We start from the raw sequence: 230,686 nt of genomic DNA, 5'->3' as shown, positions 1-230,686 counted from the left end.
CCCGAGAGTTCGCGGAAGGCGGCGGCCCGGCGCACCGCCCGGGCCAGCGTTCTCGTACGGCCCGCCCCCTCCAGGGAGTCGACCAGCTCCGTACGGAGCATGCGGTGCGGCAGGCCGTCCACGGCGGTCGTCACCGTGACGTCGTTCACCGTGGCCGTGAGATAGCGGGCCTTCACCGCGTCCGGCACCGTCGAGTCCGAGGTGAGCAGGAAACGGGTACCCATGGCGACTCCCGCGGCGCCGTACGCGAGCGCCGCGACCAGACCCCGGCCGTCGAAGAAGCCCCCCGCGGCGACGACCGGGATGTCCACGGCGTCCACGACCTGGGGGAGGAGCACGGTGGTCGCCACCTCGCCGGTGTGGCCGCCGCCCTCGCCGCCCTGCACGATCACCGCGTCCGCTCCCCAGGCCGCGACCTTCTCGGCGTGGCGGCGGGCACCTATGGAGGGGATCACGACCACGCCCGCGTCCTTGAGCTCGGCGATCAGCTCACGGGAGGGTGCGAGCGCGAAGGACGCGACCCGTACGCCCTCCGCCACGATGATCCGTACCCGGTCACGGGCGTCCCCCGCGTCCGCGCGCAGGTTCACCCCGAACGGCGCCCGGGTACGGGACCGCACCTCGCGGATCGCCGCCCGGAGCCGGTCGGGCGTCATGGTCGCGGAGGCGAGGACGCCCAGCGCGCCCGCGTTCGCCACCGCGGACACCAGGCGCGGGCCCGCGACCCAGCCCATCCCGGTCTGCACGATCGGGTGCCGGACACCGACGAGCCTGGTCAGCGCGGTCTCCATCAGCCTTTGACCTCACGATCGCGCAGTCCCCGCGGGTCGATGACCTCGCGGATCGCCGTCAGCTCCGCCGGGGACGGCTCGCGGGTGTACGGGACGTCGTCCGGGACGGCCGGCTCGAAGCCCGTCGCCGCGACGACCTCCTCGACCGTCACGCCCGGGTGGAGGGAGGCGAGCCGCATCGAGTGGTCCGGGGTCGCGAAGTCGAACACCCCCAGATTCGAGACCACCCGCGGGATGCGGTGGAAGCGGGTCGCCGAGGGCCCGGCCGTGGCGGCGCTGTCGTACCCCACCCCGCCGATCATGTCGACCTTCGCCACGAAGACCCGCCGGGAGTGCTTCGGCACCCAGTAACTGACCGGGTTGTTCAGCGTGTTGACGGGACCGCCGCGCACTCCGAGCAACTGGCGGGCGGGGCGCTCCCAGTCGCCCACGCACGAGATGTTCTGGTTGCCGAAGCGGTCGAGCTGGCTCGCGCCCATCATCACGTGCCGACGCCCGCCGGTCACCAGCGCCAGATGCTGCCGGTACGGCAACCACCCCTCCACCGTGCCGTCGGGATCCACCAGCAGCGCCTCGCCGTCGGTGAGGAGCAGGTCGGGCGAGAAGGTGCGCCTGGCGAGGCGGGCGCCGATCGACGGGATGAGGCCCATCGGACTGGCCAGCACCTCGCCGTCGCCCCGCCACGCCTCGGCGCAGGCGATCACGCAGTACTCGGCACGGGTGACGCGCGGCCGGGAACCAGCCGGGGAGGTGCCCGACGCCGTGCTCATCGCCGCTCCTCGTGCCACGCCCCCACGGCGGTCCGGTAGGCGTGCTCGTCGCCCGAGAGGAACCGGTCGGCGAACTCGGGCCAGGGCGTCGACGCGTACAGCCGCTGGAACGCCTCGTCCCGGTCGTGGTCGGGGGCGCACGACGTGAAGTGCGCCCCGCCCGGCGCCTCCACCACACCACTCACATGGAGCCGCTTGACGAGCAGGGTCTGCGGGGGCGCCGCCTTCGTCAGCTCCGCCGTGTCGACGATCCGCTCGCAGGACACGTACGCCGTCCGGGCCGCCTCGCAGAACAGGTCGTCGAAGTACGGGTCGGGGCCCAGGTACTGGCCGTTGCCCGCACGGTCGGCGCGGTTCACATGGACCAGCGCCGCGTCCAGGGACAGGGCCGGCATGGCGACGAAGGTCTCGTGCACACCCGTCGACTCGTCCTCGTACGGAGAGGTGACCGTGCGCAGACCGGGGTTGACCCGCATCACGTCCGAGCCGAGGCCGGCCCGCACCGGCAGGAACGGAAGCCGGCCGGCGGCTGCCCGCAGCCCCGACATGAACATCGCCTCGTCGATCTCCATCAGGCCGAGGGAGCCGCTCTCCCGGGCCGCCCGGTAGTGCGGTTCCAGCGGGATCGAGTCGAGCGTCGCGAACGGGGCGACCAGTTTCCGTATCCGCCCGGCGGCCGCGAGCATGCCGACGTCCGGGCCGCCGTACGAGACGACCGTGAGATCGGTGACCGGGGAGCGGAGCAGTGCCCGCACCAGCGCCATCGGTTTGCGGCGGGAACCCCAGCCTCCGATGCCGAGGGTCATCCCGCTCTCCAGCCGGGCGACGGCCTCGTCGGCGGTCATCGTCTTGTCACCCATTCACCCGTCCCCCTTTCCGGTCTTCTCGGTCCTTCCGGCCTTTCGGGCCTTTCCGGCCTCTCCGAAGGTGTCGCGGACCCGGCCGCCCACGCCGCCGAGGGCCGCCTCGAACGTGAAGCCCTGCTCGAAGCGGTAACCGCGGCGGACGTCGACGGGGTCGATGCCGTTGATCGCGGCCTTGGCGAGCCGGATCAGCTGTCCGTCCTTGTCCGCTATCTCACGGGCCAGCTCCAGCACGGCGGCGCGCAGTCCCGCACGCGGCACGACCCGCCACACCGACCCGTGCCCGTGCAGCTCGGCCGCGGTCGCCGTGCGCGACGTGTAGTACAGCGCGCGCATCAGATGCCGGGGCACCAGCCGCGACAGGTGCGTGGCCGCGCCCAGCGCGCCCCGGTTCAGCTCGGGCACACCGAAGGTGGCGTCCTCGCTCGCCACGATCGCGTCCGCGTTGCCCACCAGTCCTATCCCGCCGCCCAGACAGAAGCCGTGCACCTCCGCCACCACCGGCACCTCGCACTCGTACACGGCCGCGAAAGCCTCGGCGCACCCGCGGTTGGCGCCGAGCAGGGCGCTGTCGCCCTGCGCCTGTATCTCCTTGATGTCCACGCCCGCGTTGAACCCCCGCCCCTCGGCGGCCAGCACCACACAGCGGATCCCGGCGTCGAGGCCCGTCGTGCGCACGGCGGCGGCCAGCTCGGACCAGCCACGCACCGGCAGGGCGTTCACCGGCGGGAAGTCGACCGTGACGACGGCGATCCCTTTTTCCGGGGACGAGGTGGAGACACCCATGGGCACATCAGCTACCTTTCCACCAAACGTTTGTTAGGTGCGATCTGATCCGAAGGTAACAGCGAACACCGACGAGCGGGAGGCCCTGTGGACAAGCGGCTCGTGGTGGTCACCGGCGGGACCAGGGGCGTCGGTGCCGGAATCGCCCGCGCCTTCGCCGAGCAGGGCGACGAGGTCGTGGTCTGCGCCCGCAGACCACCGCAAGTGCCGCTCGACGGCACCGCGTTCGCCCCCCTCGATCTGCGCGACCGGCAGGCCGTGCGCGCCTTCTTCGGGCGGCTGCCCCGGCTCGACGTCCTGGTCAACAACGCGGGCGGCGCCCCCTACCGGCTGCTGACCGAGACGGAGGCCGAGCGGCACGCGCGCGTGATCGACCTCAACCTCGTCGCGCCGTTGACGGCCTCCCTTGCCGCGTACGAACTGCTGAAGCGCGCCCGGGGCTCCGTCGTGATGATCGGCAGCGTCAGCGGCACCCGGCCCTCACCCGGCACGGCTGCCTACGGGGCGGCCAAGGCCGGACTGGAGAACCTGGCACGCTCGATGGCCGTGGAGTGGGCGCCCGACGTGCGGGTCAACACGCTCGTCGTCGGAATGGTCCGCACCGAGCTGTCCCACCTCCATTACGGCGGCGAGGACGGCATCGAGGCCGTCTCCCGCACCGTCCCGCTGGGACGGCTCGCGCTGCCCGCGGACGTCGGCCGGGCCGCCGTCTTCCTCGCGTCGGACGCCGCGGCCTACATCACGGGCGCCGGCCTCCAGGTGCACGGCGGCGGCGAGCGCCCCGCCTTCCTGGAGGCGGCGACCGTCAACAAGGAGCAGTGACATGGCCTCAGGCACGGGCGGGAACACGGGCGCGGACACAGGCGCGGGCAGGGACGCGGGCGCCGGAGAGGGCGCGGGCAGGGGTGCCCGGGACGGCACGGGCGCCGGTCTCTGCGACGGGCGCGTGGTGATCGTCACGGGGGCGGGACGCGGCCTCGGGCGGGCCCACGCGCTCGCGTTCGCGGCCGAGGGGGCGCGGGTCGTCGTCAACGACCTGGGTGTCGGGCTCGACGGTTCGCCCGGGCCCGACAGTCCGGCCGGGCAGGTCACCGAGGAGATCGCGGCGGCGGGCGGCGAGGCCGTCGCGCACGCCGGGGACATCGCGACGACCGAGGGCGCCGCGTCCCTCGTACGCACGGCGCTGGACACCTTCGGACGGCTCGACACCCTCGTGAACAACGCCGGGTTCCTGCGCGACCGCATGCTCGTGAACCTCGACGAGGACGACTGGGACGCCGTCATGCGCGTCCATCTGAAGGGCCACTTCCTGCCGCTCAAGCACGCCGCGGCGCACTGGCGGGCCGAGGCGAGGGCGGGGCGCCCGCCGCTGGCCCGGGTCGTCAACACCAGCTCCGGAGCCGGTCTTTCGGGATCGGTCGGACAGGGCAACTACAGCGCGGCCAAGGCCGGCGTCGTCGGGCTCACCCTGGTGGCCGCCGCCGAGCTGGGGCGCTACGGAGTGCAGGTCAACGCCATCGCGCCGGCCGCCCGGACCCGGATGACCGAGACCGCCTTCGCGGCGGCCATGGCGGCACCGGACAGCGGCTTCGACGCGATGGCCCCCGAGAACGTGTCACCGCTCGTCGTCTGGCTCGGCTCCACCGCGAGCGCCGGGGTCACCGGCCGGGTCTTCGGCACCGAAGGCGGCCGCATCACCGTCATGGACGGCTGGCGCCCGGGCCCCGCCGCCGACAAGGGCGCCCGCTGGACCCCCGCCGAGGCGGGCGACACGGCCCTGCGGCTCCTCGCGGAGGCACCGGCCCCGGTCGCGGTCCACGGAACGCGCTGACACCTCCCCGCCCGCCTGCCGCACCGCTCGGCGCGCACCTTCCGGCGAGGGCGTGGCGACCCGCAACAGGGGCGCGACGAACCGCGCGACCAGTCAGGACGCACCCGCAGCGAACCGACGACCCCCGGCGGTCACCCGTCACGTGTCGCACTCCAGAACCGTCCGGCACAGCCCGCACCGCGCCCGCACCCGCCCCCGAACCGGCACCCGGATCCGCTGATGACAGGTCGGGCACGGGAACGAGACCCGCAACGGCCCCCGCCCGTCCGGCGTGAACGCGTACGCGGTGCCGTCGGCGCCCGCCCGCGGAACGACCCGCACACGCTCCTGCGCATGGCGGCGGTCCTTCGCGTACCGCCGCCGCCCCGCCCAGCCGGCCGCCGACAGCGGCGGCTGGCGCTCGTCCTCGCGGGCCCGCGCCATGCCCCGCGTGTACGCCGTGTACGCCTGCGGACTCGTGAACCAGATCGCCGGGTCCTCACCGAAGGCCAGCGAACGCTTGGCCAGCACGTACCCGAACTCCTCCGGCGTCAGATAGCCGAGTTTCTGCGAGGACGACGCGTCCTCCCGGTACGCGTCGAGCAGCAGCCACCCCGCGCCGAGATACGTCGTCGCCGTGTCCGTGAGGATCTCGTTGTCCCGGGTGCCCGGGAACGACAGGTCGAGGCGGTGCAGGTAGACGTGCATCACCTCGTGCGCGAGCGCTGCCCCGATGTCCCGCCGGTGGGTGCGGAAGCGGTCGTTCAGCTCGATGAAGTACTCCGGGCCCGCCGCGAGCTCGACGTTCGCCGCGTACTCCATCTCGCGGAAGCTCACGATCATGCGGGCGTCCGGCAGCCGGAAGTGCCGCACCAGCTCGCGCGCCACCCGCTGGGCACCCAGATACAGGTCGTCCGTGTCGCGGAACGCCACGTCGGCGGGGGGCACGCTCGTGGCGAACGCGTGGATGGTGTCGTACGAGAGCCGCTTGTACAGCGCGGTGACCGCCGCCCGCACCGTCTCCAGGTGCGGAAAGCCGTGCTCGACCGGACCGCCGTTCGTCACGCCCGTACCCCCAGAGAGGCCCCGAACCTCATCCCACCTTACGGGGACACGAGCGTTTGGGGACACGAGCGGATGCCCGTGGGTCCGGTCGGCGGCGCGCCCGCCGGGCAGGGCGAGTTCCCGTTCATGGTCAGCCTGTCCACAAGGTTAAGTCTCCCCGTCGCCGTCGCCCGACGCGTCGGCACGGCACCCGTCCGATTCCGCGAACAGCAGGCACACCGCCTGAGGCACGCCCCTTAGGGTGGTCGCCCATGACCACCAGCAACATGGGCGACCCCAACAGCACCGGCAGCACCGGCAATATCGACACCACGTCCGATGTCGCCCCGGCCGTCCGCGCCGAACTCGCCCGACTGCGCGAGAGCATCGACAACATCGACGCCGCCGTCGTCCACATGCTCGCCGAGCGCTTCAAATGCACCCAGCAGGTCGGCCACCTCAAGGCCGCCCACCACCTGCCGCCCGCCGACCCGTCCCGCGAGGCCCAGCAGATCGCCAGACTCCGCCGGCTGGCCGAGAACGCCAACCTCGACCCCGCGTTCGCGGAGAAACTCCTCACCTTCATCATCGCCGAGGTCATCCGCCACCACGAACGCATCGCGGAGGACACCCACACCCGGGACTGACCGCCCCGGGCGCACCACCGCGACCCGTACGGCGCGCGACCGCCGGGACACGGCGCACGCGACCACCGGGCACAGCACCGGCAGACCGGGCCGCCCCTGTGCCGCGCCCCGCCCATCAGGCAGCATGGCACCCATGTCCGTACTGACGCGCGACGAAGCGCAGACCCGTGCCGCACTCCTCGACGTCCACCGCTACCGGATCGAACTCGACCTGACACGCGGCGACGACACGTTCGACTCCCTCACGACCATCACCTTCACGGTACGTGGGGACCTCGGTGACAGGGACACCTTCGTCGAGCTCAAGCCCGCCGAACTGCGCTCCGCCAGCCTCGACGGTTACCACCTCGACCTGGGGACGTTCCACGAGAACCGGCTGCCCCTCACCGGCCTCACCCCGGGCCCGCACGAACTGCGCGTCGACGCCGTCATGCGCTACTCCCGTACCGGCGAGGGCATGCACCGCTTCACCGACCCCACCGACGGCGAGACCTACCTCTACACGCAGATGTTCATGGACGACGTCCAGCGCGTCTTCGCCGCCTTCGACCAGCCGGACCTCAAATCCGTCGTCGAACTCTCCGTGACGGCCCCCGACGAGTGGACCGTCCTCACCAACAGCGTCACCACCCGCACGGACGACGGGGTCTGGCAGGCCGCACCCACCCCGCCGATCTCCACCTACCTCGTCGCCGTCGCCGCCGGACCCTGGCACTCCGTGCGCACCGAACACCGCGGCCTGCCCTTCGGCATCCACTGCCGCCGCTCCCTGGCCCCCCACCTGGACGCCGACGCCGACGAGATCCTCGACGTCACCCGCGCCTGCTTCGACCGCTACCACGAGAAGTTCGAGGAGCCGTACCCCTTCGACTCCTACGACCAGGCGTTCGTACCCGAGTTCAACGCCGGCGCCATGGAGAACCCCGGACTCGTCACCTTCCGCGACGAGTTCGTCTACCGCTCCGCCGTCACCGACACCGAACGCCAGACCCGCGCCATGGTCATCGCCCACGAGATGGCCCACATGTGGTTCGGCGACCTCGTCACCCTGCGCTGGTGGGACGACATCTGGCTGAACGAGTCCTTCGCCGAGTACATGGGCTACCAGACCCTCACCGAGGCGACCCGCTTCACCGACACCTGGACCGACTTCGGCATCGTCCGCAAGGCTTGGGGCTACGACGCCGACCAGCGGCCCTCCACCCACCCCGTCGCCCCCGACCCGGAAGCCGTCCCCGACACCGCCTCCGCCCTCCTCAACTTCGACGGCATCTCCTACGCCAAGGGCGCCTCCGCCCTGCGCCAGCTCGTCACCTGGCTCGGCGAGAAGGACTTCCTCACCGGCATCAACACCCACTTCGCACGCCACAAGTTCGGCAACGCCACCCTCGCCGACTTCATCGAGTCCCTCGCCGCGGCCACCGAACGCGACGTCCACGCCTGGGCCGACTCCTGGCTGCGCACCACCGGCGTCGACACCCTCACCGCGGCCGTCACCACCGGGCCGGGGGAGTGGACCCTCGCCGTCGACCGCGAGGGGAGCCGCCCCCACCGCGTCACCGTCGGCGTCTACGACCGCGACCTCGGCGGCGGCGACCACGCACTCGTCCTGCGCGAGCGCTACGAGGCGGACATCCCGCAGAGCCGGTCCGCCGACGCCCGCCCCGGCCCGCGGCCCGCCCTCGTCGTCCCCAACGACCTCGACCTCACCTACGCCAAGATCCGCCTCGACGACGAATCCGAGAAGAGCGTCCTGCGCGGCATCTCCGGGGTCCCCGACGCCCTCACCCGCGCGGTCCTGTGGAACACCCTGCGGGACATGGTCCGCGACGGCGACCTCGACCCCGGCACCTACCTGGACACCGCACGCAACCACCTCCCCGCGGAGACCGACCTCGCTGTCGTCCAGGGCGTCCTGACCTTCGCCGCCACGCAGGTCGCCGACCGGTACCTCCCCGCGCACGACCGGCCCGCCGCCCTCGCCACCCTCACCTCCCTGTGCCGCGACCTGATCCGCCGCACCGAGGACGGTGACAACCCGGGCCTGCGCCTCGTCGCCGTACGCCATCTCATCGACGTCGCCGCCCAGCCCGACACCATCAGCGCCTGGATCTCCGAGGGCACCGTTCCCGGCGGCCCCGAACTCGACCCCGAACTGCGCTGGCGCATCCTGGGCCGGCTCTCCGTCCTGGGCGCCATCGACGACGCCGTCATCGACGCCGAACTCGTCCAGGACCCCAGCGCCACCGGCCAGGAGGGCGCCGCCCGCTGCCGCGCCGCGCTGCCCGACCCGGTCGCCAAACAGGCCGCCTGGGACGCGATGTTCGCCACCGACGACCTGTCCAACTACCTCTTCACGGCCACCGCCCGGGGCTTCTGGCAGCCCGAACAGACCGACCTGGTACGCGACTACGTCCCACGCTACTTCGAGGACGCGGTCGCCCTCGCCGCCCGCCGGGGCCCCGCCATGGCCGAGGCGGCCGGCCGCTGGGCGTTCCCCGCGTACGCCATCACCCCCGAGACCCTCGCCCTGGGCGAACAGTGCCTGACGGAGGCCACCCCGACCCCCGCCCTCCACCGCAAACTGACCGACCAACTGAACGACCTGTCCAGAGCCCTACAGGTACGCAACCCCTGACAAAGCGCCCCCGCCCCCGGTTCTTTAGGGGCGCGGGGAACTGCGCACCCAGCCCCCACAAAGCCGCACACACCCCACAGCCGCATCCCCCACCCACCCTCCAGGGGCGAGTCCCGTCAGGGGCGCGGGGAACTGCGCGCCCAACCCCCACACACCCGCACGGGCCCCCGGCCGGAGGCCACCCCCGCCCCCGGCCGGAGGTCCCGTCACACCCCCCGCTACCCCTTTCGAGTGCAGATCACCGAACCCCCGGGAACCCACGGCCCCGAACGCGACAAGCTGGCAGCCCCGCCATACGCCCAGCCGCCAACGCCTCGCCGCCGAAGCCTCGTCGCCCGGAGAGAAGATGAGCCCGCTCGCATCAGGCCCCCAGGGCCCGCACACCCTGCGACCGTTGCTCGACACGGTGCTCGACGCGCTGGAGAAGGGCGCCGATACCCGCCGCGGCCCCCTCCCCGCCGGCGGCCCCGCCCAGGTGGCCGCCCGCCTCCGCGAGGCCCTCGGCGACCCCCTCCCGGACGACGGCGACGGCCAGGCCCTGTACTCCCTCGTCCACGCCTTCGCCGCGGGCGCCGCAGACCCCGCGGACCCCCTCTGCACGGCCCACCTGCACTGCCCGCCCCTCGCCGTCGCCGCCGCGGCCGACCTCGCCGCGTCCGTCCTCAACCCGTCCCTCGACTCCTGGGACCAGGCCCCCGCGGCATCGGAACTGGAAGCCCTCGTCACCAGGGCCCTCGCGGACGAGGTCTATCCCCCCACCACCCACACCCCTTTGACCCGCACCCCCACCGCCACGACCCCCGACGCCCTCGTCACCACCGGCGGCACCGAGTCCAACCAGCTCGCCCTCCTCCTGGCCCGCGAGAAACAGGGCAACGTACAACTCGTCCAGGCCGCGGGCGCCCACCACTCCCTCCACCGGGCCGCCTGGCTCCTCGGGCTCCCCGAACCGGTCACCGTGCCCGCCCCCGCCGGCACCATGGACCCCGCCGCCCTGGACCAGGCCCTCACCGCGCTGCCCGGCCCGCCCGGCGGCATCCTCGTCGCGGCCACCGCCGGCACCACCGACGCCGGCCTCATCGACCCGCTGCCCGAGATCGCCACCCTCTGCGAAGCCCACGGCACCCGCCTCCACGTCGACGCCGCCTACGGCGGAGGACTCCTCTTCAGCGACCGCCACCGCCCGAAACTCGACGGCCTCGCCCGCGCCGACACCGTCACCCTCGACCTGCACAAACTCGGCTGGCAGCCCGTCGCCGCCGGTCTCCTCGCCGTACGCGACCGCGACGACCTCACCGCCCTGGCACACCGGGCCGACTACCTCAACGCCGCCGACGACACCGAAACCGGCCTCCCCGACCTCCTCGGCCGCTCGCTGCGCACCACCCGGCGCCCCGACGTCCTGAAGATCGCCGTCACCCTCAGAACCCTCGGCCGCCGAGGACTCGGCACACTCGTCGACCAGGTCTGCGCCCACGCCGGAGACCTCGCCGACCTCATCGACCGGCACCCCTGCTTCGAGCTCTACGACCGGCCCACCATCAGCACCGTCCTGTTCCGGCCCACCCACGCCACGGACGACACGGTCGCCGCCGTACGCCGCCGCCTCCTCACCGAAGGCCGCGCCGTCCTCGGCCGCGCCCGCGCGGACGACCGTCTCTGGTTCAAGGCCACCCTGCTCAACCCGCACACCGGACCCGGCGACCTCGCCGCGCTCCTGAGACTCGTGGAAGGACACACCGCCCGATGAGGTCGACGCCACCCCCCCCGTCCGCCACACCCCCCACCCACCACGAACCCGAGGCCCCCCGCGACCTCGTCGGCATCGGCATCGGCCCGAGCAACCTCTCCCTCGCCGCCCTCGCGCACCCCCTCGCCGAACTCGACACCGTCTTCTACGAACAGCACCCCGCGTTCGACTGGCACCCGGGCCTCCTCCTCGAAGGCACCACGCTCCAAGTCCCCTTCCTCGCCGACCTGGTGACCCTCGCCGACCCCACCAGCCCCTGGACTTTCCTGAACTACCTCAGGACCCGCGAGCGCCTCTTCCCCTTCTACTTCGCCGAGCGCTTCCACCTCCACCGCACCGAATACGCCGCCTACTGCCGCTGGGTCAGCGACAGCCTCCCCGGACTCCGCTTCGGCCACCAGGTCGACGCCGTCCGCTGGAACCCCGAACGCGACCTCTTCGAGGTCGACTACACCCAGCTCGACGCCGACGGGGAGGCGGAGGCACTGGGACGCACGTACACCAGGAACATCGCCCTCGGTATCGGCACCGCCCCCCACATCCCCGAACCCCTCCGGCCCCTCGTCGAAGCCCCCGGCGTACCCGTCATCCACGCCGCCGACTACCTCCAGCACCGGGAACGCTTCCTGACCGCCGGGCACGTCACCGTGATCGGCTCAGGACAGTCCGGCGCCGAGGTCTACCTCGACCTCCTCAGGAACCGCCCCGCGGGCCGCGAGAGGATCCACTGGCTCGCCCGCACCGAAGCCTTCGCGCCCATGGAGTACTCGAAACTCGGCCTCGAACACTTCACACCCGACTACACACGCTACTTCCACGCCCTGCCCGAGCCCGTACGCGACCGGCTCGTCCCCGCCCAGTGGCAACTGCACAAGGGCATCGACGCGGACACCATCGCCGCCATCCACGACGAGCTCTACCGCCGCACCCTCGACGGCGGCTGGCCCGACACCGTACTCACCCCCGGCGTCCACGTCCGCACCGCGGGCCGTATCGCCACCACCCAGATCGAACTGCACCTGGAACACGTCCAGCAGGCCGACAGGTCACGCATGACCACCGACGCCGTCGTCCTCGCCACCGGCTACCGCGAACGCCCCCTCGACCGGATCCTCGCCGGCCTCGACCCCTACATGCGCCGCGACGCCTCCGAACGCCCCAGGATCGACGACCGGCACCGCCTCGTCCTCGACCCCTCCGTCACCGGCGCCGTCCACGTCCAGAACGCCGAACGCCACACCCACGGCGTCGGCGCCCCCGACCTCGGCCTCACCGCCTGGCGCAGCGCGAGCATCCTCAACTCCCTGACCGGCAAGGACCCCTACCCCCTGCCGAGCCGCACCGCCTTCACCACCTTCGGACTCACCCAGCAGCCCCAGATCCCGCCCGCCAGGCAGCCGAAGACCCTCACACCACTGGTGGCCGACTGAGACAGCCGGCCACCAGGAGAAAACGAGGAAAGGAGGAAAGGGGAACACACGCCTAGAAGACAGGCGTGCCCTCACGCGTCAGCTTCCAGTCCACCGAGGCGAACTCCTTCGGGTCCAGCGAACCCTTCGCCGTCACCCACTCCGCGATCCGCGTACGGATCTCCGTCGACTCCGCCCACAGCTCCTTCGCCGACGCCACGTGCGGGAACGCGCCACCACCGTTCGCCCGGTAGTTGTTCACCGCGAACACGAACTGCTGCGCGTCGTCCAGCGCCACACCGTCGTACGAAAGGTTCTTGATCCGCGACCCCGCCGCCTGCGCGATGTCGATGTCGTACGTCAGCCCCGACACGTAGTCGTAGTTGTAGTCCGGCCGGTTGCCCGCGTTGGTCAGCTTCTCCACCTCGACCGGCGCACCGGCCGCCGTCCGTACGAAGTACTCCGCCGAGAACTCCAGGTACGCCCGCACCTGCGCACCCGTCAGCAACTTCGCGACCAGCGTGTTGTCGTACACGTACAGGCTCGACAGGTCCCGGATCGTCACGTCCCCCGCCGGGATCTCCGACGTCCGCGAGAACGGCGACGCCTGCGACAGCACCGGCAGCGACGCGTACTCCGTACCCGCCAGCGCCGCCCTGACCACGTCCTCCTGCACCTTGTTGATCAGGTCGATGATCGGCGCGTCCTTGTAGCGCGCGTCGACCGTCGTCAGCGTCTCGGTCGCCGTGCCGACCACCTGGTTGACGTACGCCACGACCACGTCGTGCTCGTCCTTCAGCAGCTTCGTGATCTTCGGGTCGTCCGTCACCGTGTTCGTGTTACGGACCGACGCCGCCACCGACTCGACCGTCCACCGGCCCTTCTCGAAGACCAGCTCGAAGTCGAACAGCGACAGCCGCTCCGCGTACGCCAGCGGCTCCGACAGGACCACCGTCCGCCCCGTCTTCGCGTTCGTCACCTTCAGCTCGGGGATCTCCACATGCGCGTGCCCGACCAGGATCGCGTCGATCCCCGGCACCTGCTGCGCCACCAGCGCCGCCGAATTCTCCACGTACGGCAACTGGTCACCGTACGACGACGTGCCCGACGAACCGGAGTGCGCCGACACGACCACCACGTCCGCGCCCATCGACCGCAGCTTCGGCACCCACTTCGCCGCCTGCTCCTCGAGACCGGGGAAGACCAGCTTGCCCTGCACGTACGCCTTGTCCCAGATCGCGATACCCGGGTTCGTCAGCCCCAGCACCGCGACCTTGACCGGCGGCGCACCCTTCACGTGGAACCTCTTGATGAAGTAGGGCGGGAAAGCCGGCTTCAGCGTCTTCGCGTCCAGGGCGTTGGCGCCCAGCAGCGGGAAGCGGCACTGCTGCTCGAACTTGCGCAGCGTCTCGATGCCGTAGTTGAACTCGTGGTTGCCCAGCGCCACCGCGTCGTACCCGATCGCGTTCATCGCCTGAGCCATCGGGTGCACGGGACCGCCCTTGGCGGTGATCGGATCGACCTTCGCGTAGTAGTACGTCAGCGGTGTGCCCTGGATCGTGTCGCCTGCGTCAAGGAGCAGCGTGTTGTCGCGGCCCTTCTCCTTGCGCACCGCGTTCACCAGCGTCGAGATCCGCGCCAGCCCCTGCGCGTTGCCCGCCGCGTCCTGGTACTCCGCGTCCTTGAAGTAGTCCCAGTTGAAGACATGGCCGTGCAGGTCGGTCGTGCCCAGCACCGTCAGCGAGTACCGCTTGGGCTTCGGCTTTCCGCGACCCGTCACCGCCGCCGCCTCCGCACTCGGCGCCACCGCCGCACCGGCCAGGGCGACACCGGCCCCGGTCACAGCGGACTTCTTCAGGAACTTCCGACGGTTCAACGGCATGACGGGCTACTCCTCGAAGGGACGTTCAACAACGCGCGTAGATGTGGACGTGAATGTCAACAACGCGCGTAGATTCTGACCCGGCCACGCCATGCGGCAACACCCCCCGAAGGTTTCGATCTGATGACCGGCAGACACCATGGCCCGCCCGCCGGTGACAGAGTGGGACGTATGACCTCAGCCCCCGGACACCCCGGACCCGCCACCCCCTACGGCACCCCCGAAGCCCCCCGCATAGCCGTCCGCGGCGAAGCCCACCTCGAAGTCGACCCCGAGACGGCCCGCATCGGCGTCACCGTCCAGTCCCGCGGCACCGACCGCCGCGAGGCCCTCGCCGACCTCACCCGCCGCAACACCGGCGCCCTCGACCTGATCAAGACATACGGCGAAGCGGTCGAGAGACTGGAGACCGGCGCCTTCTCCATCACCCCGGAACTCACCAAGCACGGCCGCGGCGAACGCATCCGCGCCTACCACGGCCGCGTCCACATCACCGCCGAACTCACCGACTTCACCGCCCTCGGCGAACTCACCACCCGCCTCGCCGACCTCGACCTCACCCAGGTCGACGGACCCTGGTGGGCCCTGCGCCCCGACTCGCCCACCCACCGCCGGGCCAGGCAGCAGGCAGTACGCGAAGCGGTCCAGCGAGCCCGCGAATACGCGGAGGCCCTCGGCGCCACCCTCGCCGCCCTCGTCGAACTCGCCGACGTCGGAGCCGAGAACGCCCAGCCCTACGGCATGGAGACCTACTCCCGCTCCATGCGGACCAAGGGCTTCGACGCCGCCGCTCCGGAAGACCCCCAGGCCCTGGACCTCGAACCCGAACGACAGCACGTGTACGCCCAGGTCAACGCCCGCTTCACCATGACACCGCCGGCACTCGAACGCTGACCCTCCGCGACGTCCGTCCGGCAGGTCGGGTGCTCATCGGAGCGCCCTCGCGCACGCCCGAACATCTGTCAACAACCTTTCACGCAAAGGTTGTTGGGCAGCCACGCAGGGCCGAGTTCCTACCCGCCGGTAAGACTTAGGCTCGTATCATGCGCCGAGCAAAAATCGTCTGTACTTTGGGCCCCGCCACCGACTCGTACGACCAGATCAAGGCACTGGTCGAAGCCGGAATGGACGTAGCCCGCTTCAATCTCAGTCACGGCAGCTACGCCGAGCACGAGGAGCGCTACCAGCGCGTACGGAAGGCCGCCGACGAGACCGGCCGCAGCGTCGGCGTCCTCGCCGACCTTCAAGGTCCGAAGATCCGACTCGGCCGCTTCACCGAAGGGCCTGTACTCCTCGAACGGGGCGACACCTTCACCATCACGGTGGAGGACGGTGCCCAGGGCGACCGCCAGACCTGCGGCACCACCTACTCCGGCCTCGCCGCCGACGTCACCACCGGCGAACGCATCCTCGTCGACGACGGCAAGGTCTGCCTCGAAGTCACCTCCGTCGACGGGCCCCGTGTCCACACCACCGTCATCGAGGGCGGCATGGTCTCCGACAACAAGGGCCTCAACCTCCCCGGTGTCGCGGTCTCCGTCCCCGCCCTCTCCGACAAGGACGAAGCGGACCTCCGCTGGGCCCTGCGCACGGGCTGCGACGTCATCGCCCTCTCCTTCGTCCGCAGCGGACGCGACATCGACGACGTCCACCGCATCATGAAGGAGGAAGGCCGTCACCTCCCCGTGATCGCCAAGGTGGAGAAGCCACAGGCCGTCGACAACATCGAGGACATCGTCGCGGCCTTCGACGGCATCATGGTCGCCCGGGGCGACCTGGGCGTCGAGATGCCCCTGGAGCAGGTCCCCATCGTCCAGAAGCGCGCGGTCACCCTCGCCAAGCGCAATGCCAAGCCGGTCATCGTCGCCACCCAGATGCTCGACTCGATGATCGACAACTCGCGCCCCACCAGGGCCGAGGCGTCCGACGTCGCGAACGCCGTGATCGACGGCACGGACGCCGTGATGCTCTCCGGCGAGACGAGTGTCGGCAAATACCCCGTCGAGACGGTCCGCACCATGGCCCGTATCGTCGAGGCGGCGGAGGAGGACATCCTCGCGAAGGGCCTCCCGCCGATGACGGAACGGAACAAGCCCCGCACCCAGGGCGGCGCCGTCGCCCGCGCCGCCGCCGACATGGGCGACTTCCTCGGCGCGAAGTTCCTGGTCGCCTTCACCCAGAGCGGCGACACGGTCCGCCGCCTCTCCCGCTACCGCTCGCCGATCCCGCTGCTGGCCTTCACCCCGGACCCGGCGACCCGCTCCCAGCTGAACCTGACCTGGGGCGTGGAAACGTTTCTGGGACCGCACGTCGACTCCACGGACGCGATGGTCGACCAGGTCGACGAGCTGCTCCTCAAGTACGGCCGCTGCCGGAAGGGCGACATCGTCGTCATCACGGCCGGCTCCCCGCCCGGGATCTCCGGCTCGACGAACCTGGTCCGCGTCCACCACATCGGAGAGGACGACACCCCGAAGTAGACCGCGTCAGTATTTGGGACCCACGTGGGCGTCCATGAGGGCGACGGAGGCTTTGCGGGCGACGGAGATGTTGTACGGGTTCCCGTGCCGGGTGCAGTGCGTCCACTCGACGCCCAGCTGGTCGAGGGTGTCCGTGTAGAGCTGTCGGATGTCGTCGGACACATTGGTGAAGAAGTACCGGGGGTACTCATACCGCTTGCGCTCACCGGCGACGATCCGGGTCGTCCAGTTGATGATCCGACACCCATCGGAGTGGATGAGCCCCCGGACGAACTCCCAGGGATGGGCATCAACAATCTCCTGTTGCCAGGGTTCGAGGGCGATGACGCGCTCGTGCTTCCTGCCCGGACCGTGCTGAGGGAAAAGGCAGTGCAAATGCTTCGAGTAGACCTTCACGTTGCGGCAGCCGGTCCTGCGGACCCGGCAGACCGAGTTGCCGGGGAACACCGAGCGCATGGCTTGCTCGCAGTCGTCCATGAGCCCGGGCCATGACTCGCAGCAGGTGATCATGAGGTTGGGCACACGGTGCTCGGAGTAGTGACTGATGTGCCCGTCTCCGAGGTACAGACCGAGCAGGTAGCTGTACGCGGACTCGTCCAGCTCACGCCCGTCGCACCGATGGCACGGCGGGTCGTGCTTACCCGGGCACTCGCCGCGTTTCGCGCGGTCCATGTGTTTCCAGTAGCCGATCGTGCCGAGTGGGACATCGAGCGTACGAGCGACGTCGGCGTTCTTGGCACCGCCTCGCAGCAACGTGATCGCCCTCTGTCGCACCTCTGTGCCGTGGAAGTCCATACGAACACTCTGCGTAACCGGATGTGACGACACGCAGCAAAAAGCGGATGTTCACGAGAACGGGAACATCCGCTTCAGAGCCGAACATGTACCGGGTGCGGGATTCGAACCCGCAAGCCCTCTCAGGCAGAGGTGTTTGAGACCTCCGTGTATACCCTTCCACCAACCCGGCCAGGCACACACGGAAGTGTACCGGTTCACCGCAGGCCGACGCCCCTAGGTAGGCTGCTGAGGGAGCAGTACTTGCCTGCCCCGGAACAAGGAGCAACCGTGACCGCCCCCGAGTCGCCCCAGCCCGTGGACGCGCCCGACGACGACAAGTCGCACGTGCCTCCGCTGACGACCCGTGTCGTCATCGCCGAGGACGAGGCGTTGATCCGTCTCGACCTCAAGGAGATGCTGGAGGAAGAGGGATACACGGTCGTGGGCGAGGCCGGTGACGGCGAGGAAGCCGTGGAGCTCGCCCGGGAACACCGTCCCGACCTGGTCATCCTCGACGTGAAGATGCCGAAGCTCGACGGCATCTCCGCCGCGGAGAAGATCGCGGAGGAGTCCATCGCCCCCGTGCTGATGCTGACCGCGTTCTCGCAGCGGGACCTGGTCGAGCGGGCGAGGGACGCCGGCGCGATGGCGTACCTGGTGAAGCCGTTCAGCAAGAGCGACGTGGTTCCGGCGATCGAGATGGCCGTCTCGCGGTTCACGGAGCTGAAGGCGCTGGAGAAGGAGATCGAGGATCTCACCCAGCGGCTGGAGACCCGGAAGCTGGTGGACCGTGCGAAGTCGGTCCTGCAGACGGAGTACGGCCTGACGGAGCCCGCCGCGTTCCGCTGGATCCAGAAGACGTCGATGGACCGGCGGATGTCCATGCAGCAGGTCGCCGAGGCGGTCATCCAGGACGCCGACGAGAAGAAGGCCGCGAAGAACGGCTGATCGGCCACCACACCCCTTCGTACGGTTGAGGCCCGCACCCCGAGCTCGGGGTGCGGGCCTCAACCGTACGGGGCGGGACTCAGTCCTCGCCGAGGTACGCCTTGCGGACGGACTCGTCGGTCAGCAGGTCCTGGCCGGTGCCGGAGAGCACGATGGATCCGACCTCCATGACGTGCCCCTGGTCGGCGAGGGAGAGCGCCGCCTGGGCGTTCTGCTCGACGAGCAGGATGGTGGTGCCCTGGGACTTCAGTTCCGCGATGGTCGCCATGATCTTCTGCATCATGATCGGGGAGAGGCCCATGGAGGGCTCGTCGAGCATGAGCAGTTTCGGCTGGGACATCAGGGCGCGCCCCATGGCGAGCATCTGCTGCTCACCGCCGGAGAGGGTGCCGGCGGCCTGCTTGCGGCGTTCTCCGAGGATGGCGAAGAGGTCGTAGGCGCGCTGGATGTCCTTTTCGATGCCTGCCTTGTCGTTGCGGAGGAAGGCGCCGAGGCGGAGGTTGTCCTCGATGGTCATGCGGGGGAAGATGTGCCGCCCCTCGGGGGAGTGGGCGAGTCCGAGGGAGACGATCTGGTGGGCGGGGGTCTTCTTGAGGGACTTGCCCTGGAACTTGATCTGGCCGCCGACGGGCTTGAGGAGGCCGGAGAGGGTGCGCAGGGTGGTGGTCTTGCCGGCGCCGTTGGTGCCGATGAGGGTGACGACCTGGCCGGCGTCGACCTTGAAGGAGATGCCCTTGACGGCTTCGATCTTGCCGTAGGCGACCCGGAGGTCCTCGACTTCGAGCAGTGCGGTCATCGGTCGGTCTCCTTGCGGGGCGCGGCGTCGGCCTGTGCTTCGGCTGCTTCGACCTCCGCGACCTCGGCCTGGCCGGGTGCATCTTCGTAGGGTTCGCCGAGGTAGGCGGCGACGACGCGTTCGTCGCCCTGGACGGTGGCGCTGTCGCCCTCGACGAGTTTTTCGCCCTGGACGAGGACGGCGACGCGGTCGCAGAGGTTGAAGATGAAGCGCATGTCGTGCTCGATGACGAGGACGGCGATGCCCATGTCGCGGATGGCGAAGACGAGTTCTTCGGTGGCGCGGGTTTCCTGGGGGTTCATGCCGGCGGTGGGCTCGTCGAGGAGGAGGAGTCCGGGTTCGCTGGCGAGGGCGCGGGCGATCTCGAGCTTGCGCTGTTCGCCGTAGGGGAGGTTCCTGGCGAGGTGGTCGCGCTTGGCGGCGAGGCCGATGAACTCGAGGAGTTCCATGGCGCGCTCTTCGGATTCCCTTTCGGCCTTCTTGAATCCGGGGCCGCGCAGGAGTGCGGACCAGAGTCCTTCTTTGGTGCGGGTGTGGCGGCCGACGAGCACGTTTTCCAGGACGGTCATGTTGGAGAAGAGGCGGATGTTCTGGAAGGTGCGGGCGACGCCGGCGGCGGTGACCTTGAAGGACTGGGACGGCAGGACCGTGCCCTTGTACCGGACTTCGCCCTCGGTGGGGATGTAGAGGCCGGTGAGGCAGTTGAAGAAGGTGGTCTTGCCGGCGCCGTTGGGGCCGATGAGTCCGACGATCTCGCCGCTGTTGACTTTGAGGTCGACGTTGCGCACGGCGGTGAGTCCGCCGAAGCGCATGGTGACGCCGCGTGCGTCGAGGACGGTCTCGCCGGGGGCGGTGGCGCCGGGGTGGGCGCCCTTGGTGGTGGTGTCGGTTGTCATCGTGGTCAGGCCCCTGCCTTGCTGAGGACTGTGGGCGCTTCTGCTTCCTCGTGGAATTCGAGCTGGCGGCGCCGGTTCGGGATGAGGCCTTCCGGTCGGAAGCGCATCAGCAGGATGAGCGCGAGGCCGAAGGCGAGGAGCTGGTAGTCGCCGAGGAACTGGAGCTTGGCGGGGATGAGGTAGAGCAGTGCGGCGCCGACGAGGGGGCCGCTGATGGTGCCCATGCCGCCGAGGACGACCGCTGCGAGGAGGAAGGCCGAGTTGGGCGGTACGACGTGGGCGAACTGGTACTGCTCGGGGGTCACGGTGTAGGTGACGTGTGCCTGGACGGATCCGGCGAGGCCGGCGAGGGCGGCGCCGAGGGCGAAGGCGATGAGTTTGACGCGGAAGCCGTTGATGCCCATGGCGAGTGCGGCCGTCTCGTCCTCGCGGATGGCGACCCAGGCGCGGCCGATGCGGGAGTCACCGCTGCGGCGGAAGACGACCACGACGATCAGCGTGATGAGGAGCATCAGGAAGAAGTAGTTGGCGAAGCGCGCGATGGTGAAGCCGGCGACGGTGTGTTCCTGGCCGAAGTCGAAGCCGAGGATGTTGAGGTTCGGGATGGAGGAGATGCCGTTGGAGCCGTTGGTGATGTCGGGTCCGCTGGTGCCGTCGGCGTTGAGGACGGCGAGGCGGAAGATCTCGCCGAAGCCGAGGGTGACGATGGCGAGGTAGTCGCCGCGCAGTCGCAGGGTGGGGGCGCCGATGAGGACGCCGAAGACCATGGCGACGGCTGCGCCGAGGAGGGCGGCGGCCCAGAACGGCAGGTGGATGTCGAAGGGTGAGGAGGGGGAGCCGGAGACCATGGCCGCGGTGTAGGCGCCGACGCCGAGGAAGGCGACGTATCCGAGGTCGAGGAGGCCGGCGAGGCCGACGACGATGTTGAGGCCGAGGGCGACGGTGGCGAAGATCAGGATGTAGACGCCGATGGTCGCGTACTGGTCGTCGGACTGGGTGAAGGGGAACGCGGCTGCGGCGACGAACGCGCCGAGCATGGTGATGTTGCGGTGTTTGGCGGTGAGGGCGGAGACGCGGTTGACGAGTCCGGCCTTGGCGGCGGCGGCGAAGCCGAAGCCCGCGGTGATGAGGAAGCCGATGAACTGTTCGTCGTACTCGGTGCCGATGCCGTAGGTGAAGACGGTCAGGCCGAGGGCCAGTGCGGCGACGATGACGAGGATCTCGGCGTACGCGGGGAGCTTGCGGGCCGGGGCCCTGGTGGTTCCGGAGGCGAAGGCGGCCTTGACGACGGTGACGGTGTGCCGCGCTTTGTGGCGGAACTGCTCCCAGCCGGTGTCTTCGGGGTCGATGGGGTCGGGGGCCGGCCGTTCGAACGGCAGGGCGAGCGCGCCGAGCAGCGCCACGAGGGTGGCGACGGCCGCGACCCAGCCGCCGGGTTCGAGGTTGGCGAGGCCGCCGAGGTCCACGGCGATCGCGAGGACCGTGTACCAGGTGGTCGCGAACGCGGCGAGTGCGGCGAGTTTGACGGCGCTGTCGGCGCCGGCGGGGGTCAGCCAGCGCAGGCCCTTGACTCCGTAGGAGGAGAGGCCGAAGAGCGTGGTGAGGAGGCCGCCGATGAGGACGAGGACCTGCAGGCCGCCGGGGTAGCCGTAGACGGTGAGGTCGCCGGGGAATGCGTCCGTCCAGGTCCAGGCGAGGAAGGTGGAGACGATGGTGAGGACGCCGCCGCCGGTGGCGAGGGCGCGTCCGATGTGGGGCGGGATGCCGACGAGTCCGGTGGTGGAGCCGGTGGACTCCTTGGCGGGCGTCTGGGGGGTGTTGGTCTGTGTGGTCATAGGTCTCACGCCCTGTCCGCGACGCGCTCGCCGAGCAGGCCCTGGGGCCTGAAGAGGAGCACGAGGATGAGGAGTACGAAGGCCCAGACGTTGGCCCAGGACTGGCCGCCGAGCTGTTCCATGCCGGGGACGTCGGCGATGTAGGCGGTGGCCATGGTTTCGGCGAGGCCGAGGACGAGACCGCCGATCATGGCGCCGTAGATGTTGCCGATGCCGCCGAGGACGGCCGCGGTGAAGGCCTTGAGGCCGAGGATGAAGCCCATGCGGAAGTCGATCTGGCCGTACTTGAGGCCGTAGGCGAGGCCTCCGACGGCGGCGAACACGGCGCCGAGGGCGAAGGCGACGACGATGATGCGGTCGGTGTTGATGCCCATGAGCTTCGCGGTGTCCGGGTCCTGGGCGGTGGCCTGCATGCCGCGTCCGGTGCGGGTCTTCATGACGAAGTAGGCGAGGATCGCCATGCTGATGGGGGCGGCGACGAAGAGGAAGATGTCACCGGTCTGGATGGTGACGCTGCCGATGTGGAACGGGCCGCCCTCGATCTGCGGGAAGGTGCGGGCCGACTTGGCCTCGGGGTACCAGGCCCAGACCGCCTGCTGGAGGGCGAGGGAGAGCCCGATGGCGGTGATGAGGGGCGCGAGGCGTGGAGCACCGCGCAGGGGGCGGTAGGCGAACCGTTCCGCTCCGATGGCGACGGTGGTGGACGCGAGGACGGCGCCGACGAGCATGAGAGGCAGTGCGATCCACATGGCGGTGCCGTCGGGCAGTACGTACAGGTGGACCGTGAGCGCGCCGAAGCCTCCGATCATGAAGATCTCGCCGTGGGCGAAGTTGATGAGCTGGACGATGCCATAGACCATCGTGTAGCCGATGGCGACCAGCCCGTACATGGATCCCAGTAGCAGGCCGTTGACCAGCTGCTGCGGCAGTTCGTTCACCGCATGTCCTCCGAGCGTTCGGATAGTCGAGGGATGTGACCGGATGTGGGTCCGCGCGGGGCGCTTGTCCTGCAGCGCCCCGCGCGGCTCAAGTGGTGGTGCGGGTGTGGGTCAGCCCGTGTAGGTGCCGGACTTGACCGCCTTCCAGTCGCCGCCCTCGACGGAGTAGACGGTGAGCTGCTTGTTGGTGGCGTCGCCGAACTCGTCGAAGGAGACCTTGCCGGTCACGCCGTCGAAGGAGACGTTCTGCATGGCCTCGGTGACCTTGGCGCGGGCGTCGTCCGGGAGCTTGCCGTCGTTGTCCTCGACGACCTTCTTCACGGCCTCGATGATGGCCCAGCCGGAGTCGTAGGAGTAGCCGCCGTATGCCTCGTAGGCCTCCTTGTAGCCGGCCGTCTTGTAGTTGGCGACGAACTCCTTGGCGGAGGGCAGGTCCTCGACGGGCGCGCCGACCGAGGTGGCGAGGTCGCCGGTGCCTGCGGCGCCGGCCAGCTTGATGAAGTCGGCGCTGTAGATGCCGTCACCGCCGACGAGCGGGATCTTGGCGCCCGCGGCCTTGATCTGCTTGCTGAGGGGGCCGGCCTGCGGGTACTCGCCGCCGTAGTAGACGACGTCGGCGCCGGAGCTCTTCACCTGGGTGGCGACGGCGGAGAAGTCCTTGGTGTCGGGGTCGATGTGCTGGGTCCCCACGACCTTGCCGCCGAGCTTCTTGAACTCGTCGGTGAAGGTGGCGGCCAGGCCGGCGCCGTAGGTCTTCTTGTCGTCGATGACATAGACCTTCTTCTTCTTGGCGTCGTTGAAGACGTACTGCGCGGCGAACGGGCCCTGGATGGCGTCCGTGGTCGCGGTGCGGAAGTACGACTTGTAGGGGCGCGCCTTGTCGCCGCCGTTCCACTTCGTGCCCTGGGTGAGGGCCGGGTTGGTGTTGGCGGGGGAGACCTGGGTGAGCTTGGCGTCGTCGAAGACCTTCTGCATGGACTCGGCGACGGAGGAGTTCAGCGGGCCGACGACGCCGAGGACGTCCTTGTCGGCGACGAACTTGGTGGCGTTCTGCTGGCCCGAGGAGGGCTGCGCCTGGTCGTCGAGGGCTTCGACCTTGAAGGTTATGCCTTCGACGGTCTTGTCCTTGTTGGCCGTCTTGGCGGCGAGGTCCACGGAGTTCTTGATGCCGAGGCCCAGCGCGGAGAGGTCGCCGGTCAGCGGGGCGTCGACGCCGATGACGACAGTGGTGCCGTCGCTGCCGGAGTCCGAGCCGCCGTCGTCGTCGCGCGAGCCACAGGCGGTGAGGGTGAGTGCTCCCGCCGCCAACGCGGCGGTGATGGCGATGAGCGAACGTTGACGCACGATCAGCAGTCCTTTCCCTGGCACAGCCGGTTCCTCGTGGAACGGGCCGAGTCGAGCGCTGGGCCGAAACTTCTTCGAATCCGATGGCGCGGTGACTGGCCGTGACTCTAAGCGGGTGGAGGGAACGTGGAGGAGAGTCTGACGAAGGCTGTGACGCTCTTGTTATGACACGAGGTAATGCAGAGCGGTACTCGGTGGGTGGATGGGCGGAATTACAGCCGATTCGTCCGGTCCACATTGTGAGAACCCGCAGATCGTGCGGCGGGGATTCCAGCAGCGTTCTACCGTTTTGCTAGTGACGGGTGGTCGTTGCCGCAGGCGACTTGGAGGGCCTGGGCGAAGTCGTGCGCATAGCGCTCTCCCAGGATGTAACTGTGGTCCTCTATTGCGCGCGTATTACGCAGAGTTACGTCCAGGAAAGGAAGTCCGGCGTTCCGCGGCGTATTCGCGCATTCCGTGACATTCATAGTGACAATGATCTTGTGGCCGAAACCCGTCCTGGTCCGGAACGGCGGCCGGGGCACGGAGGTCAGGGAGAGGCCGGCGTAGGGCTGAGAGATGCCCACGACGCTGACCGCCGGGCCGGACTCCGCGGTGACCCGTACCGCGAAGGTGAAGCTGCCCCTCGACGCGTTCGCTGGGCGGCCCTCCTCGCCCAGGTAGTGGATGTCGATCACCTGGGACGGGTACGGCACGGGGTCGGGTGGCGACTGCGGCCGGGTCGCGAAGAGGTAGCCGCCGCCCGCGAGGAGGACGGCGGCCGCGGTGCACGCGAGCACGGCGCGGCGGTGACGGGCGCAGAACGCCGCGAGGCGTTCGTGCGGCAGCTCCTGACGGGATCCGGGGGGCGGCTCGCCGGCGTCCCACGCGCGCGTGCCCTCGCCCGGTTCGACCGGTCCGACTCCGCTCAACTCCACGGCCCTTCACTCGGGTTGCCGTCGCGGTACCGCTCCTCGCAGCGGTCGCGCGCGACGCGGTCGATGAGCCGCTCGGCCGCCTGTGCGCCCTCGCGCTCCCGCTCGGTCCGGGCGGTGTCCACGACGGCCTTCAGGATCTCGTACTGCCTGTTGGACAGGCCCATGGACTGGTAGTCCCCGTAGGTGTCGCCGTCCAGGACCTCCCGCGACCAGTACGCGACGACGCGCGCGCACAGGACCTCGGGCGGGGTCGCGGTCACCGGTGCCGCCGGGCCCGACCGGGGCGCGGCGGGTCCGCCCGACCCGCCGCAGCCGGTGACCCCGCAGACCAGCGCGGCGGCCAGGAGTGCCACCCCCGGTGCCGGCCCTCGCCAGGACGCTCCACCCGTTCCCATCCCTCGAAGCTAGGCGGCGCGGGTGCCCGGGATCAACGCCGGTGCGGACACCGTTCGGCGCCGGTTCAGGCGGTGGCGCCGACCCGCTGCGCGTCGTCGGGCGTCACATCGCGCAGCATGCACGTCAGGCGCGCGCTGCACACCCGCCTGCCGTCCTCGTCGCTGATCACGATCTCGTACGTGGCGGTCGAGCGGCCCCGGTGCAGCGGTGTGGCCACGGCGGTGACCAGGCCGGACCGGGCGGCCCGGTGGTGGGTGCAGTTGAGGTCGACACCCACGGCGATCTTGGAGCTGCCGCCGTGCAGCATGGCGCCGACCGAGCCGAGGGTCTCGGCGAGCACGGCGGAGGCCCCGCCGTGCAGGAGCCCGTACGGCTGGGTGTTGCCCTCGACCGGCATGGTGCCCACGACGCGGTCCGCGGACGCCTCGACGATCTGGACGCCCATGCGCGTGCCGAGGTGGCCGGCGGAGAACATGGCGGTCAGGTCCACGCCGAGCGCCGAGTACTCGTCGATGACCTCTTGCGGGAACTTCACGTGGTGCTGCTCGCCCATGGGGTCCGTTTCCTTACGTCGTCAGTCGTGCGTCCGGGGCCCGTGTCCGGAACATGCACCTAAGCGAACGCTCAGTTGGTGGCCGATTGTTCCAGACGGACGACGACGGACTTGCTGGCGGGCGTGTTGCTGGTGTCGGCGGTGGCGTCCAGCGGCACCAGGACGTTCGTCTCCGGGTAGTACGCGGCCGCGCAGCCGCGGGCCGTCGGATAGTGCACGATCCGGAAACCGGCCGCGCGGCGCTCCACCCCGTCCTTCCACTCGCTGACCAGATCGGTGTACGAGCCGTCCGCGAGGCCCAGTTCGCGGGCGTCCTCGGGGTTGACCAGGACGACCCGGCGGCCGTTCCTGATGCCCCGGTAGCGGTCGTCGAGGCCGTAGATCGTGGTGTTGTACTGGTCGTGCGAGCGCAGGGTCTGCAGGAGGAGGCGGCCCTCGGGGAGCTTCGGGTACTCGACGGGCGCGGCGGTGAAGTTGGCCCTGCCGGTGGCGGTCGGGAAGCGGCGCTCGTCGCGCGGGGCGTGCGGCAGGGCGAAACCCGCCGGGTCGGCCACGCGCGCGTTGAAGTCGTCGAAGCCGGGGACGACGCGCGCGATGCGGTCGCGGACGGTCGCGTAGTCCTTCTCGAACTCCTCCCAGGGCGTGCGGGACGCGTCGCCGAGGACCCGGCGGGCGAGGCGGCACACGATGGCCGGTTCGGACAGCAGCTGCCCGCTCGCGGGCTCCAGACGGCCGCGCGAGGCGTGCACCATGCCCATGGAGTCCTCGACGGTGACGAACTGCTCGCCACTGCCCTGGAGATCGCGCTCGGTGCGGCCGAGGGTGGGCAGGATCAGGGCGCGCGCGCCCGTGACGGCGTGCGAGCGGTTCAGTTTCGTCGACACGTGCACCGTGAGGCGGGCGCGGCGCATGGCCGCCTCGGTGACCTCGGTGTCGGGGGAGGCCGACACGAAGTTGCCGCCCATCGCGAAGAAGACCTTCGCCCTGTCGTCGCGCATCGCGCGGATCGCCCGGACGACGTCGTAGCCGTGCCCGCGCGGCGGGGCGAAGCCGAACTCCTTCTCCAGGGCGTCCAGGAAGGCGGGCGCGGGGCGCTCGAAGATGCCCATGGTGCGGTCGCCCTGCACGTTCGAGTGGCCGCGCACCGGGCACACGCCCGCGCCCGGCCGGCCGATGTTGCCGCGCAGCAGGAGGAAGTTGACGACCTCGCGGATCGTCGGCACGGAGTGCTTGTGCTGGGTCAGGCCCATCGCCCAGCACACGATGGTGCGCTCCGAGGCGAGGACCATGCCCAGCGCCTCGTCGATCTGCGCGCGCGAGAGGCCCGTCGCGGTGAGCGTCTCGTCCCAGTCGGCGGCGCGGGCGGCCTCCGCGAACGCCTCGAAACCATGGGTGTGTTCGGCGACGAAGGACTCGTCGACGGCGCCCTCGGTCTCCAGGACCAGCTTGTTCAGCAGGCGGAAGAGCGCCTGGTCACCGCCGATGCGGATCTGCAGGAACAGATCGGTGAGCGCGGCGCCCTTGAACATGCCCTGCGCGGTCTGCGGGTTCTTGAACCGCTCCATGCCCGCCTCGGGCAGCGGGTTCACCGTGATGATCCTCGCGCCGTTCGCCTTCGCCCTCTCCAGGGCGGACAGCATGCGCGGATGGTTGGTGCCCGGGTTCTGCCCCGCCACGATGATCAGGTCGGCCTGGTACAGGTCGTCCAGGAGGACGCTGCCCTTGCCGATGCCGATCGTCTCGTTCAGCGCCGAGCCGGACGACTCGTGGCACATGTTGGAGCAGTCGGGGAGGTTGTTCGTGCCGAACTCGCGGGCGAACAACTGGTAGAGGAACGCCGCCTCGTTGCTCGTGCGGCCCGAGGTGTAGAACAGCGCCTCGTCGGGGGAGGCCAGGGAGGTGAGCTCCTCGGCGATGATGTCGAACGCGCGCTCCCAGGACACCGCCTCGTAGCGGTCGGCGCCCTCCGCGAGATACACCGGGTGCGTGAGGCGGCCCTGCTGGCCCAGCCAGTAACCACTGCGGGTCGCGAGGTCGGCGACCGGGTGCGCGGCGAAGAAGTCCGGGGTCACCCGGCGCAGGGTGGCCTCCTCCGCGACCGCCTTCGCGCCGTTCTCGCAGAACTCCGCGGCGTGCCGGTGCTCGGGCTCGGGCCAGGCGCAGCCCGGGCAGTCGAAGCCGTCCTTCTGATTGACCCGCAGCAGGGTCAGCGCGGTGCGCTTCACCCCCATCTGCCGCTGGGCGATGCGCAGGGTGTGCCCGATGGCGGGCAGCCCGGCCGCGGCGTGCTTCGGCCCGGCGACCTGCGGCGCGTCCTGGACCGGATCACTCTGGGGCGGCTTGCCGGCCATTGCGGCCTCCTCTTCGAGCACACGTGTGAGGTACGTCTCCGATACTCCCACGTGGTGGTGACACCGATCGTGCCGCGGTACGAAGAATGATCGTGTGCGCTCCGCCGCACAGTGGGCGCAGGGCGTGCGAGTACCCGGTCGTGGCGGCGGGGCGGGGCCGACTGTCAGTGGGGCGTGGCAGGATCGGGGGTGTGGCAGAGACAGCATCGAAGAAGACCGAGAAGACCTCCGGCCAGGCACGTCCGCGGCTGATGCTCATGGACGGGCACTCGCTGGCGTACCGGGCGTTCTTCGCGCTGCCCGCGGAGAACTTCACGACGGCGACGGGCCAGCCGACGAACGCGATCTACGGCTTCGCGTCGATGCTCGCCAACACGCTGCGCGACGAGGCGCCCACGCACTTCGCGGTGGCGTTCGACGTGTCCCGCAAGACGTGGCGCTCCGAGGAGTTCACGGAGTACAAGGCGAACAGGTCGAAGACACCCGACGAGTTCAAGGGCCAGGTCGAGCTGATCGGTGAGCTCCTGGACGCGATGCACGCCGAGCGGTTCGCCGTCGAGGGCTTCGAGGCGGACGACATCATCGCCACGCTCGCCACCCAGGCCGAGGCCGAGGGCTTCGAGGTGCTGATCGTCACCGGCGACCGCGACGCCTTCCAGCTGGTCTCCGAGCACACCACCGTGCTCTACCCGACCAAGGGCGTCTCGGAGCTGACCCGGTTCACGCCGGAGAAGGTCTTCGAGAAGTACGGCCTCACTCCCGCCCAGTACCCCGACTTCGCGGCCCTGCGCGGCGACCCGTCCGACAACCTGCCGGGCATCCCCGGCGTCGGCGAGAAGACCGCCGCGAAGTGGATCAACCAGTTCGGTTCCTTCGCGGAGCTGGTCGAGCGCGCCGAGGAGGTCAAGGGCAAGGCCGGGCAGAACTTCCGCGACCACCTGGAGTCGGTCAAGCTCAACCGCCGCCTCACCGAGATGGTCCGCGACGTCGAGCTGCCGAAGGCCGTCCCCGCCCTGGAGCGCGCCCCGTACGACCGCACGGCCGTCGCCATGGTCCTGGACACCCTGGAGATCCGTAACCCCTCGCTGCGCGAGCGGCTGCTGGCCGTCGACCCCGGCGCCCAGGACGCCGAGGAGGCGGCCCCGGTCGCCTCGGGCGTGGCCGTGGACGGCACGGTCCTCGACGCCGGCGAGCTGGCGCCCTGGCTCGCCGAGCACGGCACGACGGTCCTCGGGGTCGCCACGGTCGACGCCTGGGCGCTCGGCACGGGATCGGTCTCCGAGATCGCCCTCGCCTCGGGCGGCGGGGCCGCCGCGTGGTTCGACCCGTCGACGCTCGACGAGAGCGACGAGAACGCGTTCGCGCGCTGGCTCGCCGCCCCCGACCGGCCGAAGGTGCTGCACAACGCCAAGGCCGTCATGCGGGTCTTCGCCGAGCACGGCTGGCGGGTCGAGGGCATCGCCATGGACACCGCCCTCGCCGCGTACCTCGTCAAGCCGGGCCGCCGCTCCTTCGACCTGGACGCGCTGACCCTGGAGTACCTCGGCCGGGAGCTGGCGCCCGCCGCGACCGCCGACGGACAGCTCGCCTTCGGCGCGGACGAGGGCGCCGAGGCCGACGCGCTGATGGTGCAGGCGCGCGCCGTCCTCGACCTGGGCGAGGCTTTCGGTGAGCGGCTCAGGGAGGTCGGCGCGGCCGACCTGCTCCAGGACATGGAGCTGCCCACCTCCGAGCTGCTCGCCCGCCTGGAGCGGCACGGCATCGCGGCGGACAGGGCCCACCTGGAAGCCATGGAGCAGATGTTCGCGGGCGCGGTCCAGCAGGCCGTGAAGGAAGCGCACGCGGCCGTCGGGCACGAGTTCAACCTCGGCTCGCCCAAGCAGCTCCAGGAAGTCCTCTTCGGTGAACTGGGCCTGCCCAAGACCAAGAAGACGAAGACCGGCTACACGACGGACGCCGACGCGCTGGCCTGGCTCGCCGCCCAGACCGACCACGAACTGCCCGTCATCATGCTGCGCCACCGTGAGCAGGCGAAACTGCGGGTGACCGTCGAGGGCCTGATCAAGACGATCGCCGCGGACGGCCGCATCCACACCACGTTCCACCAGACGGTCGCCGCGACGGGCCGCCTCTCGTCGCAGGACCCGAACCTGCAGAACATCCCCGTCCGGACGGAGGAGGGCCGCGCGATCCGGCGTGGCTTCGTGGTCGGCGAGGGCTTCGAGACCCTCATGACCGCCGACTACAGCCAGATCGAACTGCGCGTGATGGCCCACCTCTCGGAGGACGAGGGCCTCCTCGCGGCCTTCACCTCCGGCGAGGACCTGCACACCACGGTCGCCTCCCAGGTGTTCTCCGTGGAGCGCGACGCCGTCGACGCCGAGATGCGCCGCAAGATCAAGGCGATGTCGTACGGGCTGGCCTACGGGCTGTCGGCCTTCGGCCTGTCCCAGCAGCTCAACATCGACGCGGGGGAGGCGCGTGGCCTGATGGACACGTACTTCGAGCGCTTCGGAGGGGTACGGGACTATCTGCGCCGGGCGGTCGACGAGGCGCGGGCCACCGGTTACACGGCGACGCTCTTCGGGCGCCGCCGCTACCTCCCCGACCTCAACAGCGACAACCGGCAGCGGCGGGAGGCGGCCGAGCGGATGGCGCTGAACGCGCCGATCCAGGGCACGGCGGCCGACATCGTCAAGATCGCCATGCTGCACGTGGACCGGGCGCTGCGGGAGGCCGGCCTCACGTCGCGCATGCTCCTCCAGGTCCACGACGAAATCGTCCTGGAGATCGCCCCGGGCGAGCGCGCCCGGGCGGAGGAACTGGTCCGCCGGGAGATGGCGGGCGCGGTGCAGCTCAGGGCGCCCCTGGACGTCTCGGTCGGCTCGGGCACGGACTGGGAGTCGGCAGCCCACTGACACGACTCGGCTCCACCGGGGTGCGTTGTATCGGCTCCGGCCCCGTCGTGGTCGGTCGCGCAGTTCCCCGCGCCCCTTGAAGGGGCTGGGGTGGTACGTCGACTCCGGGCCGGTCGTGGCTGGTCGCGCAGTTCCTCGCGCCCCTGGCGGGGCTCGGGGGCTTGGGGCCTGTGCGATCAAGCAGGGGTTGGGCCCCACCCACCCAGGGGCGCGGGGAACTGCGCGACTCGCGCAGGGGCGTGGCTCGGCCTATGTGGCCGGGCTCAGCCCCACCCCCCTAGGGGCGCGGGGAACTGCGCAACCCGCGCACGGGTCTGGCCCGGCCTGGGAAACCGGGCTCAGCCCCACCCGCCTGAGGGGCGCGGGGAACTGCGCGATCAGGCACGACGGGCCGCACGTCACATCGCGCGCCAACCCCCGGAGGGAACCGTCACCCGCGTGGCCCCCGACCAGAAGCCCCCGGCGGGCCCCGCCATAAAAATGCGGGCATGGGTCCACGCGCACGACACTGCCGCCCCCTCCTCGCCGCAGCCCTGACCTCCGTACTCCTCGCCCCGGTCACCGCCGTCTCCGCAGCAGCCGCCACCCCTCGCATCCCGGCCCCCGCCCCGACCAGACGCATCCTGGCGGGCACCTTCGACGGGAGCGGTCACGGGAGCGACCGGCCGGCGGACGGCCACGTCACCTGCCACGCCCCGCACCAGCCCGCCCTCGCCGCCCGCCTGTCGCACGACATCCACGCGGCGCTGTCGTCCAGGACCGGCACGGTCTCCGTGGTCGTGCACGACGACCTCGGCCTGACCTGCACGCTCGCCGGCCGGCGCCAGTACGACTCCGCGAGTGTCGCGAAGGTGCTGATCATGGAGGCACTGCTGCGTCGTGCCGAGGGACTGGGCCGCAGACTGACCCGCTGGGAGGCGAGAAACGCCCGGCCCATGATCGTCCACTCGGACAACATCACCGCCTGGCGCCTGTGGACGTCCCTGGGCCACAGCTATCTGAACGGCTTCCTCGCCCGGGCCCGTACCCACGCCACCGTTCTCGGCCACGGCGGCTACTGGGGCCTCACCCGTACGACGGCCGCCGACCAGATGCGCCTGCTGGAGGTCCTGACGAGTTCCCACTCCTTCCTCCGCACCCGCGCGTACGGCCTCGCACTGCTCGCCGAGGTCCGCCCCGACCAGCGCTGGGGCGTCCCCGCAGGCATGCCGCGCGGTATGAAGGCCCATGTCAAGAACGGCTGGCTGCCCCGCTCCACCCACGGCTGGCGCGTCCACAGCGTCGGCGCCTTCACGGGCAAGGGCCGCGCGTACCGGATCGTCGTCCTGTCCCACGACAACCCGACGAAGGCGTACGGCGTCCGCACCATCGAGCGGATAGCGAGGGCCGTGCACCGCAATCTGGGCCCCGGCCGCGGTCGTGGTCGCGGCCTCACCCCGGAGACGGCGGTCAGCGAGGAGCCGGACGGCTCGGCTCCGTACGGGCCGGTGCCGGGCCGGGACGAACCGGAGCCGGACGCCACACCCTGACCGCCACGGCGTACACGGCGAACCCGACGGCCAGGCCGGCCCCCGCCCCGAAACAGACGGTGGGGATCAGCTCCCAGGGTTCTGCCCGCGACCCCCAGTGGTCCCACCAGCGCGTCGCCCGCTGTACGGCCGCCGACACCGCGCAGCCGCCGATCAGGACTGCGGCGAGCCACCGGTCACGCCCCGAGAGCACGGGCACTCCCACCGGCACCCCCATGGGTGCCCCGCCCGGCGCCCCCTGGTGTTCGGTGTCCTGCCGCCGTCGCAGCCGCAGGGCCACCACCAGGAACGTCGCGATGACCACGGCGGCGATCGCCGAACCGCCGTACTGCAGATACCAGTACAAGGGGGAACCGGCGAAGTCCCGCTCCAGGACGGGGAAGAGCCGGCCGCCCCAGCGGTCGTGGTGCGTGAACGCGTCCCACACGACATGGGTCAGCGAGCCGAGCACCGCGGACACGTACCACCGCAGGGCGAGCGAGGGCCGGAGGCGGGCGCGCGGCGCACCGCAGCGCACGAAGGCCCCGATCCGGCCCTGCCCGCCCCGTGGCAGCAGCGCCACCAGCGGTTCACGCAGCACCAGCCAGGCGCCCACGAGCGCCCAGGCGACCAGGACGTCGAAGGTGAACACCCCGGTGAAGGAGTGCGTGAACTCGCCGAACTCCATGGCCTCCGGAAAGACACTCGCCGCGTAATAGGTCATGTCGGGCGCGAACGAGCCGGCCACGAGCACGGCCGGGATCAGTCGGCCGCGTCCGGACCCGTCGGCACGCACGGCCGGCAGGACCGCCGCGGCATGGCTGAGAGTGAACGGCAACTGGGCTCCCCGCGAACGGCGTCGGACGGATCGGGTGGCTCCAACCGGACGCGACAGAGCCATCGGACCCAAAAGTCCATCGGACCCGAAAAGTCCGGCGGACCCGGCGGACCGGCCGGGCCTCGGCACGGTCCTGGCCCGACCCTTGATCAGGACGGCCAGTATGCGGGAACGGTTCCCGCCCGTCCGGCATGCTGAAGAGCGGCACGGGCAGCAGGGGCGGCAGGTCGCCACGAACGGCATGTGGCCAACCGGTGAAAACCGGGCGCGAACAGGTGTGTGCGCGGCAGAAGTTGTCGTAGGGTCGCCTGGGTTGCCGTATGGGGGAGCGTGGCCGCACGGCACCGCACAGCAGGAGAACGCGCGGAGCACGGGGATCGTTCACGGGAGGGGTTCACGCAATGGCGGCGCAATTCGGCAGGCGGGTCGTCAAAGGGGCGGCAACCACCGCCGTGGCAGCGGTCGCGGTCGCGGCCCTGTCCGCATCCCAGGCCCCGGGCGTGACGGACACCCCGCAGGGCAGACAGAACGCCAACTCGCAGCCCTCGCCCGACGGGAAGGGCAGCGACAGCGCCACCGGCAACTCGCCCTACTACACGGACCTCCCGCCGCTCAACAGCCCGACACCGTCGCCCAGCGCGAGCGGCAATCCCTCCGGCACCCCGGGGAACGCCGAAGCGGGCATACCGGCGACCGTCCTCGACGCGTACAAGAAGGCCGAGGCGTCCCTGGGAGAGTCCAAGCCCGGGTGCAGACTCCCCTGGCAGCTCCTCGCCGCCATCGGCAAGGTCGAGTCCGGGCACGCCCGCGGCGGCCGCGTCGACGCGAACGGCACCACGACCTCCCAGATCCTCGGCCCGGTCCTCAACGGCGTCGGCTTCGCGCGGATCACCGACACCGACGGCGGCGCGTACGACGGGGACACCACGCACGACCGTGCCGTCGGCCCCATGCAGTTCATCCCCTCCACCTGGGAGTGGTCGGGTCGCGACGGCAACGGCGACGGCCGCAAGGACCCCAACAACGTCTACGACGCGGCCCTCGCGGCCGGCCACTACCTGTGCCGGTTCGGCTGGGACCTGTCCGACAGCGGCGACCTCAGGCGCGCCATCCTCAGCTACAACAACTCGACGGACTACCTGAACACGGTCCTGTCGTGGCTGGAGTACTACCGCAAGGGCACCCACGAGGTCCCGGACGGCACGGGCACGCTGCCCTCGGGCCGCAGCGACGGCAACAGCGGCAGTGGCGCCGGCACCGGCAGTGGCAGTGGCAGCGGCGGGTCGAGCACCAGTCCGACGCCGACCCCGCCGGCCTCGACGCCGCCCAGCAGCCAGACCCCGGGCGGCGGCGGCTCTTCGAGCCCGAGCCCGAAGCCGCCCACCACACCGGCCCCGCCGTCCACCACACCGCCGGCGACCCCGGTCACCCCCACCCAGACGGTGGACCACCTGGAGGACGCGGGCACCGGGAAGCTCACGGCGACGGCGGGCGGCACCTTCACCGAGCGGATCGCCGCCCGTACCGAGACCAAGGCCGGCAAGCCCGTCGGGAAGGTCCGGGTCCGGTTCACGATCGTGGGCGGCACCGACACGACCTTCACCGGCGGTGAGAGCGTCGCGACCATCGTCACCAACGGCTCCGGCGTCGCGACGGCCCCCGCGCTCGAAGCGGGCGAGAAGACCGGCGGGTTCACGGTCCGCGCCACCGTCGTCGGCCGCACCGTCGCCGGCCTCGACTACGCGGCGACGGTCACCGCCCGCCAGGCCGACGGCCTCGCCCGCACCACCGACGCCGCGCTGACCTGCGTGCCGGGCGGCGAGTTCGCGAACCAGGTCGAGGTGAAGGCGACCTACAAGGGGGCCGCCGCGGCCGGTGTCGCCGCGACCGCCACGCTCGTCAAGGCGGCGGACGACGCGACCGCGAACGACAAGGGCCCGTACTTCAAGGGCGCGGACGGCAGCGCGGTACGCACCCTCGCGGGCCTCGAGACGGGCGCGAACGGCCTGCTGACGCTGCCGAAGCTGTACGCGGACGACACCGCCGGTACGTACCTGCTGCGGATCACGACGACCGGCGGCGCGACGCTGACCGTCGAGCTGACGGTGGCGGCAGCCGCCTCGTAACACCGGAGACGGACCAGCGGCGCCCCCTTTCCCGGCCTGCCGGGGAGGGGGCGCCGCCGTGTGTGCGCTACGTGTTCTCATCTCGCCCGCGCGTTGCTACGGTGCCGGACCTGACGATGTATCAGCTCCGCTGTGCCGGGAGGCCCGCATGCGTGCCGTGATCGCCGCCGCGACCGGTCTCGCCGTCGCGTTCGCGCTGGTCCTCACGATCACCGCGCTGGGTGCACCGGAGGGCGGGACGTCACCCGAGCCCCTGCTCACCACCGTCCCCAGCCATCCGTGACGCACAGGGAGGGCCGCCGAGATGCGCCGCAAGGCCAGTCTGATCCTGCTAGCCCTCGCCGTGTTCTTCGCGGCCCTGTCCCCGCTGACGCGCTGGTACGCCTTCCCGCGCCTGGCCAAGGTTCCCGCCGACCAGTACCAGGACATGGTCCTGGAGGCGAAGGACGCGACCCTTCTCGACTACGGCACGATGACCGCCGAGAAGGTCGACAGGATCACCGTCGTGCAGACCCTCAAGGGCAACGTCGAGGCGTCAGAGAAGATCGAGAAGACCGCGAACCGGGACGTCGTCGTCTGGGACGGCCTCTCCTACGTCCAGGGCCCCGACGGCGACATGGTCTCCAGCTTCCCCGAGCGGTACATCTTCGACGCGCACACCCAGGAACCCGTCCACGCCACCGGTGAGATGGTCGACGGCGACCCGGTCAGACGGACGGGCATCGAGTTCAAGTGGCCCTTCCTGACGGAGAAACGGGACTACGAGTACTTCGACGCGCAGGCCCGGCTCACCGCCCCCATCCACTACCGGGGCACCCAGGACTTCCGGGGCGTGGAGGTCTACTACTTCGAGCAGACCATCCCCTGGACGAAGGTGCCCCTCCCGAAGACCCTGCCCGTCGACGGCATCACCGCGGAGTCGGTCGCGAGGACGGGCACGACCCGCTGGTACACCACCGTTCGCAAGTTCTGGGTGGAGCCCGTCACCGGGGCACCCGTCTACGGAGAGGAGATCCACCGGGAGGAGCTGCGCGGCGGCACCCTCCTCGGCGACCGCGACAAGGTGACCGCCTTCTCCGGGCACGTGAAGATGCGCGAGGACTACATCCGGCACACGGTCGACCTGGTGAAGTCCCAGCGGCTGCTCGTCCTGCTGATGACCTCGTACCTGCCCTGGGGCTTCCTCGTCCTGGGCGTCGGACTCCTCGCGCTCTCCCTGTACCTGGAGGCCCGCAGCCGCCGCCCCCGCGACCCCGCGACCGCGAGGACCCGGGAGCCGGAGCCGCTCAGCGCCTGAGGCGGGCGTTCGTGTGCCGGGTCGGCCGCGCGGCCACCGGGTCCTCCGGCCAGGGGTGCTTCGGGTACCGCCCGCGCAGCTCCGCCCGTACACCCCGGTAGCCGTCCTTCCAGAACGACGCGAGGTCCGAGGTGACGGCGGCCGGGCGCCCCGCGGGCGACAGCAGATGCACCTGTACGGGCACCCCCGCGACCGCCGGCGACTCCTGTGCCCCGAACATCTCCTGCAACTTCACCGCGAGCACCGGCCGCTCGGGATCCGCGTAGTCGATCCGGATCCTGGACCCGCTCGGCACCTCGATCCGCTCCGGCGCCAGCTCGTCGAGCCGGGACGCGTCTCCGGACGCCCACGGCAGCAGCCGGTTCAGCGCCTGGCCGGCCTCGATGCGCGCCAGGTCGGCCCGCCGTCGCGCGCGGCCCAGCTCGGGCTCCAGCCACTCGTCCACGCGCGCGTGCAGGGCGTCGTCCGACACGTCGGGCCACGGGGCGCCGAGCCGCCGGTGCAGGAAGGCGAGCCGCTGCCGCAATGTCTCGGCGTCCCGCGACCAGCGCAACAGCGCGAACCCCTCGCGCGCCAGCCCTTCGAGGAGCGCGGCGCGTACGAGTGCGGGGTCGGGGTTCCGCAGCGGCCGTACCGCCAGCTCCACGGCCCCCAGCCGCCGCACCCGCCGCGCCACGACGTCCCCGCCGTCCCAGCGGACCTCGTCGCCCTCGCCGTACAGGGCCCCCGCGGCCTCGCGGGCGATCCCCTCGTCGATCACGGCGCCGAGCCGCACACGCGCGTGCCCCGCCCCGAGCGGCCGGTCGGCGACGGCGACAGCGATCCACTCGCCGTCCCGCAGCCCGCTTCCCTCCCCGACCTCGGCCCGAGTCCCGGACACCATGAGAAAGGACCCCCCGGCCCGCCGTCCCACCCGCTCAGGAAAAGCGAACGCGGCAACAAGCCCGACGACCCGGTCATCGGTGCCAGGGGCGCGGGGAACCGCGCGATCCACCACGTCCGGCCCGCGGTCGTCGGACGACCTCCGCGCTGCGGGCGCGCCATCGGCTCGCCCCACGCCCCGCAACCGCCGCACCTCCGCCCGCCACCGCCCGGCATAGCCGTCACCCCCGCGCCGCGCGGTCCGCAACGCCGACGCGAGGTCGTCCCCGTACTCCCGCGGCGGCTCCTCGCTCAGCAGGGCGACCACCTCCGCGGCACGCTCGGCTCCGACAGCGGCCCCCGCGTCCAGCAGCGCGCGCCCGAGCCGCGGATGCAGCCCGAGCCGCGACATCCGCACCCCCCGGTCCGTCGGCCGCCCGCCGGGGCCGACCGCGCCGATGGCCTCCAGCACACCCCGCGCAACCCCCATCGCCCCGGCCGGCGGCGGATCCAGCAGCGCAAGCCCCGACGCGTCGGGATCCCCCCAGCAGGCCGCCTGCAGGGCGAACGCCGTCAGGTCGGCCACCTTGATCTCCGGCGCGGGGAAACGCGCCAGACGGCCGTCCTCCGCCTCCGCCCAGCACCGGTACACCGCACCCGGAGCCTCCCGCCCCGCCCGCCCGGCCCGCTGCCTCCCGGCGGCCTGCGAGGCCCGTACGGTCGCGAGCGCGCTCAGCCCCCGCGCGTGGTCCACCCGCGGCTCGCGCGCCAGCCCGGAGTCCACGACCACCCGTACCCCGGGAACCGTCAGCGAGGACTCGGCCACCGAGGTCGCGAGGACCACCCGGCGCCCCGCGCCGCCGGACAGCACCGCGTCCTGCACGGCCGCGGGCGCCCGCCCGTGCACCTGGAGCACCTCTACGGCACCGAGCCCGCCGAGCTGCCCGGCGACCCGGGCGATCTCCCCGACGCCGGGGAGGAAACACAGGACATCCCCGTCACGCTCGGACAGCGCCCGCCGCACCACCGACGCCACATGTGCCAGCAACACCGGATCCACCCGCATCCCATGGGGCGGCCGCACAGGGCGCGCGGGCGGCGCCCACACCACCTCGACCGGATGGGAGACGCCCGCCGCCTCGACCACCGGCGCGTCGCCGAGCAGCCGCGCCCAGCCCTCGGCGTCGGTCGTCGCCGAGGCGGCCACCAGCCGCAGCTCGGGACGCAGGGCGGCCCGGACGTCCAGCAGGAACGCCGCCGCCGTGTCCGCGTCCAGATGCCGCTCGTGGCACTCGTCGAGCACGACCACGTCGACGCCGGCCAGTTCCTGGTCGCGTTGCAGCCGCTGCAGCAGCACCCCGGTGGTGACGACCTCCACGCGCGTGCGTGGCCCGACGACCCGCTCGCCGCGCACGGTGTACCCGACGCTGTCGCCGGCCTTCTCGCCGATCAGCCACGCCATCCGCCGCGCGGCCGCCCGCGCCGCGATCCGCCGCGGCTCGGCCACCACGACCCGCCGCGCGGGCCCCTCGCCGGTCAGCCCGGCGAGGACCAGCGGCACGAGGGTCGTCTTGCCCGTCCCGGGGGGTGCGACGAGCACCGCGGTGCCGTGGCCCTCCAGGGCGTCGTCCAGGCCCGGCAGCGCAGTGCGTACGGGCAGCAGGTCCAGGGCGTCGTGACGGATCACGCGATCACATGCTCGGTACGGCTCACCCGCTCAGTCTCCCCTTCAGCCTCCCGCCGGGGGTGCCCCCGTCCCGCTCCGCTCGCACACGAAGATCGCCGTGCCCGGGATCAGGTTTCCGCGGAGCGGGGACCAGCCGCCCCACTCCTGGGTGTTCCAGGCGGGCCACTCCGGCTCGACCAGGTCGACCAGCCTGAAACCGCCGGCCACCACGTCCCGGACGCGGTCGCCGACCGTCCTGTGGTGCTCGACGTACACCGCGTCGCCCGCCTCGTCCTGCTCGACGTACGGCGTCCGGTCGAAGTACGAGGCGGACACGCTGAGCCCCTCGGGCCCCGGCTCGTCGGGGAACGCCCAGCGGACCGGGTGCGTCACGGAGAAGACGAACCGGCCGCCGGGCCGCAGCACCCGGTGGACCTCCCGCAGGACCCGCACGGGTTCGGCGACGAACGGCAGCGCCCCGTAAGCGGAGCACGCCAGGTCGAACGAACCGTCCGCGAAAGGCAGCGCGGTGGCGTCCGCCTCCACGAGCCGGACGCCGTCGGCGCCGATCCGCAGGGCGTGCTGGAGCTGCCGGTGCGAGAGGTCCAGGGCGACCGGGCGGGCCCCCTGGGCGGCCAGCCAGCGCGAGCACTGGGCGGCGCCCGCGCCGATCTCCAGGACGTCCTTCCCCTTCAGCTCCTCCATCGGGCCGAGCAACTCCGCCTCGATCTCGTCGAGGCCCTCCGGGCACCACACGAAACGGTCGTCGCCGAGGAAGGTGCCGTGCTCGACCTGGTAGTCGTCCGCGTTCCGGTCCCACCAGCCGCGATTGGCCCGGGAGCTCTCGGAGCCCCCCGCCTCCCGCCGGGTCGCCTCGGGCTCGGCCTGTTCGTGCTCTTGGATGATCGGCTCCCTCGTATTAATCTGCGGACTCTTCCGTGCGAACCGTTCCGGCGGCGGTCACGAAAGGGGTGCCGCAGGGTCGGCGTGACCCGGTGGCGTTGCCCGTCGTGCGGATGCCGCCGTGTGGGTCCTGTGCCGGGTATGCGGCGATCCGCCCCGGGTGTGCGCCTTCGCGCATTGACCCTGTCCGGCTGCCCCCGTATGCTACAAGTTGCGCTGCGGGCCTGCGCTCCTCAGACGTAGCAGGCTGCGCTCGCATCTGTATGTATGACCCCTCGGTTGTCGAGGCGCCACCGGCGGTGTTCTCACGAACATCATCCGGATCTGGCGCTTCCTTGGCTGTCCGGCCTTCTACAGAGCGAAACGGGCTCCCGGCGTAAGCAGTACCTACGACTCACTGTCCGTACCGGAGCCCTTTCCCACATGACGAGCAGCACCGAGACCACCTCTACCACGCCGCAGGTAGCGGTCAACGACATCGGTAACGAGGAAGCCTTCCTCGCCGCGATCGACGAGACGATCAAGTACTTCAACGACGGCGACATCGTCGACGGCGTCATCGTGAAGGTCGACCGGGACGAGGTCCTGCTCGACATCGGTTACAAGACCGAAGGTGTCATCCCGAGCCGCGAGCTCTCGATCAAGCACGACGTCGACCCGAACGAGGTCGTCAAGGTCGGCGACGAGATCGAAGCCCTTGTTCTCCAGAAGGAGGACAAGGAAGGCCGCCTGATCCTCTCGAAGAAGCGTGCCCAGTACGAGCGCGCCTGGGGCACCATCGAGAAGATCAAGGAAGAGGACGGCATCGTCACCGGCACCGTCATCGAGGTCGTCAAGGGTGGACTCATCCTCGACATCGGCCTCCGTGGCTTCCTGCCGGCCTCCCTCGTCGAGATGCGCCGTGTCCGCGACCTCCAGCCCTACGTGGGCAAGGAGCTCGAGGCCAAGATCATCGAGCTGGACAAGAACCGCAACAACGTGGTCCTGTCCCGCCGTGCCTGGCTGGAGCAGACCCAGTCCGAGGTCCGCCAGACGTTCCTCACCACCCTGCAGAAGGGTCAGGTCCGTTCCGGCGTCGTCTCCTCGATCGTCAACTTCGGTGCGTTCGTGGACCTGGGTGGCGTCGACGGTCTGGTGCACGTCTCGGAGCTCTCCTGGAAGCACATCGACCACCCCTCCGAGGTTGTCGAGGTCGGCCAGGAAGTCACCGTCGAGGTCCTCGACGTCGACATGGACCGCGAGCGTGTCTCCCTGTCGCTGAAGGCGACGCAGGAAGACCCGTGGCAGCAGTTCGCCCGCACGCACCAGATCGGCCAGGTCGTGCCCGGCAAGGTCACGAAGCTGGTTCCGTTCGGTGCGTTCGTCCGCGTGGACGAGGGCATCGAGGGTCTGGTCCACATCTCCGAGCTGGCCGAGCGCCACGTGGAGATCCCGGAGCAGGTCGTCCAGGTCAACGACGAGATCTTCGTCAAGGTCATCGACATCGACCTCGAGCGCCGTCGCATCAGCCTCTCGCTGAAGCAGGCCAACGAGTCCTTCGGTGCCGACCCGGCCTCGGTCGAGTTCGACCCGACGCTGTACGGCATGGCCGCGTCGTACGACGACCAGGGCAACTACATCTACCCCGAGGGCTTCGACCCCGAGACCAACGACTGGCTCGAGGGCTACGAGTCCCAGCGCGAGGTGTGGGAGAACCAGTACGCCGAGGCGCAGACGCGCTTCGAGCAGCACCAGGCGCAGGTCATCAAGTCCCGCGAGGCGGACGCCCAGGCCGAGGCCGAGGGTGTCACCACCCCGGGCGCGGCTCCGGCCGCCTCCAGCGGTGGCGGTGGCGGCGGTTCGTACTCCTCGGAGTCGGACGACAACTCCGGCGCCCTGGCGTCGGACGAGGCCCTGGCGGCTCTGCGCGAGAAGCTCGCCGGCGGCCAGAGCTGACGGCTCACCGCCAGCGATAGCAGCTGGTAAACCGAGGGCCCGCACCCACCTGGGTGCGGGCCCTCGGTGCGTTCCGTCGAGACCTGGCGGTGCGCGGGAATGCCCGTGTCCCGGCCCGTGTTGTCGATGACGAACACGAGGAGGAGCGGTCACAGTGCTTGATCCGCAGGGTTTGTACGCATGGGAGCCGAAGGGCCTGGCCGTCGTCGACGTGGCGCTCGCCCAGGAGTCGGCCGGTCTTGTCATGCTCTACCACTTCGACGGTTACATCGACGCGGGCGAGACCGGCGACCAGATCGTCGACCGGCTCCTCGACTCGCTGCCCCACCAGGTCGTCGCCCGCTTCGACCACGACCGGCTCGTGGACTACCGCGCCCGCCGCCCGCTGCTGACGTTCAAGCGCGACCGCTGGGCCGACTACGAGGAGCCCACGCTGGACGTGCGGCTCGTCCAGGACGCCACCGGCGCGCCCTTCCTGCTGCTTTCCGGGCCCGAACCGGACGTGGAGTGGGAGCGCTTCGCCGCCGCCGTCCAGCAGATCGTGGAGCGCCTGGGAGTGCGGCTGTCCGTGAACTTCCACGGCATTCCGATGGGTGTCCCGCACACCCGCCCCGTGGGCCTCACCCCCCACGGCAACCGCACGGACCTCGTTCCCGGCCACCGCAGCCCCTTCGACGAGGCACAGGTGCCCGGCAGCGCCGAGGCGCTGGTCGAGTACCGGCTCATGGCGGCCGGGCACGACGTCCTGGGGGTCGCGGCGCACGTACCGCACTACATCGCCCGGTCCCCGTACCCGGACGCCGCGCTGACGGTGATGGAGTCGATCACCGCAGCGACCGGGCTGGTCCTGCCGGGTATCGCGCACGGGCTGCGCACCGAGGCGCATCGCACGCAGACCGAGATCGACCGGCAGATCCAGGAGGGCGACGAGGAACTCGTCGCGCTCGTCCAGGGGCTGGAGCACCAGTACGACGCCGCTGCGGGCGCCGAGTCGCGGGGGAACATGCTCGCCGAGCCGGTGGACATTCCTTCGGCGGACGAGATCGGACTGGAGTTCGAGAAGTTTCTCGCGGAGCGGGAGGGGGATGCGTAGCTCGCTCTCCTGAGCGGGGTCGCTGGCCGCTGGGCTGGGCAGACAGGGTCGGCTGGGACGGGGTGGGGCGGACAGGGCTGCTGTGCGGGTGTCGGCTGCGGGTGTGATGTGGCTGGTCGCGCAGTTCCCCGCGCCCCTTACGGGGCCCGGTCCGCGCGTCCCTGACGGGGGCGGCTCGTGCGCACCTGACGGGGCCCGGCTCGTGCGTCTTTGACGGGGCCCGGTCCACGCGTCTCTGGCGGGGGTCGGCCCGCGCGCCCATGACGGGGCCCGCCCCCGCGTCGCTGGTCGGGGTCTCGCCTATGCTGCTGGGTATGTTGAAGGTGGGACTGACCGGGGGGATCGGGGCCGGTAAGAGTGAGGTGTCGCGGTTGCTCGTGGAGCACGGGGCCGTGCTCATCGACGCCGACCGGATCGCGCGGGAGGTCGTCGCGCCGGGAACACCCGGGCTGGCGGCGGTCGTCGACGCCTTCGGCGAGGACATCCTCACAGCGGACGGCACCCTCGACCGGCCGAAGCTCGGCTCGATCGTCTTCGCGGACGCGGACAGGCTGGCCGTACTGAACGCGATCGTGCACCCCCTGGTGGGCGCCCGCTCCCGTGAGCTCGAAGAGGCCGCCTCGCAGGACTCCGTGGTGGTGCACGACGTGCCCCTGCTCGCGGAGAACGGCCTCGCGAAACTGTACGACCTGGTGATCGTGGTCGACGCCAGTCCCGAGACCCAGCTCGACCGGCTCGTCCGGCTGCGCGGTATGACCGAGGAGGACGCGCGCGCCCGCATGGCGGCGCAGGCCACCCGCGAGAAGCGCCGGGCGGTCGCGGACGTCGTCATCGACAACGACGTACCACTCGAGACGCTGCGCCGGCGGGTACGCGACGTGTGGGCCGATCTCGGGCGCAGGGCCCGGGCCGCCTCGGCGACCACGGAATAGCGGGTGCCCTGGAGGCGTTGACCCGCTCCAGTGAGGGAAGGAATGTGCCGTGCCCGAGACCAGCGGATTCGCCGGACGTACTCCGGAGACGCATGTCATCGACTTCCGTGCCGCCGAGCAGTTGCTCGCCGCGCGGGATCCCCGGGGCGCGGTCAAACTGCTCGACAACGTGATCGCCGCCTACCCGGAGAACACGGCGGCCCGGCTGCTGCGAGCGCGCGCCTTCTTCGCCGCGGCGCAACTGCGGCCCGCCGAGCTGGAGTTCACCATCGTGCTGGAGCGCGAGCCGGACAACGCCTTCGCGCACTTCGCGCTCGCCCGCACCTATGAGCGCTCCGGGCAGCCCGGCCAGGCCAAGCGGCACTTCCGGCTGGCAGCGGCGCTGGACCCACAGCCGGAGTACCTGGCAGCGGCGCGGTTCGACTCCTGAGCCGAGCCGAGCCGATCCGTCCTGCCCGCACCGGCCCCCGCACACTGAGCCGCAGCCGTACCGGCCGGCAGGGCACTGCGAGCGTTCGCCGATTCACTGCCCGTACGCATCCGTCGGTTCACTGCCCGTACGCATCGGGACCGCTGCTCCTTCGGAAAACGTACTGTTCATGGTGCAGGTTCACCAAGAGCGGACCAATGGGGAGCGGCTGTGCTGGTGGAGGAGCTGCGGGCGGACAAGAAGCTGGCTGGCTGGCTGCGGGACCTGGAGAGCGAGGACGGACCCCGCACGGAGGCGACCCTTCCTGACGCGATCGCGCTGCCCGACGTCCTGCTCGATCTGTCCGTGCCGCACGAGTGCGTCAACGAACTCGTCGCCCTGCGCGCCCGGCTGGTGGCGGACCCGGAGGCGATGACGCTGCTCGGGCGGTGCGTCGCCCGGTTCGTGAGCGACATGGGGGAGATCGGCAACGACTGGGAACCACCGGCGTTCCCGGAGTCCACCGGGGCGCTGGGCCGCACCTTCCAGGTGTTCGTGTTCATCGCCGCGCTGCCGTACGTGCGTGCCTACCACCGGCAGCGGGACATCCCGGCGGACATCTCCCGGCGCACGCTCGCCGACCTGGGCCGGAACCTGGCCGTCCACCGGCGGCGGACCGGCACGACCGGGTTGCTGGTGCCGTGGTGGATCGGCCTGCACTTCCACGGGGAGCTGTACCAGCTGGGGCGGCTGCAGTTCCAGCGCGCGCGGCTGGGCGGGCACACCGGGCGGGCGGCCGAGGCCGCGGGATTCGGCACGGGCCCCGGCGGCCTCTGCCTGAGCCTGCACATCGCCGACTTCCGGGGGCCCTTGTCACCGGACGCCTGCGACCAGTCGCTGGACCTGGCACGGGAGTTCTTCGCACGCCACTACCCGGACGAGCGCTACGAGGTGGCGGTCTGCCACTCCTGGCTGCTCGATCCGCAGCTGAAGCGGTATCTGCCCGCCGACTCCAACATCGTGCGCTTCCAGGAGCGGTTCCGGGCCGCCCACGAGGAGACGAAGGCGGACGACAGGGCCCCCGTCGCATTCGTCTTCGGCGACCCCGAGCTGCCTGTGGCGGACCTGCCGCGGCGGACCGGGGTGGAACGGGCGGTGGGGGACCACCTGCGGGCGGGCGGCCACTGGTACGGAGGGCAGGGATGGTTCCCGCTCTGACCGGCTCGCTGTGACCGACTCGCTGTGACCGGTTCGCTCTGATCGACCTGCTGTGGCCAGTCGCTGTGTCCGTCCGCCCGGCCGGATCACGTCTCACTCGAACGGGTGGTGCACGAGGAGGCGGGAACGAGGCGCCGTGCGCGGGCCGTTGTGCCGGTATGACGATCGAGATGCGTGAGGGATACGAGGGGACGGGACCCGGCGCCATCACGCCGGACGGCTGCGCGGTCGAGCTGTACACGCGGCTGCCCGTCGGGGACGAGCCGGACATCATCGCCTCGGCCGTGCCGGCGGGGGCGCACATCCTCGAACTGGGCAGTGGTGTGGGGCGTATGACCCACGCGCTCCTGGAGCGGGGCTTCACGGTGACGGCCGTGGACGAGTCCGCCGAGATGCTGGAGCGGGTGCGGGGGGCGCGCACGATATGCGGCGCGATAGAGACGCTCGACCTGGACGAGAAGTTCGACGTGGTGATGCTCGCGTCGTTCCTCGTGCACGCCGGCGACGTCGAGGTTCGGCGCGGCATGCTGGACGTGTGCCGCAGTCATGTCGCGAACGGCGGCTGTGTGCTGATCCAGCGCGAGGGCGAGAACTACCACAGCGACCTGCCGCGCGAACGGGTCGATCCGAGCGGGTTCACGGTGCGGATGCTGTCCGCAGAGCCGGTCGGGGACGGGGTCAACTCCGTGCGGGCGGAGTACGTGTTCCCGGATGCCGTGTGGACACAGACGTTCCTGGCCCGGCCGCTCACCCAGGAGCAGTTCGAGGAGGCGTTGGCGGAGGCGGGGCTGAAGGTCGACAGGTATCTGACGGAGGACCGGGTGTGGGTGCGGGCGGTACCTGCGGAGGCGTGAAGCCCTGGGCTTTCGGCCCTGGCCCCGGCTCCGGTCCCGGTCCCGGCTCGGGTCCCGGTCCGGCCTCGGGTCCCGGTTCCGGCTCGGATCCTGGTCCGGGCCCTGGCCCTGGCCCCGGTTCCGGTTCTGGGGCGATGAGTTTCGGACGGTGGGGCGGTCTACCTCTGTGACAGCACCGCGAGCCGCTTCACACAGGAGATCCTCATGTCCGAGACCGCCGTTCCCTCCGTCGCCGCCGCCTCGTCCGGCACCGTCGTCGCCGAGTCCGCCACCGCCCGTGGCCGCCGGGCCCGCCTCGCCCTGCGGGGGCTTCAGGTGCTGCTCGCGCTCTTCTACGTGATCGCGAGCGCGGTTCCCAAGCTCGTCGCCCATTCCTCGGCGGTCGAGTCGTTCGACGAGATCGGCTGGGGCAGTGCGGGGATGTACACCATCGGACTTCTCGAACTGGCCGGCGGCATCGCGCTGGTGATCCCGGCGCTGGCTTCACTGGCGGCCGTGTCGTTGGGCGCGCTGATGGTGGGTGCGTTCATCACACAGCTCGCCGTGTTCGACGGGGAGTACGCGGCGACCCCCCTCATACTGATCCTGCCGCTCGCACTGATCGCCTGGGCGCGACGCGGGCAGGCGGCGGACCTGGTGCGGCTGGTCAGGCGCCGGTCCTGAGCAGCGGGCGCGGGCCCGGACGCGGACGGTGTCCGGCGGGACCTCCAGGGCTCCTGCCGGACACCGACTCCCGTCGCAGTCCCTAAGGTGCCTTCGGGCCGCCGTCGGGCGAGCCGAGACCCCGCAGGCGTTCCAGTTCGCGGCGGTCGCGCTTGGTGGGGCGGCCCGCGCCCCGGTCACGGATGCCCGCGGGTGCGACGGCCTCGCGGGGCGGAGGCGGCGGGCTGTTGTCGACGTAGCACTCGGCGGCGACCGGAGCCCCGACCCGCTTGCGGATCACGCGCTTCACGATGACCACCCGCTCCCGGTCCGCGTGGCGCAGGCGGACCTCGTCACCGACGCGGACGGCGTACGCGGGCTTGACCCGCTCGCCGTTCACCCGGACATGGCCGCCCCGGCAGGCGGTGGCGCCCATGGAGCGGGTCTTCACGAGGCGCACGGACCAGATCCAGCTGTCGACGCGCACGGTCTCGCCGTTCGAGGGAGCGGCGGCCTTCGCGACGGCCACGGCGTCGGTGGAGCCGTCCGTGAGCGGTCCGTCGACCTCGTGCCCCGCCTCGTCGTCCGCGTTCCTCTGAGTCCCTGAAGCCATGGTCCGACCTTAGCCCTCGGCGGGAACGCGGTCGGCATCCTTTTCGTCGTCACGGACCCGGCACGCGGCCGGGCATACCGTGGGGGCATGGAGCGGGAAAACAGCCTGGCAGAGCTGGACGGGCGGATCTCCGGCTGCCGGGCCTGTCCTCGGCTGGTCGAGTGGCGGGAGGAGGTGGCCAGGACGAAGCGGGCCGCCTTCGCGGACTGGACGTACTGGGGCCGCCCGGTGCCGGGTTTCGGACCGCCGGACGCCTCCCTGCTGGTGGTCGGACTCGCGCCCGCGGCGCACGGCGGGAACCGTACCGGCCGGATGTTCACCGGGGACCGGTCCGGGGACGTGTTGTACGCGGCGTTGCACGAGGTGGGTCTCGCCTCGCAGCCCACGTCCGAGAGCGCCGGTGACGGGCTGGCGCTGTACGGCGTCCGCGTGACGTCCCCCGTGCACTGTGCGCCACCCGCCAACAGGCCGACGCCGGAGGAACGGAACACCTGCCGCCCCTGGCTCGTGAGCGAGCTGCGACTGCTCGAACCCACCCTCCGCGCGGTCGTCGTACTCGGCGGCTTCGGCTGGCAGGCCGCGCTGCCCGCGTTCGCCGGGGCGGGGTGGAAGGTGCCTCGGCCCAGGCCCGCCTTCGCGCACGGGGCACGGCTCGTGCTGGAGGGTCCGAACCGGCCGCTGGAACTCTTCGGCTGCTACCACGTCAGCCAGCGCAACACGTTCACGGGTCGGCTGACTCCCGGGATGCTGCGGGACGTGCTGCGCGCGGCGGCGCGCACGGCGGGACTGCCCACCACTCCGGCCTCGTGACGACCAGGAGAGACCACCGAAGGCGCCCCCTCAGGGGCGCGGGGAACTGCGCGGCCGACCGCCGACGGCCCGCAGCCGGGTGACCGCCCTCTCGCTACCGCCCTCTCGCGACTGCTCGGTCGCGACTGCTCCGGCGCGGAGCGACTAGCGGCGTGCCCGGTCCCGTTCGCCCGCGGACCGGACGAACTGCAGTTCCAGGGTCGCCGGGGGAGCGGCGATCCCCGGGCCGCCGGCCTCCGCCCAGCGGAGTATCTCGTCCGTGCAGTCGTCGCCCATCGCCCAGCCGATCCAGACGGCCCGGCCGCCGCGTCTGCGGCCCTCGCCCGACGGCTGGACGACGATGATGTTGGCCTGGTCGCAGGGGCCGAGGCAGTCCGCCGTGCGGACCGCGAGGCGGCCGCCGGAGGCGTCGGCGGCGGCGCGCAGCCGGTCCAGTTGCCAGGCGTGGTCGTAGCCGGGGTACTTGCGGGCGTCACCGCAGCAGCAGCCGCGGCAGACGACGAGCGTGCAGGGCCGGGTCCTCGCGGCGCCGATCGCCGTACGGGCCGTCACTCTTCTCCCTCGAAACCGGCGCCCGTGCCCGCACCCGTGCCCGCGCCCTTGCTCTGGCCGAAGTGCTCGTCGCCGGCGTCGCCGTCGCCGTCGCCGAAGAGGTGGCGCACCGTCGAGCGGTGGTTGGCCTGGACGTGGGCCAGGGCGTGGGCGCGGGCCCGCTCCCGGTCACCGGAGGCGATGGCCGCGTACAGCTCGCGGTGCTCGGAGAGGAGCAGGGGCCACTCCTCGTTCCGGCGGGTGAGCCAGCGCAGTCGGCCGTCGACCGGGTCCATCACGGAGATCAGCAGGCTGTTGCCCGCCATCGCCAGGATCCGGTCGTGGAAACGGGTGTTGATGTCGGTGATCGCCTCCGCGTCGTCGGCCGCGGTCGCCTCCGCCGCGCGGTCGAGGAGTTCCTCCAGCTCGGCCAGGTCGGCCCGGGTGGCGCGCTCGGCGGCCAGACCGGTGGCGTACACCTCCAGGGCCTCGCGGAGTTCGAAGAGTTCCGTGACGTCCGTGGGGGTCAGCCGGCGGACGACGGTTCGGCGGGGGGTCTCGAAGTGGACGAAGCCCTCGGCGACCAGGGCCCGGATCGCCTCGCGGACCGGCACCCGGGAGACCCCGAACCGCTCGGCCAGCTCGCGCTCGACCAGCCGGTCGCCGGGCAGCAGCCGCCCGGCGATGATCTCCTGCCGCAGCGAGCCGAGGACCCGCTCACGCACCGCCCCCAGCGGTTCGACCGTCTTCATGGGTCCATCCTCGCCGACCCCGGGACTGTTTTACCGAGCTGTAACCGCACGGACATGGCCCGCTGTCGTCGGGAGCGGGACTATGACCGCAGTTTGGTATACCAAAATAGCCCCCACGCTCATGGAGGCCCTGTGTCCCTCGCCGATCCAGCCGCGGCCACCGGCACGCCGGCGTTCGTCCCCGATCCCCGGCTCACCAACGAAGACCTCGCGCCCGCGGGCAAGCGCAACTGGAAGGTCTTCGACCTCTTCGCCCTGTGGATGTCCGACGTCCACAACCTCGGCAACTACACCTTCGCGGCCGGGCTGCTGGTGCTCGGCATGAACGTCTGGCAGATCTTCACGTCCCTGCTCGTCGGCTTCGTGCTCATCTACATCGGCATGAACTGGATGGGGAAGATCGGGCAGGCGCACGGCGTGCCCTTCCCGGTCGTCAGCCGCATCAGCTTCGGTGTCTGGGGCGCCAACATCCCGGCTCTGATCAGGGCCGTCATCGCCATCATGTGGTACGGCATCCAGACCTACCTGGCCTCCGTCGCCGTCAACATCATGCTGCTCGCGGCCTGGCCCGGTCTGGAGTCCTGGACCCACAGCTCCTTCCTCGGCCTCCACGCGCTCGGCTGGATGTCCTTCGTCTCGCTGTGGCTGGTCCAGGCGCTGATCATCAGCCAGGGCATGGAGTCCGTACGGAAGTTCCAGGACTTCTGCGGTCCCGCGATCTGGCTCGTGATGATCGCCCTCGCCGTCTGGATCCTCGCGAAGGCCGGCTGGACCATCTCGCTCACCTCGACCCCGAACCCCGTCTCGGCGGGCGAGCAGTGGCGGCAGTGGTTCGGCGCGATCGGGCTGATCCTCGCCACGTACGGCACGCTGATGCTCAACTTCTGCGACTTCTCGCGCTTCGCGCCCAGCTACCGGACCGTCAAGCGCGGCAACTTCTGGGGCCTGCCGATCAATTCGACCGCCTTCGTGATCGTGTCGGTCATCGTCACGGCCGGGTCCATCGAGGTGTTCGGCAAGGCCATCACCGACCCCGCCCACCTCGTCGCCGAGATCGGCAACAAATGGGTACTGATCCTCGGCGCGCTGACCTTCGCCATCGCCACCATGGGCGTCAACATCGTCGCCAACTTCGTCTCGCCCGCGTACGACCTGGCCAACGTCTGGCCGCAGAGGATCACCTTCAGGGTCGGCGGCCTGATCAGCACGGTCGCCGCACTGGTCGTCACCCCGTGGAACCTCTTCTCCAGCCCCACGGTCGTCAACTATTTCCTCGGCGGCCTCGGCGCCTTCCTAGGCCCGCTGTTCGGCGTGATCATGCTCGACTACTTCTGGGTCAAGCGCGGCCGTATCGACGTGGACGAGCTGTTCGACGCGACCCCCGGATCGCGCTACTACTACCGCAAGGGCGTCAACCCCAAGGCGCTCTGGGCGTTCCTGCCCGCGGCGGCGGTCTCGGCCGTTCTCGCGCTGGTCAAGACCTTCAGCGACGTGGCTCCGTACTCCTGGTTCATCGGGACGGCGCTCGCCGCCGGTCTGTACGCGCTGCTGTGCCGCTCTGAGCGTGCCGCCGCCGGCACGGCCACGGACACGGCCGCCGTCCCGCCGGCCCCGGCCGTCGCTCCGCAGGAGGGCTGAGCGTGCGGATCGTCGTCACCAACTGCAACACGACGCGGGAAATGACCGAGGAGATCGTGCGAGGTGCCCGGGCCGCGGCGGAGCCGGGCACCACCGTGGTCGGGCTCACCCCCGCGTGGGGGCCCGAGTCCGCGGAGGGCTGGCTCGACAGCTACCTGTCGGCGGCCGCCGTCCTCGACACCCTGCGGACGTACGAGGGTCCGTACGACGCCGTCGTCCTGGCTGGTTTCGGGGAGCACGGGCGCGAGGGCGTACGGGAACTCGTGGACGTGCCCGTCGTCGACATCACCGAGGCGGCCGCCCACCTCGCGTGCCTGCTCGGGCGGCGGTACGGAGTCGTCACCACGCTGGAACGCTCGGCCGGGCAGATCGAGGACAGCCTGTGCACGGCGGGGGTCGGCCGCAACTGCGCCGCCGTCGTGGGTACGGGACTCGGTGTGCTCGACCTCGGTGACCCGGAGCGCACGGAAGCGGCCTTCGTCGCCGCGGCCGGACGCGCCCGGGACGCCGGTGCCGAGGTCCTCGTGCTCGGATGCGCCGGGATGACCGGCCTGCAGCGGGCCGTGGGGGAGAAGCTCGGCCTGCCGGTCGTCGACGGGGTGGGCGCGGCGGTGAAGCTCGCCGAGTCGCTGGTGTCACTGGGGCTGTCGACGAGCCGCGCGGGCGGTTACGCGAAGCCGCTGCCGAAGCGGCGGACCTGGGCGCCCTCGCCACCGCCCTCGCCCTCGCCTCCGCCACAGCCCTCGTCGTAGCCGCCGCTACCGCCGTCGCTGCCGGTGCCGCCGCCGTCGGAGTGATTCCGGGTGTCGCGCAGGCGGTGGGCGCGACGGCGGGGCGCGGGTGACCGCAGACTCCGGGAGGAAGCCGCCGGCGTGTGGGCCGGTGCCTCGCGGACGAGTCGCCGCCGTTGCCGTCGGCGGCGGGAACGGAGTCGGTCGTGGCCGCACCTCTCGGTGCCCGGGTCCGGGCGTTCGCCGTCGCGCTCGTCGCACTGGCCGCGGCCACATCGGCCGTCCTGTGGGGCGGCGGGGCCACGGGGGCGGGCGGGTCGGCGGGTGCCCGTGACTGGGGTGTCGACCTGGGCATCGGTGACGGCGCCGGTGAGGGCCGCGGTGGCGGCGCCGGCGTAGGCGAGGGTCGAGGTGGCGGCATCGACGACGGTGCCGGATCCGGTGCGGACACCGGGGGCGTCTCCGGCATCGACATCGGCACCGGAGGCGCCCTCGGTGACATCGGTGCCGGTGCCGGTTCCGGTTCCGGTGTCGGTGTCGGTGTCGCGCCGGTGGAGCCCGACGTCTCCTTCTGGGTCGATCCCGACTCCGGCGCCGCCCGGCAGGCAGCCGAATGGCGTCGTGCGGGACGGGTCGCCGATGCCCTGCTGATGGACCGGATCGCTTCCCGCGCGCAGGCCGAGTGGCTGGCCGGACCCGCCCCGCGGGCCGTCGTGGAGGCCCGCACCACCGCCGCCGCGCGGGAAGGGCGTACGGCGGTGCTGGTGGCGTACTACATCCCGCACCGCGACTGCGGCTCCCACTCGGACGGCGGCGCCCGGAGCGCGACGGAGTACCGGGAGTGGATCGACGAGTTCGCGGTGGGGCTCGGGGAGCGGGGCGCGTACGTGATCGTCGAACCGGACGCCGTGGCCCAGGCGATCGCCGGCTGCGACCGGGTCGCGCCGGCGGAGCGGTACGCGCTGCTGGCGTACGCCGTGGACCGGCTCGAACGGCAGCCGAACACCCGCGTGTACCTCGACGCGGGCAACTCCGCCTGGCACCCGGACCCGCACCGGCTGGTCGGGCCGCTGACCCGGGCGGGCGTCGCCCGCGCCGACGGCTTCGCCCTGAACGTCTCCAACTTCCAGACGGACGCCGCCAGTTCGACGTACGGCAGTGAGCTGTCCGGGGCCCTCGGGGGCAAACACTTCGTGATCGACAGCAGCCGCAACGGCAACGGCCCCCACACCGGTACGGAGTCCTGGTGCAACCCCCCGGGCCGGGCTCTGGGCGTGGCGCCGACCACCGTCACGGGTGCGCCGCTGATCGACGCGTACCTGTGGGTCAAGCGTCCGGGCGAGTCGGACGGCATCTGCCGGGGCGGGCCGCCCGCCGGACAGTGGTGGCCGTCGTACGCGCTGGAGCTCGCGCGGAACGCCCGTGGGTGAGCCGGGTGAGCCGGGCGGGGCGGGGTCTCAGGTGGCCGGGGGGCCGTCGTCGTGCGGCCGGTCCTGGGCGGGGCGGTCCTCGATGAGCCGGTCCTCGACGACCCGGTCCGCGAGGTGGGCGCCGAAGTGGTCCGCCTGTCCGGCCATGATGTCCCGCATCGAGGTACCGCGGGGGACTCCGTAGACCGTGCCCGGGAAGTCCAGTTCCGCCTGCACCTCCCACAGTTCGTCGTGCTGGTCGGGCGAGAAGAGCCGTGCCCGCGGGGCGCCGGCCGCGATCCAGCCGATGGGGACGACCGTGCCGGGCGGCAGGACCGAGTTCGCGTGCAGCACGCTGTTGATCCGCAGTTCCGAACCGGCGCCCACGACGGCTCCGGGGAAGGCGGCGGCTCCGGTGGCCACGAAGACCTCGTCCTCCACGCGGGCGCCGTTGATGTGGGCGTGCGGGCCGATGAGCACGGCGTCCCCGATGATCGCGGGGTGCCGTCGGCGGCCCCGTACGAGGGCGTTCTCCATGATGACGACGTCCGCGCCGGTCCGTACCTCCCCGTCCTCCGCGGTCAGCACGGCACCGTGCAGGACGCGGGCGCGCTCGCCGAGGGTGACGGCGCCGCAGAGGACGGCCGACGGGGCGACGTACGCGGAGGCCGGGACGACGGGGCGCTGCCCGCGGTGCTCGATCAGCATGAGGCGACTCTAGGCCGAGCCGGAGCCGGGCCGGGGCCGGAACCGCTTCGGGAGGTCCGGAGCCGCATCCGCATGTTCGGCGCGCCCTGTGTTCGGCGGCCGTTCGACCGGGGTTCCCACCGCTGGAGGGGGTGAAGGAGTGCATTCGGGGCTTTTATCGACGGTCACGGACGGCGTCGGTGCGTCGCGGCGCAATGATCCGCCGCTTCTCCAAGCATGGCGGGAGCGTGGGTCGCGTACGCCGCGCGGGCCCCGCAGCCGTCAGGAACGACCAGCACCACCGAAGGAACCCCCATGACTCTTCCCCCCGCGAGCCCCTCCACTTCCTCCGCGTCTCCCACTCCCTCCGCCCTCTCCACTTCCGCCACGCCTGCGCCCTCCCGCCGCGCCTGGTCACGCGTCACCCGGCGCGGGCTGCTCGGTGCCGCGGGCGCGGTCGCGGCGGGCGCCGTGTTCGCCCCCGCCGTGACGGCCGACACCGACCCGGTGGCGGCCGACGCGGACAACGGGGACACCGGACCCGGCACGACCTCCAGGACGTTCCCCATGACCCGTGCCGAGGCGGCCGTCGGCGAGGCACCCGTCCGGCCCGCCTTCCCCATCGGCTACGTGGGGGTGCGCTGGAGCGGCCCGCGGGCGGCCACCGGCGGCGGCATCCGGCTGATCGGCGCCGACGGCGGCAAGGGCGCCTGGCAGCCCCTGAGCGAGCCCGGCTGTGCGGACGGCGACGGCGGCGCGCTGCTCATCCCCGTGAACCAGGCCGCCGGTTACGAGCTGAGGGCGCCGGACGGCGCCACGGATCTGCGGTCGGTGGCCATCGACACCACCCACGGCCCGCTGCGCAGGGTCGCCGTGCCCGTGGACACCACACGGGTGCGCGGTGTCGCGTACCTGACGCGGGCGGCCTGGGGCGCGGACGAGAAACTCCGCTTCAAGCCGGACGGCACGGAGAACTCGCCGCAGACGTACCACCCGTTCCAGACCCTCACGATCCACCACACCGCCACGAAGAACGGCGACCCGGACCCGGCCGCCACGGTGCGCGCGATGTACCAGTTGCACGCGGTCACCAACGACTGGGGCGACATCGGCTACCACTTCCTCGTCGACGAGAAGGGCGAGATCTACGAGGGCCGGTACTCGGGCGAGACCGCCACCCCGGCCCACGACGAGGACGGCAAACTCGTGACCGCCTTCCACACGGGTGGGTTCAACGCGGGCAACCTCGGCATCGCGCTCATCGGCAACATGGTGGACCAGGGCCCGACCGCCGCCGCCCGCGACGCCCTGACGAACCTGGTCCGCTCCCTGGTCCGCATGCACGGGGTCGACCCGGAGGCCAAGGTCACGTACACCAACCCGCTGAGCGGCGCCAAGAAGGAGGTCGACGAGATCAGCGGCCACCGCGACTGGATGGCGACGGAGTGCCCGGGCGAAGTGATGTACAAAGAACTGGCCGCCCTGAGGAAGGCGGCGGCGATGGGCAGCTGAGGTCCTGGGCGCGCCCTGCGCAGGGTGCGCCCCCCGCAGCTCGCCCTCCGAGGACGCCGCACGGCCCGGCGTCGTCGAATAATCATTCGAGGAGGCCGAGTCGGCACTGCTACCGTCACGGGCGTGGCGAAACTCAATCAGATCATTGCCGTCGAGAAGGGCATCAAGTCCAAGTCCCATCAGGACCTGACGGCCGCTCATCACGGGTTGCAGAAACCCGCCTTGCTGGCCGGCATCTCGCGTACGTATCAGCCCAAGGACGAAGAGGGCGAGCAGTTGCCGCCCGAGTCGACCCGGGTGCAGGTGCAGGCCGAGAACGTGCTGCGGGAGACCGCGGCCACCCTGACCCGGCTGTTCGACGTGACCGCCACCAAGGACTGGGCCAACTGCACGGCCCGCGCGGACGTCAAGGTCGACGGGCGGGTGCTCGTCGCCGAGGTTCCGGTGTCCTACCTGCTCTTCCTCGAGAAGCAGCTCACGGATCTCAACACCTTCGTACGGAAGCTGCCCGTGCTCGACGCCTCCGAGTCGTGGGTCCAGGACCCGTCGACCGACGCGTGGAAGACCGAGCCGGTGCGGACCCTGCGCACGAAGAAGGTCCCGCGGAACCACGTCAAGGCCGAGGCCACCGAGAAGCACCCGGCCCAGGTCGAGGTGTACTACGAGGACGTCCCGGTCGGGTACTGGACGACCGTGAAGTTCTCCGGCGCCCTGCCCGCGCGACGCGTCAACGAGTTGCTCGACCGCGTCGAGAAGCTGCAGCAGGCCGTCAAGTTCGCCCGGGAGGAGGCGAACGGCGTGGACGTCACCGACCAGCGTGTCGGAGACGCCGTCTTCGGCTACCTGTTCGGGTAGCCTCAAGAACTCCCCGGTCGTCACTCATGACGGCCGGGGTGCGCGAGGAGCGCAAGCTGAACCTGAAGCTTGTCGTGACTGCGCGGTCCCAGTGGAGGTTCGAGTCCTCCCCGCGGCACAGAGCGGCACCCGCACCTCTCGTACTGACTGTACGAGTCGCCCAGCGGGTGCCTACGCGCCGCGGTGGCCCAACCGGCAGAGGCAGACCGCGATCAATCTCAGACTATTGCTCCAGACTCAGCATTCGCCGCCGATCGCCGGATCGACCGGACTCAGGCCCGGACGTCGAAATGCCGGTTCAAGTCCGGCCCGCACAGCTCGATGTGCGGTGGTCCAAAGGCAGGACGCGGCGCGTGAAACTGACCTGGGTCCTCAAGCGTGCCGGCGTGCCAGATGGGCGGCACCACAGGGCCCGGGGGCCGGCTACGCCCTCGGGCCCGCTCCTGCGTGGTCGCGATCGTGGTCGCGGTCGCCTTCATGAAGACATCCGCTTTCCCCGGAATCGTCACACCGTGGAAATGTCCGCGTCCGCTCTCCTCGCCGGACACGATCTACGGTGGAGGCCGTAGGAGACTGTAGAGACACCGCCCAGGCCGACGTCGCCCGAAGGCATGCCACCCCGCAACCGCCCTCGCCCGACAGGAGCCCGTGCCCGTGCCGCGACCGATCTCCGCCGTCTCCCGCCGCCTGCCGCTCTGGCTCGCGCACGCGCTGCGGGGGCAACGAGGGCCCGTACCGTGGGCCGCCGTGGTGCGGGGTCTGCTCGCCGGCGGGCCCCTGCTGGTCGTGGCCGTGCTGGTGGGGCGCGAGACGCTCGGGGTCATGGCCGCCCTCGGTGCCATGTTCGCCGGAATCAACGACCGGCCCGGGAGCCGGCGGGCCGCCGTGCACAGGATCGGGCTGCCCGCGCTCGCGGGTGCCGCCGGGCTCGTCGTCGGCACGTACGCCGGGGAGGGGGTCGGGGCGGTCCCGCTCACCCTGCTCCTCACCGGGCTCGGGCTGGTCGCCGGGGCCGTCAGCGCGGTGGGGCCCGTCGCGTCCGGGGCCGGCACCCAGCTGCTCGTGGCCGCGGCCGTCGGCGCCGGGATGCCGTTGCCCGAACCCGGCTGGCAGCGGGCCCTGTTCTTCCTCGCCGGCGCCGGCTGGCTGATCGTGCTGCGGCTCGCACTGCCCACCCCCGGCGCCCTCGCGGGCGACTTCCGCTTCGACGGGGAACGCGCGGCGGTCGCCGGTGTGTACGACGCCGTCGCCGACCTGCTCGCCCATGTGGGCGGGGCGGAGGCCGGTGGCCGGCGGGCCGCGCTGACCGCCGCACTCGATCACGCCCAGGACGCGCTGGCGGGAGCGCGGCTGCGGCGGTACGCCACCTCCGCGGCCGAGCGGCGGCTGCGCGCGCAGTACGCCGCCGCGCTGCCGCTCGCCGAGGCCGCGACCGCCCTGGCCTGGGCCGGGGACGCCCTGCCCGCCCGTACGGCCGAGGGTCCCCGGCGGCTCTCCGCCGCCGTGCGGACCGGGGAGAGCGTCGGGCCGCTGCCCGCGCCCTCCCGGTCCGTCCCCGGACTGCGCGCCCTCGACGACGCGCTGCTGCACGCCGCCGAGACCTTCGACCGCGGTGGCCCGGTTCCGCACGGCGACGCCGACGGGCATCCGCTCGGACGCGGCGCCGAGCGGACCGCGCGCAAGGGCCTGCACCTGCGGCCCCTGCGCGTCACGGCGGCGCTGCGCACAGCCACCGGAACCGGAGGGCGCGAATACGGCTTCCGCGTCGCCCTCTGCTACGGCGCCAGTGCCGCCGTCGCGCAGACGCTGCACCACGTGCACTGGTACTGGCTCCCCGCGACCGCGGTGTTCCTGGTGAAGCCGGACCTCGGCCCGCTCGTCTCGCGCGTCCTGAACCGGGCGGCCGGCACCGTCCTCGGCGCCCTCGTCTTCGCCGGGTTCGCGGCCGTGCTGCCCCGGCCCGAAGGGCTGGTCGCGCTCGTCGCGATCAGCGGAGCCCTCGTCCCCGTCGCCACCCGGCACTTCGCCGCACAGACGGCCGTCGTCACCGTCCTCGTCCTCGCCCTCGTCATGGTCGGCGGTGAGCCGGAGGCATCCTGGGGCCGCATCGGCGAGACGCTGCTGGCCTGCGCGATCGTGCTGGTCGTCGGGCACCTCCCGGCACCGGGGCAGCGCGGCGGGAACGTACGGGCCCGGCTGGGCGCCGCCACCGACGCCGCGCACGCCTACCTCACACACGTCCTGAGCGGCGCCGACGACCGGGCCGCCCGCTGGGCGCTGCGCCGCGAGGCATACCGGACACTGGCCGAGGCCCGCGCCGCGATCGACCGCTCCCTGGCCGAACTGCCCACCCTGGCCCGCCGGACGGAAGGCACCGACGAGGTCGCGGCCACCCTCGAACGCCTCGTGGACACCACCACCGCCTGCGCCGTGCACCTCGACGACGCGGGACAGCTCACCCCGCGGCACACCGAGCGCCTCGCCACCCTCCTCGACGAACTCGTGGACCGGCGGGAGCACGCCGGGCTCACGGACCCCCCGCACGGTTCCCGCCGGGCCCTGTCCGGGTTCTGAGGTTCACGCCGTCCGACGGCACGATCCCGCCGTACCGTGGCGGGATGACCTCGCCCGAGCCCTCGCCCGACGCGAAGACCGACGCACCGGGTTCCCCGTCCGCCCCCGCGCGGATCGCCGCCGACCTCGTCATCACCCACTGCACCGCCCTCGTGCACGACGAGCACGAACAGATCGGGTTCGTCGAGGACGCCACCGTCGTCGTACGCGAAGGCCGCATCCAAGCGCTCACCACGGGACCGGTGGACCTCCCCGCCGCCGAACGCATCGACGCCCGGGGCCAGGTCGCGATGCCCGGACTGGTCAACTGCCACACCCACACCCCGATGGTCACCCTGCGCGGCATCGCCGAGGACCTTCCCGTCGAGCAGTGGTTCAACGACGTCGTCTGGCCCATCGAGTCCAACCTCCAGGACCGGGACGTCGAGTTGGGCGCCCGCCTGGCCTGCGCCGAGCTGATCCGCGGCGGAGTCACCTGCTTCGCGGACCACTACTTCTCGATGGACACCGTCGCCGCCGTGACGGCCGAGAGCGGTCTGCGCGCCAACCTCGGGCAGGCGTTCTTCTCCTCCCAGGGCGCCGAGGGCCGCGAGCGGTCGCTCGACTTCGCCCTGCGGCACCGCGACACCGCCGGCGGCCGCATCACCACCTCGCTCGCCCCGCACGCGCCCTACACCGTGGACGACGCCGACCTCGCCGCGACGGCCCGCTCCGCCCAGGAACACGGCCTGCCCGTGCACCTGCACGCCGCCGAGAACCGCGACCAGAGCGACACGAGCCTCGCCCGCCACGGCCGTACACCGATCGAGGTCCTGGCCGGCGCCGGACTGCTCGACACCGACCTGCTCATCGCGCACGGCACCGGCATCATGGAGCGCGACCTGCCCGTGCTCGCCCGCGCGAGGGGACGCGTCGCCGTGGCGAGCGCGCCCCGCGGCTACCTCAGGTTCGCCTGGCCCACGACCACACCGGTACAGGCCCTGCGCGAACTCGGCATCCCCGTGGGACTCGCCACGGACGGGGCCGCCTCCAACAACTCCCTGGACGTGTGGGAGTCCATGGCGCTCACCGCGCTGACGCAGAAGTTCACCGGGGCGGACCCGCGCCGGCTGACCTCCCGGCAGGCCCTGCACCACGCCACGCTGCAGAGCGCCCGGGCGGTCGGGCTCGGCGAGCGGATCGGCAGCCTCGCACCGGGCCGCGCGGCCGACATCATCCTGGTCGACCTGACGGGACCGCACACCCAGCCCGTGCACGACCTCGCGGCCACCCTCGTGCACAGCGTCCGCGCAGGCGACGTACGCACGACGATCGTCGACGGACGGATCCTCATGCGAGACCGCGAACTCCTCACCCTCGACGTCCCGTCGGTCGTACAGGAGATGAACGAACGCATGCCCGCCCTGATCGACCGGAGCCACGGCAGACGCATCCAGGACTACGACACCTGAGGCGGAAAGTCCGCCGACCGCCGCCCGCCACCGATGAGTTCCGCTCCTTCCTCCGGTCCACCCCTGTGAAGGCACCGCATCGAAGGAGGAGCAATGACGCTTCCGCGGATCGTGTCGCGCGAGGAATGGCGTGCCGCGCGCGAGGAACTGCTGGTCGGGGAGAAGGCCGCGACCCGGGCGCGGGACGCGCTCAACGCGAACCGGCGACGGCTGCCCATGGTCGAGATCGACGAGGAATACGTCTTCGAGGGCGGCGACGGCAAGGCGACGCTGCTGGACCTCTTCGCGGGCCGCCGGCAACTCGTCGTGTATCACTTCATGTTCGCGCCCGAGTGGGACGCGGGCTGCCGCAGCTGTTCGGCGTTCGTCGACCAGATCGGGCACCTCGCCCATCTGCGCGCGCGGAGCACCGAGCTGGCGCTCGTCTCCAGGGCGCCCTATACGAAGATCCTGCCCTTCAAGGCGCGGATGGGATGGACGCTGCCCTGGTACTCGTCGTACGGCAACGAGTTCAACCACGACTTCCAGGTGTCGTTCGAAGAAGACGCCGGGGACGGCGGCGGCGGACCGTACGAGCGGCCGGGGGTGAGCTGCTTCCTGCGGGACCGGGAGCGGATCTTCCACACGTACTCGACGTTCGATCGCGGCCTCGACGGGCTGGGGTCCACCACGAGTTTCCTGGACCTCACGGCGCTCGGGCGGCAGGAGGAGTGGGAGCGGCCCGAGGGGCGCGCGTCGGCGCTGGGCGCGCCCGCGGGCAGCGACCGCGTCCGGTACCACGACGAGTACGAGGACTGAGCGCGGACGCTGCGACGAGAGTGCGAAACGGCGTACACGTGTTCCCCCGATCGTCGTGAACATGTGTCGACTACGTCTCAGTAGCGTCACTTCGCGAGACCTTGCCCCCATGATGAGCGTTTAACTCTTCAAGGGCTCTCACGGGAGCAGCGCTACATGGAGGTGCAGGATGGTGAACGGTCGAACGGTGCTGGAGCGCTTTCCCGCCGGCGGGCCGCGTGGTTCCTGGCCCGCGGAGGAGTTCGCGCAGGCGCGCCGCCTGGAGGGGCAGCACGTCGACGTCGTGATGGACCTGTCCACGGACACCTTCCTGGTCGTCGTGCGGGAACTCGTCGCCGAGTGAGCCGGGCCGGCGGTCGCCGGCCGGGCGGGGCGAGCCGCGCGTAGGGGAGCTCAGCCCGCCTTCGGCTCCGGCACCCGCGCGGCGGGCGTCCGCGCCGCGAACTGCCCGGCCTGCAGCCCGTACAGCTCGGCGAAGACGCCACCCGAGGAGAGCAGCTCGTCCGGCGTGCCGGATTCCACGAGACGGCCCTGGTCGAGGACATGCACCAGATCGGCGTGGCGCACCGACGCCAGCCGGTGCGTGATGAGGATGACGGTCTGACCGGTACCCGCCAGGGACCGGATCTTCTCGAAGACCTCCAGCTCGGCGCGGGCGTCGAGAGCCGCCGTCGGCTCGTCCACGACCAGGATCGCGCCCCGGCGGTACGCCGCCCGTGCGATGCCGAGCCGCTGCCACTGGCCGCCCGACAGCTCGTGGCCGCCGGTGAACATACGGGCCAGCAGGGTGTCGAGCCCCCGCGGCAGGTCCGCCACCACGTCCTCCGCCCCGGCCTCCCTGAGGGACTCGCCCAGCCGTTCGTCGGTGAGCGGCGCCGAGGCCCGGCCGATCGCGACGTTCACCCGGGCCGTGAACGGCCACCGCTTGAAGTCCTGCGCCACCATCGCGATGCGCTCGGCGAGCAGGTGCCGGTCGGCGGTCGCCGCGTCCACGTCGTCCCACAGGATCCGGCCTCGCTGGGGCGCGTACAGGCCCGCCAGCAGCTTGACCAGGGTGGTCTTCCCGGAACCGTTCTCCCCGACGAGCGCCACGATCTTGCCGAGCGGGAGGCTGAGCGTCAGGTCCGACAGCGCGGGCCGGGCCGCGCTGCCCGGGTAGGTGAAGGTGACGTCCTCGAAGCGGATCTCCCGTGGCCGCTCGGGCAGCGCCGCGCCGCCGACCGGGATGGCCCGCTCGGCCGCCTCCACGTACAGACGCTGCAGGTCCCCGACGAAGAGGGCCTCCTCGTGGAGGGTGTTGACCTCCAGGACGAGGGTGTTGAGGTTCGCGGAGCCCGTACGGATCGCGATGACCGCCGTGCCCGCCACGGACAGCGACATCGCGCCGGCCAGCAGCAGCCCGCCGAGTGTCGCGTACGTCGCCACGACGGCCACGCCGGTCCACGCGGCCGCGATCAGACCGGTCCGCGCCTCCAGGCGGGCGAGGCGGGTCTGTTCGGTCTCGGCGGACTCCGACATCGCGCGGTAGTGCCGCAGCAGGAACGGGCCGATGCCGTGGACGCGGATCTCCGGCGCGGCACCCGGCTCGGTGAGCAGGTTGCCGATCAGCCGGCTGGCCCGGACGTGCTGTACCCAGACGTGGTACGACGCGTACCGGCGGCGCGCGATGCTCAGCGCGCTCCACGCGCTCGGCAGCGTCATCGTCACCAGCAGGGGCAGCAGCGCCGGGTGCAGCACGGTGAGGACGCCGGCCGCCGCGACGAGAGAGATCCCCGCGTTCACCACACGCGTGGCGATCGGGATCATCCGCCGGGCGGACGAGGCGCCCCACTGCGCGGTGTCCAGCAGCTTGTGGAATGCCTCGTCCTCGATCGCCGCAAGCTCGACCGCCGCGGCCCGCTCCAGGTACAGCTCCGTCGCGACGCGCTCCACCTTCGGTTCGAGCCGGCCGGTGGCGTACGTGGAGGCGCCCCGCAGCAGGGCGGCGAGCAGCATCACCACGGCGACCGTGACGAGCGCGGGCACCGCGTCCCGCAGCCGGTCCGCGACCTGGCCGCCGCCCAGCAGGCGGCCCAGGACGCTGTTGACCGCCAGCAGACTCACCGCCTGCGCCAGACCGCGGCCCACCTCCGCCGCCAGAACGGTCCGCGCGGCCGGGCGGTCCGCCTGCCAGGCCAGCCGGAAACTGGCCGAGAGCAGCGCGGGCAGCCGCGTCACCATGGCGCGGAAGTTCAGCTCCAGGAAGGCGTTCGCGTGCTGCGACCAGCCCATGTCGTACCGCAGCGGCCCGCCGAACAGGAGCCGCTCGGACTCGGACGGCTCGGTGCCGCCGGCCCCCTGCTCGGTGCCGCCACCCTCCGGGGCCGCCTTCTTCAGGTCCGGACCCGCGGGCTGCGGGTCCGTCTTCTGCGGGGCGGGCCCGGTGGGCGCCGCCGATGCGGTCCTCTTGGGCGATCCCGTCGACTCAGCAGACCCCACCGATGCCTCCCGATCGTGGACGAACGGCCACTATCGCGGTGTCGGGCGCCGCCGGGCAGGGCGCGCGCCCTGCCCGGCACGGCGTATCCGGAGCACGCCCGGGGCGCTCGGACGGCCTGCTGTGCCATGCCCGGGAACGCGTGCTTCCACGCGCCCGGAGGCGGAGGACTACTGCAAGGGACTCGGAGGTCTACTGCGACGAACGTACGAACACGGCTCAGGCGCTTATCGGCCGGGACCAGGCCGGCGGCGTCCCCGTCACCCGGCACAACGCCAGGTAGAGGGGGATCGGCGGAGTGTACGGAAGCTTGCCCTCGGGCGTGTGGATCAGGCCGGGGAAGTCGGGCGTGACGGGAACGAGCGCTCCCGTGGCGTAGTGCGCGGGCGCCGGCCACTCCAGGGCGACATCGGAGTCGGAGGGCACGAGCCACCACCAGTGCGTGCGGTCGGCGTACACACAGCCGACGCGCGGCAGCCGGGGCATCAGCAGCGGGCCGAGTTCCGCGGGTATCGCCACCGCGTCGCAGCCCAGCGGGGCCCGCATGCCCTCCGGCACGGTCAGCCGCCGGGACGCGTCCGCGCCCGAGGGCGTCCGGCCGCGCTCGATACGGACCAGCGTGTCCAGACTCAGCACCCTCGGCACACCGGCCGAGCCAGCCCTCACACCCATTCAGCCCCCGTCCGTGTTCACAGTTAGGTTCGGTCTCGGGACGCCCGCACCGGCCGGTGGCCGGCTCGCGAGTGGAACGTTCAGGTCGGTCAGAACCACTCGTGCCCGACCGGCGGGACAGCGGCCCCGCCGGTCGGCGAGGAGCCGGCAGGGGCCGGCCGGCTCCTCGCACTCCAGCCCAGGTCCGACCGCGGCTCGGCGCCGTTGTTCGCCGAGCGCGGCAGTTCGGCCCAGACCAGAAGTCCGGGACCGGTTTCCTGGGCGCCCCAGGCAGTACACATCGCCGCGACGAGAAGCAGTCCCCTCCCATGCTCCTCGTCAGGACGCTGTGGCGACGGGTGGGGCTCACCCGGCGCACATCCTTCGTCACGGACCGCTATCCGCACCGCGTCCGCGCCGTCGTGCAGCTCGCAGACCACATGACGGCTCGCCGTGTGCACGATGGCGTTGGTGACCAGTTCGGAGACGACGAGTTCCGCCGTGTCGCAGGTGTCCTCGCAGACCGCCCAGCCCGCGAGCCGGGCACGCGTCAGGTGCCGGGCCTGTGCTGCGGAGCCCGGATGTGCGGCCAGCTCGAAGCGGAACCGGCGCTCGGCTGCCGTGTCGGGGGATACCCCGGCAACGGCGCCAAGACGGGACCGGTCCTCGACGGCGTCTGTTCCTAACGGCGCGGACGGAATCACGCTTGCCACTATCTCCCCGTCGTGAACACTTGGCAAGTGTCACTCTGAAAATTGCAGAGTGCAGTGTTCTGGGCAGTGGGGCCGTGGCACACTGCTCGCAACAGCACGTGGCGCGGCGTCAGTTGGGTACCCGTACAGGGCCCGAACGGGCGCCGCCCCGGCTGTCTGGACAAAAGTGGAGGTGGACGTGAGCGAGCCGCGGTCCGCGCCGACGGTCGGGCAGGTCGTCCTCGGGCGGCGACTGCTGGACCTGCGGGAACGCGCGGGGCTCAAGCGTGAGGAGGCGGCGCGCGTCCTGCGTGTCACCGCCGCCACCGTCCGCCGTATGGAGATGGCCGAGGTCACCCTCAAGATCCCGTACCTCCAGCTCCTGCTGAAGTCGTACGGCGTCTCCGACGCCGAGGCCGAGGCGTTCGTCACCCTGGCGGAGGAGGCGAACCAGCCGGGCTGGTGGCAGCGGTTCCACGACATCCTGCCGGGCTGGTTCTCGATGTACGTCAGCCTGGAGGGCGCGGCCGCCCTCATCCGCTGCTACGAGCCACACTTCGTGCCCGGAGTGCTGCAGACCGAGGAGTACGCCCGTGGCGTCATGCAGTCCGGCGCGGTCGGCCAGACCAGACCCGAGGACATCGAACGCCATGTGGCGCTGCGCATGCAGCGGCAGGAACTGCTGACGCGCGAGGGTGCGCCCCGGTTCTGGGCCGTGATGGACGAGACCGCGCTGCGCCGCCCGGTCGGCGGCCCGGCGGTGATGCGCGAGCAGGTCGACCGGCTGCTGGAGGCCGCGGCACTGCCCAACGTCACCCTGCAGATCGCCCCCTTCTCCTCGGGACCGCACGCCGGCACGTACGGGCCGTTCGTGCTGTTCCGCTTTGCCATGCCCGAACTGCCGGACATGGTCTACAGCGAGTACCTGACCGGCGCCGTCTACCTGGACGCGCGCAGCGAGGTGGCAGCCCATCTCGAGGTCATGGACCGCATGGCGGCCCAGGCCGCCACGGCACATCGCACGAAGGAGATCCTGTCGGATCTCCGCAAGGAGCTGTGAATGGATCGCATCAAATCCCGGATACGCGTCGCGCGGATCTACAACGGCATGCCCGCCAGGGAACTGGGCAGCGAGGGCTGGCACAAGCCGTGGAGCGGGGGCAACGGCGGCAACTGCCTGGAGGCGATGAAGCTCGCCGACGGCCGGATCGCGGTCCGCCAGTCGGCCGACCCGGACGGTCCCGCGCTCATCTACACCCCCGGCGAGATGACCGCGTTCATCCAGGGCGCCAAGGCGGGGGAGGCGGATTTCCTGCTCTCCTGAGGTGTCGGTGAGCAGGACCGCCCATGCTGCAGAACCGATTCTCCCGGGGCGGGGCGGGGCGGGGCGGGGCCAGGGCGGGTGGGTCGGTCGAGACCCGGCGGCAGGGCGCGGCAGGTCAGGGCAGGGGCGCGGCGCGGCGTGGCCCTTGAGGATGCCGGGACGAACGAGAAGGCCGGGTCAGAACCAGGACCACATGCGGCGGGGCGCGTCGACGAGCCGGCTGACCGCCACCACCGGAAACGGTGGCTGCTCCGCCCGGCTCGGGCCGAGACTCAGCGCGTAGTAGATCTGCTCGATGGACGGCGGTCCGACCGCGAGATTACGGCGGACCGCACCCGACGGGGACTCCTGCCCGGCCTTCACGAGGTAGGCCGCCGCCATCGTCCCCGTACGCCCCACACCCGCCCCGCAGTGCACGAACACCGGCCCCGGGGCCGCACCGACGACGCCGAGGAAACGGCGTACCTGGTGCGGCGTCGGGGTCTGTCCGTCCCGCACGGGCAGCCGTACGACGTCTAGGCCCGCCTTGTGCGGCCCGGCGAGCTGGGCGGCCGACAGGTCCTCGGCCCGCAGGTCGACCACGGTGGTGAAGCCGCGCAGAGCCAGTTCCCGGTAGCCGGCGGGGGAGGGGGCGGCGCCGCGCCAGAGGCCACCGGCGGCGTCCACGGGCTGGAAGTGGTGGATGCCCCGCACCGCACGGGTCCCCGCGGGCGGCGGGGTCTGTTCGTGCGTCCAGTACGAGAGCGCGAGGATGCCCAGCGCACCGGTCGCCCAGAGTGCGAGATAGCAGAGTCCGGCGGCGGCGAGCGTGCGCGGCAGTGTCCGGCGCAGGGTGCTTCGGGGACGGCCGGTGGGCAGCGGGGAGCGGGGTGCGGGCGGGGCGACGACAGCCATGGGCGACCCGGAGGCTCGGGGACGAGGAGCGCGTCGGCATCGTAACCCGGAGTGCTGGGAGGGAAGTTGGGGGTGTGCTGCACGGGGTGCCCGGCTGCGGTAGGGGTGGAAGTGGTGGGTGTGACGGGGCGGGCGCGGAGTGGGGTTGGGCCGGAGATCGAGGGCGGTGGCAGGGGTCAGTCGTCGGCCGAGCCCGCGTCGCCGATGCCGACCACCGTGAGGTGCGTACGGTCGAGGCCGGTGTCCTCCAGGCAGCCGCGCAGCCGTATCCGGTCGTGATCGGTCAGCGCGGGCCGGACGACGCCGGCGAAGAGACCGTCACCCAGCTCGCCCAGGGTGGCGTGGTTCAGCGGTACGGACGTGGAGTCGCGGCAGCGTTCCCAGAGTTGGCGCGCGGCGAGGGACTGGCGCTCGGCGGTCATCTTCGTGCCGCGCATGTCGACGCGCAGGAGCAGGGAGGTCGCCGCCGAGTCCTTCGCCCCCTCCGGACGGGTCTGTGTGAGGTCGGCGAGCCCGAAGACCAGCGCCCCGAGCAGCGCGGCCCCGACCACGGCGACGGCCGACACGCGCAGGGTACGGCCGTGTCCGCGCCGGGCGCCCGGCGGCGGCAGGTCGTCCAGGTCGGTCCCGCCGTCCGGGTCGGGCGCGGCCAGGACGGCGAGCCGCCCCGCGAGCCGCCGCTCCGCCGTGGGCCGGGCGGTGACCGACGCGATCCGCTGCACCACCCAGGCCAGTCCGGAGAGCAGTACCCCGGTGACCATCAGGACCGGTACGAAGACGTAGGTACGGTTCGTCGGTTCGTCCAGCCAGCGGAAGCGGTCGTCCGCCGTACGCGCCGGGGACTCCTTCTCCCGCAACCGCGCGAGGACGTCCTCCTGGCGCCGGTCCGCGTCACGCATCCGTTCCTCGATCCGCGCGAGCCGTCCGAGCAGCACGAGTCCGAGCAGCATCACCTCGACGACGAGCAGCAGGACCCCGCAGAGAATGGCCCGTTGCCACTGCCACCGGTACAGATAGACGACGACGTACGTGCCGGCGCCCGCGGCGGCCGCACCCCCGAAGAGGTAGGCGACGCGCCTCACCGCGGGCATCGGCGGACCTGGCCGGGCACGGGCGCTGGCGCGGATGCGGATGCGGATGTGGGTCCGGATGCGGGCGCGGGCGCGAGTGCCGATGTGGGGGCCGGTATTGGTGCCGGTGCCGGTGCCGGTGCGGGTGCGGGTGGGCGGACGGGTGATGGGGGTGGGGCGGTACGTGGATCGTCCGTATGTACGTCGCCGGTGGTGCCGTCGATCGTGAGACGGGAACCCGGCGGGAACCGGCGGACGGCGTCCGTGACCCCGACGACGGTGGGCAGCCCGAACTCCCGCGCCAGCACCGCCAGGTGGGACAGCGGGCTGCCGGTCTGCGCGACGAGTCCCGTGAGTCCGGGCAGGACCGGCGCGAGCGCGGGGTCGAGCGTGCGGACGACGAGCACGGGGTCCGGGGGGCGTGGCCCGGTCCCGTCCCACGCCGTCCCGACGGCCCGGCCACCGGACACGCCCTGCCCCTCGTTCCCGCCCCTGTCTCCGCCGCTCCCGCGCTTGGGGCGCTCGGCGACGATCGCGCCCCCTGCCGCGAGTCGGAACGTGTCGGGCAGGGGCGCCGACGCCGCGCGTGGCAGACGCTCTGCGAAGTCGGCGGGCAGGGCGCCGTGTTCGAGTGCCCGGATCAGTTCTGGCCAGCGCAGCAGTCCCACCCGCGACGAGCCCGGCGCTCGCGGTGCGTCCGGGACATCGCCCGGAGCAACCGGTACGGACAGTCGGCGTGCGGCGTCCCGCACCAGCCGGACCTGCAGTTCCTGCACCCAGCGGACACGCAGACGCAGGGCTTCGCGCGGAGCCAGGCCGGCTGCCGCCGGCCTGGCACGGAGTGGGGTCGTGCCGGTGGAGCGCTCCGGGGTCCGGCCGTCCTCCGCGTAACTCCGGGCGGCGGGGTGGCCGTCCGGGCTTGCGTAAATCCCGGCGGCGGAATGGCCGTCCGGGCTTGCGTAAATCCCGGCGGCGGAATGGCCGTTCGTGCTGGCGGGATTCCCGGCTGCGTCGGCACGGCCGTCCGGGCCTGCGGGGTCTTTGGCGGCGGCAGGACCGTCCGTGTCGGCGTGACTCCCGGTGGCGGCGCGGTCGTTCGTGTCGGCGTGACTCCCGGTGGCGGCGCGGTCGGTTCGTGTCGGCGCGACTCCCCGCGGCGGCGTGGCCGTCCGGGGCCGCGGGATTTCCGGCAGCGGTAGGACCGTTCCTGTCGCCAGGACTCCCGGCGGCGGTGTGGCCGGGAGTCCTGGCGGGACCTCCGGCGGCGGCGAGCCCGGCCGTGTCCGCAGGACTTTCCGGCAGTCTCAGCTCCCGGCTCAGGGCGGGTGGTGTCAGTGCCAGTACCACCGGTTGCGCGGCCACCAGCCGGTGGTCCGGTACGCCGAGGGCGCGGGCCTGTGCGAGAGCGGCGAGGGCCGCGCCAGCCGCCGTCGTGCCGGTCTCGGCCAGCAGGGCGCCGGCGAGTGCCTCCTGCGCGTGCAGCGAGACCAGGACGGTCCGGGTCCAGCGGAGAGCGGCGACGAGTTCACGGCGGTCGAGCCGGTCCGGAGGCGGTGTCCCGGCGAGCCGGCGGTCGACGTCGGCGACGAGGTCCGTCGCGAGACCGGGCAGCGCCGAGGCCAGCCGGCCCACCCGCCACGCCGCGGCCAGCCTGCGGGCACCCGGCGTCGGATCGAGCAGCGTCAGCCACCGGTGCCGCGGCGGGGCAACGCCCAGCAGCCGCAGATCCGCCGCCGCCCGGCCACCGACCGTCGTGACGACCGGCACCGCGCGCAGCCGTCGCCGTGACGCGGTGCCCCCGATGTCGAGTGCGGCGGCCAGCCCCCGGGCCATGGGCGCCACCCACAGATCCTCCTCCAGCGGCTCCAGTTGGTCGGGAAGGGTCTCCGCGACCGGACCGGGGCCGAGCAGCCGTGCCCCGCGGGCGGGCCGCGCCGCCATCGCCGTGATGGGCCGGCTCTGGAACAGCCACAGCCGCCCCGCCTCGTCGAACCCGAACTCGATGTCCTGCGGCCCACCGAAGAGTGCCCGCGCCTGCCGGGCGAGCCGCGCGAGTCGACGCAGTTCGGCGGCCCTGAGCAGGGGTTCGGCGTCCTTGGGACCGGTGCGGGACACCCGGCCGCAGCGGCCCAACCAATAACCGGTGCCGGGCTGTTCGCCGCTGACCAGTGCGTCGGGCCCGCCCCGCACCGCGCTCACCAGCATCCGGTCGGTCCGCCCCTCCAGGGGGTCGGCGCCGAACAGCACGCCTCCCACCCGGGCCGCGAGCATGGGCTGCACCAGTACGGCCATCGGCGCGACCGTGCCGTCCGGCTGGTGGGCCGAGTCGAGCACGGTCCGTACCGCCGCACGGAAGCCGTGCCAGCCACGGACGTCCAGGACGGACGCGAACTGGCCCGCCAAGGACGATTCCTCGGTGTCCTCCCGCGGGGACGAGGACCGTACGACGAGCGGCCGGGTACCGTCCTCGGAGAGCTCCTGCCAGGCGCGGCGCAGCCCTTCCGACTCCCGGGCGGCCACCTCGCCGAGCGGCACGATGGGCGGCACGACGAAACCCGGCAGCACGGGCAGCCCGGCCCCCGCCGCACGTGCGAGATGCGCGGCCTTGGATCCGGCGAAGGCGATGCGGGCGGCCCGCGGATCGCGCAGGGGGACGGCTTCCGCGCCGACACGGACGACGTCGCCGACGCCGTGGTGCGCGTCCCGATCGTCCTCGCCACGCGTACCGTCTTCGTGACGTTCGTCAACCGTCGTCATCGAGCACCCTCCAGGACCGACCGCCAACAGGGGGGACGCGCGGGGGTGGCCCTGCGCCTGACGGCGGAACGAAGGATGGGGGCGGGTTCCTGCCGGACCGGCCGGTGTACGGCCGCGTCAGCAACACGCCTCCTGCAACCGATGATCCCACTCGGCGTCACGCCGCGGGACGGCCGAGGATCACCTTCCGGCCACCCGCCCCCGCCGCCCCCTCTGCCCCCGCCGTCTCCTCTGCCTCCTGCGCCTCTCCTGCCTCCTCCGTCCCACGCGCCCTGCCTCTTACCTCCTCCGTCCCACGCGCCCTGCCTCTTACCTCCTCCGTCCCACGCGCGCCCCGCCTCTCAGGGCCGTCCGCTCCACGGGTGGCACCCGCGGCCGCCGTGGGAAGCGCTCATGGAGAGGGCCGCGGCGCACAACGCGCGCTCATGGAGGCGGCAGCGCGGCGCACAACGCCTCCAGCGCGGCCCCGTACGCGTGCTCCGAGGGCGTGGCATAACCCACGACGAGTCCGTCCGGCGCGGCCATGGTCGCCTCCGGGTGCCGGAACTCCGCGAGGCCGTCCAGCGCGAGGCCCTGCGAGACGGCGGCCTTCACCGCCGACTGCTCGCTGCCGGGCGGCAACCGCAGCACGGCGTGGAGGCCGGCCGCGATGCCGGTGACACCGACATGCGGCGCGTGTGCGGCGAGGGCCTCGACCAGCCGGTCACGCCGTCGCCGGTACCGCTGCCGCATCCGCCGTACATGACGGTCGTACGACCCCGACTCGACGAAGTCCGCGAGCGTCAGCTGGTCCAGGGCACTCGCCCACGCCTCCCGCTCGCCCTTGGCCGCCAGCACCTCGTCGACGTACCGCTCGGGAAGGACCATCCAACCCAGCCGCAGCGCGGGCGACAGGCTCTTGCTGACCGAGCCGATGTGGACGACCCGCTCCGGGTCCAGCCCCTGTACGGCCCCGACGGGCTTGCGGTCGTAGCGGAACTCCCCGTCGTAGTCGTCCTCCAGGACCACCCCTCCACGCGCGCGTGCCCAGTCGATGACGGCGGCACGCCGCGAGGGATGCAGCGGCCCGCCGGTCGGGAACTGGTGGGCGGGCGTGAGCAGTACGGCCCGTTCGCCGCCCAGGTCACCGACCTGGGCGCCGTCCTCGTCGAGGGCCAGCGGGACGGTCCGTACGCCCGCCGCCGCCAGCAACCCCCGGTGGAAGGGGAGACCGTACGACTCGACGGCCAGGGGGCCGCGCAGAACCGTGGGGAAGAGCAGCCGCAGGGCGTGCGCGAAGCCCGAACAGATGACGATCCGGCCCGGCTCGGTACGGACACCGCGCGCGCGTGCCAGGTACTCCGTGAGCGCCTCCCGCAACTCGATCCGTCCCGCGGGGTCGCCGGGCCCGAACGCCTCGCTGGGCGCCCGCTGGAGGGCCCGCCGGTACGAGGCGAGCCAGGCGGCACGCGGGAACGACGACGCGTCCGGGGTGCCCTGACGCAGGTCGTGTCGCGGTCCACGCGCGCGTGGAGGTGCCTTTTTGGGTCCGCGCGTCCGCGCCTTCAGCGGTTCGGCGCGCTCGGCGACCCGGGTGCCCGAGCCCTGCCGCGCGGTGAGCCAGCCTTCCGCGGCCAGCTCCGCGTACGCGTCGGCCACCGTGTTGCGGGCCACGCCGAGGTCCGCGGCCAGTGAACGGTACGGGGGGAGACGGGCGCCCGGAGCCAGCCGCCCGCTGCGGATCGCCTCACGCAGCGCACGGATCAGGGCGGCGCGGCGGCCGCCAGGACCGGACAGTTCCAGATGCAGGTCGGCGCCGATGCCGGTAGCACCGGCCTCGGGATCGGTGTCGGTGCCGGTGCGCTTCGTGGGATTGACCCCTGAATCCGCCATGGAAGTGCACCCTACCGGCGGTCTTCGGCCTGAATGCGAAGCCTCCGGCTACGCCGTCAAGGGCCGGTCGTGCGGTCCGATCGGCGCGGGCAGCCGGGAGCCGCCCGTCAGACGCCGGTCCACCGCCGCGGCCACCGCCCGGCCCTCGGCAATCGCCCACACGATGAGGGACTGGCCTCGCGCGGCGTCCCCGGCGGCGTACACCCCCGGCACGTCGGTCGCGAAGTCCGCGTCCCGGCTGATCGTGCCCCGGGGACCGAGGCCGAGGCCGAACTGGTCGACGAGCCCGTCGGAGCGGTCGGGTCCGGAGAAGCCGAGCGCGAGCAGCACGAGGTCGGCGGGGAGCGCGCGTTCGGTGCCCGGGCGCGGACGGCGTCCGGCGTCGACCCCGACCAGGCGCAGCGAACGCACCCGCCCGTCCGCGTCCCCGGTGAAGCGCAGCGTGGACGCCGCGAAGAGCCGGGCGTCCGCCTCGGCGGCGGGCGCGGTCCCCAGATCCCGGGCTTCCTCGTGCGCGGCCGACAGCCGGTAGATCCTCGGGTACACCGGCCACGGATCGGAGTCCTCGTCCCGCTCGGCGCCGGGCTGTGCGTAGATGTCCAGCTGGGTCACGGACCTCGCCCCCTCACGCAGTGCCGTGCCCAGGCAGTCGGCCCCCGTGTCGCCGCCGCCGACGATCACGACGTCCTTGCCCGCGGCGGACAACGGGGACACCTCCAGGTCCCCCTCGCACACCCGGTTGGCCAACGGCAGATACTCCATCGCCTGATGGATACCGCTCAACTCGCGCCCCTCGACCGGCAGTTCGCGCCAGGCCGTGGCGCCCACGGCGAGCACGACGGCGTCATGGCGCGCTCGCAGCTCGGCCGCCCCGATGTCCCGGCCGACGGCGGTCGAGGTACGGAACCTCGTTCCCTCCGCCCGCATCTGCGCGATCCGCCGCTCCAGGTGCCGCTTCTCCATCTTGAACTCGGGGATGCCGTATCGCAGCAATCCGCCGATCCGGTCGTCCCGTTCGTAGACGGCGACGGTGTGTCCGGCCCTGGTCAGCTGCTGTGCCGCCGCGAGGCCCGCCGGTCCCGAGCCGACCACCGCGACACTCCGCCCCGACAGCCGGTCCGGCGGCCTCGGCGGCGTGAGCCCGTCCGCCCAGGCACGGTCGGCGACGGCGACCTCGACGTTCTTGATCGTGACCGCCGGCTGGTTGATCGCCAGGACGCAGCCCGCCTCGCACGGCGCCGGACACAGCCGGCCCGTGAACTCGGGGAAGTTGTTCGTCGCGTGCAACCGCTCGCTCGCCCCGCGCCAGTCGTCGCGTGCCACCAGGTCGTTCCAGTCGGGGATGAGGTTGCCCAGCGGACATGCGTCGTGACAGAACGGAACACCGCAGTCCATGCACCGGTCGGCCTGCGTCCGGACGATCGGCAGCAGCGCCCCGGGAACGTACACCTCGTCCCAGTCACGGACCCGGTCCTCGACGGGACGACGTGGCCACTCCTCGCGGGACGACCGGAGGAAACCCCTGGGATCGGCCACAGCCGTCTCCCTCACGTACACGCACGGTGCCGTACGGTCTCCGCCGCCGTGTTCGACGCCATCGTGCGGTCGGGCGGGGCCGCGGGCCTGCTGACAGACTCTCCTGCCACGATACGACGCCGAGCCCAGGCTCGCTCCAGGTGAACGCCGGGCCCGCGCCCGCCTCGGATGGACGCCGGGCCCGCGCCCGCCTCGGATGGACGCCGGGCCCGCGCCCGCCCCAGGTGAACGCCGAGCCCGCCCCCGCCCCAGGTGGACGCCGCGCCCACGCCCGCCCCGCATGGACGCTGGGCCCACGCCTTGCTCCAGACGGACGCGGCAGCCGCGTCGGCCGCGGTGGAGGCCGCGGCCGCCCCGCCCGCGTGGGCGTCGCGCCGGTGCCGTCAGGTCAGCGCCAGCACGTACGAGAGCGCAGCGGCGGACGCGGCGACCATCCGGACGTGGTTCCACATCGACCACTCGCTCACGTACGCGGGCCAGTATGCGACGGCCTCCGGTGTGCCGGCCTCCATCCCGGCCAGCTTGTTGTTGCGCGGGACGTTCGCCGCGATCGTGACCCCGAAGCAGCCGAACAGGTACAGCGCGCTGCCCAGCAACAGCTCCACCGTGCCCTCGTCGGGCCACAGCACGAAGGTGACCACCGCGATCACGGCACAGAGCACGGCCGACCCGACGAACACGAGCATGAAAGCCGGCGTCAACGCGGTCACGTTGATCGCCTGCATCGCCGCGACACCCTGCGCCGGCGGCAGCGCGGCCAGCCCTTTCATCACGAACGCCGAGAACGCGCAGAAGACCCCCGCCACCAGCCCGGTGCCCAGCACGCCCACCACGGTGAGCACGAAGTACGGTCCCTCGATCATGGCAACTCCCGCGTAGGCGGAACCTCTTGTCAGCAACTCCCGCACCGCTCCCGAACCGTGAAGCCGGACCACCCCGAACCTCAAGATCCTGCACGGCGCCTTCCTGCCATCACAAGTGAATTGCCGCACGGGGAAGGCCACCATGGCCGAGAAACTCGACCGCATGCGCGGACGTCTCAGGACGGCCCGGGCGCCCACCCCGGTCCGCCTGCACGGTCTCCACGGCCGGCCCGCGCCCGGCCGGGGGCGGCCGGTCAGGTCCCACGCTGCCGCCGTCCGCGTGCGCCCGCGCCCGCGCGGCATCATTGGGCCGTGTGCGACTCGAAGCGATCACCTGGGACCGGCTTGGCGACTCCCTCGCCGAGCGACTGCTCGACCTGAAGCCGGCCGACGGCAGCCCCTGGCCACGCGTCGCCTTCGACGGTGCCCCGGCCGCCCGCCCGGGCGACCTCGCCGAACGTGTCGCCGAAGCCCTTCGCCCCCGCGGCCGCTCCACCCTGGTCGTCGGCACGCAGGGCTATCTGCGGCCCGCCTCCCTCCGGCTCGAGTACGGCCACCAGGACGTGGAGTCGTACTACGACGGCTGGTTCGACACCGGCGCCCTGTGGCGGGAGGTCTTCGGCCCGCTGGAACCCGGCGGTGACGGCCGTGTCCTGCCCGACCTCCGGGACCCGGCCACCGACCGCGCCACCCGCAGCCCGTACGTCCAACTCCCGCCCAGTGGCATGCTGTTGCTGCACGGGCCGATGCTTCTGCGGCACTGGTTCCCGTTCGACCTCACCGTCCACGTGCGTCTCTCGCCGGCCGCCCTGCGCCGCCGCACCCCGGAGGCGGAGCACTGGACGCTCCCCGCGTACGAGCGGTACGAGAGTGAGACGAGTCCGGGGGACACGGCCGACATCCTGGTCCGGGCGGACGATCCGCGCCATCCGGCCTGGAACGGCTGACCCGCCGACGGGAGACCGCCGCTCCCGTCCCGCGTGACATCCGCGCCGCGCAAGGGTGTTGTATGCATGTGCATGTAGTTAGTCTGTCGGCATGACGACCTCCTTCGACGACTCGGTCCGCACGCTCCTCGACGGCAAGAACTTCGCCAGCGTCGCCACCCTCGGCCCCGGCGGCGCACCCCAGAACTCGGTGGTCTGGATCAAGCGCGAGGGTGACACCGTCCTCTTCTCCTCCACCGAAGGCCGGCAGAAGGTCCGCAACCTCCGACGCGACCCCCGCGTCAGCCTCTCGGTCTTCGACCTCGCCGACCCCTACACCTCGGTGGAGATCCGTGGGACCGGCGAGATCGTCCCCGACGAGGGCAAGCGCCTCCCCTACGAGCTCTCGCACAAGTACCTGGGTGTCGACCCTCCCGCGGAGAAGGACGACGAGGTCCGCGTGATCATCCGCGTGCTGCCCGAACGCGTCATCGGCTTCTCGGCGTGACCCGGACGCCGGGCCGTCGGGGCGGTGTCACAGCCAGCCGTTCCGCTTGAAGCCGCGGTAGAGGGTGAAACAGACGACGGCGATCATGCCGACCGTGAACGGGTACCCGAACGTCCAGTGCAGCTCCGGCATGTGGTCGAAGTTCATCCCGTAGACACCGCAGACCATCGTCGGTACGGCGATCAGTGCCGCCCAGGCGGTGATCTTCCGCATGTCCTCGTTCTGCGCCACACTCATCTGCGCGAGGTGCGCCTGCAGGATCGAGTTGAGCAGTTCGTCGAAGGCGGCTATCTGTTCCGCGGCCCGCAGCTGATGGTCGGAGACGTCCCGGAAGTACGCCTGTATCTCCGGGTCGATCACCCGAATCGGCCGCGTGGCGAGCTCCATGATGGGCCGGCCCAGCGGGACCACCGCCCGTTTCAGTTCGAGCAGTTCACGCTTGAGCTGGTAGATGTGCCCGGGGTCGGCCCGCGCGCCGTCCGCCGCGAACACGGCGGTCTCGACCTCGTCGATGTCCTCCTGCACCGAAGCCGTGACCTGCAGATAGTCGTCCACCACGTGGTCCGCGATCGCGTGGAGGACGGCGGCCGGCCCCTTGGAGAGCTGCTCGGGGTCGGCCTCCAGCTCCTCCCGCAGCGGACCCAGTGAGCCGTGCCGCCCGTGCCGCACGGTCACCACGAAATCCTGGCCGACGAACACCATGATCTCGCCGGTGTTCACCACCTCGCTGCTCGCGGTCAGTTCGGAGTGTTCGACGTAGCAGACCGTCTTGAACACCGCGAACAGCGTCTCGCCGTACCGCTCCAGCTTCGGGCGCTGATGGGCGTCCACCGCGTCCTCCACCGCCAGCGGGTGCAGGTCGAACAGCTCGGCGATCCCCGCGAACTCCACCTCGGTCGGCTCGTGCAGCCCGAGCCAGACGAAGCCGCCCTCGGCCTTGCGGACCCGCTCCACCGTCTCGACCAGATCGCGGCCGGCGGGAACCCTGGACCCTTCCTCGTACGCCACGCAGTTCACCACCGCGGTACCCAGCGGTGACCGGGCGGGGTGGCTCAGGTCCACACGGGCACGACGTCGTGTCAGCCGTGCCACCTTGCGGAGGCCGCCGACCTTGCTCAGGCCCGTCACCTTCCGCAGATTCCCTGCCATGGACATCTGGATCTCCCTGCGTGGATCTCCTCGCGCCGCCCTCTGCGCCTTGCCGCGGCCAGTCTGCCAGGATGTTCCGCCGGTCGGCCGAGCCTGTGGGAACGGAGCATTCCGTTCCGGAACCACCCGCCGAGCCCCATATCGGGAGCGTCGCCCACTCAAGAAAAGCATGACAAATGGGATGATCGGCGCATGATGCGAACCGACGGACACCTCCTCGACAACCCCCGGTCCGAGGCGGGGCGGCGATGCGACGCCCACGCCGCTCTCTTCGACCCCACGACGTTCCGGCACATCGAACGGTCCGGCATCGGGTCCGGCTGGCGCTGCTGGGAGGTGGGTGCCGACGGCATGTCCGTGGTGTCCTGGCTCGCCAAGAAGGTCGGCCCCACCGGCAGGGTCGTCGTGACGGACCCCGACACCGGCTGGGTGCCTCCGGCCGTCCGCCCGCCGGTTCAGCCGCGCGTCCATGACATGGGCGCCGACGAGCCGCCGGGGGAGGGCTTCGACCTCGTGCACGCCCGGCTCGTCCTCGCGCATGTGCCGGACAGGGAACGGGCGTTGCGCACGATGATCAGGGCGCTGCGGCCCGGCGGACGGCTCGTGGTCGAGGACGCCGATCCCGCACTGCAGCCGCTGGCCTGCCCGGACGAACGCGGCCCCGAACAGCAACTCGCCAACCGCGTACGCCACGCGATGCGGGACGTGCTGGCCGGGGAGGGCGTCGAACTCGCGTACGGGCGGCGGCTTCCCCGGTTGCTGCGGGAGGCGGGACTGCGGCAGGTCGGGGCAGACGTGTACTTCCCGTTCACCTCGCCGGCCTGCGGGGCGCTCGAGTCCGCGACCGTCGGGCAGGCCCGTGCTCAGCTCGTCGCCGCGGGGCTCGTCACCGACCAGGACATCGACCGCCACTTGGCGAACGTGGCCGCGGGCGGGATGGACCTGGTCACCGCGCCGTTGATCTCGGCGTGGGGACGCAAGGCGTAGTGCCGGGCGGGGTCACGCCTCCCTCCGCGGCCTCGCGCCGACCTGCTCCACCGCCCGGGCCCCGGCCCGGCACCCCTCGGCGGCGGCCTCTTCCGGTCTGCCGCCCGTGATCAGCGTGGCCAGGAAGGCTCCGGTGAAGGCGTCGCCTGCCCCGGTGGTGTCGACAGCGGCCGCGGATCGCGCAGGAATCCGGGCCCGGACCGCCCCCGACCGGGCGACGAGGGCTCCGGCGTCGCCCTGCTTGACCACCACCAGCGGAACGTGGCGGCTCAGTTCGGCCGCCGCGTCCACCGTGTCGGGCAGACCCGCCAGCAGCCGGGCCTCGTCCCGGCTCGGCAGCAGGACGTCGATCCCCTCGATGAGCGCGAGGAAGCGGCCCACGCCCAGTTCGGCGAGGAAGCCCGCCGAGGCGGGATCCACGCTCACCGGCACTCCACACGCGCGTGCCGACCGCACCGCCACCGCCACCAGGGCCCGGCACGGCGCGGAGAAGAACAGGTAGCCCGACAGGTGCAGCCACGCGACACCGTCGAGCAGCTCCCGCGACCAGTCGCCGGCGTCCAGGCGCAGGGACGCACCGCTGTCCGTGAGGAAGGTGCGCTCCGCCGAGTCGTCCGTGTCCACCAGGCAGATCACCGTCCCGGTGGGCGCCAGTGGATCGACGACCAGGAGGGGGCGCACCCCGGAGGCCACCAGTTCCCGCTCGTGCCAGGCGGCCGAGTCCGCGCCCACCCGGCCGAGGAACCGCACCTCGGGTCCGCCCTGGCGGGCCGCCCAGCACGCGACGTTGGCGCCCGCACCGCCCGGCACGGTCCGGACGGCGGCCGCCGTGTCGGTCCCCGCGGCGAGCGGCCCCCGATGCCGGGCGACGACATCCGTGATGACGTCACCGACGACGAGGAGAGCCCCGCCGGGGACGGGCGCCGGACCCGGCGACCGGCCGGGAGGCGGAGACGTCATGCCCGCGCCGGTGCTGTCATGCCTGGGCCCAGGCCGCCGCGATCCGCCCCGCCAGCCGTACGTTGCCGCGTACCGCTGCCAGATTGGCGTCCAGCGACGCTCCATCGGTGTGGCGCACCAAGTGGTCGAGCAGGAACGGAGTGACGGCCTGCCCGCTCACCCCCTGCGCCTCGCACGCGTGCAGCGCGTCGGCGAGCACGCGCGCGTGCAGGTCGGGATCCAGCTGCTGCGCCTCGGGCACGGGATTGGCGACGATCAGTGCCGACTCGGGTCCTCGCAGGCCGTCCTGCGCGCGCATGACGGCCGCGACCTCGCCCGGCGACTCCAGCGTCCAGTCCACCGGGTGCCCCGAGTCCGACAGATAGAAGCCGGGAAAGGTGGCCGTGCCGTATCCGACGACCGCGACACCCAGCGTCTCCAGGCGTTGCAGGGTCGCCGGGACATCCAGGATCGACTTCACGCCCGCGCACACCACCGTGATCCGGGTGCGCGCGAGGAGCCCCAGGTCGGCGGACTCGTCCTGCGTCACCGTCCACTCCCGGTGCACGCCCCCGAGCCCGCCCGTCGCGAACACCCGTACGCCCGCGCGTGCGGCCAGCAGCGCCGTGGCCGACACCGTGGTGGCTCCGCTGGCTCCCGCGGCGACCGCCGGCGCCAGATCGCGGTGCCCCAGTTTGCGGATGCCGTCCTCGCGGGCGACCCGTTCCACCTGCTTCGTGTCGAGGCCCACATGGGGCCGCCCGTCGAGCACGGCGATCGTCGCCGGGACGGCGCCCTCCTGACGTACGGTGTCCTCCAGCTCCAGTGCCACCCGGAGATTGCGCGGACGCGGCAGTCCGTGCGCGATGATCGTGGACTCCAGCGCCACCACGGGCCGCCTCGCGGCGAGCGCCTCCCGAACCTCTTCGGACACCACCAGCACGCGCGTGCCTCCTGTCTGTCGGTTCCCCTCTCATCCCTGGCGGGCGACGCGCCCGGCCAAACCCTTGCGACCGCCACAGGAGGTCAGCAGCCTGTGGGTATGACGGACAACTCGACACGACTCGACCACGTCGTCCTCTGGGTGCGCGACCCCGTCGCATCGGCCGACTTCTACGAGAAGGCGATGGGTCTGGAACCCATCAGGGTCACCGAGTACGCGGCGGGAAAGGCGTCGTTCCCCTCGGTACGCCTCAACGAGGAGACCATCTTCGACCTCGCGCCTCTGACGATGGCCGCGGGCATGGACATGGTCCCCGGCGCCGCCGAGAGCGCGGGCCACCCGGTCAACCACGTGTGCCTCTCGTACGGGTCCGAGGAGTTCGACGCGCTCCACGCCCGCCTGGAGGAACGCGCCGTCCCGCTCTCGGACTTCTCGTACGACGCTTTCGGCGCCCGAGGAAAGGCCAGGCGGAGCTTCTACTTCCGGGACCCGGACGGAAACATCTTCGAGGCCCGGCACTACGAGTAGCTCTCCGCATCGCCACCGCCCCGCCACCGAGGGCCGGAGCGGGGCCGGAGGGGGTGTCCACGCGGGCGTGGACGCCCCTTCTCCGCGTGCCTCCTCACTCGGCCGTCCGGCTGCCCGGCAGTCTGGCAACCTCAGACGGGCTGTATCCCGCTCAACACCCCGTGCGGGTCGAGGACGTACTTACGGCTGGCGCCCTGGTCGAACTCTGCGTAACCGCGCGGCGCGTCTTCCAGGCCGATCACCGTCGCGTTGACGGCCCTGGCGATGTGCACCCGCTCGTGCAGGATCGCCTTCATCAGGCCCCGGTGGTACCGCATCACCGGACACTGGCCTGTCGTGAAGCTGTGGCTCTTCGCCCACCCCAGACCGAGCCGCACCTTGAGCGTCCCGGTCCGCGCGTCCTGGTCGACCCCGCCGGGATCGTCCGTGACGTACAGGCCCGGAACGCCCAGCGAGCCGCCCGCGCGCGTGAGGCCCATCAGCGAGTTGAGAACCGTGGCGGGTGCCTCCGGGGCGTCGGGACCGTGGGCCCGTGCCTCGAAGCCGACCGCGTCGACGGCCACATCCACCTCCGGCTCGCCCAGGATCTGGTCGATCTGCTCGCTCACGTCGCCCTGGCTGACGTCGACCGTCTCGCAGCCGAAACTACGGGCCTGTGCGAGCCGCTCGGCATTGAGGTCGCCGACGATGACGACGGCCGCGCCGAGCAACTGCGCCGACGCCGCGGCGGCGAGACCGACCGGTCCCGCACCGGCCACGTACACCGTCGAACCGACCCCGGCGCCCGCGGACACCGCGCCGTGGAAACCGGTCGGGAAGATGTCCGACAGCATGGTCAGGTCGAGCAGCTTCTCGCGTGCCTGGTCCCGGTCCGGGAACCGCAGCAGGTTGAAGTCCGCGTACGGGACCATGGCGTACTCCGCCTGGCCGCCGACCCAGCCGCCCATGTCGACATAGCCGTAGGCCGCGCCGGGGCGGGCCGGATTCACGTTCAGGCAGATGCCGGTGTTGCGCTCCTTGCAGTTGCGGCACCGCCCGCAGGCGATGTTGAAGGGCACCGAGACGATGTCCCCGACGTCGACGAACTCGACGTCCGGGCCCCGCTCGACCACCTCCCCGGTGATCTCGTGCCCGAGGACGAGCCCTTCGGGCGCCGTCGTCCGGCCGCGCACCATGTGCTGGTCGCTGCCGCAGATGTTGCTGGCGAGTACTTTCAGGATGACTCCGTGCCGGCAGGTGCGGCCGACGTTCGCGGCGGCCACCCCCGGACCGTCCTGCAGTTCGAGCGACGGGTAGTCGATGGTCCTGACTTCCACCGCGCCCGGCTTGAGGTACGCGACTGCCCTGTTCCCGCTCATACGTGATCGCCGTCCCTTCGGCCCCCGTGCCTTCGGTCGCCAGTGGCTGTGCGCAGGGCGGAGTCTGCTACCGCCGCACCGTTCCGGCCAGCCTCCGCGCGGGTACGCGCAGCCGTGGCACAGCAGGGAGCGCGATCCTCCCGCTCCGCGGACGGGTCACCCTCTGGACCGAAGCACGGGGCACGGGCACCCCCCCCACGACTCGCTCAGAACAGCGGTTCCGGCAGCACACCTTCGAGGGCCAGCAGCTTCCGCTTGGTCTCCACGCCGCCCCCGAACCCACCGATGCCACCGTCGCTCTCCACGACCCGGTGGCAGGGCACGACCACCGGCAGCGGGTTGGCGCCCATGGCCATCCCCACCGCCTGGGCGGCCCCCGGCCGGCCCGCCCGCCGCGCCAGGTCGCCGTAGCCCACCACCGCCCCGTACGGGACGCCGGACGCCAGCTCGCGCAGCACCTGGCGGTTGAAACCGGAGATCAGGGACCAGTCGAGCGGCAGTTCGAAGTCGTGGCGCTCACCCGCGAAGTACGCCGCGACCTGCCGTATCGCCTCGGCCAGCAGCGGCGACCGCGGCGCTTCGACGGGCTCGGTGCCGAACCGGGAGCGGAGCCGCTCCAGTGTCCGGTCGCGCACCTCGTCCGTGGCGTGGAAGGCGACGCTGACCAAACCCTCGCCGGTCGCCGCCAGCAGCAGCGGACCGATGCCACTGTCGACGACGGCCCACACCACGCGCTGCTCGTCCTGCCCATGGCTGTTCATGCGCTCCACGGTACGGCGCACCACTGACAGCGCCGGTGGCGCGGACACCCGCGGGCGTCCGCGCCACCGGCGCCCGACCGCCGGCCCGGGTGCTCAGCCCTCGCGCAGAGCCTTGCGCACCACGTCCGGCTTGTTCGTGATGATGCCGTCCACCCCGAGGCCCGCGACGCGCCGGGCGTCCCGAGGGGTGTCGACGGTCCAGGTGAGGATCTCCAGGGGCTTGCCGTGCGGTCCTCGGAGCGCGTGGATCGTGGCGACGTACCCGCGGGAGAGCGTCGTGTGGGACGAGTTGATCTGGTCGGCGAACCGCGCGTAGGCGGGCAGCTGCGCGAACGACGGAGTGCCCAGGAAGCCCGTCTTGATGTCGGGCCGCAGCGCGTGCACCCTACGGATGCTGTTCGCGTCGAAACTCTGGATCACCAGCTTGTGCCGCACCTGGCTCGGGCCCAGCCAGCCCTCGTTGCTGAGGACCTTGAGGGTCTCCCGTTCGATGCCCGGGTACAGCCCGGGGTTCTTGATCTCTAGGACGAGCTTCTGGTGGTTGTGCGAGACGCGGTTCATGTACTGCTTCAGCGTCGGTACCCGTGCCCCCTTGTAGCGCGGGCTGAACCAGCTTCCCGCGTCCAGGCGGGCGATCTCCGCGGCGGTGAAGTCCTTCACCTTCCAGGGAGCCCGGCCGGGGAAGACCTTCTCGACATCGGTGGTGCGGGCCAGGCTGTCGTCGTGGATCACGACGAGTTTGCCGTCCTTGGTGCGCTGGACATCGTTCTCGACCCAGCTGAAGCCGAGGCGGGCCGCCCTGTCGACGGCGGCGAGCGTGTTCTCGGGGGCCTGGGCCGAGGCCCCGCGGTGGGCCACGACCAGAGGCCGGTCGTCGCTCACGGCCGCGTGCGCGGTGGGGAGGGGGAGAACGACGGCGGCTCCCAGGAGCGCGGTGGTCGTGGCGGCGGCAGCGCGCGCGTGCATACGTACTCCTTGCGTCTGCGATCACGGACGGTCCCAGAGTGACAGCAGGGGGTCAACATTCGGGGGGTGTGGGATGGCCACAAACTGAATGGAGTTGCCCGAACCCGATCACGCGTGCCACACAACTGGGGCAACGCCGTGATTCTTTGCAGGAAAATCGTTCGGGCGTTCAGGGGGGAGTCATACTCTCTGCGACACCCCTGGTCACGCGGCGCTGCTGGCACGGGGACAATTCACGGGGTTCCGGGATGTAACAGGGCGGAAAGGCAACCGCGCATGCAGGGCACGGTCGACGGATTCAGCTACGGACTCGTCACGCCGCTCGTGGCGTACCTGATGGCCTGTCTCGGCGGGGCACTCGGTCTGCGCTGCACCACGAGGTCGATGCTCGTCACCCGTTCGTGGCGCCCCGGATGGCTCGCCCTCGGCTCGGCGGCGATCGGCTCCGGCATCTGGACCATGCACTTCATCGCGATGATGGGGTTCTCCGTGCGGGAGACCCCGGTCCACTACGACAGGCTGACGACCTTCGCGAGTCTCGGCGTCGCGATCGTCATGGTCGGCATCGGGATCTTCATCGTCGGGTACCGGGGAGCGTCCGGGACGGCGCTGTTCACCGGGGGTACCATCACCGGTCTGGGCGTCGCCTCGATGCACTACCTGGGTATGGCCGGAATGCGTCTGAACGGGAAGCTGGAGTACGACACCTTCACCGTCGCCGCCTCCGTCGTCATAGCCGTCGCCGCCGCGACCGCGGCCCTGTGGGCCGCCGGACAGGTCCGCGGGTTCCTGTGGAGCGTGGGCGCCAGCCTCGTCATGGGCCTCGCCGTCAGCGGCATGCACTACATGGGGATGGCCGCCCTCAGGGTCCATCTGCACGGCGCCACCAGCACCCCCGCGGGCGACTCGCCCGCGACCCTGCTGGCCCCCCTGATGATCGGACCGCTGGCCTTCCTGCTGCTGGCCGGTGTCGTCGTGATGTTCGATCCGCTGATGGTCATGGGCAAGCCCGACTGGAGCGCCACCGACCAGAAGCCCGGCATCCCCGCCCACCCGGTCCGGCCCACCGGTCGCCCGCCCGTGCCCGACCCGCGCCTGCGGCACCACGGCGGCTCCCGCACCCCGCAGAACCGGTGACGGGAGCCCGTTGTCAGTGCGGGGTCGTACGGTTGGTGCATGCGGCCCGTATCCAAGATCGAACGCACGGTGGCGCCTTTCGAGGTCGTCAGTCCCTACCAGCCCAGCGGCGACCAGCCCGCTGCCATCGCCGACCTCGAGCGGCGCGTCCTCGCGGGGGAGAAGGACGTCGTCCTCCTCGGCGCGACCGGCACCGGCAAGTCCGCGACCACCGCGTGGATGATCGAGAAGCTTCAGCGCCCCACCCTCGTGATGGCGCCGAACAAGACGCTGGCCGCCCAGCTGGCGAACGAATTCCGCGAGCTGCTGCCCAACAACGCGGTCGAGTACTTCGTCTCGTACTACGACTACTACCAGCCCGAGGCGTACGTCCCCCAGTCGGACACCTACATCGAGAAGGACTCCTCGGTGAACGAGGAGGTGGAGCGCCTGCGCCACTCCGCGACCAACTCACTGCTGACCCGCCGTGACGTGGTCGTGGTCGCCTCGGTCTCCTGCATCTACGGCCTGGGCACGCCGCAGGAGTACGTCGACCGCATGGTCAACCTCAAGGTCGGCGACGAGATCGACCGCGACGACCTGCTCCGCCGCTTCGTCGACATCCAGTACACCCGCAACGACCTGGCCTTCACCCGCGGCACCTTCCGCGTCCGCGGCGACACCATCGAGATCTTCCCGGTCTACGAGGAGCTGGCCGTCCGCATCGAGATGTTCGGTGACGAGATCGAGGCCCTCTCCACGCTGCACCCGCTCACCGGCGAGATCATCAGCGACGACCAGCAGCAGTACGTCTTCCCCGCCACCCACTACGTCGCGGGCCCCGAGCGCCTGGAGCGCGCCGCCCACGCCATCGAGAAGGAGCTCGGCGAGCGCCTGTCCGAGCTGGAGAAGCAGGGCAAGCTCCTGGAGGCCCAGCGCCTGCGCATGCGCACGACGTACGACCTGGAGATGCTCCGCCAGATCGGCTCCTGCTCCGGTGTCGAGAACTACTCGATGCACTTCGACGGCCGCGAGCCCGGCTCCCCGCCGAACACACTGCTCGACTACTTCCCGGACGACTTCCTGCTCGTCATCGACGAGTCGCACGTCACGGTGCCCCAGATCGGCGCCATGTACGAGGGCGACGCCTCCCGTAAGCGCACCCTCGTGGACCACGGCTTCCGGCTGCCCTCGGCGCTGGACAACCGTCCGCTGAAGTGGGAGGAGTTCCAGGAGCGCGTCGGCCAGGCCGTCTACCTGTCGGCGACGCCGGGCAAGTACGAGCTCTCGCGGGGCGACGGCTTCGTCGAACAGATCATCCGCCCCACCGGCCTCATCGACCCCGAGGTCGTGGTGAAGCCCACCGAGGGCCAGATCGACGACCTCGTGCACGAGATCCGTCTGCGCACCGAGAAGGACGAGCGGGTCCTGGTCACCACGCTCACCAAGAAGATGGCCGAGGACCTCACCGACTACTTCCTCGAGATGGGCATCCAGGTCCGGTACCTGCACAGCGACGTCGACACCCTGCGCCGGGTCGAACTGCTGCGTGAGCTGCGGGCCGGCGAGTTCGACGTCCTCGTCGGCATCAACCTCCTCAGGGAGGGGCTCGACCTGCCCGAGGTCTCCCTGGTGTCGATCCTCGACGCCGACAAGGAGGGCTTCCTGCGCTCCGGCACCTCACTGATCCAGACCATCGGCCGCGCGGCCCGCAACGTGTCCGGCCAGGTCCACATGTACGCCGACAAGATCACCCCGGCGATGGAGAAGGCCATCGAGGAGACGAACCGCCGCCGGGAGAAGCAGGTCGCGTACAACACGGAGCGGGGCATCGACCCGCAGCCCCTGCGCAAGAAGATCAACGACATCGTCGCGCAGATCGCCCGCGAGGACGTCGACACGGAGCAGTTGCTCGGCACGGGCTACCGCAATCTCAAGGACGGCAAGAGCGCCAAGGCGCCCGTGCCCGCCCTGTCGAAGACGGACAAGGGCGCCAGGTCCGCCAAGGGCAAGGCCAAGGAAACCGTGCCGACCGACCGGCCCGCGGCGGAACTCGCGGAACAGATCGAGGAGATGACGGTCCGGATGCGCGCGGCCGCGGCGGACCTGCAGTTCGAGATCGCCGCACGGTTGCGTGACGAGGTCTCGGAGATGAAGAAGGAACTGCGGCAGATGAAGGAAGCCGGTATCGCCTGACGCCCGACCGCCGCGCTGTGTTGCAAGACCGACACAAAGTGTGCACCGGGCTACGGCGCTGTCAGTGGCCGTGCGTAGGGTTGCTGGTCAACCGCAGGATTCTGCGGCAACAGGGGACAGTCGGTCCGAGAGGGGAACAGCGCGTGACGGTCAACATGACCAAGGGTCAGGCCATCAGTCTGCAGAAGAACGACGGGGGCACGCTGACCGCGGTGCGCATGGGGCTCGGCTGGCAGGCAGCCCCGCGACGTGGGCTGTTCGGATCCCGTACCCGCGAGATCGACCTCGACGCGTCCGCCGTGCTGTTCGCGGACAAGCAGCCGGTCGACGTGGTGTTCTTCCGTCACCTCGTCAGCGACGACGGCTCGGTGCGGCACACCGGTGACAACCTCGTCGGCGGCGTGGGCCAGGGCGGCGACGACGAGGCGATCCTCGTCGACCTCGCCCGCATCCCGGTCCACATCGACCAGATCGTCTTCACCGTGAACTCGTTCACGGGCCAAACGTTCCAGGAGGTGCAGGACGCGTTCTGCCGCCTGGTCGACGAGACCAACGGCCAGGAACTGGCCCGCTACACCCTCGCGGGCGGCGGACAGTACACCGCGCAGATCATGGCGAAGGTCCACCGCGCGGGCACCGGCTGGCAGATGACGGCCCTCGGTACGCCCGCCAACGGCCGTACCTTCCAGGACCTGATGCCGGCGATCCTGCCGCACCTGTAGACAGCACGGCGCCCGGCGCTCGACATACGTAGGGGGAACGAAGGCGATGACGGCTGAGCTGGTCCGGGGGCAGAACCACCCGCTATCCCAGGCACGACTTGAGATCCGGGTGTCGGCCGGCAAGCCGATCGTGGCCGGGGCCACGCTCAGCGACGAGCGGGGCAAGGTGCACGGTGTCGAGTGGGTGGCCCACCCGGGCTCACCCACTCTGCCAGGCATAGAGGTGTCCAAGCAGGCGGCGGCCGATCACCGGCTCGCGTGCGACCTGGACGCCCTGCCGGAGACCGTGCACCGGGTCAGTGTGCTCCTCGCCCTGCCCTCCGGAGTGGGCGGTCCGGTCCGGTTCGGTGCCGTCGCGGCCCCCTTCGTCGCGGTCACCGGGCTCGACGGCTCCGAGGTCGCCAGCTACACGGTCACAGGGCTCGACTCCGAGTCGGCCGTCGTCGCACTCGAGCTCTACCGCAGGCAGGGCGCCTGGAAGGTGCGCGCCGTGGGCCAGGGATATGCGGGCGGTCTCGCCGAGCTTCTCGCCGACCAGGGTCTGCCCCAGGCCCACCAGCTCGCCGGCGGTATCAACGAAGCGGTCGCCCAGGGCCTGGCACGCTCGGTCTCCGCGCCACCGCCGCGCACGGCCGAGGGCGACCGCTCACGGCACGCCGCGGCACCCGCCCTCGGCCAGGACCAGGGCGGATCGACGACGTCCCAGAGCGCGCCGGGGCAGGTGCCTCCGCAGCAAGGACATCCCGGCGGCCAGGGAGCCACCGCGCCCGGTGTCGGCCCCGGAGTTCCGCAGCCCGGCTACCCCGCGGCCTCAGCACCGGGGGATCCGTCCGCCGTCACCCAGCCCGGCGGCCCCGGAGCCGGCGGCCCCGTCAACTACAGCCACCCTGGCCGGCAGGCCGCCGCACCGCCGCCGCCCCCGCCGGCCGCGCCCCCGGCCCGGCCGGGGCAGCCCGCACAGCCCGTGGCGGGCGACGCGACCGGCTGGTCCATGGAGGAGCGCCTCTACAACCAGGTGTGGGGCATGTTCGAGGACCTGGCCCGCACGGCCGCCGCGTATCGCAGCGCCGTCGACTTCGCCGAGTCGCGGATGGAGCAGGAACTCGACAAGGTGCTGTCCGACCCGCGCAGCCGGATCGGTGGCCAGGGCGATGCCGCCCGCGAGGCGGCCCGCGCCAAGCACGCCGAGCTGATCGACCGGGCCAGGCAGGTTCTCGACCGCGACCTCGCCCAGCTCACCGCCGAGGCCGAGGTCGTCGAGCCCGCGCTGCCGCCCGCGTTCGCGCGCTGGGACAACCCCGCCTGGCACGCCTACCGGGTGCCGATGGAGATCCCCATGGCCCTGCGTCTGGGCGACCTGCACCTGCCCGAGAGCGCCGGCGTGAGCATTCCCATGCTGGTGCGGCTGCCGCTGGAGCGCGGTCTGTGGATCGACAGCGGCCGCGGCGGATCCTTCGACGGTTCGATAGCGGACTCCGACGACCTGCGCCGCCTCGCCATGGACACGGCCGTGGCCCACGCGGCCCGGCTGCTCGCCGTCTATCCCGCCGGTGAGTACACCGTGCACGTCATCGACGCGGCGGGCTCGGCGGCCCCGTCCCTCCTGCCGCTCGTGAGCACCGGAGTGCTCGCCGGTCCGCCCGCCGTCGGCGCCGCGGGGGTGACCGAGGTGCTGGCCCGGCTGACCCAGCGCGTCGACCTGGTGCAGATGGCCATCAGGGGCGGTGCGGCCGACTCGCTGCCGTCCGACCTCGACCCGGCCGAGCAACTGCTGATCGTCAACGACTTCCCGCACGGCTTCGACGACCGTGCCGTGACCCAGCTGCGTTATCTCGCGGACGAGGGCCCGGCCGTCGGAGTGCATCTCATGCTGGTCGCCGACCGGGAGGACGCCGCCGCCTACGGGCCGCTGCTCGACCCGCTGTGGCGGTCGCTGCTCCGGCTCACGCCGGTGCCCGACGACCACCTCGCCGACCCGTGGGTCGGGCACACCTGGACCTACGACCCCTCGCGGGTCCCGCCGGGCAGCCAGGTGCTGCAGCACGTCCTCACCCAGGTCGCGGCAGCCCGCCGCTCCTGTAACCGCTGAGGTCGCCCAACCCTTCCCCAAGACTTGGTCAACTCACCTGACCAGCGCACTTGGCTTTTCTTTTACCAATCTCTTTACCTTTCCTTGGTGATTGGGTACTGTCATGAGTGCGGAGGGGAGTACTCCCTGACTACTGCGGCGTTCCCGTCAATACGGATCAGGCCAGATCCCGGGGCGTCGGCCCAGGTGCAGCCGGGCGCATCACGTGCCCAGGACGCACCGGGTGGAAGAGACCTCCGGCAGCGACGACGCTGACATTTGCCGTTACGTACTGCCGGAGGCGCAGTGGATGTTTCAGTGACCCTTTGGGTCCTCACAATCGTGGGCCTCGCGGCCCTCATCGGGGTCGATTTCTTCATCGGCCGCAAGCCGCACGACGTATCGATCAAGGAAGCCGGAATCTGGACGGTCGTCTGGATCGTCCTGGCCGCACTGTTCGGGCTCGGACTGCTCTTCTTCTCCGGTGGCCAGCCCGCCGGAGAGTTCTTCGCCGGCTTCATCACCGAGAAGTCGCTGAGCGTCGACAACCTCTTCGTCTTCGTCCTGATCATGGCGAAGTTCGCGGTGCCCACGCAGTACCAGCAGCGAGTGCTGCTCATCGGTGTGCTGATAGCCCTGGTCCTGCGCGCGATCTTCATCGCCGCCGGTGCCGCCATCCTCGCCAGCTTCGCGTGGGTCTTCTACATCTTCGGCGCGTTCCTCATCTACACCGCGTGGAAGCTGATCCAGGAAGCCCGCGCCGACGACGAGGACGAGGAGTTCGAGGAGAACCGGCTGCTCAAGGCCGCCGAGCGCCGCTTCGGTGTCGCCGACCGCTACCACGGCACCAAGCTGTGGATCCAGCAGAACGGCAAGCGGGTCATGACCCCGATGCTGGTCGTCATGCTGGCGATCGGCACCACCGACGTGCTCTTCGCGCTCGACTCGATCCCCGCGATCTTCGGCCTGACGCAGGACCCGTACATCGTGTTCACGGCCAACGCGTTCGCGCTGATGGGCCTGCGGCAGCTGTACTTCCTGATCGGCGGACTCCTCAAGAAGCTGGTCCACCTCAGCTACGGCCTGTCGGTCATCCTCGGATTCATCGGCGTCAAGCTGGTGCTGCACGCGCTGCACGAGTCCGGTGTCCATGTTCCGGAGATCTCCATCCCGGTCTCCCTCGGCGTGATCTGCGCCGTTCTGGTGATCACCACGATCACCAGCCTGATGGCCTCCAAGAAGCAGGCGGCCGAAGAGACGGGGAAGACCGAAGGGACCCAGAAGACCGAAGGTTCCGAGAAGGACAGCATCGACGTCTGACCCCGTCGGACGCAGGAACGACCAGCACCGGGAGCGACGTCGGCGAACTGCCGGCCACCGCTCCCGGTGCCTGTTCGTACGGCGAGCGCGGCCCGCCCGCCGGAATGCGGGACCCGTGCGTGGCTGCGACGATCGCAGCATGATCGTTCGGCTTCGGTCACTCGTGACGCGGTGGACGGCCGCCGTGCCCGTGATGGCGATCGTCCTGCTGGTTCTCACCTGGGGCCGCGATCTGCCCGGCGCGCTCGTCGCCCTGGTGACGGCGGTGCTGGCCGGCTCCGTACTGGCCGCGGTCCATCACGCCGAGGTGATCGCCCACCGGGTCGGTGAACCGTTCGGCTCGCTGGTCCTGGCCGTCGCTGTCACGATCATCGAGGTCGCGCTGATCGTCACTCTCATGGCCGACGGCGGGGCCAAGAGCGCCACGCTGGCCCGCGACACCGTCTTCGCGGCCGTGATGATCACCTGCAACGGAATCGTCGGCCTGAGTCTGCTCGTCGCCTCGCTGCGGCACGGCCTGGCCGTCTTCAACGCGGAGGGCACCGGCGCCGCCCTCGCGACCGTGGCGACGCTGGCGACGCTCAGCCTGGTGCTGCCGACCTTCACCACCAGCAGACCGGGGCCGGAGTTCTCCACGACCCAGCTCACCTTCGCCGCCCTCTCCTCGCTCGTCCTGTACGGCATGTTCGTGGCGACGCAGACCGTGCGACATCGCGACTACTTCCTGCCGGTCACGCGACAGGGCGAGGTGATCGCCGCGGCCGAGCACGCCGGCCTTCCCTCCGCCAGGACCGCGATGACCAGCCTCGGCCTCCTCGGCCTGGCCCTCGTCGGCGTGGTCGGCCTCGCCAAAGGCGTGTCACCCACCATCGAGTCCGGGGTGGAGGCGGCCGGGATGCCGCACGCCGTGGTCGGCGTGATCATCGCCCTGCTCGTCCTGCTGCCCGAGACGATCGCCGCACTGCGCTCCGCCCGCCGGGACCGTGTGCAGACCAGCCTGAACCTCGCCCTCGGCTCGGCGATGGCGAGCATCGGCCTGACCATCCCCGCCGTGGCCGTCGCGTCGATCTGGCTCTCCGGCCCGCTCGTCCTGGGCCTGGGCTCCACACACATGGTGCTGCTCGCCCTGACCGTGGTGGTCAGCTCCCTCACGGTGGTCCCCGGCCGGGCGACCCCGCTCCAGGGCGGCGTCCACCTGGTGCTGTTCGCGGCGTATCTGGAACTGGCGATCAACCCGTAGGGCCCCTCGGCCACCGGCCGGGGCAGTCACGTACCTCCAGCAGCGCTCAGCCCGTGGCCGGCTCCGGTACCACCACCCCCACCGGCCGGGTCTCCGGGAGCAGCGCGAAGCAGCCGAGGCTGAGCAGTGCGATGCCCGTCAGATAGCCGGCCACGCCCCACGGCACCCGCCCGCCGCCGTCCGCGAGCGCGGTCGCCACGATCGGGGTGAGCGCGCCTCCGAGCACCCCGCCCAGGTTGTAGCCCACCGCCGCGCCCGTACAGCGCACCCGAGGTTCGTACAGCTCCGCGAGGTACGCGGCGATCACACCGAACATCGTGACGAACGCGATCAGCGCCACCAGGAAGCCGAGGAACATCAGCAGCGGTTCCGCCGTCGACAGCAGCGCGATCATCGGGAACATCCACACGGTGGCGACCGCGCACCCCGCGAGACACAGCGGCCGCCGCCCGAAGCGGTCGCTCAGCACGGCCGCCACAGGGGTGAGGGCGCCCTTCACCACCACGGCCGCCATGATGCAGGCGAGCATGACGGTACGGCTCACCCCGAGCCGCTCGGTCGCGTAGGCGAGGGACCAGGTCGTCACCGCGTAGAACAGCGCGTACCCGACCGCCAGCGCCCCGGCGGTCAGCAGCACCAGGCGCCAGTGCCCGCGGACCACTTCGGCGAGCGGCACGCGCGCGTGCTCCCGCAGGCCGAGGAACTGCGGGCTCTCGGCGAGCGAGGAGCGCAGCCACAGCCCGGCCGCGGCGAGCACCCCCGCCGCCCAGAAGGGCACCCGCCAGCCCCAGGAGGCGAACTGCGCTTCGGAGAGCGTCGCCGACAGCGCGAGCATCACGCCGTTCGCGAGGACGAAGCCCACCGCCGGCCCGATCTGGGGAAAGCTCGACCACAGTCCGCGGCGTCCGGCGGGCGCGTGCTCCGCGGTCAGCAGCACGGCCCCGCCCCACTCCCCGCCGAGCCCCAGCCCCTGGAGGAAACGCAGCACCAGGAGCAGCACGGGAGCGGCCGTACCGATGGCGTCGTACGTCGGTACGCAGCCGACCGCGACGGTCGCGGCGCCGGTCAGCAGGAGGGAGGCGACGAGCACGGGCCGCCGTCCGTGCCGGTCCCCGATGTGCCCGAACAGGACCGAACCCAGCGGCCGTGCCACGAACCCGACCCCGAAGGTCCCGAAGGCCGCCAGCGTCCCCGCGACCGGCGAGAACGTGGGGAAGAACAGCGGGCCGAGGACGAGCGCGGCGGCCGTCCCGTAGACGAAGAAGTCGTAGAACTCGATGGCCGTCCCGGCGAGCGCGGCGGCCGCGAGTCGCGGCATGGAAGGCGGTTTTACTGTGCGTGCACGGTGCATGCCGCGTCAACTACCCACGGTCACCACGGGTTACGGGGGCGCGCGGGAGCCCGGGGCGCCCCAGTACCTCACGGTGATGCGCCGGGCAGGTCTGTCGACCCGGCTCACGCCTCCGTAGGGGATGCCGAGTTGCAGGTCCGCGCACCGTGATAAACCGGGTCCGAACAGCGGTCCTTGACGGGCCGAACCATTGGACCGGACCGGAGGACCCGTGCCCCGCACTCTCGCCGACGCCCCCATCATGATTCTCAACGGCCCCAACCTGAACCTCCTGGGCCAGCGGCAGCCGGAGATCTACGGCTCCGACACCCTCGCGGACGTCGAGGCGTCGTGCGCCGAGGCGGCGGCGGCGCACGGCGGGACGATCGACTTCCGGCAGTCCAACCACGAGGGCGAACTGGTCGACTGGATCCACGAAGCACGCCTCCACCACTCGGGGATCGTGATCAATCCGGGCGCCTACTCGCACACCTCCGTCGCGATCCTGGACGCCCTCAACACCTGTGACGGCCTGCCGGTGCTGGAGGTCCACATCTCCAACATCCACCGGCGTGAGGAGTTCCGGCACCACTCGTACGTCTCGCTGCGCGCCGACGGAGTCATCGCGGGCTGCGGTGTGCAGGGATACGTGTTCGGGGTGGAGCGGGTCGCGGCACTGGCGGGGGCGGGTCAGGCACGGGCCTGACGGCCGACCGTTCAGAGCCGTCCCGCCTCCACGATCCGTCGCAGGAAGCGCCGCGTGCGCTCCTCCCGCGGCTCGCCGAAGACCTCCTCGGCCGTGCCGCGCTCCAGGACGACCCCGCCGTCGAGGAAGCAGACCTGGTCCGCGACATCGCGGGCGAAGCCCATCTCGTGCGTGGCCAGCACCATGGTCATGCCGTCGTCCTTCAGGTCCCGGACGACGCTCAGGACCTCGCCCACCAGCTCGGGGTCGAGCGCGGCCGTGACCTCGTCGAGGAGCAACAGCCGGGGGCGTACGGCGAGGGCGCGGACGATCGCGGCCCGCTGCTGCTGGCCGCCGCTCAGCCGGTCGGGATACTCGTCCGCCTTGTCACCGAGGCCGAGCCGGTCGAGCAGCTCACGGGCGTGCGCCCGCGCCTCCGCCCGCTCCACGCGGTGCACACGGCGCGGGGCGAGCGTGGTGTTCTCCAGGACGGTCATGTGCGGGAAGAGGTTGTACGCCTGGAAGACCACGCCGATGCGCCTGCGCACCGCGTCCTGGTCGGTACGCGGGTCGGTGATCTCCTCGCCGTCCAGCCAGATGGCGCCGTCGTCGATCTCCTCCAGGAGGTTCGCGCAGCGCAGCAGGGTCGACTTGCCGGAGCCAGAGGCCCCGATCAGCGCCGTCACCGTGTGCGGGGCGACCTCCAGGTCGACATCGCGCAGGACGACCGAGCCGCCGAAGGTCTTGCGGACGGCCTCCATACGCAGCACGGGTGCGGTGGGGTCCGTGCTCGTCCCGCTCATGTGTTCCCTCCCTGTGCCTGACGGCGGTCCATCCGTGCCGTGACCCAGTCCGTGAAGCGGGCCATCGGAATGGTCAGCGCGACGAAGACCAGTCCCGCGACGATGTACGGCGTGTAGTTGAGACTGCGGCCCACGATGATGTCCGCGGCGCGCACGGCGTCGACCGCGCCGCCGATCGAGACGAGTCCGGTGTCCTTCTGCAGGGACACCAGATCGTTGAGCAGCGGCGGCACCTGACGGCGTACGGCCTGGGGGAGCACCACGTACCGCAGCGCCTGACGGTTGCTCAGGCCGAGCGAGCGCGCCGCGGCACGCTGCGAGGGGTGCACCGACTCGATGCCGGCCCGGAACACCTCGGCGACGTACGCCGAGTACGTCAGCGTGAGCGCCGTGCCGCCCAGCAACACCGGATCGACCGTGATGCCCTGCAGCCGCAGCGCCGGCACGCCCAGCACCACGATCATCAGGTTGATGATCAGCGGCAGACCGCGGAAGAAGTCGGTGTACGCGGCGGCCAGCGCCCGCACGGGGAAGAACACCGGACCGCGCAGCGTGCGGGCGACGGCGATCAGCATGCCGAGCACGAGGACCGCCGCGCCGCACACCAGCAGCAGCCGGACGTTCAGCCACAGCCCTTCGAGGACCTTGGGGAGCGCCTCGCGCGCGTACCGCCCGTCGAAGAACGTCTCCCTGGTGCGCGGCCAGCCCGGCGCGTTCACGACGACGAGGTAGAGGACGACTGCGGTCGCGAGCGTGGACAGTGCGGCGACCGCCGTCGCGCGGCGGGCGCGGGAGCGCTTGTGGCGCTCCCGTTCGAGGCGTCGCGGCGACGGGACGTACGGATCGTGCCCGTCCCCGTCGGCGGAATCCTTGCCGGGTCCTCCGCCCGTCCTCCTGTCCGTCCGGCCGTCCGCCACTCCGGCCGGTTCCTGCCACCCGTCGGTCACCTGAGTACCGGCGCGTCGACGGCGTCCGACAGCCACTGCTTCTCGATGGCGGCCAGCGAGCCGTCCTCGCGCAGGGCGTCCACGGCGTCCGTCACGCACGAGGTGAGGGCGCTGCCCTTGTCCAGCACGAGCCCGAACTGCTCCGGAGAGCCGCCCCGGTTCTCGAACTGCCCGACGATCCTGGCGTCCGTCACCTCGGCCGCGGTGATGTAGAAGGCGGTCGGCAGGTCGACCACGATGGCGTCCACCTGCCCGTTCCGCAGCGCGGACTTGGCCTGGTCGTTCTTCGTGTACGCGGCCGGCGCCCGGGTCGGCCGCACCACGTCGTCGATGTAGGTGAGGCTGGTCGTGCCGACCTGGGCGCCCAGTTTGACCCCCTTGAGGTCGGCGATGCTCTTCGCCCTGGCGGCCTTGGAGTCCTTCAGCGCGATGACGGCCTGGCGTACGTCGTAGTAGCCGGACGAGAAGTCGACGGCCTTCTTGCGTTCGTCGCTGATCGACACCTGGTTGATGTCGAAGTCGAAGGTCTTCTCGCCGGGTGCGAACGCCTTGTTGAAGGGCACGGTCTGCCAGACGACGTCGCTCTTGTCGTAGCCGAGCTGCTTCGCCACGGCATACGCGACGGCCGATTCGAATCCCTCGCCGCCGGCCGGCTTGCCGTCCTTGAACCAGGGCTCGTACGCGGGCTCGTCCGTCGCGATCGTCAGCTTTCCGGAGACCTCGGTGCTCAGCTCGCCCTCGGCGCAGGGCGCGGCGGAGGACCGGTCGGCGGCCTTCTCCTCGGGCTGCGGACTGCAGCCGACGGCAAGGGCGAGCAGAGCGACGGCGGCGGACACAGCCCCGCGCAGGGTGCTTCGGGCAGGATGCATGGCGGGAGAGTCGCAGTGCGCGGGCCCGGCTGTCGAGATCGCAGGGGCAACTTTCCGCATGGTGGGAACGGGTGTTGCGATCTCGTGAAACCGGTGTGTCACCGGCCGCGTTGGTCGGCCCGGTCCAGCACGACCCGGTCCAGCACGGCCGAGTTCGGCCCGGCACGGCCCGGAGAGGACACGGCGCCCGGGGCGGTGGCCGCCGGACGTCGGCCACCGCTGCCAGGCGGGGCCGCCGGCCGAGGGCGGGGATCAAGAGGCCGGCGGCCCGTCCGCGCAGGAGCCGTCATCCTGTGCGGGACCGCTACCAGTGGACAGCGCGGCCTCCTGCGCCGGGAGCGCGCGCAGGGCACGGGTGTGAGCGCTCTGTTCACACGGGGCGCGCGGGGTCGCTGCCGCGCACCGTCCCTCTACGGGGCACGCTCCGTCGCGCGCCGTTCCCCCACGGGCCGGTTCACCAGCCCCGTGCGCGCCACTCCGGCAGGTGGGGGCGCTCGGCGCCCAGCGTCGTGTCGTTGCCGTGGCCCGGGTAGACCCAGGTCTCGTCCGGGAGCGTGCCGAAGATCTTGGTCTCGACGTCGTCGATCAGGCGGGCGAACGCCGCCGGATCCTTCCGTGTGTTGCCCACGCCGCCCGGGAAGAGGCAGTCACCCGTGAACACATGAGGATGGCCGTGCGGGTCGTCGTAGACCAGTGCGATCGAGCCGGGTGTGTGCCCCACCAGGTGGCGCGCGGTCAGCTCGACGTGACCCACCCGGATCGTGTCGCCGTCCTCCACGGGTACGTCCGTCGGCACCGGGATGCCGTCGACGTCGTCCCGTCCCGCGTACGTACGCGCACCCGTGGCCGCCACCACCTCCGCGAGGGCCTGCCAGTGGTCGCCGTGCCGGTGCGTGGTGACCACGGACGCGATGCCGTCGGCGCCGATCAGCGTGAGCAGTGTGCCGGCGTCGTCGGCCGCGTCGATCAGCAGTTGCTCGTCCGTGGCCCGGCAGCGCAGCACATAGGCGTTGTTGTCCATCGGGCCGACCGCGACCTTGGAGATCATCAGGTCCCGCAGCTCGTGCACACTCGCAGGGCCGCCGACCTTCACCGCTCCGCTGTACGTCATGCCGCTCAGCCTATAGCGGGGGCAGTACGGGAAGCGGTCCGCCCTCGACGAGCAGAGCGGCCCCGTCCCGGCGCCCGGCGAGCCACCCGAGGAGGGCGGGCGCGGGACCCGTCACGGTGACCTCGGCCCCACCCTCGGAGCGGCGTCCCGTGCTCCACGCGCGCGTGCCGTCGGTGACGCGCGTGGGCGGGACCCCGGGGTGTCCGGCGAAGCGGTCCGCGAGGAAGGCGGTCTCGCGCTCCGTGAACTCCTCCGGCAGGTCCTCCAGCTCGTACCCGATGCCCAGGTCCACGTGATGCAGCTCTACCTCGATCCACCGCCGGAACGGCACCCGGACCGCCGCGTCGGTGACCCCGTTGCGCAGTTCGACGGTGCGGGACCAGTCGGCGGGCGCGGCCCCGGCCTCCTGGAAACGGGCCGCGCTGTCGCGCAGGTCGGTGAGCTGGGCCTCCAGGGGGCGGGGCGCGTCCCGCTCGATGTCGGCGTCCCGGGCATCCGCCGAGACGTACATCGGCCGTCCCTCCAGGACGTTCACCAGGGCGTCCGCGTTGCGGGCGAGATGAGCCAGGACATGTCCACGGCTCCAGCCGGGCAGCCGTGACGGTTCGGTCACATCGGCGTTGTCCCGTTCGGCGACTGCGCTGAGCAGCCGTTCGGTCGCGTCACGTACAGACGCCAGGTCGCGCACATGATCGTTCATGCGTCCGACGATAGCGGCGCCACACGTTCGGGTGAAGGCGGCGGACAACCCCCGCTAATCGAATGCGCGTGCTATATGGTCGGGGGCGGCGCCGGGCATTCTTGGAAGCCCGGGATTGTTCCCATCGAGGCGAACCGAACCGGCGTTGTCAGTGGCTCCCCCTAGTCTGGAGAAGACGGGGGCCTCGCCCCTGTCACTTCTCTCAAGAAAGGTGCGGACCGGCGTGGCCGACCGTCTCATCGTCCGTGGAGCGCGCGAGCACAATCTGAAGAATGTCTCGCTCGACCTCCCGCGCGACTCGCTCATCGTCTTCACGGGCCTGTCGGGGTCGGGCAAGTCCTCGCTGGCCTTCGACACGATCTTCGCCGAGGGACAGCGGCGCTATGTGGAGTCCCTGTCCTCGTACGCCCGGCAGTTCCTCGGCCAGATGGACAAGCCGGACGTCGACTTCATCGAGGGCCTCTCCCCGGCCGTCTCCATCGACCAGAAGTCGACCTCGCGCAACCCGCGCTCGACGGTCGGCACCATCACCGAGGTCTACGACTACCTCCGGCTGCTCTTCGCGCGCATCGGCAAGCCGCACTGCCCCCAGTGCGGCCGCCCCATCTCGCGCCAGTCGCCGCAGGCCATCGTCGACAAGGTCCTGGAGCTCCCGCAGGGCAGCCGCTTCCAGGTGCTCTCGCCGCTCGTGCGGGAGCGCAAGGGGGAGTTCGTCGACCTCTTCGCCGATCTCCAGACCAAGGGGTACAGCAGGGCCCGGGTCGACGGCGAGACGATCCAGCTCACCGAGCCGCCCACGCTCAAGAAGCAGGAGAAGCACACCATCGAGGTGGTCGTCGACCGCCTCACGGTCAAGGACGGTGCCAAGCGCCGCCTGACCGACTCCGTGGAGACCGCGCTCGGCCTCTCCGGCGGCATGGTCGTGCTCGACTTCGTCGATCTCCCCGCCGACGACCCCGAGCGCGAGCGCATGTACTCGGAGCACCTGTACTGCGCGTACGACGACCTGTCCTTCGAGGAGCTGGAGCCCCGCTCCTTCTCCTTCAACTCGCCCTTCGGCGCCTGCCCGGAGTGCTCGGGCATCGGCACGCGCATGGAGGTCGACGCCGAGCTGATCGTCCCCGACCCGGACAAGTCCCTCGACGAGGGCGCCATACACCCCTGGTCGCACGGACACACCAAGGACTACTTCGCACGCCTGATCAACGCTCTCGCGGACGCGCTGGGATTCCGGACCGACATCCCCTTCGCCGGTCTCCCGCAGCGCGCCAAGAAGGCCCTCCTGCACGGACACAAGACGCAGATCGAGGTCCGCTACCGCAACCGGTACGGCAGGGAGCGCGTGTACACGACGCCCTTCGAAGGCGCCGTCCCGTTCGTCAAGCGCCGGCACAGCGAGGCCGAGAGCGACACGAGCCGCGAGCGCTTCGAGGGCTACATGCGCGAGGTGCCCTGTCCCACCTGCGAGGGCACGCGCCTCAAGCCCGTCGTCCTCGCGGTCACGGTCATGGAGAAGTCCATCGCCGAGGTCGCGGCCATGTCCATCAGCGACTGCGCGGACTTCCTGGGCGAGCTGAAGCTCGACGACCGCGACAAGAAGATCGCCGAACGCGTCCTGAAGGAGGTCAACGAACGGCTGCGGTTCCTGGTCGACGTCGGCCTCGACTACCTGTCGCTGAACCGCGCCGCGGGCACCCTCTCCGGCGGCGAGGCCCAGCGCATCCGGCTGGCCACCCAGATCGGCTCCGGCCTCGTCGGCGTCCTGTACGTCCTCGACGAGCCGTCCATCGGCCTGCACCAGCGGGACAACCACCGTCTCATCGAGACCCTGGTCCGGCTGCGCGACATGGGCAACACGCTCATCGTCGTCGAGCACGACGAGGACACCATCAAGGTCGCCGACTGGATCGTCGACATCGGCCCCGGCGCGGGCGAGCACGGCGGCCACGTCGTGCACAGCGGCTCCCTGAAGGAGCTCCTCGCCAACGACGAGTCGCAGACCGGTCAGTACCTGTCGGGCAAGAAGGCCATCCCCCTGCCCGAGGTCCGGCGCCCGCGCGACCCGTCCCGGCAGCTCACCGTGCACGGCGCCCGTGAGAACAACCTCCGGGACATCGACGTGTCGTTCCCGCTGGGCATCCTCACGGCCGTCACCGGTGTCTCCGGCTCCGGCAAGTCGACGCTGGTCAACGACATCCTGTACACGCACCTGGCCCGCGAGCTGAACGGCGCCAGGAGCGTCCCCGGCCGCCACACGCGCGTGGCGGGCGACGACCTCGTCGACAAGGTCGTGCACGTCGACCAGTCGCCGATCGGCCGCACACCCCGGTCGAACCCGGCGACGTACACCGGTGTCTTCGACCACGTCCGCAAGCTGTTCGCCGAGACCACCGAGGCGAAGGTCCGCGGCTACCTGCCCGGCCGCTTCTCCTTCAACGTCAAGGGCGGCCGCTGCGAGAACTGCGCGGGCGACGGCACGATCAAGATCGAGATGAACTTCCTGCCGGACGTGTACGTCCCCTGCGAGGTCTGCCACGGTGCCCGCTACAACCGGGAGACCCTGGACGTCCACTACAAGGGCAAGTCCATCGCCGACGTCCTGAACATGCCGATCGAGGAAGCCATGAACTTCTTCGAGGCGGTCCCGGCGATCTCCCGCCACCTCAGGACACTGAACGACGTCGGCCTCGGCTACGTCCGGCTCGGCCAGTCCGCGACGACCCTGTCCGGCGGTGAGGCCCAGCGGGTGAAGCTCGCCAGCGAGCTCCAGAAGCGGTCCACCGGACGCACGGTGTACGTCCTCGACGAGCCGACCACCGGCCTGCACTTCGAGGACATCAGCAAGCTGCTCGTCGTCCTGTCGGGGCTGGTCGACAAGGGCAACACGGTCATCGTCATCGAGCACAACCTCGATGTCATCAAGACCGCCGACTGGGTCGTCGACATGGGCCCCGAGGGCGGCGCCGGCGGTGGCATCGTCATCGCCGAGGGCACGCCCGAGGAGGTCGCCGGGGTGCCGGCCAGCCACACGGGCAAGTTCCTGCGGGAGGTCCTCGGCGCCGAGCGCGTCAGCGACGCCCCGCAGGCGAAGCCCGCGCGCAAGGCCACCGCCAAGAAGGTCGCGGCGGCCGGGTCGACGACGAAGAAGACGGCGACGGCCAGGACCACGACGACGAGGTCCGCCGCGGCCGGGACCACCGCGGCCAAGGGCGCCACCGGCACGGCCGCCAAGAAGGCGGCCGCCGCCACGAAGAAGGCGACTCCGGCGAAGAAGACGGCCCGGGCCCGTAAAGCCTGAACCGGGTTCAGGGCCGGGTGGTCCTGTATGTCGTCACTGTCACGCGTCGCGCCCCACGGGAAACCCGTGGGGCGCGACGCGTCAGCGTGCCGGGTGTCGTGCCCAGGGGGTGCCGGGGCGTGCCGTCGGGTGTCCGCGGGTTCGTCGTGGCTGGTCGCGCAGTTCCCCGCACCCCTTCGGGGCGCCTCTGTCGCGGCCGAGCCCGCTCAGACGGTGCCCACCTCGTGCGCGTACGGGGGTTCCGCGCCCGCGCGGGAGCAGGTGATCGCCGCGGCCCGTGCGGCGAACCGCAGCAACGCGCCCCAGCCGTCCGCCCCGAGGCCCGCGACCGCCTCCGCGGACAGTGCGCCGCGGGAGGCGAGTCCGTGCAGCAGCGCCGCGTTCACCGTGTCGCCCGCGCCGATCGTGTCCACCACGTCGACCGGTTCACCCGGCACGGAGTACTCGCCGCCGTCCCGGGTGAAGGCGGTCAGTCCGTCGCCGCCCCGCGTGATCACCACGGCCGAGGGGCCGGCGGTCAGCCACTCGCGCGGTGTGCCGCCCAGCCACCGGGCGTCCTCCTCGGACAGCTTGAGCAGCGACACCGACGGCAGCCAGCTCTTGAACCGGGCCCGGTAGGCGTCCGCGTCGGGGATGAGCACCGCGCGGATGTTCGGATCGAGCGTGGTGAACACGCCCTGCGCCGCCGCGCTCCGCATCAGCTCCTCGTACGCGCTCGCGCCCGGCTCCAGGACGAGCGAACAGGTACCGAAGGACACCGCTCGCGTCCCGTCCGGGACGTGGGCGGGCGCCGAGAACAACCGGTCCGCGGTGCCTTCCACGTAGAAGGAGTAACCGGCCGAGCCGTCCGCGGCGATGGACGCGACGGCGAGAGTCGTGGGCTCGGTGCCGCGCTGCACGGACGACACGTCGACACCCGCTTCGCGGAGCCCGCCGACCAGGGCCTCGCCGAAGGCGTCGTGCGAGATCCGGGAGCAGAAGGACGTGGGGGAGCCGAGCCGGCCCAGCGCCACCGCCGTGTTGTACGGGCCGCCGCCGCGACGCGGGGCGAGGTCGGCGAGCGCGCCCTTCTCACTGGGCACCAGGTCGATCAGGGCCTCACCGGCGACGACGATCACGAGTCGGGTCCTTTCTCGGGGCAGCCGCACGAGGTGCGGTGGACGAAGGTGGAGGGCAGCCGCACCGTACGCGCCGCCCGGCCGGGGGAGTCCAGCCGTTCCAGCAGCAGCCGTACGGCCTGGGCGCCGATCTCCTTGCTGGGCTGGGAGATCGCGGTGAGCCGGGGCGAGAAGAGATCCGCCCAGGAGAAGTCGTCGAAGCAGCACAGCGCCAGGTCGGCGGGCACGGACAGACCACGCGCGCGGACGGCGCGCAGCGCGCCGATGGTCATCGCGTTGTTGGCGGTGACGAGCGCCGTCGGCGGTGCCGGGAGGGACAGCAGGGCGTCGGTCGCCCGCTCGGCGCCCGCCGCCTCCGAGTTGCCGGTGACCACCAGCCGCTCGTCGTGGGCGAGTCCCGCGTGCGCCAGGCCGTGCCGGTAGCCGGCGATCCGCTCGCTCGTCGTACTGAGCCCGGGAAGTCCCGCGACCAGGCCGATCCTCCTGTGGCCCCGTTCGGCGAGGTGGGTGACCAGGCGGGCGACCGGCTCGGCGTTCTCCGCGCACACCTGGTCGCAGGCGAAACCGGGCGCCGCGTCGCCGTCGACCAGCCGGTCCAGGAACACCGTCGGCACCTCGTGCCGCCCGAGATAGGCGATCAGCTCCCGCGGCTGCGTGGACGGCGCGACGATCATGCCGTCCACGCGCCGCTCGTGCAGGAGCTGGACCACCTTGCGTTCGTGGGCCGGATCGTCGTGCGGATCCGCGATCAGCAGGCTGTAACCGTGCTCCAGGGCGCCCGCCTCCACGCCCTGGAGGATCTCCGTGAAGTAGGGGTTGCTGATCGCCGACACCGCGAGCCCGATGGACCGCGTGCGTGCCGTGACCAGGGACCTGGCCAGGGTGTTCGGGGTGTAGGCGAGGGTTTCGACGGCGTCGAGCACGGCCTGGCGCGTGTGCGGCAGCACCGGGCGCGTGTCGTTGAGCACGTGCGAGACCGTCGCGACGGACACGCCCGCGTGCCGGGCCACGTCGGCCATCGTCGCCATGAAGTCCTCCCCGGATCCGCGCTGCTCGTCCGTGAAAGTACCCCATCCGGCGCAGCACGTAAACGCTTGCGCAAGCGTTTACGCGACGACCGCCCTACCGCCCCGTCGCCCTACCGCCCCACTGCCCGACCGGCCGATCACTCCCAGTCCCAGGCGATCCCCACGATCCCCGACCGCACCCGCTGCTCCACCAGGTGGACCGACCGGTGACAGTGGCTCAGCGGCAGTTCCCGGTGGCCGCTGCGGGGTGCCGCCGCCGAGTGCTGGGTGAACCGGTGGCAGCGCACGGGCAGCTCCTCCCCGGCGAACCGCACCTCAAGGGCGTACTGCCCGCCGGAGAACCCGAACCCGCGGACGTACTCGCCGGACGCGCCGGCGGTGCCGTCCTCGACGCCGTAGCGGAACAGGAAGGTGTCACCCGCCCGCAGCCGGGTGTCGAAGAGCAGCTCGGCCACCAGGACGCCCGTCTCGTGGTGCCGGAGCACGCGTCCCGTGCGGCAGTTCTCCAGGGCGTGCACGGTGATGCGCTCGGGGGCGCAGCCGGGATCTCCGTGGTGGACGGCGACGTAGCGGTCGACGCCGTCCCTGTGGGCGCGGACGATGTGTCGGCAGTCGCGTCCCAGCAGCTCGCGCCCGGCGCCGATCCGCACTCGTTCGTGCTGGCCCAGGGCGAGCAGCCCGCCGTCGAGCGGCGAGTCGAGTTCGGCCAGCAGCTTCTCCACGGCGCCGGACGCCTCGACCAGGGACCGGTACGAGCGGACCGCAGGGCGTTCCGCGCCGGTGCGGTCGTCCACCGTCGTGAGCAGCCGGATCAGCGACTCGTCCGGCAGCTGGAGTATCTCCTCCAGGGCGCGCACGGCCCGCAGGGACTCGGCGCGCTGTGGACGCCGCGCGCCCTGCTGCCAGTAGCTCAGACTCGTCACGCCGACCTTGACCCCGTACCGCGTCAGATGGTGCTGTACGCGCTGCAGCGGCAGTCCACGAGCGGTGATCGCGGCACGCAGGGCGACATGGAAGGGGCCGCCCCGCAGGGCCGTCTCCAGTTCCGCGGCGGCGACGTCCGCGTGCTGTGTGCCGTGCCGCATGCAGGGCCCTCTCTGTGGATGCTCACAACGGCTCGTCGGGCCGTTCCCGCCGGTCGCGAAGGCCGCGCGATCGGCGTACAGGGCATGGGCACATGTGTACGCCGTGGTTCCCGGCCCAAGTAATCCCGCATTGAAGCCTGTTGACCAGGTCCGGACAACACCTGAGGCGGAACTTCGCCGCGGTGCGGAAGGCGGGCGGTGAGTCCTCTCCGGACGGACGGCGACTTCTCGCCGGACGGACGACGGCCCGGGGCGTATGCGGTGGAGGTCCGAGGAACGGGAGTCCTGGACCCGATGACACGCGTACGCTCCGGGCCGGTCGCGGGCTGAGCGGAAGGGTGAGTGGTGGGGCAGCGGCCGTCCGGCTCAGGGGCGGGGATTGCCGCCGTGCCGTGCCGACCGCAGGCGCTTGGCACGCACGATGTCGGGGTCGCGGGGGTCGAGGCCGGACAGCAGGCCCTCGCCGAACTGCTCCTCGTCCTGGTACGGGCGGACCCGGACCGACCGCCGTGTTTTTTCGATCCGTGTCTGTCGCATGGTCCGCAGCCCTTCGGTCATCGACCCGACGCCCTTGTCCGGGGCGCCCGGTCCACCTGCATCCGCACTGGTACGAGCATTGCCCCGAATTGTCTTCGTGTCGTCACGGCCGGCCCCGAAACGGGTTCCGGTCCACCTCAATTGCCCACCTCCCGACGCGCGTAACCGTCGGCGCCCGGCGCGACGTCGTCCGCGGGCCGCCAGGACGTGCCTCCGAGACGTGCGGCACGGGCCGGCCGACTGTCGCGACCGGTTCGGCCCGCAGCCCTTTTGACCTGCGCGTTCCTCGTCGCTCGCGAGCGGGCGGCAGGACAGCGGGGAAGCCCCTGTGGGGCACCCTCGAGAAACGCTGGAACCCCTCGAAGAACACCGGAGCATCCACGGAGGAATCCCGGAGGTCCCCCGGAAGGCGCCCGGTGGTCCCTAACCGCCGAGACCGCCTCCACCGCCCCCGGTCACCGGCGGGCCGCCGCGCTGTCACACCCCGCCAGTAGGGTGTGAGACATGGCCGACCCCTCCAGCTACCGCCCCAAGCCGGGACAGATTCCCGACTCGCCAGGGGTCTACAGATTCCGCGACGAGCACCGCCGGGTGATCTACGTCGGGAAGGCGAAGAGCCTGCGCCAGCGCCTGGCCAGCTACTTCCAGGACCTCTCCAACCTCCACCCGCGTACGCGCACGATGGTCACCACGGCCGCGTCGGTGGAGTGGACGGTGGTGTCCACGGAGGTCGAGGCGCTCCAGCTGGAGTACTCCTGGATCAAGGAGTTCGATCCGCGGTTCAACGTGAAGTACCGCGACGACAAGAGCTACCCGTACCTCGCGGTCACCATGAACGAACAGTTCCCGCGGGTGCAGGTGATGCGCGGCCACAAGAAGAAGGGCGTGCGCTACTTCGGCCCGTACGGGCACGCGTGGGCCATCCGCGACACCGTGGACCTCCTCCTGCGGGTCTTCCCCGTACGGACGTGCTCGGCGGGCGTGTTCCGCAACGCCGAGCGGACGGGCCGCCCCTGTCTCCTCGGGTACATCGGCAAGTGCTCCGCGCCCTGCGTCGGGCGCGTCTCGGCCGAGGAGCACCGCGAACTGGCCGAGGAGTTCAGCGACTTCATGACCGGCCGCACGGGCACGTACATCCGCCGCCTGGAGCGGCAGATGGCGGACGCCGCCGAGGACATGGAGTACGAACGCGCCGGCCGCCTGCGCGACGACATCGGGGCCCTCAGGAAGGCCATGGAGAAGAGCGCCGTCGTGCTCGCCGACGCGACGGACGCCGACCTGATCGCCCTCGCCGAGGACGAGCTCGAAGCGGCCGTGCAGATCTTCCACGTACGCGGTGGCCGGGTGCGCGGCCAGCGCGGCTGGGTGACCGACAAGGTCGAGGCCGTCACCACGGGAGACCTGGTCGAGCACGCGCTCCAGCAGCTGTACGGGGAGGAGACCGGCGACTCCGTACCGAAGGAGGTGCTCGTCCCGGCGCTGCCCGACCCCCTGGAGCCCGTCCAGCAGTGGCTCACCGGGCGCCGCGGCTCGAACGTGTCGCTCCGGATCCCGCAGCGCGGCGACAAGAAGGCCCTCATGGAGACGGTCGAGCGCAACGCCCTGCACTCGCTCGCCCTCCACAAGACCAAGCGCGCCTCCGACCTGACGACCCGCTCCCGCGCGCTGGAGGAGATCGCCGAGGCCCTCGGCCTGGACAGCGCCCCCCTGCGGATCGAGTGCTACGACATCTCGCACCTCCAGGGCGACGACGTCGTGGCGTCGATGGTCGTCTTCGAGGACGGGCTGAGCCGCAAGAGCGAGTACCGCCGCTTCCAGATCAAGGGCTTCGAGGGCCAGGACGACGTCCGGTCCATGCACGAGGTGATCACCCGCCGCTTCAGGCGGTACCTCGGCGAGAAGGAGAAGACCGGCGAGTGGGCCGACGGCGAGGCCGCTCTCACCGAGGAGGACGGGCGGCCCAAGCGCTTCGCGTACCCGCCGCAGCTCGTCGTCGTCGACGGCGGCAAGCCGCAGGTCGCGGCCGCCCAGCGGGCCCTGGACGAGCTGGGCATCGACGACATCGCCGTCTGCGGCCTCGCCAAGCGCCTCGAAGAGGTCTGGCTGCCCGGCGACGACGATCCGGTGGTACTGCCACGTACCAGTGAAGGGCTCTATCTTCTTCAGCGGGTGCGCGACGAGGCGCACCGCTTCGCGATCACCTACCAGCGCGCCAAGCGGGCCCGGCGCTTCCGGGCGAGCCCGCTCGACGACGTGCCGGGCCTCGGCGAGACGCGCAAGCAGACATTGATCAAACATTTCGGTTCGGTGAAAAAGCTGCGATCCGCGACAATCGACCAGATCTGCGAGGTTCCCGGCATAGGCCGCAAGACGGCCGAGGCGATCGCCGTGGCCTTCGCCCAGGCCGCCCCGGCGGCTCCCGCCGTGAACACCGCGACCGGAGAGATCATGGAAGACGAGGATCACGTGGAGGACGCGGCGCCCGAAACGACGGCGGGTGTCGCAGGGGAGCCCGTGTCCGCGGGCGCCTCGGACGAGCGACGGGGGCAGGAAAGATGACTGGACACGAGCAGGAAGAACCGGCGGCGCGGCGCACGCCGGACGCCGGGGAACCGCGCGCGGCCACCGGCGGGGCACCGCGCACGGCCGGGACCGGGGCGGCGCACAGGGAAGCACGCGAGGATCACCCGGAACGGACGGCGGCGGCCGGTGCGGCAGACACACGTGACACGGCCGACACGGCCGACACGGTCGGCACGGCCGGTGGACCGGCGCGGGAAGACGGAGCGGAAGTGAACACGGGCACGATCATCGAGACGACCGGCGTCCCCGAGACGGCCATCCCGGAGCTGGTCATCATCTCCGGGATGTCGGGCGCGGGCCGGTCCACCGCCGCCAAATGTCTGGAGGACCTCGGCTGGTTCGTCGTCGACAACCTGCCACCCGCGCTGATCCCCACCATGGTGGAGCTCGGCGCCCGCTCGCAGGGGAACGTGGCCAGGATCGCGGTCGTCGTCGACGTCCGCGGCCGCCGCTTCTTCGACAACCTCCGCGAGTCCCTCGCCGACCTGGCGACCAAGCACGTCACCCGGCGGATCGTCTTCCTGGAGTCCTCCGACGACGCCCTGGTGCGCCGCTTCGAGTCGGTGCGCCGGCCGCATCCCCTCCAGGGCGACGGCCGCATCGTCGACGGCATCGCCGCCGAGCGCGAACTGCTGCGCGAGCTGCGCGGCGACGCCGACCTGGTGATCGACACCTCCAGCCTGAACGTGCACGAGCTGCGCGCCAAGATGGACGCCCAGTTCGCCGGGGAGGAGGAGCCCGAGCTGCGGGCCACCGTCATGTCCTTCGGCTTCAAGTACGGGCTGCCGGTCGACGCCGACCTCGTCGTGGACATGCGGTTCCTGCCCAACCCGCACTGGGTCCCGGAGCTGCGCCAGTACACCGGCCTCAACGAGGAGGTGGCCGCGTACGTCTTCAACCAGCCCGGCGCCAAGGAGTTCCTCGACCGGTACGCCGAACTGCTGCGCCTCGTCCAGACGGGCTACCGCCGTGAGGGCAAGCGCTACGTGACCATCGCGGTCGGCTGCACCGGCGGCAAGCACCGCTCCGTCGCCATGTCGGAGAAGCTCGCCGCCCGTCTGGTGTCCGAGGGAGTGGAGACGGTCGTCGTCCACCGGGACATGGGCCGCGAATGACGGGACGTTCTCTGCGGCTGGACCGGCTGCGGCGGGCCGGTGTCGAAGGGCGCGGCGGCAAGCCCGTTGAGGCCCGCGGCGCCAAGCCCCGCCGCCGCGGTGCCCAGCCCAAGGTCGTCGCGCTGGGCGGGGGCATGGGGCTGTCCGCCTCGCTCGCCGCCCTGCGCCGCATCACCGGCGACCTGACGGCGGTCGTGACGGTCGCCGACGACGGCGGCTCCAGCGGCCGTCTGCGCGACGAGCTGGGCGTCCTGCCGCCCGGCGACCTGCGCAAGGCCCTGGCCGCGCTGTGCGGCGACGACGACTGGGGCCAGACCTGGGCCCGCGTCATCCAGCACCGCTTCCAGTCCCAGGGCGATCTGCACGAGCACGCGGTCGGCAACCTGCTGATCGTCGCCCTGTGGGAGCAGCTCGGCGACCACGTCCAGGCCCTCGACCTGGTCGGCAGACTGCTGGGCGCGCACGGGAGGGTGCTGCCGATGTCCGCCGTACCCCTGGAGCTGCAGGCCCTCGTCAAGGGGCATGATCCGGAGCGGCCCGAGGAGATCGACACCGTGCGGGGGCAGGCCACGGTGGCTCTCACGCCCGGTGAGGTGCAGTCCGTGCACCTCGTGCCGCACGACCCGCCGGCCGTGCCCGAGGCGGTCGCCGCGGTCCTCGACGCGGACTGGGTGGTCCTCGGCCCCGGCTCCTGGTTCTCCTCGGTGATCCCCCATCTGCTCGTGCCCGAGCTGCTGGACGCCCTCACCGAGACGAAGGCACGCCGGGTCCTCCCGCTGAACCTCGCTCCGCAGCCCGGAGAAACAGAAGGCTTCTCCCCGCAGCGTCATTTGGAGGTTTTGGGACGACACGCCCCTAAACTCGCCCTGGACGTGGTGTTGGCCGACGAGGCCGCCGTGCCCGACCGCGAGATACTCGCCGACGCCGCCAAGCGGTTCGGCGCGGCGGTCGAGCTGGCGCCGGTGGCCAGGACCGACGGGACTCCTAGGCACGATCCGGAGCTGTTGGCCGCCGCGTACGACCGTATTTTTCGGATGCATGGAAGGATCGGCCCATGGCGATGACGGCAGCGGTGAAGGACGAGATCTCCCGGCTTCCCGTCACCCGGACCTGCTGCAGAAAGGCGGAGGTCTCCGCCATCCTGCGGTTCGCGGGCGGCCTTCACCTGGTGAGCGGCCGCATCGTGATCGAGGCGGAGCTGGACACCGCGATGGCGGCACGACGGCTGAAGCGGGACATTCTGGAGATCTTCGGCCACAGTTCCGAGCTGATCGTGATGGCGCCCGGTGGTCTGCGCCGCGGCTCCCGTTACGTCGTCCGGGTCGTCGCTGGCGGTGACCAGCTGGCCCGCCAGACCGGGCTCGTGGACGGCCGGGGCCGCCCGATCCGGGGTCTGCCGCCGCAGGTGGTCTCGGGGGCCACCTGCGACGCGGAGGCGGCCTGGCGCGGGGCGTTCCTGGCGCACGGCTCCCTCACCGAGCCGGGGCGTTCGTCGTCGCTGGAGGTGACCTGCCCGGGGCCCGAGGCCGCGCTCGCGCTGGTGGGCGCCGCCCGGCGGCTGTCGATCGCCGCGAAGGCACGTGAGGTGCGCGGGGTGGACCGGGTGGTCGTCCGGGACGGAGACGCCATCGGTGCGCTGCTGACGCGGCTCGGAGCGCACGAGTCCGTGCTGGCGTGGGAGGAGCGGCGGATGCGGCGTGAGGTGCGCGCCACCGCGAACCGGCTCGCCAACTTCGACGATGCCAATCTGCGGCGGTCGGCCCGGGCCGCGGTGGCCGCCGGGGCGCGGGTGCAGCGGGCGCTGGAGATTCTCGCGGACGATGTCCCGGAGCATCTCGCCGCCGCGGGGCGGCTGCGGATGGAGCACAAGCAGGCGTCTCTGGAGGAGCTGGGTGCGCTCGCCGAGCCGCCCCTCACCAAGGACGCGGTCGCGGGGCGTATCCGGCGGCTTCTCGCGATGGCCGACAAGCGGGCGCAGGATCTCGGGATCCCGGGCACGGAGTCCAACCTCAGCGACGACCTGGCGGACAACCTGGTGGGCTGACCTCCCTTGGGGTGGGTGGGGCTCGTGTGAATTGTCGGGTGCGGGTCGTTCCGGGCCGAGCGCGCAGTTCCCCGCGCCCCTGGGTGGGTGGGGGTGCCTGCGGGTTGTCGGGTGCGGGTCGTTTTGGGTTGCTCGCGCAGTTCCCCGCGCCCCTGGGTGGGCCGGGGTTGAGCGGGATGTCATCGCTCCGCCCACCTGACCACCCGCAGGCACCCCCACCCACCCAAGGGGCGCGGGGAACTGCGCGAGCAACCCCCGCCGACCCGCACCCGCACATGCACCCGCACCGCCCCCAACACATCCCCCCGCAGGCCCATTTGGGCTAGCCAGTGGGTGTCGGGCCGTCGCAGACACCCCCTTGACTTGACCATGAAGTGTCATGAGCCTGGCATCTGTTCGCCGCCGTGGCGGACAACCGCAAGGGGGGTTCATGAGACGAAGAGCGAGATCGATCCTCGCTGCCGGCGCACTCCTGCTCGGCGGAGTGGCCGTCGCACCCATGGCGCAGGCGGAACCCGGAGCCGCGACCGACCCGGGCGCGGACGAGGTCAAGGTGTTCCGCGCGGACGTCACCAAGGAACAGGTACCCCTGCTCCTGGCGGCGGGCCAGGACAGTCACGAACTGGGCGAACACGTACCGCAGAAGGGCACGGCCACGGTCGAGGTCTACCTCACCGACAAGCAGGCCGAGCAGTTGGAGGACAAGGGCGTCGACCTCGCCGAGCACAAGCTCTCGGCGAAGGCACGCGCGCGCGTGGCGGCCGCGGGGGACGGCGTCTACCGCCCGTACAGCGGCCCGGGCAACCTCCGGGAGGAGATCCTCAGGACGGGACAGCAGAACCCGTCCCTGACGAAGGTCGTCTCCATCGGCAAGACCATCCAGGGTCAGGACATCCTGGCGGTCAAGCTCACCAAGGGCGCCAAGAAGACCAAGGACGGCGCCAAGCCCTCCGTGCTGTACATGTCCAACCAGCACGCCCGTGAGTGGATCACGCCGGAGATGACCCGGCGCCTGCTGCACCACTACCTGGACAACTACGGCAAGGACCGGCGCGTCACCAGGCTCGTGGACTCCACCGAGCTGTGGTTCGTGCTGTCCGCCAACCCCGACGGCTACGACTGGACGTTCAAGGCGGAAGGGGACCGCCAGTGGCGCAAGAACCTCCGTGACGTCAACGGCGACGGAGCCCTGACGACCGGCGACGGCGTCGACCTCAACCGGAACTTCGCCTACAAGTGGGGCTACGACGACGAGGGCTCGTCCCCGTACCCGACCAGCCAGACCTACCGCGGCGCGAGCCCCGGCTCCGAGCCGGAGACCAAGGCGATCGACGCCTTCCAGAAGCGCATCGGCTTCGACTACGGCATCAACTACCACTCCGCCGCCGAACTGATCCTCTACGGGGTCGGCTGGCAGGTGGCGACCCCGAGCCCGGACGACGTGCTCTACAAGTCCCTCGCCGGCACCCCCGAGAACCCGGCGATCCCCGGCTACCGCCCGCAGGTCTCCTCCGAGCTCTACACGACCAACGGCGAGGCCGACGGACACGCGTCCAACGTCAACGGCACGGCGATGTTCACCCCCGAGATGTCGACCTGCCAGACCGTGTCGAACCTCGACCCGAACGACGCCTGGAACGCCGCCGACTGCGCGTCGGTCTTCACCTTCCCGGACGACGAGAAGTTGATCCAGCAGGAGTTCGCCAAGAACATCCCCTTCGCGCTCGCCGTCGGCGAGGCGGCGGCCAGGCCCGACCGGCCGAAGTCCCCGGTCGGCATCGACGCCCCCGACTTCACCCCGGCCCCCTTCACGACCTCGTACTCCCGCGGCGCCGACCAGGAGATCTCCGTGGTCGCCCGCAAGTCCGTACGCGACAAGGAACTCCGGTACCGCGTCAACGACGGCCGTACCCGGGACCGGGCGCTCCGGCCCTGGAAGGGCGGCGAGACCTTCGGCGGCGAGGACAACCTCTACTTCGACGAGTACCGCGCCGAGGTCCGGGACGGCGAGCCCGGCGACAAGGTGGAGGTCTGGTTCACCGGCGAGACCCGCGGCGGGAAGCCCACCTCCAGCAAGCACTTCACGTACACGATCGCCGAACGGCCCCGCGCCGACACGCTGGTCGTCGCCGAGGAGGGCGCCGCGGCGACGAAGGCCCAGACGTACGTCGACGCGCTGCGGGCCAACGGCCGCAGGGCCCTCGTCTGGGACGTCACCACCCAGGGCGCGCCCGACGCGCTCGGCGTCCTCGGCCACTTCCGGACCGTCGTCCACTACACCGGCGCCGACCGCCCCGGCTACACCACCCAGCTCCAGCTGCGCGCCTACCTCAACGAGGGCGGCAAGCTGATCGAGGCGGGCGAGCAGGCGGGCGGGCAGGTCGCGCTGCCGGGCGCCCTGACGAACGACTTCAGCCAGTACTACCTGGGCGCCTACTCCCGTACGAACACTCCGGGCGCCACGGCCTTCACCGGCTCGGGCAAGCTCGCGGGCGCCGCGGGACCGCTCGGCGACACGCCCGGCAACCCGCTGAACGCGGCGGGTGCCTACAGCGTCACCTCGGACACCCTGCCCGTGGAGAAGTACCCGCAGTTCGCGAGCGCGGGAGCCGGCGCCTACCCGGGCACCGTCAACCCGTACGGCCCGTACGAGGGCGCGTCCATGGCGGCCGTCACCCACTCCGACTACGCCTGGAACCGCCTCACCCGCACCATCGACCTCACCGGGGTGAGCGCGGCCGACGCGCCCGCCCTGCGCACCCAGCTGCTGTGGGACACCGAGGACGGCTACGACCACGCGGTGCTGGAGGCGCACACGGCCGGGGCCGACGACTGGACCACGCTCCCGGAGAAGGGCGGCGCCACCAGCACCGCCGTTCCCGCCGAGTGCGAGGCCGGCTACTTCGTCCAGGCCCACCCCGCCCTCAGGCGCTACCTCACCCCCGGCGCGGGCGGCTGCGCCCCCACCGGCACGAGCGGAGCGTGGAACAGCCTCACCGGGGCCTCCGACGGCTGGCAGCAGGTCGAGTTCGACCTGTCCGCGTACGCCGGGAAGACGGTCGAGGTGTCACTGAGCTACATCAGTGACCCGGGCTCCGGCGGACGCGGGGTCCTCGCCGACAACGCCTCCGTCGTGACCGGCGGCACGGCGGGCCCGGCCGACGGCTTCGAGACGTCGCTCGGCGCCTGGAAGGTCCCCGGGCCGCCCGCCGGCAGCCCCGCGGTCGTCAGCGACTGGGGTCTGTCCGGGGAGCTCTTCAAGACGTACGGCGCGGTCACCACCCGTGACACCGTGCTGTTCGGCTTCGGCCTGGAGCACGTCACCTCGGCGGCCGACCGCACGGCACTGCTCGGCAAGGCACTGGCCGCCCTGCGCGGCTGACACGGCCGAAAGGGGCAACCTGCTCCGGGCGGTCCGTACCCCTACTGGCGGGTACGGACCGCCCTGCCGTGTATAGGGGCATCTCGATGTCACCCCGGGAGCCTCAGGGAGGTAGGGTCGTAGGCGGTCGGGGACATCCCATACAACTCGCCGGCGTACACAGCCGGCGTACCTAACGAGGAGATCGGTTCGTGACGATCCGCGTAGGCATCAACGGCTTTGGCCGCATCGGTCGTAACTACTTCCGCGCGCTGCTGGAGCAGGGTGCAGACATCGAGATCGTGGCTGTCAACGACCTGGGTGACACCGCGACCACCGCTCATCTGCTCAAGTACGACACCATCCTGGGCCGTCTCAAGGCCGAGGTGTCGCACACCGCCGACACGATCACTGTCGACGGGCACACCATCAAGGTGCTGTCGGAGCGCAACCCCGCGGACATCCCGTGGGGTGACCTGGGCGTCGACATCGTGATCGAGTCGACCGGTATCTTCACCAAGAAGGCCGACGCCGAGAAGCACATCGCCGGTGGCGCCAAGAAGGTCCTCATCTCGGCTCCGGCCAAGGACGAGGACATCACGATCGTGATGGGCGTCAACCAGGACAAGTACGACGCGGCCAACCACCACGTCATCTCGAACGCCTCCTGCACCACCAACTGTGTGGCGCCGATGGTCAAGGTCCTCGACGAGAACTTCGGCATCGTCAAGGGCCTGATGACGACGGTCCACGCGTACACGAACGACCAGCGGATCCTGGACTTCCCGCACTCGGACCTGCGCCGCGCCCGCGCCGCCGCCGAGAACATCATCCCGACCACCACGGGTGCCGCCAAGGCCACCGCGCTGGTCCTCCCGCAGCTCAAGGGCAAGCTCGACGGCATCGCGATGCGCGTCCCGGTCCCGACCGGCTCGGCCACCGACCTGGTCGTGACGCTGCAGCGCGAGGTCACCAAGGACGAGGTCAACGCCGCGTTCAAGAAGGCCGCCGACGACGGCGACCTCAAGGGCTTCCTGACCTACACCGAGGACCCGATCGTCTCCTCGGACATCGTCGGCGACCCGTCCTCCTGCACCTTCGACTCCTCCCTGACCATGGTCCAGGAGGGCACGTCGGTGAAGATCCTCGGCTGGTACGACAACGAGTGGGGCTACTCCAACCGCCTCGTCGACCTCACGGTCTTCGTCGGCGACCAGCTCTAGGTCCAAGAAGCAAGGCACCTCGTATGAGCACAGGGCCCGGGCAGCGCACCGCCGCGCACCCCGGGCCCTGTGGCACGTGCTGAGCGATCAGCCCTCTCTCGGACACAAGAGCTCTCCCTAGGAGTCCACTGATGAAGACGATCGACGAACTTCTCGCCGACGGCGTCGACGGCAAGCGGGTCTTCGTGCGCGCCGACCTGAACGTGCCGCTCGCCGACGGCCGCATCACCGACGACGGCCGCATCCGCGCCGTCCTGCCGACCGTCAAGGCCCTCGCCGAGGCCGGTGCCAAGGTGATCGTCGCCTCGCACCTGGGACGCCCCAAGGGCGCCCCGGACCCCGCCTTCTCGCTGCTGCCCGCCGCCGAGCGGCTCGGTGAACTCCTCGACGCGCCTGTCGCGTTCGCGCAGGACACCGTCGGCCCCGCCGCCCACGACGCCGTGGACGGCCTGCAGCCCGGCCAGGTCGCCGTCATCGAGAACCTGCGCTTCAACGCCGGCGAGACGTCCAAGGACGACACCGAGCGCGGCGAGTTCGCCGACCGGCTCGCGGCCCTGGCCGATGTCTACGTGGGCGACGGTTTCGGCGCGGTGCACCGCAAGCACGCCTCGGTCTTCGACCTCCCGGCGCGGTTGCCGCACTACGCGGGCCACCTCATCGCCACCGAGGTCGGCGTCCTGGAGAAGCTCACCGAGAAGGTCGAGCGCCCGTACGTGGTCGCCCTCGGCGGCTCCAAGGTCTCCGACAAGCTCGCCGTCATCGACGAACTGCTAGACAAGGCCGACAAGCTGCTCATCGGCGGCGGCATGGCCTTCACCTTCCTCAAGGCCAAGGGGTACGAGATCGGTGCCTCCCTGGTCCAGGAGGACCAGCTGGCGGCCGTCACCGAGTACGTCGAGCGCGCCGAGAAGAACGGCGTCGAGCTGGTCGTCCCCGTCGACGTGGTGGTCGCGGCCGAGTTCCCCGACCTCAAAACCAAGGCGCCGTCCGATCCGGCCACGGTCGCCGCGGACGCCATCCCCGGCGACCGGATGGGCCTGGACATCGGCCCGGAGACCGGCGCCCTGTACGCCTCGAAGCTCGCCGACGCGGCCACCGTCTTCTGGAACGGTCCGATGGGCGTCTTCGAGCACCCCGACTACGCCGAGGGCACCCGGGCGATCGCCCAGGCCCTGCTCGACTCCCGGGCCTTCACGGTCGTCGGCGGCGGCGACTCCGCCGCCGCCGTGCGCATCCTGGGCTTCGACGAGAACGCATTCGGCCACATCTCCACCGGTGGCGGCGCCTCCCTCGAATACCTCGAGGGCAAGACGCTCCCCGGTCTCGCCGCACTGGAGGACTGACCCCGTATGACCACTCGCACGCCGCTGATGGCGGGCAACTGGAAGATGAACCTCAACCACCTCGAGGCCATCGCCCATGTCCAGAAGCTCGCCTTCGCCCTGGCCGACAAGGACTACGACGCCTGTGAGGTCGCGGTCCTGCCGCCCTTCACGGACCTGCGCTCGGTACAGACTCTGGTCGACGGCGACAAACTCAAGATCAAGTATGGCGCCCAGGACATCTCGGCGCACGACTCCGGCGCCTACACCGGCGAGATCTCCGGCTCGATGCTGGCCAAGCTCAAGTGCACGTACGTGGCCATCGGCCACTCCGAGCGCCGCCAGTACCACGCCGAGACCGACGAGATCGTCAACACCAAGGTGAAGGCCGCGTACAAGCACGGCCTCACGCCGATCCTGTGCGTCGGCGAGGAACTGGAGGTCCGCGAAGCGGGCGACCACGTCACGCACACGCTGAGCCAGGTCGAGGGCGGCCTCAAGGACGTCCCCGCCGAGCAGGCCGGGTCGATCGTCATCGCGTACGAGCCGGTCTGGGCCATCGGCACCGGCAAGGTCTGCGGCGCCGACGACGCCCAGGAGGTCTGCGCGGCGATCCGCGGCAAGCTCGCCGAGCTGTACTCGCAGGAAGTGGCCGACGCCGTCCGCATCCAGTACGGCGGCTCGGTGAAGTCCGGCAACGTCGCGGAGATCATGGCGAAGCCCGACATCGACGGCGCCCTGGTCGGCGGCGCCTCGCTGGACGCCGACGAGTTCGTCAAGATCGTCCGGTTCCGCGACCAGTAGGCCGCGCCCGCCGGAAGTGAACCGCCAAGCTGCGAGTATGCCGTAGCGGCGTTACGTCGTACCCTTGCGGGGGCCGGGCCGCTTCGTACCCGAAGCGCCGGCCCCCGTCGTCCGTCCAAGTCCTAGGAAGTTGGTCCAGCCGTGGTTATGGGGTTCTCGATCGCCCTGATCGTCTTCAGCCTGTTGCTGATGCTGCTGGTGCTGATGCACAAGGGGAAGGGCGGCGGCCTGTCCGACATGTTCGGCGGCGGCATGCAGTCGTCCGTCGGCGGTTCCTCGGTCGCCGAGCGCAACCTCGACCGCATCACCGTGGTGGTCGGCCTGCTGTGGTTCGCGTGCATCGTGGTGCTGGGCATCCTGATGAAGGTCAACAACTGACCACCGGCCCGGCACCGGTCAAGCAGCACAACCGCACATTCCGCAAGCACATTCCGCACGTAAGGCCCCATGTCCGGTACGCGCCCGCAGGCGCGGCCTATCATGGGGCTTGCGTCTGAGCGCGGAGGTGTAACTCCTCTCACTGGACGCGCGTTGGGCCTTACGTAGACTGAGGCGCCCGCAGCGAAGCGTCACGCCGACTCGCTTCGCGGCACCATCACGCAGGGAGTTACGACCGTGGCAAGTGGCAACGCGATCCGAGGAAGCCGGGTCGGGGCGGGGCCGATGGGCGAGGCCGAGCGTGGCGAGTCCGCGCCCCGGCTGCGCATCTCCTTCTGGTGCTCCAACGGGCACGAGACGCAGCCCAGCTTCGCCAGCGACGCGCAGGTCCCCGACACCTGGGACTGCCCGCGCTGCGGCTTCCCCGCCGGACAGGACCGGGACAACCCCCCGGACCCACCGCGCACCGAGCCGTACAAGACGCACCTCGCGTACGTACGGGAGCGGCGCAGTGACGCGGACGGCGAGGCGATCCTCGCCGAGGCGCTCGCCAAACTGCGGGGCGAGATTTAGGAGTTGACTCCGGCCGGACACCGAAAGGTGCCCGGTCGCTGTGTCCTGCGCGAGCGCGCCCTCCGCTGGCGTATTTCTCGTACGCCCGCGTCCGCACACCTTCTCCGTCGTCGTGCTGACACCCGCCGCTCGTACCGGACGTATCCGTTGTCGGACCGGATGACGGCAGGACGACAGCTCACGTCGTCCCCTGATCAATTAGGTTGGGACCGGCAGCGGGGCAAGGTACGCAGCACAGGCAGGAAAGAGGCGGAAGTCCGAGATGAACGCACAAGGACGTACCAGGCTCGACCAGACACCCGAGTGGGCCGCTCTGGCCGAGCACCGGGAGGAACAGGCCGGGGCGCACCTGCGCGACCTGTTCCGCCAGCACCCGGGACGCGGCACCGCATACACGCTCCAGGTCGGCGACCTGCATGTCGACTACTCCAAGCACCTGGTCACCGACGAGACCCTGCGGTTGCTGCGTGAGCTGGCCGCGGCGACGGACGTGTTCGGCCTGCGGGACGCCCTGTTCGGCGGCGAGAAGATCAACACGACCGAGGACCGGGCGGTGCTGCACACCGCGCTGCGCGCCCCGCGCGACGCGGTGATCGAGGTCGACGGCGAGAACGTCGTACCGGCGGTGCACGCGGTCCTCGACAAGATGTCCGAGTTCTCCGAGCGCGTCCGCTCGGGCGAGTGGACCGGGCACACCGGCCGGCGCATCACGAACGTGGTCAACATCGGCATCGGCGGCTCCGACCTGGGCCCGGCGATGGCGTACGAGGTGCTGCGGTCCTTCACCGACCGGGACCTGACGGTCCGCTTCGTGTCGAACGTGGACGGGGCCGACCTGCACGAGGCCGTGCGGGACCTGGACCCGGCCGAGACGCTGTTCGTCATCGCGTCGAAGACGTTCACGACCATCGAGACGATCACCAACGCGACCTCGGCGCGCGACTGGCTGCTGACCGAGCTGAAGGCCGGTCAGGAAGCCGTCGCCAAGCACTTCGTGGCCCTGTCGACGAACGCGGAGAAGGTCGCCGACTTCGGTATCGACACGGCCAACATGTTCGAGTTCTGGGACTGGGTCGGCGGACGTTACTCGTACGACTCCGCGATCGGCCTGTCGCTGATGCTCGCGATCGGCCCGGACCGCTTCCGGGAGATGCTCGACGGCTTCCACCTCGTCGACGAGCACTTCAGGACCGCGCCCGCCGAGTCGAACGTGCCGTTGCTGCTGGGCCTGTTGGGCGTCTGGTACGGCAACTTCCACGACGCGCAGTCGCACGCGGTGCTGCCGTACTCGCACTACCTGTCCAAGTTCACGGCGTACCTGCAGCAGCTGGACATGGAGTCCAACGGCAAGTCCGTGGACCGCGACGGGAACCCGGTGGAGTGGCAGACGGGACCGGTGGTGTGGGGCACGCCCGGCACCAACGGGCAGCACGCCTACTACCAGCTCATCCACCAGGGCACGAAGGTGATCCCGGCGGACTTCATCGGCTTCGCCGAGCCGGTCGCCGAGCTCAGCGAGGGGCTCAAGGCCCAGCACGACCTGCTGATGGCCAACTTCTTCGCCCAGACGCAGGCGCTGGCCTTCGGCAAGACGCCGGACGAGGTACGGGCGGAGGGGGTGCCCGAGGAGCTGGTGCCGCACAAGACGTTCAAGGGCAACCATCCGACGACCACGATCCTCGCGCGGGAGCTGACTCCGTCGGTCCTCGGCCAGCTGATCGCCCTCTACGAGCACAAGGTGTTCGTGCAGGGCGCGGTCTGGAACATCGACTCCTTCGACCAGTGGGGCGTCGAGCTCGGCAAGGTCCTCGCCAAGCGCGTCGAACCCGCCCTCACCGAGGGCGCCGACGTTCCTGGCCTCGACGAGTCCACCACCGCGCTCGTGGCCACGTACCGGGAGTTGCGCGGGCGGGGTCGCGGGCGCGGCTAGTCGTGGCGGCCGGCACCCTGCCTGCGGGCCGGTGGGGGCCGGCCGCGCAGTTCCCCGCGCCCCTTAAAAAGCGGGGCTGCGCCCCGGCTTCTGTTTTCGGGTGCGGGCCGGTGGGGGTCGTTCGCGCAGTTCCCCGCGCCCCCGTCCGGGGGCGCGGGGAACTGCGCGGTCTTGCAGTCCGTCAGGGTGAGGCCGGGGGGTACAGTGCGCGGGGGAGCTGGGACGCGGCTGCCGCGTCCAGCAGCCACAGCGTGCGGGACCGGCCCTGGGCCCCCGCCGCCGGAGCCTGGATCTCCCCCGCACCCGACAGGGCGATCGCCACGGCCTGCGCCTTGTCCTCACCCGCCGCGAGCAACCACACCTCACGCGCCGCCCGGATCGCGGGCAGCGTGAGCGTGACCCGCTTCGGCGGCGGCTTCGGCGCACCGTGCACGCCGACCACGGTCCGCTCGGTCTCACGGACGGCGGGAAGCTCCGGGAACAGCGAGGCCACATGCGTGTCCGGCCCGACGCCCAGCAGCAGTACGTCGAAGGACGGGACCGGGCCGTGGTTCTCCGGCCCGGCGGCCTCGGCGAGCTCGGCCGCGTAGGCTTCCGCCGCCGCGTCCGCGTCCGGCCCCCAGGGGCCGTCCGCCGCGGGCATGGCGTGCACGCGCTTCGGATCCAGCGGCACCGAGTCGAGCAGCGCCTCCCGGGCCTGGGTGACGTTGCGCTCGGGGTCGCCCTCGGGCAGGAACCGCTCGTCGCCCCACCACAGGTCCAGCCGGCCCCAGTCGACGGCGTCCCGCGCGGGGGCCGCCGCGAGCGCCGCCAGCAGGCCGTTGCCGTTGCGGCCACCGGTCAGCACGACGGAGGCGTGACCGCGCGAAGCCTGCGCGTCCACGACCTTCGTGATGAGCCGGGCCGCGGCGGCCTGGGCCATCAGCTCCTTGTCGCGGTGGACGACCAGCTGAGGAGTGCTCACTGCGGGTCCGCCTTCTTGACCGGGGGCATCTGGGCGGGAGTGGGCCGCGAGGCGTCACCGTCGCCCGCCGGGGAGGCGGAGGCGGCGGTCGACACGGAGGCGGACGGAGACGCCGGCGCGGACTTCCCGGCCGGCGGGTCCGGCACCGGCCGGACCGGCAGCTCCCCCGGGGTCCAGGCCGACTCGGCCCGCTGCGACGCCGACTGTATGCCGCCCAGCCGGTCCACCCCGAACCGCAGTGCGGACGCGTACGTGTCGTCCGGGTCGAGCCTGCGCAGCTCCTCCGCGAGCAGCTCGGACGTCTCGCGGCGCTTGAGCGCCACCACCCGGTCCGGCTGGCCGGGCAGCGCCAGCGTCGCCATCGCCCCGTCCGACCGGTGCAGGGTGATGGGGCCGCCGGTCGTCTCCAGGCGTACCTGGGTCAGGCCGGGACCGGCGGAGACCGCACGCCGTACGTGCACGTGCAGGCGGTCGGCGAGCCACATGGCGAGCAGTTCGACGCTGGGGTTCGCCTCCTCGCCCGCCACCTCGACGGAGACGACCTCGCAGTCGACCTGGTCGAGCGCGGCGGCCAGCATCGAACGCCACGGAGTGATCCGCGCCCACGCCAGGTCGGTGTCGCCCGGCTCGTAGCTCTCGGCGCGGGCCTTCAGCTCCTCGACGGGCTTCTCCGAGGCGTAGCTGTCGGTGACCCGGCGCTGGCCCAGGGCGCCCAGCGGATCGCCCGCCGGGTCGCGGGGCGCGTCCACCGACCACCAGACGACGACCGGCGCGTCCGGCAGCAGCAGCGGCAGGACGACCGACTGGGCGTGGTCCGACACCTCGCCGTACAGCCGCAGGACGACCGTCTCACCGGCGCCGGCGTCCGCGCCGACCCGGACCTCGGCGTCCAGCCGCGACTTCGTGCGGTCGCGGGGCGAGCGCGAGACGCGCTTGATGACGACGAGGGTGCGCGAGGGGTGCTCGCGCGAGGCGTCGTTGGCGGCCTTCAGGGCGTCGTAGGCGTTCTCCTCGTCGGTCACGATGACGAGGGTGAGGACCATGCCGACGGCAGGCGTGCCGATCGCCCGGCGGGCCTGCACGAGCGCCTTGTTGATCTTGCTGGCCGTGGTGTCCGTGAGATCTGTCTTCATGGCCGACGCCAGCTCCGTCCGTCTCGCTCGAGCATCTCGTCGGCCTCGACGGGCCCCCAGGTGCCCGACGGGTACTGCGCGGGCTTGCCGTGCTTGTCCCAGTACTCCTCGATCGGGTCGAGGATCTTCCAGGACAGCTCGACCTCCTCGGTGCGCGGGAAGAGGTTCGAGTCACCCAGCAGGACGTCGAGGATGAGCCGCTCGTACGCCTCGGGGCTGGACTCGGTGAACGACTCGCCGTACGCGAAGTCCATCGAGACGTCCCGGATCTCCATGGAGGTGCCGGGCACCTTGGAGCCGAAGCGGACCGTGATGCCCTCGTCGGGCTGGACGCGGAAGACGATCGCGTTCTGGCCCAGCTCCTCCGTCGCCGTGTGGTCGAAGGGGGAGTGCGGGGCACGCTGGAAGACGACGGCGATCTCGGTGACCCTGCGGCCGAGGCGCTTGCCGGTCCGGAGGTAGAAGGGGACGCCCGCCCAGCGGCGGTTGTCCACCTCGACCTTGATCGCCGCGTAGGTGTCGGTCTTCGACCGGGGGTCGATGCCGTCCTCCTGGAGGTAGCCGACGGCCTTCTCGCCGCCCTGCCAGCCCTCGGCGTACTGACCGCGGACGGTGTTCGCGCCCAGGTCCCGGGGCAGCTTCACCGCGCCGAGCACCTTGGTCTTCTCGGCGGCGAGCGCGTCCGCGTCGAAGGAGGCGGGCTCCTCCATGGCCGTGAGGGCCATCAGCTGGAGCAGGTGGTTCTGGATGACGTCACGGGCGGCGCCGATGCCGTCGTAGTAGCCGGCGCGTCCGCCGATGCCGATGTCCTCGGCCATGGTGATCTGTACGTGGTCGACGTACGACCGGTTCCAGATCGGCTCGAACATCTGGTTGGCGAACCGCAGCGCCAGGATGTTCTGGACCGTCTCCTTGCCCAGGTAGTGGTCGATGCGGAAGACCTGGTCCGGGGCGAAGACCTCTTCGACGGTGGTGTTGAGGTCCTCGGCCGACCTGAGGTCGTGGCCGAAGGGCTTCTCGATGACCGCGCGGCGCCAGGAGCCGCCCGTCTGGTCGGCGAGGCCGTGCTTCTTCAGCTGCCGGATGACCACGGGGAACGCGGACGGCGGGACGGAGAGGTAGAAGGCGAAGTTGCCGCCCGTGCCCTGTGCCTTGTCCAGCTCCCCGATCGTGTCGCGCAGCCGCTCGAACGCGTCGTCGTCGTCGAAGGTGCCCTGGACGAAGCGCATCCCCTGGATGAGCTGCTGCCAGACCTCCTCACGGAACGGCGTACGGGCGTGTTCCTTGACGGCGTCGTGGACCTCCTGGGCGAAGTCCTCGTTCGCCCACTCGCGGCGCGCGAAGCCGACGAGGGAGAAGCCCGGCGGCAGCAGGCCGCGGTTGGCAAGGTCATAAACAGCAGGCATGAGCTTTTTACGGGACAAATCGCCCGTGACCCCGAAGATGACGAGGCCCGACGGCCCCGCGATACGCGGGAGCCGTCGGTCCGCCGGGTCACGCAGCGGATTGCTGCTTGACAAGATTTCAGCCCTCCGAGGGGGCGAGGCGCTGGAGCTCCGCCTCGGTCGACTTGAGCAGGTCGTTCCAGGCGCCCTCGAACTTCTCGACGCCCTCGTCCTCCAGGAGCTGGACCACTTCGTCGTACGAGATCCCGAGCTTCTCGACCGCGTCGATCTCGGCGCGGGCCTGCTCGTACGTACCGGCGATGGTGTTGCCGGTGATGCTGCCGTGGTCCTCGGCGGCGAACAGGGTCGCCTCCGGCATGGTGTTCACCGTGTTCGGCGCGACCAGGTCGTCGACGTACAGGGTGTCCTTGTAGGCCGGGTCCTTGACGCCGGTCGAGGCCCACAGCGGACGCTGCTTGTTGGCCTGCGCCTTGTCCAGGGCGGCCCAGCGGTCCGAGGAGAAGACCTCCTCGTACGCCTGGTAGGCGAGCCGCGCGTTGGCGAGGCCGACCTTGCCGCGGGCGGCCTTGGCCTCGTCGGTGCCCAGCGCGTCGAGCCGCTTGTCGATCTCGGTGTCCACGCGGGACACGAAGAAGGACGCCACGGAGTGGATCGTGGAGAGGTCGAGGCCGGCGGCCTGCGCCTTCTCCAGACCCTCCAGGTACGCGTCCATGACCTTGCGGTAGCGCTCCAGCGAGAAGATCAGCGTGACGTTGACGCTGATGCCCCGCGCGATCGTCTCGGTGATCGCGGGCAGGCCGGCCTCCGTCGCCGGGATCTTGATGAGCGTGTTCGGCCGGTCGACGAGCCAGGCGAGCTGCTTGGCCTCGGCGACGGTCGACTTGGTGTTGTGCGCCAGCCGCGGGTCGACCTCGATCGAGACCCGCCCGTCCTGGCCCTGCGTCGCGTCGAAGACCGGCCGCAGGATGTCGGCGGCGTCACGGACGTCCGCCGTCGTGATCATGCGGATGGCCTCTTCGACGCTGACCCCGCGGGCGGCGAGGTCCGACAGCTGCTGGTCGTAGCCGTCGCCCTGCGAGATCGCCTTCTGGAAGATCGACGGGTTGGTGGTGACGCCCACGACGTGCTGCTGGTCGATCAGTTCAGCGAGGTTGCCGGACGTGATCCGCTTGCGCGACAGGTCGTCCAGCCAGATCGCCACGCCTTCCTCGGAGAGGCGCTTCAGTGCGTCTGTCATGGAAAATGCATCTCCTACGTGTCGTATGTCAGCGTCAGCGCTGGGCTGCGGCGATCGATTCCCGGGCCACGTCCGCGACGTTCTCGGCAGTGAAACCGAACTCCTGGAAGAGGACCTTGCCGTCCGCCGAAGCACCGAAGTGCTCCAGGGAAACGATGCGGCCCGCGTCCCCGACGAAACGGTGCCAGGTCAGACCGATACCGGCCTCGACCGCGACACGCGCCTTGACGGACGGGGGGAGCACCGAGTCCCGGTACCCCTGGTCCTGCTCGTCGAACCACTCCACACACGGCACGGACACGACCCGGGTCGGGGTGCCGGCCTCCTGGAGCCGCTCACGCGCCTCGACGGCCACATGCACCTCGGAACCGGTGGCCATGAGGATGACCTCGGGCTCCGCGCCCCGCCCGTCGGACCCCTCGGCCTCGAAGAGCACATAGGCGCCCTTGGCCGCGTCCTCGTTGGCCGCGTACGTCGGCACGCCCTGACGCGTCAGCGCGAGACCGTGCGGGGCGCCCTTGCCGAAGACCTTGGTGTAGCGGCGCAGGATCTCGCGCCACGCGAGCGCGGTCTCGTTGGCGTCGGCCGGGCGCACGACGTTCAGCCCGGGGATGGCGCGCAGCGAGGCCAGGTGCTCGACCGGCTGGTGGGTGGGGCCGTCCTCGCCGAGGCCGATGGAGTCGTGCGTCCACACGTACGTCACCGGCAGGTGCATCAGCGCGGAGAGGCGGACGGCGTTGCGCATGTAGTCGGAGAACACCAGGAAGGTGCCGGCGTAGATACGGGTGTTGCCGTGCAGCGCGATGCCGTTCATCTCCGCGGCCATGGAGTGCTCGCGGATGCCGAAGTGGATCGTGCGGCCGTACGGTTCCGCCTCCGCCAGCGGGTTGTCCGCCGGGAGGAACGACGACGTCTTGTCGATCGTCGTGTTGTTCGAGCCCGCGAGGTCGGCCGAGCCGCCCCACAGCTCGGGGATGACCGCGCCGAGGGCCTGGAGCACCTTGCCGGACGCGGCACGGGTGGCGACGCCCTTGCCCGTCTCGAAGACCGGGAGCTTCTCCTCCCAGCCGGCCGGCAGCTCGCCCGCGGCGACGCGGTCGAACTCGGCGGCGCGCTCCGGGTTGGCGGTCCGCCACTCGGCGAAGCCCTTCTCCCACTCGGCCTTCGCCTCGCGGCCCCGGTCGAGCGCCTGGCGCGCGTGCGCCAGCACCTCGTCGGCGACCTCGAAGGTCTTCTCCGGGTCGAAGCCGAGGACGCGCTTGGTGGCCGCGACCTCGTCGTCGCCGAGCGCCGAGCCGTGCGCGGCCTCGGTGTTCTGCGCGTTCGGGGCGGGCCAGGCGATGATCGAGCGCATCGCGATGAACGACGGCTTGTCCGTGACCGCCTTCGCGGCCTCGATCGCCGCGAACAGGGCGGCCGGGTCGAGGTCGCCGTTCTCCTGCGGCTCCACGCGCTGCACGTGCCAGCCGTACGCCTCGTACCGCTTGACCGTGTCCTCGGACACCGCGGTCTCGGTGTCGCCCTCGATCGAGATGTGGTTGTCGTCCCACAGCAGGACGAGGTTGCCGAGCTTCTGGTGCCCGGCCATCGAGGACGCCTCGGCGGAGATGCCCTCCTGGAGGCAGCCGTCACCGGCGATCGCGTAGATGAAGTGGTCGAACGGGGAGGTGCCGGGGGCGGCCTCGGGGTCGAAGAGACCGCGCTCGTAGCGGGCGGCCATCGCCATGCCCACCGCGTTGGCGACACCCTGGCCGAGCGGCCCGGTCGTCGTCTCCACGCCGCGGGTGTGCCCGTACTCGGGGTGCCCCGGGGTCTTCGAGCGCCACGTCCTGAACGACTTCAGGTCGTCCAGCTCCAGACCGAAGCCGGCCAGGTACAGCTGGGTGTAGAGGGTCAGGGACGAGTGGCCCGCGGACAGCACGAAGCGGTCGCGGCCGGTCCATTCGGGGTCCGCCGGGTCGTGCCGCATCACCTTCTGGAAGAGGGTGTACGCGGCGGGTGCCAGACTCATCGCCGTACCCGGATGGCCGTTCCCGACCTTCTGTACGGCGTCGGCGGCCAGGACGCGGGCGGTGTCGACGGCCCGCTGATCCAGTTCGGTCCACTCGAGGTCTGTTGTGGTCGGCTTGGTGCTCACCCTGGGTCAGGGCTCCTCTCCACATGTTGCACATGTCGAATGCCGGTGCACGCGGCGCCCACCGGCTCGCTGTCGAGCCTACCCCCGTGGCAACGCGCATTTTTTCGAGTCGTTCCAGACTGCCGGGACTTCCCCTCTTCTGCCTCCCGACCGGCGCGTTCCGTATCCGGCAAGTGAATACGGAGCCGCTCATCCGACTGCTCAATCCCCGGCCGATCAGTCCTGCGCGGGCCCCTTCGACACGAGCGGACCCCCGTCGAGGCCGGGGTCTGGGCAACGTCTACAGTGGCGTGGTACGCGCGAGCCTTTACCGGGAGTTCACACTCGGGGCTCGCTGGGATGTCTCTGTCAGGGGTGTGCGTGACGGCCGTTGAATCCCGTCCAGCGGGTGGGGGCACCCCCCGTGCCCGCAGGGCCACGGGGGAAGCCGGTGGGACGAGCCGGGGTACGAGCGACCGGCCGTTCGGGGCCCGGGTCAAGGCGTTCATCGCCCTCACCAAGCCGCGGATCATCGAACTGCTGCTGATCACCACGGTCCCGGTGATGTTCCTCGCGGAACAAGGTGTGCCCGATCTGCAGCTGGTGCTCCTCACCTGCCTCGGCGGATATCTCTCCGCCGGCGGTGCCAACGCGCTGAACATGTACATCGACCGCGACATCGACGCGCTCATGGAACGTACGGCGCAGCGCCCGCTGGTCACCGGCATGGTGAGCCCCCGTGAGTGCCTCGCCTTCGGCATCACGCTCGCCGTGGGCTCCACCCTTCTGTTCGGTCTGACCGTCAACTGGCTGTCCGCCTGGCTGTCGCTGGGAGCCCTGCTCTTCTACGTCGTCGTCTACACGATGATCCTCAAACGGCGTACGTCGCAGAACATCGTGTGGGGCGGTATCGCCGGCTGTCTGCCCGTCCTCATCGGCTGGTCCGCCGTCACCGACTCCATGTCGTGGGCGCCGGTCATCCTCTTCCTGGTCATGTTCTTCTGGACGCCGCCGCACTACTGGCCGCTGTCCATGAAGGTGAAGGAGGACTACGCGCGCGTGGGTGTGCCGATGCTGCCGGTCGTCGCCTCCAACAAGGTTGTCGCGCGGCAGATCGTCCTCTACAGCTGGGCCATGGTGATCGTGTCCCTGCTGCTGACTCCGCTGGGGTACACGGGGTGGTTCTACACCGTCGTGGCGCTGGTGACCGGTGGGTTCTGGCTGTGGGAGGCGCACGGGTTGCAGTCTCGGGCCAAGGGGGGGGCCGTGGGGGCGAAGCTCAAGGAGATGCGGTTGTTCCACTGGTCGATCACGTATGTCTCGCTGCTGTTCGTGGCGGTTGCGGTGGATCCGTTCCTTCGCTGACGTGGCGTCTGGATTCTGCTTGGGGTGGCTGAGGTTCGTTGTCGGCTGACCGCCGGTGGGGGCTGGTCGCGCAGTTCCCCGCGCCCCTCAAGGATTGCGCAGTTCCCCGCGCCCCTAGGCGGTTGGGCAGCCCCCGTGTCCCTGAAAGGTTCTGCAGTTCCTCGCGCCCCTAGGCGGTTGCGCAGGTCCTCGCGCCCCTAAAGGGGTCCCAGGACCTCTTATAGGGCTACCCGTCGGTAGCATTTGGGTATGGCAGATACTCAGCAGGTTGACGGTGGTGGCAAGAGCGGGCGGCGTGTGGGCAGGCTCGCTTCGCAGATCTCCTCCTTCGCGCAGGCCCACGGCGGCGCCGAGGGGCAGATCGCGTATCTCGGGCAGATGGGTGCCCGCATCGTCCTCGTGGGCGAGGACGGTGAATGGGGCGACCTCGTGGCCCCGAGCTACGCCCTCGCCGAGGAAGCCGTGAAGCGCTCCGGCATCACCCTCCACGAGGACTTCGACGGCGAGTTCGCGAACAAGGTCAGGACCGGCCCGTACGAGTGGACCCGCATGGCGGGCATCCAGGTGGGCGGCCCCAGCAACAAGCCTGATTAGGGGCGCGCGGCGGTGACCTGTGCGGCCCCGCCGTGTGGGCGCGACCGGCCACGACCCACCCGCACCCGACCACCCGCCTCACCCGTTAAGCCCGCAAGAGGCGGAGCCAGAGCGTGGGGAGGTCCGGATGATCGAAACGCCGTCGCTGGTCGACCAGTACTGCCACGGCGTGCTGCGGACGGAGCTGGGCCTCGGCACCTTCGAGGCCCACCTCGCCAGGGGCGAAGGGCTGCCCGCCGCAGGCACCACGTTCTTCGACACGCAGACCGGTTTCGCCGTACGCCGCTGGTGCCCCCCTCTGCTGGGCCTCGAACCGCACTGCCCGCCCGCCCGCTATCTGGCCCGGCGCCGGGAGCTGGGCGTCCTGGAGGCGGGACGCAAGCTGCTGCGGGGGAGCGGCATCACGACGTACCTGGTCGACACCGGACTGCCCGGCGACCTCACGGGACCCGACGAGATGGCGTCCGCGGGAGCCGCAGGCGCCCATGAGATCGTCCGCCTCGAACTGCTGGCCGAGCAGGTCGCCGACACCTCCGGCACCGTCGAGTCGTTCCTAGCCAACCTCGCCGAGTCGGTGCACGGGGCGGCCGCGAACGCCGTGGCCTTCACCTCGGTGGCGGGGGTACGGCACGGACTGGCGCTCGCGCCCGAACCGCCCGGGCCCGGGGACGTGCGGGGCGCCGCCGGCCGGTGGCTGGCGGGCCGCCGGGTGGGCGGCGCGCTGAGCGATCCGGTCCTGCTCAGACACCTGCTGTGGATCGCGGTCGCCTCCGGCCTGCCGCTCCAGCTCCACGCCGGTCTGAGCGAACCAGGACTGCGCATCGACCGCACCGACCCCGTCCTCCTGAGCGACTTCGCCCGCGCCACGGCAGGACTCGGCACCGACCTGGTGCTGCTGCACGGCTACCCGTACCACCGGCACGCGGCGCACCTCGCGGGAGTGTTCCCGCACGTGTACGCCGACCTGGGCGCGGCGCTGGTGCGTACCGGGGCCCGCGCGGCGGCCGTGCTCTCGGAGATCCTGGAACTCGCCCCCTTCGGGAAGCTGCTCTTCTCCAGCGGCGCCCATGGACTGCCCGAACTCCATGTGGTCGGCGCGTGTCTCTTCCGCGAGGCGCTCGCCCGGGTGCTCGGTGCCTGGGTGGCCGAGGGCGCCTGGGCACTGGCCGACGCGCAGCGGGTGGCGGGGCTGATCTCGGCAGGAAACGCGAAGCGGGTGTACGGGGTGGGGTGAGCTGCACAGACTGTGCGTATGACTCGCAGCGACGCGACCGACCGGCTCCTCGACCGCTTCCGCACCGAACTGCGCGATCTCGCCCCCGTGGCCGTGTGGGCGCACGGTTCGCTCGGCGGGGACGACTACCAGGAGGGCCGCAGCGACCTGGACCTGATCGCCGTCCTGGACGGCCCGATCACGGCGAGGACGGTCTGGCGGGTGGGCCGGCTGCACGCCCGGCTGCGTACCGAACCGCTCGTCGCCAAGCTGCACTGCAGCTATCTGACGCCCGGCACGGCGGCCGACCTCGAACACCGGCACCTCACCTGGGCGCATCAGCGGCTCCTCAGGCGGCCGGTCACACCGGTGACCCGGCGCGAACTGCACACCACGGGACTGGTCCTGTCCGGGGAGCGGCCCGAGCACCTGCTGCCGCCCGTGACGGACGGTGAACTCGCCGCGTTCGTCGTGCGGGACCAGCGGGACTTCTGGCGGCGGGAGGTGGACCGCGCGAGCAACTGGACGCAGGACATCTGGGTGGACATGGGACTGATCACGTACGCCCGCGCCCTCGTCACCCTGAAGGACGGGCGGCTGATCAGCAAGCGTGAGGCGCTCGATCTGCTGCCCGGTCTCGGCGCACCCGTCGAGGTGGTCGCCGACATCAGGAGCCGGCGCTACCCGGAGCCGGGGGCGCCGGTCCAGGAGTGGGCGGCCCGCAGGGGGCGGCTCGCCCGGGACTACCTGGGGCCGGCGATCGACCGCCTCGTGGCCGCGTACACCTGACGCGGGCGCGTACACCTGACCTCGGACGGGGGCGCGGGCGCAGCCGCGTCCGCGGGTCAGGTGCGGCTGAGGGCCGACTCCGTCGACTGCTCCGGCAGTTCCGCCGCGACCTCAGGGCGCTCCCGCAGCGCCAGCAGCACCCGGAGCGTGGCGATCCACACCAGGCAGGAGCCGAACATGTGGAGGCCGACCAGGACCTCCGGGAGGTCGGTGAAGTACTGGACGTAGCCGATGGCGCCCTGCGCGAGGAGCACCAGGAACAGGTCGTGGGTGCGGTGCAGCGGGCCCTCGGGGGCGTCGACGGCCTTCAGCACGAACCACAGGGCGAAGGCAAGCGTCACCACGATCCAGGCCAGGACGGCGTGCAGCTTGGTGACGTTCTCCCAGTCCAGCGGGATGCGCTCGACCTCGCTGGAGTCGCCCGCGTGCGGACCCGCGCCGGTGACGACCGTGCCCACCGCGATGAGCAGCACGGTGACGCCGACCAGGATCCACGCCATCTGCTGGACCGGCCTGCCGACCAGCGGACGCGGCGCGCCGTCACCCTCCCGGGTGCGCTGCCACATCACCGTGGCGACGGCGATCAGGGCGGTGGAGAGGAGGAAGTGGGCGGCGACCGTGTACGGGTTCAGGCCCACCAGGACGACGACGCCGCCGAGGACCGCGTTGCCCATGACGACCCAGAACTGCGCCCAGCCGAGCCGGGTGAGACTGCGCCGGTACGGCTTCTGTGAGCGGGCGGCGACGATCGCCCAGCCGACCGCGGCACACAGGACGTACGTGAGCATGCGGTTGCCGAACTCGATGACACCGTGCACGCCCATCTCGTGCGTGTTGGTGAGCGAGTCCTCGGTGCACTTGGGCCAGGTCGGGCAGCCGAGGCCCGAGCCGGTCAGCCGGACCGCACCACCGGTGACCACGATCAGCACCGCCATGACGAGCGCGGCGAGAGCGGCACGCCGGACCGTCCGGGGGGACGGGGTCCAGCGCCCGGCGATGAAGGCGAGCGGGTTGCGCACGGCGTGAGCGGCGTCCGCTCGGGTCACGTTCGACACGGCATCCATCCTAGGGGGCCGCTTGTGCACGCTTTCACGAGCCCCCCTCCCCGCCCGCCGGCGGCCGGCGGGACGTCGTCCGTGGTGCCGTCACTCCCAGCGGAAGAACCTCCCGGCGGCGGCCAGGCCCACGACCGCCCACACCGCGAGGATCCCGAGGTTGCCCCAGGGCATCCCGGCGCCGTGCTGGAGCACGTCCCGCAGGCCGTCGGAGAGGGCCGAGATCGGCAGCAGGCCGAGGACGTCCTGCGCCGCCTGCGGGAACTTGTCGAGCGGCACGATCACTCCGCCGCCGACCAGCAGCAGCAGGAAGACCAGGTTCGCGGCGGCCAGCGTGGCCTCCGCCTTCAGCGTCCCCGCCATCAGCAGGCCGAGGCCCGAGAACGCCGCCGTGCCGAGGACCAGCAGGAGCAGTACGGCGAGGGGATCGCCCTCGGGCGACCAGCCCAGCGCCAGGGCGATCACTGTCACGAGGATCACCTGAAGGACCTCCGTGACCAGCACGGACAGGGTCTTGGCCGTCATCAGCCCCCAGCGGGGCAGCGGGGAGACGGCGAGCCGCTTCAGGACGCCGTACCGGCGCTCGAAGCCCGTCGCGATGGCCTGGCCGGTGAACGCCGTCGACATCACGGCGAGCGCGAGGATGCCCGGCGTCAGGAAGTCCACCGCCTCGCCCGCGCCCGTGTCGACGACGTCGACCACGCTGAACAGCACGAGCAGCAGCGTCGGGATGATCACGGTCAGCAGCAGCTGCTCGCCGTTGCGCAGCAGCATCCTCGTCTCCAGCGCCGCCTGCGCCGCGATCATCCGGGACAGCGGGGCCGCCCCCGGCCTCGGCGTGTAGGTGCCCCCGGCGGTGGCCCGGGCGTCCGTTTCCGCGCTCATCCGCGCAGCTCCTTACCGGTGAGCTCCAGGAAGACGTCCTCCAGCGTGTGCCGCTCCACGGAGATCCTGTCCGGCATCACCCCGTGCTGGGCGCACCAGGTGGTGACGGTCGCCAGCAGCTGAGGGTCGATCTTGCCGCCCACCCGGTACGAGCCCGGGGCCGGCTCGGCCGCCGTGGAGTCCGCCGGGAGGGCCTTGAGCAGCGAGGTCAGGTCCAGGCCGGGGCGGCCGCTGAACCGCAGGGTGTTCTCGGCGCCGCCGCGGCACAGCTCCTCGGGGGAGCCCTGGGCGACGACGCGGCCCGCGTCGATGATCGCCACGTCGTCGGAGAGCTGCTCGGCCTCGTCCATGTGGTGCGTGGTGAGGATCACCGACACACCGTCGGCCCGCAGATCGCGGACGAGGTCCCAGGTGGCCCGGCGTGCCTGCGGGTCCAGACCGGCCGTCGGCTCGTCCAGGAAGACCAGCTCGGGGCGGCCGACGACGGCCATGGCGAGGGCGAGGCGCTGCTGCTGGCCGCCGGAGAGCCGGCGGTACGCCGTCCGGCCGCAGCCGCCGAGGCCCAGGCGCTCGGTCAGCGCGTCCACGTCCAGCGGATGGGCGTGCAGCCTGGCCACGTGCCTGAGCATCTCGCCGGCACGGGCGCCGGAGTAGACACCACCGGACTGGAGCATCACACCGATACGAGGGCGCAGGGCGGCGGCCTCGCGCACCGGGTCGAGGCCCAGGACGCGGACGGTTCCGGCGTCCGGTCTGCGGTAGCCCTCGCAGCTCTCGACGGTGGTCGTCTTGCCCGCGCCGTTGGGTCCGAGCACGGCGGTGACGCCCGCCCGGGCCACCAGGTCCAGGCCGTCCACGGCGGTCTTCCCGCCGTATCTCTTCACCAGACCGCTGACCTGGACGACGGGGTCACTTCGCATGGGCGGCCTCACTTCGCATGGGCGCCAAGTCTAGGGACGGCCGGCCGGGTGCGGGCGGGCGGGGCGGGTCACGAGCGGCCCGCGGACGACACGTCGTTCATGATCCACTCGTCGCGGGGACGGTGCACCGCGAGCCACCGCTCCGCATAAGACACCGCGTCCGCCAGCGGGAACAGCCGCGCGTCGGCCGCGCCCACCCGACCCCGTACGACAGGGCGGTCCCGCTCGAAGTCGGTGCCCATCGTGTCGAACTGCGACGAGCTGATCGAGACCTCGGTGACGACCTCCCAGCGGGGCCCCTCCGGCGTACGGACGGGCCGTCCCACCTCGACGAGCGGGGCGGGTATCCGGTACTCGGCGAGATGGAAGCCGGTGCAGGAGTCGTAGCCCGCGCCGAGCAGGAGGACCCTTGCGCCCCGGTCCTCCAGACGGGCCAGCGGGCTGCGCTCGCCGAGCCGGCAGTCCGGCGCGTGCCCCTCGACGACCGCCGCCGCGCCGGGGCCGACCGCCGCGAACGAGGTCTGCGGATGCGCGCTGCGCAGGGCGCCGGGCCAGGTGCGCACCGTCTCCGGGATCACCCCGACCCCGCGCGAGGGCGTCACGAGCGGGTCGTACGCCGGCATCGTGGCGCGGATCGTCGCCCACCACTCCTCGGGCACGGGCGGGCTGCTCCACAGGGCCGGGTCGGAGAGGTGGCCGGTCTGGGTCGGGACCACGAGGGTGCCGTCGGGGCCGAGCGCGTCGAGCAGCGCCTGGACGACGGCGACCGTGCCTCCGTTCACCCAGCCGAAGGAGCGCAGCGACGTGTGCGCGAGGAGCGTCTCACCGGGGCGTACGCCGAGGGCGCGCAGGTCCGCGGTGAGGGTGTCGCGGGTGACGAGAGGGCCGGTCGGAGGCGGTGTCGGCATGGTTCGCCAGTCTTGCCGACCGCCTTCGGTCCCGCCACCGAATTGATCGATCAAAGATCGTTTCCGCAGGTCAGCTTAGGTCCCCCTAAGTGACGCACCGCACCCCGCCCGGCATGGACACGGCTTGTCACTCCCTGAGGAATTACGCAACAATGGTGTTGTGAAAAACGTCGGCGAGGCTCGGGAGACCCCCACGGGGGCCCCTCAGGAGGAACTCGCGACCGGTGAGCGCTCCACGCGCAACCGCGTCGCGCGATCCATCCTGGACCACGGCCCCTCGACGGTGGCCGACCTCGCGGGGCGGCTGAGCCTGACCCAGGCCGCCGTCCGCCGGCACCTCGACGCCCTCGTCTCGGACGACGTCGTGGAGGCCCGCGAACAGCGCGTCTACGGCGCCCGCACCCGCGGCCGGCCCGCCAAGGTGTTCGCCCTGACCGACTGCGGCCGCGACGCCTTCGACCAGTCCTACGACAAGCTCGCCGCGGACGCCCTGCGCTGGATCGCGGAGCGCGAGGGCGGGGAGGGCGCGCTCGTCGCCTTCGCCCGCGCCAGGATGGCCGCCCAGGCCGGGGCGTACCGCGCGGCCGTGGAGTCCGCCGCGCCGGAGAAGCGCGCCGAAGCCCTGGCCAAGGCGCTGAGCGCGGACGGGTACGCTGCTACGGCGCGCACCGCACCGGTCGGGGAGCAGCTCTGCCAGCACCACTGCCCGGTCGCCCACGTCGCCGAGCAGTTCCCGCAGCTGTGCGAGGCGGAGACGGAAGTCTTCTCCCAGCTGCTCGGGACGCACGTCCAGCGGCTGGCCACCATCGCCCACGGCGACGGCGTCTGCACGACGTTCATTCCCAGGATTTCGCACACCCCCGAGATTTCGAAGACCGCTGACAACGCATCCGTAAGCACCGCCGGGAGGAACCCCGCATGACGCTCCCCATCGAGGAGACCGCCCACCCCGAGCTCGAGGGTCTGGGCAACTACGAATACGGCTGGGCCGACTCCGACGTGGCCGGTGCCTCTGCCAAGCGCGGTATCAACGAGGACGTCGTCCGGGACATCTCCGCGAAGAAGAGCGAGCCGGAGTGGATGACCAAGCTCCGGCTCAAGGGTCTGCGCCTCTTCGGCAAGAAGCCCATGCCGAACTGGGGCTCCGACCTCTCGGGCATCGACTTCGACAACATCAAGTACTTCGTGCGCTCCACGGAGAAGCAGGCGGAGTCCTGGGAGGACCTGCCCGAGGACATCAAGAACACGTACGACAAGCTCGGCATCCCCGAGGCGGAGAAGCAGCGCCTCGTCGCCGGTGTCGCGGCCCAGTACGAGTCCGAGGTCGTCTACCACCAGATCCGTGAGGACCTGGAGGAGCAGGGCGTCATCTTCCTCGACACCGACACCGCCCTGAAGGAGCACCCGGAGCTCTTCAAGGAGTACTTCGGCACGGTCATCCCGGTCGGCGACAACAAGTTCGCGTCGCTGAACACCGCGGTGTGGTCCGGCGGCTCCTTCATCTACGTGCCGAAGGGCGTGCACGTCGAGATCCCGCTCCAGGCGTACTTCCGTATCAACACGGAGAACATGGGCCAGTTCGAGCGGACCCTGATCATCGTCGACGAGGGTGCCTACGTGCACTACGTCGAAGGTTGCACCGCCCCGATCTACAAGTCGGACTCGCTGCACTCCGCGGTCGTCGAGATCATCGTCAAGAAGAACGCCCGCTGCCGTTACACGACCATCCAGAACTGGTCGAACAACGTCTACAACCTGGTCACCAAGCGCGCCGTGGCGTACGAGGGCGCGACCATGGAGTGGATCGACGGCAACATCGGCTCCAAGGTCACCATGAAGTACCCGGCCGTCTACCTGATGGGCGAGCACGCCAAGGGCGAGACCCTGTCCATCGCCTTCGCGGGCGAGGGCCAGCACCAGGACGCCGGCTCCAAGATGGTCCACATGGCGCCGAACACGTCCTCCAACATCGTGTCGAAGTCCGTGGCACGCGGCGGCGGCCGTACGTCCTACCGCGGTCTCGTCGAGATCGGCGAGGGCGCCCACGGCTCGAAGTCGAACGTGCTGTGCGACGCGCTGCTCGTCGACACCATCTCCCGCTCGGACACGTACCCCTACGTGGACGTCCGCGAGGACGACGTGTCCATGGGCCACGAGGCGACCGTCTCCAAGGTCTCCGACGACCAGCTCTTCTACCTGATGAGCCGCGGTCTCTCCGAGTTCGAGGCGATGGCGATGATCGTGCGCGGCTTCGTCGAGCCCATCGCGAAGGAGCTGCCCATGGAGTACGCCCTGGAGCTCAACCGGCTGATCGAGCTGCAGATGGAAGGCGCGGTCGGCTAGACCCGCCGCCCTCCGGACACAGCCAGCGAATTCTGACGTAGGAAGAGAGCAGACCGACAGCCATGGCTGAGGCGCAAAGTATCCCTGTGGGCTCCACCACCGCGGGCCAGATCGCGGTGGCCGCCGAGTCGACCGTCGCCACGCGCATGAGCGCACCCCCGTCCTTCGACGTGGCGGACTTCCCCGTCCCCCACGGCCGTGAGGAGGAATGGCGGTTCACGCCGCTGGAGCGGCTGCGCGGGCTGCACGACGGCACCGCCGTCGCCACCGGCGACGGCGTGAAGGTCGACATCGACGCGCCCGAGGGCGTCACGGTCGAGACCGTCGGCCGCGACGACGAGCGGCTCGGCCGGGCGGGCACCCCGGTGGACCGCGTCGCCGCGCAGGCGTACTCGGCGTTCGAGAAGGCCGGTGTCGTCACCGTCCCCAAGGAGACGGTGCTCACCGAGCCGATCCGCATCGCCGTGCACGGCCAGGGCGGAGTCGCCTACGGCCACCAGGTCGTCGAGCTGGGCGCCTTCGCCGAGGCCGTCGTCGTCATCGACCACACCGGCGACGCGGTCCTCGCCGCCAACGTCGACTACGTCCTCGGCGACGGCGCCAAGCTCACCGTCGTCTCCGTCCAGGACTGGGACGACAAGGCCGTCCACGTCGGCCAGCACAACGCGCTGATCGGCCGGGACGCCACCTTCAAGTCCTTCGTGGTCACCTTCGGCGGCGACCTCGTACGCCTCCACCCGCGCGTCCACTACGCGGGCACCGGCGGCGAGGCCGAGCTGTTCGGCCTGTACTTCACGGACGCCGGCCAGCACCAGGAGCACCGCCTCCTGGTCGACCACGACATGCCCCACTGCAAGTCGAACGTCGCGTACAAGGGCGCCCTCCAGGGCGAGGCCGCGCACGCCGTGTGGATCGGTGACGTGCTCATCGAGGCCCAGGCGGAGGGCACCGACACGTACGAGATGAACCGGAACCTGGTTCTCACCGACGGCGCCCGGGTCGACTCCGTGCCCAACCTGGAGATCGAGACCGGCGAGATCGTCGGCGCCGGACACGCCTCGGCGACCGGCCGCTTCGACGACGAGCAGCTCTTCTACCTGATGGCCCGCGGCATCCCGGCCGACGACGCCCGCCGGCTCGTGGTGCGCGGCTTCTTCGCCGAACTGGTCCAGCAGATCGGCGTCGACGACATCGAGGAGCGCCTTCTCGTGAAGATCGACGAGGAGCTGGAGGCGTCGGTCTGATGGCTGCCCCCATGACGTTCCTGCGCGCCTGCGGGCTCGACGAGCTGGAGGAGGACACCCCGAAGCGGGTGGAACTCGACGGCACGCCGGTCTCGGTCGTGCGGACCGAGGGGGAGGTGTTCGCGATCCACGACATCTGCTCGCACGCGAACGTCTCCCTCGCCGAGGGCGAGGTGGAGGACTGTCAGATCGAGTGCTGGCTGCACGGCTCCGCGTTCGACCTCAGAACCGGCGAGCCGTCCGGCCTTCCCGCGACGCGCCCCGTCCCCGTATACCCCGTAAAGATCGAAGGGGGCAGCGTCTTTGTTGACGTACGCGCCTCCCTCACCCAGGAGTCCTGAGGAACCCATGGCAACGCTTGAAATCCACGACCTGCACGTCACCGTCGAGGCCGACAACGCCACGAAGGAGATCCTCAAGGGCGTCGACCTCACCGTGAAGCAGGGCGAGACGCACGCCATCATGGGCCCGAACGGCTCCGGCAAGTCGACGCTCGCCTACTCACTCGCGGGCCACCCCAAGTACACGATCACCGGCGGCACCGTCACCCTCGACGGCGAGGACGTCCTGGAGATGTCCGTCGACGAGCGCGCCCGCGCCGGCCTGTTCCTCGCCATGCAGTACCCGGTCGAGGTCCCCGGCGTCTCCGTCTCCAACTTCCTGCGCACCTCCGCCACCGCGATCCGCGGCGAGGCCCCCAAGCTCCGGCTGTGGGTCAAGGAGGTCAAGGAGGCCATGGAGCGCCTGAACATGGACCCCTCCTTCGCCGAGCGCAACGTGAACGAGGGCTTCTCCGGCGGTGAGAAGAAGCGCCACGAGATCCTCCAGCTGGAGCTGCTCAGGCCGAAGATCGCGATCCTCGACGAGACCGACTCCGGCCTGGACGTCGACGCCCTGCGCGTCGTCTCCGAGGGCGTCAACCGGGTCCGCGAGACCGGTGAGGTCGGCACCCTGCTGATCACGCACTACACGCGCATCCTGCGCTACATCAAGCCCGACTTCGTCCATGTGTTCTCCGGCGGCCGGATCGTCGAGTCCGGCGGCGCCGAGCTCGCCGACAAGCTGGAGAACGAGGGCTACGAGGTATACACGAAGGGTGGCGTATCCGCGTGACACAGCTGCCGGGCCTCCTCGACACCGAGGCGATCCGCAAGGACTTCCCCATCCTGGACCGCCAGGTCCACGACGGTAAGAAGCTCGTGTACCTGGACAACGCGGCGACCTCGCAGAAGCCGCGCCAGGTGCTGGACGCGCTCAGTGGCTACTACGAGCAGTACAACGCCAACGTCCACCGCGGTGTGCATGTGCTCGCGGAGGAGGCCACGGCGCTGTACGAGGGCGCGCGTGACAAGGTCGCGGCGTTCGTCAACGCGCCGAGCCGCGACGAGGTGATCTTCACGAAGAACGCCTCCGAGTCGCTCAACCTCGTCGCCAACATGCTCGGCTGGGCCGACGAGCCCTACCGGGTGGACCACGAGACCGAGATCGTCATCACGGAGATGGAGCACCACTCCAACATCGTCCCCTGGCAGCTGCTCGCGCAGCGCACGGGCGCGAAGCTGAAGTGGTTCGGCCTGACCGACGACGGCCGCCTCGACCTGTCCAACATCGACGAGATCATCACGGAGAAGACGAAGATCGTCTCCTTCGTGCTGGTGTCGAACATCCTGGGCACGGTCAACCCCGTCGAGGCGATAGTGCGCCGCGCACAGGAGGTCGGCGCGCTGGTCTGCATCGACGCCTCCCAGGCCGCCCCGCACATGCCGCTGGACGTACAGGCCCTGCAGGCCGACTTCGTGGCCTTCACCGGCCACAAGATGTGCGGCCCGACCGGCATCGGCGTCCTGTGGGGCCGCCAGGAGCTGCTGGAGGACCTGCCCCCGTTCCTCGGCGGCGGCGAGATGATCGAGACCGTGTCGATGAGCTCGTCGACGTACGCTCCGGCCCCGCACAAGTTCGAGGCGGGCACCCCGCCGATCGCCCAGGCGGTCGGTCTCGGCGCGGCGATCGACTACCTGAGCGCGATCGGCATGGACAAGGTCCTGGCACACGAGCACGCCCTGACCGAGTACGCGGTGCAGAGGCTCGGCGCGGTCCCCGACCTGCGGATCATCGGCCCGACGACGGCGGAGGACCGCGGCGCGGCGATCTCCTTCACGCTGGGTGACATCCACCCGCACGACGTGGGCCAGGTCCTGGACGAGCAGGGCATCGCGGTCCGGGTCGGACACCACTGCGCGCGGCCCGTCTGCCTGCGGTACGGAATTCCTGCGACCACGCGAGCGTCGTTCTATCTGTACTCCACGCCGGCCGAGATCGACGCACTGGTCGACGGACTGGAGCACGTACGGAACTTCTTCGGCTGAGGAGCTGCTGAGTCGTGAAGCTGGATTCGATGTACCAGGAAGTCATCCTGGACCACTACAAGCACCCCCACGGGCGTGGCTTGCGGGATGGCGACGCCGAAGTGCACCACGTCAACCCCACGTGCGGCGACGAGATCACGCTGCGCGTGAAGTACGACGGCACGACGATCAGCGACGTCTCGTACGAGGGGCAGGGCTGCTCGATCAGCCAGGCGTCGGCCTCCGTGCTGAACGACCTGCTGGTGGGCAAGGACCTGGCCGAGGCGCAGCGGATCCAGGAGACCTTCCTGGAGCTGATGCAGTCCAAGGGACGCATCGAGCCGGACGACACGATGGAAGAGGTCCTGGAGGACGCGGTCGCGTTCGCCGGGGTCTCGAAGTACCCGGCCCGCGTCAAGTGCGCGCTGCTGAGCTGGATGGCCTGGAAGGACGCGACGGCCCAGGCCCTGGGCGAGGCCGGCGCCGAGAGGAAGACGGCATGAGCGAGACCATCGAGATGAAACCGGCCTCCGAGGAAGAAGTCCGCGAGGCCCTGTACGACGTCGTCGACCCCGAGCTGGGCATCGACGTCGTCAACCTCGGACTGATCTACGGGATCCACATCGACGACGCGAACATCGCGACGATCGACATGACCCTGACGTCGGCGGCGTGTCCGCTCACCGACGTCATCGAGGACCAGGCCAAGTCCGCCACGGACGGCATCGTGAACGAACTCCGCATCAACTGGGTGTGGATGCCGCCGTGGGGCCCGGACAAGATCACGGACGACGGCCGTGACCAGCTCCGGGCGCTGGGCTTCAACGTCTGAGCACCCCTGAGTGAGTTCTGTCCGCAGGTGTGGCCCCCGGCAACTGCGCCGGGGGCCACACCTGCGTCCGGGTGGCTCAGCCCAGGCTCTTGACCAGGCGGAACGCCGAGTCCGCGCGGTAGAGGCGGCTGTCCTCGTACGGGTCCAGGCGGAGCCGGAAGTCGCGGTGGCGCAGGAAGTGGCCGCGGTAGTTGACCGACTCGAGCATGACGGCGCCGGAGAACGCCGTCGGGCGCGGACAGAACGTGGCGTCCTGCTCGAAGAGCGCGGAGCCGTCGTCGTGGTCGGCGCGCAGACGGAACGCGAAGTGGCGCAGGTAGCGTCCGTCGCCGACGGAGAACGAGACGCAGCCGGCGTCGGCGAGGCCGGGGACCAGCCGGAACGAGGCACCCTGACCGGCCCGGGAGGAGCCGTGCCGGTCGGTCCGGCCGGTCCGGTCGACATGGTCGAGCCGGACGGAGTCGCGGCCGAGACGCCAGTGGCGGTCGGGGTGACTGACCGACTGGACGGACTTCCGCGAGGACGAGGGCGTGGACGCGGGCGGCCTGCCCGCGGACTCGGACCCGGACGCGGGCTTCGACGCCGACGGCCGTGGTGCCTGCTCGGAGTCCGGCCCGCCCGGCCCGCCCGCGGGTGACGCGGAACCGCCCGCGGTGGTCTCGGCGGCCGGCTCGGGCGCGGCCAGGCCGCTCTTCCCGCTGGGCGCCGGGTCCATCGTCGGCGGGCCGGGCACGAACGGTTCGTCCGTGGCGGAGGTGTTCTCCGTCCGGTCCCGCGACGACGCGTCCGTGTCCGTGTCCAGGACGGTGACCGTCACGACGGAGGCGAGGACGGCCACCAGCAGGGCCGCGGCCGCCCAGAGCCGGCGCGTCCCCGGTATGCGCGGCTCCTCCAGCGCCTCCCCGGTCTCCCACACCTTCGGGAGGTGCGCCGAAGGATCGGGGGCGGACTCGGTCGTTCTTTCGGGCATGTGCGGTTCCCCCCGGCGCCGCCGGGGCGGACGCGGTTCGGTCAGGTGTCGTGGCACAAGAGGAGGCGGTGGCCGCGGGCACACGGGACGGCCCTGTCGGCAGGATCCGTGTGCGCGACGAGGGGAACATTAGTGGAAGTCGTGTGCGTCGAGTAAGCGTTCCCGAGAGTGGTTCCTGCCCGAACTCGTCTCCGCTCCAGGTGAGTTGCCGCGCCCAGGGCGTTCGGCGCTGCCAGGAGGCGGACAGGAGCGCGGCGGTCCGTTCGCGGCTGCCGTCGTCTCCGTCCGGGGGCGACAACGGCGCCCGAAGAACTTTCCGGGTTCTGTGTACGGGCGTACACATCGATGCGTACGCTCGTACGCATGGGAATGGGATACGTGTTGCTCACTGGAGCCATCGCCGCGGAAGTGGCCGCCACGACCGCCATGAAGTACAGCGACGGCTTCAGCAGACTCTGGCCCTCGGTGGTGACCGCCGTCGGCTACATCGTCGCCTTCCTGCTGCTCGCCCAGACGCTCAAGACCGTGTCCGTCGGTACGGCGTACGCGATCTGGTCCGGGCTCGGCACGGCGGCCATCGTGGTGATCGGGATGGTGTTCCTCGGGGAAGGGCTGACCTTCACCAAGTTCGCCGGGATAGCGCTGATCATCGGCGGGGTCGTGGTGCTGAACGTGGGCGGGGCGCACTGATGGACGCGGGCGGAGGACGCTGATGGCCCGGCGTCACGATCCGGGGCGACGGCAGCGGATCATCGACGCGGCGATCCGGGTGGTGGCCGCCAAAGGCATCGACGGGCTGAGCCACCGCTCGGTCGCGGCCGAGGCCGATGTGCCGCTCGGCTCGACGACGTACCACTTCCGGACCCTCGACGAGCTGCTGGTCGCCGCGCTGCGGCAGGCGACCGACGGCTTCGCCAGGTCGGTCGCCGCCCGTACCGCCCTGGCGGACCCCGGCGCCGACCTCGCCGCCGACCTCGCCGCGCTGGGCAGCGACTGGCTCGCCGGGGACCGTACGGGGGTGGAGGTGGAGTACGAGCTCTACCTCGCCGCCCTGCGCCGGCCCGCCCTGCGGCCCGTCGCCGACGAGTGGGGCCGGGACTTCGCCGAGCTCCTCGCCCGCCGCACCGACCCGGTGACCGCCCGGGCGCTGGTCGCGCTGATCGACGGCATCTGCCTGCGGGTCCTGCTGACCGGGGCGCCCTACGACGAGGAGTACGCGCGGACGGTACTGGCACGGGTGATCCCGTGAGAGCGCCGGCCGGGCCCGCGCGTACGCCCCTCGGCCACGGCGTCCGGCCCGTTCCCTGAGATGCCTCCGCCGCCGGTTGGCCCGTACCGGCCCCGGCCGGTTAGGTTGCCCTCATGACCGACACGACTGCTCCTCGCACCACCGGCGCCGCGGGCGCCGGGCTCGCCACGATCGCCGCCGACGGCACCGTCCTCGACACCTGGTTCCCGGCCCCCGAACTGGTCGTGGGGCCGGGCCCCTCCGGTACCGAGCGCCTGTCCGCGGAACGCGCGGTGGAACTGCTGGGCGAGGGCGCCGTGCGGGCGGCCGGCCCGGACACCCGCCGTGGCGTCGAGGTGGTCGCGGTCCGTACGGTCATCGCCTCGCTCGACGAGAAGCCGGTCGACGCGCACGACGCGTACCTGCGCCTCCACCTGCTCTCGCACCGGCTGGTGCGGCCGCACGGCCAGAACCTCGACGGCCTGTTCGCCCACCTCGCCAACGTCGCCTGGACCTCGCTCGGTCCGGTGGCCGTGGACGACGTGGAGACGGCCCGGCTGAACGCCCGCGCCGAGGGTCTGCACCTGGCCGTGACGTCCGTCGACAAGTTCCCGCGCATGACGGACTACGTGGCCCCCAAGGGCGTCCGGATCGCCGACGCCGACCGGGTCCGCCTCGGCGCGCACCTCGCCGAGGGCACCACGGTCATGCACGAGGGCTTCGTGAACTTCAACGCCGGCACGCTCGGCACGTCGATGGTCGAGGGCCGCATCTCCGCGGGCGTCGTGGTCGGCGACGGCTCGGACATCGGCGGCGGCGCCTCCACGATGGGCACGCTGTCGGGCGGCGGCAACGTCCGCATCACCATCGGCGAGCGGTGCCTGATCGGGGCCGAGGCGGGCGTCGGTATCGCCCTCGGTGACGAGTGCGTGGTCGAGGCCGGTCTGTACGTCACCGCCGGCACGCGGGTGACGATGCCCGACGGGCAGATCGTCAAGGCCCGTGAACTGTCCGGCGCCTCCAACATCCTGTTCCGGCGCAACTCCGTCACCGGAAAGGTGGAGGCGCGGCCGAACAACGCGGTGTGGGGCGGACTGAACGAGATCCTGCACAGCCACAACTGACGCCCGGCGCGGTGCTGACCCGAGCGCCCTTCCGCTTCTGCGGGAGGGCGCTCGGCGTGTGTCGGGGGCGAGGGACTTGACCTGAACTTTGGTCGAGGTCCGAGGGTGGGCGGTGCACGAGTTGAGCAGCGATCACCGGAGGTTGTGATGACCCGTCGTACCGATGTGCACCCCGAACTGGTCCGCCCCGAGGCCGGGGCCCCGTTCTTCAGTACCTGGCGGGTGGGAACCCCCGAGCGGCAGCGGGCCACGGTCGAGTCGATCGCCGCCACCTGGGAGAGGCGTCCGTGGCCGGCCGCCGGGCTGCTCGGGTACTACGTGTACGCCGGTGACGACGGCACGACCCTGCTGCATCATGCGCAGTGGCGGAGCGAGCAGGACTACGAGGCGTTCGTGAAGGTCCACCGGCAGGAGCGGGTGGACGAGATCGACGTGGCCGTGCCCGGCATCGAGCGGGTGCGGCTCGACCGGTACCGGCGGTACCGCAGCGGCGTCCGGCCGGGGGAGACCCGCGTGCCCGGCTGCGTCGTGATCGTCGAGATCGAGTTCGAAGGAGCCGACCCCGAGCGGCAGCGCGCCTGGGTGGACGCGGTGTTCGAGGCACTGGAGAGCGAGCCGGACCCGCGTCCCGGCGGGATCTCCGCCCACTTCCACCTGAGCACCGACGGCACGAAGGTCCTCAACTACGCGGAGTGGGAGAGCGCCGAGGCGCACCGGGCGGCGATGGACGCGCCGGGCGACGGGGTGGGCTCGCGCACACCGCAGTGGGAGCGCGTGCAGACGTACCCCGGGCTGAAGCGGTCCACGGTCGGCCGGTACACCTACGCCCTCGGTCTCGTCCCCGCGTGAGCCCGGCCGCCCCCTGACGGCCGGCGCTCGATCGGCTTCCCCTGTCGCCGACGCGTGTCGGAAAGCGTGTCGGGAATCCTCGGTGAACGGGGTCCCGGTGTCGGATATCCCGGATGTCCCGGCCCTGGCTGGCCCCGGTCCGGCGGTACGACCGAAGGTGACCGTGGAAGAAGACGACCGCGGCGTGTCGCGCCGCAAGGGAGAGTTCAGTGAACGTCACAACCAGCGCGGGCGTCCCGCAGGGCCGGCGGGCGGCCACGCTCGTCATGGCCTGTGTGGGCGTGTTCGTCGCCTATCTGCCGGTGACCACCGTCTCGGTGAGCCTGCCGGCCATCCAGCGGGCGATGGACGCCTCGACCGCCCAACTGGCCTGGGTGTCCGACGCGTTCGTGCTGCCCATGGCCGCCCTCATCCTCACCGCCGGGGTCGTCGGTGACGTCCACGGCCGCAAGAAGGTCTTCCAGGCGGGCCTGGCCTTCTGCGCCGCGGGCGCCGCCCTGGCGCTGTCCGCCCGGTCGATCGAGGTCCTGTGGATCGGCCAGGCACTGGCCGGCGTGGGCGCCGCCGCCCTGCTGCCCACGACCCTCGCGCTGATCAGCCACGTCGTCCCCGACCCCCGGGAGCGCGGCAAGTTCATCGGGCTGTGGGCGACGTCCCTGCTGTCCGCCCTGGCCCTCGGCCCGATCATCGCCGGGATCGTCCTCGAACACTTCGCCTGGCGGTGGATCTTCCTGCTGGCGATCCCCGTCTCGCTCGTCGCCATGGCCGTCGCGGCCCGGCAGCTGACCGACTCCCGCGCGGCCGGCTCGCGCCGGCTGGACTGGCCCGGCCAGATCACCGCCGCCCTGGCGATCACCGCACTGGTCTACGGGGTCATCGAGGGCGGCGCCGACTCTTTCACGGACGTGCAGGTGCTGGTGGCCCTCTGTGTGGCCGTCGTCGCCGGCGCGGCCTTCGTCCTGGTGGAGCGGCGCAGCGACAGCCCGATGCTGGACCTGAAGCTGTTCCGCAGCGCGGCCTTCAGCGCCACCACCCTGATCGCCATGATCAGCTTCCTGGGGCTGATCGGGTTCTTCTTCGCCCTCAGCCTGTACTTCGGCATGGTCCAGCAGCTCAGCACCCTGGAGGCGGGCGCCCGGCTGGTGACGGTCAGCCTGATGGCCATCCTGGTGGGAGCGCCGGTCGGCCGCCTGATGCACCGGGTGTCGGCACGCGTCCTGATCACCGGCGGCCTGCTCGTCAGCGCGGGCGCCCTGCTGTCCCTGACCACGATCGACGCCGGCACCTCGTACGTCTCCCTGGTGTGGCGGCTGGCCCTGCTGGGCCTCGGCACGGGCCTGGTCATCACGCCCATGACCGCCACCGCGGTCGCCTCCGTGCCGCACCACCTGGCCGGGATGGCCGCCGCAGGGAACAACGCCTTCCGGCAGGTCGGCGGCGCCCTCGGCCCCGCAGTCCTCGGCGCCCTGCTCACCAGCCGGGCCACCGACTCCCTGTCCGGGCACCTCGCCGAGGCGGGCCTGACGGGCCCCCAGCGGCAGAGCGTCGTCGCGGCCGTGGACGAGGACGGGCTCGGCGCGGTCGCACAGATGGACCTGGGCCCGGCCCAGGGGCGTGCCCTGGGGGCGCTGTCCGAGGCGTTCCTCGACGGCCTCCACCTGTGTCTGATCGTGTCCGCGGTCCTGACCCTGGTCGCCGCGGCGGTCGCCGTGACCCTGCTGCGCGGCCCCCGGCGGACGACGACGGTGATCACCGGCACCGGCACCGGCACCGGCACCGGCACGAGCACGGGCGCCGGAGGCGGGCCCGGTGCTGGGTCCGCCGCCGCCCGGACGCCCGCGCAGCGCGCGGACGCCGAGCCCCTTCCGGAACTCGATCCCCGGTAGGGATGAACCCGGGGCTGTGATCCGGCGTCTTACCGGGCGCCCTCCGTGGGGACGGGAAGGGCACCGGTGGGAGGCCCGGGCCCGGGGACACATCCCCGGGCCCGGGCCTCGCTGCTCACCCCCGGCACACCGGCTCGACCCCCGGCAACCGGCACCCCTCCCGGTACGATGACCGTCCGCGAGCCGTGCGCGGCCCGTGCCGGCCCCGAGTGAGAAGAGCGGAAGCAATCCGGTGGCGCCCCGCGCGTTCGACCCCCTCGACCCGCTCGACCTGAAGCTGCTGCAGGCGCTCCAGGTGGACGGCCGCGCGCCGTTCAGCCGGCTGGCGGAGGTGCTCGGGGTCTCGGACCAGACCGTCGCACGGCGCTACCGGCGGCTGCGCACCACGGCGGGCCTGCGCGTGCTCGGCATGACCGACGGGAGCCGGCTCGGCAGGCAGAGCTGGATCGTGCGGCTGCGCTGCACCCCGGACGCGGCGGAACAACTGGCGGACGCGCTGGCCCGGCGCCCCGACACCTCGTACATCGACCTGATCTCGGGCGGCACCGAGGTGATGTGCGCGATGAAACCGCGCTCGGGGCAGGAACGGGACGAACTCCTCTTCGACCGACTGCCGCGCACTCCGCGCGTCATCTCGGTCAGCGCGCACTGCCTGCTGCACTCCTACTACGGAGGTCCGCTCGGCTGGCTCAACAAACTGCGGGCCCTGGACGCCGAGGAGGAGGCCGCGCTGACGCCGCCGCCCGTCGAGGCGGCCGGCGATCCGGTCGTCCTGGACGCGGACGACGAGGCACTGCTGGCCGTGCTCCGGCGCGACGGCAGGACCCCGCTCACCGAACTCGGGACGAGCACCGGGCAGACGGAGTCGGCGGTCAGACGGCGGCTGGACCGGCTGCGCTCCCTGGGGGTCCTCTACTTCGACGTACAGCACGATCACGCGCCCCTGGGGCGCGCCACGGACGCCATGCTCTGGCTCACGGTGGCCCCCTCCGCCCTCGCCGACGTCGGGCGGGCCCTCGCGGGACATCCGGAGGTCGGTTTCGCCTCGGCCGTCACCGGCCAGGCCAACATCGTCGCGGCCGTCCTGTGCCGCGACACCGGCGCGCTGTACAGGTACCTGAGCGAGCGGATCGGGGTTCTGGACGGCGTCCAGGCCGTCGAGACCGTCCTGACCCTGCGCCAGGTCAAACAGCTCACCTACGAACCCGGCCGCTGACCACCGGCCGTCCCTCCCGGGGAACGACCGGGCCCGGCCCCCCTGACGGTGGGGCCGGGCCCGGCGGCGTACGCCCGCGGGTGACGTCCGGGCGGAACCGGAACGGCTACGGACGGAACCGCAGCACCTGCGGGTCGTGGTCGCTGATCTGGTCGGCGAACTCCGCGTTGATGTGCACGCTGTCGTACGTGAAGTCACGGTCCTTGCGGATCGACGGGCTGATCAGGATCTGGTCGAGGACCTGGCTGTTGCCCTGGTAGTCGTAGCTGTACCGCTCGCTCCTCGGCAGGGACCTGACGGCCGACCACAGGGCGCCGTCGGCCTCCAGGAGCTGCGTCGTCCGGGAGAACTCGAAGTCGTTGATGTCGCCGAGCGTGACGACGTCCGAGTTCCGCTGCTTCGCAAGGATGTCCTTGACGAAGGCGTTCACGGCGGCCGCCTGGAGGTGGCGCTGCGTCTCCGAGCTGCGCACCGGCGGCTGGAACTGCGCGTGCAGCCCCTGGTCGCCGCCCTTCGACGCGAAGTGGTTCGCGATCACGAAGACCGTCTCGCCGCGGAAGCTGAACTCGCCCGCGAGCGGCTTGCGGCTGTTCGTCCATGCCTCGTTCGCCGGGTCGATCCGCCCGGGGGAGGCCGTCAGCCGCGCCTTGCCGCGCACCTTCGTGACGCCGACGGCGGTGGTGGCGTCGCCGCCCGCGCGGTCGACGAAGGAGACCCGCGCCGGGTTGTAGAGGAACGCCTGCCGGATGTTGCCGCCCGGCTCGCCGCCGTCGGCGAGGTCCACCGGGTCGATGGACCGCCACTCGTAGGCCGGTCCGCCGGCGGCGACGATCGCGTCGGTCAGCTTCTTCATCGTCAGGTCGGCGGCGACCGTACCGTCGTTCGTCGCGCCGTTGTTGTCCTGGATCTCCTCCAGGGACACGATGTCGGGCGACTGGAGGTGGTCGACGATCGCGGCCGCGTGGTCGGCGAACGTGCCGTCCGTCGGATCGAGGTTCTCGACGTTGTACGTGGCGACCGCGAGCTCCGTGCGCGACTGCCTGCGGGTCGTCTCGCGCTCCAGGCCGCCGGCCTCGACCGTGCCCAGGGTGCGGGCGGTCAGCGTGTAGCCGCCGAACTGGTTGTAGTCGAGAGGGCCCTCGGTGGTGCCCTTCAGGGTGTCCCCGACGTTCGCCTTCGGGAACGGCTGCGTGGCGGTGGGGATCAGCGACTGGATCTGCAGCCGGCCGGTGTTCTGCGAGGTGTACGAGCCGTACACCGTGCCGCCGCGGCGGTTCGGGTTCTCGTGCGGCTTGACCGTCACCCAGAGTTCCGAGTACGGGTCGGTGGCGGTGACCACGCGCGACGAGCCGATCGCGACGTTCATGCCCTCCAGCGACTCGTAGAGGTCGAGGGCGTACTTCTTCGGCCGCAGGGTCAGGCCGTTGACCGAACCGCCCGCCGCCGCGTCGCCCTCGGGCGCGTACGCAGACGGTACGGAACGGCTGTCGATGACGGTGGCCCTGGGCAGGGCGTTGCCGCTCGACACCACCGTCACCGTCGGCCGGGTGATCTCGGTGACCGACTGGTTGCCGGTCGAGGCACCGCCCGGCACGAACTCCGTGACCGTGCCCGAGACGGTGACCGCGTCACCGACGGCGACCTTCGGGGTGGAACTCGTGAAGACGAAGACGCCCTCACTGGTGGCCGGGTCGGCGTCCGCGGACGGGCCCTGGATCCAGAAACCGCGGGACGACCCGTAGGTGCGGACGCCCGTGACGACACCGGCCACATCCGTGACCTGCCGGCCCGCGAGCGGGGAGGTCCGGGTGGAGCCCTGGATGTCGTGGACGGCCACGGCATCCGCGTGGGCGGGCGAGGTGAGAACCACCGGGGAGACCGTGGAACAGACGGCCGCCACGGTGAGCGCGGCTATGCGTGCGGAAGACTTGCTCGGCAACGAAATCCCTCCGGGGACGTGCGTGGGCGCCGGGACGAGGGTGGTATCTACGCGCGTCAATCTCGTGTCTGGTCACGGCACTTGTCAAGGTTTCCTGGCTGAATACTTGTGGCAGGTTCATGAACCGGGCGGCATGGGTCGAAATCCGTCTAGGCTGAGGCTGCGTCTCCCGGGCGGGGCGGCGGGCTGGAGAGTGTGTTCCCGGCCGGCCCCGGAGCGCCGCGTCGTGCGTCCGGACCGGCGCCGCGATGTACGTCCGACTGTTCGTCCTAGGAGAACCAGCCGATGTCAGACAGCTCCCCCCTGCCGCCGGTGCGTCTGCACTCCGAAGCGGAGCTCGCGCGGGACGCGCTCGCCACGCCGCTCCTCTCGCGTGCCGTGCGGCTCGCCCGCTGGGCCGGCCCGGAGACCCGGGTCGGGGCCGGCGGCGAACTCGTCGAGGAACAGCTGGCGGCCGCCGCCGCGGAGCTGGGGCTCGACGGTGTGGACGCCGTCGCCCACGCCGGCGAGGCATGGCGGGTCGCCGTGGACACCGGGCTGGTCGAGGTCCTGGACGAGGAGGCGGGTACGGTCACCACCGGCGCCGACCTCGCCCTCGTCCTCTCCGGAGCACCGCAGGACGTGCTGGGACTGTGGCTCGGCGCCCTGGAGACCGTACTGGCCGACGCGAGCGTGCCCGACCTCGACGACCTCGCGGACGCCATGGACGAGGGCGGCCGGATCGACCTCTCCGCCCTGGACTGGGACCCCGAGGCGGAGGCCGAGTTCCTCGACGGGGTGCTCGGCAACCTCTATCTGCTGACCGCCGGCGCCGACGGGCCGGGCGAGGGGCCGGTGCCGCTGCCCGCCCTCGCCGCGTCGATGATCGTGCCCGACGACATGGGGGAGCCCACCAACGACGTCCTGGAGCAGGTGTCGGAGGCGATGATGCGGCTCGACGACCAGTTCCGGACCCTGGCGCCGATCGGGCTCGTCGATTTTCAGCCCGTCGACGAGGCGCTCATGGCCGACCTCGACGAGGAGCCCGCCGCGTCCGGCGGGGCCCTGGACGACACGGACGTCACCCGGTACGGGATGGTGCGGCTCACCCCGCTCGGCGTGTACGGCATCAGGGCGCGGCTCCTGGAGGCCGGGTTCGCGGCGCCCGCGGTGGGCGACCTCGCGGACAAGGGGGCCGACGTGCTCCTCGACTCCACGTCCACGTTCCCGCCGACGGCCGCGCAGGCGGAGACCGAGCAGTGGCTCGCGCGCCGGGCACCCCTCGACGCGGCGCGGGAGCTGCTCGCGGCCGCCCGGGGGTCCGACGCGGGGGCGCCGTTGCGGCGGCTGCGCTGTCAGCAGGCGCTGTCCCTGGTCGGTACGGAGGCCGCGCCCGCGCTGCACGAGGTGCTCGACGACGCCGAACTGGGCGGGCTCGCGCGGGTCTGGCTCGCCGAGCGGGGGGTGCCGGACGTGCCCGCGCCGTCCGAGGGGATGGTGTTCTGGCTGACCGTCGACACGATCGCCGCGCAGCTTGCGGCGGAGGGCAACTCCGAGGAGTTGCAGGCGCTGGTGGAGGGGCTCGCGGCGCAGCACGGGTCGTTCTTCGACGCGGCGTGGCGGGTGGAGCATCCCGCCACGCCGGACGTGCTGGAGGCGATGGGGCGGCTGCATCCGGACAAGAAGGTGGCGAAGGAGGCGCGGAAGGCTGCGTTCAAGGCGCGGTCGCAGCAGCAGGGGTAGGGGGTTTTCGCCCCCGCCGCCCCTTCCCTTCCCCTCACTGCTCAGGGGCTGCGCCCCCGAACCCCCGGTCAAACGCCGGACGGGCTGATTTTTCAGCCCGTCCGGCGTTTGAGGACAAAGGGGGTCTGGGGCGCAGCCCCAGGGATGGGAAGGTCAGGGTTCGTCCAGGGGGAGGACTCGGACCGGGATGCCCTCCAGGGTGTCCGGGATCGCGTCCTCGGGGCGGAGCTCCTCGCGTGGGACCTTCTGTGTGACGAAGACGACGATGACGTCCTCGCCGGACTCCTCGTCGCGGCCGGTACCGACGCCGTCGACATTGGCCAGCGCCATCAACCGCTCCTCATGGAGACGGCGTGCCTGACGTGCGTCCACTGCGGCTCGCCTCCCAGCGCTCGTGCGGGTCTGGTACCGAGATTATGGCGGGCAACAGTTCGGACGCGAGGGCTGTTGAGCCGTATGGGGTGCGGGTGGGGTGCGGGGGCGCGTTCACGCAAGGGGGGCCGGGAACGTCGGGCGGTGTTCAACCGGTGTTCAGGAAGGAGGGGGACGGTGTGGCCGACAGCCGCGTCCGCCGCCCGCAGCTCGCCACCGTCACAGGAGACAGCATGTCGCTCACCCGCAGGGACTTCGCCAGACGATCCGCGATCACCGGTGCCGGTGTCGCCCTGATCGGCAGCGTCGGCTCACTCGCCACCGCGCCCGGCGCCCTCGCGTCCACGGACACCGAGACCGCGGGGGACGACACCGACCTGCACGACGCCGGCCGGCACGGCGGAGCCGTCGGTTACGGGCCGCTCCTGCCCGACCCGAACGGCATCCTCGCGCTGCCCGCCGGGTTCTCGTACCGCGTCATCACGTACAGCGGCAGGACGAAGCTGGAGTCCGGCGAGTTCACGCCCTCCAACCACGACGGCACGGCCACCTTCGACGGCCCGCGCGGCACGACCCTCCTCGTCAACAACCACGAGCTGAAGGGCCCGCGCGCCAACTGGAAGCACCCGGTGCCGCTGGCCGAAGGTCTCGTCTACGACCCGGCCGCGTCCGGCGGGTGCACGGTCGTCGAGGTGCGTCCCGGCGGCGCGGTCGCCGAGTGGGTCGGCATCGCGGGCACCTCCACCAACTGCGCGGGCGGCAGCACCCCGTGGGGCACCTGGCTCACCTGCGAGGAGAATTCCGACCGCGCCGGCGAGAACGGCATGACCAAGGACCACGGCTACGTCTTCGAGGTCGACCCGGCCGACCGCCGCGCCAACCGCGACCCCAAGCCGCTGAAGTTCTTCGGCCGGTACGACCACGAGGCCGTCGTCATCGACCCCAAGCGCGGCCACGCCTACCTCACCGAGGACGACTCCGAGCCCAACGGCCTGTTCTTCCGCTGGAAGCCCCCGCACGGCTTCACCCACGGCCGCGGGAAGTTCCGTACCCTCGCCGACGACGCGGGCGTGCTCCAGGCGCCCAAGTGCTACGACTCCGGCGGCCGTTACGTCGACGATCTGTCCCGCGCCACGAAGATCGGCACCGTGTACGGGGTCGACTGGGTCGACGTGCCCGACCGGGACGGGAAGACCGTTCCCGTGCGCGAGCAGTTCGACCTCGGTGAGGTCACCCGTGCGCGCAAGCTCGAAGGCATGTGGTGGGGTGACGGCGGCGCGTACATCGTGTCCTCGTACGCCCGTGACGAGAGCCCTGTCCAGCATGACGGGCAGGTCTGGTTCTACGACCCCAAGCGGCGCACGCTGACCCTGAAGGTCCTGCTGGGGGTGAACCCCGACCCGTCGGTGGACGGCGCCTTCGACGGGCCGGACAACATCACCGTCTCGCCGTACGGCGGTCTGGTGATCGCCGAGGACGGCGAAGGTGTCTCCCATCTCTTCGGTGCGACGGAGAGCGGGCGGACCTATCCCATCGCCCGCAACGACCTGAACATCGGCACCGAGGAGGAGCCCGAGTTCAGCGAGTTCACCGGCGTCACCTTCTCGCCCGACGGAAAGACCCTGTACGCCAACATTCAGGAGCCGGGCATCATGGTCGCCGTCAAGGGGCCCTGGAAGCGGCAGAAGCGGCGCTGACACACGTTCACCGCAAGCGTGAAGTGTTGAGCGAAGTGGGGATTTAATCGTTCGCCCGGCCCGTGGCACGCCTCCTACAGTGGACAACGTCCAGGTGCGAGGGCAGGACCTACTTCCACTCATAATGGGGCGGCCGCGGGTTCGAGTCCCGCCACCGGTACCACATGCCGGTGTAGCTCAGGGGCTAGAGCACCTACGTCGGTTCCGCCGGCCTTGAACTCTGGACACCCACAATTCAATGCACCTCCCGGTGCGATGGCTGCGGCTACTTCTCTCTCAAAGAATCCACGCCGCAGCCGACTTGATCTCGGGAGGCGCAGCAGATGGTGTGTGCCCGGTGCGCAGGCAGCGGTTACTTCATGGGATCAGAGGGTTGCGGGTTCAAGTCCCGTCATCGGCTTCGGGCCGGTGTAGCTCAATTCGGTAGAGCATCCGAACAGGTCCGCCGCCGACCCCTGAACTCGGGCACGCTCCATTTGCTGCGCCTCCCTCCGAAACATTCGAGAATTCGGGGGAATTCATCATGGCGCGGTTCAACACCAAGGCGGCGAAGGCCAGGGGTACTTCGCGTGTCGCCTCCACGGGGCGTGTGCTGCGGACCCACGAGGGCGGGCGGGGCGTCGAGCGGGATCCGCGTTCCGAGCTCTTTCTGCTGTCCATCGCCAACTTCGTCGCGCAGAAGACCTTCTACGAGGACGGCGAGGCGCGCGACGACCGGTTCGCCGCGCTCGTACGGCAGCTCGCCGTCACCGATCCGTCGTGGACCGCGGCCCTGCTCGGCTGGCTGCGCGGCGAGGGCAACCTGCGGACCGCGTCGATCGTCGGCGCCGCCGAGTACGTCAAGGCGCGCCTCGACGCGGGGGTCACGGACGGGCCGGCGAACCGGCAGGTCGTCGCCTCCGTGCTGCGGCGTCCCGACGAGCCCGGTGAACTGCTCGCCTACTGGACCTCGCGGTACGGCCGCGCCCTGCCCAAGCCGGTGAAGCGCGGTGTCGCCGATGCCGTGCGGCGCCTCTACGGCGCCAAGGCGTTGCTGAAGTACGACACGGGGTCCAAGGGCTACCGCTTCGGTGACGTCCTCAACCTCGTGCACGCGGCGCCGGATCCGGACAAGCCGTGGCAGGGTGAGCTGTTCCGGTACGCCCTCGACCGCCGGCACAACCCGGACACCGCTGTGCCGCCCGCGGCCGACCGGGTGCTCACCGCGCACCGCGAGCTGATGGCGGTGCCGGTGGCGGAGCGGCGTGCGATCGTGACGTCCGAGGGGGGCGCCGGGCGGCTCGCGGCGGCCGGGATGACCTGGGAGGCGCTGGCCGGGTGGCTCCAGGGGCCGATGGACGCGGCGGCCTGGGAGGCGGTGATTCCCTCGATGGGGGCGATGGCTCTCGTCAGGAACCTGCGCAATTTCGACGAGGCCGGGGTCTCGGACGAGGTGGCCTCGCGGGTCGCGGAGAAGATCAGTGATCCGGCGGAGGTCGCGCGGTCGCGGCAGTTTCCGTTCCGGTACCTCGCCGCGTATCAGCACGCGCCGTCGCTGCGGTGGGCGTATCCGCTGGAGCGGGCGCTCGGTCATTCGTTGGCCAACGTGCCGGTTCTGGGCGGGCGGACGCTCGTCCTCGTCGACCGGTCCGGTTCGATGTTCTTCTCCCGGCTGTCCGACCGGTCGGCGCTCACGTGGGCCGACGCGGCGGCCGTCTTCGGTACGGCGATCGCGTTGCGGGCGGCCGACGCGGATCTCGTCGAGTTCGGCAGTGGCAGTGACGTGGTGTCGTTCCGGCGGGGCGAGTCGGTGTTGAAGGTGCTGGAGCGGTTCGGGGACCTCGGGGGGACCAACACGAGTGAGGCTGTGCGCCGGCACTACAAGAAGCACGACCGTGTGCTGATCGTCACGGACGAGCAGGCCGGGTACAGCGGTCACGGGGATCCGGCCTCGCAGGTTCCTGCGGACGTGCCGGTGTACACCTGGAACCTCGCCGGGTACCGGGCGGGGCATGCGCCGTCGGGGGGTCGGAACCGGCATACGTTCGGGGGGCTCTCGGATGCGGCCTTTCGGATGGTTCCGTTGCTTGAGGGGGCTCGGGATGCGGAGTGGCCCTGGGTGGGGTGACCCGCGCCGGTCGGCCGGTGGGGGTGGGCGGGGCAGTGCCGGTATGTCTGCCCGTCGCCTTCCGTGCGTACGGCTCTCTGCCGGGACATGTGCTCGTATCTTGCGGGAGCCGTACGCGACGGGCATGACATACCGGCACGGCCCCGCCCCCGGTGCACACCGGATCGGATCGCCGTGGGTGTCTACCGGGACGGCCCCGCCACCGGTGCGTTTGCGGCCGCGGGCGGGGCCGGCGTGGTGGGGGCTTTCAGAGGGCTTGGGCTGAGGGTTTCACCATTCCTCGGACTGTGCGGGACTTGACGAAGTTGCCCAGGGCCGTCATTTCCCACTCGCCGGAGAACTGCTTGATGAGCTTGGCCATCATCACGCCGGTCTGGGGCTCCGCGCTCGTGAGGTCGAAGCGGACCAGCTCTTCGCCCGTGGCGGCGTCCAGGAGGCGGCAGTAGGCTTTGGCGACCTCGGTGAACTTCTGGCCGGAGAAGCTGTTCACCGTGAAGACCAGGCCGGTGACCTCCTGGGGGAGGCGGCCCAGGTCCACGACGATCACCTCGTCGTCGCCGCCGCCCTCGCCGGTGAGGTTGTCGCCCGAGTGCTTGATCGCGCCGTTCACGATGGAGAGCTTGCCGAAGTAGCAGCTGTCGATGTGGTTGCGCTGCGGCCCGTAGGCGATGACGGACGCGTCCAGGTCGATGTCCTTGCCGCGGTACGCCGGCTCCCAGCCCAGGCCCATCTTCACCTGGGAGAGGAAGGGGCGGCCGCCCTTGGTCAGGGACACGGTCTGGTTCTTCTGGAGGTTCACCCGGCCTTTGTCGAGGTTGATCTTGCCCGAGGGCGGGGGAGTGGGGGGTGCCGCCTGGGGTGTCGGAGGCGCCGCGGGGGTGAGCGGGGCCGTGGGGGCGGCGGGGGGCGCCGCCGGGGGTGCGGGGGTGGTCAGGGGGGCCGGCGGCGGGGGTGTGGGCTCTTCCACCGTCACGCCGAAGTCCGTGGCGATGCCCGCCAGGCCGTTCGAGTAGCCCTGGCCCACGGCTCGGGCCTTCCAGGCGCCGTTGCGCAGGTACACCTCGACGATGACCAGGGCCGTCTCCGCGTTGAGCTGGGGCGGGGTGAAGGAGGCCAGGACCGAGCCGTCGTTCGCGTCACGGATCGTGGCCGTCGGTTCGATGCCCTGGAACGTCTGGCCCGCGGCGTCCGGGCTCGCGGTGACGACGATCTTCTCGATGCCCGGGGGCACGGCGGTCGTGTCGACCGTGATCGAGTCCGGGGTGCTGCCGCCGCCGGAGCGGTACGTCACGCCCGGGCCGGACGGCTGGTTGTAGAAGATGAAGTCGTCGTCGGAGCGCACCTTGCCGTCGGCGGTGAGCAGCAGGCCCGAAACGTCGAGCCGCACCGGGGCGGCGACGTCCACCGTCACGCGGGTGACGGGGAGAGGGATGTTCGAGCCGGGGGTCATAGCTGTCATGCCGGGTGAACGAGCGGGCTCGTTTTACCGTTCCCTTAACTTTCAGATGGTGCTCCGCGGGTTGCGGGAGCACCACCGCGCCCTGGGATTTCTTCCAGGGCGCGGAGGGAGGGGGAGGGGGAGGGGGTTACGGGGTCACGATGATCTTGCGGCCGACTCCTGAGGCGAACTGGGTCAGTGCCTGGGGGTACTGGTCCAGGGGGAGGCGGTCCGAGATGAAGACGTCCGGGTCCAGGACTCCCGTCGCGAAGAGTTCCGCCGCCCGTTCGAAGCTGTGCAGGACAGCCATCGAGCCGGTGATGGTGATCTCCTGGTTGTAGATGCGGTACGGGTCGATGGAGACCCGGGTGGCGTAGTCGGCCACCCCGAACTGCAGGAAGGTGCCGGCCTTGGCGACCCGCTCCAGGCCGTCCTGGATCGCCGCCGCGTTGCCCGTGGCGTCCACCACCAGGTCCCAGCCCTGCGGGCGCTCCAGCTCGTCGGCGCTCGTCGCGGACGCGGACACACCGAGCTTCTGGGCGGTCGTCAGGCGCTGCGGGTTGATGTCCACCATGTCCACGCTCGCCGCGCCGGTCCGCTTCGCCAGCTCCAGCATCATGAGGCCCATCGTGCCCGAGCCGTAGATGAGGACATGGGCGCCGAGGCGGGAGTTCAGGACGTCGTAGCCGCGGACCGCGCAGGAGAGCGGTTCGATCAGGGCCGCGTCCTGGGTGCGTACGTGTTCGGGGAGCTTGACGCAGTTCGCCACCGGCGCGACCGCGTACTGGGCGGCGCCGCCCGCGGTGGTCACGCCGATCGCGGCCCAGCGCTCGCACAGGTTGTTGTGTCCCGTACGGCAGTAACGGCACTCGTAGCAGTACAGGGACGGGTCCACCGCCACCTGGTCGCCGACCGACAGCTCCGTGACCTGCCGCCCCACTCCGACGACCTCGCCGGCGAACTCGTGGCCGGGGACGATCGGCAGCTTGGGCGCGAACTCGCCCTGGAGGATGTGCAGGTCCGTGCCGCACAGCCCGCAGGCCGCGACCTCCACGACGACCTCGCGGGGTCCTGGCGTCGGGTCCGGGACCTCGGCGACGACGGCCTTGCCCACGGACTCGATGACGGCGGCTTTCACTTGACTGCTCCAAGCGACAGGCCCTGGACCAGTTTGTCCTGGGCGGCGAACCCCGCGGCGAGCACCGGCAGGGAGATGACGAGCGACGCGGCGCACACCTTCGCCAGGAACAGGCCCTGGCTGGTGATGAAGCCGGTGAGGAAGACCGGGGCGGTCTCCGCCACCACGCCCGTCAGCACGCGGGCGAACAGCAGCTCGTTCCAGCTGAAGATGAAACAGATGAGGGCGGTGGCGGCGATGCCGGGGAGGGCGATGGGGGCCACGACGCGGGTGAGGATCGTCGGCAGTTTCGCGCCGTCTATCTGGGCCGCCTCGATGATCGCCACCGGGACCTCGGCGAGGAAGGACTGCATCATCCACACCGCGATCGGCAGGTTCATCGAGGTGTAGAGGATGACCAGGAGCCAGATGTTGTCCAGCATGCCGGTGTTCTTCGCGAAGAGGTAGATCGGCAGGAGGCCCGCCACCACCGGCAGCATCTTCGTGGAGAGGAAGAAGAAGAGGACGTCGGTCCATTTCTTCACCGGGCGGATGGAGAGCGCGTAGGCCGCGGGCAGGGCCAGGAGGAGGACCAGGAGCGTCGACGCCAGTGACGCCACGGTGGAGTTGATCAGGGACGGCCAGGGGCTCGCGCCGCCGCCCGAACCGAAGAACTCGCGGTAGCCGTCCAGGGTGAGGGCGGCCCCGAAGGACGGCGGGTTGGTCGCCGCGTCCTCCTCGGAGTGGAAGGACGTCAGGGCCATCCAGGCGATGGGCAGGAAGAAGACGATGCCGGCCAGCCAGGCGACCAGGCCGAGGCCCCTTCCTCTGGGGCGCCGGGGGCCGGGTGCGGTGGGCTGGGTGCTGCTGAGGTCTGCACGTACGGCGGTGGCACTCATGCGCGGGACACCTCCTCGCGGAACAGGGACGAGACCACGCGCAGTGCGAAGGTCGCGATGATGATCGAGCCGATGACGACCAGGACGCCGGCCGCGGAGGCGAGGCCGTTCTCGTGGGCCTGGTAGAAGCTCTGGTAGACGGTGTAGGGCAGGTTCGCGGTGCCGAGGCCGCCGGACGTGATCGTGAAGACCGCGTCGAAGTTCTGCACGATGTAGATCGAGCCGAGCAGGGCGCCCAGTTCGAGGTAGCGGCGCAGGTGGGGGAGGGTGAGGTAGCGGAAGATCTGCCAGCCGCTCGCGCCGTCGACCTTCGCCGCCTCGATCTGCTGGTGGTCCCGGCTCTGCAGGCCCGCCAGCAGGATCAGCATCATGAAGGGCGTCCACTGCCAGATGAGCGACATCTCCACGGCGAGGAGCGGAGTGTTGCTGATCCAGTCCGGTTCCGGTCCGCCCACGTAGTGCAGCAGGCCGTTGAGCAGGCCGTACTCGGGGTTGTAGAGCACGTGCTTCCAGAGCAGGGCCGCCGCCACGGGGACCACGAGGAAGGGCGCGATCAGGAGGGTGCGGACCAGGCCGCGGCCCCGGAACTTGCGGTCCAGGAGGAGGGCCAGGCCGAGCCCGAGTATCAGGCTGGCCAGGACGACGGTGACGGTGAGCAGGATGGTCGTCCAGACCGACTTGCGCAGGGCCTCGTCGGTGAGGACCTCGGCGTAGTTGCCGAAGCCAGTGAAGCTGCGGGCGTCCGGGTAGAGCGAGTTCCAGTCGAAGAAGGAGATCACCAGCGTGGCCACGAACGGCAGCTGGGTCACGGCGACCATGAAGATCAGGGCGGGCAGGAGCGGGGCCCTGGTCGCCCAGGCGCGCAGGCGGTCGGAGGGCGGCTTCTGCTCTGTGCGGACGGGTGGTGCTGCCACGGGGGCTGTCGTTGTCGCGGTCATCGTCCCTCGTACTCCTCGGCGATCTCCTCGGCCAGCTTCTGGGACTTCTTCAGGGCCGACTCGACGGACTGGCGTCCGGCGATGGCCGCGCTGATCTCCTGGGAGACCTTGGTGCCGAGGTCGGTGAACTCGGGGATGCCGACGAACTGGATGCCGGGCGCGGGCCGCGGCTGTACGCCGGGATCGGTGGGCCGGGCGCCCTCGATGGCCTTCTTGGTCATCTCCTGGAAGGCGCCGGCCTCCTTGCGGTAGTCGGCGTTCGTGTACGTCGAGGCGCGCTTGCCTGCCGGGACGTTGGACCAGCCGATCTCGTCGCCCACCAGCTGCTCGTACTCCTTGCTGGACGCCCAGGAGACGAACTTCCACGCCTTGTCGGGGTTGCGGGACGCGTCCTGGATGCCCCAGGCCCAGGTGTAGAGCCAGCCGGAGGACTCCGTCTTCTCGACCGGTGCCGGCACGTAGCCGATCTTGCCCTTGACCGGGGACTTCGCCGACTCCAGGGAGCCGGCCGCGGACGTGGCGTCGTACCACATGGCGACCTTGCCCTGGGTCAGGTTGTTCAGGCACTCGGCGAAGCCGGACTGGGCCGCGCCGGACTCGCCGTGTTCACGGACGAGGTCCACGTAGAACTTGGTCGCCTTCTCGAACTCGGGGGAGTCGAGCTGCGCCTTCCAGTCCTTGTCGAACCAGGTGCCGCCGAAGGTGTTCACGACCGTGGTCAGCGGGGCCATGATCTCGCCCCAGCCGGGCAGGCCGCGCAGACAGATGCCCTTCATGCCGGACTCGGCGCCGTCCACCTCGGCCGCGAGGTCGGCGACCTGAGTCCAGGTCGGGCGCTCGGGCATGGTGAGGCCCTTCGCCTCGAACACGTCCTTGCGGTACATCAGGAAGGACGACTCGCCGTAGAAGGGCTGCCCGTAGAGCTTGCCGTCCTCCGCGGTGAGGGACTGGCGCATCGGCTTGAGGACGTCCTGCTCGTCGTACTCCGGGTCCTTCGCGACGTAGGAGTCCATCTCCTGCAGCCAGTCGTTCTTGGCGTAGATCGGGATCTCGTAGTTGGACAGGGTGGCGACGTCGTACTGGCCCGCCTGGTTGGCGAAGTCCTGACTGATCTTGTCGCGGACGTCGTTCTCCGGCAGGACGGTGAAGTTCACCTTGATGCCGGTCTCCTTGGTGAAGTGGGCGGCGGTGAGCTTCTGCAACTCCATCATCTGCGGGTTGTTGACCATCAGGACGTTGATGGAGTTGCCACCGGAGCCCGCTCCGCCTGCTCCGGCCCAGCAACCGGAGAGCAGCGGGGCGAGCAGCGTCCCTGCGGCGGCCGCGGCGAACATCGCGCGCGGCCTCCGTCGGCTCTGGGTTCGCATGGATCACTCCTGGATGTTTCAGTACATAAGGGATGGCGTGGGGGAGTGCGGTGCTTCTGTGGTGTGTCGGTGGGGATGTCGGACTCTTGCCGACCTCTGGCGGGGGCCCGGTGGGCTGCTCGTCAGACTCGGATGACCTGGGGCCCCTGCATCGAGTAGCGGTGGGCCTCGGAGGCGGGAAGGAAGGTGCTGGTGACGATGGCCTCCAAGGCGCTGATCTCCGCGAACCGGCAGAAGCTGACGGCGCCGAACTTGGTGTGCACGCCCGCGAACACCGTGCGCCGGGCGGCCCGGATCGCCTGGGACTTGACCTCGCTGACGGCGGGGTCGGGGGTGGTGAGGCCGTGTTCGCGGGAGATGCCGTTGGCGCCGATGAACGCCAGGTCGATGACGAAGCCCGCGAGCATCTTCGTCGTCCAGTGGTCGACGGTCGCCAGGGTGCCGGGCCTGACCCGGCCGCCCAGCAGCAGCACCGTCTTGTTGTCGGCCTCGGCGAGCGCGCCCGCGGTGGCCAGGGACGCGGTGACCACGGTCAGCGGCCGGTCCCGGGGCAGTGACTCGGCGATGAGCTGGGGGGTGAAGCCCTCGTCGACGAAGACCGTCTCCGCGTCGCCGAGCAGCTCGGCCGCGGCGGCCGCGATCCGGCGCTTCTCGGGTACGTGGCTGGTGGCGCGGAAGGCGAGCGTCGTCTCGAAGCCGGCGCTCTCCACGGGATAGGCGCCGCCGTGCGTGCGGCGGACGAGGCCGTGGTCCTCCAGTGCGCGCAGGTCACGGCGCACGGTCTCCCTGGCGACGCCCAGCTCGGCCGCCAGCGCGTTCACGTCGACGGCACCGGTGCGCCGGGCGGTCTTCACGATCTCCCGCTGTCTTTCTTCCGCGCTCATGCCCGACACCCGCTTCCGCTCCCTTGCGTACTGCCCGTTCGGGCCCGGTCGGACCCATGGGGGAAGTTCTACAGCGGGTACGCGCCACTGACCAGGTCTGTTGCGGGTCCGATGGCGCCCGTATGTGCCCGTTCGACGCGACCGGTGCCCGCGTCGGACCTGCGGCGGAGCGTAATTCGGGCAGTGCGCATGCCCGAACGGCGGGGCGGACGGGCCCGTTCGGTGCCCGTCCGCCCGCAGGGGTGGTCCGTGTGAGGTGGCCGGAAGTGTCGGCGGGGGCCGGCGGGGCCGGCCGGGAGCGTCAGTGGGGCCAGACCGGCGGGTGGGTCACGAACGGGCCGCCCAGGCAGGCGTGGTCCGGATTGTCCGGGTCCAGCTCGCCCTGCTCGGCGATCAGCTTGTCCGCGTACTGCTCGGAGTCGTCCTGCGGCTCGTAGCCGAGTGCGCGGGCGGTCGAGAGGTCCCACCACAGGCGGGTGTTGGCGGAGGAGCCGTAGACGACGCTGTGCCCGACGTGTTCGGCGGTCAGGGCCGCGTGGAAGAGGCGGGCGCCGTCGCCGGGGCTCATCCAGACCGACAGCATGCGCACGCTGGTCGGCTCCAGGAAGCAGGAGCCGATGCGGACGGAGACGGTCTCCAGGCCGTGTTTGTCCCAGTAGAACTGCGCCAGGTCCTCGCCGAACGACTTCGAGAGGCCGTAGAAGGTGTCGGGGCGGCGCGGGGTGTCGATGGGGATGAGCGCGTCCGGTGTGTGGGGCACCTCGCCCCGGGGACGCGGGGTGAAGCCGACCGCGTGGTTGGAGGAGGCGAAGACGACACGTCCGACGCCCTCCTCGCGGGCGGCCTCGTACAGGTGGTACGTGCCCTCGATGTTCGCCTTCAGGATCTTCTCGAAGGTGGACTCCAGGGAGATGCCCGCGAGGTGGATGATCGCGTCCACGCCCCGGACGGCCTCGCGCAGGGCATCCTTGTCGGCGAGGTCCGCGGTGATCGCGTCCGGTTCGCCCTCGATGGGCCGCATGTCGAGGAGGCGCAGCTCGTAGCCGTAGGCGGGCAGCAGCCCGCGCATCAGGGTGCCCAGACCGCCTGCGGCGCCGGTGAGCAGAACGGTGCGGGGAGCGGGCATCCTCGGGTCTCCTAGGGTCAGCAACCGTATGCGCGTGCGTCATCATGTACGGCATTCACATCCGTGGAAACGCTAAGGATCGTCCGCCGCTCGCGTCAAGTGTCGCGCGCGGTGCCGGAATTCGCTGCCCCGATGCCTTGTTTCCGGTTTTTTATTGCTCCGGGAATGCGGGTTTGCCCGCTTGACCACCCCCGAGAGCGCGCTTTAGCGTGGGCGCGTTCAGAGATATAGACGCGCATCAGAAACGTGCACGGATGGCGTGTACGTACATGCTCTAGGGAGAGCCCGTGTCGTCAGCCCCCCTCGTCGCTCGGCTCGGTGTCCCGAGCGGGCCGCTGTTCTTCCCCGTCACGGCGTACGACCATGACGGCGCCGTCGATGTGGACGTGTACCGCGAGCACGTCCGGCGGGGCGTCGAGGCCGGTGCCGCCGCCGTCTTCGCCTGCTGCGGCACCGGGGAGTTCCACGCGCTCACGCCCGAGGAGTTCCAGGACTGCGTACGGGCGGCCGTCGAGGAGACCGCGGGCCGCGTACCCGTCGTCGCCGGGGCGGGCTACGGGACCGCGCTCGCCGTGCGCTACGCGCGGCTCGCCGAGGAGGCCGGCGCGGACGGCCTGCTCGCCATGCCGCCGTACCTCGTGGTCGCCGGGCAGCGGGGACTGCTGCGGCACTACACGGAACTGGCCGCCGCCACCTCGCTCGACATCGTCGTGTACCAGCGGGACAACGCCGTGTTCACCCCGCAGACCGTGGTGGAGCTGGCCCGCACCGAGGGGGTCATCGGCTTCAAGGACGGCACCGGCGACCTCGACCTCATGCAGCGCATCGTCAGCGCCGTACGGTCCGAGGCGCCGGGCGACTTCCTGTACTTCAACGGGCTGCCGACCGCCGAACTCACCGGCCTCGCCTACCGCGGCATCGGCGTCACGCTCTACTCGTCCGCCGTCTTCTGCTTCGCGCCCGAGATCGCGCTCGCCTTCCACCGGGCCCTGCGCTCCGGCGACGACGCGGTCGTGAACCGGCTGCTCGACGGCTTCTACCGGCCGCTCGTCGAACTGCGCGCCCAGGGCCGCGGGTACGCCGTCTCGCTGGTCAAGGCGGGCGTGCGGCTGCGCGGGCTCGACGTGGGCGAGGTGCGGCCACCGCTGCACGAGCCGGCCGAGGAACACGTCAAGCAGCTCGCCCGGCTGATCGAGCGCGGCCACGCGCTGATCGAGGAGGACAAGTGAGGGCGTCGGCGTTCGTCTATCCGTGGGACGTCAACGGCGATCCCGAGGCGGCCGCGCGCGTCGCCGGGCTCGGGGTGCGGCAGGTGACGCTCGCGTCCGCGTACCACTCGACACGTGCGCTGACCCCCCGCCACCCCCGGCACCGCGTCGTCACCGCCTCGCACGCGGCCGTGCTCTACCCGGCGGACAGCGGGCGCTGGCAGGGGCGCAGGCTGCGGCCGTACGCCGCCGGGGACTGGGCGCCGGGTGACGCGTACGGGGAGGCCGCCGACGCGCTCGCGGGGGCCGGACTCGACGTGCACACCTGGGTGGTCCTCGCGCACAACTCCCGGCTGGGCGAGGAGTTCCCGGACACCTCCGTGGTCAACGCCTACGGGGACCGCTATCCGTGGGCGCCCTGCGTCGCGCAGCCCGAGACGCGCGCGTACCTGACCGACCTGGCCGTCGAGGCGGCACTGCGGCCGGGGGCGGCCGGTACGGAACTGGAGTCCCTCGGCTGGTACGGGTTCCCGCACCTGCACGCCCACGACAAGACCGCGGGCGTGGCGCTCGGGGACGCCGGGACGTACCTGATGTCGCTGTGCTTCTGTCCCGCGTGCCGCGACGGGTGCACGGACCTGGGGCTCGACGCCGACGCGTCGGCGGCCTCGGTGCGGCGCGCGCTGGAGCCCGTGTGGCGCGGCGAGACCCCCGCCGGGGGCTGGGAGGTGGTGGAGAAGCTGCTGGGCGCCGAGCTCGCGACGGCCACCCGCGCGTGGCGTGACTCCGTCGCCCGCTCGCTCCAGACGGAGGTCGTCGGCGCGGTCCGCGCGGCGGCCCCGGAGGGCTTCCGGATCCTGCTGCACGCGGACCCCGACTCCTACCACGTGGGCGCGAACGCAGGGGTCGACCCGCGGCATGTCCTGACGGTCGCCGACGGCGTGGTCGTGCCGTGCACCGGAGGGGCCGGGCTGCTGACGCCCTTCGCCGAGCACGCCGTCGCGGGGAACGTTCTGGCGGCCAACTTCACCGTGGTGCGCGGGATGGGCGGCAGCCCCGAGACCCTCTTCGAGGACGTGACGCGCGCGACGGGACTCGGCGCCACCGAAGTACGGCTCTACCACGCGGGCCTGGCGTCCGAGGAGGACCTCGCCCTCGTGGCCCGGGCGCTGGCGCGGCTGGGCTGAGGCCGGGAGGGGCTGGGGCGCGGCCCCGACCCCACCGAGCAACGGCTTGACGTTGCGATCGCGAAGTTTTCTAGGGCACGGTGATCACGAGCTTGCCCCGGGGGTGGCCCTTCTCCAGGTGGCGGACGGCCTGCGCGGTCTCGGCGAGAGGGTAGGTGCGGTCCACAGGCACGGTGAGGCTGCCCTTCTCGACGAGCTCCTTCAGGGTCAGGAGGTCCTCGCGGCGGGCGACGGAGACGAGGTTGCGGAGGTTCTGGCCGACCAGCGGTGACAGCAGGACCGCCCGGAGACCGCGGCTCAGACCTCCGAGGAAGGCCGTGCCGCCCTCGCCGCCGACGATCACCAGGGTGCCGCGCGGGGTCAGGGCGCGGCGCAGGACGGGCAGGGGCCGCTGGCCCGCGTTGTCGACGATGACGTCGTACCGGCGCGGGCCGTCGGTGATGTCCTCGCGGGTGTAGTCGAGGACGTGCGTGGCGCCCAGGGAGCCTACGAAGTCCGCGCCGCCCGGGCCGCAGACGCCGGTCACCTCGGCGCCGTACACGGCGGCGAGCTGCACGGCGTAGCAGCCGACACCGCCGGAGGCGCCGATGACGAGGACCCGTTGACCCGGCCGCGGACGGGCCGGGCCGCTCAGGGCCTGGAGGGCGGTCATGCCGGACACCGGGAGCGCGGCGGCCTGTTCGAAGGTCAGGTCGACGGGTTTGAGGGCGACCTTCGCGGCCTTGGCGCACGCGTATTCGGCGAACGAGCCCTCGCAGTTCCCGAAGACCTCGTCGCCCGGCTCGAAGCCGGTCACCTTCGCGCCGACGGCCGCCACGCGTCCGGCGCCGTCCCAGCCCCGCACGGGGTTCCTCGGCCTGCGGATCCCGAGGACGGCGCGCGCCACCAGGGGCCGGCCCGTCATGAGGTGCCACACCTCGGGGCCCAGACCGGCCGCGCGGATCTCGACCAGTACCTCGTCGTCGCGCGGTACGGGCCGGTCGATGTCCCGCAGTCGCAGAAGGTCCGCTGATCCGTAGGCATCCTGGACGATCGCCTTCATGGCCTGGCTCCCCCTCGGGTTCCCGACACCGGGCATCCCGGCTGCCCCGAGCATCCCGGCGGCGCGGACGTCTGACCAGCTTCCTGAGCACGGTCCTGGCCGCGGGAACGATGAGTTTCCGTACGGCCGACGGTCTACCCCCCGACGATCCCGTGACGAGAGGAACCGAGCATGAGTGACGGCGGGACCACCCCCACCACCCTCGACCTGGGGCCGCAGGCCCTGATCGTGGCACGTGTCGCGGACGGGGTGCGCGAGGACCAGCTGGAGGCCGCGACCCCGTGTCCGCAGTACGCGGTACGCCATCTGATCGGGCACCTGGTCGGTCTCGCGGAGGCGTTCCGGGACGCCGGCCGCAAGGAGCTCGGGGCCTCGACGGACAGCGCCCCCACGTCCCGGCTGCCGGACCTGACCCCCGGCTGGCGTGCCGCGCTGCCCAGGACGCTCGTCGAGCTGGCCGAGGCGTGGCGTGATCCGGCCGCGTGGACGGGGGAGACCCGGGCGGGCGGTGTGGACCTGCCGGGCGAGGTGGCCGGCGTCGTCGCCGCCGACGAACTGGTCGTGCACGGCTGGGATCTGGCCCGGGCGACGGGACAGGAGTACACCGCCGACGAGGCGGCCCTGCGGGCGGCGTACGAGATGCTGGCCTCGTCCGTCGACGACCCGGCACGCGGCAGCATCTTCGGCCCGGTGGTGCCGGTGCCGCAGGACGCGCCCCTGCTGGACCGGGTGATCGGGCTGAGCGGACGGGACCCGCGATGGGGGAGCGCCGGGCCTCGCTGAGGGACTCGGGGCCAACGGCCTGCTGACGGCCCGCTGACGGCCCGCCGGGCTCCGGCGGGCCGTTCTCCGTGCCCCGGTGACGGGACCGCATCGCGAAGGCGAACAGGTCTGTCCTCGGAGCGCGAAGGTGACGTCAGCAACGTCCGGGCCGCGGGCCGCCGGACGGCGACGGCAACTTCTTTCGTCGGAAGCATTGACGAAACACAGAGGCACTCCTAGCTTCGTCGCGTCGTACTTCGTACGTCATATATGAGACGCGATACGCGAGATCAGATACGCGAGCCCTCGATCCCTGCGGGCCGCGTACCACCGAGAGGCGAGCATGACCTCTGTGCCCACGCCGATCCCCTCCCGCACGCAGTTCGTGCTGGAAGGGATCAAACACCGCATCCTCACCGGGCAGCTGACCCCAGGACAGGCCCTGGTCGAGACCGAACTCGCCGCACAGTTCGGGGTGTCCAAGACCCCGGTGCGCGAGGCGCTCAAGACCCTGGCCGGCACCGGGCTCGTCGTGATGAACCAGTACAAGGGCGTCACGGTGCGCATGGTGGACGCGGACATGGCGCGCGAGGTGTACGACGTGCGGCTGCTCCTCGAACCGGAGGCGCTGCGGCGCTCGGTGCGGCGCGGCTCCTCCCTCGACACGGCGCGCGAGGCGCTCGAACGCGCCGACGCCGCCACCGACACCGCCCAACGGTCCCTCGCCAACCGCGAGTTCCACCGCTCCCTGTACCTCCGCTGCGGCAACCCGCTGCTCGGCCGGATGCTCGACGAGGTCCGCGACCAGGCCGCCCTGGTCTCCGCGGTCGCCTGGGCCGCCAACCCGTCCTGGGAGCGCGAGGCGACCGAGCACCGGGAGATCCTGCGGCTCGCCCTCGACGGGGACGCGGACGGCGCGGCCCGCGCCCTGCACTCGCACATCGCCTCGTTCGTGCAACGGGCCTTCCCCGGGGCCCAGGGAGAGGGTGAGCAGGAATGACCACGACCACGCCCGCGTTCGAGGCGCAGCGGACGGCCCTCGCCGACGTGGTGGCCATCCCCGTGACCCCCTTCGCGGCGGACGGCTCCATCGACCAGGACGTGCACCGCGTCCTGCTGCGCCGGACACTCGACGGCGGTGTCCGCATCGTCACCCCGAACGGCAACACCGGCGAGTTCTACGCCCTCAGCCCCGAGGAGCGGCGGCTCGTCACGGAGCTGACCGTCGACGAGGCGCGCGACCGGGCCACGGTCCTGGTCGGGGTCGGACACGACCTGCCGACCGCCGTCGCCTCCGCCCGCCACGCCCGCGAGCTCGGGGCGCAGATGGTGATGGTCCACCAGCCCGTGCACCCGTACGTCTCGGAGGACGGCTGGGTCGACTATCACCGGGCCGTCGCGGAGGCCGTCCCCGAACTGGGCGTCGTCCCCTACATCCGCAACGCGGTGCTGGCCGGCGCCCGGCTCGCCGACCTGGCCGACGCCTGCCCGAACGTCATCGGCGTGAAGTACGCCGTGCCGGACGCCTCCCGCTTCGCCGCGTTCGCCCGGGACGCCGGGCTCGAACGCTTCGTGTGGGTGGCCGGACTCGCGGAACCGTACGCCCCCTCGTACTTCTCGGCGGGCGCGACGGGCTTCACGTCCGGCCTGGTGAACGTGGCCCCGGCCGTCTCGCTGAACATGATCGAGGCCCTCCGGTCCGGCGACTACGCGGGCGCCATGAAGGTGTGGGAGCAGATCCGCCGCTTCGAGGAACTGCGCGCGGCCAACGGCTCCGCCAACAACGTGACGGTCGTCAAGGAGGCGCTGGCCTCGCTCGGCCTGTGCCGCCGCGACGTCCGTCCGCCGAGCAGGCAGCTCCCCGAGTCCGAACGCGCCGAGGTCGCCGCCATCGTCGCGGGGTGGTCCATATGACCGGCACCGGCCCATCGGCACCGGGCGGGGCCCAGGAGCCGGACGCCGCACGGCAGTTGCGCAGCCACCAGTGGTACGGCAGCGGCGTCTCGTCGGGGCTGCGCTCCTTCAGCCACCGCGCCCGCACCCGTCAGCTCGGCTACCTCCCCGAGGAGCACCTCGGCAAGCCGGTCATCGCGATCCTCAACACCTGGTCGGACATCAACCCCTGCCACGTCCACCTGCGGGACCGCGCCCAGGCGGTCAAGCGGGGCGTGTGGCAGGCCGGCGGCTTCCCGCTGGAGTTCCCGGTGTCGACGCTGAGCGAGACCTTCCAGAAGCCCACCCCGATGCTCTACCGCAACATGCTGGCGATGGAGACCGAGGAACTGCTGAGGTCGTACCCGGTGGACGGGGCCGTCCTGATGGGCGGCTGCGACAAGTCCACGCCCGCGCTGCTCATGGGCGCCGCGTCCGTCGACCTGCCGGCCGTGTTCGTGCCGGCCGGGCCCATGCTGCCCGGCCACTGGCGCAACGAGGTCCTCGGCTCGGGCACCGACATGTGGAAGTACTGGGACGACAGGCGCGCCGGACTCATCGGCGACTGCGAGATGACCGAACTGGAGAGCGGGCTCGCGCGGTCCCCCGGCCACTGCATGACCATGGGAACGGCGTCCACGCTCACCGCGGCCGCCGAGGCGCTCGGGGTCACCGTGCCCGGCGCCTCCAGCATCCCCGCCGTGGACTCGGGGCACGACCGGATGGCCGCGGCCGCCGGGCTCCGGATCGTCGAACTGGTACGCAAGGACCGCAGGCTGTCCGACATCCTCACCCAGGAGGCGTTCGAGGACGCGGTGACGACCGTCCTCGGACTCGGCGGCTCCACCAACGCCGTGATCCACCTCATCGCCATGGCAGGACGTGCCGGGGCCCGGCTCACCCTCGACGACTTCGACCGCATCGCCCGCACGGTGCCGGTCCTGGCGAACGTACGGCCCGGCGGCCGGAAGTACCTCATGGAGGACTTCCACTTCGCCGGCGGACTGCCCGGGTTCCTGTCCCGGATCGGCGACCTGCTGCACCTGGACCGGCCGACCGTCTCGCACGACAGCCTGCGCGAACAGCTCGCCTCCGCGCAGGTGCACGACGACGACGTGATCCGCACCCGGGAGAACCCCGTCGCCGCCGAGGGGGGCGTCGCCGTCCTGCGCGGCAACCTCTGCCCCGACGGCGCGGTCATCAAGCACATCGCCGCCGAACCGCACCTGCTGAAGCACACCGGTCCCGCGGTCGTCTTCGACGACTACCGGACCATGCAGCGCACCATCGACGACCCCGCACTGGGCATCACCGCGGACACCGTGCTGGTGCTGCGCAACGCCGGACCCAAGGGCGGCCCGGGCATGCCCGAGTACGGGATGCTGCCGATCCCCGACCACCTGCTGAAGCAGGGAGTACGGGACATGGTGCGGATCTCCGACGCCCGGATGAGCGGGACGAGTTACGGCACCTGCGTGCTGCACGTGGCACCCGAGTCGTACGTCGGCGGGCCGCTCGCCCTGGTCCGCACCGGCGACACCATCACCCTCGACGTCGAGGCACGCGCCCTGCGACTCAACGTCGACGACGCCGAGCTGGAGCGGCGCCGGGCGCAGTGGACCGCGCCGCCCGAGCGGTACGAGCGGGGCTACGGGGCGCTCTACAACGAACAGATCACGCAGGCCGACACCGGCTGCGACTTCGCCTTCCTGGCCAGGCCGGGCAAGGTGCCGGACCCCTACGCGGGCTGACCCGACCGCACGACGCCGCCTCGGATCTCGCGGTCCGGACTCCGCACACCGTACGTGAAAGCGCTTGCCATCAAGATCGCGCGCCGTACCCGCGCAACTCGAACTGCCGGCTCGACCCGTACCACCGGCTCGACCCGCACACCCGAGAACGGAGAACAGTCATGGCACAAGCCGCAGCCGTGGCGAAGCAGCCCGCGCCACCGAGGCGGCGCCGTGGCTCGGCGACGCCCCGCAGGCTCCCGTATCTGCTGATCGCCCCGGCCGGACTGCTGATGCTGGGCTTCATCGCCTACCCGGTGCTCAGCGTCTTCTACTACAGCCTGCAGGACTACAACCCCACCAAGCCGTGGCGGAACGGCTTCGCGGGCCTCGACAACTTCACGCACGCCTTCACCGAGGACCCGCAGTTCTGGGACACCCTGGTGTTCAGCGGCAAGTGGGTCGTCGTCGAGGTCGGACTGCAGCTGATGTTCGGCCTGGCGCTCGCCCTGATCGTCAACCAGACCTTCGTGGGCCGCTCGCTCGGCCGCGCCCTGGTCTTCTCGCCCTGGGCCGTCTCCGGCGTACTCACCTCGGCGATCTGGGTGCTGCTCTACAACTCCCAGACGGGCATCACCCGTTACCTCGCCGACATGGGCATCGGGGAGTACGGCACCAGCTGGCTGTCCGACACCTCGACGGTCTTCCCGGCGGTGGTGGTCGCGGACCTGTGGCGCGGCGTCCCCTTCTTCGCGATCCTCATCCTCGCCGACCTCCAGTCCGTGTCGAAGGACCTGTACGAGGCCGCCGAGGTCGACGGCGCCAGCCGCTTCCGGCAGTTCGTGCACATCACCCTGCCGCACCTCAAGGACGCGATCATCCTCTCCACGCTGCTGCGCGCGGTGTGGGAGTTCAACAACGTCGACCTGCTCTACACCCTCACCGGCGGCGGACCCGCGGGGGAGACGACGACCCTCCCGCTCTACATCGCCAACACCAGTGTGGACGCGCACAACTTCGGCTACGCCTCGGCCCTGACCACCGTCGCGTTCGTGATTCTGCTCTTCTGCTCGATGGTCTATCTGCGCCTGAGCAAGTTCGGAGTGGGTGGGGACAAGTGATCACCAAGGACATCGGCACCATCGCCCCCGCCACGCCGGCACCGGCGGCCGACGAGCCGCCGCAGCGCCCGGGGAAGGGCAGGCGCGCCTGGGACGAGGCCCCGCGCTGGCAGATCTACCTCCCGCTCGGCGTCTACCTCGTCTTCACGCTCGTCCCCTTCTACTGGATCCTGCTGTTCGCCCTCCGGCCGACCGGCTCGACCTCGCTCGTGCCGTGGCCCATGACCTTCGAGCACTTCGACAAGGTGTGGAACGACCGCAGCTTCGGCACGTACTTCGAGAACAGCGTGTACGTCGGGCTCGCCACGCTCTTCATGACCACGATCGTCGCGCTGGCCGGCGGCTACGCCCTCGCCCGCTTCGACTTCAGGGTCAAGCGCGTCTTCATGCTGGCGCTGCTCTGCTCGCAGTTCGTGCCCGGCGCGCTGCTCCTGGTGCCGCTGTTCCAGATCTTCGCCGAGCTCCAGATGATCAACTCGCTGGGCAGTGTCATCATCGCCGAGACCGTCTTCCAGCTGCCGCTGTCGATGATCCTCATCAGCGGCTTCATCCGCAACGTGCCGTACTCCCTGGAGGAGGCCGCCTGGGTAGACGGCTGCAACCGCTTCACCGGCTTCCGGGTGGTCGTCCTGCCGCTGCTGCGGCCCGGGCTGATCGCGGTCGGCTCCTTCGCCTTCGTGCACTCCTGGAACCACTTCCTGTTCGCCCTGATGTTCCTCAGCAACCAGGAGAAACAGACCATCCCCGTCGGCCTCAACAGCCTGATGAGCGCCGACAGCGTCGACCTGGGCGCGCTCGCCGCCGGCGGCATCATCGCCGCCGTGCCCGTCGTGATCGTCTTCGCCTTCATCCAGAAGTGGCTGATCACGGGCTTCAGCGCCGGGGCGGTGAAGGGATGAGCGACCTCGGGGGCCCCCTTCCCGTCGTCCTCGCGGGCGCCCGCGGCCACGGCCGCTGGCACCTCGGGAACATCCGCCGCCTCCAGGACAAGGGCCTGGTACGCCTCGCGGGCATCTGCGAGCTCACCCCGCTCACCGCAGAGGAGCTGGACGGCTTCGGGGTGCCGGGCGCACCGGGTGGACCGCCCGAGCAGTCCGCCGACTTCGGCGCGCTGCTGGACTCCACCGGCGCCGTGATCGCCGCGATCTGCACGCCGATCCCCACCCACACCGACCTGGCCCTGACGGCCGCCGCACGGGGCGTACACCTCCTGCTGGAAAAGCCCCCGGCTCCGTCGTACGCCGAGTTCCGGCGCATGGCCGACGGGGTCGCGGCGGCCGGAGTGGTCTGCCAGATCGGCTTCCAGTCGCTGGGCTCGCACGCCGTTCCCGCGATCCGTGAGCTGATCGCGCAGGGCGCGATCGGCCGCGTGGACGGCATCGGCGGCGCCGGGGCCTGGGGCCGCGCCGAGTCGTACTACCGCCGGGCGCCCTGGGCCGGGCGGCGCCGGCTGGACGGGGCCGACGTCGTCGACGGCGTCCTGACGAACCCCCTCGCCCACGCCGTGGCCACCGCCCTCGCACTCGACGGCGCCACCCGCGCCGAGGACGTCACCGGCATCGAGACCGAACTGCTGCGCGCCAACGCCATCGAGTCCGACGACACGTCCTGCGTGCGCGTCACCACCACCGGCGGCCGCCGCATCACCGTCGCCGCGACCCTGTGCGCCGAACACCCCGACGAGCCGTACGTCCTGGTGCACGGCACCGGCGGCCGGATCACCTTCTGGTACAAGCAGGACCGCGTCCTCGTCCAGCGCCCGGGACACGGCCCGCAGGAGGCCACGTACGGCAGGACCGACCTGCTGGAGAACCTGGTCGAGCACCTCGGGGGCCGGGCCGCACTGCTGGTCGCCCCGGACACGACGGGCGCCTTCATGAAGATCGTCGAGGCGATCCGGCGGGCACCGGACCCGCTCGTGATGCCCGACCACGCCTGGTACCTCGACACCGGCGAGCACCGGCGGATCGTGCCCGGCGTCGACGGACTCGTCGCGGCCGCGGCCGACACCCTCGCCCTCTACTCCGAGCTGGGTGCCTCCTGGGCGCTCCCGAAAGAGGTGAGCTCCTGATGAGCACCGAATCGCTGGTCCTGCGCGTCGCGGGCCGCCCGGTCGGCCGCTACGTCACCCGGCCCGAGCTGGCCCCCGCGCTGTCCCCGCGTCCCTACCTGCACCCCGTCACCACCCTGGCCGGCACGGCTGTCACCGAACTCAGCCCCGCCGACCACCTCCATCACCTCGGCGTCGGTGTCGCCGTTCCCGACGTCGAGGGGCACAACTTCTGGGGCGGGCGCACGTACGTACGCGACCGGGGTCCGACCGAGCTGGACAACCACGGCGCCCAGCGGCACTCCGCCTTCCAGCTGCGCGACCCCGACGGTTTCGTGGAGGAGCTGCGCTGGGTCGCCGCGGGCGCCGAGCTGCTGCGCGAACGGCGTACGGTCGCGGCGACCGAACTGACCGACACCGCCTGGGCGCTGGACTTCACCTTCTCGCTCACCAACACGACCTCCGCGCCCCTGTCGATCGGCAGCCCGGCGACCAACGGCCGGCCCGGCGCGGCCTACGGCGGCTTCTTCTGGCGGGCCCGCAAGGAGGCCGAGCCGCCCGTCGTGTTCACGGCGGACGCCGAGGGCGAGGAGGCCGCGCACGGGACGAGAGCGGCCTGGCTGGCCCTGGCGGGCGCCGGCTGGACGCTGGTGTTCGCCGGCGCCACGGACCGGACCCGCCGCGACCCGTGGTTCGTGCGCACCAGTGAGTACCCCGGGGTCGGCTCGTCCCTCGCCCACGAGGAACGGCTCCCGGTTTCGGCCGGCGAGACCTTCGTACGCCGGGTCGTCACCGTGGTCGCCGACGGACGCCTCGACCGGGACGGGGCGGCGACCCTCGTCCGCAAGGCGGTGAGCCCGTGAGCGGCCAGGACACCCCCCTGTTCACCGCCGACCTCGGCGACGGCACCTACCGCAACCCGGTCCTGGACGCCGACTGGTCCGACCCCGACCTGCTGCGCGTCGGCGACGACTACTACCTGACCGCGTCCAGCTTCGGCCGGGCGCCGGGCCTGCCGCTGCTGCACTCCCGCGACCTGGTCAACTGGACCCTCGTCGGCCACGCCCTGCAACGCCTGGAACCCGCCGACGCGTTCGCCCTGCCGCGGCACGACTGTGGAGTCTGGGCACCTTCGCTACGGCACCACGACGACCGGTTCTGGATCTTCTGGGGCGACCCCGACCACGGCGTCTTCCAGGTCAACGCCCCCGGTGTACGCGGCCCCTGGAGCCGCCCGCACCTCGTCAAGGCCGGCAAGGGGCTCATCGACGCCTGCCCCCTGTGGGACGAGGAGAGCGGCGAGGCGTACCTCGTGCACGGCTGGGCGAAGTCCCGCTCCGGCATCAAGAACCGCCTCACCGGCCACCGGATGCGGCCCGACGCCACCGGTCTGCTCGACGACGGCAAGCTGATCGTGGACGGCGACCGCATCCCCGGCTGGTTCACGCTGGAGGGGCCGAAGCTGTACCGGCACGACGGCTGGTTCTGGATCTTCGCCCCCGCGGGCGGCGTCGAGACCGGCTGGCAGGGCGCCTTCCGCTCCCGCGGATTCTTCGGGCCGTACGAGGAGAGGGTCGTCCTGGAGCAGGGCGGCACCGACGTCAACGGCCCCCACCAGGGCGGCTGGGTGAGCACCCCGTCCGGCGAGCACTGGTTCGCGCACTTCCAGCAGAAGGGCGCGTACGGGAGGGTGGTCCACCTCCAGCCGATGCGCTGGGGCAGGGACGGCTGGCCGGTCATCGGCGACGAGGGCACCCCCGTCTCCGTCCACCGCAAGCCGGACCTGCCGCGGCAGCCGCTCTCCGCGCCCGCCACCGACGACGACTTCCCCGGCGGGCGGTTCGGACTGCAGTGGCAGTGGACCGCCAACCCTCCCGCACTGCCGGCTCCGCCCGACCGGGAGGACCCCGGGGCGGGCTGGGCGGTCCGGCACTCCGGTGACGGGCTGCGGCTGACCTGCCTGCGGTCGGCGGACGCGCACGATCTGCGCAGGCTGCCGAGCGTGCTCACCCAGCGGCTGCCCGGGACCCCGTGCACCGTCGAGGTCGAGCTGCGGCTCGACGCCGAGGAGAGCGGCGCGCGGGCCGGACTCGCCGTACTGGGCGACGCGTTCAGCTGGATCGGGCTCGAACGGGGGGCCGACGGGACGGTCCACCTGGTGCACCGGTTCGCCGAGTCGGTGGCCGAGCGGGAACGGGACGCCGCCCATCCGCGGATGGCCCCCGGGGGACGGGTCCGGCTCCGGGCCGAGGCGGGCGCGGGGGCGCGCTGCCGCTTCTCCTACGACCTCGGCGGCGGCTGGGAGTCCTCGGGACAGGTCTTCGCCGCCACCCCCTGGCGCTGGGTCGGCGCCCTGCTCGGCCTCTTCGGGGTCGCGCCGGCCGGCGCGGGACACGCCGGGTCGGCCACGTTCACGCACTTCCGCATCACCGCGCCACCCGTCTGACCGCACGACGTCATCACCGTAGCGAGCCTGTTGGGAGCCGCAATGACGCACTTCCGGAGCAAGCGCTTGCCGAGACCGGGACCGGGACCGGGGCCAGGTCCCGGCCGGGTCCTGGTCACCGTCACCGCCCTGGTGGCCGCACCCTCGTCGGATCCAGGAGAAGAGAGCCGATCATGAAGAGCAGCATTCGCAGGAGCAGTAGCAGAGGAGCGCGCCGCTCCGTCACCGCCGTCGCCGTGGGCGCCGTGCTGGCGCTGACCGCCACCGCCTGCGGTGACGACGGCAGCGGTTCGTCGGGCGACAAGGGCGCCGAGGGCAGCGGCAAGGGCGAGATCACCTTCTGGGACAACAACGGCGGTGTCCGCACCGACATCTGGAAGGAGATCATCGCCGACTTCGAGAAGGCGAACCCGGACATCGACGTCAAGTACGTCCCGATCGCGGCCACCGAGTACCAGTCGAAGGTCGACACCTCCATCCAGGCCAAGGGTCTGCCGGACGTCGGCGGTGTCGGCGCGGCGATGCTCGCGGGCTTCGCCGCGCAGAACGCGCTGGAGCCGCTGGACGACCGCCTCTCCGCGTCCTCCCTGAACGGCAAGCTCAACGAGGACATGGTCAAGTCGCTGAAGGCCGCGGGCGGCGGCGGTGCCGAGGACAGCACGCTGTACTCGGTGCCGACCTCCGCCAACAACGGCGTCCTCTACTACCGCACCGACCTGTTCAAGTCGGCCGGCCTGGACGCGCCGACCACCTGGGACAAGTTCTACGAGGCCGCCGACAAACTCACCGACAAGGACAAGAACGCCTTCGGCTACACCATCCGCGGCGGCGCCGGCTCCATCGCCCAGGCACTCGACGCGATGTACGGGCAGTCCGGCATCACGTCCTTCTGGGACTCGGCCAACGAGAAGACCACGGTCGACGACCCGAAGAACGTGGCGGCCCTGGAGAAGTACGTGGGCCTCTTCAAGAAGGTCACCCCGGCGGCCGACCTCAACAACGACTTCACCAAGATGGTCGCCCAGTGGGACTCCGGCACCATCGGCATGCTCAACCACAACCTGGGCTCCTACCAGGACCACGTGAAGGCGATCGGCGCCGAGAAGTTCCGCGGCATTCCGCAGCCGGTCGGGCCGGGCGGCAAGCGGGTCCAGGTCTCCAACCCCGTCGACGGGCTGGGCATCTTCAAGACCTCCAAGAACAAGGACGCCGCCTGGAAGTTCATCGAGTTCGCCACCGGTAAGGCGCAGAACTCCAAGTTCAACGAGTCCGCGGGCCAGGTGCCGTCGAACAACGACGCCGCGAAGGACGCGTGGGTCTCGGAGGCCGAGCCGACCAAGCTCGCCGCCGAGGCGCTGACCGACGGGTCGACCACGATCGTCCAGCTGCCGTACTACCTGCCCGACTGGAACACCATCTCCAAGACGGACAACGAGCCGGCCTTCCAGAAGGTCCTGAACGGGTCGCTGAGCGCGAAGGACTTCCTGGGCACGCTGGCCGACCAGCTCAACGAGGCGCAGGCGGAGTGGAACGAGCAGAAGGGGTGACGCTCCGCTTGTGACCCGGCCGGTCCCCGCGCCCCTCGGGGCGTGGGGACCGGGTCGCGGGTCGCCCTTCGCCTGGCGGAGGAAGCAGGGTGCGTGCCGCTCGGTGGGGGCTGGTCGCGCAGTTCCCCGCGCCCCTGACGGGGCCGCAGTTCCCCGTGCCCTGACGGGGGCGCAGTTCTCCGTGTCCCCGAGAAGGCTGGACTCTTCTGAGAAGACTGGAAGGAAATGTGCTCCATGCGTACTCGTAGTCGCACATGGCATGCTCATGCCAGAGTTTCCCTTGTCGGATGTACCGCTCTCGTGCTCGGGCTCACCGGGGCCCTCAGCCAGGCCGGCGCGCACGCCCACTCCCGTGATCTCGGGCGGGAGACCCTGCCCGCCGGGGACGGGTGGGGGTCCGAGGGGAGCGGGACCACGGGCGGGGCAGCCGCCACCGCCGCGCAGGTCCACACCGTCACCACCTGGGCCGGGTTCAAGGCCGCGCTGGCGGCCGGCGGGGACGCGCCGAAGATCGTCAAGGTCAAGGGGGTCATCGATCCGGTCGCCGAGGGGTGCGCGTCCTTCGAGGCGCCGGGGTACGACTTCGACGCCTACCTGGAGAAGTACTCGCCGGAGAACTGGGGCCTGGACACGGACCTGTCCGGGGAGCCCGCCGACAGCCCCGAAGGACTGCGTGCCGCCTCCGCCGCCAACCAGGACCGGGCCATCAAGGTGGAGGTCCCCGCCAACACCACCGTCGTAGGCGTCGGCAAGGGCGCCGGGATCAGGGGCGGCAGTCTGCAGATCAAGGGCGTCGACAACGTCATCCTGCGCAACCTCACCATCGAGGCCCCGCTGGACTGCTTCCCGCAGTGGGACCCGACCGACACCGACACCGGTGCCTGGAACTCCGAGTACGACGCGGTCGTGGTGTACGGCTCCACCCATGTGTGGGTGGACCACAACACCCTGACCGACGGCCGCTACCCGGACAGCACCCTGCCGACGTACTTCGGCGAGACCTACCAGCAGCACGACGGCCTGCTCGACATCGTCCGCGGCGCCAATTACGTGACGGTGTCCTGGAACGCGGTCGAGGACCACGCCAAGACCATGCTGATCGGCAACAGCGACGGCGCCGGCGCGACCGACGCGGGCAAGCTCAAGGTCACCCTCCACCACAACCGGTTCGAGGACGTCGGCGAGCGGGCGCCCCGGGTGCGCTTCGGGCAGGTCGACGCGTACAACAACCACTACGTGGTGACCGGGGACCAGCCGTACGGCTACACCTTCGGCATCGGCGCCTCCTCGCAGCTGTACGCCTCCGACAACGCGTTCTCGCTGCCGCCCGGGATCAGCGCGGCCAAGACCCTGAAGAAGTGGAGCGAGGCACCGCTCACCGCCGTCAACAACTACGTCAACGGCAGGAAGACCGACCTCATCGCCGTCCACAACGCGGAGATCCCCGCGGAGACCCTGCAGTCGGGTGCCGGCTGGACGCCCACCCTGCGCACGAAGGTCGACCCGCCGCGTGCCGTGCCGGGCATCGTCGGCGGCCGCGCGGGCGCCGGAAAGGTCCGCTGACCATGGCCCCGCCGACAGCGGCAGGCCCGGGGCGGCGGTCCTTCGTGCTCGCGAGCGCCGGGGCCGCGCTCGCGCTCGGGACCGGCGCACCCGCCCACGCCCGCGGACGTCCCCCCTTCGGGCGGTACGGCTCCCCCGCGGCCCGGCTCGACGGGCGGACCCTGTACGTCCATCCCGGCGGCCTCGGCGACCACAGCACGGTCCAGGCCGCCGTGGACGCCGCGCGGGGAACCGACGGAGGTGGCCACACGCTGGTCATCGCCCCGGGAACGTACCGGGAGACGGTCGCCGTCGGCGCCGACCGTACGGACATGACCTGGCTCGGCGCCTCCGGCGACGCCCGTGACGTGGTGATCGTGTACGACAACGCCGGCGGCACCCCCAAGCCCGGCGGCGGCACCCACGGCACCAGCGGCTCGGCCACCACGACCGTGCAGGCCGACGGGTTCACCGCCCGGGGCATCACCTTCGCCAACGACTGGCTGCGTGCCGACCATCCCGGGATCACCGGGACGCAGGCCGTCGCCATCAAGGTGCAGGGCGACCGGTCGGCGTTCCTCCACTGCCGTTTCCTCGGTCACCAGGACACGCTGTACGCCGACTCCATGGCGCTCGGCGTCTTCGCCCGGCAGTACTTCGCGCACTGCTACGCGGAGGGGGACGTGGACTTCGTGTTCGGGCGGGCGACCGCCGTGTTCGAGCACTGCCACTTCCGCACCCTGCGGCGGACGGACCTCACCGGCGCCCCGTACGGTTTCGTCTTCGCCCCCTCGACCGCGGTCGCCAACCCGCACGGATACCTGGTGACGGGCAGCCGGGTGACGAGTGAGGCGCCGGACGGCCACTACAAGCTGGCCCGGCCCTGGGTGCCGAGCTCCGACCCCACCGCGCGGCCCATGCTGACCGTGCGCGGGACCCGCCTCGGTGCCGGCATCGACGCGGTCGAGCCGTACGGCACCATGTCCTCGGGCCACCCCTGGCAGAGCCAGCGGTTCGCCGAGTACCGCAACAGCGGGCCGGGTGCCGAGATCGTCGTCCCCGCCAACCGGCCCCAGCTCACCCGGGCCGAAGCCGCCTCGCACCACCGCGGGACGTATCTGGGCGACTGGAGGCCGTATGAGCGGCGATTCTGAACAGGCGCCACTGGCGCGGCGGGCGTTCGTCGCGGGCGCGGGGGCCGCGATCCTCGGCGCGGCGGGAGCCGGGGCACCGGCAGCGCACGCGGCCGCGGCCGCCGGTGTCGTGGAGGGCGGTCTGCCCGGCTTTCACCCGCTCCTCAAGGAGGAGCTGCGCTTCCCGCTCGCCTGGGGCAGCTCACCGGTCCGGGACTTCCGGACCTGGCGGCGGACGGCCCGCTCGAAGGTCGAGCAGCACCTGTTCGTCGAGCGGGACAGCACCCCGTACGACCCCTCGTACGACGGAGGGGGCCGGACCGGGGCCGGCGGATACACGCGGGAGACGGTGACGCTCTCCCTCACGCGGTACGAGCGGGTCCGCGGTGCCCTGCTCACCCCGCACGGCACCGGACCGTTCCCCGCCGTCCTCCTCCTCCACGACCACGGCTCCAGGTTCGACATCGGGAAGGAGAAACTGGTCCGGCCCTGGACCGACGACGCCCGGCTGGCCTCCGCGCAGGCATGGGCGGACCGCTGCTTCGGCGGACGGTTCGTCGGTGACGAGCTGGCCCGGCGCGGATACGTGGTCCTCGCCCTGGACGCGCTCGGCTGGGGCGACCGCGGTCCGATCACGTACGAGCAGCAGCAGGCCCTGGCGAGCAACCTCCTCAACCTCGGTTCGTCGCTCGCCGGGCTGATGGCACGCGAGGACGTGCGTGCCGCCCGCTTCCTGGCCGGCCTCGACCGGGTGGACCGGCGCCGGGTCGCGGCCCTCGGCTTCTCCATGGGCGCCTTCCGCGCCTGGCAGACGGCCGCCCTCAGCGACGACGTCGCGGCGGCGGCGAGCGTGTGCTGGATGACCGGGCTGAAGGAGGTCATGGTGCCCGGCAACAACATCCTGCGCGGCCAGTCGGCCTTCCACATGCTCCATCCCGGGCTCGCCCGGCACCTCGACTTCCCGGACGTCGCGAGCATCGCCGCACCCAGGCCGATGCTCTTCTTCCACGGCGCCCAGGACACCCTGTTCCCCGCGGAGGGGGTCCGGGTCGCGTACGAGAAGCTGCGTGCCGTCTGGCGCGCGCGGCACGCCGAGGAGCGGCTGCACACCAAGGTCTGGCCCGAACTGGGACACGTGTTCACGGTGGCCCAGCAGGACGAGGTCTTCGCCTGGCTCGACTCCGCCGTCGGGGCCGGCGCACCGGCCTGACCACCGCGGCCGGTGGTCCTGCCCCGTCGGCGTCCGGCCGAGCGGTCCCGGACGCGAACGCCCCCCGCCGGTCGTCACCGGCGAGGGGCGTTCCTCTGACTGGCCGAGGGGGGCTCGGACCAGCAGATCCTGTGCAGCCGGGGGGTCGGCTGTCACCGGTACGTGATGTCAGATGCCGTGTAGTCGCAGGAGGTTCCGTCCGGACCCGAACCGTTCGTCGTCGGTTCCGCTCCGGTGTCGTTGCCGATGTACTTCTGGCACGGCACGATCTTCTTGCCGCTGTCGCCGATGAGCGTGATGTTCCGCAGGGTCGCGGTGTCCCCGTAGTTGGTGTTGATGCCGACCAGCCGTGAGCCGGGCGCCGTCACCTCGACGGTGTCGAAGACCGAGGTGCGCTTGTACTGCGTCGAGCAGTTGCCGCAGGAGCGGTACAGGGTCTTGAAGTCCTCGGCCGCGAACTTCGAGACGACGAGCCTGCCGCCGCCGTTGTGCTGGAAGACCTTGTCCGCGGCCTTCTTCGCCCCGCCGCCGGTCACGGTGTAGACGGCGGAGTTGCCGCCCCGGAAGGTCGCCGCGTCCTCACCGACGTCCTCCCACCAGACGTTCTGCAAGGTACAGGTGCCCAGACAGTGGATGCCGTCGGCGCCGGGTCTGCCGATGACGACGTTCTTCAGCGTCGCTCCGTCGGCGAGCCGGAAGAGCGGGTCCTGGCCCTCCTCCTGGCCGTCACCGGCCAGCTCCCCACTGCCGTAGTAGCGCTTCAGGCCCCCGTCCCGGGTGCCCGAGACGGCGATCGTGGCCGAGACGGGCTCGCTGCCGTTGGCGGTCGGCCAGGTGGTGGCGGCGCCGGCCGTCGACATCATCGTGCTGGTGAGGATCGCGGCTCCCGTCAGGGCCAGCGCGGACGCGCCACCGACCGCGGCACGCCTCCGGCCGGCCCTACGTCGGTGACGTGCACGGTGGTGCGGACGTGAGGTCATGTCCCGGTTCCTTCGGGTGGGGAGAAGACGTTGCGTCCTCCGGTCGCCACCGGGGCGGCGGAGGTTGCCGCGCGACGGATCTTTTCTCCCTACGAGTCGTCGCCTGCGGACGCGCCGCGTGCGAAGTCGCCCCCCACGGCGAGCTCTTCGCCCCCGGCGCGGCCGGTGGCCGCGTACGTGTCGTCCCCGGCGTCGCGGCCCCCGCGGTCGTGGTCGTACTGACCGGCGAACACCCACTCGCCCGGCCACACCGTACGGCCCGGCCTGAGCACCCAGGTGTAGACGAGGAAGCCGTCCTTCTCGCCGACGGTGACCGTGAAGTCGTCCTCCGGCGCGGAGCGCCAGGCACCGGTCGAGGTGACCCCACCGGTCTGCCTGACCTTCAACACCACGGTCAGCGCCGTGAGTTGCCTGCTGTTCCGCACGGTCACATTGCTCTGTGCCCAGAACTCGTTGCTGTGCGGGTCGACGGATCCGTCCGACCGCAACGCGCCGTCCTCCGGCCGTGCGGTGGGGGACCCGGCCGGCTCGGGCGGGAGCGGGGCGCGGCTCGGCGCCTCCGCCGTCGTCCCCGGCGCGGGATCGGGGCCGGGTGTGACCGCCACCGTCCGGTCGGCCGGCTGCTCGCTCTCCAGGGCCGAGGTGACGGCGTAGCCGCCCGCCGCGAGCACGCCCGCCACCGCGGCCGTGGCACCCGCCACACGGAACCAGCCGAGCGCGGAGGGTCCCGGCACGGGACGCCCCGCCGCCTCCCCGCCCGCCATGCCGCGTTCGACGCGGGCCAGGATGCGCGCGCGGTCGGGCTCGTACGCCTCGGCCGAGTCCCGCAGCCGGGCGCGCAGTTCGTCGTGCACGTCCTTCATCGCCCCCGCCCTCCGGTCTCCCCGGTCCCTGCGGCCTCCCCATGGCCGCCGGCACGCAGCGCCGCCGCGTGCATCCTGCGGGGAGCCCCCTCGGCGCCCAGCAGCCGCTGCAGTTCGGCCATCCCCTTCGACGTCTGGCTCTTGACGGTACCCACCGAGACACCGAGGGCGAGTGCCGTCTCCTTCTCGGAGAGGTCGAAGGAGTGGCGCAGCACCACGCACGCCCGCTTGCGGAACGGCAGTCTGCGCAGGGCCTCCTGGACATCCACCATGCCGGGCACGTCGGGGTTCTCGGTCCTGTCCTCGCGCTGCGACCAGAAGAGCGTGATCCGTCTGCGCTCGCGCACCGCGCTGCGGATCCGGCTGCGGGCCATGTTGGCGACCACACCGCGCGCGTACGCCACCGGGTGGTCCGCCGCGCGTACCCGGTCCCAGCGGTGCCACAGCGCGAGCAGGGCGTCCGCCGCGAGATCGTCGGCCGCGTCCGGCTCACCGGTCAGCAGATGCGCCAGGCGGGCCAGTTCGGCGTAGTGCCGCTCGAAGAAGTCATGGAACTCCACGGAGGCGGCGTCGTCGACGACAGTGCCCACGGGCGACCTCTCCCTTTCGGTTCCTGAGCGTTCGTATGGCAGGTCGAACCGCAATCCGTAACACGGGGAAAACCTGGAACCGGTTCAACGCGGGAACAATCCAGCCAGCATCGGCACACCCGGCACGCAGGCAACGAGGAGCGACCGCCATGTCCGAAACGCAGAAGGTGGCAGACCGGCCCGGCGCCGGACGACCTGCGCCGAACAGCGTCGACCGGTTCTTCAGGATCACGGACCGGGGCTCGACCTTCGGCCGGGAAGTCCGGGGCGGCTTCGCCACGTTCTTCACCATGGCCTACATCCTTGTCCTGAATCCCCTCATCCTCGGCAACGCCGAGGACAAGTTCGGCCAGCGGCTCGACAGCGTCCAACTGGTCACCGCCACGGCCCTGGTGGCCGCCGTGATGACGATCGTCATGGGCGTCGGCGGCAACCTGCCGCTCGCGCTCGCCGCCGGGCTCGGCCTCAACGCGGTCGTCGCCTTCCAGATCGCCCCGCTGATGAGCTGGGACGACGCGATGGGCCTCATCGTCCTGGAGGGCCTGCTGATCTGCGTCCTGGTGGTGACGGGACTGCGCGAGGCCGTCATGCACGCGATACCGCAGCCGCTCAAGCAGGCGATCAGTGTGGGCATCGGGCTGTTCATCGCGTTCATCGGCTTCGTCGACGCCGGGTTCGTCAGCCGTGTGCCGGACGCCGCCGGGACCACCGTCCCGGTGCAGCTCGGCGGTACGGGGACGCTGGCCGGCTGGCCGGTCCTGGTCTTCTGCCTGGGTGTGCTGCTGACCGTCGGGCTGCTCGCCCGCAAGGTCCGGGGCGCGATCCTGATCAGCATCGTGGTCATGACGATCGTCGCGGTCGTCATCGACGGCCTCGCGGACGTCAGGAGCTGGGGACTGACCACTCCCGAGGTGCCCGACGACGTGGTGGCCTCGCCGGACTTCGGGCTGCTCGGTGACTTCAGCCTGGTCGGCGCGTTCGGCGAGGCCGGTGTGATCACCGTCGTCCTGCTGGTCTTCACACTGATCCTGTCCGACTTCTTCGACACCATGGGGACCGTCGTCGGCGTCAGCGCCGAGGCGGGTCTGCTGGACGAGGAGGGCAAGGTGCCGGGGCTCGGCCGCGTGCTGCTCATCGACGGGGCCGCGGCGGTGGCCGGCGGCGCGTCGTCCGCGTCCTCGGCCACCTCGTACATCGAGTCGGCGGCCGGGGTGGGGGAGGGGGCCCGTACGGGGTTCGCGAACCTGGTCACGGGCGGGCTGTTCGCCTGCGCGCTGTTCCTCACGCCGCTGCTGACGATCGTGCCGATGCAGGCGGCGGCGCCGGCGCTCGTCGCGGTCGGCTTCCTGATGATGACCCAGGTCAAGCAGGTCGACTGGGACCGGTTCGAGATCGCCGTTCCGGCGTTCCTGACGATCGCGGTGATGCCGTTCACGTACTCGATCACGAACGGCATCGGGGCGGGCTTCGTGTCCTACGTCGTCATCAAGACGGTGCTGGGCCGGGCGAAGGAGGTCCACTGGCTCCTGTGGGGGGCGTCGGCGCTGTTCCTGCTCTACTTCGCCATAGCCCCCCTGAAGCAACTCCTCGGCGTGAACTGACGCCGGGGCGGGAACTCGCCGCAAGCCCGCGCCCCGCCAGGGGGCGCGGAACTGCGCAATCTCTAGGGGCGACCCCCACCGCCCCGCAGCCGAGCATCGACCTCAAAGGGGCGCGGGGAACGGCGCAATCTTTTGGACCGACCCCCACCGCCCCGCAGCCGACCGGGGACCCCCAAGGGGCGCGGGGAACTGCGCAATCTTTTGGACCAGCCCCCACCGCCCCGCAGCCGAGCGCCGACCCCCGAGGGGCGCGGGGAACTGCGCGACCTTCGGGACGGCCCCACCGGGGCTGTCAGCGAAGCGCGGCCCGCATCACGGCGGCAGCCACCGGCGCAGCCAACCCGTTCCCGCTGACCTCCGACCGTGCCGCGTCCGACTGCTCCACCAGCACCGCCACGGCGACCTCCTTGCCCGAGGAGTCGTCCTTCGCGTACGACGTGAACCACGCGTACGGCGTCTTGCTGTTGTTCTCCCCGTGCTGCGCCGTACCGGTCTTGCCACCCACCGTCGCCCCGGAGATCCGCGCGTTCGTCCCCGTGCCGTCCTCGACGACCGTCCGCATCGCCGACTGGAGCTGCTCGGCCGTGGACGAGCTGACGATCTCCCGGCTCTCCGTCCCGTCCTCGTAGTCCTCCAGCACCGTGCCGTCCGCGTCGCTGATCCGCGACACCATGTGGGGCGAGACCAGTTTCCCGTCGTTGGCGATGGCGGCCGACACCATGGCCATCTGCAACGGCGTCGCCGTCACGTCGAACTGCCCGATACCCGTCAGCGCCGTGGACGACTTCTCCATGTCCGACGGGTACACGCTGGTGTACGCCCGCACGGGCACGTCCTGCGACGCGTCGTTGAAGCCGAACTTCTCGGCCATCGCCTTCACCTTGTCCTCGCCCAGGTCGACGGCCATCTTGGCGAAGACGTTGTTGCACGAGTACTGGAGCGCGACCCGGATCGACGCGTTCTCACACGGCGCCGACGCGTTCTCGTTCGCCAGCACCCGGGTCGTACCCGGCAGCGTGTACGGGTTCTCGCTGGCCGTCCTGACGTCCACCGAGGAGTACAAGCCGTCCTCCAGCGCGGCGGCGGCGACGACCAGCTTGAACGTGGAGCCCGGCGGCAGCGGCTGCCGCAGCGCCCGGTTCGTCATCGGCTTGTCGGGGTCGTCGGTCAGCTCGTCCCAGGCGTCGGAGTCGCCCGCGCTGATCACCGTGGGGTCGTACGACGGGGTGGACACCACGCCGAGGATCCTGCCCGTCGTCGGGTCGATCGCCACGGCCGCCCCCTTCTTGTCCCCGAGCGCCTCGTAGGCGGCCTTCTGCACGGCCGGGTCGATGGTGGTGATCACATCGCCCGGGTCGGACCGCTTGCCGGTGACCGTGTCGAGGGGGTTCTTCAGCCGGTTGTCCGTGCCGTCGAGAAGCTGCTGGTAGATGCCCTCCAGCTGCGTGGCCCCGTACACCTGTGAGCTGAAGCCGGTGACCGCCGCGTAGAGACCGCCGTCGGTGTACGTCCGCTTGTACTCGAGGTCGCCGCCTGTCGTCCGCGCGGAACCGGTGACCGCGTCGCCGCCCACGATGATGTTCCCGAGCGGGTACGCGTACTGCTCGATCGCGTTCCGCCGGTTGTCCTTGTCCTCTGCGAGCGCCCGGCCCTCGTAGAACTGCACCCAGGTCGCCCTGACCAGCAGAGCGAGCACGAGCAGCAGCGTGAAGACGGAGGCGCGCCTGATCGTTGTGTTCATCCCGCTCCTGAAGACGACCGGGACGCGGCCGAACGTTCCCTTCACCCCGGTTTTCTCATCCGCCGTTCATGAAGTGCCGTCCCCGGCGCTCCGGCGGGGCGGGCGCCCCCGGGTGGGTCAGGCCCGCAGGGTGAGGACCACCTCGTCGATCTCCGTGCCGCGCGCCTGCGCGAATCCCCGGGCGTGCGCCGTCACACGGAACCCGCACTTCTCCAGGACCCGCACCGACCCGGCGTTGTCCGCCGCCGCCCGCGCGTACAGCGGCCGCTCGGGCACGGCGACGAGCAGCGCCCGCAACGCCGCCGTGGCGATTCCGCGCCCCCAGTGGGAGCGGTCGATCCAGTAGGTGACCTCGCGCTCGCCGGGCGAGCCGTACACCGCCGCGCTGCCGACGACGTCACCCTCGAAGAGGACCGTCCGGGTCACGGCCGACGACGCGAGGATCCGCTTCCAGTGGGCGTCGAAGGCGTCCCGGTCGGCGGGGTCCGCAGCCGTGAACGCGGCCATCCGCAGGGACTCGGGGTCGTTCATCTGCCGGAAGAACACCGGCAGGTCGCTGTCGTGGACCGCGCGGAGCACGACGTCCGGGCCGGATTCCATGTCAGAGCCTCCGGGTCGCGAGCGTCAGCCGGTCCCGCGCGTCGAACAGCGCGTCCTTCACCATCTGTTCGTGCGCGGGCGTCAGCCGCGCCACCGGCACCGAGCAGCTGATCGCGTCCCGCGCGGGCGTCCGGTAGGGGATCGCGACGCCGAAGCAGCGCAGCCCCAGCGTGTTCTCCTCGCGGTCCACCGCGAACCCCTGCTCCCGTACCTGGTGCAGCTCCTCGATGAGCTTCTCCCGGTCGGTGATCGTGTACTCGGTCAGCGCGGGCAGCGTCTCGGGCAGCAGCTTGCGCACCTGTTCGTCCGTGTGCGTCGCCAGCAGCGCCTTGCCGAGGGACGTGGAGTGGGCCGGCAGCCGGCGCCCCACGCGCGTGAAGGGACGCAGGTAGTGCTGGGACTGGCGGGTCGCGAGGTAGACGACGTTCGTGCCGTCCAGGCGGGCCAGGTGGATCGTCTCCGTGGTGTCGTCGGAGAGGCGGTCCAGCGTCGGCCGGGCCGCGGCGACGACCTCGTCACCGTCGATGTACGACGTCCCGACGAGCAGCGCCCGCACGCCGATGCCGTAGCGCGTGCCCGTCGCGTCGGTCTCGACCCAGCCGAGCTCGACGAGCGTGCGCAGCAACATGTAAAGACTGGACTTGGGGTACCCGACGGCTTCCTGCACGGCCGCCAGGGAGTGCATGCCGGGGCGTCCGGCGAAGTACTCGAGCAATTCGACCGTCCGCACCGCGGACTTGACCTGTGCTCCGCCGCCCGTCTCGCCTGCCGACATCGGCCTTGACCCCCTAGTTCGCCGGAAATAGTCTCGACAGCATATTCACCATCAGAGACAGCGTTCAGCATATCGAACGCCCCTGGTGAGTGGCACATGTACTGCGGCATTACATCTGGAGGGACCCGCGGTGGCAGCAGCACCAGTCTGGAGTGTCGACCCCCGAACCGGGAAGCAGCGTGAGCAGGTTGCGGTGGAAGCCACCGCCCAGGAGGTGGACGAGGCCGTCCGCGCCGCGCACGCCGCCCGGGCGGCTCTCGCCGACCGCACGGTCCGCGCGGCCTTCCTGCGCACCGCGGCCGACGAGCTCGAAGGCGCCAGGGAACACCTCGTGGAGGCCGCCGACGCGGAGACCGCGCTCGGCCCGGTCCGGCTCACCGGCGAACTCGCCCGCACCTGCTACCAGCTGCGGGCCTTCGCGGACATCGTCGACGAGGGCGAGTTCCTCGGTGTGGTGATCAACCACCCCGACGACACCGCGACCCCGCCGATCCCCGATCTGCGCCGTTACAAGGTGCCGCTGGGCGTCGTCGCCGTCTACTCGGCGTCGAACTTCCCCTTCGCCTTCTCGGTCGCCGGCGGCGACACCGCGAGCGCGCTCGCCGCGGGCTGCCCGGTCGTCGTCAAGGCGCACCCCGACCACCCGGGCCTGTCCGAGCTGGTCGCCTCCGTCCTGCGCCGGGCCGCGGGCCGCCACGACATCCCGGACGGTGTCCTCGGCCTGGTCCACGGCTTCGAGGCGGGCGTCGAGCTGGTCGAGCACCCGCTGGTCGCGGCCGCCGGCTTCACCGGTTCGGTACGCGGCGGACGCGCCCTGTTCGACGCGGCGGCGGCGCGGCCGGTGCCGATCCCCTTCCACGGCGAGCTGGGCTCGCTGAACCCGGTCGTGATCACCGAGGCCGCCGCCGCCGAGCGCGCCGAGGCGATCGGTACGGGGCTCGCGGGCTCCATGACGCTGGGCGTCGGGCAGTTCTGTGTGAAGCCCGGCCTGGTGCTGGCGCCGGCCGGCGCGGCGGGCGACCGTCTGCTGAAGTCCCTGACGGACGCGGTGAGCGACACCGACGCCGGCGTCCTCCTCGACCACCGCATGCGGGACAACTTCGTCGCCGGGGTCGCCGAGCGGACCGGGCTCCCCGACGTGGAGGCCCCGGTGACGCCGGGAGCCGGCGGTGAGCACACGGTGAGCGCGGGTTTCCTGACGGTGCCCGCGCGGAAGCTGACCGCGGAGAGCGAGTACGACCTGCTGATCGAGGAGTGCTTCGGGCCGGTGACGGTGGTCGCGCGCTACGAGGACGACACCGAGGCGAACGCGGTGCTCGCGCGGCTGCCCGGCAACCTCACCGCGACGGTCCACCTCTCCACGGAGGAGGCCGCCGGTGAGGGGCGCGGCGCGGAGATCCTCGCCGAGCTGACGCCGCTCGCGGGGCGGGTGCTCGTGAACGGGTGGCCGACGGGGGTCGCGGTGGCTCCGGCCCAGCACCACGGTGGTCCCTACCCGGCCACCACGTCGACGTCCACGTCCGTGGGCGGCACGGCCATCGAGCGGTGGCTGCGGCCGGTCGCGTACCAGGGGGCGCCGGAGGCGCTGCTGCCGCCCGAGCTGCGGGACGACAACCCGCTGGGGGTGCCCCGCCGGTACGACGGGCGTCTGGAGCGGTGACGCTCCGCTGGTAGCTGTTGCTGTGACGGGGTCGCGGTCGTGTGTCGGCCGCGGCCCCCGTCGTGGTCGCTCGCGCAGTTCCCCGCGCCCCTGACGGGGCGCGCCCTGGTGGGGACGGGGAACTGGCAGACTCGGGGCATGGATCTGGACATACCTGAACTTCCCTTCTCCCTGCGCTCCTACGGGCCCGACGGGCACTGGTCGTACGAGGACGGGGTGCTCACCGGGTGGGCCGGGGCGCGGCAGGACCGGTTCGTGGCGCCCACCGACGAAGGGCTGGACCCGGCGTCCGACGCGCCCCGGCTGCTCGGGGCGCCCGAGGGGGACTTCCAGCTGATCGCGCGCGTCACGGTCGGCTTCGCCGGGGCCTTCGACGCGGGTGTCCTCTACGCGCACGTGGGCGAACGGGCCTGGGCCAAGCTCTGCCTCGAACACTCGCCGGACGTGCCCACCGTCTGCACGGTCGTCACCCGGGGGCACTCCGACGACGCCAACTCCTTCACCGTCGACGGCAGCTCCGTCTGGCTCCGCATCAGCCGCACCGGCCGTGCCTTCGCCTTCCACGCGTCGAAGGACGGCGAGCGCTGGACCTTCGTCCGCCTCTTCACCCTGGCGGGCGAGAAGGAGACCGGCGCCGCGCTGATCGGGTTCATGACCCAGTCCCCGATGGGGGAGGGCTGCGTGGTCACGTACGACCACATCGCGTTCCGACCGGAGTGGCCGGCGGATCTGCGGGACGGTTCCTGAGAATTCTGACGCAATTCTTATGTACGGTGATTCCACGGTTTATCGAGTTGCTATTCATTGCAGCTTCCCATAAACTCCTGCCCGATTTTCCGGAGCCTAAACACGGAGATTCTGCGAACGTCGATCCAACAATTCGGCCGGGTCTCGCCGTGGTTACGTCCTTGTGACGCACTCCACAAGGTGACCGCTTTGTGCCGCTTTTTTCGGGACAAAGCGGCGCTTTCCACCAGTACTCACGCGCCGCATGCGCCCGCGTGATAACACATGCGCTTCGCTTGTGTAACCCCCCTCGGCGATGCAATTTCGACTTTCGCTGGGTAAATTCAGTCGACATGACCGCCGCACAAGCAGACCTGCAAGCGGAATTCCTGGAAATGCCGGAAGGGCTGCGGATCGACCGTCCGCACGTGGTGGACGGAGCCGCACTCTGGCGCATCGCCAAGGACTCCGGAACCCTCGACCTGAACTCCTCCTACAGCTACCTGCTGTGGTGCCGTGACTTCGCCGGCACCTCCGCGGTGGCGCGTACGGCCGACGGCGAGCCGGTCGCCTTCGTCACCGGCTACATCCGGCCCGAGCGCCCCCACACGCTGCTCGTGTGGCAGGTGGCCGTCGACGCGGCCCAGCGGGGACGCGGTCTCGCCGCCGCGCTCCTGGACGGACTGACCCGCCGGGTCGCCGGCCGGCACGAGCTGACCTCGCTGGAGACCACGATCTCCCCGGGCAACACCGCGTCCGAGCGGCTGTTCACCTCGTACGCGGCGCGCCACGGCGCGAGCGTCGAGCGTGAGGTCCTGTTCGACACAGCGCAGTTCCCCGACGGCCCGCACGACCCAGAAGTGCTGTACCGCATCGGCCCCCTGTCGCTCTGAACACCACCTCGCCGCCGAGCCGCCACGCCCTGAGGAGTACCGCCATGACCATCACCCAGCCCGACCTGAGCGTCTTCGAGACCCTGGAGTCGGAGGTGCGCAGCTACTGCCGCAGCTGGCCCACCGTCTTCGACCGCGCGCAGGGCAGCCGCATGTACGACGAGGACGGCCACGAGTACCTCGACTTCTTCGCCGGCGCCGGATCTCTCAACTACGGACACAACAACCCGGTACTGAAACGGGCCCTGATCGACTACCTGGAGCGCGACGGCGTCACCCACGGTCTCGACATGTCGACGACCGCGAAGCGCGGCTTCCTGGAGTCGTTCCAGAACATGGTGCTGCGCCCGCGCGACCTGCCGTACAAGGTCATGTTCCCCGGCCCGACGGGGACCAACGCCGTCGAGTCCGCGCTGAAACTGGCCCGGAAGGTCAAGGGCCGCGAGGCCATCGTGTCCTTCACCAACGCCTTCCACGGCATGTCGCTCGGCTCGCTCGCCGTGACCGGCAACGCCTTCAAGCGGGCCGGCGCCGGCATCCCGCTGGTGCACGGCACGCCGATGCCCTTCGACAACTACTTCGACGGCCAGGTCCCGGACTTCCTCTGGTTCGAGCGGCTTCTTGAGGACCAGGGTTCCGGCCTCAACAAGCCCGCCGCCGTGATCGTCGAGACCGTGCAGGGCGAGGGCGGCATCAACGTCGCCCGCGTCGAGTGGCTGCGCGCCCTCGCCGAGCTGTGCGAGCGCCAGGACATGCTGCTGATCGTCGACGACATCCAGATGGGCTGCGGCCGCACGGGCGCCTTCTTCTCCTTCGAGGAGGCGGGGATCGTGCCCGACATCGTGACCGTCTCCAAGTCCATCAGCGGCTACGGGCTGCCCATGTCGCTGTGCCTGTTCAAGCCGGAGCTGGACATCTGGGAGCCCGGTGAGCACAACGGCACGTTCCGCGGCAACAACCCCGCCTTCGTGACGGCCGCCGCCGCCCTGGAGACGTACTGGTCCGACGGCCCCGCCATGGAGAAGCAGACCCGCACCCGCGGCGAGCAGGTCGAGCAGGCGCTGATCTCCATCACCGAGGAGAACCTCGCCGACATCAAGGAGTACCGCGGCCGCGGTCTGGTCTGGGGCCTCGAGTTCCACGACAAGGCGCGCGCCGGCCGTGTGGCCCACCGGGCCTTCGAACTCGGCCTGCTGATCGAGACGTCGGGCCCGGAGAGCGAGGTCGTGAAACTCCTCCCGGCGCTCACCATCACGCCCGAGGAACTGGACGAGGGGCTCCGTACCCTCGCCCGGGCCGTCCGAGAGACGGTCTGAGTCCGCACCCGCCGGCCCCCGTCCCACCTCCCCGTACCCCGCACACCGGCCTGAAGGAGGCTCCGTAGCACCGTGATAGTCCGTTCGTTCAAGGAGATCGAAGGCACCGACCGGCACGTGAAATCCGCGTCGGGCACCTGGGAGAGCAAGCGCATCGTCCTCGCCAAGGAGAAGGTCGGCTTCTCCGTGCACGAGACGATCCTGTACGCGGGTACGGAGACGTCCATGTGGTACGCGAACCACATCGAGGCCGTCGTCTGCGTGGAGGGCGAGGCGGAACTCACCGACGACGAGACCGGCGAGAAGTACACGATCACGCCGGGAACCATGTACCTCCTCGACGGGCACGAGAGGCACACGATGCGGATCAAGGAGGACTTCCGCTGCATCTGTGTCTTCAATCCGCCGGTGACCGGACGGGAGGACCACGACGAGAACGGCGTCTACCCCCTGCTGACCGAACCCGAGGAGGTCTGAACGATGACGACCGTCACCGACCTGTACCCCAGCCGCGGCGACCGTGAGGTGTCCGTGCCCCGGCAGGACCCGGTCGTGTGGAGCGAGCCCGGCACGCCGGGGCCGATCCCCGGGGCCGACCTGCAGTCGTACGAGCGCGACGGCTTCCTCACCGTCGAACAGCTCATCGAGGACGACGAAGTCGCGCTCTACCGTGCCGAGTTGGAGCGCATGATCGCCGACCCGGCGGTCCGCGCCGACGAGCGCTCCATCGTCGAGCCGCAGTCGCAGGAGATCCGTTCGGTCTTCGAGGTCCACCGGACCAGCGAGGTCTTCGCCCGGCTCGTACGGGACGAGCGTGTGGTGGGCCGCGCCCGGCAGATCCTCGGCTCCGACGTGTACGTGCACCAGTCGCGGATCAACGTGAAGCCCGGCTTCGGCGCGAGCGGCTTCTACTGGCACTCGGACTTCGAGACCTGGCACGCCGAGGACGGCCTGCCGAACATGCGGACGGTGTCCGTCTCGATCGCGCTGACCGAGAACCACGACACCAACGGCGGCCTCATGATCATGCCGGGGTCGCACAGGACGTTCCTCGGCTGCTCCGGCGCCACGCCGAAGGACAACTACAAGAAGTCGCTGCAGATGCAGGACGCGGGCACGCCCTCCGACGAGGCGCTCACCGAGTTCGCCTCGCAGCACGGCATCAAGCTCTTCACGGGCCGGGCCGGTTCGGCGACCTGGTTCGACTGCAACTGCATGCACGGTTCGGGCGACAACATCACGCCGTTCCCGCGCTCGAACGTCTTCATCGTGTTCAACAGCGTGGAGAACGCGGCGGTGGAGCCCTTCGCGGCGCCGGTACGCCGGCCCGAGTTCATCGGGGCGAGGGACTTCACACCGGTGAAGTGACCACCCGCCGCCACCCGGCCCCGCCCGTCGCACCCGCTCGTCCCGCCCGCCCCGCCGCCGTTGCCGGCAGTGGGGCGGGCGGACATCGTCGGGCCGGTGTCAGAGCCAGGCCAGCGACGCCGCGCGCTCCAGGACGTTCCGTACGGCGTCCTCGTCGCCCACCATGCCCCGGGGTACCGAGGCGGTGGTGTGCCGTCCTCCCACCAGCAGACAGAAGTCCACGGCGCGCAGGGCCAGTTCACCCCGGACCGGCTCGTCCTCGGAGCCGAGCACCCACCGGGCGTCGCCCTCGACGCCCGTCACCGAGAACAGGACCGGCGGCGCCGCCGGTCCCAGCGCGAGGCCGAGCATGCGGACGGCCAGCCGGACCATCTGCCCCAGATGGACCTCGGGCGGCGGCGGCACGGCGAGTCCCAGCGCACGGCCGATGTCGTCCGTGTGGATCCAGGTCTCGAAGGCCCGCCCCAGGAAATGGTCGGCCACCGGCAGCCGTACGCCCATCAACCTCGTCGCGTACGCCGCCAGTTCGGCGTCCCGGGCCTCGGGCGTGGCCAGCAGCGCAGAGGTCTGCGCGGACCAGGCGGCCACGGTCTCCTCCGGTGCGCGGGTCCTCTCGTACGCGATCACGTCGGCGGTCCGGGTCTCCCACGCCTCCTCCCAGCGCATGTCCTCGGTGATCCGCGAGGGCGGCGCGTGCGTCCGCACACCCAGGAGCCGCGCCAACTCCTCGTCGGCGGCGATCAGATGGCCGACGGTGTCCCGCACGTCCCAGTCGTGCACGACGGGGGTGCCCCACGGCCCGTGGCCGTCCACCTCGCGCAGCAGTGCCCCGAGAGCGGTGACCGCGGCCGCGTACGGGGCGGCGTGCTCGGCGACACGCGGCGCGGCGGACCGCGCCCGTAGGGCGAACGCGAGCACCCCGTCCGACCCGTTGCTCAGGGCGGCGGGGGCAGGCTCGGCCGTCCCCGGCGGCCCGTCCAGCAGCCGTACCGTCTCGCGCAGCCGCTCCGCCTCCGCCGCACAGCTCCCGCAGCCGGCCAGATGCAGCGGCACCGTCTTCTCGTCGGCGGGCTGCAGCGCGCCGAACGCCCAGGCGGCCAGCAGCTCGGGCACGCCGTCGTGGTCGTCGCTCACCGGCGGCCTCTTTCCCCTGTCGCCATCATGCGCCCCTTTCCCATGCGGGGTCGGACGGGTCCGCCGGGTCGGCCAGGGACACGGCCAGCTTCCGCAGCGCGGACCGCAGGCGGGTCTTGGCGGTGCCCTCCGGGATGCCCAGCTCGACGGCGGCCTGACGGTAGGTGCGGCCCGCGAAATAGGCGAGGTGGACCACTTCCCGCTGTGACTGCGGGAGTTCGGCGAGCGCGGAGTGCAGCAGCAGAGCCCGTTCGCGGTCCACGACCGTCTCGTCGGGGCCGGGCCCGGTGTCCGGGATCGCGTGCAGCGCCGAGTCGTCCGCGCGGGAGTCCTTGCGGTGCCGGGCCTCGCCGCGCACCCAGTCCACCGCCCGCCGGTGCGCGAGCAGGGACAGCCACGTGCGCAGCGAGCCCCGGCCCGCGTCGAACGCGTACGGCCTGCTCCACAGCTGGGCGAACACCTCCTGCGCCACGTCCTCGGCGGCCGCCGTGCTACGCGTGACCCGTACGGCGACCCGCCGGACCAGGCCGCCGTACGACGCGTAGACCTCGGCCAGCGCGGTCTCGTCGCCGTACACCAGACGCCGGTGCAACTCGGTATCCGGGGACGGCCGTTCGGACGTGTGGAGAGTTGGCTCCACCGGCACCACCACCCTCGTGGTGCCCTTCCTAGCGTCCTCGCGGGCCGCGCGCCAGTGGGCCGGGGAATCAGCCGGACAGGACGTCCAGCAGCCGGTCGACATCGGCGGGCGTGTTGTACAGGTGGAAGGCGGCCCTCAGGTGGCCCGCGCGGTCGGAGACCTCGATGCCCGCCCGGCTCAGCTCCTGCTGCCGGTGACCGAGGCCCGGCACGGAGACGATCGCCGAGCCCGGCGCCGGGACCGGCTCCTGTCCCAGCGCGGTGAGACCCGCGCGGAACCGGTCGGCGAGTGCGAGGTCGTGGGCGCGCACAGCGTCCACCGTCAGCTCCTCGACCAGTTCGAGGGAGTGCCGGGCACCCGCGTACGAGAAGAGACTGGGGCTCTCGTCGAACCGCCGCGCGGAGTGGGCGAGCTCCTCGACCGGCCCGTAGCAGCTGTCCCACGGGTGCTCTCCCGCGACCCAGCCCGCGAAGAGCGGGTCGAGTCCGCCGAAGTCCTCCGGAACGACCAGGAAGGCCACGCCGCGCGGGCAGACGAGCCACTTGAAGGCGACGGAGGAGACGTAGTCGTACGCGTCCGCGTCGACGGACAGCCATCCGGCGGCCTGGGACGCGTCGACGTACGTACGGGCGCCGTGTTCGCGGGCGGCTTCGCGCAGCGCCGCCAGGTCGGCGATCCGGCCGTCCGCGGACTGCGCGGCGCTCACCGCGACGAGGGCGGTGCCGGGGCGCACGGACCCGGCGATCCGCTCCAGCGGCACCGTGCGCACCTTGAGGTCGCGGCGCACGTGGAAGGGGTTCACCACGGAGGTGAAATCGCTCTCGGCGGTGAGGACCTCGGCGCCGGCGGGCAGGGAGGCGGCGATCAGCGCGGTGTAGACGGCGACCGAGGCCCCGGCCGCGACACGGGTCGCCGGGACGTGCAGCAGGCGGGCGAAGGAGGCGCGGGCCGCCTCCACGTCGGCGAACATGTCCTGCGGCCGGCCGGCCGCCACGGACTCGACACCGGCCCGCACGGCGGCCACCGCGCGGGTCGGGAGCAGCCCGGTACTGGCGGTGTTCAGATAGGTGTTCTTCGGGGCGAACTCGGCACGGACGAGACTCTCGAAGGTTTCCATGGCACCACTCTGGGGCCCGCGGAACCCTCCGTCCATTGCGTTCTTTTACGTGGTTCCGCGAAGCGATGCTTATAGGTGCACGTCAGTGCTGGTGAGGGACCGCGCAGCCGTCGGGGCCGCATGCCTCGGCGTCGCCTTGGCCGGCCGGCTGGAGCAGTTCGAGCGGGGAGTGGCTCGCCCATGCCTGCTCCAGGGCCTGCGAGAAGACCTCGGCGGGCTGGGCGCCGGAGACGCCGTACTTGCGGTCCAGCACGAAGAACGGCACGCCGTTCGCGCCCAGTTCGGCGGCCTCGCGCTCGTCGGCGCGGACCTCGTCGGCGTACGCGGACGGGTCGGCGAGTACCTTGCGGGTCTCCTCCGCGTCCAGTCCGGCGGAGACGGCCAGCTCGACGAGGCGCTCGTCGTCGCCGAAGACGGACCGCTCCTCGGCGAAGTTCGCCCGGTAGAGGGTCTGGATCAGCTCGTCCTGGCGGCCCTTCTCCTTGGCGAGGTGCAGCAGCCGGTGCATGTCGAAGGTGCTGCCGTGGTCACGGCCCTGGGTGCGGTAGGCGAGGCCCTCCGCGGCGGCCTGGGCACCGAGGTTCTCCTCGCCCGCCCGGGCCTGGGCCTCGCTCATGCCGTACTTCTTGGTGAGCATGGGGATGACCGGCTGGATGTCGCCCTTGGCGCGGCCGGGGTCGAGCTCGAAGGAGCGGTGCACCACCTCGACGCCGTCGCGGTGGGGGAAGGCGTGCAGGGCCTTCTCGAAGCGGGCCTTGCCCACGTAGCACCATGGGCAGGCGATGTCGCTCCAGATCTCGACGCGCATGTCTCCGACACTCCCTTTCCGACGACCACCTCAGCGAGTACCTGAACGTTCAAACGCTCCGTCCCATTCCCGACGGGGGTGGGGTGGCGGGGGTCGTGGGCCGGGTGCGGGCCGCCACGGGTTGCTCGCGCAGTTCCCCGCGCCCCTGAAAAGCGGTGCTGCGCCCCGGCTTTTCAGCCCCCACGGGCCCGCAGACGGTGAACTGCGAGAGAGGGCTCAGACCGTGGGCAGGGCGGCCGCGCGCAGCGCGGTGAGGCACCGCTCCACCACCACCGCATTGGCCGCGGCACCGTAGTGGTTGACCCGGATCATCGACGACGCCAGCGCACCCCCGCCCGCGGCCAGCGGGAGCGAGGGGTCGAAGGCCAGCGCCCGCCCCACCAGACGGGCCGCGTCGACACCCGGCGGCGTCCGCAGCGTCGTCGCGACCGGCGCCGCGTCCGACGCCTCGTGCACATACGGCTCCAGCCCTCCGCCCAGCGCGAGCACCCCCGCCCGCGTGGCCGCCGCGGCCGAGGCGTGCCGGGCCATCACCGCGGCCGGCCCCTCCGCCTCGATCCGCTCCACACACGCCTCCAGGCCCAGCATCTCCAACTGCGCCGGAGCATGGAGGAGCGCCGTACGGCCGGCGTCGATCCAGCGCTCCTTCCAGTCCAGGAGGGACAGGTAGGAGCGGCGCGGAGCGTTCGGGTTCGCCGCCATGCGGGCCCACGCCCGCTCGCTCACCGACACCGCCGAGACCCCCGCGGGCCCGCCCATCGCCTTCTGCGCCCCGATCACGCACAGGTCCACGCCCCACGCGTCCGGCAGCACCGGCTCGGCGCCGACGGAGGCCACCGCGTCCAGGTAGAAGAGCGCGCCGTGCTCCCGTACGACCGGGCCGATCTCCGCGACCGGGTTGGTGTTGCCGGTGGCGGCCTCCGCGTGCACGAGCGAGACGAAGTCGATCTCCGGATGCTCGGCGAGGGCCTCCCCGACCTGCGCGGCCGTCACCGCCGCGTGGAAGGGGACCGCCAGGTCGTACACGGTCGCCCCGCAGTCCCGGAGCCAGTCGCCGAACGTCTGCCCGTACGGACCCGTGATCACGTTGAGCGCGGTCGTGCCCGGGCCGGCGGCACCCCGAATGGCCCCCTCCAGCGGAAGCAGCGCCTCGCCCTGCGTGATCACCACGTCCTGCCGGGTGGAGAGCAGCCGCGCCACCCGGTCCTCGATCGACGCGAAGTGCGCGGCGCTCAGTGGTTCCAGGTCCAGGAAGGGGTGGGTCACGGCGTTGCTCTCTTCACTCACGGGGTAGGCAGCAACGAGCGTAACCGGCGTCCCGGTGGTCACCACCGGCGACTTCCGAGGCCGCGCACCCCCAGGGCATGGGATTGGTTTGAGGACCTCAAACCAATCCTTATAATCAGAAGCCACAGTTTCCCCACAGGAGGTCACCCCTCGTGAAGACCGCCCCCGCGCGCCGGACCCGCATGCTGGCCGCCACCACCGCGACGGCCGGGCTGCTGCTCGTCGCCGGCTGCTCCTCGGACGACGACGGGGGCAAGAAGACCACCGCGAACGGGGTCGAGCTCGTCAAGGGCGGGCAGCTCACCACCTGCACGCACCTGCCGTACCCGCCGTTCCAGTCGGAGATCGACGGCAAGGTCCAGGGCTTCGACGTCGCGCTCGTCGACCTGGTCGCCGAGGACCTCGGAGTGAAGCAGGAGATCCTCGACCAGCCCTTCGAGAACTTCAAGACCGGCGGATCCCTCAACTCCGGCCAGTGCGACCTCGCCGCGGCCGGCATGACGATCACCGACGAGCGCAAGAAGAACGTCGACTTCTCCGACCCGTACTTCGAGGCCACCCAGGGCGTCCTGGCCGACAAGAAGAGCGGCATCTCCTCCCTCGCGGACCTCAAGGGCAAGAAGGTCGGCGCGCAGGCGCAGACCACCGGTGAGGAGTTCGCGAAGAGCAAGGGCCTGAACCCGGTCTCCTTCGAGTCCTCCGACGCCCTCCTCAACGGTCTGCGCACCGGCCAGGTCAAGGCCGTCGTCATCGACTACCCGGTCGTCCAGGGCTGGCTGAAGGACAAGGCCAACGCCGACGCCTTCGAGGTCGCCGACAACATCAACACCGGCGAGGAGTACGGCTTCACGATGAAGAAGGGCAACACCAAGCTTCTCGAAGCCGTGAACAAGGCGCTGGCGGACGCGAGGTCCGACGGTACGTACAAGAAGCTGTACGAGAAGTGGATCGGCCCCTACGACGAGAGCGCCGCCTCCGCTTCGCCGTCCGCCTCCTCATGACCGAGGCCGACACCGCCGACACCAAGGTCCCGCCCCGCAGGAGCGGTCTCACCAGGCGGCAGAAGCGGGCCGTGTCGCAGGGCGTCCAGTACGCGGTGTTCGTCGCCGCCCTGGTCGCCCTCGGCTTCACGGCCGACTGGGACCAGCTGCGCAACCAGTTCGCCCAGGTCGACCTGGCCGAGCGGATGTTCCCCGACATCATCACGCTGGCGCTGAAGAACACCGTCCTCTACACGGTGTCCGGCTTCGTCTTCGGCCTCGTCCTCGGTGTGGTCGTCGCCCTGATGCGGCTCTCGTCGGTCGGTCCGTACCGCTGGCTGGCCGGCATCTACATCGAGATCTTCCGCGGGCTGCCCGCCCTGCTGATCTTCATCTTCGTGGGTGTCGCCGTGCCGCTGGCGTTCCCCGGCACGGAGATCCCCGGCGGCACGTACGGGAAGGTCGCGCTCGCGCTCGGCCTGGTGGCCGCCGCGTACATGGCGGAGACGATCCGCGCGGGCATCCAGGCCGTGCCCAAGGGGCAGATGGAGGCGGCCCGTTCGCTGGGCTTCTCGCACGCCCGGGCCATGGTCTCCATCATCATCCCGCAGGCGTTCCGCATCGTGATCCCGCCGCTCACCAACGAGTTGGTGCTCCTCTTCAAGGACTCCTCGCTGGTGCTGTTCCTCGGGGTCACGCTGGAGGAGCGCGAACTGTCCAAGTTCGGCCGCGACCTGGCCAGCGAGACCGCCAACTCGACACCGATCCTGGTGGCGGGCCTGTGCTACCTGCTGGTCACCATCCCGCTCGGTTTCGTCGTACGCCGCCTCGAGGCGAAGGCCGGGGAGGCCACCAAGTGAGTACCGACAAGAGCGACACCGTCCGGGACGACAGGAGCGGCACGCCGGAGATCCGGGTCCGCGGCCTGCACAAGTCGTTCGGCGACAACGAGGTGCTGCGCGGCATCGACCTGGAGGTCGGCTCCGGCGAGGTCGTGTGCGTCATCGGCCCCTCCGGCTCCGGCAAATCGACCCTGCTCCGGTGCGTGAACCTCCTGGAGGAGCCCACCAGGGGGCAGGTCTTCGTCGGCGGCACCGAGATCACCGACCCGGACGTCGACATCGATGCCGTACGCCGCCGGATCGGCATGGTCTTCCAGCAGTTCAACCTCTTCCCGCACCTGACGGTGACCGACAACCTGACGCTGCCGCAGCGCCGGGTGCTCGGCCGTGACAAGGAGGCGGCCGCGAAGGTCGCCGCCGAGAACCTCCGGCGGGTCGGGCTCTCCGAGAAGGCGACGGCCTATCCCGGCTCCCTCTCCGGCGGCCAGCAGCAGCGCGTCGCCATCGCGCGGGCGCTCGCCATGGGCCCCGAGGTGATGCTCTTCGACGAGCCCACCTCGGCGCTCGACCCGGAACTGGTCGGTGACGTCCTCGCGGTGATGCGCATGCTCGCCGACGAGGGCATGACCATGATGGTCGTCACCCACGAGATGTCCTTCGCCCGCGAGGTCGCCGACCGTGTCGTCTTCATGGACGGCGGCGTGATCGTGGAGCAGGGCCCCCCGGCCCAGGTGATCGCCGCCCCGACCCACGACCGCACCCGCCACTTCCTGTCCCGCCTGCTGGACCCGGCGATGGCACAGGTGGAGGAGGGAACCCCGGACCAGCCGGACGCCCTCTAGGGCCCGCGGGCCCCTGCTGGTCAGGGGCGCGGGGAACTGCGCGAGCAACCCCCACCGGGCCCGTGGACAAGTACCCCCGCGACGTACACCCGCGACGAACTAGGCTGCCGCCCATGAGCGATCGGTCGGCGGTGCTGCATGTGAAGGGCCGGGTCCTGGCCGGCCCGGAGGACGCCCGGGACGAACTCTGGGTCGTGGACGGCAAGGTCACGTACGACCGCCCCGCCACGGCCCGGGACGTCCGTACCGTCGAGGGCTGGGCCCTGCCGGGACTGGTGGACGCCCACTGCCACGTGGGCCTCGGCCCGCACGGCGCGGTCCCCGACGACGAGTCGGAGAAGCAGGCACTGGCCGACCGGGACGCGGGCACCCTGCTCATCCGCGACGCGGGCTCGCCCGCGGACACCCGCTGGGTGGACGACCGCGACGACCTCCCGGAGATCATCAGGGCGGGCCGCCACATCGCCCGTACCCGCCGCTACATCCGTGGCTTCGCGCACGAGATCGAGCCGGCGGACCTCGTCGCGTACGTGGCCCGGGAGGCGGAGCGCGGCGACGGCTGGGTGAAACTGGTGGGCGACTGGATCGACCGCGACACGGGTGACCTCGCCGCCTGCTGGCCGCGCGACGCGGTCGAGGCGGCGATCGCCGAGGCACACCGGCTCGGCGCCCGCGTCACCGCGCACTGCTTCGCGGAGGACTCGCTGCGGGACCTCGTCGAGGCGGGCATCGACTGCGTCGAGCACGCCACCGGGCTGACCGAGGACACGATTCCGCTCTTCGCCGAGCGCGGTGTCGCGATCGTGCCGACCCTCGTCAACATCGCGACCTTTCCGCGGCTCGCGGCCGGCGGCGACGCGAGATTCCCCCGGTGGTCGGCGCACATGCGGCGGCTGCACGAGCGGCGCTACGACACCGTGCGGGCCGCGTACGACGCGGGGATCCCCGTGTTCGTGGGCACCGACGCGGGCGGCACGCTGCCGCACGGCCTGGCGGCGGCGGAGGTCGCCGAGCTGGTGACCGCCGGCATCCCGCCCGTCGAGGCGTTGTCGGCCACGACGTGGGGGGCCCGGGAGTGGCTGGGCCGGCCCGGCCTGGAGGAGGGCGCGCCGGCCGACCTGGTGGTGTACGGGGAGGATCCGCGGGCGGACGTCCGTGTTCTGGCGGCACCACGACGGGTTGTGCTGGGCGGCCGGGTCGTCGCTTAGCGCCGCCCTGGCCGCCGGCGGGGCGCTGCCGGTACGGGGCCGTGTCGGTACGGGGCGCTGGAGGGTGCGGGTCGGTGGGGGCCGGCCGCGCAGTTCCCCGCGCCCCTTGGGGGTGGTGGGCTGGGGTGGGTGTGTTCGTGCGGGCTGGTGGGGGTTGCTCGCGCAGTTCCCCGCGCCCCTGAAAAGCAGGGGCGCGGGGAACTGCGCGCTCAGCCCTCACCGGGCCGCAGACGTGATCAGCGGTCGGTGAGGGTCAGGGACTGGTCCAGGGCCTGGAGGAGGCGGTTGACCGTCGCGCGGTCGCGGACCGCGAGCCGCAGCCAGGTCTCGTCGAGGCCGGGAAACGTGTCACCACGCCGCACGGCGAAGCCGAGCCGCCGCAGCCGCGCCCGCACCGCCGCCGCCCCCGGCATCCCGACGAGGACGAACGGCCCCTCGGCCGGCTCAGCGACCCGCACCCCGTCGGACGCGAACTCCGCCAGCCCGGCCACGAGATGCGCCCGGTCCACGGCGACCCGGCGGGCCGCCTCCGCCTGCTCGGCCAGGGCCCGGGACGTCATGCACGCCTCGGCGGCGGCCAACGCGGGCGTGGACACCGGCCAGAGCGGCTGCCCGCGTCCGAGCGCGCCGACCGTCCCGGGCGCCGCGAGCACATAACCGATCCGCAGCCCCGCGAGCCCCCAGGTCTTGGTGAGGCTGCGCAGCACCACGAGCCCCGGCACATCGGTCCGCCCCGCCAACGCCTCCCGCTCCTCGGGCACCGCGTCCATGAACGCCTCGTCGACCACCAGCGTCCGCCCGGGACGCGCGAGTCCGGCGATCGTCGCGGCCGGATGGAGGACGGACGTGGGATTGGTGGGATTGCCGATCACGACCAGGTCCGCGTCCTCGGGGACGGCCGACGGGTCGAGCCGGAAACCCTCCTCGGGCCGCAGCAGCACCCGGTCCACGTGGTGCCCCGCGTCCCGCAGCGCCGCCTCCGGCTCGGTGAACTGCGGGTGCACCACCACCGGGTGACGGACCCTCAGCGTACGGGCGAGCAGCACGAACGCCTCGGCGGCCCCGGCCGTGAGCAGCACCCGCTCCACGGGCAGCCCGTGCCGCGCCGCCACCGCGGCCCGCGCGGCCCGTCCGTCCGGGTAGGTGGCAAGCCCGCCCAGCGACCCGGCGATGTGCTCGCGCAGCCAGGCCGGGGGAGTGCCGGCCCGGACGTTCACGGCGAGGTCGACCAGCGCCGAACCGTCGTCGCGGACCTCGACGTCACCGTGGTGCCGCAGATCGTACGACCGCGGCACCGACGGCGCCTGCCCGCCGGTGCCGGTGCCGGTGGCGCCGGTACCCCGGGGGCCGGAGCCGTCGTCTCTGTCGCCGCTGTCAGTGCGCATGGGAGTGCGCGTGACTGTCGTGGTGGTGTCCGTGGTGGTGGTGTCCCTCGTCGTCCGGGTGGAAGTGCGGCTGCTGCGGCGCCCCCACCTTGTCCTCGAACCCGGGCAGCGCGATGCGGTAGACGCAGGAGTCGCAGTTCATCCGCAGATCGCCCTGTACGGCCTCCCGGTAGCGCTCCATGACCAGGTCGAGCAGCTCCGGCTCCGGCCCGATGACGTCGGCCGAGACCACCTCGACCTCGGTGTGCGCCGCCGCCCACCCCTCGGTCTGCTGCCGGACGCGGTCCGGCAGGATGCCGGTGAACAGGAAATAGGGGAGCACCACGATCCGCCGCGCGCCGAGCTTCACACAGCGGTCCAGGCCCGACGGCACGTCCGGCGCGGCCAGCGACACGAACGCCGTCTCGACGCCCGCGTAACCGCGCCCCTCCCACAGCAGGCGCGCCGCCTTGTGGACCTCCGCGTTGGCGTCCGGGTCGGTCGAGCCGCGCCCGACGAGCAGCACGGTCACCCCGGCCCGGTCCTGCGGCGTGCGCACCGAACCGCCGAGTGCCTCGTCGAGCCGCCGCTCCAGCACGGTCAGCAGCGCGGGGTGCGGGCCCAGCGGGCGCCCGTACGTGTACGAGATCCCGGCGTGCCGCTCCTTCTCGCGGGCCAGCGCGGCCGGGATGTCGCCCTTGGCGTGCCCGGCGGACACGAGCATCAGCGGGACCGCGGCGAACCGGCGCACCCCCTGCTCGACCAGTTCGGTCACCGCGTCGCCGAGCGGCGGCGGGGAGAGTTCGATGAAGCCGCCGGCCACGGGCAGGCCGGGGTTGCGGCGGCCCAGTTCCCGGACGAAGTCGCGGAACGCCTCGGCTCCGGCATCGTCCCGGGTGCCATGGCCGGCGATGAGCAGGGCGGGGGCGGGGGTGGTCACGAGTTCTCCTTCAGAGGCGGAACGAGGCGGGGGCGTGGAACGAGGTGCTGGCGTGGAACGAGGTGCTGGCGCGGGCCGAGGCCGAGCACGGGCCGACCGGCGGTGTGGCTCACTCGGGTTCCTCCTGCCAGCGGTAGCCGCGCGGGGTGACCATGCGGCCGGCGATCTCACGGGTCGCCGTGTTGCCCACGGTCACCACCGTCATCATGTCCACCGTGGTGGGGTCAAGACCCGCGAGCGTGGTGACCCGGCTGGATTCGTCCGGCCGCGAGGCGTTGCGTACGACTCCCACGGGCGTCGCCGGCTCCCGGTGCTCACCGAGGAGGGCGAGCGCCTTGGGCAGCTGCCAGTCGCGGCCCCGGCTGCGCGGGTTGTAGAAGGTGACGACGATGTCGGCCTCGGCGGCCGCCCGTACCCGGCGCTCGATGACCTCCCACGGCGTGTGCAGGTCGGAGAGGCTGATCGACACGTGGTCGTGGCCGAGCGGCGCGCCCAGGATCGCCCCGGCCGCGAGGGCGGCGGTGACGCCCGGGACGCCGACCACGTCGATGTCGTCGGACGCCTCCGCCAGCGCGGGCGACGCCATCGCGTACACCCCCGCGTCACCGCTGCCGATGAGCGCGACGGCGTGTCCGCGCCGGGCCTCGGCCACGGCCGTACGGGCGCGTTCCTCCTCGGCGCCGAGCCCCGACTCCAGGACACGGGTGCCGGGGCGGAGCAGGTCGCGGATCTGGTCGACGTACTGGTCGAGACCGACGAGCACGGAGGCGCGGCGCAGCTCGTCCTTCGCACGCGGGGTGAGCAGGTCCCGGGCGCCCGGCCCGAGTCCGACCACCGCGAGCCGTCCACGCGCCGGCCGGCGGACGACCGCGCAGGTCGCCATGGCCGGCCGCGCGGCCGACTTGCGCTTGGGGACGAGGAGTTCACCGCCGCGGACGAGGGCCGCGGCCTCGGCGACCGAGGGCGTACCGACGGCGGCGAGCGGCGCGTCGGACGGGTTCGGCACGTCGACCGCCGCCAACTCCTCTGCGGTGTACGTCACCAGGGGCACCCCGAGCCGCTCGGCGGCGCCGAGGATGCCGGGTTCGCCGGCCTTCGCGTCGACGGTGGCGAGTTCGCCGACGGACCTCGCGGACAGCCCGGCGTCCCGCAGCGCGTCCTCGACGAGTCCGAGCACCTCCTCGACCGGGGCCCCCTTGGAGGCGCCGACGCCGACGACGAGGGACGGCGGGCGCAGCACGACCTCCCGTTCGGCGGGCTCGACGGCCCGGTCGGTCACGCGGACCGCGTACGCGCTCCCGGCGGCCGGGACGGCGGACAGGCCGGGAAGGGAGGGCAGCGGCCACACCGACTCGGCGTGCAGGGCGACCGGTTCGCCGTCCAGCATGGCCCGCGACACCCCCGCCACGTCCCCCTCCGCCGGGAACCCGAGCGTGTCGAGGCCCGGCATCCCGACGGAGTCGGTCGCGGTGGTCACGACCGGCTCGGCGCCGAGCAGTTCGCCCACCGCGCGGGCGAGTTCGTTGGCGCCACCGGCGTGCCCGCCGACCAGGGAGACCGCGTACCGCCCGCCCTCGTCGACGCAGACGATCCCGGGGTCGGACGCCTTGTCGCGGAGCAGCGGCGCGACGAGCCGCACCACGGCCCCGGTGGCGAGGAAGCAGACGAGCTGCTCGCACTCGGCGAAAGCCCGCCGCACGGCGTCCCCCACGGGTCCCTCGTAGACGCGGGTACGGCCGGGCCAGGCCGAGGCCACCCGCCGTGCGCCCGCCGACCCGGCGGCCGTCGCGGAAATCAGGCCGATCACTGTGCGACTCCTTCATCACTACGGACATCACTGCGCACGTCACCGTGCACGTCACTGCGCACATCGCGAGACACCGCACCGGGCACGTCACCGGAGGTGGCCGCGTGTGCCGGAGGCCGGACGCCCCACAGCAGGAACACGGGATTGGTCGCCGCGAGCCGGGTGACGTCCCCCGGCAGCGGGGCGAGGCGGGACGACTGCAGCAGTACGCCGTCGCAGTCGAGCCCGGCCGCGACGAGCGCCTCCCGTACGGCGGGCACCCGGTCGAGCGCGGCCAGCGCCACGACGACCGACCGCCGTGCCCGCCGGGCGCAGGCCGTCACCATGGCGGGCAGTTCCCGCCCGCCCCCGCCGATGAACACGGCGTCCGGGTCGGGCAGGTCGGACAGCACGGTCGGCGCGGCCCCGTGCACGACGGTCACGTCGACCCCGTGCGCGGCCGCGTTGGCGCGTACCCGCTCCACCCCGTCCCCGGTCTTCTCCACCGCGGTCACGGCGGCTCCGAACCGCGCGCACTCCACCGCGACCGAGCCGGAGCCCGCGCCGATGTCCCACACGTGGTCACCGAGCCGCGGCCCGAGCCGGGCCAGCGCCAGCGCCCGCACCTCGAACTTGGTGATCATCGAGTCCCGGTGCGTGAACTCGCTCTCGGCCAGCGCCCATCGGGAGGGCCCCGGCGCCGGACCGGCGACCGTGCGGACGGGGGACAGGACGCGCGACTCGTCGAGACACAGCACGACGTTCACCGCCGGCCCCCAGTCGCGTGCGGCGGCCTCGGCGGGCGTGACCCGCTCGACCCGCTCACCCGCGCCCGCCCCCAGGGCCGCGGCCACGACGAGCACCCGGCCGCCGGACCCCGCCAGAGCCGCGCCGAGTTCCGCCGGCCCCGAGCCGGGGCCCGTCAGCACGGCCACCTTCGGATGCGCCCGGCAGACGTTCACGGCGGTCCGCAGGTCACGCCCGTGCGCGCTCACCACCACCGCGTCGTCCCACGTCAGCCCCGCGCGGGCGAAAGCGGCGGCGACGGACGACACCCCGGGGTGCACGTCGAGACGACCGGCTCCGAACCGCTCCGCGAGCGCCCGCACGATCCCGAAGAACCCGGGGTCCCCGGAGGCCAGCACGACCACCCGCCCCGGGTCCGGGGCGCCGTCCTGCCGCCCGGCCTTCTCCAGATACCGCTCGATGGCGTCGAGAGCGGGCGCGAGCGGGCCGAGGACGATCCGCGCGGCCGAGTCCGGCAGCGCCGCGGCCGCCAGATGGCGCCGGGCACCCACGACGAGCCCCGCCCCGGCCAGCGCGGCTCCCGCGTCCGGGGGGAGGGGCGCCCCCGTGCCCGTACCGACGACCGTGATCACGTCGGTCACGTCGTGGCACCCCGGGTCCGCAGCGCCTTGCGCGCCTCGGGGTCGGCCTTGCGGAAGCCGTGGAAGTGGCCCGGGTGGTAGAGGTGCGAGCGCGTGCCGTGCGCTTCGAGGGCGGGGCCGACCAGGAACAGCGTGTGCTTCCAGAGCTTGTGCTCCTTGACGGTCTCCTCCAGGGTGCTGATCGTGCACCGCACGATCAGTTCCTCGGGCCACGTCGCCTGGTACGCGACCACGACCGGGGTGGAGGTCGGGTAGCCGCCCTCCAGCAGTTCCCGTACGAGCTGCCCGCTGCGGGCGGCCGACAGGAACAGCGCCATGGTGGTGCCGTGCCGTGCGAACTCCCGTACCTCCTCGCCCGGCGGCATCGGCGTCTTGCCGCCGCCGAGGCGGGTGAGGATCACGGACTGCGCGACCTCGGGAATGGTCAGCTCGCGCTGCGCGAGCGCGGCCACGGCCGAGAACGACGAGACACCGGGCACGATCTCGGTTGCGATGCCGATCCCGGCGCACCGGTCGACCTGCTCCTGCGTACCGCCCCACAGCGCGGGATCGCCCGAATGGATGCGGGCCACCTTCAGCCCTTCGGCGGCGGCCCGCTCGTACACGGCGGCGACGTCCTCCAGCGACATCGTCGCCGAGTCGAGGATCTCCGCGTCCGCACGGGCGTGTTCGAGGACCTCCGCCTGCACCAGACTGGCCGCCCAGATCACGACGTCGGCCTCGGCGATGGCGCGCGCGGCACGGAACGTCAGCAGATCGGCGGCGCCGGGCCCGGCGCCCACGAAGGTCACCTTGCCGGCGGGTGCACCGGGCTCACCGGGCGCGTCGGCTGCCTGGGCTGCCTGGGCTGCGTCAGCCATGGGATGGGGTCCTTTCCGAGAGCCATGCGGGCTCGGGCGTGCGGCGAACGTGCGGGAAGTCGGGTCGATCGGATAGCAAGGGCGTATGGCGGTGTTCGTCGCGCTCGGCGCGTTCCTGATGACGCTGGCCGGCGGCTGGACGGCGCAACGCGTCACCGACCGCCGCCACCTCGTACTCGGCCTGGCAGGCGGCCTGATGCTGGGCGTCGTCGGCCTCGACCTGCTGCCGGAGGCACTGGAGGCGGCGGGCGAGGAGATCTTCGGCGTACCGGCGGCGCTGCTGCTGTTCGTGGCCGGTTTCCTCGCGGCCCATCTGGTCGAACGGCTGCTGGCCGTACGCCACGCGGCGCACGGCGGCGGGGAACACGACGGCCGCACGCCCCAGGTGGGCCTGACGGCCGCCGCGGCGATGGTCGGCCACAGCGCCATGGACGGCGTGGCGATCGGTGCGGCCTTCCAGGTGGGCGGCGGTATGGGAGCCGCGGTGGCGGTCGCGGTGATCGCCCACGACTTCGCGGACGGCTTCAACACGTACACGATCACGACCCTGTACGGGAACGCCCGCCGCAAGGCGGTCGCGATGCTCTGCGCGGACGCGGCGGCTCCCGTCGCGGGCGCCGCGTCGACCCTCCTCTTCACCATCCCCGAACACCTGCTCGGTGCCTATCTGGGGTTCTTCGGCGGCGCGCTCCTCTATCTGGCGGCGGCCGAGATCCTCCCCGAGGCGCACCACGAACACCCGGCCCGCTCCACGCTGCTGTGCACGCTCACCGGAGTGGCGTTCATCTGGCTGGTCGTGGGCATCGCGGAGTGAGCCGGGCCGTGCGGGTCTTCCGAGGCAGGTCACAGCTTGCCGCCGCGCCCGCCGTCGCGCCGGGCGGGCGCGATGAGCGTCGACAGGTAGGGCAGCGGGGCGCCGTCCAGTTCGGCCGCGCTCCTGATCGACTCCTCGGGCAGCCCCAGCGCGGACCCCCACACCGCGTCGTCGATCCGGCCGGTCTCCCGCAGCGCCGCGGCGACCTCCTCCGCCTGCCGCCCGAACTTGTACGCGACGACGGTTCCGGGCCCGTTCAGCGCGTCCTTGAGGACCCCGGACCCGGCGGTGACCGGCACGAGGGTGAGCGGCTCGGTGCCCTCGGTCAGGACCGCCCCGGACCGGGCGGCGAGATCCTGCATGGCGGTGATCCCGGGCACGGTCTCGACGAGCGTGCCCGGGACGAGCCGCTGCACGGTCTGCGCGAGATAGGTGAACGTGGAGTACACGTTCGGGTCGCCGATGGTGGCGAAGGCGACGCTGCCGTGCGTCCGCAGCAACTGGGCCACCCGCTCGCCGGCCACATCCCAGGCGGCCTCGCGGCGCGCCCGGTCGGAGCGTTCGTTGAGGGCGAAGACGACCCGGACGACCTTCTCCCGCTCCACGTAGTGCAGCACGGTGGCCTCGGCCCGCCCGGGCTCCCCGCCGTCCCGCCCGTCGGGCGCGGCCATGACGGGCACGACCACGACCTCCGCGGCACGGAGCCGGTCGACCCCTTTGACGGTCACGAGCTCGGGATCCCCGGGCCCGACCCCGACCCCGATCAGCCTGCTGTCGCTCATGACCCGACACACCTCTCCACGAACCGACGGGCGACGCCGGGAGCGGCCGCCCAATGCGTGTGCAGATAACTCGCGTGCACACCCCGCTGTACGAAACCTTCGAGCCGCCGCGCCGGAGCACGCATCCCCCAGGCGGCCACGGCTCCCGCCCCCGGCTCGACGACGGTGCGGTGGAACTCGTGCCCCCGCATCCGGCTGCCCGCCTCGGCCAGCACGCTGTCGGACACCGCCACGGCATCGCGGTACCCGAGCGTCAGCCGCTCGTCCATCCGGGCCGCGGCGTCGATGACCCCGCACATCGGCAGCGAGTCGAGCTCACGGGAGAGATAGAGCAGCCCCGCACACTCGGCGGCGACGGGCGCACCACTCTCGGCGAGCGCGGCAACGGCCTTGCGCAAGGGCTCGTTGGCGGACAGCTCGGCCCCGTACACCTCGGGAAAACCACCCCCGACGACCAGTCCACGGGTCCCGTCCGGTAGTTGCTCGTCCTGCAGAGGATCGAACGGCACGACCTCGGCCCCGGCGGCCAGCAACAACTCGACCTGCTCGGCATAGGAAAAGGTGAACGCGGCCCCACCGGCAACGGCGACGACGGGGGCCCGTAGTTTCAGCCCGTCCGGGGACTCAACTTTCAGGCCGCCCGGGCGTCCGTCTTTCAGCCCGTCCGGCGTTTGAGGACGAGCGCGAAGCGCGACAGGGGGGGCCGGGGGCGCAGCCTTCAGGGAGGGGACGGGAAGGGGCGGCGGGGGCGAGGAAACAAGCGCCGCACCCGCGTCCCAGCCCGCACAGGCCAAAGACCCGGCGCTGCGAGCCAGAGCGAGCAGCGCATCAAGGTCACACCCTTCCCGCACCTGCGAACCCATCGCAGCGACAGCCTCAACCGCTTCGCCCCGCCGCTCGGCGACAGGAACCAGCCCCAGATGCCGAGAGGGCGTGGCGACCTGCGGAGCCCGCCGCAGCACACCGAGAACGGCCACCCCCGACTGATCCAGCGCCTCCCGCAGCAACGACTCGTGCCGATCGGACCCCACCTTGTTGAGGATCACCCCGCCGATCCGCACCTCGGGATCCCAGGACGCGAACCCGTGCACCAGCGCGGCCACGGACCGCGACTGCGAGGACGCGTCCACGACCAGCACCACGGGCGCCCGCAGCAGCTTCGCCACATGAGCGGTGGAGGCCAGCTCCCCTTCACCGGCGGCCCCGTCGAAGAGCCCCATCACCCCTTCGACGACGGCGAGGTCACACCCACGGGCCCCGTGCGAGAACAGCGGCGCGATCAGCTCCGCCCCGCACATGTACGCGTCGAGATTGCGCCCCACCCGTCCGGTGGCGAGCGCGTGGTAGCCGGGGTCGATGTAGTCGGGCCCCACCTTGTGCGGGGACACGGCGAGCCCCCGCGAGGCGAACGCGGCCATCAGCCCGGTGGCGACGGTGGTCTTGCCGCTGCCCGAGGAGGGCGCGGCGACGACCAGCCGGGGGACGGAGGACATCACCACTCGATGCCCCTCTGCCCCTTCTGACCGGCGTCCATCGGGTGCTTGACCTTGGACATGTCGGTCACCAGGTCGGCCGCCTCGACCAGCTTGTCAGGGGCGTTGCGCCCGGTGATCACGACGTGCTGGGTCCCGGGCCGGTCCCGCAGCACGGCCACCACCTCGTCCACGTCCACCCAGCCCCAGTGCATGGGGTAGGCGAACTCGTCGAGCACGTACAGCTTGTACGTCTCGGCGGCGAGGTCCCGCTTGACCTGCTCCCAGCCCTCGCGGGCCTTGGCCTCGTTGTCGAGCTGCGCGTCCCGCTGCACCCACGACCAGCCCTCGCCCATCTTGTGCCAGTCGACGGACCCGCCCTCACCACTGGCGCCGAGGACGCGCAGCGCGTTCTCCTCGCCGACCTTCCACTTCGCGGACTTGACGAACTGGAACACCCCGATGGGCCACCCCTGGTTCCAGGCGCGCAGCGCGAGCCCGAAGGCGGCGGTGGACTTGCCCTTGCCGACTCCGGTGTGCACGACGACGAGCGGCCGGTTGCGTCGCTGACGGGTCGTCAGCCCGTCTTCGGGCACGACACTCGGCTGTCCCTGCGGCATTACGCGGCCCTCCCGCTGTCGCCCCTGCCGGCGCCCTTGATGTCGCTCCTGCTGCTGCCCCTGCCGTCGCCCCGGACGTCCCTGACCAGCCCGGCGATCGAGTCGGCCCGCAGTTCGTCGAGCGTCACCGCGGTCCCGCCGAGCTCGCCCGCGAGCTGCCCGGCGAGTCCGAGCCGCACGGGCCCCGACTCGCAGTCGACGACCACGGAGGCCACGCCTTCGGCGGCGAACAGCCGAGCGGCCCGCCCGGCCAGCGCGACCGGCTCCGGGCCACCGGTGGCCCGCCCGTCCGTGACCAGCACCACCAGCGCGCGCCGCGCCGGATCCCGCAACCGCTCCACCCGCAGTACGTCGTGCGCCCGAAGGAGCCCGGCCGCGAGCGGCGTACGCCCGCCGGTGGGCAGCGACTCCAGCCGGACGGCGGCCGCGTCGACCGACGACGTGGGCGGCAGCGCCACCTCGGCCGCGGAGCCGCGGAACGTCACGAGCCCCACCTTGTCCCGCCGCTGGTAGGCGTCGAGGAGCAGGGACAGCACGGCGCCCTTCACGGCGCTCATCCGCTGCCGGGCCGCCATCGATCCGGAGGCGTCCACGACGAACAGCACGAGGTTGCCCTCACGGCCCTCCCGGGTGGCCTGCCGCAGGTCGTCCCGCCGGACGACGAGTCCTGGCCCGGAGCGCCCCCGCGCCCGCTGGTGCGGGGCCGCGGCCTGCACGGTCGCCGCCAGGTGCAGCTTGGTGAGGGCGCCGCGCGGCCGGCGCGCCCCGGTGGTGCGACCGTGCTCGGTCCGGGCCCGCGAGCGCCGCCCGGCGGCCCCCTCACCGAGCCCCGGCACGCTCAGCACCTTCGTGCGGAAGGGTTCGGCGGCCCGTACGGGGGACTGCTCGCCGGCGCCGGGGGACGGCGCCCGCCCGTTCTCGGAGGACTCGGACGGCTCGGAGGGCCTGCCCTGCGCGGGCACCTCACCGGAATCCTCCCCGCCGTCGCCCCCGTCACCGCCGTCGTCGGGCCCGTCCTGCGGGGGCCGCCCGCCACCGGGCCCGTCCGGGTCCGGATCCGGCTCGTCGTCCCCGGAATCCCCGGAGCCGTCGGAGTCGTTCCCGCCCCCGAACTCCTCCAGCGTCTCGTCGAGCTTGTCCTCGTCGAGACCGGGGGCGTCGAACGGATTGCGCCGCCGCCGGTGCGGCAGCGCGAGGAGCGCGGCCTGCCGCACGTCCTCGGCCAGCACCACGGTCCGTCCCGCCGAGGCGGCGAGCGCCGTCGCGGTCCTGGCCATCACGATGTCGGCCCGCATGCCGTCCACCTCGAACGCGGCACAGGTCGCCGCGATCTGCCGCAGCGCGCCGTCGCCGAGCCGCACCGAGGGCAGCAGCTCGCGCGCGGCCACGATCCGGGCCCGTACGGCGGACTCCTCGTCGGCCCAGCGCGTCGCGAACCCCTCCGGGTCGTCGTCGTACGCGAGCCGCCGCCGGACGACCTCCACCCGCTGGTCGGGCTCGCGCGAGGCCGCCACCTCGACGGTCAGCCCGAACCGGTCGAGCAACTGCGGCCGCAGCTCGCCCTCTTCGGGGTTCATCGTCCCGACGAGCAGGAACCGCGCGGCATGCCGTACGGAGACGCCCTCGCGCTCCACGTACGAGGCACCCATGGCCGCCGCGTCGAGCAGCAGGTCGACCAGGTGGTCGTGGAGGAGGTTGACCTCGTCCACGTACAGGATGCCGCGGTGGGCGTCGGCCAGCAGACCGGGCTCGAAGGCTTTCACGCCCTCCGCGAGCGCCCGCTCGATGTCGAGCGCGCCGACGAGCCGGTCCTCGGAGGCACCGACGGGCAGTTCGACCATCCGGGCCGGACGGGAGACGCCCGGACCCACCTCGTGCGGACCGTCCGGGCAGGCCGGGTCGGGCGCGTCGGGCGCGCAGGAGAACCGGCACCCCGCGACGACGTCGACCTGCGGCATGAGCGCGGAGAGAGCGCGCACGGCCGTGGACTTGGCGGTGCCCTTCTCCCCGCGGACGAGCACCCCGCCCACCGCCGGGGACACGGCGTTCAGCAGCAGCGCGAGCCGCAGATCGTCCTGGCCGACCACGGCCGTGAACGGGAACGGGGTACTCACTGGTCGTCACCCTCCACATCGCCCTCCAAGTCGCCTTCGAGCTCCAGATAGGTGGCCCGCAGCCGTTCCAGGGTCTCGGCGTCGGGCTCGGCCCACAGTCCGCGCTCGGCGGCCTCCAGGAGCCGTTCCGTGATGCCGCGCAGGGCCCACGGGTTGGACTTCTTCATGAAGTCCCGGTTCTCCGCGTCGAAGACGTACTCCGCGCTGAGCTTCTCGTACATCCAGTCGTCGACGACCCCGGCCGTGGCGTCGTACCCGAAGAGGTAGTCGACGGTGGCCGCCATCTCGAAGGCGCCCTTGTAGCCGTGCCGCCGCATCGCCGCCATCCAGCGCGGGTTGACCACCCGGGCGCGGAACACCCGGTGCGTCTCCTCGCCGAGCGTGCGGGTCTTGATCTGGCTGGGCACGGCCGAGTCGCCGACGTACGCCTCGGGGCTGGTGCCCGTCAGGTGGCGCACCATGGCGACCATGCCGCCGTGGTACTGGAAGTAGTCGTCGGCGTCGACGAGGTCGTGCTCGCGGGTGTCGACGTTCTTCGCGGCGACGGCGATCCGCCGGAACGCCGTCTCCATGTCCCCGCGCGCCGCCCGCCCTTCGAGTCCCTGCCCGTACGCGTAGCCGCCCCACACCGCGTACACCTCGGCGAGGTCCGCGTCCGAGCGCCAGTTGCGCGCGTCGATGAGGGGGAGCAGGCCCGCCCCGTACGCGCCCGGCTTCGAGCCGAAGATACGGGCCGTCGCGCGCCGCCGGTCGCCGTGCTCGGCGGTGTCCTCGTCGGCGTGCGCGCGGACGTAGTTGCGGTCGGCGGGCTCGTCCAGCTCGGCCACCGCCCGCACCGCGTCGTCGAGCAGCTTGATGACGTGCGGGAACGCGTCACGGAAGAAACCGGAGATCCGGACGGTGACGTCGATGCGCGGCCGGCCCAGCTCCTCCGGGCCCACGATCTCGAAGCCGGTGACGCGCCGCGAGGCGTCGTCCCACACGGGCCGGCAGCCCAGCAGCGCCAGGATCTCCGCGATGTCGTCGCCCTGGGTGCGCATCGCGGACGTGCCCCACACCGTCAGCCCCACGGACTTCGGGTACGCGCCGGTGTCCTGGAGGTAGCGCTGCACGAGCGAGTCGGCGAGCGCCTGCCCGACCTCCCAGCTCAGCCGGGACGGGATCGCCTTCGGGTCCACGGAGTAGAAGTTGCGCCCGGTCGGCAGGACGTTGACGAGTCCGCGCGTCGGCGAGCCCGAGGGGCCCGACGGGACGTAACCGCCGTTCAGGGCGTGGAGGATGTGGTCGATCTCGTCCGTCGTGCGGGCGAGCCGCGGCACCACCTCCCGGCACGCGAACTCCAACACCGCCACGGCATCCGGGAGTTCGGTGCCCAGCACCTCGCGTACGAGCGCGGGCACGGCCGCGGTGTCCCAGCCGCGCTCCTCCATGCCCTCCGCGAACCGGCGGCACAGCTGTTCCAGCAGGTCGACCGCGTCGGCGGCCGTCCGGGCGGGACCGGCCACCAGGTCGCTCAGCTCGACCGGCACCTTCAAGGGCGCGCCGGGCTCGGCCAGCAACTCCTTCTCGACCAGGCCGAAGTGCTCGGCGAGACAGGCCCGCAGGCCGGGCAGCGCGTTCGCCGTGCCGCCCCACACCTGTGAGGCGCGCAGCACGGCCAGCACGAGGTTCACCCGCGCCTCGGCCTCGGGACCGCCGCCGAGGATGTGCAGCCCGTCGCGGATCTGCACGTCCTTGATCTCGCACAGATACCCGTCGATGTGCATCACGAACTCGTCGAACGCGCCGTCGTCCGGCTGCTCGTCGACGTGCAGGTCGTGGTGGAGTTCGGCAGCCTTCACCAGCGTCCAGATCTGGGCGCGTACGGCCGGTGCCTTCGTCGGGTCCAGGTCGGACACGAGCGCGTACTCGTCGAGGAGCTGTTCCAGCTTCGCGAGGTCGCCGTAGGTGTCCGCGCGGGCCATCGGCGGCACCAGGTGGTCGACGATCGTGGCGTGCCCGCGCCGCTTGGCCTGGGTGCCCTCGCCGGGGTCGTTGACGATGAAGGGGTACACCAGCGGCAGTTCGCCGAGCACCGCGTCGGGCGCGCAGCCGCCGCTGAGGCCGAGGCCCTTGCCCGGCAGCCACTCCATCGTGCCGTGCTTGCCCATGTGCACGATCGCGTCGGCGCCGAAGCCGCCCTCCGAGGAGGCGTTCTCCAGCCAGCGGTAGGCCGCCATGTAGTGGTGCGAGGGCGGCATGTCCGGGTCGTGGTAGATCGCGATCGGGTTCTCGCCGAAGCCGCGCGGCGGCTGGATCATCACGACGACGTTCCCGAACCGGAGGGAGGCCAGCACGATGTCGTCGCCGTCCACGTAGAGGGAGCCCGGCGGCTCGCCCCACGCCTCCAGCATGCCTTCGCGCAGGGCGGGGTCGAGCCGGTCGAACCACGCCCGGTAGTCGGCGAGCGGTACGCGCGCGGGGGCGGCGGCCAGCTGGTCCTCGGTGAGCCACTCGACGTCGTGGCCACCGGCGGCGATGAGCCGGTGGATCAGCTCGTCGCCGTTGTCGGGGTGTCCCTCGACGGCGTACCCGGCGTCCCGCAGCGCGTCGAGGAGCCGGACCGCCGAGGCGGGGGTGTCCAGGCCCACCGCGTTGCCGACCCGGGAGTGCTTGGTCGGATAGGCGGTGAAGACGACCGCGAGCTTCTTCTCGGCGTTGGGCTTGTGCCGCAGCCGGGCGTGCCGCACGGCGATCCCGGCGACGCGCGCGGCCCGCTCCGGGTCGGCGACGTACACCGGCACGTCGTCGGGGCCCTGCTCCTTGAACGAGAACGGGACCGTGATGAGGCGTCCGTCGAACTCGGGGATCGCGACCTGCATCGCCGCGTCCATGGGGGACAGGGCCGCGTCGGACGCCTCCCAGGCGGCCTTCGACGTGGTCAGGCACAGGCCCTGGAGGAAGGGGATGTCGAGGGTCTGGAGCGCGCTGATGTCCCACGCCTCCTCGTCGCCGCCCGCGGACGCCTCGGAGGCGTGTGCGCCACCGGAGGCGAGGACGGTGGTGACCAGCGCGTCCGCGCCCTCGATGAGCGCGTACAGCTCGGGGCCGGCGCCGCGCAGCGAACCGCTGTAGACGGGCAGGGCGTTGGCGCCCTTGGCCTCGATGGCGTCGCAGAGGGTCTCCACGAAGGCGGTGTTGCCGCTCAGCTCGTGGGCGCGGTAGTAGAGCACGGCCACGGTCGGGCGGCCGGGGGCCGTCACCGGCTCGCCGTGGACCCCGAACTGCGGCATCTGCCGCGGTGCCTCGAAGCCCTCGCCCGTGACCAGCACGGTGTCGGAGAGGAAGCGGGTCAGCTCGGCCAGGTTCTCCGGGCCGCCCTCGACGAGGTAGCGCAGCGCCTCCGCGACGACACCGGCGGGCACGGACGACTCGGCCATCAGCTCCGCGTCGGGCACGGTCTCCCCGCCGAGCAGCACGGTCGGGATGCCGGACGCCTTCAGGAAGGCGAGCCCGTCCTCCCAGGCACGCTTGCCGCCGAGCAGCCGGACGACCGCGAGGTCCGCGCCCTCGACCAGCGCGGGCAGCTCCTCCGCGACGTCCACGCGGGTCGGATTGCCGATCCGGTACGCGGCGCCGGAGGCACGGGCCGCCAGCAGGTCCGTGTCGGCGGTCGACAACAACAACACTGTGCTCATGCGGGTGCTCCCGGTGGGATGAAAGGCAGTCCTGTCGGCGCGCCGGACTCGATGAGCCGCCACAGCGCGTCCGTGTCCGCGTGTTCCTCGATCAGATCGCCGAGCCGGTCCAGCTGCTCCTCGCGCAGCCCCGCGAACGACGTGCCGGCGGCCGGTACGAAGCGGCGCCCCGCGGCGGCGGCCACCTCGCGCAGGAAGGCGCGCCGGAAGCCGTCCGACTCCAGTGAGCCGTGCCAGTGCGTGCCCCAGACCTGGCCGACCCGGCAGCCGTCCAGGAAGGGCTGACCGCCGGTCACTTCGGCGACCCCGTGGTGGATCTCGTACCCCTCGACGGGTTCGCCGAGGGCCTCGCCGGCGGGCCGGGTGAGGGTCTTCTCCCGCGCGAACCGCACACGTACGGGGAGGAGTCCGAGCCCGTCCACGGCGCCGGCCCTCGACTCCACCTCGTCGTCGATGTGTTCGCCGAGGAGCTGGAAGCCGCCGCAGATGCCCAGCACGGGGCGCCCCTCGGCGGCCCGGCGCACCAGGGCGTCGGCGAGGCCGCGCCGCCGCAGCCACTCCAGGGCGCGGACCGTGCCGCGGGTGCCGGGCACGACGACCAGGTCGGCGTCGACGAGTTCCTCGGCGCGGTCCACGAACCGCACGACGACGCCCGGTTCGGCGGCGAGCGCGTCCAGGTCGGTGAAGTTGGACATCAGGGGGATCGCGCAGACGGCGACCCGCAGGATGTCCTCGCCGACGGGGGCGGACACCTCGGACTCGCGCACCGAGCCCCGCAGGGACACGCGGAGTCCGTCCTCCTCGTCGATGCCGAGCCCGTGCCGGTACGGCAGGACGCCGTAGGTGTGGCGCCCGGTGAGCCCGTGCAGCATGTCGATGCCGGGTTCGAGGAGGGAGACGTCCCCGCGGAACTTGTTGACGAGGAACCCGGCGACGAGTTCCTGGTCCTCGCGCGACAGCAGGGCCACCGTGCCGAAGAACGAGGCGAAGACCCCGCCGCGGTCGATGTCGCCGACGACGAGCACGGGCAGCCGCGCGTTGCGTGCGATCCCCATGTTCACGATGTCCGTCCGCCGCAGGTTGATCTCGGCCGGACTCCCGGCCCCCTCACAGATCACCGCGTCATACGTGCCCCGCAACTCGGCCAGACAGTCCAGCACGGTCCCGAGCAACGCCTCCTGACGTCCGCCGTGATAGCCGCGCGCACTCATCTCACCCACCGGCCTGCCCATCAGGACGACCTGGCTGCTGCGGTCGCTGCCCGGCTTCAGCAGGACGGGGTTCATCAGCGCGGTCGGCTCCACGCGGGCGGCCTGCGCCTGCATGGCCTGCGCGCGCCCGATCTCGGCGCCCTCCCGCGTCACGAACGAGTTCAGCGACATGTTCTGTGCCTTGAAGGGCGCGACCTTCACCCCCCGCCGCACCAGCCACCGGCAGATCCCGGCGGTCACGACGCTCTTGCCCGCGTCGGACGTGGTGCCCGCGACGAGCAGCCCCCCGCCCGGCCCGCCTTCCCGGCCCCCGCTCATGACGTACGCCCCTTCCCGGCGGCTGCCCCGGCGAGCAGCCGCCCGGCGACACTCACACCCAGCGCGAGCAGGCCCACGCGGCGCGAGAGCCGGACGGCCCGCTCGATGTCCCCGACCCGCACGGGCCGCCCGCCGCCGTTGAGGACGGGCCGGTGCTCGACCCGTCCCGCGTAGGAGAGGGTGCCGCCGAGCCGCACTCCGAGCGCGCCCGCGAACGAGGCTTCGACGGGGCCGGCGTTGGGGCTCGGGTGCTGGCCGGCGTCGGTACGCCAGGCGCGGATCGCGCCCCGCGGATCATCTCCGGCGACGGCCGCGAGGACAGCGGTCAGCCGGGCTCCGGGCCACCCGGCGACGTCGTCGAGCCGCGCGGAGGCCCACCCGTACCGCCGGTATCGCGGCGACCGGTGCCCCACCATGGCGTCCAGCGTGTTGACGGCCCGGAACCCGGCCAGACCGGGCACGCCCGCGACCGCGCCCCACACCAGGGCGCCCACGACGGCGTCGGAGGTGTTCTCGGCGACGGACTCGACGACGGCCCGGGCGATCCCGTCGGCGTCCAGCGCCTGCGGGTCGCGCCCGCACAGGTGCGGCAGCCGCTCGCGGGCGGCCTCGATGTCCCCGGCGGCCAGCGCGTCGCCGGCGGCCCGGGCCTCCCGCCCGAGCGAGGTCCCGCCGACGACCGCCCAGGTGGCGGCGGCGGTCAGCGCGACGGACGCGGCGCCGCAGGTGCGTACGGCACGGTCGGCGGCCACGGCGAGGGCGACGGCGCCGCCCGCGCACACGGTGGTGTGCAGGGCGCCCCACCCGCGGTGGTCCCGCCACAGGACCCGCTCCACGGCCCCCGCGGCACGGCCGAACGCGGCGACCGGATGCCCCCGGCGGGGATCGCCGAACAGCAGGTCACCGAGGAGGCCGGCGGCGGCGCCGTACGCGAAGACGCGATCGGCACGCATCGGTTCAGCCCGCCGCTACGTGAGGCGGAACTCCCGTACCCGGCACCCTCGTACGGGGCACACCGGTCCACAACAGACGGCCGCGCATGGCGATATGTCCTCACTCAGGGTGTCCACGCCCTGGTTCGACGAGACCGACGACGAGAGTTCCTGACTCCCGGGGAAGGGATTCCCCGGTCACAGTGGCGGGACCGCGCCGGATTCACACCGGCTTCCTCTCCTGCCGTCGTACATGGCCCCGGCAGTCCACCACGCCCCGAGAACACCCGTCAACTTGCTGTTGACCTGCGAAGGGAGAGTGTGCTGAGGCCCACATGGAACACGGGACGGCCCCGCCGACCGAGTGGTCGGCGGGGCCGTCCCGTACTGAACGGACGTACTGCGGGGGCCGGACGGACGCGCTGCGGGCGTCAGGCCACGATCAGGTAGATGCCGTAGGCCACGGCTGCCGCGCAGGCCGCGAAGCAGGCGTACGCGCCGGTGACCGCGAGGGCCGCCGAGCCGCCCTGGGCGGTGGCCGTCTCGCGCTTGGAGAGGCCGACGATGCCGAGGGTGAAGAGGCCCACGAGGGCGACGGTGGCGATGAGGCTGACTCCGAACACGGAGCCGAGGGCTGCCCAGTCGATCTTCATGTGGTTCGTTCCTTACACCGTGGCCGGACGGGCCGGCTCGGCGTCCGGGCCCGGGATGGTCGTCATCAGGTCGTCGGGCGCGGTCGCCGTGGCCGCGGTGGTGACCGGGCCCGCGGGGGGCGGGGTGACGGCGGCGATCGCGGCCGTCACGACGCCGGCGGGCACGGGCTCGTCGTTGACGTTGTCGACGGTGACGGGCTGACGGCGGGACAGCGTCCAGATGACCCCGGAGCCGGCGATCAGCAACGCGCCGGTCAGGACGATGCCCCAGGTGCCCTGCTGGGTGAGGAACTCGGCGCCCGCGCCCACCAGTCCGGCGGCGGGCAGCGTGAGGCCCCAGGCGACGAACATGCGCGTCGCGGTCGACCAGCGGACCACACCGCCCTTGCGGCCGAGCCCCGAACCCATCACGGCGCCGGAGCAGGACTGGGTGGTGGAGAGGGAGAAGCCGAGGTGCGAGGAGGCCAGGATGACCGTCGCGGCGCTGGTCTGGGCGGCGAAGCCCTGCGGCGGCGCGAGGTCGGTGAGACCCCTGCCCATGGTGCGGATGATGCGCCAGCCGCCCAGGTAGGTGCCGAGGGCGATGGCGACACCGGCCGAGACGATGACCCACAGGGGCGGGTTCGACCCGGGCGCGAGCACACCGCCGGTGACCAGGGCCAGGGTGATGATGCCCATGGTCTTCTGCGCGTCGTTCGTGCCGTGGGCCAGCGAGACCAGGCCCGCGGAGGTGATCTGGCCCGCGCGGTAGCCCTTCGAGGTCGCCTGCTCACCGGCCCGGTTGCTGATCCGGTACGTCAGCCGGGTGGCGAGCATCGCGGCGAGACCGGCCACCAGGGGCGCGGCGACCGCGGGGATGAGCACCTTGGTGATCACGGTCGAGCCGTTCACCGACGACCAGCCAGCCGACATCACCGCGGCGCCGATCAGGCCGCCGAAGAGCGCGTGGGAGGAACTGGACGGCAGACCCAGGAGCCAGGTCAGCAGATTCCACAGAATGGCGCCGACGAGCGCCGCGAAGATCACTTCGGTGCGGATGCCCTCTTCGTTGATGATGCCGCCGGAGATCGTCTTGGCGACCTCCACGGAGAGGAACGCACCGACGAGGTTCAGCACGGCGGACATGGCCACCGCCGTCTTGGGCTTGAGAGCGCCGGTCGAGATGGTCGTCGCCATCGCGTTGGCAGTGTCGTGGAAACCGTTCGTGAAATCGAACACGAGAGCGGTGACGATCACGATTCCGAGGAGGAGCGTGATGTGTTCCATTTACCCAGGCTTCTGTTGGACGTCAGTGGCAGATGGAACGTAGGCAACCTGGATGAACGGAAAGTGAACTGAGTAGGGCGGTGGGGTGACTCGATCGCGGTGCCGCCCTTCCGCTTGTGTCGAAGTGACGGCCCGCGTCATCGAACAGAGGCGGAATTCGAGGGTCCACTACCCCCTTGCGAAGCTCCGCAGCTGAGACAGGGAGCCGTTGAAGAGATTCTGGTCACCCGGCAGGCTGCCGCTGTCGTCGTACTGCCAGAAGGTCCAGAAGCTCCAGCCGGGCGGCAGCGACCCCGCGGACGCGCTGTAGCGGGCCAGCCACAGCGGATGGTTCGAGCCGAAGGCCGCGCTGTCACCCGTGCACGTCTTCCACCAGTCGTGGTTGGTGTAGATGACGGGCCGCCGGCCGGTCTGCCGCTTCACCTCGGCGCTGAACGCCCTGATCCAGCCGACCATCGCGCCCTTGCTCAGCCCGTAGCACTTCCTCTTCTCGTCGTACGGGTTGTACTCGATGTCCAGCGCGGGCGGCAGCGTCCAGCCGTCCGGCCGCCAGCCCCCTCCGTTGCGCAGGAAGTGGGCGGCCTGTTCCGTACCGGACGACTTGTGCGGCAGGGCGAAGTGGTACGCGCCGCGGATGATGCCCGCGCCGCGCGCGCCGTCGTACTGCTGGGCGAAGTACGGATTGCGGTACGTGTGCGACTCGGTCGCCTTCACATAGACGAACCTGGCGCCCTTGTTCTTCGCGCCCGACCAGTTCACGTTCTTCTGGTGCGAGGACACGTCGTGCCCCTTCGGCTTGCCGGCCGCCGAGGCCGGCACCTCGAGGAGGGCGGTCCCGCCGAGCGCCAGCGTCGCCATGGAAGCGGCGACGAGGCGGGCGCGCCGACGGGACGGTTTGCTACCACGAGCCATATTTCCCCCCGGAATGGCGACATGCACGAAAATCTCCCAGAGGCTACTGGAAGATCCCTGGCGACGCGTCGTCCGCCGGTCAATCACCCGTGCTGACTGATTGATCCCTGTTCACGACCTTTCGGACCTGCGGGTTCCGCCCTACAGTGCCCCCACCCGGACGGAGCAGGGACGGAGTGGCGTCGGAGCGGGGACGGCGGCTGGCAGGATCACCGCATGGCTGAGCAGCGGCGGGACACGGGAGACGGACGGGACGCGGGGGAGCCGGGCGCGCCCCGGCCGGCGCAGGCGCTGCGACAGGCGTGGGACGACCTCGTGGCGACCGCCCGCAGGACGGTCGCCGACGGCCTGGTCGTCGGCACGTCCGGCAACGTGTCCGTGCGGGTCGGCGACACCGTCCTGGTCACACCGACCGGGGTCCCCTACGACCGGCTGACGCCCGACGATCTCTGCGGGGTCTCCCTCGACGGCCGGCGCGTGCTCGGTTCACTCGTTCCGACGAGCGAACTGCCCATGCATCTCGCCGTCTACCGTTCCACCGGCGCGCACGCCGTCGTCCACACGCACGCCGTGCACGCCACCGCCGTCTCGACCCTCGTCACCGAGCTGCCCCTCGTCCACTACATGGCGGCCGCCCTCGGCGGCCCCGTCCGCGTGGCCCCCTACGCCACCTACGGCACGGAGAAGTTGGCCGAGAACATGCTCCTGGCCCTGCGGGACCGCACGGCCTGCCTCCTCCAGAACCACGGCACCCTCGCTCACGGCGACACCCTCGACCAGGCATACGACCGCACGGCCCAGCTCGAATGGATGTGCCGTGTGTGGCTCACCGCGTCGTCCGTCCCGGGCCGCACGCCCACCCTCCTGACCGAGGACCAGGTGGCTCAGGTGGGACAGCGCCTCAAGGGGTACGGCCAGCCGTGACGCCCACAGTGACGGCGTCCGTGACCTCGCCCGTGACGCCGGCAGTGACGGCGGCCATGACACCGACCGGCCGGACGCGCCCGCGCGGCGGCGCAGGATCCACCCCCGGGGCCCCCGTGCCGTCTCCGTCGCCCCTCCACTGGCCGACTGCGAACTCCGTCAGGAGACTGGACCCGTGCTGAAGCCGACGACCGCAGCCCTCACCACCGCCCTGACCGTGGCCGTAGCGGGCGCGGCCGGCATCGCAGCCGGCCGCCTCGCCAGTGACGCCGCCCTGAAGGCGCCGCCGGGCCGCCCCCTGCCCACGGAACCCCGCCTCACCGTGCACGCCACGGCCGCGGGCCAGGTCGCCCTGACCCGCGCCCTCGCCTCCCGGCGCCCGGGCGTCTACGGCCTGAGCGGCGGCGACGGCGGCCACGCCGTGGTCGGCCCGCCCCTGACCGCCGCCCCGCACAGCGCGGACACGGTCGTACGCCGCCTGGAGCGCGTCACCCACGGCACCCTGGAACCCGGCGACAAGGTCCACCTCGTCCCCGGCCTGCACCTCGGCGACCCGGGGGCCGCCCTGGGCCTCGACCACGCCGACGTGGACGTCCCCGGCGAACTGGGCGCCCTGCCCGCCTGGTTCGTGCCCGCCGACCGCGACACCTGGGTGA

General features: G+C 71.5%; 201 protein-coding genes, 1 tRNA gene, 1 pseudogene and 1 riboswitch (2 of these 204 cut by a window edge). Of the genes and pseudogenes, 107 read left to right on the top strand and 96 right to left on the bottom strand.

All coding sequences use genetic code 11. The features are described 5' to 3' along the window. The 4 genes in view from ACFYXC_RS23370 to ACFYXC_RS23355 are tightly spaced (each overlapping or abutting the next) and all read right to left on the bottom strand, a layout consistent with a single transcriptional unit that may run on beyond the window. A protein-coding gene (locus ACFYXC_RS23370; protein WP_389553911.1) for an NAD(P)H-dependent flavin oxidoreductase crosses the window boundary here: on the bottom strand, positions 1–791 show its 5' portion. Its footprint begins 268 nt before the window's first position; only the first 791 of its 1,059 coding nucleotides appear in the window; it begins with the start codon at positions 789–791; its stop codon lies beyond the left edge, outside the window. Continuing rightward, the gene (locus ACFYXC_RS23365; protein WP_389553910.1) at positions 791–1,561 is read right to left on the bottom strand and encodes a CoA-transferase subunit beta; all 771 of its coding nucleotides are present in this window, start codon (positions 1,559–1,561) and stop codon (positions 791–793) included. Before ACFYXC_RS23365 ends, ACFYXC_RS23370 begins: the two co-directional genes overlap by 1 nt. Continuing rightward, positions 1,558–2,421: a CoA transferase subunit A gene (locus tag ACFYXC_RS23360; RefSeq protein WP_389553909.1), complete on the bottom strand. Its 864-nt coding sequence runs from the start codon at positions 2,419–2,421 to the stop codon at positions 1,558–1,560. Before ACFYXC_RS23360 ends, ACFYXC_RS23365 begins: the two co-directional genes overlap by 4 nt. Next, entirely contained in the window at positions 2,422–3,210 is a 789-nt protein-coding gene (locus ACFYXC_RS23355; protein WP_389553908.1) for an enoyl-CoA hydratase family protein, read from the bottom strand. It abuts the gene before it with no gap. Positions 3,211–3,297: 87 nt separating this feature from the next. Between ACFYXC_RS23355 and ACFYXC_RS23350 the strand changes: the two genes are divergently transcribed. Next, positions 3,298–4,032, top strand: a complete 735-nt coding sequence (locus tag ACFYXC_RS23350; protein ID WP_389553907.1) for an SDR family oxidoreductase — start codon at positions 3,298–3,300, stop codon at positions 4,030–4,032. Position 4,033: 1 nt separating this feature from the next. Beyond that, on the top strand, positions 4,034–5,041 hold the full coding sequence (locus ACFYXC_RS23345) for an SDR family oxidoreductase (protein WP_389553906.1): 1,008 nt from the start codon (positions 4,034–4,036) through the stop codon (positions 5,039–5,041). Positions 5,042–5,179: 138 nt separating this feature from the next. Here ACFYXC_RS23345 and ACFYXC_RS23340 read toward each other — a convergent pair whose 3' ends face one another. Further along, a complete protein-coding gene (locus ACFYXC_RS23340) occupies positions 5,180–6,085 on the bottom strand; it encodes a hypothetical protein (RefSeq protein WP_389553905.1) in 906 nt (301 codons plus the stop codon). Positions 6,086–6,336: 251 nt separating this feature from the next. Here ACFYXC_RS23340 and ACFYXC_RS23335 point away from each other — a divergent pair, with 251 nt between their 5' ends. The 4 genes from ACFYXC_RS23335 (at position 6,337) to ACFYXC_RS23320 (ending at position 12,529) form a co-directional block, all read left to right on the top strand. Further along, positions 6,337–6,711 carry a chorismate mutase gene (locus ACFYXC_RS23335; protein ID WP_389553904.1) on the top strand — a complete coding sequence of 125 codons (375 nt, stop codon included), beginning with the start codon at positions 6,337–6,339 and terminating at the stop codon, positions 6,709–6,711. A gap of 124 nt (positions 6,712–6,835) precedes the next feature. Further along, positions 6,836–9,349, top strand: coding sequence for an aminopeptidase N (gene pepN, locus ACFYXC_RS23330; RefSeq protein ID WP_389553903.1), 2,514 nt, complete (start codon positions 6,836–6,838; stop codon positions 9,347–9,349). 346 nt (positions 9,350–9,695) lie between these two features. Beyond that, positions 9,696–11,099: a pyridoxal phosphate-dependent decarboxylase family protein gene (locus ACFYXC_RS23325; RefSeq protein ID WP_389553902.1), complete on the top strand. Its 1,404-nt coding sequence runs from the start codon at positions 9,696–9,698 to the stop codon at positions 11,097–11,099. Continuing rightward, a complete protein-coding gene (locus ACFYXC_RS23320) occupies positions 11,096–12,529 on the top strand; it encodes a lysine N(6)-hydroxylase/L-ornithine N(5)-oxygenase family protein (RefSeq protein ID WP_389553901.1) in 1,434 nt (477 codons plus the stop codon). Before ACFYXC_RS23325 ends, ACFYXC_RS23320 begins: the two co-directional genes overlap by 4 nt. Before the next feature lie 52 nt (positions 12,530–12,581). Here the strand turns inward: ACFYXC_RS23320 and ACFYXC_RS23315 are convergent, their stop codons facing one another. Beyond that, entirely contained in the window at positions 12,582–14,390 is a 1,809-nt protein-coding gene (locus tag ACFYXC_RS23315) for a bifunctional metallophosphatase/5'-nucleotidase (RefSeq protein WP_389553900.1), read from the bottom strand. Between the two features lie 171 nt (positions 14,391–14,561). On the opposite strand from ACFYXC_RS23315, the gene ACFYXC_RS23310 reads away from it, so the two are divergent. Both ACFYXC_RS23310 and pyk read left to right on the top strand, forming a co-directional pair. Next, complete coding sequence (locus tag ACFYXC_RS23310; protein ID WP_389553899.1) at positions 14,562–15,284, top strand: SIMPL domain-containing protein; 723 nt, start codon at positions 14,562–14,564, stop codon at positions 15,282–15,284. Positions 15,285–15,433: 149 nt separating this feature from the next. Continuing rightward, complete coding sequence (gene pyk / locus ACFYXC_RS23305) at positions 15,434–16,870, top strand: pyruvate kinase (protein WP_389553898.1); 1,437 nt, start codon at positions 15,434–15,436, stop codon at positions 16,868–16,870. 6 nt (positions 16,871–16,876) lie between these two features. Here the strand turns inward: pyk and ACFYXC_RS23300 are convergent, their stop codons facing one another. Further along, positions 16,877–17,665, bottom strand: a complete 789-nt coding sequence (locus ACFYXC_RS23300; RefSeq protein WP_389553897.1) for a helix-turn-helix domain-containing protein — start codon at positions 17,663–17,665, stop codon at positions 16,877–16,879. A gap of 89 nt (positions 17,666–17,754) precedes the next feature. Further along, positions 17,755–17,837, bottom strand: a tRNA-Leu gene (locus tag ACFYXC_RS23295). A gap of 98 nt (positions 17,838–17,935) precedes the next feature. On the opposite strand from ACFYXC_RS23295, the gene ACFYXC_RS23290 reads away from it, so the two are divergent. Further along, entirely contained in the window at positions 17,936–18,595 is a 660-nt protein-coding gene (locus ACFYXC_RS23290; protein ID WP_388919885.1) for an ANTAR domain-containing response regulator, read from the top strand. 79 nt (positions 18,596–18,674) lie between these two features. Here ACFYXC_RS23290 and ACFYXC_RS23285 read toward each other — a convergent pair whose 3' ends face one another. The 9 genes from ACFYXC_RS23285 to ACFYXC_RS23245 form a co-directional block, all read right to left on the bottom strand. Beyond that, positions 18,675–19,391, bottom strand: a complete 717-nt coding sequence (locus tag ACFYXC_RS23285; protein WP_388919888.1) for an ABC transporter ATP-binding protein — start codon at positions 19,389–19,391, stop codon at positions 18,675–18,677. Then, positions 19,388–20,287 carry an ABC transporter ATP-binding protein gene (locus ACFYXC_RS23280; RefSeq protein WP_388919891.1) on the bottom strand — a complete coding sequence of 300 codons (900 nt, stop codon included), beginning with the start codon at positions 20,285–20,287 and terminating at the stop codon, positions 19,388–19,390. The genes ACFYXC_RS23285 and ACFYXC_RS23280 overlap by 4 nt, the downstream gene beginning before the upstream one ends. 5 nt (positions 20,288–20,292) lie before the next feature. Beyond that, positions 20,293–22,122, bottom strand: coding sequence for a branched-chain amino acid ABC transporter permease (locus ACFYXC_RS23275; protein ID WP_389553896.1), 1,830 nt, complete (start codon positions 22,120–22,122; stop codon positions 20,293–20,295). A 5-nt stretch (positions 22,123–22,127) separates the two neighbouring features. After that, positions 22,128–23,060, bottom strand: a complete 933-nt coding sequence (locus ACFYXC_RS23270) for a branched-chain amino acid ABC transporter permease (protein WP_388919896.1) — start codon at positions 23,058–23,060, stop codon at positions 22,128–22,130. A 111-nt stretch (positions 23,061–23,171) separates the two neighbouring features. Continuing rightward, complete coding sequence (locus ACFYXC_RS23265) at positions 23,172–24,404, bottom strand: branched-chain amino acid ABC transporter substrate-binding protein (protein WP_388919898.1); 1,233 nt, start codon at positions 24,402–24,404, stop codon at positions 23,172–23,174. A 281-nt stretch (positions 24,405–24,685) separates the two neighbouring features. After that, positions 24,686–25,315, bottom strand: a complete 630-nt coding sequence (locus ACFYXC_RS23260; RefSeq protein WP_389553895.1) for a Tat pathway signal sequence domain protein — start codon at positions 25,313–25,315, stop codon at positions 24,686–24,688. Next, positions 25,312–25,716 carry a hypothetical protein gene (locus ACFYXC_RS23255; RefSeq protein WP_389553894.1) on the bottom strand — a complete coding sequence of 135 codons (405 nt, stop codon included), beginning with the start codon at positions 25,714–25,716 and terminating at the stop codon, positions 25,312–25,314. The genes ACFYXC_RS23260 and ACFYXC_RS23255 overlap by 4 nt, the downstream gene beginning before the upstream one ends. A 65-nt stretch (positions 25,717–25,781) precedes the next feature. Then, a complete protein-coding gene (locus ACFYXC_RS23250; RefSeq protein ID WP_388919907.1) occupies positions 25,782–26,270 on the bottom strand; it encodes a PaaI family thioesterase in 489 nt (162 codons plus the stop codon). Positions 26,271–26,341: 71 nt separating this feature from the next. After that, entirely contained in the window at positions 26,342–28,621 is a 2,280-nt protein-coding gene (locus ACFYXC_RS23245; protein ID WP_389553893.1) for an FdhF/YdeP family oxidoreductase, read from the bottom strand. A gap of 191 nt (positions 28,622–28,812) precedes the next feature. On the opposite strand from ACFYXC_RS23245, the gene polA reads away from it, so the two are divergent. Together polA and ACFYXC_RS23235 are read left to right on the top strand one after the other, a co-directional pair. After that, the gene (gene polA / locus ACFYXC_RS23240; protein ID WP_389553892.1) at positions 28,813–31,539 is read left to right on the top strand and encodes a DNA polymerase I; all 2,727 of its coding nucleotides are present in this window, start codon (positions 28,813–28,815) and stop codon (positions 31,537–31,539) included. Positions 31,540–32,027: 488 nt separating this feature from the next. Further along, positions 32,028–33,068 (top strand): serine hydrolase, encoded by a 1,041-nt coding sequence (locus tag ACFYXC_RS23235; protein ID WP_389553891.1) that lies wholly within the window; start codon positions 32,028–32,030, stop codon positions 33,066–33,068. Here ACFYXC_RS23235 and ACFYXC_RS23230 read toward each other — a convergent pair. Continuing rightward, positions 32,989–33,885 carry a DUF4184 family protein gene (locus ACFYXC_RS23230; protein ID WP_389553890.1) on the bottom strand — a complete coding sequence of 299 codons (897 nt, stop codon included), beginning with the start codon at positions 33,883–33,885 and terminating at the stop codon, positions 32,989–32,991. The two genes, ACFYXC_RS23235 and ACFYXC_RS23230, sit on opposite strands and share 80 nt — an antisense overlap. Before the next feature lie 401 nt (positions 33,886–34,286). Here ACFYXC_RS23230 and ACFYXC_RS23225 point away from each other — a divergent pair, with 401 nt between their 5' ends. The 3 genes from ACFYXC_RS23225 to ACFYXC_RS23215 all read left to right on the top strand — a co-directional run bounded on the left by ACFYXC_RS23225 (position 34,287) and on the right by ACFYXC_RS23215 (position 37,308). Further along, positions 34,287–36,011 carry a lytic transglycosylase domain-containing protein gene (locus ACFYXC_RS23225; protein ID WP_389553889.1) on the top strand — a complete coding sequence of 575 codons (1,725 nt, stop codon included), beginning with the start codon at positions 34,287–34,289 and terminating at the stop codon, positions 36,009–36,011. Between the two features lie 148 nt (positions 36,012–36,159). Then, entirely contained in the window at positions 36,160–36,294 is a 135-nt protein-coding gene (locus ACFYXC_RS23220) for an SPW_0924 family protein (protein WP_389553888.1), read from the top strand. 21 nt (positions 36,295–36,315) lie between these two features. Beyond that, a complete protein-coding gene (locus ACFYXC_RS23215; protein WP_389553887.1) occupies positions 36,316–37,308 on the top strand; it encodes a DUF3068 domain-containing protein in 993 nt (330 codons plus the stop codon). On the opposite strand, the gene hrpB is transcribed toward ACFYXC_RS23215, so the two are convergent. After that, entirely contained in the window at positions 37,298–39,856 is a 2,559-nt protein-coding gene (gene hrpB, locus ACFYXC_RS23210; protein WP_389553886.1) for an ATP-dependent helicase HrpB, read from the bottom strand. The two genes, ACFYXC_RS23215 and hrpB, sit on opposite strands and share 11 nt — an antisense overlap. A 42-nt stretch (positions 39,857–39,898) precedes the next feature. Next, on the bottom strand, positions 39,899–40,759 hold the full coding sequence (locus ACFYXC_RS23205; RefSeq protein WP_389553949.1) for a class I SAM-dependent methyltransferase: 861 nt from the start codon (positions 40,757–40,759) through the stop codon (positions 39,899–39,901). A 402-nt stretch (positions 40,760–41,161) separates the two neighbouring features. On the opposite strand from ACFYXC_RS23205, the gene rpsA reads away from it, so the two are divergent. The 7 genes from rpsA to ACFYXC_RS23170 all read left to right on the top strand — a co-directional run bounded on the left by rpsA (position 41,162) and on the right by ACFYXC_RS23170 (position 47,842). Beyond that, entirely contained in the window at positions 41,162–42,673 is a 1,512-nt protein-coding gene (gene rpsA / locus ACFYXC_RS23200) for a 30S ribosomal protein S1 (RefSeq protein WP_388914963.1), read from the top strand. Positions 42,674–42,827: 154 nt separating this feature from the next. Beyond that, entirely contained in the window at positions 42,828–43,766 is a 939-nt protein-coding gene (locus ACFYXC_RS23195; RefSeq protein WP_388914966.1) for a PAC2 family protein, read from the top strand. Between the two features lie 314 nt (positions 43,767–44,080). Then, a complete protein-coding gene (gene coaE / locus ACFYXC_RS23190) occupies positions 44,081–44,698 on the top strand; it encodes a dephospho-CoA kinase (protein WP_388914969.1) in 618 nt (205 codons plus the stop codon). Between the two features lie 49 nt (positions 44,699–44,747). After that, on the top strand, positions 44,748–45,128 hold the full coding sequence (locus ACFYXC_RS23185; RefSeq protein ID WP_388914974.1) for a tetratricopeptide repeat protein: 381 nt from the start codon (positions 44,748–44,750) through the stop codon (positions 45,126–45,128). 210 nt (positions 45,129–45,338) lie between these two features. Further along, complete coding sequence (locus ACFYXC_RS23180; RefSeq protein WP_389553885.1) at positions 45,339–46,325, top strand: acyltransferase domain-containing protein; 987 nt, start codon at positions 45,339–45,341, stop codon at positions 46,323–46,325. A gap of 158 nt (positions 46,326–46,483) precedes the next feature. Then, positions 46,484–47,179: a class I SAM-dependent methyltransferase gene (locus tag ACFYXC_RS23175; protein ID WP_389553884.1), complete on the top strand. Its 696-nt coding sequence runs from the start codon at positions 46,484–46,486 to the stop codon at positions 47,177–47,179. Positions 47,180–47,383: 204 nt separating this feature from the next. Further along, positions 47,384–47,842: a DoxX family protein gene (locus ACFYXC_RS23170; protein ID WP_388914985.1), complete on the top strand. Its 459-nt coding sequence runs from the start codon at positions 47,384–47,386 to the stop codon at positions 47,840–47,842. Positions 47,843–47,924: 82 nt separating this feature from the next. Here the strand turns inward: ACFYXC_RS23170 and ACFYXC_RS23165 are convergent, their stop codons facing one another. Next, positions 47,925–48,434: an RNA-binding S4 domain-containing protein gene (locus ACFYXC_RS23165; RefSeq protein ID WP_389553883.1), complete on the bottom strand. Its 510-nt coding sequence runs from the start codon at positions 48,432–48,434 to the stop codon at positions 47,925–47,927. Positions 48,435–48,521: 87 nt separating this feature from the next. On the opposite strand from ACFYXC_RS23165, the gene ACFYXC_RS23160 reads away from it, so the two are divergent. After that, entirely contained in the window at positions 48,522–49,244 is a 723-nt protein-coding gene (locus ACFYXC_RS23160; RefSeq protein WP_388914991.1) for a uracil-DNA glycosylase, read from the top strand. A gap of 144 nt (positions 49,245–49,388) precedes the next feature. On the opposite strand, the gene ACFYXC_RS23155 is transcribed toward ACFYXC_RS23160, so the two are convergent. Then, positions 49,389–49,796: a (2Fe-2S) ferredoxin domain-containing protein gene (locus tag ACFYXC_RS23155; protein WP_389553882.1), complete on the bottom strand. Its 408-nt coding sequence runs from the start codon at positions 49,794–49,796 to the stop codon at positions 49,389–49,391. Beyond that, positions 49,793–50,527 carry a GntR family transcriptional regulator gene (locus ACFYXC_RS23150; protein ID WP_389553881.1) on the bottom strand — a complete coding sequence of 245 codons (735 nt, stop codon included), beginning with the start codon at positions 50,525–50,527 and terminating at the stop codon, positions 49,793–49,795. The genes ACFYXC_RS23155 and ACFYXC_RS23150 overlap by 4 nt, the downstream gene beginning before the upstream one ends. 132 nt (positions 50,528–50,659) lie before the next feature. On the opposite strand from ACFYXC_RS23150, the gene ACFYXC_RS23145 reads away from it, so the two are divergent. The 3 genes from ACFYXC_RS23145 (at position 50,660) to ACFYXC_RS23135 (ending at position 54,326) form a co-directional block, all read left to right on the top strand. Next, complete coding sequence (locus ACFYXC_RS23145) at positions 50,660–52,165, top strand: NCS1 family nucleobase:cation symporter-1 (RefSeq protein ID WP_389553880.1); 1,506 nt, start codon at positions 50,660–50,662, stop codon at positions 52,163–52,165. Between the two features lie 2 nt (positions 52,166–52,167). Then, the gene (locus ACFYXC_RS23140; RefSeq protein ID WP_389553879.1) at positions 52,168–52,917 is read left to right on the top strand and encodes an aspartate/glutamate racemase family protein; all 750 of its coding nucleotides are present in this window, start codon (positions 52,168–52,170) and stop codon (positions 52,915–52,917) included. A gap of 185 nt (positions 52,918–53,102) precedes the next feature. Further along, positions 53,103–54,326: a glycoside hydrolase family 6 protein gene (locus ACFYXC_RS23135; protein ID WP_389553878.1), complete on the top strand. Its 1,224-nt coding sequence runs from the start codon at positions 53,103–53,105 to the stop codon at positions 54,324–54,326. Between the two features lie 27 nt (positions 54,327–54,353). Here the strand turns inward: ACFYXC_RS23135 and ACFYXC_RS23130 are convergent, their stop codons facing one another. Next, positions 54,354–55,013, bottom strand: a complete 660-nt coding sequence (locus ACFYXC_RS23130; RefSeq protein WP_389553877.1) for a gamma carbonic anhydrase family protein — start codon at positions 55,011–55,013, stop codon at positions 54,354–54,356. Between the two features lie 294 nt (positions 55,014–55,307). Here ACFYXC_RS23130 and ACFYXC_RS23125 point away from each other — a divergent pair, with 294 nt between their 5' ends. The 6 genes from ACFYXC_RS23125 to ACFYXC_RS23100 all read left to right on the top strand — a co-directional run bounded on the left by ACFYXC_RS23125 (position 55,308) and on the right by ACFYXC_RS23100 (position 62,525). Further along, positions 55,308–56,504, top strand: a complete 1,197-nt coding sequence (locus ACFYXC_RS23125) for a peptidoglycan recognition family protein (protein ID WP_389553876.1) — start codon at positions 55,308–55,310, stop codon at positions 56,502–56,504. Between the two features lie 123 nt (positions 56,505–56,627). Next, positions 56,628–57,359: a hypothetical protein gene (locus ACFYXC_RS23120; RefSeq protein WP_388915013.1), complete on the top strand. Its 732-nt coding sequence runs from the start codon at positions 56,628–56,630 to the stop codon at positions 57,357–57,359. Positions 57,360–58,013: 654 nt separating this feature from the next. Next, the gene (locus ACFYXC_RS23115; protein ID WP_389553875.1) at positions 58,014–59,933 is read left to right on the top strand and encodes an FUSC family protein; all 1,920 of its coding nucleotides are present in this window, start codon (positions 58,014–58,016) and stop codon (positions 59,931–59,933) included. Between the two features lie 44 nt (positions 59,934–59,977). Then, on the top strand, positions 59,978–61,384 hold the full coding sequence (locus tag ACFYXC_RS23110) for an amidohydrolase (RefSeq protein ID WP_389553874.1): 1,407 nt from the start codon (positions 59,978–59,980) through the stop codon (positions 61,382–61,384). Between the two features lie 93 nt (positions 61,385–61,477). Beyond that, entirely contained in the window at positions 61,478–62,182 is a 705-nt protein-coding gene (locus ACFYXC_RS23105; protein WP_389553873.1) for a DUF899 domain-containing protein, read from the top strand. 169 nt (positions 62,183–62,351) lie between these two features. Next, positions 62,352–62,525, top strand: a complete 174-nt coding sequence (locus ACFYXC_RS23100; RefSeq protein ID WP_388915022.1) for a hypothetical protein — start codon at positions 62,352–62,354, stop codon at positions 62,523–62,525. A 50-nt stretch (positions 62,526–62,575) separates the two neighbouring features. Here the strand turns inward: ACFYXC_RS23100 and ACFYXC_RS23095 are convergent, their stop codons facing one another. From ACFYXC_RS23095 to ACFYXC_RS23085, 3 genes are all read right to left on the bottom strand, one after another. Further along, a complete protein-coding gene (locus tag ACFYXC_RS23095; RefSeq protein ID WP_389553948.1) occupies positions 62,576–64,453 on the bottom strand; it encodes an ABC transporter ATP-binding protein in 1,878 nt (625 codons plus the stop codon). 424 nt (positions 64,454–64,877) lie between these two features. Beyond that, complete coding sequence (locus tag ACFYXC_RS23090; protein WP_388915024.1) at positions 64,878–65,330, bottom strand: hypothetical protein; 453 nt, start codon at positions 65,328–65,330, stop codon at positions 64,878–64,880. 89 nt (positions 65,331–65,419) lie between these two features. Continuing rightward, entirely contained in the window at positions 65,420–66,022 is a 603-nt protein-coding gene (locus ACFYXC_RS23085; protein ID WP_388915027.1) for an ATP-binding protein, read from the bottom strand. A gap of 178 nt (positions 66,023–66,200) precedes the next feature. Between ACFYXC_RS23085 and ACFYXC_RS23080 the strand changes: the two genes are divergently transcribed. Together ACFYXC_RS23080 and ACFYXC_RS23075 are read left to right on the top strand one after the other, a co-directional pair. Continuing rightward, a complete protein-coding gene (locus ACFYXC_RS23080) occupies positions 66,201–67,061 on the top strand; it encodes a helix-turn-helix domain-containing protein (protein WP_389553872.1) in 861 nt (286 codons plus the stop codon). Beyond that, positions 67,062–67,325 (top strand): DUF397 domain-containing protein, encoded by a 264-nt coding sequence (locus tag ACFYXC_RS23075; protein WP_217460243.1) that lies wholly within the window; start codon positions 67,062–67,064, stop codon positions 67,323–67,325. It abuts the gene before it with no gap. Positions 67,326–67,502: 177 nt separating this feature from the next. Here ACFYXC_RS23075 and ACFYXC_RS23070 read toward each other — a convergent pair whose 3' ends face one another. From ACFYXC_RS23070 to ACFYXC_RS23060, 3 genes are all read right to left on the bottom strand, one after another. After that, complete coding sequence (locus ACFYXC_RS23070; RefSeq protein ID WP_389553871.1) at positions 67,503–68,219, bottom strand: beta-lactamase hydrolase domain-containing protein; 717 nt, start codon at positions 68,217–68,219, stop codon at positions 67,503–67,505. Between the two features lie 176 nt (positions 68,220–68,395). Next, a complete protein-coding gene (locus tag ACFYXC_RS23065; protein WP_389553947.1) occupies positions 68,396–69,310 on the bottom strand; it encodes a hypothetical protein in 915 nt (304 codons plus the stop codon). Next, positions 69,298–70,065 carry a PEP-utilizing enzyme gene (locus tag ACFYXC_RS23060; RefSeq protein WP_389553946.1) on the bottom strand — a complete coding sequence of 256 codons (768 nt, stop codon included), beginning with the start codon at positions 70,063–70,065 and terminating at the stop codon, positions 69,298–69,300. Before ACFYXC_RS23060 ends, ACFYXC_RS23065 begins: the two co-directional genes overlap by 13 nt. Positions 70,066–70,639: 574 nt before the next feature. On the opposite strand from ACFYXC_RS23060, the gene ACFYXC_RS23055 reads away from it, so the two are divergent. Continuing rightward, entirely contained in the window at positions 70,640–71,077 is a 438-nt protein-coding gene (locus ACFYXC_RS23055; protein WP_389553952.1) for a hypothetical protein, read from the top strand. 204 nt (positions 71,078–71,281) lie between these two features. Here ACFYXC_RS23055 and ACFYXC_RS23050 read toward each other — a convergent pair. The 4 genes and pseudogenes from ACFYXC_RS23050 to ACFYXC_RS23035 form a co-directional block, all read right to left on the bottom strand. Next, positions 71,282–72,046 (bottom strand): annotated as a pseudogene (locus ACFYXC_RS23050) (PEP/pyruvate-binding domain-containing protein); the annotation flags it as partial. 423 nt (positions 72,047–72,469) lie between these two features. After that, positions 72,470–73,918 carry a PLP-dependent aminotransferase family protein gene (locus tag ACFYXC_RS23045; protein WP_389553870.1) on the bottom strand — a complete coding sequence of 483 codons (1,449 nt, stop codon included), beginning with the start codon at positions 73,916–73,918 and terminating at the stop codon, positions 72,470–72,472. A gap of 48 nt (positions 73,919–73,966) precedes the next feature. Further along, entirely contained in the window at positions 73,967–75,454 is a 1,488-nt protein-coding gene (locus ACFYXC_RS23040; protein ID WP_389553869.1) for a glutamate synthase subunit beta, read from the bottom strand. A 383-nt stretch (positions 75,455–75,837) separates the two neighbouring features. After that, positions 75,838–76,317 carry a DUF1772 domain-containing protein gene (locus ACFYXC_RS23035; RefSeq protein ID WP_388915045.1) on the bottom strand — a complete coding sequence of 160 codons (480 nt, stop codon included), beginning with the start codon at positions 76,315–76,317 and terminating at the stop codon, positions 75,838–75,840. Between the two features lie 314 nt (positions 76,318–76,631). On the opposite strand from ACFYXC_RS23035, the gene ACFYXC_RS23030 reads away from it, so the two are divergent. Together ACFYXC_RS23030 and ACFYXC_RS23025 are read left to right on the top strand one after the other, a co-directional pair. Further along, entirely contained in the window at positions 76,632–77,264 is a 633-nt protein-coding gene (locus tag ACFYXC_RS23030; protein ID WP_389553868.1) for a uridine kinase, read from the top strand. 91 nt (positions 77,265–77,355) lie between these two features. Beyond that, on the top strand, positions 77,356–77,751 hold the full coding sequence (locus tag ACFYXC_RS23025; protein WP_389553867.1) for a PPOX class F420-dependent oxidoreductase: 396 nt from the start codon (positions 77,356–77,358) through the stop codon (positions 77,749–77,751). A 27-nt stretch (positions 77,752–77,778) separates the two neighbouring features. Here ACFYXC_RS23025 and ACFYXC_RS23020 read toward each other — a convergent pair whose 3' ends face one another. Continuing rightward, positions 77,779–78,906 carry a magnesium and cobalt transport protein CorA gene (locus tag ACFYXC_RS23020; RefSeq protein ID WP_388915054.1) on the bottom strand — a complete coding sequence of 376 codons (1,128 nt, stop codon included), beginning with the start codon at positions 78,904–78,906 and terminating at the stop codon, positions 77,779–77,781. Positions 78,907–79,092: 186 nt separating this feature from the next. Here ACFYXC_RS23020 and ACFYXC_RS23015 point away from each other — a divergent pair, with 186 nt between their 5' ends. Next, the gene (locus ACFYXC_RS23015) at positions 79,093–79,887 is read left to right on the top strand and encodes a methyltransferase domain-containing protein (RefSeq protein WP_389553866.1); all 795 of its coding nucleotides are present in this window, start codon (positions 79,093–79,095) and stop codon (positions 79,885–79,887) included. Positions 79,888–79,899: 12 nt separating this feature from the next. On the opposite strand, the gene ACFYXC_RS23010 is transcribed toward ACFYXC_RS23015, so the two are convergent. Together ACFYXC_RS23010 and ACFYXC_RS23005 are read right to left on the bottom strand one after the other, a co-directional pair. After that, complete coding sequence (locus tag ACFYXC_RS23010) at positions 79,900–80,847, bottom strand: carbohydrate kinase family protein (protein WP_389553865.1); 948 nt, start codon at positions 80,845–80,847, stop codon at positions 79,900–79,902. A 16-nt stretch (positions 80,848–80,863) separates the two neighbouring features. After that, positions 80,864–81,769: a pseudouridine-5'-phosphate glycosidase gene (locus tag ACFYXC_RS23005; RefSeq protein WP_389553864.1), complete on the bottom strand. Its 906-nt coding sequence runs from the start codon at positions 81,767–81,769 to the stop codon at positions 80,864–80,866. Between the two features lie 99 nt (positions 81,770–81,868). On the opposite strand from ACFYXC_RS23005, the gene ACFYXC_RS23000 reads away from it, so the two are divergent. Beyond that, complete coding sequence (locus tag ACFYXC_RS23000; protein ID WP_388915066.1) at positions 81,869–82,297, top strand: VOC family protein; 429 nt, start codon at positions 81,869–81,871, stop codon at positions 82,295–82,297. A gap of 131 nt (positions 82,298–82,428) precedes the next feature. Here the strand turns inward: ACFYXC_RS23000 and fdhA are convergent, their stop codons facing one another. The 3 genes from fdhA to ACFYXC_RS22985 all read right to left on the bottom strand — a co-directional run bounded on the left by fdhA (position 82,429) and on the right by ACFYXC_RS22985 (position 85,382). Then, the gene (gene fdhA, locus ACFYXC_RS22995; protein ID WP_389553863.1) at positions 82,429–83,655 is read right to left on the bottom strand and encodes a formaldehyde dehydrogenase, glutathione-independent; all 1,227 of its coding nucleotides are present in this window, start codon (positions 83,653–83,655) and stop codon (positions 82,429–82,431) included. Between the two features lie 206 nt (positions 83,656–83,861). After that, positions 83,862–84,416, bottom strand: a complete 555-nt coding sequence (locus ACFYXC_RS22990) for a methylated-DNA--[protein]-cysteine S-methyltransferase (RefSeq protein ID WP_389553862.1) — start codon at positions 84,414–84,416, stop codon at positions 83,862–83,864. 93 nt (positions 84,417–84,509) lie between these two features. After that, complete coding sequence (locus ACFYXC_RS22985; protein ID WP_389553861.1) at positions 84,510–85,382, bottom strand: glycerophosphodiester phosphodiesterase; 873 nt, start codon at positions 85,380–85,382, stop codon at positions 84,510–84,512. Positions 85,383–85,658: 276 nt separating this feature from the next. On the opposite strand from ACFYXC_RS22985, the gene ACFYXC_RS22980 reads away from it, so the two are divergent. From ACFYXC_RS22980 to ACFYXC_RS22955, 6 genes are all read left to right on the top strand, one after another. After that, on the top strand, positions 85,659–86,519 hold the full coding sequence (locus tag ACFYXC_RS22980; RefSeq protein WP_388915080.1) for an MHYT domain-containing protein: 861 nt from the start codon (positions 85,659–85,661) through the stop codon (positions 86,517–86,519). Positions 86,520–86,558: 39 nt separating this feature from the next. Further along, a complete protein-coding gene (gene uvrB / locus ACFYXC_RS22975) occupies positions 86,559–88,694 on the top strand; it encodes an excinuclease ABC subunit UvrB (protein WP_389553860.1) in 2,136 nt (711 codons plus the stop codon). Between the two features lie 143 nt (positions 88,695–88,837). Continuing rightward, positions 88,838–89,416: a TerD family protein gene (locus tag ACFYXC_RS22970; protein ID WP_151478427.1), complete on the top strand. Its 579-nt coding sequence runs from the start codon at positions 88,838–88,840 to the stop codon at positions 89,414–89,416. A gap of 46 nt (positions 89,417–89,462) precedes the next feature. Next, a complete protein-coding gene (locus ACFYXC_RS22965) occupies positions 89,463–91,505 on the top strand; it encodes a TerD family protein (protein WP_389553859.1) in 2,043 nt (680 codons plus the stop codon). Between the two features lie 285 nt (positions 91,506–91,790). Continuing rightward, positions 91,791–92,804, top strand: coding sequence for a TerC family protein (locus tag ACFYXC_RS22960; RefSeq protein ID WP_389553858.1), 1,014 nt, complete (start codon positions 91,791–91,793; stop codon positions 92,802–92,804). Between the two features lie 139 nt (positions 92,805–92,943). Next, complete coding sequence (locus tag ACFYXC_RS22955; protein WP_389553857.1) at positions 92,944–94,044, top strand: calcium:proton antiporter; 1,101 nt, start codon at positions 92,944–92,946, stop codon at positions 94,042–94,044. Between the two features lie 46 nt (positions 94,045–94,090). On the opposite strand, the gene ACFYXC_RS22950 is transcribed toward ACFYXC_RS22955, so the two are convergent. After that, positions 94,091–95,395 carry an MFS transporter gene (locus ACFYXC_RS22950; RefSeq protein WP_389553856.1) on the bottom strand — a complete coding sequence of 435 codons (1,305 nt, stop codon included), beginning with the start codon at positions 95,393–95,395 and terminating at the stop codon, positions 94,091–94,093. A 211-nt stretch (positions 95,396–95,606) separates the two neighbouring features. Here ACFYXC_RS22950 and aroQ point away from each other — a divergent pair, with 211 nt between their 5' ends. Next, complete coding sequence (aroQ, locus tag ACFYXC_RS22945; protein ID WP_388915100.1) at positions 95,607–96,080, top strand: type II 3-dehydroquinate dehydratase; 474 nt, start codon at positions 95,607–95,609, stop codon at positions 96,078–96,080. 11 nt (positions 96,081–96,091) lie between these two features. Here the strand turns inward: aroQ and ACFYXC_RS22940 are convergent, their stop codons facing one another. The 5 genes from ACFYXC_RS22940 to ACFYXC_RS22920 form a co-directional block, all read right to left on the bottom strand. Continuing rightward, complete coding sequence (locus ACFYXC_RS22940; RefSeq protein ID WP_389553855.1) at positions 96,092–96,862, bottom strand: amino acid ABC transporter ATP-binding protein; 771 nt, start codon at positions 96,860–96,862, stop codon at positions 96,092–96,094. Next, positions 96,859–97,809: an amino acid ABC transporter permease gene (locus ACFYXC_RS22935; protein WP_389553854.1), complete on the bottom strand. Its 951-nt coding sequence runs from the start codon at positions 97,807–97,809 to the stop codon at positions 96,859–96,861. The genes ACFYXC_RS22940 and ACFYXC_RS22935 overlap by 4 nt, the downstream gene beginning before the upstream one ends. Next, the gene (locus tag ACFYXC_RS22930; RefSeq protein WP_389553853.1) at positions 97,806–98,678 is read right to left on the bottom strand and encodes an ABC transporter substrate-binding protein; all 873 of its coding nucleotides are present in this window, start codon (positions 98,676–98,678) and stop codon (positions 97,806–97,808) included. Before ACFYXC_RS22930 ends, ACFYXC_RS22935 begins: the two co-directional genes overlap by 4 nt. A gap of 454 nt (positions 98,679–99,132) precedes the next feature. Beyond that, complete coding sequence (locus ACFYXC_RS22925) at positions 99,133–99,789, bottom strand: MBL fold metallo-hydrolase (protein ID WP_388915112.1); 657 nt, start codon at positions 99,787–99,789, stop codon at positions 99,133–99,135. Between the two features lie 10 nt (positions 99,790–99,799). Further along, positions 99,800–100,489 carry a maleylpyruvate isomerase family mycothiol-dependent enzyme gene (locus ACFYXC_RS22920; protein ID WP_389553852.1) on the bottom strand — a complete coding sequence of 230 codons (690 nt, stop codon included), beginning with the start codon at positions 100,487–100,489 and terminating at the stop codon, positions 99,800–99,802. A 223-nt stretch (positions 100,490–100,712) separates the two neighbouring features. On the opposite strand from ACFYXC_RS22920, the gene uvrA reads away from it, so the two are divergent. Further along, the gene (gene uvrA / locus ACFYXC_RS22915) at positions 100,713–103,787 is read left to right on the top strand and encodes an excinuclease ABC subunit UvrA (protein WP_388915118.1); all 3,075 of its coding nucleotides are present in this window, start codon (positions 100,713–100,715) and stop codon (positions 103,785–103,787) included. Positions 103,788–103,993: 206 nt separating this feature from the next. Here uvrA and ACFYXC_RS22910 read toward each other — a convergent pair whose 3' ends face one another. The 4 genes from ACFYXC_RS22910 to ACFYXC_RS22895 all read right to left on the bottom strand — a co-directional run bounded on the left by ACFYXC_RS22910 (position 103,994) and on the right by ACFYXC_RS22895 (position 107,555). Further along, the gene (locus tag ACFYXC_RS22910; protein ID WP_389553851.1) at positions 103,994–104,905 is read right to left on the bottom strand and encodes a carbohydrate kinase; all 912 of its coding nucleotides are present in this window, start codon (positions 104,903–104,905) and stop codon (positions 103,994–103,996) included. Then, positions 104,902–105,933, bottom strand: a complete 1,032-nt coding sequence (locus tag ACFYXC_RS22905) for a LacI family DNA-binding transcriptional regulator (protein ID WP_389553850.1) — start codon at positions 105,931–105,933, stop codon at positions 104,902–104,904. The genes ACFYXC_RS22910 and ACFYXC_RS22905 overlap by 4 nt, the downstream gene beginning before the upstream one ends. 137 nt (positions 105,934–106,070) lie before the next feature. Continuing rightward, positions 106,071–107,018, bottom strand: coding sequence for a hypothetical protein (locus tag ACFYXC_RS22900; protein WP_389553849.1), 948 nt, complete (start codon positions 107,016–107,018; stop codon positions 106,071–106,073). A gap of 366 nt (positions 107,019–107,384) precedes the next feature. Beyond that, a complete protein-coding gene (locus tag ACFYXC_RS22895; RefSeq protein ID WP_388915130.1) occupies positions 107,385–107,555 on the bottom strand; it encodes a hypothetical protein in 171 nt (56 codons plus the stop codon). A gap of 504 nt (positions 107,556–108,059) precedes the next feature. Between ACFYXC_RS22895 and uvrC the strand changes: the two genes are divergently transcribed. From uvrC to pgi, 11 genes are all read left to right on the top strand, one after another. After that, a complete protein-coding gene (uvrC, locus tag ACFYXC_RS22890; RefSeq protein WP_388915133.1) occupies positions 108,060–110,114 on the top strand; it encodes an excinuclease ABC subunit UvrC in 2,055 nt (684 codons plus the stop codon). After that, positions 110,111–111,253 (top strand): RNase adapter RapZ, encoded by a 1,143-nt coding sequence (gene rapZ, locus ACFYXC_RS22885; RefSeq protein ID WP_389553848.1) that lies wholly within the window; start codon positions 110,111–110,113, stop codon positions 111,251–111,253. Before uvrC ends, rapZ begins: the two co-directional genes overlap by 4 nt. After that, positions 111,250–112,317 (top strand): uridine diphosphate-N-acetylglucosamine-binding protein YvcK, encoded by a 1,068-nt coding sequence (gene yvcK / locus ACFYXC_RS22880; protein ID WP_388915139.1) that lies wholly within the window; start codon positions 111,250–111,252, stop codon positions 112,315–112,317. Before rapZ ends, yvcK begins: the two co-directional genes overlap by 4 nt. Then, complete coding sequence (gene whiA / locus ACFYXC_RS22875; RefSeq protein ID WP_388915142.1) at positions 112,308–113,297, top strand: DNA-binding protein WhiA; 990 nt, start codon at positions 112,308–112,310, stop codon at positions 113,295–113,297. The genes yvcK and whiA overlap by 10 nt, the downstream gene beginning before the upstream one ends. A 430-nt stretch (positions 113,298–113,727) precedes the next feature. Next, complete coding sequence (locus tag ACFYXC_RS22870) at positions 113,728–116,679, top strand: M14 family zinc carboxypeptidase (RefSeq protein WP_389553847.1); 2,952 nt, start codon at positions 113,728–113,730, stop codon at positions 116,677–116,679. Between the two features lie 191 nt (positions 116,680–116,870). Further along, complete coding sequence (gap, locus tag ACFYXC_RS22865) at positions 116,871–117,881, top strand: type I glyceraldehyde-3-phosphate dehydrogenase (protein ID WP_389553846.1); 1,011 nt, start codon at positions 116,871–116,873, stop codon at positions 117,879–117,881. 131 nt (positions 117,882–118,012) lie between these two features. Next, the gene (locus ACFYXC_RS22860; protein WP_389553845.1) at positions 118,013–119,224 is read left to right on the top strand and encodes a phosphoglycerate kinase; all 1,212 of its coding nucleotides are present in this window, start codon (positions 118,013–118,015) and stop codon (positions 119,222–119,224) included. 6 nt (positions 119,225–119,230) lie between these two features. Further along, positions 119,231–120,007 (top strand): triose-phosphate isomerase, encoded by a 777-nt coding sequence (gene tpiA, locus ACFYXC_RS22855; RefSeq protein ID WP_389553844.1) that lies wholly within the window; start codon positions 119,231–119,233, stop codon positions 120,005–120,007. 147 nt (positions 120,008–120,154) lie between these two features. After that, positions 120,155–120,385 carry a preprotein translocase subunit SecG gene (secG, locus tag ACFYXC_RS22850; RefSeq protein WP_009300451.1) on the top strand — a complete coding sequence of 77 codons (231 nt, stop codon included), beginning with the start codon at positions 120,155–120,157 and terminating at the stop codon, positions 120,383–120,385. A gap of 237 nt (positions 120,386–120,622) precedes the next feature. Further along, a complete protein-coding gene (locus ACFYXC_RS22845; RefSeq protein ID WP_003957010.1) occupies positions 120,623–120,958 on the top strand; it encodes an RNA polymerase-binding protein RbpA in 336 nt (111 codons plus the stop codon). Positions 120,959–121,220: 262 nt separating this feature from the next. Continuing rightward, complete coding sequence (gene pgi / locus ACFYXC_RS22840; protein ID WP_389553843.1) at positions 121,221–122,888, top strand: glucose-6-phosphate isomerase; 1,668 nt, start codon at positions 121,221–121,223, stop codon at positions 122,886–122,888. 181 nt (positions 122,889–123,069) lie between these two features. On the opposite strand, the gene pgl is transcribed toward pgi, so the two are convergent. Genes pgl through tkt form a run of 5 tightly spaced genes read right to left on the bottom strand, consistent with a single transcriptional unit; the run spans position 123,070 to position 129,765 of the window. Next, positions 123,070–123,852, bottom strand: a complete 783-nt coding sequence (gene pgl / locus ACFYXC_RS22835; RefSeq protein WP_388915162.1) for a 6-phosphogluconolactonase — start codon at positions 123,850–123,852, stop codon at positions 123,070–123,072. After that, entirely contained in the window at positions 123,849–124,985 is a 1,137-nt protein-coding gene (gene opcA / locus ACFYXC_RS22830) for a glucose-6-phosphate dehydrogenase assembly protein OpcA (protein WP_388915165.1), read from the bottom strand. Before opcA ends, pgl begins: the two co-directional genes overlap by 4 nt. Then, on the bottom strand, positions 124,982–126,508 hold the full coding sequence (gene zwf / locus ACFYXC_RS22825; protein ID WP_388915598.1) for a glucose-6-phosphate dehydrogenase: 1,527 nt from the start codon (positions 126,506–126,508) through the stop codon (positions 124,982–124,984). Before zwf ends, opcA begins: the two co-directional genes overlap by 4 nt. Before the next feature lies 1 nt (position 126,509). After that, a complete protein-coding gene (gene tal / locus ACFYXC_RS22820) occupies positions 126,510–127,628 on the bottom strand; it encodes a transaldolase (protein ID WP_388915168.1) in 1,119 nt (372 codons plus the stop codon). 34 nt (positions 127,629–127,662) lie between these two features. Beyond that, positions 127,663–129,765 carry a transketolase gene (gene tkt / locus ACFYXC_RS22815; protein WP_389553842.1) on the bottom strand — a complete coding sequence of 701 codons (2,103 nt, stop codon included), beginning with the start codon at positions 129,763–129,765 and terminating at the stop codon, positions 127,663–127,665. A 354-nt stretch (positions 129,766–130,119) separates the two neighbouring features. Between tkt and ACFYXC_RS22810 the strand changes: the two genes are divergently transcribed. The 4 genes from ACFYXC_RS22810 to ACFYXC_RS22795 all read left to right on the top strand — a co-directional run bounded on the left by ACFYXC_RS22810 (position 130,120) and on the right by ACFYXC_RS22795 (position 133,705). Then, positions 130,120–131,109 (top strand): heme o synthase, encoded by a 990-nt coding sequence (locus ACFYXC_RS22810; RefSeq protein ID WP_389553945.1) that lies wholly within the window; start codon positions 130,120–130,122, stop codon positions 131,107–131,109. Between the two features lie 249 nt (positions 131,110–131,358). After that, a complete protein-coding gene (locus ACFYXC_RS22805) occupies positions 131,359–131,703 on the top strand; it encodes a hypothetical protein (protein ID WP_389553841.1) in 345 nt (114 codons plus the stop codon). A 127-nt stretch (positions 131,704–131,830) separates the two neighbouring features. Beyond that, entirely contained in the window at positions 131,831–132,937 is a 1,107-nt protein-coding gene (locus ACFYXC_RS22800; RefSeq protein ID WP_389553840.1) for an amidohydrolase family protein, read from the top strand. Between the two features lie 18 nt (positions 132,938–132,955). Beyond that, positions 132,956–133,705: a nucleotidyltransferase gene (locus tag ACFYXC_RS22795; RefSeq protein WP_389553839.1), complete on the top strand. Its 750-nt coding sequence runs from the start codon at positions 132,956–132,958 to the stop codon at positions 133,703–133,705. A gap of 56 nt (positions 133,706–133,761) precedes the next feature. Here the strand turns inward: ACFYXC_RS22795 and ACFYXC_RS22790 are convergent, their stop codons facing one another. From ACFYXC_RS22790 to ACFYXC_RS22775, 4 genes are all read right to left on the bottom strand, one after another. Further along, the gene (locus tag ACFYXC_RS22790; protein WP_389553838.1) at positions 133,762–134,769 is read right to left on the bottom strand and encodes a heme A synthase; all 1,008 of its coding nucleotides are present in this window, start codon (positions 134,767–134,769) and stop codon (positions 133,762–133,764) included. An 81-nt stretch (positions 134,770–134,850) separates the two neighbouring features. Next, complete coding sequence (locus ACFYXC_RS22785) at positions 134,851–135,645, bottom strand: ABC transporter permease (RefSeq protein ID WP_389553837.1); 795 nt, start codon at positions 135,643–135,645, stop codon at positions 134,851–134,853. Next, positions 135,642–136,565: an ABC transporter ATP-binding protein gene (locus ACFYXC_RS22780; RefSeq protein WP_388915188.1), complete on the bottom strand. Its 924-nt coding sequence runs from the start codon at positions 136,563–136,565 to the stop codon at positions 135,642–135,644. The genes ACFYXC_RS22785 and ACFYXC_RS22780 overlap by 4 nt, the downstream gene beginning before the upstream one ends. A gap of 68 nt (positions 136,566–136,633) precedes the next feature. Further along, on the bottom strand, positions 136,634–137,473 hold the full coding sequence (locus ACFYXC_RS22775; RefSeq protein WP_389553836.1) for an aminoglycoside N(3)-acetyltransferase: 840 nt from the start codon (positions 137,471–137,473) through the stop codon (positions 136,634–136,636). Between the two features lie 160 nt (positions 137,474–137,633). On the opposite strand from ACFYXC_RS22775, the gene ACFYXC_RS22770 reads away from it, so the two are divergent. The 8 genes from ACFYXC_RS22770 (at position 137,634) to ACFYXC_RS22735 (ending at position 144,237) form a co-directional block, all read left to right on the top strand. After that, positions 137,634–138,395, top strand: a complete 762-nt coding sequence (locus tag ACFYXC_RS22770; protein ID WP_388915195.1) for a helix-turn-helix transcriptional regulator — start codon at positions 137,634–137,636, stop codon at positions 138,393–138,395. Further along, complete coding sequence (sufB, locus tag ACFYXC_RS22765; protein WP_388915198.1) at positions 138,392–139,816, top strand: Fe-S cluster assembly protein SufB; 1,425 nt, start codon at positions 138,392–138,394, stop codon at positions 139,814–139,816. Before ACFYXC_RS22770 ends, sufB begins: the two co-directional genes overlap by 4 nt. A 62-nt stretch (positions 139,817–139,878) precedes the next feature. Then, positions 139,879–141,060 (top strand): Fe-S cluster assembly protein SufD, encoded by a 1,182-nt coding sequence (gene sufD, locus ACFYXC_RS22760; RefSeq protein ID WP_388915201.1) that lies wholly within the window; start codon positions 139,879–139,881, stop codon positions 141,058–141,060. An 11-nt stretch (positions 141,061–141,071) separates the two neighbouring features. Continuing rightward, positions 141,072–141,401, top strand: coding sequence for a non-heme iron oxygenase ferredoxin subunit (locus ACFYXC_RS22755; protein WP_388915604.1), 330 nt, complete (start codon positions 141,072–141,074; stop codon positions 141,399–141,401). A 7-nt stretch (positions 141,402–141,408) separates the two neighbouring features. Next, on the top strand, positions 141,409–142,173 hold the full coding sequence (sufC, locus tag ACFYXC_RS22750) for a Fe-S cluster assembly ATPase SufC (protein WP_388915204.1): 765 nt from the start codon (positions 141,409–141,411) through the stop codon (positions 142,171–142,173). Beyond that, the gene (locus ACFYXC_RS22745) at positions 142,170–143,426 is read left to right on the top strand and encodes a cysteine desulfurase (RefSeq protein WP_388915207.1); all 1,257 of its coding nucleotides are present in this window, start codon (positions 142,170–142,172) and stop codon (positions 143,424–143,426) included. Before sufC ends, ACFYXC_RS22745 begins: the two co-directional genes overlap by 4 nt. 14 nt (positions 143,427–143,440) lie before the next feature. After that, a complete protein-coding gene (sufU, locus tag ACFYXC_RS22740) occupies positions 143,441–143,908 on the top strand; it encodes a Fe-S cluster assembly sulfur transfer protein SufU (RefSeq protein ID WP_388915210.1) in 468 nt (155 codons plus the stop codon). Next, positions 143,905–144,237: a metal-sulfur cluster assembly factor gene (locus ACFYXC_RS22735; protein WP_107017666.1), complete on the top strand. Its 333-nt coding sequence runs from the start codon at positions 143,905–143,907 to the stop codon at positions 144,235–144,237. Before sufU ends, ACFYXC_RS22735 begins: the two co-directional genes overlap by 4 nt. 76 nt (positions 144,238–144,313) lie before the next feature. On the opposite strand, the gene ACFYXC_RS22730 is transcribed toward ACFYXC_RS22735, so the two are convergent. Then, on the bottom strand, positions 144,314–145,207 hold the full coding sequence (locus ACFYXC_RS22730; RefSeq protein WP_389553835.1) for an AbfB domain-containing protein: 894 nt from the start codon (positions 145,205–145,207) through the stop codon (positions 144,314–144,316). 363 nt (positions 145,208–145,570) lie between these two features. Here ACFYXC_RS22730 and ACFYXC_RS22725 point away from each other — a divergent pair, with 363 nt between their 5' ends. From ACFYXC_RS22725 to ACFYXC_RS22700, 6 genes are all read left to right on the top strand, one after another. Beyond that, positions 145,571–145,897: a DMT family transporter gene (locus ACFYXC_RS22725; protein ID WP_388915218.1), complete on the top strand. Its 327-nt coding sequence runs from the start codon at positions 145,571–145,573 to the stop codon at positions 145,895–145,897. A gap of 22 nt (positions 145,898–145,919) precedes the next feature. Beyond that, on the top strand, positions 145,920–146,456 hold the full coding sequence (locus ACFYXC_RS22720; RefSeq protein ID WP_389553834.1) for a TetR/AcrR family transcriptional regulator: 537 nt from the start codon (positions 145,920–145,922) through the stop codon (positions 146,454–146,456). A 113-nt stretch (positions 146,457–146,569) separates the two neighbouring features. Next, on the top strand, positions 146,570–147,559 hold the full coding sequence (dapD, locus tag ACFYXC_RS22715) for a 2,3,4,5-tetrahydropyridine-2,6-dicarboxylate N-succinyltransferase (RefSeq protein WP_389553833.1): 990 nt from the start codon (positions 146,570–146,572) through the stop codon (positions 147,557–147,559). A 147-nt stretch (positions 147,560–147,706) separates the two neighbouring features. Further along, positions 147,707–148,408, top strand: a complete 702-nt coding sequence (locus ACFYXC_RS22710) for an antibiotic biosynthesis monooxygenase (RefSeq protein WP_389553832.1) — start codon at positions 147,707–147,709, stop codon at positions 148,406–148,408. A 209-nt stretch (positions 148,409–148,617) separates the two neighbouring features. Beyond that, positions 148,618–150,294 carry an MFS transporter gene (locus ACFYXC_RS22705; RefSeq protein WP_389553831.1) on the top strand — a complete coding sequence of 559 codons (1,677 nt, stop codon included), beginning with the start codon at positions 148,618–148,620 and terminating at the stop codon, positions 150,292–150,294. Between the two features lie 232 nt (positions 150,295–150,526). Next, the gene (locus ACFYXC_RS22700; protein ID WP_389553830.1) at positions 150,527–151,510 is read left to right on the top strand and encodes an Lrp/AsnC family transcriptional regulator; all 984 of its coding nucleotides are present in this window, start codon (positions 150,527–150,529) and stop codon (positions 151,508–151,510) included. A gap of 106 nt (positions 151,511–151,616) precedes the next feature. On the opposite strand, the gene ACFYXC_RS22695 is transcribed toward ACFYXC_RS22700, so the two are convergent. Next, positions 151,617–153,449, bottom strand: a complete 1,833-nt coding sequence (locus tag ACFYXC_RS22695; protein WP_389553829.1) for an endonuclease/exonuclease/phosphatase family protein — start codon at positions 153,447–153,449, stop codon at positions 151,617–151,619. A gap of 285 nt (positions 153,450–153,734) precedes the next feature. Here ACFYXC_RS22695 and ACFYXC_RS22690 point away from each other — a divergent pair, with 285 nt between their 5' ends. After that, on the top strand, positions 153,735–155,171 hold the full coding sequence (locus tag ACFYXC_RS22690; RefSeq protein ID WP_389553828.1) for a hypothetical protein: 1,437 nt from the start codon (positions 153,735–153,737) through the stop codon (positions 155,169–155,171). Positions 155,172–155,324: 153 nt separating this feature from the next. Here the strand turns inward: ACFYXC_RS22690 and ACFYXC_RS22685 are convergent, their stop codons facing one another. After that, positions 155,325–155,501, bottom strand: a complete 177-nt coding sequence (locus tag ACFYXC_RS22685; protein ID WP_389553827.1) for a hypothetical protein — start codon at positions 155,499–155,501, stop codon at positions 155,325–155,327. A 275-nt stretch (positions 155,502–155,776) separates the two neighbouring features. On the opposite strand from ACFYXC_RS22685, the gene ACFYXC_RS22680 reads away from it, so the two are divergent. Then, positions 155,777–157,240: an alkaline phosphatase PhoX gene (locus ACFYXC_RS22680; RefSeq protein ID WP_389553944.1), complete on the top strand. Its 1,464-nt coding sequence runs from the start codon at positions 155,777–155,779 to the stop codon at positions 157,238–157,240. A 523-nt stretch (positions 157,241–157,763) separates the two neighbouring features. After that, a complete protein-coding gene (locus ACFYXC_RS22675) occupies positions 157,764–159,347 on the top strand; it encodes a TROVE domain-containing protein (RefSeq protein WP_389553826.1) in 1,584 nt (527 codons plus the stop codon). A 247-nt stretch (positions 159,348–159,594) separates the two neighbouring features. Here ACFYXC_RS22675 and ACFYXC_RS22670 read toward each other — a convergent pair whose 3' ends face one another. The 7 genes from ACFYXC_RS22670 to ACFYXC_RS22640 form a co-directional block, all read right to left on the bottom strand. Beyond that, positions 159,595–160,797 carry a TerD family protein gene (locus ACFYXC_RS22670; protein WP_389553943.1) on the bottom strand — a complete coding sequence of 401 codons (1,203 nt, stop codon included), beginning with the start codon at positions 160,795–160,797 and terminating at the stop codon, positions 159,595–159,597. Between the two features lie 136 nt (positions 160,798–160,933). After that, positions 160,934–161,923, bottom strand: a complete 990-nt coding sequence (locus tag ACFYXC_RS22665) for a zinc-dependent alcohol dehydrogenase family protein (RefSeq protein WP_388915248.1) — start codon at positions 161,921–161,923, stop codon at positions 160,934–160,936. After that, the gene (locus ACFYXC_RS22660; protein WP_389553825.1) at positions 161,920–162,801 is read right to left on the bottom strand and encodes a carbohydrate ABC transporter permease; all 882 of its coding nucleotides are present in this window, start codon (positions 162,799–162,801) and stop codon (positions 161,920–161,922) included. The genes ACFYXC_RS22665 and ACFYXC_RS22660 overlap by 4 nt, the downstream gene beginning before the upstream one ends. Continuing rightward, positions 162,798–163,739, bottom strand: a complete 942-nt coding sequence (locus tag ACFYXC_RS22655; RefSeq protein ID WP_388915254.1) for a carbohydrate ABC transporter permease — start codon at positions 163,737–163,739, stop codon at positions 162,798–162,800. The genes ACFYXC_RS22660 and ACFYXC_RS22655 overlap by 4 nt, the downstream gene beginning before the upstream one ends. Further along, a complete protein-coding gene (locus ACFYXC_RS22650) occupies positions 163,736–165,106 on the bottom strand; it encodes an ABC transporter substrate-binding protein (protein WP_389553824.1) in 1,371 nt (456 codons plus the stop codon). Before ACFYXC_RS22650 ends, ACFYXC_RS22655 begins: the two co-directional genes overlap by 4 nt. A 122-nt stretch (positions 165,107–165,228) precedes the next feature. Further along, complete coding sequence (locus tag ACFYXC_RS22645) at positions 165,229–165,999, bottom strand: DeoR/GlpR family DNA-binding transcription regulator (protein WP_388915260.1); 771 nt, start codon at positions 165,997–165,999, stop codon at positions 165,229–165,231. Between the two features lie 292 nt (positions 166,000–166,291). Then, complete coding sequence (locus ACFYXC_RS22640; RefSeq protein WP_389553823.1) at positions 166,292–167,116, bottom strand: NAD-dependent epimerase/dehydratase family protein; 825 nt, start codon at positions 167,114–167,116, stop codon at positions 166,292–166,294. A 287-nt stretch (positions 167,117–167,403) separates the two neighbouring features. Between ACFYXC_RS22640 and ACFYXC_RS22635 the strand changes: the two genes are divergently transcribed. Then, a complete protein-coding gene (locus ACFYXC_RS22635; RefSeq protein WP_389553822.1) occupies positions 167,404–168,345 on the top strand; it encodes a 5-dehydro-4-deoxyglucarate dehydratase in 942 nt (313 codons plus the stop codon). Further along, a complete protein-coding gene (locus ACFYXC_RS22630) occupies positions 168,342–169,511 on the top strand; it encodes a hypothetical protein (RefSeq protein WP_389553821.1) in 1,170 nt (389 codons plus the stop codon). Before ACFYXC_RS22635 ends, ACFYXC_RS22630 begins: the two co-directional genes overlap by 4 nt. A gap of 70 nt (positions 169,512–169,581) precedes the next feature. On the opposite strand, the gene ACFYXC_RS22625 is transcribed toward ACFYXC_RS22630, so the two are convergent. Then, entirely contained in the window at positions 169,582–170,553 is a 972-nt protein-coding gene (locus ACFYXC_RS22625) for an NAD(P)-dependent alcohol dehydrogenase (protein WP_389553820.1), read from the bottom strand. Positions 170,554–170,724: 171 nt separating this feature from the next. Between ACFYXC_RS22625 and ACFYXC_RS22620 the strand changes: the two genes are divergently transcribed. The 13 genes from ACFYXC_RS22620 (at position 170,725) to ACFYXC_RS22560 (ending at position 186,026) form a co-directional block, all read left to right on the top strand. Then, complete coding sequence (locus tag ACFYXC_RS22620; protein ID WP_389553819.1) at positions 170,725–171,336, top strand: TIGR03086 family metal-binding protein; 612 nt, start codon at positions 170,725–170,727, stop codon at positions 171,334–171,336. 322 nt (positions 171,337–171,658) lie between these two features. Continuing rightward, positions 171,659–172,315 (top strand): GntR family transcriptional regulator, encoded by a 657-nt coding sequence (locus ACFYXC_RS22615; protein ID WP_389553818.1) that lies wholly within the window; start codon positions 171,659–171,661, stop codon positions 172,313–172,315. Beyond that, a complete protein-coding gene (locus ACFYXC_RS22610) occupies positions 172,312–173,229 on the top strand; it encodes a dihydrodipicolinate synthase family protein (RefSeq protein ID WP_389553817.1) in 918 nt (305 codons plus the stop codon). Before ACFYXC_RS22615 ends, ACFYXC_RS22610 begins: the two co-directional genes overlap by 4 nt. Further along, complete coding sequence (gene araD / locus ACFYXC_RS22605) at positions 173,226–174,998, top strand: L-arabinonate dehydratase (protein WP_389553816.1); 1,773 nt, start codon at positions 173,226–173,228, stop codon at positions 174,996–174,998. The genes ACFYXC_RS22610 and araD overlap by 4 nt, the downstream gene beginning before the upstream one ends. Positions 174,999–175,159: 161 nt before the next feature. Then, the gene (locus tag ACFYXC_RS22600) at positions 175,160–176,098 is read left to right on the top strand and encodes a carbohydrate ABC transporter permease (RefSeq protein ID WP_388915286.1); all 939 of its coding nucleotides are present in this window, start codon (positions 175,160–175,162) and stop codon (positions 176,096–176,098) included. Next, positions 176,095–176,997 (top strand): carbohydrate ABC transporter permease, encoded by a 903-nt coding sequence (locus tag ACFYXC_RS22595; RefSeq protein WP_389553815.1) that lies wholly within the window; start codon positions 176,095–176,097, stop codon positions 176,995–176,997. Before ACFYXC_RS22600 ends, ACFYXC_RS22595 begins: the two co-directional genes overlap by 4 nt. Then, positions 176,994–178,169, top strand: a complete 1,176-nt coding sequence (locus tag ACFYXC_RS22590) for a Gfo/Idh/MocA family protein (RefSeq protein ID WP_389553814.1) — start codon at positions 176,994–176,996, stop codon at positions 178,167–178,169. The genes ACFYXC_RS22595 and ACFYXC_RS22590 overlap by 4 nt, the downstream gene beginning before the upstream one ends. Continuing rightward, entirely contained in the window at positions 178,169–179,011 is an 843-nt protein-coding gene (locus ACFYXC_RS22585; RefSeq protein ID WP_389553813.1) for a PmoA family protein, read from the top strand. The genes ACFYXC_RS22590 and ACFYXC_RS22585 overlap by 1 nt, the downstream gene beginning before the upstream one ends. After that, the gene (locus ACFYXC_RS22580; protein WP_389553812.1) at positions 179,008–180,594 is read left to right on the top strand and encodes a family 43 glycosylhydrolase; all 1,587 of its coding nucleotides are present in this window, start codon (positions 179,008–179,010) and stop codon (positions 180,592–180,594) included. The genes ACFYXC_RS22585 and ACFYXC_RS22580 overlap by 4 nt, the downstream gene beginning before the upstream one ends. 173 nt (positions 180,595–180,767) lie before the next feature. Next, the gene (locus ACFYXC_RS22575) at positions 180,768–182,141 is read left to right on the top strand and encodes an ABC transporter substrate-binding protein (protein WP_389553811.1); all 1,374 of its coding nucleotides are present in this window, start codon (positions 180,768–180,770) and stop codon (positions 182,139–182,141) included. Between the two features lie 234 nt (positions 182,142–182,375). Then, positions 182,376–183,704: a polysaccharide lyase family 1 protein gene (locus ACFYXC_RS22570; protein ID WP_389553810.1), complete on the top strand. Its 1,329-nt coding sequence runs from the start codon at positions 182,376–182,378 to the stop codon at positions 183,702–183,704. Between the two features lie 2 nt (positions 183,705–183,706). Then, positions 183,707–184,837, top strand: coding sequence for a pectinesterase family protein (locus tag ACFYXC_RS22565; protein WP_389553809.1), 1,131 nt, complete (start codon positions 183,707–183,709; stop codon positions 184,835–184,837). Beyond that, entirely contained in the window at positions 184,821–186,026 is a 1,206-nt protein-coding gene (locus ACFYXC_RS22560) for a dienelactone hydrolase family protein (RefSeq protein ID WP_389553808.1), read from the top strand. Before ACFYXC_RS22565 ends, ACFYXC_RS22560 begins: the two co-directional genes overlap by 17 nt. A 152-nt stretch (positions 186,027–186,178) precedes the next feature. Here the strand turns inward: ACFYXC_RS22560 and ACFYXC_RS22555 are convergent, their stop codons facing one another. From ACFYXC_RS22555 to ACFYXC_RS22545, 3 genes are all read right to left on the bottom strand, one after another. Beyond that, the gene (locus ACFYXC_RS22555) at positions 186,179–187,006 is read right to left on the bottom strand and encodes a pectate lyase (protein WP_389553807.1); all 828 of its coding nucleotides are present in this window, start codon (positions 187,004–187,006) and stop codon (positions 186,179–186,181) included. 89 nt (positions 187,007–187,095) lie between these two features. Further along, entirely contained in the window at positions 187,096–187,869 is a 774-nt protein-coding gene (locus tag ACFYXC_RS22550; RefSeq protein ID WP_389553806.1) for a hypothetical protein, read from the bottom strand. Then, the gene (locus ACFYXC_RS22545) at positions 187,866–188,459 is read right to left on the bottom strand and encodes a SigE family RNA polymerase sigma factor (RefSeq protein WP_388915324.1); all 594 of its coding nucleotides are present in this window, start codon (positions 188,457–188,459) and stop codon (positions 187,866–187,868) included. Before ACFYXC_RS22545 ends, ACFYXC_RS22550 begins: the two co-directional genes overlap by 4 nt. A gap of 149 nt (positions 188,460–188,608) precedes the next feature. On the opposite strand from ACFYXC_RS22545, the gene ACFYXC_RS22540 reads away from it, so the two are divergent. Then, on the top strand, positions 188,609–190,060 hold the full coding sequence (locus ACFYXC_RS22540; RefSeq protein ID WP_389553805.1) for an NCS2 family permease: 1,452 nt from the start codon (positions 188,609–188,611) through the stop codon (positions 190,058–190,060). A gap of 292 nt (positions 190,061–190,352) precedes the next feature. On the opposite strand, the gene ACFYXC_RS22535 is transcribed toward ACFYXC_RS22540, so the two are convergent. From ACFYXC_RS22535 to ACFYXC_RS22525, 3 genes are all read right to left on the bottom strand, one after another. Next, a complete protein-coding gene (locus ACFYXC_RS22535; protein WP_389553804.1) occupies positions 190,353–191,801 on the bottom strand; it encodes a peptidoglycan D,D-transpeptidase FtsI family protein in 1,449 nt (482 codons plus the stop codon). 117 nt (positions 191,802–191,918) lie between these two features. Then, entirely contained in the window at positions 191,919–192,401 is a 483-nt protein-coding gene (locus ACFYXC_RS22530) for a GNAT family N-acetyltransferase (protein WP_388915335.1), read from the bottom strand. A 1-nt stretch (position 192,402) separates the two neighbouring features. Beyond that, a complete protein-coding gene (locus ACFYXC_RS22525; protein WP_388915339.1) occupies positions 192,403–193,176 on the bottom strand; it encodes an IclR family transcriptional regulator in 774 nt (257 codons plus the stop codon). A gap of 130 nt (positions 193,177–193,306) precedes the next feature. On the opposite strand from ACFYXC_RS22525, the gene ACFYXC_RS22520 reads away from it, so the two are divergent. From ACFYXC_RS22520 to thpD, 6 genes are all read left to right on the top strand, one after another. After that, complete coding sequence (locus ACFYXC_RS22520; RefSeq protein ID WP_388915343.1) at positions 193,307–194,836, top strand: aldehyde dehydrogenase (NADP(+)); 1,530 nt, start codon at positions 193,307–193,309, stop codon at positions 194,834–194,836. 138 nt (positions 194,837–194,974) lie between these two features. Next, the gene (locus ACFYXC_RS22515; protein ID WP_389553803.1) at positions 194,975–195,583 is read left to right on the top strand and encodes a DUF1349 domain-containing protein; all 609 of its coding nucleotides are present in this window, start codon (positions 194,975–194,977) and stop codon (positions 195,581–195,583) included. Between the two features lie 332 nt (positions 195,584–195,915). Further along, positions 195,916–196,455, top strand: coding sequence for a diaminobutyrate acetyltransferase (ectA, locus tag ACFYXC_RS22510; protein ID WP_388915349.1), 540 nt, complete (start codon positions 195,916–195,918; stop codon positions 196,453–196,455). 44 nt (positions 196,456–196,499) lie between these two features. Further along, entirely contained in the window at positions 196,500–197,771 is a 1,272-nt protein-coding gene (gene ectB / locus ACFYXC_RS22505; protein ID WP_388915352.1) for a diaminobutyrate--2-oxoglutarate transaminase, read from the top strand. A gap of 72 nt (positions 197,772–197,843) precedes the next feature. After that, the gene (locus ACFYXC_RS22500; RefSeq protein WP_388915355.1) at positions 197,844–198,248 is read left to right on the top strand and encodes an ectoine synthase; all 405 of its coding nucleotides are present in this window, start codon (positions 197,844–197,846) and stop codon (positions 198,246–198,248) included. A 3-nt stretch (positions 198,249–198,251) separates the two neighbouring features. Then, positions 198,252–199,139 carry an ectoine hydroxylase gene (gene thpD / locus ACFYXC_RS22495; protein ID WP_389553802.1) on the top strand — a complete coding sequence of 296 codons (888 nt, stop codon included), beginning with the start codon at positions 198,252–198,254 and terminating at the stop codon, positions 199,137–199,139. Positions 199,140–199,238: 99 nt separating this feature from the next. Here the strand turns inward: thpD and ACFYXC_RS22490 are convergent, their stop codons facing one another. The 5 genes from ACFYXC_RS22490 to ACFYXC_RS22470 form a co-directional block, all read right to left on the bottom strand. Further along, complete coding sequence (locus ACFYXC_RS22490; protein WP_389553801.1) at positions 199,239–200,273, bottom strand: maleylpyruvate isomerase family mycothiol-dependent enzyme; 1,035 nt, start codon at positions 200,271–200,273, stop codon at positions 199,239–199,241. A gap of 25 nt (positions 200,274–200,298) precedes the next feature. After that, positions 200,299–200,925, bottom strand: a complete 627-nt coding sequence (locus ACFYXC_RS22485; RefSeq protein ID WP_389553800.1) for an RNA polymerase sigma factor — start codon at positions 200,923–200,925, stop codon at positions 200,299–200,301. 55 nt (positions 200,926–200,980) lie between these two features. Continuing rightward, complete coding sequence (locus tag ACFYXC_RS22480) at positions 200,981–202,030, bottom strand: aminotransferase class V-fold PLP-dependent enzyme (RefSeq protein ID WP_389553799.1); 1,050 nt, start codon at positions 202,028–202,030, stop codon at positions 200,981–200,983. Between the two features lie 82 nt (positions 202,031–202,112). Next, complete coding sequence (locus ACFYXC_RS22475; protein ID WP_389553798.1) at positions 202,113–202,838, bottom strand: DsbA family oxidoreductase; 726 nt, start codon at positions 202,836–202,838, stop codon at positions 202,113–202,115. Positions 202,839–203,054: 216 nt separating this feature from the next. Continuing rightward, positions 203,055–204,104 (bottom strand): pyridoxal-phosphate-dependent aminotransferase family protein, encoded by a 1,050-nt coding sequence (locus tag ACFYXC_RS22470; protein ID WP_389553942.1) that lies wholly within the window; start codon positions 204,102–204,104, stop codon positions 203,055–203,057. Positions 204,105–204,277: 173 nt separating this feature from the next. Between ACFYXC_RS22470 and ACFYXC_RS22465 the strand changes: the two genes are divergently transcribed. The 4 genes from ACFYXC_RS22465 (at position 204,278) to ACFYXC_RS22450 (ending at position 207,997) form a co-directional block, all read left to right on the top strand. Then, on the top strand, positions 204,278–205,126 hold the full coding sequence (locus ACFYXC_RS22465; RefSeq protein WP_389553797.1) for a transporter substrate-binding domain-containing protein: 849 nt from the start codon (positions 204,278–204,280) through the stop codon (positions 205,124–205,126). Continuing rightward, a complete protein-coding gene (locus ACFYXC_RS22460; protein ID WP_388915376.1) occupies positions 205,123–205,965 on the top strand; it encodes an amino acid ABC transporter permease in 843 nt (280 codons plus the stop codon). Before ACFYXC_RS22465 ends, ACFYXC_RS22460 begins: the two co-directional genes overlap by 4 nt. Then, positions 205,962–206,789: an amino acid ABC transporter ATP-binding protein gene (locus ACFYXC_RS22455; protein ID WP_388915379.1), complete on the top strand. Its 828-nt coding sequence runs from the start codon at positions 205,962–205,964 to the stop codon at positions 206,787–206,789. The genes ACFYXC_RS22460 and ACFYXC_RS22455 overlap by 4 nt, the downstream gene beginning before the upstream one ends. Before the next feature lie 113 nt (positions 206,790–206,902). Next, positions 206,903–207,997 carry an amidohydrolase family protein gene (locus ACFYXC_RS22450; RefSeq protein WP_389553796.1) on the top strand — a complete coding sequence of 365 codons (1,095 nt, stop codon included), beginning with the start codon at positions 206,903–206,905 and terminating at the stop codon, positions 207,995–207,997. A 236-nt stretch (positions 207,998–208,233) separates the two neighbouring features. Here ACFYXC_RS22450 and cobC read toward each other — a convergent pair whose 3' ends face one another. The 5 genes from cobC to cobM all read right to left on the bottom strand — a co-directional run bounded on the left by cobC (position 208,234) and on the right by cobM (position 214,335). After that, a complete protein-coding gene (cobC, locus tag ACFYXC_RS22445) occupies positions 208,234–209,382 on the bottom strand; it encodes an Rv2231c family pyridoxal phosphate-dependent protein CobC (protein WP_389553795.1) in 1,149 nt (382 codons plus the stop codon). Beyond that, the gene (locus ACFYXC_RS22440; RefSeq protein WP_388915388.1) at positions 209,372–210,301 is read right to left on the bottom strand and encodes a sirohydrochlorin chelatase; all 930 of its coding nucleotides are present in this window, start codon (positions 210,299–210,301) and stop codon (positions 209,372–209,374) included. Before ACFYXC_RS22440 ends, cobC begins: the two co-directional genes overlap by 11 nt. A gap of 109 nt (positions 210,302–210,410) precedes the next feature. Beyond that, positions 210,411–212,108: a precorrin-3B C(17)-methyltransferase gene (gene cobJ, locus ACFYXC_RS22435; protein ID WP_389553794.1), complete on the bottom strand. Its 1,698-nt coding sequence runs from the start codon at positions 212,106–212,108 to the stop codon at positions 210,411–210,413. Further along, a complete protein-coding gene (gene cbiE / locus ACFYXC_RS22430) occupies positions 212,105–213,466 on the bottom strand; it encodes a precorrin-6y C5,15-methyltransferase (decarboxylating) subunit CbiE (protein WP_389553941.1) in 1,362 nt (453 codons plus the stop codon). Before cbiE ends, cobJ begins: the two co-directional genes overlap by 4 nt. A gap of 5 nt (positions 213,467–213,471) precedes the next feature. After that, positions 213,472–214,335, bottom strand: a complete 864-nt coding sequence (gene cobM / locus ACFYXC_RS22425) for a precorrin-4 C(11)-methyltransferase (RefSeq protein WP_389553793.1) — start codon at positions 214,333–214,335, stop codon at positions 213,472–213,474. Positions 214,336–214,420: 85 nt separating this feature from the next. On the opposite strand from cobM, the gene ACFYXC_RS22420 reads away from it, so the two are divergent. Then, entirely contained in the window at positions 214,421–215,149 is a 729-nt protein-coding gene (locus tag ACFYXC_RS22420) for a ZIP family metal transporter (protein WP_388915397.1), read from the top strand. 29 nt (positions 215,150–215,178) lie between these two features. Here ACFYXC_RS22420 and cobI read toward each other — a convergent pair whose 3' ends face one another. The 10 genes from cobI to ACFYXC_RS22370 all read right to left on the bottom strand — a co-directional run bounded on the left by cobI (position 215,179) and on the right by ACFYXC_RS22370 (position 229,106). Then, the gene (gene cobI, locus ACFYXC_RS22415; RefSeq protein WP_389553792.1) at positions 215,179–215,931 is read right to left on the bottom strand and encodes a precorrin-2 C(20)-methyltransferase; all 753 of its coding nucleotides are present in this window, start codon (positions 215,929–215,931) and stop codon (positions 215,179–215,181) included. Beyond that, positions 215,928–217,424 carry a cobyrinate a,c-diamide synthase gene (locus ACFYXC_RS22410; RefSeq protein WP_389553791.1) on the bottom strand — a complete coding sequence of 499 codons (1,497 nt, stop codon included), beginning with the start codon at positions 217,422–217,424 and terminating at the stop codon, positions 215,928–215,930. Before ACFYXC_RS22410 ends, cobI begins: the two co-directional genes overlap by 4 nt. Continuing rightward, on the bottom strand, positions 217,424–218,023 hold the full coding sequence (cobO, locus tag ACFYXC_RS22405) for a cob(I)yrinic acid a,c-diamide adenosyltransferase (protein ID WP_389553790.1): 600 nt from the start codon (positions 218,021–218,023) through the stop codon (positions 217,424–217,426). Before cobO ends, ACFYXC_RS22410 begins: the two co-directional genes overlap by 1 nt. Then, positions 218,023–220,137: a putative cobaltochelatase gene (locus ACFYXC_RS22400; protein WP_389553789.1), complete on the bottom strand. Its 2,115-nt coding sequence runs from the start codon at positions 220,135–220,137 to the stop codon at positions 218,023–218,025. The genes cobO and ACFYXC_RS22400 overlap by 1 nt, the downstream gene beginning before the upstream one ends. Then, entirely contained in the window at positions 220,134–223,814 is a 3,681-nt protein-coding gene (gene cobN / locus ACFYXC_RS22395; RefSeq protein WP_389553788.1) for a cobaltochelatase subunit CobN, read from the bottom strand. The genes ACFYXC_RS22400 and cobN overlap by 4 nt, the downstream gene beginning before the upstream one ends. Continuing rightward, complete coding sequence (locus ACFYXC_RS22390; RefSeq protein WP_389553787.1) at positions 223,811–225,343, bottom strand: cobyric acid synthase; 1,533 nt, start codon at positions 225,341–225,343, stop codon at positions 223,811–223,813. Before ACFYXC_RS22390 ends, cobN begins: the two co-directional genes overlap by 4 nt. Then, on the bottom strand, positions 225,340–226,296 hold the full coding sequence (locus ACFYXC_RS22385) for a cobalamin biosynthesis protein (RefSeq protein WP_389553786.1): 957 nt from the start codon (positions 226,294–226,296) through the stop codon (positions 225,340–225,342). Before ACFYXC_RS22385 ends, ACFYXC_RS22390 begins: the two co-directional genes overlap by 4 nt. A gap of 124 nt (positions 226,297–226,420) precedes the next feature. Continuing rightward, a riboswitch (cobalamin riboswitch) is annotated at positions 226,421–226,554 on the bottom strand. 152 nt (positions 226,555–226,706) lie between these two features. Beyond that, positions 226,707–226,928 (bottom strand): hypothetical protein, encoded by a 222-nt coding sequence (locus ACFYXC_RS22380; RefSeq protein ID WP_389553785.1) that lies wholly within the window; start codon positions 226,926–226,928, stop codon positions 226,707–226,709. 12 nt (positions 226,929–226,940) lie between these two features. Next, positions 226,941–228,194 (bottom strand): anion permease, encoded by a 1,254-nt coding sequence (locus ACFYXC_RS22375; protein WP_389553784.1) that lies wholly within the window; start codon positions 228,192–228,194, stop codon positions 226,941–226,943. Between the two features lie 168 nt (positions 228,195–228,362). After that, on the bottom strand, positions 228,363–229,106 hold the full coding sequence (locus ACFYXC_RS22370) for a lysozyme (protein WP_389553783.1): 744 nt from the start codon (positions 229,104–229,106) through the stop codon (positions 228,363–228,365). Between the two features lie 216 nt (positions 229,107–229,322). On the opposite strand from ACFYXC_RS22370, the gene ACFYXC_RS22365 reads away from it, so the two are divergent. Further along, a complete protein-coding gene (locus ACFYXC_RS22365) occupies positions 229,323–230,030 on the top strand; it encodes a class II aldolase/adducin family protein (RefSeq protein ID WP_389553782.1) in 708 nt (235 codons plus the stop codon). 175 nt (positions 230,031–230,205) lie between these two features. Continuing rightward, positions 230,206–230,686, top strand: the 5' portion of a protein-coding gene (locus tag ACFYXC_RS22360) for an alpha/beta hydrolase family protein (protein ID WP_389553781.1). The gene runs 653 nt beyond the window's last position; the window shows 481 of its 1,134 coding nt (coding positions 1–481); its start codon is at positions 230,206–230,208; the stop codon falls past the right edge of the window.

Source organism: Streptomyces sp. NPDC002701, from assembly GCF_042889045.1.
Lineage (GTDB): Bacteria > Actinomycetota > Actinomycetes > Streptomycetales > Streptomycetaceae > Streptomyces.
Note: the sequence above shows the minus strand (reverse complement) of the source record. Positions and strands in the feature narration are given on the sequence as shown.

Excerpts from the sequence above, each read along its gene's own strand:
- ACFYXC_RS23365 (WP_389553910.1), bottom strand. The coding sequence starts at position 1,561 with ATGAGCACGGCGTCGGGCACCTCCCCGGCTGGTTCCCGGCCGCGCGTC.
- ACFYXC_RS23360 (WP_389553909.1), bottom strand. The coding sequence starts at position 2,421 with ATGGGTGACAAGACGATGACCGCCGACGAGGCCGTCGCCCGGCTGGAG.
- ACFYXC_RS23355 (WP_389553908.1), bottom strand. The coding sequence starts at position 3,210 with ATGGGTGTCTCCACCTCGTCCCCGGAAAAAGGGATCGCCGTCGTCACG.
- ACFYXC_RS23345 (WP_389553906.1), top strand. The coding sequence starts at position 4,034 with ATGGCCTCAGGCACGGGCGGGAACACGGGCGCGGACACAGGCGCGGGC.
- ACFYXC_RS23335 (WP_389553904.1), top strand. The coding sequence starts at position 6,337 with ATGACCACCAGCAACATGGGCGACCCCAACAGCACCGGCAGCACCGGC.
- pepN (WP_389553903.1), top strand. The coding sequence starts at position 6,836 with ATGGCACCCATGTCCGTACTGACGCGCGACGAAGCGCAGACCCGTGCC.
- ACFYXC_RS23325 (WP_389553902.1), top strand. The coding sequence starts at position 9,696 with ATGAGCCCGCTCGCATCAGGCCCCCAGGGCCCGCACACCCTGCGACCG.
- ACFYXC_RS23320 (WP_389553901.1), top strand. The coding sequence starts at position 11,096 with ATGAGGTCGACGCCACCCCCCCCGTCCGCCACACCCCCCACCCACCAC.
- ACFYXC_RS23315 (WP_389553900.1), bottom strand. The coding sequence starts at position 14,390 with ATGCCGTTGAACCGTCGGAAGTTCCTGAAGAAGTCCGCTGTGACCGGG.
- ACFYXC_RS23310 (WP_389553899.1), top strand. The coding sequence starts at position 14,562 with ATGACCTCAGCCCCCGGACACCCCGGACCCGCCACCCCCTACGGCACC.
- pyk (WP_389553898.1), top strand. The coding sequence starts at position 15,434 with ATGCGCCGAGCAAAAATCGTCTGTACTTTGGGCCCCGCCACCGACTCG.
- ACFYXC_RS23300 (WP_389553897.1), bottom strand. The coding sequence starts at position 17,665 with ATGGACTTCCACGGCACAGAGGTGCGACAGAGGGCGATCACGTTGCTG.
- ACFYXC_RS23285 (WP_388919888.1), bottom strand. The coding sequence starts at position 19,391 with ATGACCGCACTGCTCGAAGTCGAGGACCTCCGGGTCGCCTACGGCAAG.
- ACFYXC_RS23280 (WP_388919891.1), bottom strand. The coding sequence starts at position 20,287 with ATGACAACCGACACCACCACCAAGGGCGCCCACCCCGGCGCCACCGCC.
- ACFYXC_RS23275 (WP_389553896.1), bottom strand. The coding sequence starts at position 22,122 with ATGACCACACAGACCAACACCCCCCAGACGCCCGCCAAGGAGTCCACC.
- ACFYXC_RS23255 (WP_389553894.1), bottom strand. The coding sequence starts at position 25,716 with ATGGGAACGGGTGGAGCGTCCTGGCGAGGGCCGGCACCGGGGGTGGCA.
- ACFYXC_RS23250 (WP_388919907.1), bottom strand. The coding sequence starts at position 26,270 with ATGGGCGAGCAGCACCACGTGAAGTTCCCGCAAGAGGTCATCGACGAG.
- ACFYXC_RS23245 (WP_389553893.1), bottom strand. The coding sequence starts at position 28,621 with ATGGCCGGCAAGCCGCCCCAGAGTGATCCGGTCCAGGACGCGCCGCAG.
- ACFYXC_RS23235 (WP_389553891.1), top strand. The coding sequence starts at position 32,028 with ATGGGTCCACGCGCACGACACTGCCGCCCCCTCCTCGCCGCAGCCCTG.
- ACFYXC_RS23225 (WP_389553889.1), top strand. The coding sequence starts at position 34,287 with ATGGCGGCGCAATTCGGCAGGCGGGTCGTCAAAGGGGCGGCAACCACC.
- ACFYXC_RS23220 (WP_389553888.1), top strand. The coding sequence starts at position 36,160 with ATGCGTGCCGTGATCGCCGCCGCGACCGGTCTCGCCGTCGCGTTCGCG.
- ACFYXC_RS23215 (WP_389553887.1), top strand. The coding sequence starts at position 36,316 with ATGCGCCGCAAGGCCAGTCTGATCCTGCTAGCCCTCGCCGTGTTCTTC.
- rpsA (WP_388914963.1), top strand. The coding sequence starts at position 41,162 with ATGACGAGCAGCACCGAGACCACCTCTACCACGCCGCAGGTAGCGGTC.
- coaE (WP_388914969.1), top strand. The coding sequence starts at position 44,081 with ATGTTGAAGGTGGGACTGACCGGGGGGATCGGGGCCGGTAAGAGTGAG.
- ACFYXC_RS23175 (WP_389553884.1), top strand. The coding sequence starts at position 46,484 with ATGACGATCGAGATGCGTGAGGGATACGAGGGGACGGGACCCGGCGCC.
- ACFYXC_RS23170 (WP_388914985.1), top strand. The coding sequence starts at position 47,384 with ATGTCCGAGACCGCCGTTCCCTCCGTCGCCGCCGCCTCGTCCGGCACC.
- ACFYXC_RS23165 (WP_389553883.1), bottom strand. The coding sequence starts at position 48,434 with ATGGCTTCAGGGACTCAGAGGAACGCGGACGACGAGGCGGGGCACGAG.
- ACFYXC_RS23160 (WP_388914991.1), top strand. The coding sequence starts at position 48,522 with ATGGAGCGGGAAAACAGCCTGGCAGAGCTGGACGGGCGGATCTCCGGC.
- ACFYXC_RS23150 (WP_389553881.1), bottom strand. The coding sequence starts at position 50,527 with ATGAAGACGGTCGAACCGCTGGGGGCGGTGCGTGAGCGGGTCCTCGGC.
- ACFYXC_RS23130 (WP_389553877.1), bottom strand. The coding sequence starts at position 55,013 with ATGCTGATCGAGCACCGCGGGCAGCGCCCCGTCGTCCCGGCCTCCGCG.
- ACFYXC_RS23125 (WP_389553876.1), top strand. The coding sequence starts at position 55,308 with ATGACTCTTCCCCCCGCGAGCCCCTCCACTTCCTCCGCGTCTCCCACT.
- ACFYXC_RS23110 (WP_389553874.1), top strand. The coding sequence starts at position 59,978 with ATGACCTCGCCCGAGCCCTCGCCCGACGCGAAGACCGACGCACCGGGT.
- ACFYXC_RS23105 (WP_389553873.1), top strand. The coding sequence starts at position 61,478 with ATGACGCTTCCGCGGATCGTGTCGCGCGAGGAATGGCGTGCCGCGCGC.
- ACFYXC_RS23100 (WP_388915022.1), top strand. The coding sequence starts at position 62,352 with ATGGTGAACGGTCGAACGGTGCTGGAGCGCTTTCCCGCCGGCGGGCCG.
- ACFYXC_RS23095 (WP_389553948.1), bottom strand. The coding sequence starts at position 64,453 with ATGGGCTGGTCGCAGCACGCGAACGCCTTCCTGGAGCTGAACTTCCGC.
- ACFYXC_RS23090 (WP_388915024.1), bottom strand. The coding sequence starts at position 65,330 with ATGGGTGTGAGGGCTGGCTCGGCCGGTGTGCCGAGGGTGCTGAGTCTG.
- ACFYXC_RS23075 (WP_217460243.1), top strand. The coding sequence starts at position 67,062 with ATGGATCGCATCAAATCCCGGATACGCGTCGCGCGGATCTACAACGGC.
- ACFYXC_RS23070 (WP_389553871.1), bottom strand. The coding sequence starts at position 68,219 with ATGGCTGTCGTCGCCCCGCCCGCACCCCGCTCCCCGCTGCCCACCGGC.
- ACFYXC_RS23065 (WP_389553947.1), bottom strand. The coding sequence starts at position 69,310 with ATGCCCGCGGTGAGGCGCGTCGCCTACCTCTTCGGGGGTGCGGCCGCC.
- ACFYXC_RS23045 (WP_389553870.1), bottom strand. The coding sequence starts at position 73,918 with ATGGCGGATTCAGGGGTCAATCCCACGAAGCGCACCGGCACCGACACC.
- ACFYXC_RS23035 (WP_388915045.1), bottom strand. The coding sequence starts at position 76,317 with ATGATCGAGGGACCGTACTTCGTGCTCACCGTGGTGGGCGTGCTGGGC.
- ACFYXC_RS23025 (WP_389553867.1), top strand. The coding sequence starts at position 77,356 with ATGACGACCTCCTTCGACGACTCGGTCCGCACGCTCCTCGACGGCAAG.
- ACFYXC_RS23020 (WP_388915054.1), bottom strand. The coding sequence starts at position 78,906 with ATGTCCATGGCAGGGAATCTGCGGAAGGTGACGGGCCTGAGCAAGGTC.
- ACFYXC_RS23015 (WP_389553866.1), top strand. The coding sequence starts at position 79,093 with ATGATGCGAACCGACGGACACCTCCTCGACAACCCCCGGTCCGAGGCG.
- ACFYXC_RS23010 (WP_389553865.1), bottom strand. The coding sequence starts at position 80,847 with ATGACGTCTCCGCCTCCCGGCCGGTCGCCGGGTCCGGCGCCCGTCCCC.
- ACFYXC_RS23000 (WP_388915066.1), top strand. The coding sequence starts at position 81,869 with ATGACGGACAACTCGACACGACTCGACCACGTCGTCCTCTGGGTGCGC.
- fdhA (WP_389553863.1), bottom strand. The coding sequence starts at position 83,655 with ATGAGCGGGAACAGGGCAGTCGCGTACCTCAAGCCGGGCGCGGTGGAA.
- ACFYXC_RS22990 (WP_389553862.1), bottom strand. The coding sequence starts at position 84,416 with ATGAACAGCCATGGGCAGGACGAGCAGCGCGTGGTGTGGGCCGTCGTC.
- ACFYXC_RS22985 (WP_389553861.1), bottom strand. The coding sequence starts at position 85,382 with ATGCACGCGCGCGCTGCCGCCGCCACGACCACCGCGCTCCTGGGAGCC.
- ACFYXC_RS22980 (WP_388915080.1), top strand. The coding sequence starts at position 85,659 with ATGCAGGGCACGGTCGACGGATTCAGCTACGGACTCGTCACGCCGCTC.
- uvrB (WP_389553860.1), top strand. The coding sequence starts at position 86,559 with ATGCGGCCCGTATCCAAGATCGAACGCACGGTGGCGCCTTTCGAGGTC.
- ACFYXC_RS22965 (WP_389553859.1), top strand. The coding sequence starts at position 89,463 with ATGACGGCTGAGCTGGTCCGGGGGCAGAACCACCCGCTATCCCAGGCA.
- ACFYXC_RS22955 (WP_389553857.1), top strand. The coding sequence starts at position 92,944 with ATGATCGTTCGGCTTCGGTCACTCGTGACGCGGTGGACGGCCGCCGTG.
- ACFYXC_RS22950 (WP_389553856.1), bottom strand. The coding sequence starts at position 95,395 with ATGCACCGTGCACGCACAGTAAAACCGCCTTCCATGCCGCGACTCGCG.
- ACFYXC_RS22940 (WP_389553855.1), bottom strand. The coding sequence starts at position 96,862 with ATGAGCGGGACGAGCACGGACCCCACCGCACCCGTGCTGCGTATGGAG.
- ACFYXC_RS22930 (WP_389553853.1), bottom strand. The coding sequence starts at position 98,678 with ATGCATCCTGCCCGAAGCACCCTGCGCGGGGCTGTGTCCGCCGCCGTC.
- ACFYXC_RS22925 (WP_388915112.1), bottom strand. The coding sequence starts at position 99,789 with ATGACGTACAGCGGAGCGGTGAAGGTCGGCGGCCCTGCGAGTGTGCAC.
- ACFYXC_RS22920 (WP_389553852.1), bottom strand. The coding sequence starts at position 100,489 with ATGAACGATCATGTGCGCGACCTGGCGTCTGTACGTGACGCGACCGAA.
- ACFYXC_RS22905 (WP_389553850.1), bottom strand. The coding sequence starts at position 105,933 with ATGGCGACGATGGCCGACGTGGCCCGGCACGCGGGCGTGTCCGTCGCG.
- ACFYXC_RS22900 (WP_389553849.1), bottom strand. The coding sequence starts at position 107,018 with ATGCGGCACGGCACACAGCACGCGGACGTCGCCGCCGCGGAACTGGAG.
- ACFYXC_RS22895 (WP_388915130.1), bottom strand. The coding sequence starts at position 107,555 with ATGCGACAGACACGGATCGAAAAAACACGGCGGTCGGTCCGGGTCCGC.
- uvrC (WP_388915133.1), top strand. The coding sequence starts at position 108,060 with ATGGCCGACCCCTCCAGCTACCGCCCCAAGCCGGGACAGATTCCCGAC.
- rapZ (WP_389553848.1), top strand. The coding sequence starts at position 110,111 with ATGACTGGACACGAGCAGGAAGAACCGGCGGCGCGGCGCACGCCGGAC.
- yvcK (WP_388915139.1), top strand. The coding sequence starts at position 111,250 with ATGACGGGACGTTCTCTGCGGCTGGACCGGCTGCGGCGGGCCGGTGTC.
- whiA (WP_388915142.1), top strand. The coding sequence starts at position 112,308 with ATGGCGATGACGGCAGCGGTGAAGGACGAGATCTCCCGGCTTCCCGTC.
- ACFYXC_RS22870 (WP_389553847.1), top strand. The coding sequence starts at position 113,728 with ATGAGACGAAGAGCGAGATCGATCCTCGCTGCCGGCGCACTCCTGCTC.
- ACFYXC_RS22860 (WP_389553845.1), top strand. The coding sequence starts at position 118,013 with ATGAAGACGATCGACGAACTTCTCGCCGACGGCGTCGACGGCAAGCGG.
- tpiA (WP_389553844.1), top strand. The coding sequence starts at position 119,231 with ATGACCACTCGCACGCCGCTGATGGCGGGCAACTGGAAGATGAACCTC.
- secG (WP_009300451.1), top strand. The coding sequence starts at position 120,155 with ATGGGGTTCTCGATCGCCCTGATCGTCTTCAGCCTGTTGCTGATGCTG.
- pgi (WP_389553843.1), top strand. The coding sequence starts at position 121,221 with ATGAACGCACAAGGACGTACCAGGCTCGACCAGACACCCGAGTGGGCC.
- opcA (WP_388915165.1), bottom strand. The coding sequence starts at position 124,985 with ATGAAGACAGATCTCACGGACACCACGGCCAGCAAGATCAACAAGGCG.
- tal (WP_388915168.1), bottom strand. The coding sequence starts at position 127,628 with ATGACAGACGCACTGAAGCGCCTCTCCGAGGAAGGCGTGGCGATCTGG.
- ACFYXC_RS22805 (WP_389553841.1), top strand. The coding sequence starts at position 131,359 with ATGGCAGATACTCAGCAGGTTGACGGTGGTGGCAAGAGCGGGCGGCGT.
- ACFYXC_RS22800 (WP_389553840.1), top strand. The coding sequence starts at position 131,831 with ATGATCGAAACGCCGTCGCTGGTCGACCAGTACTGCCACGGCGTGCTG.
- ACFYXC_RS22795 (WP_389553839.1), top strand. The coding sequence starts at position 132,956 with ATGACTCGCAGCGACGCGACCGACCGGCTCCTCGACCGCTTCCGCACC.
- ACFYXC_RS22790 (WP_389553838.1), bottom strand. The coding sequence starts at position 134,769 with ATGGATGCCGTGTCGAACGTGACCCGAGCGGACGCCGCTCACGCCGTG.
- ACFYXC_RS22785 (WP_389553837.1), bottom strand. The coding sequence starts at position 135,645 with ATGAGCGCGGAAACGGACGCCCGGGCCACCGCCGGGGGCACCTACACG.
- ACFYXC_RS22780 (WP_388915188.1), bottom strand. The coding sequence starts at position 136,565 with ATGCGAAGTGACCCCGTCGTCCAGGTCAGCGGTCTGGTGAAGAGATAC.
- ACFYXC_RS22775 (WP_389553836.1), bottom strand. The coding sequence starts at position 137,473 with ATGCCGACACCGCCTCCGACCGGCCCTCTCGTCACCCGCGACACCCTC.
- sufB (WP_388915198.1), top strand. The coding sequence starts at position 138,392 with ATGACGCTCCCCATCGAGGAGACCGCCCACCCCGAGCTCGAGGGTCTG.
- sufD (WP_388915201.1), top strand. The coding sequence starts at position 139,879 with ATGGCTGAGGCGCAAAGTATCCCTGTGGGCTCCACCACCGCGGGCCAG.
- ACFYXC_RS22755 (WP_388915604.1), top strand. The coding sequence starts at position 141,072 with ATGACGTTCCTGCGCGCCTGCGGGCTCGACGAGCTGGAGGAGGACACC.
- sufC (WP_388915204.1), top strand. The coding sequence starts at position 141,409 with ATGGCAACGCTTGAAATCCACGACCTGCACGTCACCGTCGAGGCCGAC.
- ACFYXC_RS22735 (WP_107017666.1), top strand. The coding sequence starts at position 143,905 with ATGAGCGAGACCATCGAGATGAAACCGGCCTCCGAGGAAGAAGTCCGC.
- ACFYXC_RS22730 (WP_389553835.1), bottom strand. The coding sequence starts at position 145,207 with ATGCCCGAAAGAACGACCGAGTCCGCCCCCGATCCTTCGGCGCACCTC.
- ACFYXC_RS22725 (WP_388915218.1), top strand. The coding sequence starts at position 145,571 with ATGGGAATGGGATACGTGTTGCTCACTGGAGCCATCGCCGCGGAAGTG.
- ACFYXC_RS22720 (WP_389553834.1), top strand. The coding sequence starts at position 145,920 with ATGGCCCGGCGTCACGATCCGGGGCGACGGCAGCGGATCATCGACGCG.
- dapD (WP_389553833.1), top strand. The coding sequence starts at position 146,570 with ATGACCGACACGACTGCTCCTCGCACCACCGGCGCCGCGGGCGCCGGG.
- ACFYXC_RS22710 (WP_389553832.1), top strand. The coding sequence starts at position 147,707 with ATGACCCGTCGTACCGATGTGCACCCCGAACTGGTCCGCCCCGAGGCC.
- ACFYXC_RS22690 (WP_389553828.1), top strand. The coding sequence starts at position 153,735 with ATGTCAGACAGCTCCCCCCTGCCGCCGGTGCGTCTGCACTCCGAAGCG.
- ACFYXC_RS22685 (WP_389553827.1), bottom strand. The coding sequence starts at position 155,501 with ATGGCGCTGGCCAATGTCGACGGCGTCGGTACCGGCCGCGACGAGGAG.
- ACFYXC_RS22680 (WP_389553944.1), top strand. The coding sequence starts at position 155,777 with ATGTCGCTCACCCGCAGGGACTTCGCCAGACGATCCGCGATCACCGGT.
- ACFYXC_RS22675 (WP_389553826.1), top strand. The coding sequence starts at position 157,764 with ATGGCGCGGTTCAACACCAAGGCGGCGAAGGCCAGGGGTACTTCGCGT.
- ACFYXC_RS22670 (WP_389553943.1), bottom strand. The coding sequence starts at position 160,797 with ATGACCCCCGGCTCGAACATCCCTCTCCCCGTCACCCGCGTGACGGTG.
- ACFYXC_RS22660 (WP_389553825.1), bottom strand. The coding sequence starts at position 162,801 with ATGAGTGCCACCGCCGTACGTGCAGACCTCAGCAGCACCCAGCCCACC.
- ACFYXC_RS22655 (WP_388915254.1), bottom strand. The coding sequence starts at position 163,739 with ATGACCGCGACAACGACAGCCCCCGTGGCAGCACCACCCGTCCGCACA.
- ACFYXC_RS22650 (WP_389553824.1), bottom strand. The coding sequence starts at position 165,106 with ATGCGAACCCAGAGCCGACGGAGGCCGCGCGCGATGTTCGCCGCGGCC.
- ACFYXC_RS22640 (WP_389553823.1), bottom strand. The coding sequence starts at position 167,116 with ATGCCCGCTCCCCGCACCGTTCTGCTCACCGGCGCCGCAGGCGGTCTG.
- ACFYXC_RS22625 (WP_389553820.1), bottom strand. The coding sequence starts at position 170,553 with ATGAAGGCGATCGTCCAGGATGCCTACGGATCAGCGGACCTTCTGCGA.
- ACFYXC_RS22620 (WP_389553819.1), top strand. The coding sequence starts at position 170,725 with ATGAGTGACGGCGGGACCACCCCCACCACCCTCGACCTGGGGCCGCAG.
- ACFYXC_RS22615 (WP_389553818.1), top strand. The coding sequence starts at position 171,659 with ATGACCTCTGTGCCCACGCCGATCCCCTCCCGCACGCAGTTCGTGCTG.
- ACFYXC_RS22610 (WP_389553817.1), top strand. The coding sequence starts at position 172,312 with ATGACCACGACCACGCCCGCGTTCGAGGCGCAGCGGACGGCCCTCGCC.
- araD (WP_389553816.1), top strand. The coding sequence starts at position 173,226 with ATGACCGGCACCGGCCCATCGGCACCGGGCGGGGCCCAGGAGCCGGAC.
- ACFYXC_RS22600 (WP_388915286.1), top strand. The coding sequence starts at position 175,160 with ATGGCACAAGCCGCAGCCGTGGCGAAGCAGCCCGCGCCACCGAGGCGG.
- ACFYXC_RS22590 (WP_389553814.1), top strand. The coding sequence starts at position 176,994 with ATGAGCGACCTCGGGGGCCCCCTTCCCGTCGTCCTCGCGGGCGCCCGC.
- ACFYXC_RS22585 (WP_389553813.1), top strand. The coding sequence starts at position 178,169 with ATGAGCACCGAATCGCTGGTCCTGCGCGTCGCGGGCCGCCCGGTCGGC.
- ACFYXC_RS22575 (WP_389553811.1), top strand. The coding sequence starts at position 180,768 with ATGAAGAGCAGCATTCGCAGGAGCAGTAGCAGAGGAGCGCGCCGCTCC.
- ACFYXC_RS22570 (WP_389553810.1), top strand. The coding sequence starts at position 182,376 with ATGCGTACTCGTAGTCGCACATGGCATGCTCATGCCAGAGTTTCCCTT.
- ACFYXC_RS22565 (WP_389553809.1), top strand. The coding sequence starts at position 183,707 with ATGGCCCCGCCGACAGCGGCAGGCCCGGGGCGGCGGTCCTTCGTGCTC.
- ACFYXC_RS22560 (WP_389553808.1), top strand. The coding sequence starts at position 184,821 with ATGAGCGGCGATTCTGAACAGGCGCCACTGGCGCGGCGGGCGTTCGTC.
- ACFYXC_RS22555 (WP_389553807.1), bottom strand. The coding sequence starts at position 187,006 with ATGACCTCACGTCCGCACCACCGTGCACGTCACCGACGTAGGGCCGGC.
- ACFYXC_RS22550 (WP_389553806.1), bottom strand. The coding sequence starts at position 187,869 with ATGAAGGACGTGCACGACGAACTGCGCGCCCGGCTGCGGGACTCGGCC.
- ACFYXC_RS22540 (WP_389553805.1), top strand. The coding sequence starts at position 188,609 with ATGTCCGAAACGCAGAAGGTGGCAGACCGGCCCGGCGCCGGACGACCT.
- ACFYXC_RS22535 (WP_389553804.1), bottom strand. The coding sequence starts at position 191,801 with ATGAACACAACGATCAGGCGCGCCTCCGTCTTCACGCTGCTGCTCGTG.
- ACFYXC_RS22530 (WP_388915335.1), bottom strand. The coding sequence starts at position 192,401 with ATGGAATCCGGCCCGGACGTCGTGCTCCGCGCGGTCCACGACAGCGAC.
- ACFYXC_RS22525 (WP_388915339.1), bottom strand. The coding sequence starts at position 193,176 with ATGTCGGCAGGCGAGACGGGCGGCGGAGCACAGGTCAAGTCCGCGGTG.
- ACFYXC_RS22515 (WP_389553803.1), top strand. The coding sequence starts at position 194,975 with ATGGATCTGGACATACCTGAACTTCCCTTCTCCCTGCGCTCCTACGGG.
- ectA (WP_388915349.1), top strand. The coding sequence starts at position 195,916 with ATGACCGCCGCACAAGCAGACCTGCAAGCGGAATTCCTGGAAATGCCG.
- ectB (WP_388915352.1), top strand. The coding sequence starts at position 196,500 with ATGACCATCACCCAGCCCGACCTGAGCGTCTTCGAGACCCTGGAGTCG.
- thpD (WP_389553802.1), top strand. The coding sequence starts at position 198,252 with ATGACGACCGTCACCGACCTGTACCCCAGCCGCGGCGACCGTGAGGTG.
- ACFYXC_RS22480 (WP_389553799.1), bottom strand. The coding sequence starts at position 202,030 with ATGGAAACCTTCGAGAGTCTCGTCCGTGCCGAGTTCGCCCCGAAGAAC.
- ACFYXC_RS22475 (WP_389553798.1), bottom strand. The coding sequence starts at position 202,838 with ATGCGCGTCGAGATCTGGAGCGACATCGCCTGCCCATGGTGCTACGTG.
- ACFYXC_RS22460 (WP_388915376.1), top strand. The coding sequence starts at position 205,123 with ATGACCGAGGCCGACACCGCCGACACCAAGGTCCCGCCCCGCAGGAGC.
- ACFYXC_RS22450 (WP_389553796.1), top strand. The coding sequence starts at position 206,903 with ATGAGCGATCGGTCGGCGGTGCTGCATGTGAAGGGCCGGGTCCTGGCC.
- cobC (WP_389553795.1), bottom strand. The coding sequence starts at position 209,382 with ATGCGCACTGACAGCGGCGACAGAGACGACGGCTCCGGCCCCCGGGGT.
- cobM (WP_389553793.1), bottom strand. The coding sequence starts at position 214,335 with ATGGCTGACGCAGCCCAGGCAGCCCAGGCAGCCGACGCGCCCGGTGAG.
- ACFYXC_RS22420 (WP_388915397.1), top strand. The coding sequence starts at position 214,421 with ATGGCGGTGTTCGTCGCGCTCGGCGCGTTCCTGATGACGCTGGCCGGC.
- cobI (WP_389553792.1), bottom strand. The coding sequence starts at position 215,931 with ATGAGCGACAGCAGGCTGATCGGGGTCGGGGTCGGGCCCGGGGATCCC.
- ACFYXC_RS22410 (WP_389553791.1), bottom strand. The coding sequence starts at position 217,424 with ATGTCCTCCGTCCCCCGGCTGGTCGTCGCCGCGCCCTCCTCGGGCAGC.
- cobO (WP_389553790.1), bottom strand. The coding sequence starts at position 218,023 with ATGCCGCAGGGACAGCCGAGTGTCGTGCCCGAAGACGGGCTGACGACC.
- cobN (WP_389553788.1), bottom strand. The coding sequence starts at position 223,814 with ATGAGCACAGTGTTGTTGTTGTCGACCGCCGACACGGACCTGCTGGCG.
- ACFYXC_RS22390 (WP_389553787.1), bottom strand. The coding sequence starts at position 225,343 with ATGAGCGGGGGCCGGGAAGGCGGGCCGGGCGGGGGGCTGCTCGTCGCG.
- ACFYXC_RS22385 (WP_389553786.1), bottom strand. The coding sequence starts at position 226,296 with ATGCGTGCCGATCGCGTCTTCGCGTACGGCGCCGCCGCCGGCCTCCTC.
- ACFYXC_RS22380 (WP_389553785.1), bottom strand. The coding sequence starts at position 226,928 with ATGAAGATCGACTGGGCAGCCCTCGGCTCCGTGTTCGGAGTCAGCCTC.
- ACFYXC_RS22375 (WP_389553784.1), bottom strand. The coding sequence starts at position 228,194 with ATGGAACACATCACGCTCCTCCTCGGAATCGTGATCGTCACCGCTCTC.
- ACFYXC_RS22370 (WP_389553783.1), bottom strand. The coding sequence starts at position 229,106 with ATGGCTCGTGGTAGCAAACCGTCCCGTCGGCGCGCCCGCCTCGTCGCC.
- ACFYXC_RS22365 (WP_389553782.1), top strand. The coding sequence starts at position 229,323 with ATGGCTGAGCAGCGGCGGGACACGGGAGACGGACGGGACGCGGGGGAG.